This is a genomic window from Nissabacter sp. SGAir0207 (genome assembly GCF_005491205.1).
In the GTDB taxonomy this organism is placed as follows: domain Bacteria; phylum Pseudomonadota; class Gammaproteobacteria; order Enterobacterales; family Enterobacteriaceae; genus Chimaeribacter.
The window spans coordinates 1-230,686 of sequence record NZ_CP028035.1; the positions used below are offsets into that span (position 1 = coordinate 1).

The 230,686-nt window shown below is 61.7% G+C and carries 189 protein-coding genes, 1 tRNA gene and 2 pseudogenes (1 of these 192 cut by a window edge); 109 read left to right on the top strand and 83 right to left on the bottom strand.

Features of this window, described 5'->3' with window-relative positions:
• The 5 genes from dnaA (at position 1) to yidA (ending at position 7,106) form a co-directional block, all read left to right on the top strand.
• Positions 1–1,389, top strand: a complete 1,389-nt coding sequence (gene dnaA, locus C1N62_RS00005; protein WP_137761709.1) for a chromosomal replication initiator protein DnaA — start codon at positions 1–3, stop codon at positions 1,387–1,389.
• 4 nt (positions 1,390–1,393) lie between these two features.
• Positions 1,394–2,494 carry a DNA polymerase III subunit beta gene (gene dnaN, locus C1N62_RS00010; protein WP_137761710.1) on the top strand — a complete coding sequence of 367 codons (1,101 nt, stop codon included), beginning with the start codon at positions 1,394–1,396 and terminating at the stop codon, positions 2,492–2,494.
• A 103-nt stretch (positions 2,495–2,597) separates the two neighbouring features.
• The gene (gene recF / locus C1N62_RS00015; RefSeq protein ID WP_137761711.1) at positions 2,598–3,686 is read left to right on the top strand and encodes a DNA replication/repair protein RecF; all 1,089 of its coding nucleotides are present in this window, start codon (positions 2,598–2,600) and stop codon (positions 3,684–3,686) included.
• A gap of 19 nt (positions 3,687–3,705) precedes the next feature.
• On the top strand, positions 3,706–6,120 hold the full coding sequence (gyrB, locus tag C1N62_RS00020; RefSeq protein ID WP_137761712.1) for a DNA topoisomerase (ATP-hydrolyzing) subunit B: 2,415 nt from the start codon (positions 3,706–3,708) through the stop codon (positions 6,118–6,120).
• Positions 6,121–6,290: 170 nt separating this feature from the next.
• Positions 6,291–7,106: a sugar-phosphatase gene (gene yidA / locus C1N62_RS00025; RefSeq protein ID WP_137761713.1), complete on the top strand. Its 816-nt coding sequence runs from the start codon at positions 6,291–6,293 to the stop codon at positions 7,104–7,106.
• Positions 7,107–7,202: 96 nt separating this feature from the next.
• Here yidA and C1N62_RS23530 read toward each other — a convergent pair whose 3' ends face one another.
• Both C1N62_RS23530 and C1N62_RS23535 read right to left on the bottom strand, forming a co-directional pair.
• Complete coding sequence (locus C1N62_RS23530) at positions 7,203–7,349, bottom strand: Hok/Gef family protein (protein WP_137761714.1); 147 nt, start codon at positions 7,347–7,349, stop codon at positions 7,203–7,205.
• 393 nt (positions 7,350–7,742) lie between these two features.
• On the bottom strand, positions 7,743–7,889 hold the full coding sequence (locus C1N62_RS23535; RefSeq protein ID WP_137761715.1) for a Hok/Gef family protein: 147 nt from the start codon (positions 7,887–7,889) through the stop codon (positions 7,743–7,745).
• 311 nt (positions 7,890–8,200) lie between these two features.
• Here C1N62_RS23535 and C1N62_RS00040 point away from each other — a divergent pair, with 311 nt between their 5' ends.
• Positions 8,201–9,484 (top strand): DUF3748 domain-containing protein, encoded by a 1,284-nt coding sequence (locus tag C1N62_RS00040; RefSeq protein WP_137761716.1) that lies wholly within the window; start codon positions 8,201–8,203, stop codon positions 9,482–9,484.
• Positions 9,485–9,488: 4 nt separating this feature from the next.
• Here the strand turns inward: C1N62_RS00040 and C1N62_RS00045 are convergent, their stop codons facing one another.
• A complete protein-coding gene (locus tag C1N62_RS00045) occupies positions 9,489–9,830 on the bottom strand; it encodes a YceK/YidQ family lipoprotein (protein WP_137761717.1) in 342 nt (113 codons plus the stop codon).
• Positions 9,831–10,147: 317 nt separating this feature from the next.
• Here C1N62_RS00045 and ibpA point away from each other — a divergent pair, with 317 nt between their 5' ends.
• Both ibpA and ibpB read left to right on the top strand, forming a co-directional pair.
• Positions 10,148–10,558 (top strand): small heat shock chaperone IbpA, encoded by a 411-nt coding sequence (gene ibpA / locus C1N62_RS00050; RefSeq protein ID WP_137761718.1) that lies wholly within the window; start codon positions 10,148–10,150, stop codon positions 10,556–10,558.
• A 184-nt stretch (positions 10,559–10,742) separates the two neighbouring features.
• Positions 10,743–11,180, top strand: a complete 438-nt coding sequence (gene ibpB / locus C1N62_RS00055) for a small heat shock chaperone IbpB (protein WP_137761719.1) — start codon at positions 10,743–10,745, stop codon at positions 11,178–11,180.
• Positions 11,181–11,237: 57 nt separating this feature from the next.
• Here the strand turns inward: ibpB and C1N62_RS00060 are convergent, their stop codons facing one another.
• From C1N62_RS00060 to C1N62_RS00120, 13 genes are all read right to left on the bottom strand, one after another.
• A complete protein-coding gene (locus tag C1N62_RS00060; protein WP_137761720.1) occupies positions 11,238–12,488 on the bottom strand; it encodes a valine--pyruvate transaminase in 1,251 nt (416 codons plus the stop codon).
• Between the two features lie 104 nt (positions 12,489–12,592).
• Positions 12,593–14,662 carry an alpha-amylase gene (locus tag C1N62_RS00065; protein ID WP_137761721.1) on the bottom strand — a complete coding sequence of 690 codons (2,070 nt, stop codon included), beginning with the start codon at positions 14,660–14,662 and terminating at the stop codon, positions 12,593–12,595.
• Positions 14,663–14,798: 136 nt separating this feature from the next.
• Positions 14,799–15,776, bottom strand: coding sequence for a glyoxylate/hydroxypyruvate reductase GhrB (gene ghrB / locus C1N62_RS00070; RefSeq protein ID WP_137761722.1), 978 nt, complete (start codon positions 15,774–15,776; stop codon positions 14,799–14,801).
• Between the two features lie 115 nt (positions 15,777–15,891).
• On the bottom strand, positions 15,892–17,160 hold the full coding sequence (locus C1N62_RS00075; RefSeq protein ID WP_137761723.1) for an MFS transporter: 1,269 nt from the start codon (positions 17,158–17,160) through the stop codon (positions 15,892–15,894).
• A gap of 113 nt (positions 17,161–17,273) precedes the next feature.
• Complete coding sequence (locus C1N62_RS00080; RefSeq protein WP_137761724.1) at positions 17,274–18,236, bottom strand: sugar kinase; 963 nt, start codon at positions 18,234–18,236, stop codon at positions 17,274–17,276.
• A 2-nt stretch (positions 18,237–18,238) separates the two neighbouring features.
• On the bottom strand, positions 18,239–18,991 hold the full coding sequence (locus tag C1N62_RS00085) for a sugar phosphate isomerase/epimerase (RefSeq protein WP_137761725.1): 753 nt from the start codon (positions 18,989–18,991) through the stop codon (positions 18,239–18,241).
• Between the two features lie 300 nt (positions 18,992–19,291).
• On the bottom strand, positions 19,292–20,314 hold the full coding sequence (locus C1N62_RS00090) for a LacI family DNA-binding transcriptional regulator (protein WP_137764852.1): 1,023 nt from the start codon (positions 20,312–20,314) through the stop codon (positions 19,292–19,294).
• Between the two features lie 83 nt (positions 20,315–20,397).
• Positions 20,398–21,672, bottom strand: a complete 1,275-nt coding sequence (locus C1N62_RS00095; RefSeq protein ID WP_137761726.1) for an MFS transporter — start codon at positions 21,670–21,672, stop codon at positions 20,398–20,400.
• 65 nt (positions 21,673–21,737) lie between these two features.
• Positions 21,738–23,861 carry an alpha-galactosidase gene (locus C1N62_RS00100; RefSeq protein ID WP_137761727.1) on the bottom strand — a complete coding sequence of 708 codons (2,124 nt, stop codon included), beginning with the start codon at positions 23,859–23,861 and terminating at the stop codon, positions 21,738–21,740.
• Positions 23,862–23,996: 135 nt separating this feature from the next.
• Positions 23,997–25,001, bottom strand: coding sequence for a LacI family DNA-binding transcriptional regulator (locus tag C1N62_RS00105; RefSeq protein ID WP_137761728.1), 1,005 nt, complete (start codon positions 24,999–25,001; stop codon positions 23,997–23,999).
• A 100-nt stretch (positions 25,002–25,101) separates the two neighbouring features.
• Positions 25,102–25,764 (bottom strand): OmpA family lipoprotein, encoded by a 663-nt coding sequence (locus C1N62_RS00110; protein WP_137761729.1) that lies wholly within the window; start codon positions 25,762–25,764, stop codon positions 25,102–25,104.
• A 174-nt stretch (positions 25,765–25,938) separates the two neighbouring features.
• Entirely contained in the window at positions 25,939–26,367 is a 429-nt protein-coding gene (locus tag C1N62_RS00115) for an N-acetyltransferase (RefSeq protein WP_137761730.1), read from the bottom strand.
• Positions 26,364–26,924, bottom strand: a complete 561-nt coding sequence (locus C1N62_RS00120) for a DNA-3-methyladenine glycosylase I (protein WP_206057770.1) — start codon at positions 26,922–26,924, stop codon at positions 26,364–26,366. The genes C1N62_RS00115 and C1N62_RS00120 overlap by 4 nt, the downstream gene beginning before the upstream one ends.
• A 182-nt stretch (positions 26,925–27,106) precedes the next feature.
• Here C1N62_RS00120 and C1N62_RS00125 point away from each other — a divergent pair, with 182 nt between their 5' ends.
• Positions 27,107–29,113, top strand: coding sequence for an autotransporter outer membrane beta-barrel domain-containing protein (locus tag C1N62_RS00125; protein ID WP_137761732.1), 2,007 nt, complete (start codon positions 27,107–27,109; stop codon positions 29,111–29,113).
• 188 nt (positions 29,114–29,301) lie between these two features.
• Here C1N62_RS00125 and C1N62_RS00130 read toward each other — a convergent pair whose 3' ends face one another.
• Positions 29,302–30,630 carry an MFS transporter gene (locus tag C1N62_RS00130; RefSeq protein WP_137761733.1) on the bottom strand — a complete coding sequence of 443 codons (1,329 nt, stop codon included), beginning with the start codon at positions 30,628–30,630 and terminating at the stop codon, positions 29,302–29,304.
• A 293-nt stretch (positions 30,631–30,923) separates the two neighbouring features.
• On the opposite strand from C1N62_RS00130, the gene glyQ reads away from it, so the two are divergent.
• Positions 30,924–31,838, top strand: a complete 915-nt coding sequence (gene glyQ, locus C1N62_RS00135) for a glycine--tRNA ligase subunit alpha (protein WP_137761734.1) — start codon at positions 30,924–30,926, stop codon at positions 31,836–31,838.
• 8 nt (positions 31,839–31,846) lie between these two features.
• A complete protein-coding gene (gene glyS / locus C1N62_RS00140) occupies positions 31,847–33,916 on the top strand; it encodes a glycine--tRNA ligase subunit beta (RefSeq protein ID WP_137761735.1) in 2,070 nt (689 codons plus the stop codon).
• A gap of 96 nt (positions 33,917–34,012) precedes the next feature.
• Here glyS and C1N62_RS00145 read toward each other — a convergent pair whose 3' ends face one another.
• Complete coding sequence (locus C1N62_RS00145) at positions 34,013–34,294, bottom strand: helix-turn-helix domain-containing protein (protein ID WP_137761736.1); 282 nt, start codon at positions 34,292–34,294, stop codon at positions 34,013–34,015.
• Positions 34,295–34,607: 313 nt separating this feature from the next.
• On the opposite strand from C1N62_RS00145, the gene C1N62_RS00150 reads away from it, so the two are divergent.
• The 6 genes from C1N62_RS00150 to C1N62_RS00175 all read left to right on the top strand — a co-directional run bounded on the left by C1N62_RS00150 (position 34,608) and on the right by C1N62_RS00175 (position 41,099).
• Entirely contained in the window at positions 34,608–35,324 is a 717-nt protein-coding gene (locus C1N62_RS00150; protein WP_137761737.1) for a DUF3053 domain-containing protein, read from the top strand.
• 111 nt (positions 35,325–35,435) lie between these two features.
• The gene (locus C1N62_RS00155) at positions 35,436–36,239 is read left to right on the top strand and encodes a DsbA family protein (RefSeq protein WP_370465603.1); all 804 of its coding nucleotides are present in this window, start codon (positions 35,436–35,438) and stop codon (positions 36,237–36,239) included.
• Positions 36,240–36,719: 480 nt separating this feature from the next.
• Positions 36,720–38,657 (top strand): PTS mannitol transporter subunit IICBA, encoded by a 1,938-nt coding sequence (locus C1N62_RS00160; protein ID WP_137761739.1) that lies wholly within the window; start codon positions 36,720–36,722, stop codon positions 38,655–38,657.
• 149 nt (positions 38,658–38,806) lie between these two features.
• Complete coding sequence (locus tag C1N62_RS00165) at positions 38,807–39,952, top strand: mannitol-1-phosphate 5-dehydrogenase (protein ID WP_137761740.1); 1,146 nt, start codon at positions 38,807–38,809, stop codon at positions 39,950–39,952.
• An 85-nt stretch (positions 39,953–40,037) separates the two neighbouring features.
• A complete protein-coding gene (locus C1N62_RS00170) occupies positions 40,038–40,619 on the top strand; it encodes an MltR family transcriptional regulator (RefSeq protein WP_137761741.1) in 582 nt (193 codons plus the stop codon).
• Positions 40,620–40,736: 117 nt separating this feature from the next.
• Positions 40,737–41,099, top strand: coding sequence for a YibL family ribosome-associated protein (locus tag C1N62_RS00175; RefSeq protein WP_137761742.1), 363 nt, complete (start codon positions 40,737–40,739; stop codon positions 41,097–41,099).
• A 30-nt stretch (positions 41,100–41,129) separates the two neighbouring features.
• Here the strand turns inward: C1N62_RS00175 and yiiM are convergent, their stop codons facing one another.
• The 3 genes and pseudogenes from yiiM to fdhD form a co-directional block, all read right to left on the bottom strand.
• Positions 41,130–41,813: a 6-hydroxyaminopurine reductase gene (gene yiiM, locus C1N62_RS00180; RefSeq protein ID WP_137761743.1), complete on the bottom strand. Its 684-nt coding sequence runs from the start codon at positions 41,811–41,813 to the stop codon at positions 41,130–41,132.
• 123 nt (positions 41,814–41,936) lie between these two features.
• Positions 41,937–42,560, bottom strand: a complete 624-nt coding sequence (gene sodA, locus C1N62_RS00185) for a superoxide dismutase [Mn] (protein WP_137761744.1) — start codon at positions 42,558–42,560, stop codon at positions 41,937–41,939.
• 186 nt (positions 42,561–42,746) lie between these two features.
• Positions 42,747–43,508: pseudogene (fdhD, locus tag C1N62_RS00190) on the bottom strand (formate dehydrogenase accessory sulfurtransferase FdhD); the annotation flags it as partial.
• A 206-nt stretch (positions 43,509–43,714) separates the two neighbouring features.
• On the opposite strand from fdhD, the gene fdhE reads away from it, so the two are divergent.
• The 4 genes from fdhE to C1N62_RS00210 all read left to right on the top strand — a co-directional run bounded on the left by fdhE (position 43,715) and on the right by C1N62_RS00210 (position 47,804).
• Positions 43,715–44,644 carry a formate dehydrogenase accessory protein FdhE gene (fdhE, locus tag C1N62_RS00195; protein ID WP_137761746.1) on the top strand — a complete coding sequence of 310 codons (930 nt, stop codon included), beginning with the start codon at positions 43,715–43,717 and terminating at the stop codon, positions 44,642–44,644.
• A 152-nt stretch (positions 44,645–44,796) separates the two neighbouring features.
• Positions 44,797–45,456 carry a DUF1795 domain-containing protein gene (locus C1N62_RS00200; protein WP_240775712.1) on the top strand — a complete coding sequence of 220 codons (660 nt, stop codon included), beginning with the start codon at positions 44,797–44,799 and terminating at the stop codon, positions 45,454–45,456.
• 42 nt (positions 45,457–45,498) lie between these two features.
• Positions 45,499–46,104 carry a glutathione S-transferase gene (locus tag C1N62_RS00205; RefSeq protein WP_137761748.1) on the top strand — a complete coding sequence of 202 codons (606 nt, stop codon included), beginning with the start codon at positions 45,499–45,501 and terminating at the stop codon, positions 46,102–46,104.
• A 161-nt stretch (positions 46,105–46,265) separates the two neighbouring features.
• Entirely contained in the window at positions 46,266–47,804 is a 1,539-nt protein-coding gene (locus tag C1N62_RS00210; RefSeq protein ID WP_137761749.1) for an aldehyde dehydrogenase family protein, read from the top strand.
• A gap of 51 nt (positions 47,805–47,855) precedes the next feature.
• Here C1N62_RS00210 and C1N62_RS00215 read toward each other — a convergent pair whose 3' ends face one another.
• Positions 47,856–49,100: an MFS transporter gene (locus C1N62_RS00215; RefSeq protein WP_137761750.1), complete on the bottom strand. Its 1,245-nt coding sequence runs from the start codon at positions 49,098–49,100 to the stop codon at positions 47,856–47,858.
• Positions 49,101–49,322: 222 nt separating this feature from the next.
• Here C1N62_RS00215 and C1N62_RS00220 point away from each other — a divergent pair, with 222 nt between their 5' ends.
• Positions 49,323–50,318: an acyltransferase gene (locus C1N62_RS00220; protein ID WP_137761751.1), complete on the top strand. Its 996-nt coding sequence runs from the start codon at positions 49,323–49,325 to the stop codon at positions 50,316–50,318.
• Here the strand turns inward: C1N62_RS00220 and C1N62_RS00225 are convergent.
• The 4 genes from C1N62_RS00225 to xylA all read right to left on the bottom strand — a co-directional run bounded on the left by C1N62_RS00225 (position 50,284) and on the right by xylA (position 55,222).
• Positions 50,284–51,228, bottom strand: coding sequence for a GlxA family transcriptional regulator (locus C1N62_RS00225; RefSeq protein WP_137761752.1), 945 nt, complete (start codon positions 51,226–51,228; stop codon positions 50,284–50,286). The genes C1N62_RS00220 and C1N62_RS00225 overlap by 35 nt on opposite strands.
• Positions 51,228–52,244: an isochorismatase family protein gene (locus C1N62_RS00230; protein ID WP_137761753.1), complete on the bottom strand. Its 1,017-nt coding sequence runs from the start codon at positions 52,242–52,244 to the stop codon at positions 51,228–51,230. The genes C1N62_RS00225 and C1N62_RS00230 overlap by 1 nt, the downstream gene beginning before the upstream one ends.
• 116 nt (positions 52,245–52,360) lie before the next feature.
• Entirely contained in the window at positions 52,361–53,815 is a 1,455-nt protein-coding gene (gene xylB / locus C1N62_RS00235) for a xylulokinase (RefSeq protein WP_137761754.1), read from the bottom strand.
• A gap of 87 nt (positions 53,816–53,902) precedes the next feature.
• Positions 53,903–55,222, bottom strand: coding sequence for a xylose isomerase (xylA, locus tag C1N62_RS00240; protein ID WP_137764853.1), 1,320 nt, complete (start codon positions 55,220–55,222; stop codon positions 53,903–53,905).
• A gap of 448 nt (positions 55,223–55,670) precedes the next feature.
• On the opposite strand from xylA, the gene xylF reads away from it, so the two are divergent.
• The 5 genes from xylF to C1N62_RS00265 all read left to right on the top strand — a co-directional run bounded on the left by xylF (position 55,671) and on the right by C1N62_RS00265 (position 61,282).
• Positions 55,671–56,666 (top strand): D-xylose ABC transporter substrate-binding protein, encoded by a 996-nt coding sequence (xylF, locus tag C1N62_RS00245; RefSeq protein WP_137761755.1) that lies wholly within the window; start codon positions 55,671–55,673, stop codon positions 56,664–56,666.
• Between the two features lie 63 nt (positions 56,667–56,729).
• The gene (locus C1N62_RS00250; RefSeq protein WP_137761756.1) at positions 56,730–58,271 is read left to right on the top strand and encodes a xylose ABC transporter ATP-binding protein; all 1,542 of its coding nucleotides are present in this window, start codon (positions 56,730–56,732) and stop codon (positions 58,269–58,271) included.
• Positions 58,249–59,430: a xylose ABC transporter permease XylH gene (xylH, locus tag C1N62_RS00255; RefSeq protein ID WP_137761757.1), complete on the top strand. Its 1,182-nt coding sequence runs from the start codon at positions 58,249–58,251 to the stop codon at positions 59,428–59,430. Before C1N62_RS00250 ends, xylH begins: the two co-directional genes overlap by 23 nt.
• 135 nt (positions 59,431–59,565) lie before the next feature.
• Entirely contained in the window at positions 59,566–60,744 is a 1,179-nt protein-coding gene (gene xylR / locus C1N62_RS00260) for a D-xylose utilization transcriptional activator XylR (protein ID WP_137761758.1), read from the top strand.
• Between the two features lie 391 nt (positions 60,745–61,135).
• Entirely contained in the window at positions 61,136–61,282 is a 147-nt protein-coding gene (locus C1N62_RS00265) for a Hok/Gef family protein (protein WP_137761759.1), read from the top strand.
• A 98-nt stretch (positions 61,283–61,380) separates the two neighbouring features.
• Here the strand turns inward: C1N62_RS00265 and yicI are convergent, their stop codons facing one another.
• The 4 genes from yicI to C1N62_RS00285 all read right to left on the bottom strand — a co-directional run bounded on the left by yicI (position 61,381) and on the right by C1N62_RS00285 (position 66,601).
• Entirely contained in the window at positions 61,381–63,705 is a 2,325-nt protein-coding gene (gene yicI, locus C1N62_RS00270) for an alpha-xylosidase (protein ID WP_137761760.1), read from the bottom strand.
• The gene (locus tag C1N62_RS00275; RefSeq protein ID WP_137761761.1) at positions 63,692–65,083 is read right to left on the bottom strand and encodes a glycoside-pentoside-hexuronide family transporter; all 1,392 of its coding nucleotides are present in this window, start codon (positions 65,081–65,083) and stop codon (positions 63,692–63,694) included. The genes yicI and C1N62_RS00275 overlap by 14 nt, the downstream gene beginning before the upstream one ends.
• A gap of 231 nt (positions 65,084–65,314) precedes the next feature.
• Positions 65,315–65,896, bottom strand: a complete 582-nt coding sequence (locus tag C1N62_RS00280; RefSeq protein ID WP_137761762.1) for a DJ-1/PfpI family protein — start codon at positions 65,894–65,896, stop codon at positions 65,315–65,317.
• 126 nt (positions 65,897–66,022) lie between these two features.
• A complete protein-coding gene (locus C1N62_RS00285) occupies positions 66,023–66,601 on the bottom strand; it encodes a DedA family protein (protein ID WP_137761763.1) in 579 nt (192 codons plus the stop codon).
• 142 nt (positions 66,602–66,743) lie between these two features.
• Here C1N62_RS00285 and yfcF point away from each other — a divergent pair, with 142 nt between their 5' ends.
• Positions 66,744–67,379 carry a glutathione transferase gene (yfcF, locus tag C1N62_RS00290; RefSeq protein ID WP_137761764.1) on the top strand — a complete coding sequence of 212 codons (636 nt, stop codon included), beginning with the start codon at positions 66,744–66,746 and terminating at the stop codon, positions 67,377–67,379.
• Positions 67,380–67,406: 27 nt separating this feature from the next.
• Here yfcF and C1N62_RS00295 read toward each other — a convergent pair whose 3' ends face one another.
• The 3 genes from C1N62_RS00295 to C1N62_RS00305 form a co-directional block, all read right to left on the bottom strand.
• Positions 67,407–68,435: an SDR family oxidoreductase gene (locus C1N62_RS00295; protein WP_137761765.1), complete on the bottom strand. Its 1,029-nt coding sequence runs from the start codon at positions 68,433–68,435 to the stop codon at positions 67,407–67,409.
• 157 nt (positions 68,436–68,592) lie between these two features.
• Positions 68,593–69,030: a GNAT family N-acetyltransferase gene (locus C1N62_RS00300; RefSeq protein WP_137761766.1), complete on the bottom strand. Its 438-nt coding sequence runs from the start codon at positions 69,028–69,030 to the stop codon at positions 68,593–68,595.
• Positions 69,031–69,217: 187 nt separating this feature from the next.
• On the bottom strand, positions 69,218–69,475 hold the full coding sequence (locus C1N62_RS00305; protein ID WP_137761767.1) for a DUF1471 domain-containing protein: 258 nt from the start codon (positions 69,473–69,475) through the stop codon (positions 69,218–69,220).
• 379 nt (positions 69,476–69,854) lie between these two features.
• On the opposite strand from C1N62_RS00305, the gene C1N62_RS00310 reads away from it, so the two are divergent.
• On the top strand, positions 69,855–70,103 hold the full coding sequence (locus tag C1N62_RS00310; protein ID WP_137761768.1) for a GlsB/YeaQ/YmgE family stress response membrane protein: 249 nt from the start codon (positions 69,855–69,857) through the stop codon (positions 70,101–70,103).
• 50 nt (positions 70,104–70,153) lie between these two features.
• Here the strand turns inward: C1N62_RS00310 and urtE are convergent, their stop codons facing one another.
• Genes urtE through atzF form a run of 8 tightly spaced genes read right to left on the bottom strand, consistent with a single transcriptional unit; the run spans position 70,154 to position 81,854 of the window.
• Complete coding sequence (gene urtE, locus C1N62_RS00315) at positions 70,154–70,852, bottom strand: urea ABC transporter ATP-binding subunit UrtE (RefSeq protein WP_137761769.1); 699 nt, start codon at positions 70,850–70,852, stop codon at positions 70,154–70,156.
• A 9-nt stretch (positions 70,853–70,861) separates the two neighbouring features.
• Positions 70,862–71,659, bottom strand: coding sequence for an urea ABC transporter ATP-binding protein UrtD (urtD, locus tag C1N62_RS00320; RefSeq protein WP_137761770.1), 798 nt, complete (start codon positions 71,657–71,659; stop codon positions 70,862–70,864).
• Between the two features lie 3 nt (positions 71,660–71,662).
• The gene (gene urtC / locus C1N62_RS00325; RefSeq protein ID WP_137761771.1) at positions 71,663–72,739 is read right to left on the bottom strand and encodes an urea ABC transporter permease subunit UrtC; all 1,077 of its coding nucleotides are present in this window, start codon (positions 72,737–72,739) and stop codon (positions 71,663–71,665) included.
• Positions 72,739–74,313, bottom strand: a complete 1,575-nt coding sequence (gene urtB / locus C1N62_RS00330; RefSeq protein WP_137764854.1) for an urea ABC transporter permease subunit UrtB — start codon at positions 74,311–74,313, stop codon at positions 72,739–72,741. Before urtB ends, urtC begins: the two co-directional genes overlap by 1 nt.
• A gap of 43 nt (positions 74,314–74,356) precedes the next feature.
• Positions 74,357–75,628, bottom strand: coding sequence for an urea ABC transporter substrate-binding protein (gene urtA / locus C1N62_RS00335; RefSeq protein ID WP_137761772.1), 1,272 nt, complete (start codon positions 75,626–75,628; stop codon positions 74,357–74,359).
• A 25-nt stretch (positions 75,629–75,653) separates the two neighbouring features.
• The gene (locus C1N62_RS00340) at positions 75,654–76,358 is read right to left on the bottom strand and encodes a GntR family transcriptional regulator (RefSeq protein ID WP_137764855.1); all 705 of its coding nucleotides are present in this window, start codon (positions 76,356–76,358) and stop codon (positions 75,654–75,656) included.
• 29 nt (positions 76,359–76,387) lie between these two features.
• A complete protein-coding gene (uca, locus tag C1N62_RS00345) occupies positions 76,388–80,020 on the bottom strand; it encodes an urea carboxylase (RefSeq protein ID WP_137761773.1) in 3,633 nt (1,210 codons plus the stop codon).
• A gap of 10 nt (positions 80,021–80,030) precedes the next feature.
• On the bottom strand, positions 80,031–81,854 hold the full coding sequence (gene atzF, locus C1N62_RS00350) for an allophanate hydrolase (protein WP_137761774.1): 1,824 nt from the start codon (positions 81,852–81,854) through the stop codon (positions 80,031–80,033).
• Between the two features lie 230 nt (positions 81,855–82,084).
• Here atzF and C1N62_RS00355 point away from each other — a divergent pair, with 230 nt between their 5' ends.
• Positions 82,085–83,554 carry a carboxylesterase gene (locus C1N62_RS00355; RefSeq protein WP_137761775.1) on the top strand — a complete coding sequence of 490 codons (1,470 nt, stop codon included), beginning with the start codon at positions 82,085–82,087 and terminating at the stop codon, positions 83,552–83,554.
• Here the strand turns inward: C1N62_RS00355 and C1N62_RS00360 are convergent.
• Positions 83,530–84,126 (bottom strand): HD domain-containing protein, encoded by a 597-nt coding sequence (locus C1N62_RS00360; protein ID WP_137761776.1) that lies wholly within the window; start codon positions 84,124–84,126, stop codon positions 83,530–83,532. The two genes, C1N62_RS00355 and C1N62_RS00360, sit on opposite strands and share 25 nt — an antisense overlap.
• 237 nt (positions 84,127–84,363) lie before the next feature.
• On the opposite strand from C1N62_RS00360, the gene C1N62_RS00365 reads away from it, so the two are divergent.
• The 4 genes from C1N62_RS00365 (at position 84,364) to C1N62_RS00380 (ending at position 87,473) form a co-directional block, all read left to right on the top strand.
• Positions 84,364–84,828, top strand: a complete 465-nt coding sequence (locus tag C1N62_RS00365) for a MarR family winged helix-turn-helix transcriptional regulator (RefSeq protein WP_137761777.1) — start codon at positions 84,364–84,366, stop codon at positions 84,826–84,828.
• A gap of 137 nt (positions 84,829–84,965) precedes the next feature.
• Positions 84,966–85,391: an organic hydroperoxide resistance protein gene (locus C1N62_RS00370; RefSeq protein ID WP_137761778.1), complete on the top strand. Its 426-nt coding sequence runs from the start codon at positions 84,966–84,968 to the stop codon at positions 85,389–85,391.
• Between the two features lie 231 nt (positions 85,392–85,622).
• Positions 85,623–87,296, top strand: coding sequence for a kdo(2)-lipid A phosphoethanolamine 7''-transferase (gene eptB / locus C1N62_RS00375; RefSeq protein WP_137761779.1), 1,674 nt, complete (start codon positions 85,623–85,625; stop codon positions 87,294–87,296).
• Between the two features lie 100 nt (positions 87,297–87,396).
• Positions 87,397–87,473, top strand: a tRNA-Pro gene (locus tag C1N62_RS00380).
• Positions 87,474–87,635: 162 nt separating this feature from the next.
• Here the strand turns inward: C1N62_RS00380 and C1N62_RS00385 are convergent.
• A complete protein-coding gene (locus C1N62_RS00385) occupies positions 87,636–87,788 on the bottom strand; it encodes a Hok/Gef family protein (protein ID WP_137761780.1) in 153 nt (50 codons plus the stop codon).
• A 371-nt stretch (positions 87,789–88,159) separates the two neighbouring features.
• On the bottom strand, positions 88,160–88,498 hold the full coding sequence (locus C1N62_RS00390; RefSeq protein WP_137761781.1) for an oxidoreductase C-terminal domain-containing protein: 339 nt from the start codon (positions 88,496–88,498) through the stop codon (positions 88,160–88,162).
• Here C1N62_RS00390 and C1N62_RS00395 point away from each other — a divergent pair.
• The 8 genes and pseudogenes from C1N62_RS00395 to C1N62_RS00430 all read left to right on the top strand — a co-directional run bounded on the left by C1N62_RS00395 (position 88,457) and on the right by C1N62_RS00430 (position 97,075).
• Entirely contained in the window at positions 88,457–88,894 is a 438-nt protein-coding gene (locus tag C1N62_RS00395; RefSeq protein ID WP_137764856.1) for a primase-like DNA-binding domain-containing protein, read from the top strand. The genes C1N62_RS00390 and C1N62_RS00395 overlap by 42 nt on opposite strands.
• Before the next feature lie 351 nt (positions 88,895–89,245).
• Positions 89,246–91,584, top strand: a pseudogene (locus C1N62_RS00400) (type VI secretion system Vgr family protein).
• A 66-nt stretch (positions 91,585–91,650) separates the two neighbouring features.
• The gene (locus C1N62_RS00405; RefSeq protein ID WP_137761782.1) at positions 91,651–94,005 is read left to right on the top strand and encodes a hypothetical protein; all 2,355 of its coding nucleotides are present in this window, start codon (positions 91,651–91,653) and stop codon (positions 94,003–94,005) included.
• Entirely contained in the window at positions 93,992–94,582 is a 591-nt protein-coding gene (locus C1N62_RS00410; protein WP_137761783.1) for a hypothetical protein, read from the top strand. The genes C1N62_RS00405 and C1N62_RS00410 overlap by 14 nt, the downstream gene beginning before the upstream one ends.
• Before the next feature lie 132 nt (positions 94,583–94,714).
• Complete coding sequence (locus C1N62_RS00415; protein WP_137761784.1) at positions 94,715–95,305, top strand: hypothetical protein; 591 nt, start codon at positions 94,715–94,717, stop codon at positions 95,303–95,305.
• A 131-nt stretch (positions 95,306–95,436) separates the two neighbouring features.
• Positions 95,437–96,003 (top strand): hypothetical protein, encoded by a 567-nt coding sequence (locus tag C1N62_RS00420; protein ID WP_137761785.1) that lies wholly within the window; start codon positions 95,437–95,439, stop codon positions 96,001–96,003.
• 75 nt (positions 96,004–96,078) lie between these two features.
• Entirely contained in the window at positions 96,079–96,495 is a 417-nt protein-coding gene (locus C1N62_RS00425; protein ID WP_206057759.1) for a hypothetical protein, read from the top strand.
• Positions 96,482–97,075 (top strand): hypothetical protein, encoded by a 594-nt coding sequence (locus C1N62_RS00430; protein ID WP_137761786.1) that lies wholly within the window; start codon positions 96,482–96,484, stop codon positions 97,073–97,075. Before C1N62_RS00425 ends, C1N62_RS00430 begins: the two co-directional genes overlap by 14 nt.
• A 287-nt stretch (positions 97,076–97,362) precedes the next feature.
• Here C1N62_RS00430 and C1N62_RS00435 read toward each other — a convergent pair whose 3' ends face one another.
• Together C1N62_RS00435 and C1N62_RS00440 are read right to left on the bottom strand one after the other, a co-directional pair.
• On the bottom strand, positions 97,363–98,901 hold the full coding sequence (locus C1N62_RS00435) for an FAD-dependent oxidoreductase (RefSeq protein ID WP_137761787.1): 1,539 nt from the start codon (positions 98,899–98,901) through the stop codon (positions 97,363–97,365).
• A 41-nt stretch (positions 98,902–98,942) separates the two neighbouring features.
• A complete protein-coding gene (locus C1N62_RS00440) occupies positions 98,943–99,707 on the bottom strand; it encodes an SDR family NAD(P)-dependent oxidoreductase (RefSeq protein WP_137761788.1) in 765 nt (254 codons plus the stop codon).
• 829 nt (positions 99,708–100,536) lie between these two features.
• Between C1N62_RS00440 and dppA the strand changes: the two genes are divergently transcribed.
• The 6 genes from dppA to C1N62_RS00470 all read left to right on the top strand — a co-directional run bounded on the left by dppA (position 100,537) and on the right by C1N62_RS00470 (position 107,498).
• Positions 100,537–102,144 (top strand): dipeptide ABC transporter periplasmic-binding protein DppA, encoded by a 1,608-nt coding sequence (dppA, locus tag C1N62_RS00445; protein WP_137761789.1) that lies wholly within the window; start codon positions 100,537–100,539, stop codon positions 102,142–102,144.
• A gap of 216 nt (positions 102,145–102,360) precedes the next feature.
• Positions 102,361–103,380, top strand: a complete 1,020-nt coding sequence (gene dppB / locus C1N62_RS00450; protein ID WP_137761790.1) for a dipeptide ABC transporter permease DppB — start codon at positions 102,361–102,363, stop codon at positions 103,378–103,380.
• Between the two features lie 9 nt (positions 103,381–103,389).
• Positions 103,390–104,307 carry a dipeptide ABC transporter permease DppC gene (gene dppC, locus C1N62_RS00455; protein ID WP_137761791.1) on the top strand — a complete coding sequence of 306 codons (918 nt, stop codon included), beginning with the start codon at positions 103,390–103,392 and terminating at the stop codon, positions 104,305–104,307.
• A gap of 11 nt (positions 104,308–104,318) precedes the next feature.
• On the top strand, positions 104,319–105,359 hold the full coding sequence (gene dppD, locus C1N62_RS00460; RefSeq protein ID WP_137761792.1) for a dipeptide ABC transporter ATP-binding protein: 1,041 nt from the start codon (positions 104,319–104,321) through the stop codon (positions 105,357–105,359).
• Complete coding sequence (gene dppF / locus C1N62_RS00465) at positions 105,349–106,353, top strand: dipeptide ABC transporter ATP-binding subunit DppF (protein WP_137761793.1); 1,005 nt, start codon at positions 105,349–105,351, stop codon at positions 106,351–106,353. The genes dppD and dppF overlap by 11 nt, the downstream gene beginning before the upstream one ends.
• Positions 106,354–106,481: 128 nt before the next feature.
• On the top strand, positions 106,482–107,498 hold the full coding sequence (locus C1N62_RS00470) for a Fic family protein (protein ID WP_137761794.1): 1,017 nt from the start codon (positions 106,482–106,484) through the stop codon (positions 107,496–107,498).
• Between the two features lie 25 nt (positions 107,499–107,523).
• Here C1N62_RS00470 and C1N62_RS00475 read toward each other — a convergent pair whose 3' ends face one another.
• From C1N62_RS00475 to C1N62_RS00505, 7 genes are read right to left on the bottom strand one after another with little or no spacing between them, the layout of a single operon-like run.
• Positions 107,524–108,519, bottom strand: coding sequence for a glycosyl hydrolase family 8 (locus C1N62_RS00475; protein ID WP_370465604.1), 996 nt, complete (start codon positions 108,517–108,519; stop codon positions 107,524–107,526).
• A 53-nt stretch (positions 108,520–108,572) separates the two neighbouring features.
• A complete protein-coding gene (bcsD, locus tag C1N62_RS00480; protein ID WP_240775713.1) occupies positions 108,573–109,055 on the bottom strand; it encodes a cellulose biosynthesis protein BcsD in 483 nt (160 codons plus the stop codon).
• Between the two features lie 3 nt (positions 109,056–109,058).
• The gene (locus C1N62_RS00485; protein WP_137761796.1) at positions 109,059–113,027 is read right to left on the bottom strand and encodes a cellulose biosynthesis protein BcsC; all 3,969 of its coding nucleotides are present in this window, start codon (positions 113,025–113,027) and stop codon (positions 109,059–109,061) included.
• Positions 113,014–115,389, bottom strand: a complete 2,376-nt coding sequence (gene bcsB, locus C1N62_RS00490; protein WP_137761797.1) for a cellulose biosynthesis cyclic di-GMP-binding regulatory protein BcsB — start codon at positions 115,387–115,389, stop codon at positions 113,014–113,016. The genes C1N62_RS00485 and bcsB overlap by 14 nt, the downstream gene beginning before the upstream one ends.
• A complete protein-coding gene (bcsA, locus tag C1N62_RS00495; RefSeq protein WP_137761798.1) occupies positions 115,386–117,464 on the bottom strand; it encodes a UDP-forming cellulose synthase catalytic subunit in 2,079 nt (692 codons plus the stop codon). The genes bcsB and bcsA overlap by 4 nt, the downstream gene beginning before the upstream one ends.
• Positions 117,465–117,481: 17 nt before the next feature.
• Positions 117,482–118,285 (bottom strand): cellulose biosynthesis protein BcsQ, encoded by an 804-nt coding sequence (bcsQ, locus tag C1N62_RS00500; protein ID WP_137761799.1) that lies wholly within the window; start codon positions 118,283–118,285, stop codon positions 117,482–117,484.
• On the bottom strand, positions 118,276–118,725 hold the full coding sequence (locus tag C1N62_RS00505) for a cellulose biosynthesis protein BcsO (RefSeq protein WP_137761800.1): 450 nt from the start codon (positions 118,723–118,725) through the stop codon (positions 118,276–118,278). The genes bcsQ and C1N62_RS00505 overlap by 10 nt, the downstream gene beginning before the upstream one ends.
• 740 nt (positions 118,726–119,465) lie before the next feature.
• Here C1N62_RS00505 and hmsP point away from each other — a divergent pair.
• From hmsP to C1N62_RS00520, 3 genes are all read left to right on the top strand, one after another.
• Positions 119,466–121,526 carry a biofilm formation regulator HmsP gene (hmsP, locus tag C1N62_RS00510; protein WP_137764858.1) on the top strand — a complete coding sequence of 687 codons (2,061 nt, stop codon included), beginning with the start codon at positions 119,466–119,468 and terminating at the stop codon, positions 121,524–121,526.
• A gap of 204 nt (positions 121,527–121,730) precedes the next feature.
• The gene (locus C1N62_RS00515; protein WP_137764859.1) at positions 121,731–123,014 is read left to right on the top strand and encodes a dicarboxylate/amino acid:cation symporter; all 1,284 of its coding nucleotides are present in this window, start codon (positions 121,731–121,733) and stop codon (positions 123,012–123,014) included.
• 297 nt (positions 123,015–123,311) lie between these two features.
• Positions 123,312–124,787 (top strand): pitrilysin family protein, encoded by a 1,476-nt coding sequence (locus C1N62_RS00520; RefSeq protein WP_137761801.1) that lies wholly within the window; start codon positions 123,312–123,314, stop codon positions 124,785–124,787.
• Positions 124,788–124,826: 39 nt separating this feature from the next.
• Here C1N62_RS00520 and C1N62_RS00525 read toward each other — a convergent pair whose 3' ends face one another.
• Positions 124,827–125,759, bottom strand: a complete 933-nt coding sequence (locus C1N62_RS00525; RefSeq protein ID WP_137761802.1) for a sugar kinase — start codon at positions 125,757–125,759, stop codon at positions 124,827–124,829.
• A gap of 333 nt (positions 125,760–126,092) precedes the next feature.
• Between C1N62_RS00525 and pdeH the strand changes: the two genes are divergently transcribed.
• Complete coding sequence (pdeH, locus tag C1N62_RS00530) at positions 126,093–126,884, top strand: cyclic-guanylate-specific phosphodiesterase (protein ID WP_168195783.1); 792 nt, start codon at positions 126,093–126,095, stop codon at positions 126,882–126,884.
• Positions 126,885–127,022: 138 nt separating this feature from the next.
• The gene (locus tag C1N62_RS00535) at positions 127,023–129,089 is read left to right on the top strand and encodes an AsmA family protein (RefSeq protein WP_137761804.1); all 2,067 of its coding nucleotides are present in this window, start codon (positions 127,023–127,025) and stop codon (positions 129,087–129,089) included.
• A 55-nt stretch (positions 129,090–129,144) separates the two neighbouring features.
• Here C1N62_RS00535 and C1N62_RS00540 read toward each other — a convergent pair whose 3' ends face one another.
• The 3 genes from C1N62_RS00540 to yhjD all read right to left on the bottom strand — a co-directional run bounded on the left by C1N62_RS00540 (position 129,145) and on the right by yhjD (position 132,719).
• Entirely contained in the window at positions 129,145–129,903 is a 759-nt protein-coding gene (locus C1N62_RS00540) for a CDP-diacylglycerol diphosphatase (RefSeq protein ID WP_137761805.1), read from the bottom strand.
• A 108-nt stretch (positions 129,904–130,011) separates the two neighbouring features.
• Positions 130,012–131,334 (bottom strand): MFS transporter, encoded by a 1,323-nt coding sequence (locus tag C1N62_RS00545; protein ID WP_137761806.1) that lies wholly within the window; start codon positions 131,332–131,334, stop codon positions 130,012–130,014.
• 329 nt (positions 131,335–131,663) lie between these two features.
• Positions 131,664–132,719 (bottom strand): inner membrane protein YhjD, encoded by a 1,056-nt coding sequence (gene yhjD / locus C1N62_RS00550; RefSeq protein WP_137761807.1) that lies wholly within the window; start codon positions 132,717–132,719, stop codon positions 131,664–131,666.
• Positions 132,720–132,918: 199 nt separating this feature from the next.
• On the opposite strand from yhjD, the gene C1N62_RS00555 reads away from it, so the two are divergent.
• The 4 genes from C1N62_RS00555 to C1N62_RS00570 all read left to right on the top strand — a co-directional run bounded on the left by C1N62_RS00555 (position 132,919) and on the right by C1N62_RS00570 (position 138,390).
• Complete coding sequence (locus C1N62_RS00555; protein WP_137761808.1) at positions 132,919–133,923, top strand: alpha/beta fold hydrolase; 1,005 nt, start codon at positions 132,919–132,921, stop codon at positions 133,921–133,923.
• Between the two features lie 19 nt (positions 133,924–133,942).
• Positions 133,943–135,592: an amidohydrolase gene (locus C1N62_RS00560; protein WP_137761809.1), complete on the top strand. Its 1,650-nt coding sequence runs from the start codon at positions 133,943–133,945 to the stop codon at positions 135,590–135,592.
• Between the two features lie 365 nt (positions 135,593–135,957).
• The gene (locus C1N62_RS00565) at positions 135,958–137,568 is read left to right on the top strand and encodes a malate:quinone oxidoreductase (protein ID WP_137761810.1); all 1,611 of its coding nucleotides are present in this window, start codon (positions 135,958–135,960) and stop codon (positions 137,566–137,568) included.
• A gap of 126 nt (positions 137,569–137,694) precedes the next feature.
• On the top strand, positions 137,695–138,390 hold the full coding sequence (locus C1N62_RS00570) for a DJ-1/PfpI family protein (RefSeq protein ID WP_137761811.1): 696 nt from the start codon (positions 137,695–137,697) through the stop codon (positions 138,388–138,390).
• A gap of 145 nt (positions 138,391–138,535) precedes the next feature.
• Here C1N62_RS00570 and C1N62_RS00580 read toward each other — a convergent pair whose 3' ends face one another.
• Positions 138,536–140,722 (bottom strand): TonB-dependent siderophore receptor, encoded by a 2,187-nt coding sequence (locus C1N62_RS00580; RefSeq protein ID WP_137761812.1) that lies wholly within the window; start codon positions 140,720–140,722, stop codon positions 138,536–138,538.
• Positions 140,723–141,078: 356 nt separating this feature from the next.
• On the opposite strand from C1N62_RS00580, the gene C1N62_RS00585 reads away from it, so the two are divergent.
• Genes C1N62_RS00585 through C1N62_RS00600 form a run of 4 tightly spaced genes read left to right on the top strand, consistent with a single transcriptional unit; the run spans position 141,079 to position 144,737 of the window.
• Positions 141,079–142,026, top strand: coding sequence for a siderophore ABC transporter substrate-binding protein (locus C1N62_RS00585; protein ID WP_137761813.1), 948 nt, complete (start codon positions 141,079–141,081; stop codon positions 142,024–142,026).
• Positions 142,026–142,991 (top strand): ABC transporter permease, encoded by a 966-nt coding sequence (locus C1N62_RS00590; protein WP_137761814.1) that lies wholly within the window; start codon positions 142,026–142,028, stop codon positions 142,989–142,991. The genes C1N62_RS00585 and C1N62_RS00590 overlap by 1 nt, the downstream gene beginning before the upstream one ends.
• Entirely contained in the window at positions 142,981–143,982 is a 1,002-nt protein-coding gene (locus C1N62_RS00595; RefSeq protein ID WP_168195784.1) for an iron chelate uptake ABC transporter family permease subunit, read from the top strand. Before C1N62_RS00590 ends, C1N62_RS00595 begins: the two co-directional genes overlap by 11 nt.
• Positions 143,979–144,737, top strand: a complete 759-nt coding sequence (locus C1N62_RS00600; protein WP_137761815.1) for an ABC transporter ATP-binding protein — start codon at positions 143,979–143,981, stop codon at positions 144,735–144,737. Before C1N62_RS00595 ends, C1N62_RS00600 begins: the two co-directional genes overlap by 4 nt.
• A 54-nt stretch (positions 144,738–144,791) precedes the next feature.
• Here the strand turns inward: C1N62_RS00600 and gorA are convergent, their stop codons facing one another.
• Positions 144,792–146,144: a glutathione-disulfide reductase gene (gene gorA, locus C1N62_RS00605; protein WP_137761816.1), complete on the bottom strand. Its 1,353-nt coding sequence runs from the start codon at positions 146,142–146,144 to the stop codon at positions 144,792–144,794.
• Positions 146,145–146,289: 145 nt separating this feature from the next.
• On the opposite strand from gorA, the gene rnz reads away from it, so the two are divergent.
• The gene (rnz, locus tag C1N62_RS00610) at positions 146,290–147,207 is read left to right on the top strand and encodes a ribonuclease Z (protein ID WP_137761817.1); all 918 of its coding nucleotides are present in this window, start codon (positions 146,290–146,292) and stop codon (positions 147,205–147,207) included.
• Between the two features lie 10 nt (positions 147,208–147,217).
• Here rnz and C1N62_RS00615 read toward each other — a convergent pair whose 3' ends face one another.
• Positions 147,218–148,060, bottom strand: a complete 843-nt coding sequence (locus C1N62_RS00615; RefSeq protein WP_137761818.1) for a 23S rRNA (adenine(2030)-N(6))-methyltransferase RlmJ — start codon at positions 148,058–148,060, stop codon at positions 147,218–147,220.
• Between the two features lie 304 nt (positions 148,061–148,364).
• Here C1N62_RS00615 and C1N62_RS00620 point away from each other — a divergent pair, with 304 nt between their 5' ends.
• From C1N62_RS00620 to C1N62_RS00635, 4 genes are all read left to right on the top strand, one after another.
• Complete coding sequence (locus C1N62_RS00620; protein WP_137761819.1) at positions 148,365–150,035, top strand: multidrug ABC transporter permease/ATP-binding protein; 1,671 nt, start codon at positions 148,365–148,367, stop codon at positions 150,033–150,035.
• Between the two features lie 121 nt (positions 150,036–150,156).
• A complete protein-coding gene (prlC, locus tag C1N62_RS00625) occupies positions 150,157–152,199 on the top strand; it encodes an oligopeptidase A (protein ID WP_137761820.1) in 2,043 nt (680 codons plus the stop codon).
• Positions 152,200–152,202: 3 nt separating this feature from the next.
• Positions 152,203–152,958, top strand: a complete 756-nt coding sequence (gene rsmJ / locus C1N62_RS00630; RefSeq protein ID WP_137761821.1) for a 16S rRNA (guanine(1516)-N(2))-methyltransferase RsmJ — start codon at positions 152,203–152,205, stop codon at positions 152,956–152,958.
• A 151-nt stretch (positions 152,959–153,109) separates the two neighbouring features.
• Positions 153,110–153,964: a MerR family transcriptional regulator gene (locus C1N62_RS00635; protein WP_137761822.1), complete on the top strand. Its 855-nt coding sequence runs from the start codon at positions 153,110–153,112 to the stop codon at positions 153,962–153,964.
• Between the two features lie 43 nt (positions 153,965–154,007).
• On the opposite strand, the gene uspA is transcribed toward C1N62_RS00635, so the two are convergent.
• Positions 154,008–154,448 carry a universal stress protein UspA gene (uspA, locus tag C1N62_RS00640; RefSeq protein WP_137761823.1) on the bottom strand — a complete coding sequence of 147 codons (441 nt, stop codon included), beginning with the start codon at positions 154,446–154,448 and terminating at the stop codon, positions 154,008–154,010.
• Positions 154,449–154,543: 95 nt separating this feature from the next.
• Positions 154,544–154,669 (bottom strand): hypothetical protein, encoded by a 126-nt coding sequence (locus C1N62_RS23480; protein ID WP_255508607.1) that lies wholly within the window; start codon positions 154,667–154,669, stop codon positions 154,544–154,546.
• 430 nt (positions 154,670–155,099) lie between these two features.
• Between C1N62_RS23480 and uspB the strand changes: the two genes are divergently transcribed.
• A complete protein-coding gene (gene uspB / locus C1N62_RS00645) occupies positions 155,100–155,435 on the top strand; it encodes a universal stress protein UspB (protein ID WP_137761824.1) in 336 nt (111 codons plus the stop codon).
• 70 nt (positions 155,436–155,505) lie between these two features.
• Here uspB and pitA read toward each other — a convergent pair whose 3' ends face one another.
• Positions 155,506–157,005 (bottom strand): inorganic phosphate transporter PitA, encoded by a 1,500-nt coding sequence (pitA, locus tag C1N62_RS00650; protein ID WP_137761825.1) that lies wholly within the window; start codon positions 157,003–157,005, stop codon positions 155,506–155,508.
• Positions 157,006–157,319: 314 nt separating this feature from the next.
• Between pitA and C1N62_RS00655 the strand changes: the two genes are divergently transcribed.
• Positions 157,320–158,516, top strand: a complete 1,197-nt coding sequence (locus C1N62_RS00655; RefSeq protein WP_137761826.1) for an NAD(P)/FAD-dependent oxidoreductase — start codon at positions 157,320–157,322, stop codon at positions 158,514–158,516.
• 2 nt (positions 158,517–158,518) lie between these two features.
• Here C1N62_RS00655 and C1N62_RS00660 read toward each other — a convergent pair whose 3' ends face one another.
• Positions 158,519–159,439, bottom strand: a complete 921-nt coding sequence (locus C1N62_RS00660) for a LysR family transcriptional regulator (protein WP_137761827.1) — start codon at positions 159,437–159,439, stop codon at positions 158,519–158,521.
• Positions 159,440–159,555: 116 nt separating this feature from the next.
• On the opposite strand from C1N62_RS00660, the gene C1N62_RS00665 reads away from it, so the two are divergent.
• From C1N62_RS00665 to C1N62_RS00695, 7 genes are all read left to right on the top strand, one after another.
• A complete protein-coding gene (locus C1N62_RS00665; RefSeq protein WP_137761828.1) occupies positions 159,556–160,683 on the top strand; it encodes an alkene reductase in 1,128 nt (375 codons plus the stop codon).
• A 27-nt stretch (positions 160,684–160,710) separates the two neighbouring features.
• Positions 160,711–161,724, top strand: coding sequence for an EthD domain-containing protein (locus tag C1N62_RS00670; RefSeq protein ID WP_137761829.1), 1,014 nt, complete (start codon positions 160,711–160,713; stop codon positions 161,722–161,724).
• Between the two features lie 130 nt (positions 161,725–161,854).
• Complete coding sequence (locus C1N62_RS00675) at positions 161,855–162,748, top strand: LysR family transcriptional regulator (protein ID WP_137761830.1); 894 nt, start codon at positions 161,855–161,857, stop codon at positions 162,746–162,748.
• A 124-nt stretch (positions 162,749–162,872) separates the two neighbouring features.
• Positions 162,873–163,862, top strand: a complete 990-nt coding sequence (locus C1N62_RS00680; RefSeq protein ID WP_137761831.1) for an aldo/keto reductase — start codon at positions 162,873–162,875, stop codon at positions 163,860–163,862.
• A gap of 142 nt (positions 163,863–164,004) precedes the next feature.
• Positions 164,005–164,802 (top strand): siderophore-interacting protein, encoded by a 798-nt coding sequence (locus C1N62_RS00685; RefSeq protein ID WP_137761832.1) that lies wholly within the window; start codon positions 164,005–164,007, stop codon positions 164,800–164,802.
• Between the two features lie 353 nt (positions 164,803–165,155).
• A complete protein-coding gene (locus tag C1N62_RS00690; protein ID WP_240775714.1) occupies positions 165,156–165,581 on the top strand; it encodes a PadR family transcriptional regulator in 426 nt (141 codons plus the stop codon).
• Between the two features lie 35 nt (positions 165,582–165,616).
• Positions 165,617–166,093 (top strand): YbaK/EbsC family protein, encoded by a 477-nt coding sequence (locus tag C1N62_RS00695; protein ID WP_137761834.1) that lies wholly within the window; start codon positions 165,617–165,619, stop codon positions 166,091–166,093.
• Positions 166,094–166,269: 176 nt separating this feature from the next.
• On the opposite strand, the gene C1N62_RS00700 is transcribed toward C1N62_RS00695, so the two are convergent.
• Complete coding sequence (locus tag C1N62_RS00700) at positions 166,270–166,659, bottom strand: winged helix-turn-helix transcriptional regulator (RefSeq protein WP_370465578.1); 390 nt, start codon at positions 166,657–166,659, stop codon at positions 166,270–166,272.
• A gap of 122 nt (positions 166,660–166,781) precedes the next feature.
• Here C1N62_RS00700 and C1N62_RS00705 point away from each other — a divergent pair, with 122 nt between their 5' ends.
• Both C1N62_RS00705 and C1N62_RS00710 read left to right on the top strand, forming a co-directional pair.
• Complete coding sequence (locus tag C1N62_RS00705; RefSeq protein ID WP_137761835.1) at positions 166,782–167,636, top strand: SDR family oxidoreductase; 855 nt, start codon at positions 166,782–166,784, stop codon at positions 167,634–167,636.
• A 124-nt stretch (positions 167,637–167,760) separates the two neighbouring features.
• The gene (locus C1N62_RS00710; RefSeq protein WP_137761836.1) at positions 167,761–168,729 is read left to right on the top strand and encodes an alpha/beta hydrolase; all 969 of its coding nucleotides are present in this window, start codon (positions 167,761–167,763) and stop codon (positions 168,727–168,729) included.
• 30 nt (positions 168,730–168,759) lie between these two features.
• Here C1N62_RS00710 and C1N62_RS00715 read toward each other — a convergent pair whose 3' ends face one another.
• A complete protein-coding gene (locus tag C1N62_RS00715) occupies positions 168,760–169,596 on the bottom strand; it encodes a TIM barrel protein (RefSeq protein WP_137761837.1) in 837 nt (278 codons plus the stop codon).
• A 17-nt stretch (positions 169,597–169,613) separates the two neighbouring features.
• Between C1N62_RS00715 and C1N62_RS00720 the strand changes: the two genes are divergently transcribed.
• The 3 genes from C1N62_RS00720 (at position 169,614) to iolB (ending at position 172,469) form a co-directional block, all read left to right on the top strand.
• Positions 169,614–169,859, top strand: coding sequence for a hypothetical protein (locus tag C1N62_RS00720; protein WP_137761838.1), 246 nt, complete (start codon positions 169,614–169,616; stop codon positions 169,857–169,859).
• Between the two features lie 247 nt (positions 169,860–170,106).
• Complete coding sequence (locus C1N62_RS00725; protein ID WP_137761839.1) at positions 170,107–171,612, top strand: CoA-acylating methylmalonate-semialdehyde dehydrogenase; 1,506 nt, start codon at positions 170,107–170,109, stop codon at positions 171,610–171,612.
• Positions 171,613–171,638: 26 nt separating this feature from the next.
• The gene (iolB, locus tag C1N62_RS00730; protein ID WP_137761840.1) at positions 171,639–172,469 is read left to right on the top strand and encodes a 5-deoxy-glucuronate isomerase; all 831 of its coding nucleotides are present in this window, start codon (positions 171,639–171,641) and stop codon (positions 172,467–172,469) included.
• 58 nt (positions 172,470–172,527) lie between these two features.
• Here iolB and C1N62_RS00735 read toward each other — a convergent pair whose 3' ends face one another.
• Complete coding sequence (locus C1N62_RS00735; protein WP_137761841.1) at positions 172,528–173,397, bottom strand: MurR/RpiR family transcriptional regulator; 870 nt, start codon at positions 173,395–173,397, stop codon at positions 172,528–172,530.
• Positions 173,398–173,630: 233 nt separating this feature from the next.
• Positions 173,631–175,565: a 5-dehydro-2-deoxygluconokinase gene (gene iolC / locus C1N62_RS00740; RefSeq protein ID WP_137761842.1), complete on the bottom strand. Its 1,935-nt coding sequence runs from the start codon at positions 175,563–175,565 to the stop codon at positions 173,631–173,633.
• Between the two features lie 507 nt (positions 175,566–176,072).
• On the opposite strand from iolC, the gene iolD reads away from it, so the two are divergent.
• From iolD to iolE, 4 genes are all read left to right on the top strand, one after another.
• Positions 176,073–178,013, top strand: a complete 1,941-nt coding sequence (iolD, locus tag C1N62_RS00745) for a 3D-(3,5/4)-trihydroxycyclohexane-1,2-dione acylhydrolase (decyclizing) (RefSeq protein ID WP_137761843.1) — start codon at positions 176,073–176,075, stop codon at positions 178,011–178,013.
• Between the two features lie 145 nt (positions 178,014–178,158).
• A complete protein-coding gene (locus C1N62_RS00750; protein WP_137761844.1) occupies positions 178,159–179,181 on the top strand; it encodes a Gfo/Idh/MocA family protein in 1,023 nt (340 codons plus the stop codon).
• Between the two features lie 66 nt (positions 179,182–179,247).
• Positions 179,248–180,132 (top strand): sugar phosphate isomerase/epimerase family protein, encoded by an 885-nt coding sequence (locus C1N62_RS00755; RefSeq protein ID WP_137761845.1) that lies wholly within the window; start codon positions 179,248–179,250, stop codon positions 180,130–180,132.
• 25 nt (positions 180,133–180,157) lie between these two features.
• Positions 180,158–181,054, top strand: a complete 897-nt coding sequence (gene iolE / locus C1N62_RS00760) for a myo-inosose-2 dehydratase (RefSeq protein WP_137761846.1) — start codon at positions 180,158–180,160, stop codon at positions 181,052–181,054.
• A gap of 31 nt (positions 181,055–181,085) precedes the next feature.
• Here the strand turns inward: iolE and C1N62_RS00765 are convergent, their stop codons facing one another.
• Complete coding sequence (locus tag C1N62_RS00765; protein ID WP_137761847.1) at positions 181,086–181,580, bottom strand: GNAT family N-acetyltransferase; 495 nt, start codon at positions 181,578–181,580, stop codon at positions 181,086–181,088.
• 372 nt (positions 181,581–181,952) lie between these two features.
• Between C1N62_RS00765 and C1N62_RS00770 the strand changes: the two genes are divergently transcribed.
• Positions 181,953–182,648 carry a pirin family protein gene (locus tag C1N62_RS00770; RefSeq protein WP_137761848.1) on the top strand — a complete coding sequence of 232 codons (696 nt, stop codon included), beginning with the start codon at positions 181,953–181,955 and terminating at the stop codon, positions 182,646–182,648.
• Between the two features lie 179 nt (positions 182,649–182,827).
• Here C1N62_RS00770 and C1N62_RS00775 read toward each other — a convergent pair whose 3' ends face one another.
• Both C1N62_RS00775 and C1N62_RS00780 read right to left on the bottom strand, forming a co-directional pair.
• On the bottom strand, positions 182,828–184,735 hold the full coding sequence (locus C1N62_RS00775; protein WP_168195785.1) for an autotransporter outer membrane beta-barrel domain-containing protein: 1,908 nt from the start codon (positions 184,733–184,735) through the stop codon (positions 182,828–182,830).
• A gap of 280 nt (positions 184,736–185,015) precedes the next feature.
• Positions 185,016–186,791: an autotransporter outer membrane beta-barrel domain-containing protein gene (locus C1N62_RS00780; RefSeq protein WP_168195786.1), complete on the bottom strand. Its 1,776-nt coding sequence runs from the start codon at positions 186,789–186,791 to the stop codon at positions 185,016–185,018.
• Positions 186,792–187,135: 344 nt separating this feature from the next.
• On the opposite strand from C1N62_RS00780, the gene C1N62_RS00785 reads away from it, so the two are divergent.
• The 6 genes from C1N62_RS00785 (at position 187,136) to gntR (ending at position 192,633) form a co-directional block, all read left to right on the top strand.
• Entirely contained in the window at positions 187,136–187,318 is a 183-nt protein-coding gene (locus C1N62_RS00785) for a hypothetical protein (RefSeq protein WP_137761851.1), read from the top strand.
• A gap of 257 nt (positions 187,319–187,575) precedes the next feature.
• Entirely contained in the window at positions 187,576–188,898 is a 1,323-nt protein-coding gene (locus C1N62_RS00790; RefSeq protein ID WP_137761852.1) for a PTS sugar transporter subunit IIC, read from the top strand.
• A 24-nt stretch (positions 188,899–188,922) separates the two neighbouring features.
• Complete coding sequence (locus tag C1N62_RS00795; RefSeq protein ID WP_137761853.1) at positions 188,923–190,317, top strand: glycoside hydrolase family 1 protein; 1,395 nt, start codon at positions 188,923–188,925, stop codon at positions 190,315–190,317.
• Positions 190,314–190,616 (top strand): PTS lactose/cellobiose transporter subunit IIA, encoded by a 303-nt coding sequence (locus C1N62_RS00800; RefSeq protein ID WP_137761854.1) that lies wholly within the window; start codon positions 190,314–190,316, stop codon positions 190,614–190,616. The genes C1N62_RS00795 and C1N62_RS00800 overlap by 4 nt, the downstream gene beginning before the upstream one ends.
• Before the next feature lie 21 nt (positions 190,617–190,637).
• On the top strand, positions 190,638–191,561 hold the full coding sequence (locus C1N62_RS00805; protein WP_137761855.1) for a LacI family DNA-binding transcriptional regulator: 924 nt from the start codon (positions 190,638–190,640) through the stop codon (positions 191,559–191,561).
• Positions 191,562–191,637: 76 nt separating this feature from the next.
• On the top strand, positions 191,638–192,633 hold the full coding sequence (gene gntR, locus C1N62_RS00810; protein WP_137761856.1) for a gluconate operon transcriptional repressor GntR: 996 nt from the start codon (positions 191,638–191,640) through the stop codon (positions 192,631–192,633).
• 3 nt (positions 192,634–192,636) lie between these two features.
• On the opposite strand, the gene C1N62_RS00815 is transcribed toward gntR, so the two are convergent.
• Entirely contained in the window at positions 192,637–193,152 is a 516-nt protein-coding gene (locus C1N62_RS00815) for a gluconokinase (protein WP_137761857.1), read from the bottom strand.
• Between the two features lie 274 nt (positions 193,153–193,426).
• Between C1N62_RS00815 and gntT the strand changes: the two genes are divergently transcribed.
• Entirely contained in the window at positions 193,427–194,743 is a 1,317-nt protein-coding gene (gene gntT / locus C1N62_RS00820; RefSeq protein ID WP_137761858.1) for a gluconate transporter, read from the top strand.
• 55 nt (positions 194,744–194,798) lie between these two features.
• On the opposite strand, the gene C1N62_RS00825 is transcribed toward gntT, so the two are convergent.
• Entirely contained in the window at positions 194,799–195,392 is a 594-nt protein-coding gene (locus tag C1N62_RS00825) for a YhgN family NAAT transporter (protein ID WP_137761859.1), read from the bottom strand.
• 270 nt (positions 195,393–195,662) lie between these two features.
• Here C1N62_RS00825 and asd point away from each other — a divergent pair, with 270 nt between their 5' ends.
• The 6 genes from asd (at position 195,663) to glgP (ending at position 206,718) form a co-directional block, all read left to right on the top strand.
• Complete coding sequence (gene asd, locus C1N62_RS00830; protein ID WP_137761860.1) at positions 195,663–196,766, top strand: aspartate-semialdehyde dehydrogenase; 1,104 nt, start codon at positions 195,663–195,665, stop codon at positions 196,764–196,766.
• Between the two features lie 350 nt (positions 196,767–197,116).
• Positions 197,117–199,303, top strand: a complete 2,187-nt coding sequence (gene glgB, locus C1N62_RS00835) for a 1,4-alpha-glucan branching enzyme (protein WP_137761861.1) — start codon at positions 197,117–197,119, stop codon at positions 199,301–199,303.
• The gene (gene glgX / locus C1N62_RS00840; RefSeq protein WP_137761862.1) at positions 199,300–201,285 is read left to right on the top strand and encodes a glycogen debranching protein GlgX; all 1,986 of its coding nucleotides are present in this window, start codon (positions 199,300–199,302) and stop codon (positions 201,283–201,285) included. Before glgB ends, glgX begins: the two co-directional genes overlap by 4 nt.
• 12 nt (positions 201,286–201,297) lie before the next feature.
• Complete coding sequence (gene glgC, locus C1N62_RS00845; protein WP_137761863.1) at positions 201,298–202,593, top strand: glucose-1-phosphate adenylyltransferase; 1,296 nt, start codon at positions 201,298–201,300, stop codon at positions 202,591–202,593.
• 132 nt (positions 202,594–202,725) lie between these two features.
• Positions 202,726–204,162 carry a glycogen synthase GlgA gene (gene glgA / locus C1N62_RS00850; RefSeq protein ID WP_137761864.1) on the top strand — a complete coding sequence of 479 codons (1,437 nt, stop codon included), beginning with the start codon at positions 202,726–202,728 and terminating at the stop codon, positions 204,160–204,162.
• A gap of 108 nt (positions 204,163–204,270) precedes the next feature.
• Positions 204,271–206,718 carry a glycogen phosphorylase gene (gene glgP, locus C1N62_RS00855; RefSeq protein ID WP_137761865.1) on the top strand — a complete coding sequence of 816 codons (2,448 nt, stop codon included), beginning with the start codon at positions 204,271–204,273 and terminating at the stop codon, positions 206,716–206,718.
• Between the two features lie 55 nt (positions 206,719–206,773).
• Here glgP and glpD read toward each other — a convergent pair whose 3' ends face one another.
• From glpD to ulaG, 6 genes are all read right to left on the bottom strand, one after another.
• A complete protein-coding gene (glpD, locus tag C1N62_RS00860) occupies positions 206,774–208,285 on the bottom strand; it encodes a glycerol-3-phosphate dehydrogenase (protein ID WP_137761866.1) in 1,512 nt (503 codons plus the stop codon).
• Between the two features lie 256 nt (positions 208,286–208,541).
• Entirely contained in the window at positions 208,542–209,300 is a 759-nt protein-coding gene (locus tag C1N62_RS00865) for a DeoR/GlpR family transcriptional regulator (RefSeq protein WP_137761867.1), read from the bottom strand.
• A gap of 29 nt (positions 209,301–209,329) precedes the next feature.
• A complete protein-coding gene (gene glpG, locus C1N62_RS00870) occupies positions 209,330–210,163 on the bottom strand; it encodes a rhomboid family intramembrane serine protease GlpG (protein ID WP_137761868.1) in 834 nt (277 codons plus the stop codon).
• Positions 210,164–211,081: 918 nt separating this feature from the next.
• A complete protein-coding gene (gene glpE / locus C1N62_RS00875; RefSeq protein WP_137761869.1) occupies positions 211,082–211,411 on the bottom strand; it encodes a thiosulfate sulfurtransferase GlpE in 330 nt (109 codons plus the stop codon).
• Positions 211,412–211,523: 112 nt separating this feature from the next.
• Positions 211,524–212,279 carry an HTH-type transcriptional regulator UlaR gene (gene ulaR, locus C1N62_RS00880; protein ID WP_137761870.1) on the bottom strand — a complete coding sequence of 252 codons (756 nt, stop codon included), beginning with the start codon at positions 212,277–212,279 and terminating at the stop codon, positions 211,524–211,526.
• A gap of 109 nt (positions 212,280–212,388) precedes the next feature.
• A complete protein-coding gene (gene ulaG, locus C1N62_RS00885) occupies positions 212,389–213,453 on the bottom strand; it encodes an L-ascorbate 6-phosphate lactonase (RefSeq protein ID WP_137761871.1) in 1,065 nt (354 codons plus the stop codon).
• Between the two features lie 425 nt (positions 213,454–213,878).
• Between ulaG and ulaA the strand changes: the two genes are divergently transcribed.
• Genes ulaA through C1N62_RS00915 form a run of 6 tightly spaced genes read left to right on the top strand, consistent with a single transcriptional unit; the run spans position 213,879 to position 218,308 of the window.
• Positions 213,879–215,276, top strand: coding sequence for a PTS ascorbate transporter subunit IIC (gene ulaA, locus C1N62_RS00890; RefSeq protein WP_137761872.1), 1,398 nt, complete (start codon positions 213,879–213,881; stop codon positions 215,274–215,276).
• A gap of 12 nt (positions 215,277–215,288) precedes the next feature.
• On the top strand, positions 215,289–215,594 hold the full coding sequence (gene ulaB, locus C1N62_RS00895; RefSeq protein WP_137761873.1) for a PTS ascorbate transporter subunit IIB: 306 nt from the start codon (positions 215,289–215,291) through the stop codon (positions 215,592–215,594).
• Positions 215,595–215,604: 10 nt separating this feature from the next.
• Positions 215,605–216,078 carry a PTS ascorbate transporter subunit IIA gene (gene ulaC / locus C1N62_RS00900; RefSeq protein WP_137761874.1) on the top strand — a complete coding sequence of 158 codons (474 nt, stop codon included), beginning with the start codon at positions 215,605–215,607 and terminating at the stop codon, positions 216,076–216,078.
• A 12-nt stretch (positions 216,079–216,090) separates the two neighbouring features.
• The gene (locus tag C1N62_RS00905) at positions 216,091–216,780 is read left to right on the top strand and encodes a 3-keto-L-gulonate-6-phosphate decarboxylase UlaD (RefSeq protein WP_137761875.1); all 690 of its coding nucleotides are present in this window, start codon (positions 216,091–216,093) and stop codon (positions 216,778–216,780) included.
• Positions 216,756–217,610, top strand: a complete 855-nt coding sequence (locus C1N62_RS00910) for an L-ribulose-5-phosphate 3-epimerase (protein WP_137761876.1) — start codon at positions 216,756–216,758, stop codon at positions 217,608–217,610. Before C1N62_RS00905 ends, C1N62_RS00910 begins: the two co-directional genes overlap by 25 nt.
• Before the next feature lie 5 nt (positions 217,611–217,615).
• Positions 217,616–218,308 carry an L-ribulose-5-phosphate 4-epimerase gene (locus C1N62_RS00915; RefSeq protein WP_137764862.1) on the top strand — a complete coding sequence of 231 codons (693 nt, stop codon included), beginning with the start codon at positions 217,616–217,618 and terminating at the stop codon, positions 218,306–218,308.
• 72 nt (positions 218,309–218,380) lie between these two features.
• On the opposite strand, the gene malT is transcribed toward C1N62_RS00915, so the two are convergent.
• On the bottom strand, positions 218,381–221,095 hold the full coding sequence (gene malT / locus C1N62_RS00920) for an HTH-type transcriptional regulator MalT (RefSeq protein ID WP_137761877.1): 2,715 nt from the start codon (positions 221,093–221,095) through the stop codon (positions 218,381–218,383).
• A 316-nt stretch (positions 221,096–221,411) separates the two neighbouring features.
• On the opposite strand from malT, the gene malP reads away from it, so the two are divergent.
• Together malP and malQ are read left to right on the top strand one after the other, a co-directional pair.
• Positions 221,412–223,817 (top strand): maltodextrin phosphorylase, encoded by a 2,406-nt coding sequence (gene malP, locus C1N62_RS00925; RefSeq protein ID WP_137761878.1) that lies wholly within the window; start codon positions 221,412–221,414, stop codon positions 223,815–223,817.
• A 9-nt stretch (positions 223,818–223,826) separates the two neighbouring features.
• A complete protein-coding gene (malQ, locus tag C1N62_RS00930) occupies positions 223,827–225,908 on the top strand; it encodes a 4-alpha-glucanotransferase (protein ID WP_137761879.1) in 2,082 nt (693 codons plus the stop codon).
• Positions 225,909–225,974: 66 nt separating this feature from the next.
• Here the strand turns inward: malQ and nfuA are convergent, their stop codons facing one another.
• Both nfuA and gntX read right to left on the bottom strand, forming a co-directional pair.
• Positions 225,975–226,550: a Fe-S biogenesis protein NfuA gene (gene nfuA, locus C1N62_RS00935; protein WP_137761880.1), complete on the bottom strand. Its 576-nt coding sequence runs from the start codon at positions 226,548–226,550 to the stop codon at positions 225,975–225,977.
• Between the two features lie 59 nt (positions 226,551–226,609).
• Positions 226,610–227,287, bottom strand: coding sequence for a DNA utilization protein GntX (gene gntX / locus C1N62_RS00940; protein ID WP_137764863.1), 678 nt, complete (start codon positions 227,285–227,287; stop codon positions 226,610–226,612).
• Positions 227,288–227,333: 46 nt separating this feature from the next.
• Between gntX and bioH the strand changes: the two genes are divergently transcribed.
• From bioH to C1N62_RS00955, 3 genes are all read left to right on the top strand, one after another.
• Entirely contained in the window at positions 227,334–228,128 is a 795-nt protein-coding gene (gene bioH, locus C1N62_RS00945) for a pimeloyl-ACP methyl ester esterase BioH (protein ID WP_137761881.1), read from the top strand.
• A gap of 196 nt (positions 228,129–228,324) precedes the next feature.
• Positions 228,325–228,603, top strand: coding sequence for a YdgH/BhsA/McbA-like domain containing protein (locus tag C1N62_RS00950; RefSeq protein WP_370465579.1), 279 nt, complete (start codon positions 228,325–228,327; stop codon positions 228,601–228,603).
• A 97-nt stretch (positions 228,604–228,700) separates the two neighbouring features.
• Positions 228,701–229,723, top strand: coding sequence for a LacI family DNA-binding transcriptional regulator (locus C1N62_RS00955; protein ID WP_137761882.1), 1,023 nt, complete (start codon positions 228,701–228,703; stop codon positions 229,721–229,723).
• A gap of 50 nt (positions 229,724–229,773) precedes the next feature.
• Here C1N62_RS00955 and C1N62_RS00960 read toward each other — a convergent pair whose 3' ends face one another.
• Positions 229,774–230,686 carry the 3' portion of an ABC transporter ATP-binding protein gene (locus C1N62_RS00960; RefSeq protein ID WP_137761883.1) on the bottom strand. It continues 179 nt past the right edge of the window, so the window shows 913 of its 1,092 coding nt (coding positions 180–1,092); the start codon falls outside the window, past its right edge — the gene reads right to left on this strand; the stop codon is at positions 229,774–229,776.

The following is a 230,686-nucleotide window of genomic DNA, read 5'->3' on the forward strand; positions in this document are numbered from 1 at the left end:
GTGTCACTTTCGCTTTGGCAGCAGTGTCTTGCCCGATTGCAGGATGAATTACCTGCCACAGAATTTAGTATGTGGATACGCCCCCTACAGGCGGAACTGAGTGACAACACCCTGGCACTGTATGCCCCCAACCGTTTTGTCCTGGACTGGGTCCGCGATAAGTACTTAAACAACATCAATGGACTGCTGAACGACTTCTGCGGCTCTGACGCGCCATTGTTGCGCTTCGAGGTGGGCAGCAAGCCCGCGACACCGGCGATGGCGGATGCGGTGTCAGCCAGCGTCAGCGCCCCGGCGGCCCCGGTGGTGCGCAACGCGCCAGCGCGCCCAAGCTGGGACAGCGCCACAGTGCAGCCGGAGCTTTCCTACCGCTCCAACGTTAATCCCAAGCACACCTTTGACAACTTCGTGGAAGGTAAGTCGAACCAGCTGGCGCGCGCGGCGGCACGCCAGGTGGCGGACAACCCTGGCGGTGCTTACAACCCGCTCTTCCTTTATGGCGGCACCGGCTTGGGTAAGACCCACCTGCTGCATGCGGTGGGCAATGGCATCATGGCGCGCAAGGCCAATGCCAAGGTGGTCTATATGCACTCCGAGCGTTTTGTGCAGGACATGGTCAAGGCGCTGCAAAACAACGCCATTGAGGAGTTCAAGCGTTACTACCGTTCGGTGGATGCCCTGCTCATCGATGACATCCAATTCTTCGCCAATAAGGAGCGCTCGCAGGAGGAGTTTTTCCACACCTTCAATGCGCTGCTTGAGGGCAACCAACAGATTATCCTGACCTCCGACCGCTATCCGAAAGAGATCAACGGCGTGGAAGACCGCCTGAAATCCCGCTTCGGCTGGGGGCTGACGGTGGCGATTGAGCCGCCGGAGCTGGAGACGCGCGTGGCGATCCTGATGAAAAAGGCGGATGAGAATGACATCCGCCTGCCGGGCGAGGTGGCGTTCTTTATCGCCAAGCGCCTGCGCTCCAACGTCCGTGAATTGGAGGGCGCGCTGAACCGCGTCATCGCTAACGCCAACTTCACCGGGCGTGCCATCACCATCGACTTCGTGCGCGAGGCGCTGCGTGACCTGCTGGCGTTGCAGGAGAAGCTGGTCACCATCGATAATATTCAGAAAACCGTGGCTGAATATTATAAAATTAAGGTCGCGGATCTGCTCTCCAAGCGGCGTTCGCGCTCGGTAGCCCGCCCGCGCCAGATGGCGATGGCGCTGGCCAAGGAGCTGACCAACCACAGCCTGCCGGAGATCGGCGATGCCTTTGGCGGCCGCGATCACACCACAGTGTTACATGCCTGCCGCAAGATTGAGCAGCTGCGTGAAGAAAGTCACGACATTAAAGAAGATTTTTCCAATTTAATCAGAACATTATCCTCGTAGCGCTATGAAATTTATTGTTGAACGTGAGCATCTGTTAAAACCGCTGCAACAGGTCAGTAGCCCGTTGGGCGGCCGGCCAACCCTGCCTATCCTCGGCAACCTGCTGGTGCAGGTGGCGGATGGCGCGCTGCTGCTGACCGGCACCGATCTGGAGATGGAGATGGTGGCCCGCGTGGCGCTCTCCGGCACCCATGAGCCGGGCGCCACCACGGTGCCAGCGCGCAAGTTTTTCGATATCTGCCGCGGCCTGCCGGAAGGCGCGGAGATCGCTGTCACGCTGGAAGGTGAGCGGATGCTGGTGCGCTCTGGCCGCAGCCGTTTCTCGCTCTCCACCCTGCCAGCCTCGGACTTCCCGAACCTGGATGACTGGCAGAGTGACGTCGAGTTCACCCTGCCACAGGCCACGCTGAAGCGCCTGATTGAGGCGACGCAGTTCTCCATGGCCCATCAGGATGTGCGCTACTACCTCAACGGGATGCTGTTCGAAACCGAGGGTGAGGAGCTGCGTACCGTCGCCACTGACGGCCACCGCCTGGCGGTCTGCGCGATGCCGGTCGGCCAGTCGCTCCCTTCCCACTCGGTAATTGTGCCGCGCAAGGGGGTGATGGAGCTGGTGCGCCTGCTGGATGGCGGCGACACGCCGCTGCAACTGCAAATCGGCAGCAACAACATTCGCGCCCACGTCGGCGACTTCATCTTCACCTCCAAGCTGGTGGATGGCCGCTTCCCGGACTACCGTCGCGTATTGCCGAAGAACCCGGACAAGACGCTGCAAGCTGGCTGTGACCTGCTCAAGCAGGCGTTTGCCCGTGCGGCCATCTTGTCGAATGAGAAGTTCCGCGGCGTGCGGCTCTATGTCAGCCATAACCAGCTGAAGATCACCGCCAATAACCCGGAGCAGGAAGAGGCGGAAGAGATCCTGGATGTCATCTATGAGGGCACCGAGATGGAGATCGGCTTCAACGTCAGTTACGTGCTGGATGTGCTGAACGCGCTGAAGTGCGAGAACGTGCGCCTGCTGCTGACTGATTCCGTCTCCAGCGTGCAGATCGAGGATGAGGCCAGTCAGGCTGCGGCCTATGTTGTGATGCCAATGCGCTTGTAATTGGTCATTTTGCCCCCATATCTATTCCTGAAACCGGCAGGGGCCAGGCTCGCCTGGCCCGCAGGTCACATGACCCCTGCCACCACTCTGGTTGCCCGACGACATGGCCTTAACGCGTCTCCTGATTAAAGACTTCCGTAATATCGAAACGGCTGACCTGGCGCTCGATCCCGGCTTCAATTTTTTGGTTGGGGCGAACGGCAGCGGCAAAACCAGCGTGCTGGAGGCGGTCTATACCCTGGGGCATGGGCGTGCGTTCCGCAGCCTACAGGCTGGGCGCATCATTCGCCATGACCAGCCGGAGTTCGTGCTGCATGGCCGCATCGACAGCGGTGGCGAGCGTGAGCTGGCCGTCGGGCTGGCGAAGAGCCGACAGGGCGACAGCAAGGTGCGCATTGATGGCAGCGATGGCCACAAGGTGGCCGAACTGGCGCACCTGCTGCCGATGCAGCTGATCACCCCGGAGGGGTTTACCCTGCTGAATGGTGGGCCGAAGTACCGGCGCGCCTTCCTTGACTGGGGCTGTTTCCATAACGACCCCGGTTTTTTCCAGGCCTGGAGCAACCTGAAACGGCTGCTCAAGCAACGCAACGCCGCGTTGCGCCAGGTCAGCCGCTACGCGCAGTTGCGCGCCTGGGATCAGGAACTGGTGCCGCTGGCGGAGCGCATCAGCGCGTGGCGCGCCGCCTACAGCCAGGCGATCGCGGCGGACATTACCGCCACCTGCGCGCAGTTCCTGCCGGAGTTTGCGCTGAGTTTCTCGTTCCAGCGCGGCTGGGACAAAGAGAGCGACTATGGCGAACTGCTGGAGCGCCAGTTTGAGCGCGACCGCGCGCTGACCTATACCGCCGTCGGCCCGCACAAGGCGGATTTCCGCATCCGCGCCGAGGGCACCCCGGTGGAGGATCTCCTCTCCCGCGGCCAGCTCAAGCTGCTGATGTGCGCATTGCGGCTGGCGCAGGGTGAGTTCCTCACCCGACAGAACGGGCGGCGTTGCCTGTATCTGATTGACGATTTTGCCTCTGAGCTCGACACCGACCGTCGCCGCCTTCTGGCGCAGCGCCTGAAAGCCACCCATGCCCAGGTCTTTGTCAGCGCCATCGGCGCTGAGCAAGTCACCGATATGGCGGGTGAAAAGGGCAAGATGTTCCGCGTAGAACAGGGTAAAATAACCGTTCAACCACAGGACTAAAAATGAGTGAGAAACGTTGATGTCGAATTCTTATGACTCCTCAAGTATCAAGGTATTAAAAGGGCTGGACGCGGTGCGCAAGCGCCCGGGCATGTATATCGGCGATACCGATGACGGCACCGGTCTGCACCACATGGTATTCGAGGTTGTGGACAACGCTATCGACGAAGCACTCGCCGGCCACTGTTCCGAAATCCACGTCACCATCCATGACGATAACTCCGTGTCCGTGCAGGACGATGGGCGTGGCATTCCTACCGGCATTCACGAGGAGGAGGGTGTCTCCGCCGCAGAGGTCATCATGACCGTGCTGCATGCCGGCGGTAAGTTTGACGACAACTCCTATAAAGTGTCCGGTGGCTTGCATGGCGTGGGTGTCTCCGTGGTGAACGCCCTGTCCGAAAAACTGGAGCTGGTGATCCGCCGTGAAGGCAAGGTTCACTCGCAGACTTATGCGATGGGCGTGCCGCAGGCACCGCTGTCCGTGATTGGCGAGACTGACCAGACCGGCACCCTGGTGCGCTTCTGGCCGAGCTTCGCTACCTTCACCAACCACACCGAATTCCAGTATGACATTCTGGCGAAACGCCTGCGTGAGCTGTCGTTCCTGAACTCCGGCGTCTCCATCCGCCTGAGCGACAAGCGCACCGACAAAGAGGATCACTTCCACTACGAGGGCGGGATCAAGGCGTTCGTTGAGTACCTCAACAAGAACAAGAACCCAATCCACCCGAACGTCTTCTACTTCTCCACCATGAAGGATGAGATCGGCGTGGAAGTGGCGTTGCAGTGGAATGATGGCTTCCAGGAGAACATCTACTGCTTCACCAACAACATCCCGCAGCGTGACGGCGGTACGCACCTGGCCGGTTTCCGCGCCGCGATGACCCGTACCCTGAACAGCTACATGGACAAAGAGGGCTTCAGCAAGAAGTCCAAGATCAGCGCTACCGGCGACGATGCGCGTGAAGGGCTGATCGCCGTGGTCTCCGTGAAGGTGCCGGATCCGAAGTTCTCCTCCCAGACCAAGGACAAGCTGGTCTCCTCCGAGGTGAAATCGGTGGTCGAGTCGCTGATGAACGAGCGTCTGGTGGATTACCTGATGGAGAACCCGAACGACGCCAAGATCGTGGTCGGCAAAATCATTGATGCCGCCCGTGCCCGTGAAGCGGCGCGCAAGGCGCGTGAGATGACCCGCCGCAAGGGCGCGCTGGATCTGGCTGGCCTGCCGGGCAAACTGGCGGACTGCCAGGAGCGCGACCCGGCGCACTCTGAACTCTACCTGGTAGAGGGTGACTCCGCGGGCGGCTCCGCCAAGCAGGGCCGTAACCGTAAGAATCAGGCGATCCTGCCGCTGAAGGGTAAAATCCTGAACGTGGAGAAGGCGCGCTTTGACAAGATGCTCTCCTCGCAGGAAGTGGCGACGCTGATCACCGCGCTGGGCTGCGGCATCGGCCGTGACGAGTACAACCCGGACAAGCTGCGCTACCACAGCATCATCATCATGACCGATGCCGACGTCGATGGTTCGCACATCCGCACCCTGCTGCTGACCTTCTTCTACCGTCAGATGCCGGAGATCATTGAGCGCGGGCACGTCTTCATCGCCCAGCCGCCGCTCTACAAGGTGAAGAAAGGCAAGCAGGAGCAGTACATCAAAGATGATGACGCGATGGACCAGTACCAGATCGCCATTGCTCTGGATGGTGCAACCCTGCACAGCAACGCTGATGCCCCGGCGCTCTCCGGCGAGGCGCTGGAGAAGCTGGTGGCCGAGTACTACGGCGTCCAGAAGCTGATCAACCGCATGGAGCGCCGCTTCCCGCGCGCGCTGCTGAACAACCTGATCTACCAGCCGACGCTGGCGGAAGGCGACCTCAGCGACCGGGCGAAAGTCCAGAGCTGGATGGAGCAGCTGGTCAACGCGTTGAACGAGAAAGAGCAGCACGGCAGCACCTACAACGCTGTGGTACGTGAAAACCGCGAGCGCCAGATGTTCGAGCCGGTGTTGCGCATCCGCACCCACGGTGTGGATACCGACTACGAGCTGGACTTCGACTTCGTTCACGGCGGCGAGTACCGCAAACTCTGCACCCTGGGTGAGAAGCTGCGCGGGCTGATCGAGACCGATGCTTTCATCGAGCGTGGCGAGCGCCGCCAGCCAGTCGCCAGCTTCGAGCAGGCACTGGAGTGGCTGGTGAAAGAGTCGCGCCGTGGTCTGGCGATCCAGCGCTATAAAGGGCTGGGCGAGATGAACCCGGAGCAGCTGTGGGAAACCACCATGGATCCAGAAAGCCGCCGTATGCTGCGCGTGACGGTAAAAGACGCAATCGCCGCTGACCAACTGTTCACCACCCTGATGGGTGATGCAGTGGAGCCGCGCCGCGCCTTTATCGAAGAGAACGCCCTGAAAGCCGCGAACATCGACATCTGATGATCCGCCTGCCACCCCCAACGGGTGGCACGACCGGCCTGAAATATCAGCCCGGCCCCGGCAACGGTGGCCGGGCTTTTTTTTCAGACCGCGCCCAGCAGGGCTGTTCTATTAATGTGCGCTGAATCACGCTAGCATGGCATGACTCACACCTGAACACAGAGGAAGCTATGGCTATTGAATTAATCGCGATCGATATGGATGGCACGCTGCTCAACCCGCAGCATGAGGTCACCCCGGCAGTGAAGCAGGCAATAGCCGCTGCCCGGAAACAGGGCGTGCATATCGTACTGGCCACCGGCCGCCCCTACATCGGCGTGGAGCGCTACCTGATGCAGCTGGATCTCCAGCACGAGGGCGAGTACTGCATCACCAATAATGGCGCGCTGGTGCAACGCGCGATTAATGGTGAGTGTGTGTCAGAGGTGACGCTCTCCTTTGATGATTACCTGCTGTTCGAAAAGCTGTCGCGCGAACTGGGTGTGCACTTCCACGCGCTGACCCACTCCACGCTCTATACCGCCAACCGCGACATCAGCCGCTACACGGTGCATGAGGCCAACCTGACCGGGATGCCGCTCAAGTACCGCCCGGTTGAGGAGATGGACAACACGCATACCTTCCCGAAAGTGATGATGATTGACGAGCCGGAGACGCTGGATGAGGCCATCCGCCGCATCCCGGATGAGATCAAGGCGCGCTATACCATCATGAAGAGTGCCGAGTACTACCTCGAAATTCTGAACAAGCGCGTGAACAAGGGTGAAGGAGTGAAGGCGCTGGCGCAGCAACTCAACATCCCGCGTGAAAACATCATGACGCTGGGTGACCAGGAGAATGACATTGCCATGCTGGAGTACGCCGGCCTGGGCGTAGCGATGGGCAATGCGATTGATAAGGTGAAAGAGGCGGCGCAATATATTACCAAGAACAATACTGAAGATGGCGTGGCCCACGCCATCAACAAATTTGTGCTGAATGCCTGACAAAAAAGCCCGCGCAAGCGGGCTTTTTAATAGGGTGCATTGGAACCGATACGTGACAACGAGGGCGGGCCGAAGCCCGCCCGGTTGCCCTTACATTCAGGATTGACAATCCATCTTGACGGCAACTTCTGTGGTGGCCTGCTTGACCTTTATCTCGCACAGCGAGCTGCGCGTTATCCAGGTAAATACCAACAATGTGATACAGATAACGACCAGACAAATCACCACACTTTTATGCGCCATTTCGGTTTTCCTGATTATTGCCTTGCGGCGAGTAAGAGGCTAACCTAATGTTTCTCATGTATCAGGCCAGCCTCACTTGACTAACGTTAAGTGGGGCTTTTCTTTGCCTGCTCCGGTCTACTTGGAACAGACAGTTCCAAGCACCCGCGCGTAGCATACGCCTTTTTTGCTCGCCTTCAACTTGCTGATATTTAATCTTTTAATCCTATAATCGATGTGATTATGTGTAGGTTCCGGCCATATCAAATATTCATAGGTTGATAGTAAACTGGCGGTTTGAAGGGAGAGTGCCGGAGACAAAAAAGCCCGCGCAAGCGGGCTTTTTAATAGGGTGCATTGGAACCGATACGTGACAACGAGGGCGGGCCGAAGCCCGCCCGGTTGCCCTTACATTCAGGATTGACAATCCATCTTGACGGCAACTTCCGTGGTGGCCTGCTTGACCTTTATCTCGCACAGCGAACTGCGCGTTATCCAGGTAAATACCAGCAACGTGATACAGATAACAATCAAACAAATCACCACACTTTTATGCGCCATTTTGGGTTTTCCTGATTCTTGCCTTACGGCGAGTAAGAGGCTAACCTAATGTTTCTCACGTATTAGACCAGCCTCACTTGACGAACGTTGAGTGGGGCTTTTCTTTGTCTGCTCCGGTCTACTTGGAACAGACAGTTCCAAGCACCCGCGTGTAGCATACGCCTTTTTTACTTCCCTTCAAGTTGCTGATATTTAATCTTTTAATTCCATAATTGGCGTGATTGTGCGCGGGTGCCAGCCATATCAAATGTCCATTGTTGCGCCGGGCGCTGGATGCGCTACCCTGACGTAACAGGCGAAACAGGAACCCTATCGTGAGCAATGAAAAGCAACTGACGTTTGATGATCGCGGCCACCAGTTGACCAACATCAATGTCTGGACACCCGACAGCCAGTGGCTGGCCTATGACGTGCGCCCGCAGGGCAGTGAGTTCACCGGCCTGACCATCGAGCGGGTCAGGATAACGGACGGCGAAACCGAGGTGATCTACACCGCGCGCGACGGCGCGCACGTGGGCGTAGTGACCGTCAGCCCGGATACGCCCGCACGCTACGTCTTTATCCACGGCCCGGAGCACCCGGACAGCGAATGGCGTTACGACTTCCACCACCGGCGCGGGGTGATTGTCAGCGAGCCGGATCGCGGCCCGGCCGTCACGCTGGATGCCATGAGCATCACCGCACCCTATACGCCCGGCGCGCTGCGCGGCGGCAGCCATGTGCATGTCTTTAGTCCGGATGGCAGCCGCCTCAGCTTTACCTATAACGACCACGTGATGCATGAGCGTGACCCAGCGTTGGATCTGCGCAACGTCGGCATTGCCGTGCCGCTGCACGCCGTTACGCCTGCCAAACATCACCCGCGCGAGTATGACGGCAGCCACTTCTGCGTGCTGGTCAGCCGCACCACCGCACAGCCACAGCCTGGCAGCGATGAGATCAATCGGGCCTATGAAGAGGGATGGGTCGGGTCGCAGGGCTACCTGAAACCTGATGGCGCGCGGCAGCGCTGGGCGTTGGCGTTCATTGGCGACACCCTTTCTGTCGCAGGCGAGAAGGTGCCGGAGCTGTTTATGGTCGATCTGCCGGAGAATGAGGCCGATCTGGCGCTGGCTGGCGAGCAACCATTGCAGGGCACGGAAGAGGCGTTACCCGCGCCGCCGCGCGGCGTCACCCAGCGTCGGCTCACCTTCACGCACGGGCGGGCTTTCCCCGGCATCGCGACTGCGCCGCGCCACTGGCTGCGTGCCGCGCCGGATGGCAGTGAGATCGCATTTCTGATGAAGGATGGGCAGGGTGTGGTGCAGCTGTGGGGCATCTCACCCAACGGTGGCGAGCCGCGCCAGATCACGCATGGCGCGCACCCGATCCAGTCCGCCTTTAGCTGGCGGGCGGATGGCAAGAAGCTGGCACTGGTGTGTGATAACAGCGTGATGCTATGTGACGCTAAAACCGGCGCGATGACGCGCCTGACCAAGCGTAGCGAGCAGCCACCGCTTAGCGACGCGGTGGTGATCTCACCGGATGGCCGCCATGTGGCGTTCATGCGCGAGGTAGCTGGCCGGGCGCAGCTCTTTATTACCGAGGCGCACTAGCGCGTCAGGGATTGACCGCCACTTGGGTGCCGCCGCCAGCCGCCAGGCTGTGCAGTTCGTTTTTGTGGATGCGCGCGCGCGGGGAGTCGGCGGTCTTGTCGGAGCCGGCACGGTAGTAGTCATAAGGGAGCAGCAGGGTGTCCATCACCGCGCTGAAGGGGAGATCGAGTGCCAGCAGCGGCGTCATGGCCCAGCTGGTGTCGTCACTTTTCATCATCGCCACGTTGGCGCGCGTGCCGGGGTAGTACCCCTGATCGGCGCCCGTGTGGCTCATCACGCTCGAGCAACCGCTGGTGGCCATCAAGGCGCAACCCGCGGCGAGCGGAAGCAGTGTCGCTTTTATCATAATCCATCCATCCCACGCTGAATCGCTGATGTCTGAGAGTGTCAGACTTATCGCATCGCCCCGCTCTTTTTATTGTGTTGCTGCGCAACACGGTGGCGGGCATATCACTTGAGTGTAAGACATCAGCCAAATTTCGCCGGTTCAATTTCGCGGGCGACAATCGGCAAAAAAATTTTTAAAACACGCCTTGAAAAGGACAAGGCCGTCACCATTTTGTTATTAGGTCAGAAAAGAGTACGCCGACAGGGTATTCAGACCACGGCCTGTCCAACCGGAAGGCTTATGTTATTCACTCGCTGCATGTCAGGAGAATACGAATGCGCAATTTTGATCTTGCCCCACTTTACCGTTCCGCGATTGGTTTTGATCGCCTGTTTAATCTGATCGAATCTGGCCAGAATCAGGGGAATGGTTACCCTCCCTACAATGTCGAGCTGGTGGATGAAAACCACTACCGCATTGCCATTGCCGTGGCAGGCTTTGCTGAGGCAGAGCTGGAGATCACCGCCCACGACAACCTGTTGCTGGTGAAGGGCGCGCGTGCCAACCCGCCGGCAGAACGCACCTATTTATATCAGGGCATCGCCGAGCGTAATTTTGAACGCAAATTCCAACTCGCTGAACATATTCAGGTAAAAGGCGCACAGCTAAAAAACGGCCTGCTGTTCATCGATCTGGAACGCATTGTACCTGAAACCCTGAAACCCCGGCGCATTGAAATTAAATAAAGTGTAAACGGGTTCACAGATTTATATCATGCGGTGATTGCAGTTAATTGAATTATTTTTTAAATAAATAATTTCATCCCGCCGATCGCCGCATTGCCTTAATTATTCCCATAGCCTGCCGTCAGGAGGCTGCCCGGTGCCACGCACTGGGAAAATAATCTCGCTTCATAGAAGGAGTTTACTTATGCGTAACTACGATCTCTCCCCATTACTGCGTCAGTGGATTGGTTTCGACAAATTGGCCAGCTCAATGGCCGGGGATGCCCAAGGCTTCCCGCCCTATAACATCGAAAAGAGCGATGACAACCACTACCGCATTACGCTGGCACTCGCCGGTTACCAACAGGATGACCTGGATATCGAGGTCGAAGGGCCACGCCTGACCGTGCGCGGCAAACCCGCGCCGACCGAGAAAGAGGTGCAGTACTTGCACCAAGGGCTGGTGTTCAAGGAGTTCAGCCTCAGCTTCACGCTGGCCGAGCACTTGCAGGTCACGCAGGCGGCCTTCACCAATGGGTTGCTGCACATCGATCTGGTGCGCGAAGTGCCAGCTGAATTGCAGCCGCAGCGCATCGCCATCGGCAACCAGCAGAGCCGCCCGGCACTGGAAAATCAGGCCTAATCGGGTGAGATAAAAAAGGGGGAACCAGTTGGTTCCCCCTTTTTTTATGGCGAGCGATCAGGCTTCTGCCCAAGCGCGCTCCACCTCTTCCGCCAGGATGGCGACGCCGCGCTCAATCACCTCAGGGTCAGGCACATAGTTCATGCGCATACACTGGTGGGCGTGCGGCCACTCTTCGTTAAGGCCGGTAAAGAAGTAGTTGCCCGGCACCATCAGCACGCCGCGCTGCTTCAGGCGCTGATAGAGGGTTTCGGTGGTGATCGGCAGATCCTTGAACCACAGCCAGAGGAAAATCGCCCCTTCTGGCTTATGGATCAGGCAACGCTCCTCTGGCAGGTAGCGGCGCAGGATCTCAATGGTGTGGTGCACGCGCTGGTAGTAGAACGGGCGGATCACCGTCTCCGAGAGGCGCAGCAGGTCGCCGCGCGCGATCATCTCGGTGGCGATGGCTGGGCCGATGCCGCCGGGCGCCAAACTGATGATACCGTTCATGTTGCTGATGGCGGTGATCACCTTCTCATCTGCCACCACGATGCCGCAGCGCGCGCCCGGCAGGCCGAGTTTCGACAGGCTCATGCAGAGGATGGTGTTGGCGTTCCACAGCGGCTTCGCCTCGCTGAAGATGATGCCGGGGAACGGCACGCCATAGGCGTTGTCGATCAGCAGCGGCACGTCATGCGCCTGCGCCAGCGCGTCGAGGCGCTCCAGCTCATCATCGGTCAGCACGTTGCCGGTTGGGTTGGTGGGCCGCGACACGCAAATCACGCCAATGTCGTCGGTGATCTTTAGCTGGTCAAAATCGACGTGGTATTTGAACAGGCCACCCGGCAGCGACTCAATCGCGGGCTTGGTGGAGACAAACAGATCCTCGTCCAGCCCGGCGTCAGCGTAGCCCAGATACTCCGGCGCGAGCGGGAACAGCACGCGGCTCATGGAGCCGTCGGCGCGCTTGCCAGCGAACAGGTTGAACAGGTAGAAGAAGGCGCTCTGGCTGCCGTTGGTCAGGGCGATGTTTTTCGGCGAGATGTCCCAGCCCTGCTCATCGCGCAGCATGGTCGCCAGCGCCCGCAGCAGCGCGTCTTTGCCCTGTGGGCCATCATAGTTGCACAGGGATTCGCTCAGTTTGCCTTGTGCCAGCATCTCCTCAAACAACTGCTGGAAATAGGCTTGCATCTCCGGGATCTGCGCCGGGTTCCCGCCGCCCAACATCACGGCGCCGGGTGTACGCAGACCCTCGTTCATGTCGCCCATCAGGCGGGTGATGCCGGAGAAACGGGTAAATTTTTCGCCAAAACGTGAAAACTTCATACAATGCTAATCAGTTGTTATCGGTGTGTGGTCATTCACCTTAACGCTACTGGCAGGCGGGCGCAATCCATCCACCACCTGCACCGCCCGCTTGATGAAAAATTTTACTCAACCGGGTTGCCGGCCCACACCACCATCACCCGATCTGACTGCCATTGGCGGCTGAACGCCACATACTCCGGCTGGGTAAACGTTTGCTGGCGACCGGCTCCCACCGCCGGGTGGCGGGCGCGGAACTGGGCCAGCGTCTGCCAGTGCGCCAGCAGCGCCGCGTGTGCTGGCTCGGCCAAATCCTGCCAGTTCATCGACGATCGCGTGCCCTGCAGCGGGTCTGAGCCGGTCGGGCCGAAGGGGCGGCCGCTCTCATCGCCGTAGTAGATCTGCACCGCGCCGGGGGCGAGCAGCAGCAGGTCGGCGGCGCGTTGCTGCTTATGCAGGTCGCGGCCAGCGTCCGTCTGGAAAAACAGCCGGGTATCGTGGGAGGAGAGGTAACTCAACACGTTGAAATCCTGCAACTTGTCGGCCATCTGCTGGTAAACCGGGGCGATCTGCGCGAAACAGCCGAGCGCCTGCGCCGCCTGATCCTGAAAATCAAAATTGATCATCGCATCGAAGCCATGCTGGTAGTAGTCGCTCTTCAGCACGCCATGCCCCCACGCCTCGCCGGTCATCCAGAAGGGGCCATCATCCGGCGACTCGCCGGGGTGCGCCGCCTTCCACGCCGCCAGCGCCGCGCTGGCCTGCTGCTTGAGCTGGGCCAGCGTTGCCTTATCGACATGCTTGGCGGTATCCACGCGGAAGCCGTCGATGCCGTATTGCCGCACCCAGTCGCTCAGCCAGTAGGTCAGATAGTCACGCGGCGTCGCGTCGGGCAGGGCGCGGGCGGCGGTGTCGGGCTTGTGGCGATAGAACACCGGCAACCCAACCGGCGTGCCGGACTCGGTTTTCACATCTGGCAGGAACGCCAGCGACATAGTCTGGTCATCGAAGCCGGGGCTGTCATAGTCGCCGATGTCCGTGCGGATCCACCCCTTGCCCCACCAGTTGTCCCAGGCGGCGCGGTCGCTGAAGTTGATGTAGTCGTTGAAACTGTGCCAGTTCTGCCCCGGCCCCGGCTGCCAGTCGCCCCACTGTTTGCCGAGGGTCTTCTCGATCTCCTCGCCCTTCAGGTAGAGCGCGCCGAACTGGAACTGCTGCATGTCCGCCAGCGTGGCGTAGCCGGTGTGGTTCACCACCACATCAAACAGGATGCGGATGCCGCGCCGGTGCGCCTCCGTCACCAATCGGCGCAGATCCTCGCCATCGCCCATATTGGCGTCGAGCCGCGTCCAGTCGAGGGTGTAGTAGCCGTGGTAGGCGTAGTGCGGGAAGTCGCCCTTGGTGCCGCCACCGACCCAGCCGTGGATCTGCTCCAACGGCGAGCTGATCCACAGGGCGTTGACGCCAAGCTGTTGCAGGTAGTCCAGCTTTTGCGTCAACCCGGCCAGATCGCCGCCGTGGAAGGTGCCGATCTCCTGCTGGTTATCCGAGCGGCGGCCGTAGCTGTGATCGTTATCCGGGTTGCCATTCACATAGCGATCGGTCAGCACGAAGTAGAGGGTGGCGTTATGCCAGTTGAAGGGCTGCGCCGCGGCCGGTTGCGCCGGTTCCAGCAACAGCAGCCCGCCGCTGTTGGCAGCCGGGCGCAGGGTAACGCGGCCTTGGGTGACGGTGGCGGTCTGGCCGGAGTAGGCGTCGCGCACCTGCTCGCCCTCACGGAACAGCCCCTGCACCGCCACCGAGATCGGCTGGCCGCTGTCGCGCGGGCAGGTGGCGACCGGCTGCACCGCGGCGGCTGGCGGCGTCTCCAGCGTCAGGCGCAGTGTCGGGGTGCCGCTGCGGGTATCGATCTGCACCTGATACCGGCCCTCGCGGAACAGCCGCCAGCCAGCGGCGGGCTGGGTGCCGCAGGGCTGCAAGGAGAGCGTCTGGTTCAGCTTCACCGCCCCGATTGGTTGCCAGCACTGACCATCCTGCGCAAGCTGCAACGGGCGCTGGCCCTTCGCCAGCGTCGTCTGGCTGGTGAACAGCCCGGCGGGTTGCTCCTCAAAGGGCGGGAAACCGGGCAGGCTCCAGTTCGCGGTGGCGGCCAGCGGCAACAGGGCGGCGGCAAGGGCAAAGGGCGTGGCGTTCATGGCAATCCTTGGTGATGGAGTACCCTGACAGTGTGCGCGCTGGGCGAAAAAATGCCTCCTCCCCGGCCAACAAGCGGGGCGGAGGAGCGGGGCGGAGGAGAGGGGGAAGGGGCGCGGCGAACCGCGCCCGCAGGGATTACTTCTTCAGCACGTCCGGGTTGACGCAGAACTCTTTCACCTCGCCGGTCAGCGCGGCGATCAGGTTGTCCACGGCGCAGGCTTCCATGCCGTAGCGCGTCTCGTGGGTGGCGGAGCCGATGTGCGGCAGCGCCACCACGTTTGGCATTTTCAGCAGCGGCGAGGTCTCCGGCAGTGGCTCCTGCTCAAACACATCCAGCCCGGCGGCGTGGATCACGCCCTGTTGCAGCGCCTCAATCAACGCCTCCTCATCCACCACCGGCCCACGGCCCGCGTTGATCAGGATGGCGCTGGACTTCATCTTCGCCAGCTGCTCGCGGCCAATCATGTGGAAGGTCTCATCGGTGTGCGGCAGGCTGATGCAGAGGAAATCACACTCCGCCAGCAGGGTATCGAGATCGCAACGGCGGGCGTTGAAGCTGTTCTCCGCCTCGGCGTGCTGGCGGCGCGCGGTGTAGAGGATCGGCATGTCAAAGCCGAGGTGGGCGCGCTTTGCCAGCGCCAAACCGATGCGGCCCATGCCAAGGATGCCCATCGTCTTGTGGTGCACGTCCACGCCGAACCAGTCCGCGCCGATGCTGCGCGTCCACTCGCCTGCCTTGACGCGCTCCGCCACTTCCACCACGCGGCGGGCGGTGGAGAGCATCAGCGCCATCATGGTATCAGCGACGGTATCGGTCAGCACGGTCGGGGTGTGCATCAGCGGGATGCCACGGCGCGTCAGTTCTTCGACGTCGAAATTGTCAAAGCCCACCGACACCGTCGAGACACCGCGCAGACGCGGGGCGTGGTCGAGCAGCGCCTTGTCCACTTTGCCGCCGGAGCCGATCAGGCCCTCCGCCTGTTGCAGGGCGTCGAGGATTTGCGGGCGCGTGGTCTCATTCAGGCCGTTGAACTCCTGCACGTTGAAGTGCTGGTCAAGGCGTTGGCGCAGATCGGCAGGCATTTTTTTGTACAGTACGATGGATGGCTTCATTGCACACTCCGGTGAAATAGGGGGTTCAAGGGGATAGGTGAAAATAGCACAGCCTCCGCACGGGGCGATTGGGCAGGAGCCACAATGCGGTGCGGAGGCTGAAAATTAAGATTAATCAGGCTGCCTGTGGTCGCGATTGCCTGGCAGCCGGCTTGACGACCAGCGTCAGCAGCACAGAGACCAGCAGCGCCACCGCCATGAACATGTAGGAGGCAGCCGGGGTGCCGGTCGCGCCGTTCAGGTAGCCGACGAACCAGGAGCCGAAGAAGGAGCCGAGCGCGCCCATACTGTTGATCAGCGCCATCGCGCCGCCCGCCACGTTACGCGGCAGCATCTCCGGGATGATGGCGAAGAACGGCCCGTAAGGGGCGTACATCGCCGCGCCCGCCACCACCAGCAGGCCATAGGAGACCCAGAAGTGGTTGGCACCGACCAGATAGGAGCCGAGGAACGCCAGCGCGCCTATCAGCAGCAGCGGCCAGACAAACAGCTTGCGGTTCTGCATCTTGTCCGAGAGCCAGGAGACCACGATCATCGCCACGGTGGCGGCCAGATATGGCCCGGCAGAGAGCCAGCCAGCCTCAACCATGCCCATCTCCATGCCGCTGCGCAGGATGGAGGGCAGCCACAGCACGAAGCCATAGACACCGATGCTCCAGGCGAAATATTGGATGCAGAGCAGAATCACGTTGCGCGAGCGGAAGGCCTCACCGTAGTTGCGCACCGCCTTGATGCCCTCCTGCTCCTTCTGCAATTGCGCTTCGAGCGCCGCTTTTTCCTCATTGCTCAGCCACTTGGCCTGTGCCGGTTTGTCTTTCACCAGCACCCACCAGCAGAAGGCCCAGATCACCGCCGGGATGCCCTCGATGATAAACATCTCGCGCCAGCCGAAGGCGTGGATCAGGTAGCCAGAGACCACCGACATCCACAGCACGGTGACCGGGTTGCCGAGGATCAGGAAGGTGTTGGCGCGTGAGCGCTCAGACTTGGTAAACCAGTTGCTGATGTAGATCAGCATCGCTGGCATCACCGCCGCTTCCACCACGCCCAAGATAAAGCGGATGGCGGCCAGCATCGGGATGTTGCTCACCACGCCGGTCAGGGAGGCGCAGCCGCCCCAGACAATCAGCGACCAGAAGATCAGCTTCTTGACGCTGCGGCGCTCGGCGTAGATGGCGCCGGGAATCTGGAAGAAGAAGTAGCCGAGGAAGAACAGCGCGCCCAGCAGGGAGGAGATCCCCTTGGTGACGCCCAGATCCTCGTTGATGCCAGCAGCCGACGCAAAGCTGAAGTTGGCCCGGTCGAGATAGGCCAGGCTGTAGGTGATAAACACGATCGGCATGATGTACCACCAGCGTTTGGCGGCGAGTTTGGCTTCGTTCATGTTCGAATCCTTAGTCAGGTCAGAGCGTTCCTGCACCTTGTTGTAGGGTAGAGGCGGGATGCTCAATTATTGATTGAATACCTGTTATCGGTTAATCCGGTGGATTGGATTAATCATGGCGCATCGCCAAGCTGGTCGCGCGTCGGCAGGCCCTCACTGTCGCCCACCGCCTGTACCGCCAGGCTGCCAATACGGTTACCACGGCGCACGGCCTGTGCCAGCGGCAGCCCCTCCAGCAGGGCGCTGATCACGCCGACCGCAAAGCCGTCGCCCGCGCCCACGGTATCCACCACGTTCTCAACGCGGAACGCCGGTACCGCCGCCTGCTCGCCGCTGGCGGTCTTGTACCAGGCCCCGTCCGCGCCGGTCTTGATGATCACTGCCTTGACGCCCTGTGCCAGATAGAAGTCCGCGATCGCCTCCGGCGTCTGCTCGCCGGTCAGGATCTGGCCCTCTTTCAGGCCCGGCAGCACCCAGTCCGCCTGGAAGGCCAGCTCATTCAGCGCGCTGACCATCGCCTCGCGGCTCGGCCACAGCACCGGGCGCAGGTTCGGGTCAAACGAGATGGTCTTGCCCATGCGGCGCATTTCACGCGCGGCATGGCGTGACAGCGCCAGCGACTCCGCCGACAGCGCCGCCGCCACGCCGCTCAGGTGCAGGTGGCGCGCCGCGCCAAAGTACTCAGGATTGAAATCCGCTGGCGACAGATGGCTGGCCGCCGACCCCTTGCGGAAGTACTCCACAGTGGGATCGGTTCCATCTAACTGTTTGTCTTTTAACTGAAAACCGGTTGGGTAGCGGTTATCTACCGTCACCTGCCCGGCGTCGATGCCCTCTTTTTCCAGCTGTTGCAGGGTAAAGCGGCCGAAGGAGTCATCACCGATGCGGCTGGCCCAGCCGACGTTCAGCCCAAGGCGCGCCAGCCCGACGGCGACGTTCAGTTCCGCACCGGCGATGCGCTTGGTGAAGTGCTCCACCGCGGCCAAATCGCCCGGCTGGTCAGCGACAAACATCGCCATTGCCTCACCAAAGGTCACGGCGTCCAGCGCGCTCAGGGAAGGGGTTTCAGGTTTCATGATTACTCCGCGCGCAGCAGTTCAACATAGTGGCGGGTCACGGCGATCAGGTCGTCACCCTCCAACGGGAATTCAATGCCACGCGGGGCGTGGGCTGGCAGGCGATCCAGCAGCTCGCGCCACTGGCCGTCGCTGTTGTCCAGCGCCACGGCGCACCATTTGCCCGCGTGGCGGGCGGCGGCCTTCACATGCACATAGGTGACGTGGTCGGCCAGGGTGTCGGCCGCGCGCTGCGGTGCCTGCCCGACCCAGTGCCAGTTGCCCATGTCGAAGGTCATGCCGAGCGGCAATCCGGCCTCCGCCGCCGCGCGCAGGAAGGCGCTCATCGGCAGTAGAATGCCGCACTCTGGCGTCTGGTCATTCTCCACCACCAGCCGCACCGGCTGGGCTTCCAGCAGCGTTTTCAGCGCCGACAGGTCACAGCCAGCGCGGTAGTGGCCGAGGGAGAGTTTCATCACGCGCGCGCCCAGCTGTTGCGCCTCCAAAAAGAAGCCCTCCAGCCCGGCGTTCACCGCGCCATCCTCGTCAAACAGCGCCTCTGGCACCGAATAGACGCACCCGAGCTGGTACTGGACAATCTCCTCCGCCAGATGCGGCAGGTCATCCAGCGCCTGCTGGTCCATCAACTCGCGGCGGATCTCGACGCTGTCCGCGCCAGCCTCCGCAATCACTGGCAGCAGCGCGGCCTGACCGCCCAACTCCCGTACCCGGTCACTGCCGTAGGCGGCGGTGACGACCACAATTTCTCTGCTCATACTCTTTCCTCGTGTGGCGGCGGCTGGCCGCCCTCAACCCTGATGAGCGTCTCGCTCAAAAACTGGCCGTTGATGTTAAATATACGTTAGATGGAACCGGTTCCAACGTGAAGCGGTGAAGTGTCAATTTTCGATCACGGTCACAGAGTTGATAGAATCGGAGCAGAGCGACTGGCATGCAAGCGGAAAGCGGCATCCGGGGGCGAGGTGGGGGAAAAAGGGGCGAAAAGTGGCGCAGAAAACGCCATGAGTGCTTGATAAATAGCACATCCGGCCTGATGGCCGGATGTGGCAGAAAGGTCAGAGCGAGGTGGAGCCGCGCACGATCAGCTCGCCGGGGAAGGCCTGCTCAAACGGTGGCTCCTGGCTGCCCTGGATCCGCTTGACCACCTGCTCCAGCGCGGCGTAGCCCATCTCATAGGTCGGCTGCTTGAAGGTGGTGATGCCGACACCCGCCAGCTCTGCCCACTCCAGCTCATCAAAGCCCAGCAGGCCGATGTCACTGCCCCAGCGGATGCCGAGCCGACGCATGGCGCGGGCGATCTGCAACGTCAGCGCGCCATTGGCGGAGAGCACCGCCTTGCGGCGGCCACGGTTGCTGCGGCTGAAATCATTCAGCACTTGCTCCAGATGCGGCGCGTCATTCAACAGCACCTCGGCGCTGTGTGCCTGCAAATCCGGGTGCGCCGCCATGGTCTTGCGCCAGGCGTGCAGCCGCTCCAGACGGGTATTGACGGTGCCGACCGGCTCACTGAGAAACAGCACCGCCTCAAAGCCTTGGTCAATCAGGTGCTGGGTCGCCTGCGTCGCGGCCTCCTGGTTATTCAGGCCCACCACGTCACAGGAGAAGTCCGGGATCTTGCGGTCAATCAACACCATTGGCAGCAGCGACTGTTGCAGCATCGAGAGCGCCTCTTCGCGCATCCCCACCGCGTTCACCACAATCCCCTCCACCTGATAGCTGCTCAGCAGTTGCAGGTAGTGCTGCTCTTGGTTGATCTCATTATTGGTGTTACACACCAGCAGGGTGAAGCCCTGTTGGCGGCAGGCCACTTCCACGCCGCGCATCACATCGACGGAGTAGGGGTTGGTGATGTCGGCGATGATCAGGCCGATCAGCCGGGTCTGTCCGCCCTTCAGGCTGCGCGCCATCTGGCTGGGACGGTAGTTGAGCATCTGGATGGCATTTTCGATGCGCTGTTTCAAATCGTCGGAGAGCAGGTGCTGTTCGCCGTTCAGATAGCGCGACACGCTGGTTTTACCGGTCTTGGCCGCTTTGGCCACATCATTGATGGTGGCGCGCCCCGCCCCCTTACTTCTCATCACTGCATATCCTCCTGGCTAACTGACACAGGAGACTACCACACCGCAGCGGCCGCCGAATATAAGGCGGCCGCTTTTGGCTGTCAGGAGGGGGCCTGACCGGGCAGGGCGTCCGGTTCCGGCACCGGGTGTTTGCGGCTGCTCAGGGTGAAGGCCGACACCAGCGTCACGCTCAGGGCGATGCCGCCGAGGATCAGGTAGGTGTGGTTAAAGCCGATGCGGTCATACATCGCGCCAGCGAAGGCCGAGAGGAAAATCGCCGCCAGTTGCTTGGAGAAACAGAAGCCAATCAAGTAGATGGAGGCGGAGAAGCGGGTGTCGAAGATGGAGGTGATGTACTTGAACGCGCCGACCAGCAGGAACGGCACCTCCAGCGCATGCAGCATCTTCAGCACAATCACCTCGGCGGCGCTGGTGGCGAAGGCGGAGCCGATGATGCGCACCGACATGATCACCCCGGCCACCAGCAGCGTGTTCTTGGCCCCGATGCGGTTGATGATCCAGGGTGAGCAGAACATGATCAGCGCGTTCGCCAGTTCGCCGGCGGTGGTGACAAAGCCGAACACCTGGGTGCCGTGCTGCGGCGAGGAGAAGAAGGATTTGAAGAAGTTGGCGAACTGCTGGTCGAACACGTCATAGACGCAGGCGACGCCGACGATGTAGAGGATAAACAGCCACAGCGCTGGCAGCCGGAACAGCTCGCCCATCTGGCGCAGGCTGAACGGGCTGGGCCGGGCGGCCAGCGGGCTGTCGGCCTGTGCCGTCAGGTCTGGCCCGGTGCGCGCCATCAGCAACAGCAGCATCAGCAGCACCGCAGCGCCCGAGCCCATCCAGAACACGATGTCCGGGTTGATGTTGAACAGCACCCCGGCGGTCGAGGCGCACAGCCCCCAGCCGAAGCAGCCGAACATCCGCGCCTTGCCATACTCGAAGTGGCTGTTGCGGCTGACGCGCTCGATGTAAGCCTCGGTCGCGCCCGAGCCGCCAGCGAACACAAAGCCGATGTAGGCCCCGCCGCACAGCGCGCCCAGCAGCACGTTAACTTTCAGCAGTGGCGCAAAGACGTAGAGGAAGAAGGGCGCGAAGAAGAACAGCAGCACCGCGATCACCCACAGCAGGTGCTTCTTCAGGCCGAGCTTGTCCGAGACAATGCCAAACACCGGCTGGAAGACGATGGCGAACAGCGACATGCTGGCGAATACCACCCCGGTCTCGGTCTTGTTCAGCCCGATCACATCCGCCAGCCAGATTGGTAGGAAGGGGTAGCAGGTCGCCATGATGAAGAAGTAGAGAAAGAAAAACGCGCCGAATATCCAGAAATTCTTGTTGTTTTTGTAGGTACAGACGGGTGTGTTCATCAGTATTTTCCTTGCACTTGCCTGCCGTTAATGGCCGGGACAGCCCGGCCGCCTGATTCACTCAGTTACAGCCGCTCAATGCCTAGCAGCAGCGCGCTCTCCGGGTCCAGCACCGGCAGCGCCAGCCCGGCCTGTGCCAGCCAACTGCCGCTGGCCTCCGTCGGCTGCGCCAGCCAGCCGGGCAGCGCGCGCATCGCGTGGCCGCCTTGCTGCTCGGTGATCAGCGTTGGGGCGTCCAGCAGCGTGATGCGGTAGCGCGCCTCCGGCAGCAGGCCGGGGATGCGCAGCCGCCCCGGCATCGACCACTCTGGCATCGCCAATTGGGCGACGGAGAAGATCGCCCGGTCGCGTTGCGGGCTGATGACCCCGTGCGCCAGCGTCGCCGGATCGGGGTGGTCAAGGCGCACCACGTCGCCGCTGTGCAGCAGGTCGCGCCACTGGCGGTGCAGGGCGATGTAGTGGGCAAAGCCGCGCTGCTCCTCGTCGCTGGCGCGCGCCGGATCCAGCTCAATCCCCATGTGGCCGAACAGCGCCGTCAGGCCGCGGAACTGGATGTCATGGCGGCGGAACGTGGCGTGGCACTGATCGGCACCGATGTGCGATCCCATCACCTCCGGCGGGAAGAAGTAGCTCATGCCGCGCTGGATGGTCTGGCGCTCCAGCGCGTCATTGTTGTCCGAAGTCCAGAAGCGGTGGCTGCGTTTCAGCACCTCATAGTCGATGCGCCCGCCGCCCGAGGCGCAGGCTTCAAACTCCACCTGCGGGAAGCGCGCCACCAGCGCGTCCAGCAGCCGGTAGTAGTGCTCGGTCTGGGCGGTGGCGGCGGCGCGCCCTTGGTGGCCCGGCTGCACCACCTCGCGGTTCATGTCCCACTTCACATACTGGATGTCATGGTTGCCGAGCAGCCAGCTCATCCGCTCCAGCAAGTAGCTGAACACCACCGGGTTGCTGAGGTCGAGCACATACTGGAAGCGGCCCGCCGGTTGGGTGTAGCCGGGCAGCGCCAGCAGCCACTCGGGGTGGGCGCGGTAGAGATCGGAGTCCGGGTTGATCATCTCCGGCTCCACCCAGATGCCGAACTCCATGCCGAGCCGACGCACCTGCGCAATTACTGGCGTCAGGCCGTCCGGGTACTTTTTCTCATCGACATACCAGTCGCCCAGCGCCGCGCGGTCGTGGTCGCGGCCACGGAACCAGCCGTCATCGATGATGAAACGCTCGACGCCCAATTCCGCCGCCCGGCTGGCCATCGCCATGATGTACTCTGGATCGTGGTCGAAGTAGATTCCCTCCCAGGTATTGAGGTGCACCGGGCGCGGGCGATCAGGCAGGGTGAGGATGTGGCGGCGCACGTGGCGGTGGAACTGTTGGCTCATCGGCGTCAGGCCAGCCGCGCTGTAGCTGGCGTAGAGCCACGGCGTGCTGAGGCTCTCCCCCTCGGCCAGCGCGTGCTCGCCAGCGAAGTAGAGCGCCTCGGCCTGCAACTGGCGGCGGCCATCGGTTTTGGCGTCAATGCGCATCCGGTGGTTGCCGCTCCAGGCGAGGTGTGCGCCCCACACCTCGCCCTGCTGCTCGGAAAAGCCGGGAACGCCGGCGATCATGCCGGGAAAGTACTCATGGGAGGTGCGCCCGCGCCGGTTCTCCTGCACCACGCCGCCGTGCGCCAGCAGGGTACGGTGCGGCTGGAACTCCTTCACCCAGCGACCGTGAAACGCCATCACCTCTGCCGCCTGTTGCGGCAGCGGTAGCGTTACCGCCAGCCGGTTGACCTGCCACGGCCCGCCACGCAGGTTGGTGAGGGTGTTGCGCACGCGCAGCACGCCGCTCTCCGGGTCAAGCAGCAGCTCGCTGGTGAGGCGCAGCCCGGCCTGTTCATCCTCGGCCACCAGCGTCACGCCCTGTTCCTGCGGCTCCACCCGGCGGGTGGTGAACACCGGCGACCAGTCCAGCCCGTCACGGTGCCCCTCGACGCCCGGCGACCCAAACAGCCCGCGGCCATTCTCCGCCGCCAGCGTCAGCGGTACATCCACATCCAGCCGACCATTGGGCACCGGGCGGCTGAGGGTGGCGAGATCCGCCTCGCAGAAGGCGGGCAGGCGCGGCCCCCAGTAGAGGATCTCCGCAAAAGGGGTGCAGCGAAGGATAAGATCGGTGCTGTCGCTCGACAGCCGCTGGATCGACGTTTCCATGGCAAAACCTCATAACGTGACGGGAAGATGAGGCTAAGCATGGATCCGAAACGTTTCGGATGGATACCGCGCAACGCTGGAAATGTGAACGGTGTTAAAAAATCGGCAAAATGCGCAACAAAAATGCTGCGCCAGTTAACAGGGCGGCCAACTGGTCACGCCGCGGCAGAGGGTAGGTTGCCACAGCACCTGTAGCTGGCTGAGTGGCTCGCCGCGGATCAGCGCCAGCATCATCGCGGCAATCTGGCGGCCCACCTCTTCACGCGTGGACTGCACCACGGCGGTGATCGGCAGGTCAATCAGGCTATCCGGCGGCAGGCCGTCATAGATCACCAGCGAAACCCGGCCGCTCTCCAGCAGCCCGGCCTCGTGCAGCGCCATCACCGCCCCTTCGCCATGCATATTGTTGTCGGTGATGATGGCGGTCGGCGGCTCTGGCAGTGCCAGCAGGGCCTGCGTGGCTTGGTAGCCAGCGCGGCGGGTCGGCTGGATGCGGCCAAGGCAGGCGGGCGGCAGCGGCAGGGCGCGCGCCTGCATGGCGTCGAGAAAGCCCTGCCGACGCTGGGCGACAAAGGATTGCGGGCTGGTTTCACCGAGGTAGGCAATGCGCCGGTGACCAAGGTCAGCCAGATGCTCCACCGCCAGCCGCGTACCGGCGTGGTTATCGAAATCAAACCATGCGTAGGGGTGCGCCAGCTCGCTGCGGCCAAGCGCCAAAAAGGGAAACGCCAACTGTTGCAGCGCCGCCAGCCGTGGGTCGTGCGCCAGCGTATGCGCCACCAACAGCGCGTCAACCCGCTTGCTGCCAATCAGCCGCGCCATGCCTTCGGCGTCGCCCTCGTCGGCCAGCAGCAGCAGGTCAATCTCATGCTGCGCCAGCGCCTGGCTGATGCAGCCCACCATCTCAATAAAGGCGGAGTTGTTCAGCGGGCGCGGCCCGAACGGGAACAGCAGGCCCACGGCGTCAATCTTGCCCATCTTCAGGCGGCGCGCCAGCGTGTTGGGGCGATAACCCATGCGCTGCGCGGCGTCATGCACACGCTGTTTGGTGTCGGCGGCCACATCGTCGTAGCCGTTCAGCGCCCGGCTGACGGTGGTCACGGAGAGACCCAGCTCACGGGCCAACAGTTTCAGGGACATCGCGCACCTTGCTGGTAGGGAATCGCAGCGAGAGTAGCACAGAGCGGCGGTGGGAAGGGAGATCCAGGGCAAGCCCGGCCGGGTGGCCGGGCAGGGGGAGTTACTGCAACGGGCTGAGGGTGATCTCGACGCGACGGTTCTGCGCCTTGCCTTCGGCCGTGCTGTTGGAGGCGACCGGGTTGTCCGGGCCAGCGCCCATAGTGCGGATGCGGGAAGCGGACACGCCTTGGGTGATCAGGGAGCTGGCGACGCTGTCGGCACGCTGCTGCGACAGGGTCATGTTGTGCGCCCGCGCGCCGCTGCTGTCGGTGTAGCCCACCACGTTGACCGCAGTCTTCTCATACTCTTTCAGCACCATCGCCACGCCGGTCAGGGTGTTGGCACCCGCCGGTTTCAGGTTGCTGGCGTCGGTGTCGAAGGTGACGTTATTCGGCATGTTCAGCACGATGTTGTCGCCCTGACGGGTCACGCTCACGCCGGTGCCCTGCATCTTCTGGCGCAGCTTGGTCTCCTGCACGTCCATGTAGTAGCCCGCGCCGCCGCCCAGTGCCGCACCGGCCGCCGCGCCAATCAGCGCGCCCTTGCCGCGATCTTTCTTGGAGGAGGAGAGCACGCCGACGCCGGCGCCGACCAGCGCGCCAACGCCCGCGCCAATGCCAGATTTGCCGGCTTCACGTTCGCCGGTATAGGGGTTGGTGGTACAGCCCGCCAGGGCCAGCGACAGTGAGAGGGCGCTGGCCACAATCAGAGTGCGTTTTTTCATTGTTGATCCTTTGTAACAGGTAGTGCGGTGGGGAGCGCCCCCACCCAAGGGACATGCATCATTGTTATAGTTTCCGCGCGCGCAACAGGGCGTGCCGGGCGGGCATTATGGCCTGAAATAATAGGAAAATGCTCAACAGATAAATCTCAATTTGTAAGGCGCAGCATTAACCCGTCAGCGCGTCCACGCCATGATCAGCGTCATGGCGTGGGTATCGGGGTTGCGCACCCGGCGTTGGGGAATGAAGCCGTGCTTGCGGTAGAAGGCCACGGCGCGGTGGTTGCGCACGTAGACTTCAAGGCTGAGCGCCGGGAAGCGCTGCTGCACATGCGCCATCAGCGCGGCAGCGACGCCCCGGCCAAACAGCGGTGGGGCGACAAACAGCGCGCCGAGGAAGCGCTGCTCCATCACGCTGGCAAAGCCGCCCAGCCGCCCGTCACACTCGCTCACCCAAGTCTGCGCCTGCGGCAAATAGTGGCTGCGCACCAGCGGCGCGCTCTCCCGCCAGTAGCGCGGATCGATGAAGGGGTGGCCAGCGGTGGTGCTCTCCAGCCACAGCGCCATCAGCGGCTCCAGATCCGGCGGGCGGAAGGGGCGAATCATCCCGCCTCCGCCGGGCAGAGATCGCAACCGACGTGGTGATCGTTCACCAGCCCGCACGCCTGCATAAAGGCGTAGCAGATGGTCGCGCCGACAAAGGTGAAGCCGCGCTGCTTCAGCGCGCGGGAGAGCGCCTCGGAGGCGGCGGTTTTGGCCGGGATGTCGGGGTAGTGCGGGCGGTTCACCTGCGGCTGGTGGCCGACAAACTGCCAGATAAAGGCGGCGAAATCCTCGCCGGCCTGTGCCATCGCCACCCAGGCGCGGGCATTGGTGACAATCGCCTCCAGCTTACGGCGGTGGCGGATCAGCCCCGGCTCCTGCATCAGCGCGTCCAGCTCCTGCCCGCCCATCGCGGCGATCTTATGGGGGTCGAAACCGTGGAAACTGGCGCGGTAGCAGGCACGCTTTTTCAGCACGGTGATCCACGAGAGGCCAGCCTGCTGCCCCTCCAGACAGAGCATCTCAAACAGCATACGGCTGTCATGCTGCGGCACGCCCCACTCCCGGTCGTGGTAGTCGAGATAGAGCGGGTCAGCGGTGACCCATTTGCAGCGCGTTATCATTGGTCATTCCTTTTCCAGCGGGCGCGGCCCCGGCGACAGCGCGCCGGGTGTCGCAACCCGCGACTTTTTCTGTGCGCTGCCTTGACGGCAGCGAGAAGCGAATAATAGTTATAGGGGGTATTGCACAAAAATAGAACAATACATTCCTTGGATTAGCCTGTTGGCTTTCAGGAGTCTCCATGCCGGACCTAAAAAAATTTCGCTGCCGTCGCAAGGCGGGGGCACTGGCAGTGGCAATGCTATTTGGGGGAGGACACCCGGCGCTGGCCTATGACAATCTCTATGTCTTTGGCGACAGCCTGAGTGACTCCGGTAACATCGGCCGTTTTACCTATAACAGCGCCAACGTCGCGCTGTATGACGAAATTCTGGCGGCGCGCGCCGGGCTGACCCTTAGCCCATCCTTCTCAGGCGGCACCAATTATGCCACCGGCGGCGCGACCGCCATCCCGGAACTCAATCCCGACTATAACGCCACCTCCGATCAGGTCAGCCAATATCTGGCGCAGACCGGCGGGCGGGCGGAGGGCGACGGGCTGTATATCCATTGGGTCGGCGGCAACGATCTGGCTGCGGCGGCCACGCTGGCGGCCTCGGCGCTCAACGCCGACACCGCCTTTGCGGTGGCGAACCTCAGCGCGAACGCCGCCGCCGGGCAGGTGCAGTCGCTGATCAATGCCGGCGCGGGCACGGTGATTGTGCCGACGGTGCCGAACATCGGTTTGACGCCCGCCATTCTTGAGCTGGTGGTCACGGCGGCGCTGCCCGCCAGCGCCCTTCAGGCCGCCTTCTCGGTGCTCAATAGCCAAAGCACGGTGAATGCCGAGGGCCGGGTGGCGCTGGTACATCAGGCGCTGACCGCCGCCGCTGAGTCCACGGGCGCGCCGGATGCCCTTGCCCAGACCTTGTCGCAGGCGCTGATCGGCGCCTATGACCAGCTCTCCGCCGAGGCCTCGGCGCTCACCGATGCCTACAACCAGACCGAGGACGCGGCGCTGGCCGCCAGCGGCGGCAACATCGTGCGGGTGGACGTAGATGGCCTGCTCAATGAGGTGGTGGCTGACCCGGCGCTCTACGGTTTGACCAACACCGCCGGTATGGCCTGCCCGCCCGGCCTGACGTCGGCCCTGTGCACCGCCGACACCGCCGGTTTCAGTGATGCGCAGGCCTTCCTGTTCGCTGACCACCTGCACCCCAGCCCGCAGACCCACGCGCTGATCGCCGACTACATGCAGGCGGTGCTGGATGGCCCGGCGCAGGCGGTGGCGCTCAACCAAGCGACGCTGTCGATGGGGCGCAACGCGCGCGGCATCCTTGATAGCCGCTTCCAGCAGTTGCGCGCCAACCCCGGCGCGCAGGGCAGCCTTGGGCTGTTTGGCGGCTACATGGGGCAGCATATGGAGTACACCGCCAACACCACCGCCGGTGACGGCAACGCCACCTCGCACAATGCGGCGCTCGGCATGGATTACCAACTGACGGACAACTGGACGGTGGGCGCGCTGCTCTCTGGCGCGAACGATCGCCAGCACCCCTCCAGCCGTTACGACTACAAGGCGCGCGGCTGGCTGATCTCCGCCTATACGGCGGTGAACGTGCTGGAAAATGGCTGGATCAACGCCGATGTGCACTGGGCGAAGGTCAATTTCGATGACATCAACCGCAGTATGCGGCTCGGCCCGGCCACCCGTACCGAGCACGGCGAGACCGAGGGGGAGGAGGTGGGCGGCCGCCTGACCGCTGGCTGGGACATCCCGGTCGCGGAGTGGCTCTCCACCGGCCCGCTGGCGCAGTTCGCGTGGGACTACAGCAGCGTCGATGGCTACAGCGAGCGCAGCAGCCGCAGCACGGCGATGCGTTTCGACGACCAGACCTACCACTCGCAGATTGGCGCGCTGGGGTGGCGGCTGGACGCGCGCTTCGATCGGCTGAACCCCTATGCCGAGCTGAGCTACCAGCACCAGTTCGGCGATGATGTCTACCGCGCTGGCGGCGGCATCAAGTCCACCCAGACCCACTTCACCCGCACCAGCGCCACCCAGGACACCAATTGGGTGGATGTCACGGTCGGCGCCAACCTGCCGCTGACGGACAACATCGACGCCTTCGCCGCCGTCTCCCAGACCGGTGGCCTGAGCAGCGGCGAGCAGTTCATGTATAACCTCGGCGTCAGCGCCCGCTTCTGACGCCTCTGGCAAAAAAACAGGCCGCCCAGTGGGCGGCCTGTGTCACGGCGGCTATTTACCGTTTTTCTTGCCGAAGACCTTCATCAGGAACCCGATGAGCAGGCCAATGGCAACGCCAATCAGTATCCAGGCAGTGAATCCCATATCGTCTCTCCTGCGTTAACCTTGCGGCGAGTATACGGCATCCCTCAGGAGGCGGTCTCCTTTTCCCATGCCACGTTGGCGGCCTGCGCGCGCAGCGGCTTCTCCGGCTGGAGCAGCGTCATGCAGATCATGCTGCAAAAAGAGACCGCCGCCGTGGCAAGGAACATCGCGCCGTAGCCGTGGTGCTGCGCCAGCCAGCCGCTCAGGGTCGGTGCCATGATCGAAGCGAGGTTGGCGATCGCCAGCGTCATGCCGCTGTAGGCCCCCACCGACGCCTTGGGCGTCACGTCAATCACCACCGACCAGTAGACGTTGTTCACCAGCGCATTCAATGCGTTGCCGAGCGTCATCAGCGCGATGATCGCCGCCGGTGAGTGCATGAAGGGGATCAGCACAAAGCAGGTGGCGGTCAGCAGCAGAGTGACGGCGGCGAACAGGTTGCGCGCCAGCCGCAGGTTGCCGGTGCGGCGCAGCAGGCCATCGGCGATGCGGCCGCCGAGCAGCACGGTCAGGCAGGCGCCGCTCCACGGGATCATCGCCACATACCAGAGCGAGTGCAGGTCATAGTGGAAGGTGTCCTGAAGGTATTTCGGGCTCCAGGTCACCAGCACAAAGGTGACGTAGAGGAACGAGAAGTAGCCGAGCGCGTTGCACACCAGCGTGCGGTTGCTGAAGAAGCGCCACCACGGCAGGCGCGGCGTGGCGGGTGCGGCGGGCTGGTGGCCGCTGATGGCGGCCAGTTCGGCCGCGTTCACGTTCGGGTGCTGTTGCGGCGTGTCGGTGAAGACCCGGCCAAACAGCGCGATCGCCAGCAGCGAGAAGATCCCCAGCACGATGAACATGCTGCGCCAGTCATCGGTCAGCAGCAGCAGCCCCACCGCCAGCGGCGCGGTCAACAGCGAGCCGACCTGGGTGCTGAGCAGCCCGATGCCAAGCGAGAAACCGCGCTCGCGCGGCGGCGCCCAGTGGGCGATGGTCTTGTTCATCAGCGCGTAGGCTGGCCCCTCGGCAAAGCCGAACAGGATGCGCAGCGCCGCGAAGCCCATGATCGCCGAGCCGCCAAACAGCGCCATGCCGACCTCGCCAGCCCAGGCGGTGGCGATCTCCAGCAGTGACCAGAGCACGCCAGCCAGCAGCCACACCTTTTTGGTGCCAATGCGGTCAGCCAAAAAGCCGCCGCACAGCGAGCCAAACAGGTAGCCAAAGCCAAAGTAGCCGAGCACGGCTCCCAGTTGCGCCTTGTTGAAGTGGAACTCGTTGGCGATGTCGTTGGCGGCAAAGGAGAGCGCGCCACGGTCAACGTAGTTAATCAGGGCGATGAAAAACACCATCGCGAAGATGCGGTAGCGATAACGGCTGTCTTGGGTGGCCATAACCTTTCTCCTTCTGCGCAGGATTGCTAACAGGGAGCTAGCAAGGTTGGTGCCAGCTTTTTCAGGTGAAACTGGGGCAGGTTGCGCCGCACTGGTGCGAAAGGGCGCGGCCGCGGCCGTGGCGCGGGCAAAAACAGGGCAGGATGTTTAACAGACGCTCACAGGATGTCACAAAGCCGGCGAGCAAAGCGCCAGCGGCACGCTGGCGGCGGGATTGAGGCTGTATATCTTGCGGTCAACGGGTATACTGGCCCATTCCATCTAAATCCACTTGTATCGCGTGCGAATCCAACATGCAAAAGTTTGATACCAAGACCTTTCAGGGCCTGATCCTGACCCTTCAGGATTACTGGGCGCGCCAGGGCTGCACCATTGTCCAACCTCTGGACATGGAAGTCGGCGCCGGCACTTCCCATCCGATGACCAGTATGCGCGCCCTCGGCCCGGAGCCGATTGCCGCTGCCTATGTCCAGCCTTCGCGCCGCCCGACCGACGGCCGCTACGGCGAGAACCCGAACCGCCTCCAGCACTACTACCAGTTCCAGGTGATCATCAAGCCTTCGCCGGACAACATCCAGGAGCTGTACCTCGGTTCGCTGAAAGAGCTGGGCCTCGACCCGCTGGTGCATGACATCCGCTTCGTGGAAGACAACTGGGAGAACCCGACGCTCGGCGCCTGGGGCCTCGGCTGGGAAGTGTGGCTCAACGGCATGGAAGTGACGCAGTTCACCTACTTCCAGCAGGTGGGCGGCCTGGAGTGCAAACCGGTCACCGGTGAGATCACCTACGGCCTGGAGCGTCTGGCGATGTACATCCAGGGCGTGGACAGCGTCTACGATCTGGTCTGGTGCGACGGCCCGCTGGGCAAAACCACCTATGGCGACATCTTCCACCAGAATGAGGTGGAGCAGTCGACCTACAACTTCGAATACGCGGACGTGGATTTCCTCTTCACCTGCTTCGAGCAGTATGAGAAAGAGGCGCAGATGCTGCTGGCGCTGGAGAAGCCGCTGCCGCTGCCAGCCTATGAGCGCATCCTGAAAGCGGCCCACTGCTTCAACCTGCTGGATGCCCGCAAGGCGATCTCGGTAACGGAGCGCCAGCGCTACATCCTGCGCATCCGCACCCTGACCAAGTCGGTCGCCGAAGCCTATTACGCATCGCGTGAAGCGCTGGGCTTCCCGCTGTGCAAAAAGAACGAGAAGTGAGAGACGCCATGACTGACAAGACTTTCCTGGTGGAGATCGGCACGGAAGAGCTGCCGCCGAAGGCCCTGCGCTCGCTGGCCGAATCGTTCGCCGCCAACCTCACCGCCGAGCTGGACGCGGCTGGCCTGCAACATGGTGACGTGCAGTGGTTTGCCGCGCCGCGCCGTCTGGCGCTGAAAGTGCTGGCGCTGAGCGCCGCGCAGGCTGACCGTGAAATCGAGAAGCGCGGCCCCGCCATCTCGCAGGCGTTTGATGCCGAAGGCAAGCCGACCAAGGCCGCCGAAGGGTGGGCGCGCGGTTGTGGCATCACCGTGGAGCAGGCCGATCGCCTGACCACCGACAAGGGCGAGTGGCTGGTACACCGCGCGCAGCTGAAGGGCGAAAGCGCCGCCAGCCTGCTGCCGACCATGATCGCCAACGCCCTCGGCAAGCTGCCGATCCCGAAACTGATGCGCTGGGGCGACTCCGACGTGCAGTTCGTGCGCCCGGTGCACACCGTGACGCTGCTGCTGGGTGACGAGCTGGTGCCAGCCACCATTCTGGGCATCGACTCTGCCCGCACCCTGCGCGGCCACCGCTTCATGGGCGAGGCGGAGTTCACCATTGAGCACGCTGACCAGTATCCGGCCATCTTGCTGGAGCGCGGCAAAGTGATCGCCGACTATGAGTTGCGCAAAGCCACCATCAAGCGGGACGCCGAAGAGGCCGCGCGCCAGATTGGCGGCAAGGCTGATCTGAGCGACAGCCTGCTGGAAGAGGTCACCTCGCTGGTGGAGTGGCCGGTGGTGCTGACCGCCAAGTTCGAAGAGAAATTCCTGGCGGTGCCGGCAGAGGCGCTGGTCTACACCATGAAGGGCGACCAGAAGTACTTCCCGGTCTATGGCACCGACGGCAAGCTGCTGCCGAACTTCATCTTCGTCGCCAACATTGCGTCGAAAGATCCGCAGCAGATCATCTCCGGTAACGAGAAGGTGGTGCGCCCGCGTCTGGCGGATGCCGAATTCTTCTTCAACACCGACCGCAAGAAGCGTCTGGAAGATAACCTGCCGCGTCTGGAGACCGTGCTGTTCCAGAAGCAGCTCGGCACCCTGCGCGACAAAACCGATCGCATTCAGGCGCTGGCTGGCTGGGTAGCGGCACAGATTGGCGCGGACGTCGAACTGGCGAAACGCGCGGGCCTGCTCTCCAAGTGTGACCTGATGACCAACATGGTGTTCGAGTTTACTGACACCCAGGGTGTGATGGGGATGCACTACGCGCGCCACGACGGCGAGGCGGAAGAGGTGGCGGTGGCGCTGAACGAACAGTACCAGCCGCGCTTTGCCGGTGACGACCTGCCGGCCTCGCCGGTAGCCTGCGCACTGGCGATCGCTGACAAGATGGACACGCTGGCGGGCATCTTCGGCATCGGCCAGCACCCGAAAGGGGCCTCTGACCCGTTCGCCCTGCGCCGTGCCGCGCTCGGCGTGCTGCGCATCATTGTTGAGAAGAACCTCAACCTCGACCTGCAAACCCTGACGGAAGAGGCCGCGCGCCTCTACGGCGACAAGCTGACCAACCCGCAGGTAGTGGACGACGTGGTGGAGTTCATGCTGGGCCGCTTCCGCGCCTGGTATCAGGAAGAGGGCCACGCGGTGGACACCATTCAGGCGGTGCTGGCGCGCCGTCCGACCCGCCCGGCCGATTTCGACGCCCGTATGAAAGCAGTGTCGCACTTCCGCACGCTGGATGATGCCGCCTCGCTGGCCGCCGCCAACAAGCGCGTCTCCAACATTCTGGCGAAATCGACCGAGAGCCTGAATGAGCGCGTGCAGGCCGCGCTGCTGAAAGAGAACGAAGAGATCCAGCTGGCGACCTTCGTGACCGCGCTGAGCAGCAAGCTGCAACCCTACTTTGCCGAAGGCCGCTATCAGGAGGCGCTGAGCGAACTGGCGCAACTGCGCGAAGCGGTGGACAACTTCTTCGAAAAAGTGATGGTGAACGCCGACGATCAGGAAGTGCGCATCAACCGCCTGACGCTGCTGAGCAAGCTGCGCGAGCTGTTCCTGCAAGTTGCGGACATCTCCCTGCTGCAATAACCGCGTCCGTTCTCGCGTTAGCCCAAGAAAAAACCCGCCTCGGCGGGTTTTTTTATCAGGGGTGCCCCGAAGGGCAGGGCCATGCCGGCCGCGGGATCAACTATCCAGCAACTGGCGGCCAAGAAAGGGGTTAGCGTGCAGCAAACGCATCAATTTCTGGGCAGTATTGGAGGGACGGCAGCTGTTGGCCTCCCACTTTTTCACCTGGGCAACGCTGACGCCCATGCACTTCGCAAACTCTTCCACTTGCAGGCCAGCGCGCTCGCGCAGCTGTTTCGGTTCCGGCATCAGGCTCTCCTGATGGGCGACACATTTCCCGGCAGGCAGTGCTCCATACTCAAAACTATCAAGTAACTCATTGAACAATTCACGATCCATAGTGGCTCCCGAAATAGCTGTTACGACAAGATTCAACAACCGCATCCTTTGTGCTTAGCGAGTAAGCGCTATGACTATATGTCAGAATTTGGCTTAAGTGTGGATAAATTGCGCGCCTTTCGATGGGTTTTTGTCCTGAATCAGTAAAATCTCAAATTTATTGAGAAGTTATTATTCGTTTTTATGATGTTTGCGCCGTGCGCCCGCCCGCATGGCGTGAGTACCTTATCGTCGGCAGTTGATCTATCCTTAGGGCGAAAAACGTATCCGCGCAGTGGGCGGCATCAAGGCAAGTTAAGGGGAGCCAGGATAAATGGCGAAAGGGATCGGCAACGGAAAATGGGCACGCTGGCTGGCGCCAGTGTGGGTGGTGATGGTGGTGATGCAGCTCGCCGCTTGTGGCGATAGCGAGGGCGACCAGCGCAAGGCCTTTATTGAGTATTTGCAAAACACCGTGATGCGTAGCGGGCAGAATTTGCCGACGCTGAGCGAAGACCAGAAACAGAAGTTTGGCAACTACGCCAATGACTACCAAGTGCTGCTCACCTTCTCGCGCCAAATGAAGCAGGACGTCAGCAACAGCCTGGCCCCGGTGATCAACACGCTGGGCGACATCCGGGTGCCGCAGGACTACGTCCAGCAGCATGACGCGCTGGCGCAGGAGCTGGGGGCGCTGAACATGCTGGGCCAGCGGGTGCAGAGCGCACAGGCGCAGGCGGACACCGCCCACGCGGCGATGAAGCACCCGGAAGATCTGAAGGCGGTCTACAATCAGGCCTATGACAGCATCGTCACCCGTCCGGCCAATGGCCTGACGCCGGTTATCCCGGCGCTTGCAGGGTTCGCGCAGGAGGTGGTGCAGGTGGGGGATTACCTGATCCAACAGGGCAATCAGGCCACCTTCAACGGCAGCCAGGTGCAGTTCCCGACCCAGCAGCAGGTGACGCAGTACAACACCATGATGTCTGGTCTGGCGACCAAGCAACAGGTGCTGCAACGGGCGCAGAACGCGCTCAACGGCCAATATTAAGCCGACTGAGCTGCTTGGATTTGGCCCCCACGCATCGGCGTGGGGGTTTTTTATTCAGGCCGCGAGCCTGATGGCCCCGGCACCCACGTTTGCCGGGGCCACCCAATCATGATGAAGGACAACAAGATGAAAACCACCCTGATGGCGCTGGTCAGCGCCCTGATGATGACCCCGGCACTGGCCAGCGCGGCGGATGCGCCCGCCACCTTCACCCCGGCCCAGCAGGAGGCGATTGGCAAAATCGCCGCTGATTATCTGGTGCAGCACCCGGAAGTGCTGGTGCAGGCCAGCCAGAAGCTGGAGGCGCAACAGGCGGCGCAACAGCAGCAGGCTTCCCTCAACGCCGTGCTGCAAAACAGCGACGCGCTGCTGAATGACCCGGCCACCCCGAGCATTGGCCCGAAAACCGCCAAGGTGGCGCTGGTGGAGTTCTTCGATTACCAGTGCATCTACTGTAGCCACATGGCCCCGCTGGTTGAGCAGACGGTGAAAGCCAACCCGCAGGTGCGCTTCATCTTCAAAGAGTGGCCGATCTTCGGCCAGCGCTGGCAGCCCTCCATCACCGCGGCGGAAACCGGCATGGCGGTGTTCAAGGAGAAGGGCGCGCAAGCCTACTTCACCTACCATAACGCCATCTTCCACACCGGCCACAACGAGGGCAAACTGACGGAAGGGGACATTCAGGCCGCGGTGAAAGCCGCCGGGGCCAGCCAGCCGGATGAAGCGACCCGCAACCAGACCCACGAGGCGCTGTCGAAAGTGGACGATCTGGCACGCGAACTGGGCTTCAGCGGCACCCCGGCCTTTATCGTAATGCCGACCCAAGGGGCCACCGCGCAGAACACCACCTTCCTGCCGGGAGCGGTCTCCGCCGAATCGTTGCAGGCCGCCATCACCAAGGCGCAGGGCAAATAATCCCCCGCCGGCCCCATACGGGGCCGGCAAGCTTCCCCCTCCATTCATTCAGTAAGCTACTACTCACTTTCTGCTGGAATTCATCCCATTAACCTCTGGATTGGCTACAGTTTGAAGGGGCACGCCAAAGGGTCGCCCCAATGCAGAGTTAATGGAAAATAAATTGTGATTGTGATCTCATTTGCAGCAAAAAATGGCTGTTAACAAATGTGATACAACTCACGTTTTCCTGTTCAGGATGCCGTTTTTATCGGCAAAGTGGCCGTTTGGGCTGACCTTTTTGTGATCTGTGTCACGCTAAATTGCGGTTAATGCCGGGCTTTGGTGTGATCTGGATCACAGAAAGCGGGGGCGCTACGCGCGCAAAAAAGAGCGTGGTAGAGTCCGCCCTGCATACAGTAATAGTGACGGGTTGTGCTGCACCGTCTCAATGAATTCACGCGCTCTTATTGCCGGCGCGTATCAATAGGGGTGTGTTTTATGTTTTCACCAGATGTTAAGGTCAAGGTCCAAAATTTTGGCCGCTTTCTGAGCAACATGGTGATGCCCAATATCGGCGCATTTATCGCCTGGGGGATTATCACCGCACTGTTTATCCCAACCGGCTGGCTGCCGAACGAGACACTGGGCAAGCTGGTCGGCCCGATGATCACCTACCTGCTGCCGCTGCTGATTGGCTACACCGGCGGTAAGCTGGTGGGCGGCGAGCGTGGCGGCGTGGTGGGTGCCATCACCACTATGGGCGTGATTGTCGGCGCGGACATGCCGATGTTCCTCGGCTCGATGATTGCCGGCCCGCTGGGCGGCTGGGCGATCAAGCGCTTTGACCGTTGGGCAGACGGCAAGATCAAGAGCGGCTTCGAGATGTTGGTCAACAACTTCTCCGCTGGCATCATCGGTATGCTGCTGGCGATCCTCGCCTTCCTGGCCATCGGCCCGTTGGTTGAGGCGCTCTCCAAGCTGCTGGCCGCTGGCGTGCACATCATGGTGACCCATAGCCTGCTGCCGCTCACCTCCATCTTCGTGGAACCGGCGAAAATCCTGTTCCTGAACAACGCCATCAACCACGGCATCTTCTCGCCGCTGGGCATCCAGCAGGCGACCGAGGCGGGCAAGTCGATCTTCTTCCTGATCGAGGCCAACCCCGGCCCCGGCATGGGCGTGCTGATGGCCTACGTCTTCTTTGGCCGTGGCAATGCCAAGCAGTCTGCGGGCGGCGCGGCAATCATCCACTTCCTGGGCGGTATCCATGAGATCTACTTCCCGTATGTGCTGATGAACCCACGCCTGATTCTGGCGGTTATCCTCGGCGGCATGACCGGCGTCTTCACCCTGACCCTGCTGAACGGCGGTCTGGTCTCCCCGGCATCCCCTGGCTCCATCCTGGCGGTGCTGGCGATGACCCCGCGCGGCGCCTACTTCGCCAACATCTGTGCAGTGCTGGCAGCCTTCGCCGTCTCCTTCGTGGTTTCCGCGATTCTGCTGAAGAGCACCAAGGCCAAAGAGGGCGACGAGCTGGAAGATGCGACCCGCCGTATGCAGGAGATGAAATCCCAGTCCAAGGGTGGCCAGGTGGCGGCAGCGGCTGCGCCGGATGGCGACCTGAGCGCGGTGCGCAAAATCATCGTGGCCTGCGACGCGGGCATGGGTTCCAGCGCGATGGGTGCTGGCGTGCTGCGCAAAAAGGTGCAGGAAGCGGGGCTGACGCACGTGTCCGTCACCAACAGCGCGATCAACAGTTTGCCGGATGACGTCGATCTGGTGATCACCCACCGTGACCTGACCGAGCGCGCGATGCGCCATGCGCCACACGCGCAGCACATCTCGCTGACCAACTTCCTCGACAGCAAGCTGTATACCGACCTGACCGGCCGCCTCGCGGCAGTGGGCGTGGCCGGTACGCAGGCGGCTCCCCAGACGCAGGCCGCCGAGCTGATCGCGGCTGACGAACCGGCAGCGGCGGGCGCACCGCAACTGTTCCGCCTGACCGCCGCCAACGTCTTCCTCGGCCAGCAGGCGAGCCACAAAGAGCAGGCGATCCGCTTTGCCGGTGAGCAGCTGGTGAAGGGCGGTTACGTTGAGCCAGAGTACGTTGAGGCGATGCTGGCGCGTGAAAAGCTGACCCCGACCTACCTGGGCGAGTCCATCGCCGTGCCGCACGGCACCATTGAGGCGAAGGACAAAGTGCTGAAAACTGGCGTGGTATTCTGCCAGTATCCGCAGGGCGTGCGCTTCGGTGAGGATGAGGATGAAGTGGCGAAGCTGGTGATCGGCATTGCGGCCCGCAACAATGAGCATATCCAGGTCATCACCAGCCTGACCAACGCGCTGGATGATGAGTCGGTGATAGCGCGGCTCTCCACGACCCAGAACGTTCAGGAAGTGGTCGACCTGTTGACAGGAAAACAGGGCGTCTGACAGTCAACACAACCGGGCCAGATGGCCCGGTTCTCTATTTGGCCGCCGGCTCAGGCGTGGCGGCCCGGCGATTTCCGGGGGAGCTGACGCTCCCTGATTTTTGGCTCTGTGGCGGCCCCGCCGCCACGCAGGTTGGAAGGATGACTCTTATGAAAGCACTACATTTTGGCGCCGGGAATATCGGACGTGGCTTTATCGGCAAACTGCTGGCAGATGCCGGGATGGAGCTGGTGTTCGCTGACGTGAACCAAACCGTGCTCGACGCGCTCAACCAGCGCGGCGGCTATGACGTGCATGTGGTGGGCGAGCAGGAGCGTGTCGAGCCAGTGAGCGGCGTCTCCGCCGTCAACAGCGCGGGTCAGGAGGCGATTGACCTGATCGCCGAGGTGGATCTGATCACCACCGCCGTCGGCCCGACCATTCTGGCGCGCATCGCCCCGAGCGTGGCGAAAGGGCTGGTACTGCGCCACCAGCGCGGCAACCAGCAGCCGCTGAACATCATCGCCTGTGAGAACATGGTGCGCGGCACCAGCCAGTTCAAGCAGCACATCTATGATGCCCTGCCGGAAGAGGAGAAGGCGTGGGTGGATGAGCATGTCGGCTTCGCGGACTCCGCCGTGGATCGCATCGTGCCGCCCGCAGCCGAGGGCAGCACCGATCCGCTGGAAGTGACGGTAGAAACGTTCAGCGAGTGGATCGTCGACAAAACCCAGTTCGTGGGCGAGCCGCCGCAAATCGCTGGCATGGAGCTGACCGACAACCTGATGGCGTTCGTGGAGCGCAAGCTGTTCACCCTCAACACCGGCCACGCCATCACCGCCTACCTCGGCAAGCTGGCCGGTCACGCCACCATCCGTGACGCCATCCTCGACCCGGCCATCCGCCAGGTGGTGAAGGGCGCGATGGAGGAGAGCGGCGCGGTGCTGGTCAAACGCTACGGCTTCGATCCGCAGAAGCACGCCGCCTACATTGACAAGATCCTGACCCGCTTCGAAAACCCCTACCTGAAGGATGACGTCGAGCGCGTTGGCCGCCAGCCGCTGCGCAAACTGAGCGCCGGTGACCGTCTGGTCAAGCCGCTGCTCGGCGCGCTGGACTTCCAACTGCCGCATGAGAACCTGATCAAGGGCATCGCCGCGGCGCTGCACTACCGCAGCGAGAGCGACCCGCAGGCCGCCGAGCTGGTGGACTTGCTGGCGAACATGGGGCCGCAGGGCGCGCTCTCCCATATCTCCGGCCTGCCGGCTGACAGCGAGGCCGTCACCGAGGCGGTCAACGCCTATCACGCCATCTGACGGCGAAATGTGGTAAAAAAGGGGGCGGGCCAGAGTGGCCCGCACTCCAGCCTGGGGGCCACGCCCCGCTGACTGGAGGCCAGGTATGGCCGGGTATCCGGATGTTGTGATCTCCTTAACGCAAAATATCACCATGATTGAAGCTGCACAGGCCTTCGAAAACCGGGTGCTGGAAAAACTGAACGCTGGCAAGAGCGTGCGCGGGTTTATCTTCGCCGCCGTTGAACTGCTGACGGAGGCGGTCAATATTCTGGTGCTCCATGTATTCCGCAAAGATGACTACGCGGTGAAGTATGCGGTAGAGCCGCTGCTGAGCGGCAGTGGCCCGCTGGGCGAGCTGTCGGTACGGCTGAAGCTGATGTATGGCCTCGGCGTCATCAGCCGCCACGAGTATGAGGACGCCGAGTTGCTGATGGCGATGCGCGAGGAGCTGAACCACGACGCCCACGAGTACCGCTTCAGTGACGATGAGATCCTCGGCCCCTTCGGCGAGCTGCACTGTGTGCCTGCCCTGCCGGCCGCGCCGACCCTCACCGCTGGTGCGGAGCCGCTGGAGGCCTCGCTTCAGGCGATGCAGCGCCAGCGCTACCAGCAGATTCTCCACTCCACCATGGTGCTCTCCGTGACCGGCCTGATTGCCGGTATCAGCCTGAAAAAGGCCTTCTGACCCCCGCCCGACCGCGACCGCCAAAAGCCGGGCTGATGAATGGCGCGCTTCCTGCTACACTGTGCGCCGATCCTCTATTAATGATGTGCCCGCCTGCGGCACAAACGGGCCACCACCATGAAAGACCAAGAAAAAGCAGAAATTAAGCGCCTCAGTGACAAACTGGACGCCCTGAAACACAAAGACGCCACCATCATCCCGCAGGGCAATGCCGAACTGATTGCCCAGCACGAGGTGGAGAAAGAGAAGCTGGAGAAAGAGATCGCCCGCCTGAAAGAGGTGATGATCAGCAAACTCAGCACCCAGGCGCAGCAGCTCAGCAAATTGCCGTTCAGCCGCGAGATCTCCAAGAAAGAGCAGGCCGATATGGGCTCGCTGAAAAAGAGCGTGCGTGGCCTGATCGTGGTTCACCCGATGACCGCACTGGGCCGTGAGATGGGCCTGAAAGTGGTCACCGGCTACGCCAAAAAACCTTTCTGATCCCAGCCCGGCCCTCGTGGGCCGGCGCTGTCATGCTTTTTTCGGCTTGCCATCCAGACGCGGGCCGAAATCCTCAATCCGCCGTGTCTCCAGCCGGGCTTGTAGCTTCTGGCTCCAGCTTGCCGCCAGACCCGCCGCGCCCAGCAACCGCCGGTACTGCTCCTCGTCATAGGGCAGGTGGAAGGCAATGGCAATCGCTTCTTCTACGCTGATGTCACTGTTGCGCGTCAACAGCGCCAGCGGCTGCGCGTCACCGACGTAGCCGGGCGACAGCACGCGGTAGAGCCAGCCGCAGCGGCCGCTCTGCTGGAGATGGTGGGAGAGCTGCGCCACTCCCATGTGGATGTTGATCTTGTAGCAGGGGGAGCGCGGCTGCGTCACCTGGATCAGCGCCTCGCCCCAGCGGAAAATGTCACCGATAAACACGTTCTGCTCGGTCAGCCCCAGCGTCGAGATATTCTCGCCAAAACCCGGCGGCTGGAAGTGCTCGCAACGCTCCGGGAAGGCTTGGCGCAGGTGGGCGTAGTGCTCACGCGGGAAGTGGCACAGGGCGCGATCCGGGCCGCCATGCACCCGCGTCTCGGCCTGCTCGTCGCCCTCCAGCCCCAGCGGCGTCAGCAAAATCCGCCCCTCAACGGCACGCTTGATCAGGGCGGTGGGGCGCATCTCTTCATGCTCCTGGATGGCGCCAATAAATACCTGTGGGTAGTGCATGGTCTCTCCCTTCGGGTGCGGGCCGCGCCCGCTGCCCCTCCAGCATAGGCGGGGGCAAAAAAAATGCCAGCGCAAGCGCTGGCATCGGGTGTCACGGGCGGCCGGTGGCCGCCAGCGGCGGGATTACTTCTTCGCTGCGAAACGTGCCGCAGCTTCGTCCCAGTTCACCACGTTCCAGAACGCCTTGATGTAGTCAGGGCGTTTGTTCTGGTATTTCAGGTAGTAAGCGTGCTCCCACACGTCCAGACCCAGAATCGGGAAGCCGGATGCGCCAGCGACGGCTTCGCCCATCAGCGGGCTGTCTTGGTTAGCGGTGGAGACCACGGCCAGTTTGCCGTCATCTTTCAGCACCAGCCACGCCCAGCCGGAACCGAAACGGGTGGCTGCCGCTTTCTCAAAGGTCTCTTTGAAGCTGTCGATGCTGCCGAAATCGCGCTCGATCGCGTCTTTCAGTTCGCCTTGCAGGGTGGTGCCCAGTTTCAGGCCTTTCCAGAACAGGCTGTGGTTGGCGTGGCCGCCCGCGTTGTTGCGCAGCGCGGTCTTCTTGTCAGCCGGTACCTGATCCAGTTTGGTGATCAGCTCTTCCACCGGCAGCGCAGCCAGTTCCGGCAGGCTTTCCAGCGCGGCGTTGGCGTTATTGACGTAAGTCTGGTGGTGTTTGGTGTGATGGATCTCCATCGTCTGCTTGTCGAAGTGCGGCTCAAGTGCGTCGTATGCGTAAGGCAGGGATGGCAGTGAGTAACTCATATTCTTCATCTCCATGGTAGTTGGGCGGCGCCGGACAGGTGCAAGCACCGCGTAAGCAGTGGGATCATTATAGTTAATTAAATGATATTGAAAATGATTATCTCAGACCGCCCCAGCGCTGGGGCGGGGCGGCATCCGTGACTTATGACGAGAGGAAATAATGGCGAGGAAATCGATCTAAGCCACTCAGCGCAGGCGCTGCGGATGGGTATAGACGGTGGCGCGGCCCGGCTTGCTAAAGCCCACCAGCGTCAGGTTGCAGCGCTCGGCCACCTCCACCGCCAGCGTGGTGGCCGCGGAGACAGCGAACAAAATCTCCGCGCCGCACATCGCCGCCTTCTGCACCATCTCATAGCTGGCGCGGCTGGAGACCAGCACCGCGCCCGCCTGCCACTCCGGCTTGCCGCTGCGCACGCCGAGCAGCTTGTCGAGCGCCACGTGGCGGCCCACATCCTCACAGCCGCCGAGCAGCTCGCCCTCCGGCGCAATCCAGGCGGCGGCGTGGGTGCAGCCGGTCAACTGGCCCACCGGCTGCACCTGCTTCAGCGCCGCCAGCGCACCGTCAAGCTTCGCCAGATCAAACTGCTGGGTGAAGGGCAGCGGCATCAGCGGGCGGAAGAGATCGCCCAGCTGCTCGACGCCGCACACGCCGCAGCCGGTGCGGCCAGCCATCGCGCGGCGGCGCTCTTTCAGCCCGGCGAAACGGCGGCTCGACAGCTCAATCTGCACCTCAATGCCGTTGCAGGAGGGCAGCACGTCGATGCCAAAAATGTCGCGCGGCTCTTCAATGATCCCTTCGGAGAGCGAAAAGCCGAGGGCGAATGCCTCCAGATCCTTGGGCGTGGCCATCATCACCACGTGGGAGATGCCGTTATAGACCAGCGCGACCGGCACCTCCTCTGCCAGCCAATCCTCTTCCGGCGTCTCCAGCCGGTGGCGCTGATGTACCTGGCGCCGCTGCACGCCGTCATCTTCAACGGCCGGGGCGTGTTGCTGTGTATCTTTCACCTGGGTTACCTGATTGTTTAACATCCACACAGTGGCTGTGTTAATGTCCAGAAAGGGCAGAGTTGCCCACCTTAGCGCTGTTCGGGCGGGAACAGAACTGATTTCATGCCCGGCACCTCTTCCACGCCGAGACGGGAGTGATTGCCTTGAGTATCCGCATTGTCCCCAACCGCGACACGGACGCGCCCTCCAGCCGGGCGAGCGTGGCGCATGCCATCCCACCGCTGCTGTTCGCCAACCTGAAAAGCCTCTATGCCCGGCGCGCCGAACGGCTGCGCAAACTGGCGGAAGATAGCCCGTTGCAGGACTTGCTGATTGGCGCGGCGCTGGTGGCCGAAGCGCAACAGCAGGTGTTGCACGATCACCCGCTGACGATGGAGATTGAACCGGTGCTGGCCGCCAGCGGCAACAGCGCGCAGCCGCCGCTGAACCTGCACACCTTTGAGCGCGCGCCGCACTGGCGCACCCTGCTGCATGCGCTGGTGGAGGAGCTACGCCCACAGGTCGATCCACATTGGCGCGCCGTGCTGGAGAATCTGGAGAAGTGTTCAGAGAGCGAGCTGGAGAGTGACGCCACCGCGCTGCTTAGCCGCGAGTTCTCACAGGTGAACAGTGAACGGGCACCGGTGATCTGGGCGGCATTGTCGCTCTATTGGGCGCAGATGGCCAGTTTGATCCCCGGAAAAGCGCACGTTGAGTATGGAGAGCACCGCCAGTTCTGCCCCACCTGCGGCAGCATCCCGGTCTCCAGCCTGATGCACCTCGGCGCGGTCAGCGGTATGCGCTACCTGCACTGCAACCTGTGCGAGTGCGAGTGGCACGTGATGCAGGCCAAGTGCAGTAACTGCGAGCATACCCACGGGCTGAACTACTGGTCGCTGGAGTATGCGCTGTCGCCGGTCAAGGCGGAGAGCTGCGACGACTGCGGCACCTACCTCAAAATCCTGTTCCAGGAGCAAGATCCGAACGTCGAGCCGGTGGCGGATGACCTGGCGACGCTGGTGCTGGATGCCAAAATGGAGGATGAGGGTTACGCGCGCAGCAGCATCAACCCCTTCCTCTTCCCGGACGCCTGACGCACGGCTGCTATCCTTACAGGGTGCGCCGGCAGGTTTCGGAGCATTCTGTGGCGGCGTGGCCCCCGGCTGGGGTACTCTCGCTGCATCGGGCGGCACGCCGCCAACCAGTAAGCGTTCAACAAGAGGGACATGGGATGTTAAGAAGCGCAATGAAATTTACCGCCGTGGCACTGTTGGCGGCCGGGCTGATGGCCTGTGATGACAAACCCGACACCACGCCGACCCCGCCGCCGCCGGATTCCAAGCCGACCGTGGCCGCCAACCCGAGCGGCATCGCGCCGGAGACCCAAGTGGTGAAGGGCAGCCAGCCGCAAGCGACGTGGCCAGCCAATGGCGTGGATGTGTCGCTGCTGGCGGGCAAGGTGGGTTTCCACCTGCCGACCGGTTTCTCCGACCAGACCGAGCAATCGGGCATCGCCAATACCAAGCAGTCGCGCACCCAGCTGTTCCTCGACAGCCAGACCCGCCAACTGGCCGTCACCTCCGAGGTGACCCCACCGCCGGGTGAGGCGCTGGACACCAGTGACGCCGCCTTCGCTGGCATCTCCAAGGGGCTGCTGACCGGGCTGGGCAACCAGTATCAGGATATCAAGACCACCTCCGAACAGACCCTGACGCTGCATGGCCAGCGCTTCCGCCGCATGGACACCGAGCAGAGCGTGCGCGGCCAGCCGGTGCTGGCGTCCACCCTGTTCACGGTGATCGACAAGAAAGTGGTGACGCTGCAAGTGGTGACGCCGGTGAAAAACAGCGAGGCGCACAGCGCGCTGGTGAAAACCATCACCGACAGCCTGACGGTCAAGGGCTAACCCTCGCGCCCTGTTGGCACTCCCTGAAAAAGGACGGTAAAGATGAAGCTAATCGGCAGTTATACCAGCCCTTATGTGCGCAAGATTTCCGTGATCCTGCTCGAAAAGGGGCTGCCTTTCGATTTCGTCAATGACTCGCCGTGGTCGGAAGAGACCCAGGTGCCGCAGGTCAACCCGCTCGGCAAGGTGCCGGCGCTGGTGGCGGATGATGGCGAGGTGTGGTTTGACTCGCCGGTTATCGCGGGCTATCTGGAGACGCTGGCCGCCGGGCCAGCGCTGCTGCCAGCCGATCCGCAGGCGGCGTTGCGGGTACGGCGGCTGGAGTCGCTGGCGGATGGCGTGACGGACGCCGCCGTGGCGCTGGTGCTGGAGATGCGGCGCGAGGCCGACAAGCGCGACGAGGCGTGGATCGTGCGCCAGCGCGCGGTGCTCAACCGGGGGCTGGATGCGCTCGAGCAGCACGCACAGGCGCAACAGGCGATGAATGGCGACACGCTCAATCTGGCGGACATCGCCGTCGCCTGCGCCCTCGGCTACATCAACTTCCGCCGCATCGCGCCGGGCTGGTGCGTTGACCGCCCGGCGCTGATCAAGTTGGTCGAACGGCTGTTCCAGCGCCAGAGTTTCGCCCGCACCACGCCCCCTTAATCCTGGCGGCCACCCCGGCCGCTCCTTCATGAAAATTTGTGAGATGACTCGAAGAGTTGTCGCTGCCTGCCTGCGCGCCGCGCCCCCGCGTCTACATTTTAAGCAACCCCCGACAACCCAACCCGGTGGCGGCCAGGCTGCGCCGCACCAAGGAGCCTCCCATGCCCTATGACCACCCTTCGAGTGTAGTGATCCCCGGCGAGTATGGTTTTCCGCTCAAACTGAAGGCGCGCTATGACAACTTCATCGGCGGCGAGTGGGTGCCGCCCGCCAACAACCAGTACTTTTCCAACCTGACGCCGGTCACCGGCCAGGTGATGTGCGAGATCGCCAGTTCCAGCACCGCCGACGTTGATCGGGCGCTGGACGCGGCGCATAAGGCCAAGGCCGAGTGGGGCCGCATGTCGGTGCAACAGCGCGCCACGCTGCTCAACCGCATCGCGGATCGCATGGAGCAAAATATTGAGCTGCTGGCCGCCGCCGAAACCTGGGACAACGGCAAGCCGATCCGTGAAACCACCGCCGCTGATGTGCCGCTGGCGATTGACCACTTCCGCTACTTTGCCGCCTGTATCCGCGCGCAGGAGGGCGGGATCAGCGAAATTGACGCCGATACCGTCGCCTATCACTTCCATGAGCCGCTGGGCGTGGTCGGGCAGATTATTCCCTGGAACTTCCCGCTGCTGATGGCCTGCTGGAAAATGGCCCCGGCGCTGGCAGCGGGCAACTGCATCGTGCTGAAACCGGCCAAGCTGACGCCGATGTCCGTGCTGCTGCTGATGGAGCTGATTGAGGATCTGCTGCCAGCCGGGGTGATCAACGTGGTCAACGGCTCCGGCAGCGAGATCGGCGAGTACCTCGCCACCTCCAAACGGATCGCCAAAGTGGCCTTCACCGGATCGACCGAGGTGGGCCAGCAGATCATGAGCTATGCGGCGCAGAACGTCATTCCGGTGACGCTGGAGCTGGGCGGCAAGTCGCCCAATATCTTCTTCGCTGACGTGATGGAGCGCGAGGACGCCTTCTTTGACAAGGCGCTGGAAGGCTTCGCGCTGTTCGCCTTCAATCAGGGCGAAGTCTGCACCTGCCCGAGCCGGGCGCTGGTGCAGGAGTCGATCTACGAGCGCTTTATGGAGCGCGCCATCAAGCGCGTGGAGACCATCCGCAGCGGCAACCCGCTCGACGCCGCCACCCAGATGGGCGCGCAGGTGTCGCAGGGGCAGATGGAGACCATCCTCAACTACATCGAGATTGGTAAAAAAGAGGGGGCGGACGTCCTCACCGGCGGCCGCCGCAAACAGTTGGGCGGCGATCTGGCGCAGGGCTACTATCTGGAGCCGACCATCCTGTTTGGCAAAAACAGTATGCGGGTGTTCCAGGAGGAGATCTTTGGGCCGGTGCTGGCGGTGACCACTTTCAAGGATATGGATGAAGCGCTTGAGATTGCCAACGACACGGATTACGGTCTGGGCGCGGGCGTCTGGAGCCGCAACGGCAACATCGCCTACCAGATGGGCCGGCAGATTCAGGCCGGGCGCGTCTGGACTAACTGCTACCACGCCTACCCGGCGCACGCCGCCTTCGGCGGCTATAAGCAGTCCGGCATCGGGCGCGAGACGCATAAAATGATGCTGGAGCACTACCAGCAAACCAAATGCCTGCTGGTCAGCTACTCCGAAAAACCCCTCGGCCTGTTCTAACGGCAAAAAAAACGGCAACGCTCAGCGTTGCCGTTTTCCCTTCGACCGGCCTCAGGCCATGTCGTGATCCTGCGCCACATCCTGCGGTTTGCGCCCGCGCATGAACAGCAGCACCAGCGCCAGCCAGCAGAGGCCGCTCAGCAGGTTGAACAGGTTGAACATCCCGCTGCCACCCCAGCCATACACCAGCTTCGCCACCTCAATGCCGAGGGTGAACACCAACATGCTCAGCACGCCCATCGCGGCGGAGACGGTGCCTTTGCTCATGTCGCTGGAGAAGAGCGTCAGACGGTAGAGGCCGGCGTTAGCGACGCCGATGCCAAAGGCGTAGAAGCTCAGGCCCGCCACCATCCACAGATAGGCGTGGGAGGCGTAGAGCGTGGCGGCAGCGGCCAGCAGCAGCCCGCCAACCATCGGGGCCGCGCCCAGACGGATCAGACTCACCACGCTGCGGCGGCCAGTGAGGCGCGCCAGCGTGATGTTGCCGATAATCAGCGCGCCAAACACCGGCACCTGCATCAGGCCATAGCCGAGGGTGCTCATCCCTTCGCCACGGATCAGCAGCACCGGCGACTGGGCAATCCAGGCCAGCAACGGCAGGCTGGCAAAGCCAATCGCCAGCGCGCCACAGACAAAGCGGCCATTGCCCAGCACCTGACGGTAGTCACGCCCCAGCCCGGCCAGCGACAGCGGCTCACCAAGGCGGGTGGCGGTCTCCGGCATGGTGCGCCACAAACCCACAAAGGCGAGGGCGGAGAGCAGGGCGAACAGCACGAACATCCACTGCCACGGCATCCAGGCGATCAGCGCCGCACCGGCCAGTGGGCCAAGCAGCGGGGCAATCAGCGCCACGTTCGCCATCAGCGCGGTGATCTTGATGCACACCGACTCCTCAAACGACTCCTGAATGGTGGCGTAGCCGACCGCGCCGATAAAGCACAGCCCAATGCCCTGGAAGAAACGGATCAGGGTGAACTGCTCAATGCTCTGGGCAAACAAAATTGCCAGACAGCTGACGGTGAAGAAGGCGACGCCGGCCAGCATCACCGGCCGACGGCCGCGCCGGTCGGAGAGCGGCCCCAGTAGCCATTGCAGGAACATCCCGCCAGCCAGATAGGCGGTCATGGAGCTGGGCACCCACTCCTCACCGGCATGGAATGCTGCCACCACGGCCAGCATTCCCGGCTGGATCATATCGTTACCGATATAGGTGGCAAATTCGAACAACACCAATGAGAGCGGAAACCAGAGCGCCCGGCGGCCCAAACGGGCAGCAGGTGGTAAGGTAGTTTGCATAAATTAACTTAATGATAATAAAACAGAAACATCCAAGACAACCGGAACGGCGTCTGCGGGAAAGCGATAAGGCCGGCTATTTTGCTGCCAATCCCGCCTCTTGGCAATGATGTAAGCCACAGATCGCACAAACTGAGTTTATCCGAATTTGGGTTGTTGAATTCGTCAGCTATATATAACCTCTTTTTAACAATAATCAGTGATAAGGATGGCCGCGGCCGCATGAATAACCGACTTATCTGGATCGATAATTTGCGGGCGCTCGCCTGCCTGATGGTGATCGTCATCCATACCACCACTTACTATGTCACCAACGGCGCGTCGGTAGGGGAGTTCAACTGGAACGTCGCCAACCTGCTCAACTCCCTGTCACGGGTTAGCGTGCCGCTGTTCTTCATGATCTCCGGCTACCTGTTCTTCGGCGAACGCAGCGCTGGCAAAAAGCACCTGATACGGCTGGTCTGCTGCCTGCTGTTCTACAGCGCCATTTCGCTGGCTTATATTGCCTTCTTCACGCGGATTGGCTTCTGGCCCTCGCTGCGCAACCTGCTGTTCAAACCAGTGTTCTATCACCTCTGGTTTTTCTATGCGCTGATGGTGGTGTACCTGCTCTCACCGCTGATTCAGGTGAAACCGGCTGCCCGGCAGGCGGTATTGGCGGTGGGCATCGTCCTTGGCATCGCCGCTAACCCGCACACCTTCCAGCTCTCCTGGCAACAGGTGCACCTGCTGCCGGTTAACCTGTTTATCAGCGGCGACACCTTCTACTACGTGCTCTACGCGCTGCTGGGGCGCGCCATCGGTATGCTTCCCACCCAACGGCGCGGCGTTAACCTGATGGCGGCGCTGATCTTCACCGCCGCGGTGTGGATGATCGCGATTGGCACCCGGCACCAGACGACCCTCAACGGCGACTTTGCCGATACCTACTACGTCTACTGTGGCCCGCTGGTATTTATTGCGGCGATCGCGCTATTTGTCTGGGGGAAAAACTGTCTGGCGGGCGGGATGTTGCCGGGACTGCGTTGGGTGGCCGACCACTCGTTGGCGATTTACGGGTTTCATGCGCTGATTATTAATATCATCCGCACCCAGAAGTGGGATGCCGTGCGCTGGCCGCTGCTGGACATGCCCTACGTCTTTGCCCTCGCGCTGGCCGGTAGCCTGCTGCTGGCCCACGGCATCAGGCGGCTGGATCGCCATCGGCTGGTGACGTAGGCCAGCGCACCTGGGCGCGCCGCAGTTGGCGGGCAGAGCTGAAGCCCGCCGCCAGCGCGGCGTTTTCCACCCCGTAACCAGCCTGCAACCGCTGGCGCGCCACTGCCAGCCGCAGCTGCTCATGGTAGTCACGGACGCTGATGCCGAGGTGCTCGCGGAACAGCCGCCGCAAGTGTCGGGTACTGACGTGGGCGCAGGCCGCCACGGCTTCCACGGGCCAGCAATTTTCCGGGGCCGCCAGCAGCGCATTCTGCGCCCGGTGCAGGGCCGGGTGGAGATGGTTGCGGTAGCGCAGCCAGGGAGAGAGTTGCGGATCGTCGCCCGAGCGGCGGAAGTAGACCACCATCTCGTGTGCCACCCGCGTGGCGGCCAGCGGCCCCTGTTCATGGGCAATCAGATGCAGCGCCACATCAATACCGGCGGTGATGCCAGCGCTAGTGATGATCTGCCGATCCTCAACAAAAATTCGGTTCTCCAGCACTTGCGCCGTCGGCGCCTGCGCGCGCAGGCGCGCGATCACCTCGTGGTGGGTGGTGCACTGATACCCCTCCAGCAGCCCGGCGCGCGCCGCCAGCAGGCTGCCGGAGCAGATGCACACCAGCGTCAGCGCGCCCTGCTCAATCGTCTCGCGCAGGGGGCGCAGCCACGCCGCCACCGCCTGCGCCACCGGGGTGTCAAACCAGACTTGGGAGTCAGAGACGCCGGGCAGTACCAGAATCGCTCCCGCCGGGATGCTCTCTGGCAGCGGCGCAATCGCGCCCAGCACCAGCCCAGTGGAGCTGGTGACCTGTGGCTCCGGGCCGATATAGCGCAGATCAAAGCCACCGGCCAACTGCAACGCCTCGGCCGGGCCGGTCAGATCCAGCGCCATGACGCCCGGCAGCGTCACGAAGCAGACTGGCCGGGGCATCAGCAATCCACGGTCAGTTGGCTCGCCAGATAACCCTCGCGATCCGGCGTGGCCTGCAACAGCATCCGCACGAAGGCGTCACGCTCAAAGGCCATCACCTGCATGTCCCAGACGCAGAAGGACTCCTCACGCGCCCGCCGCCAGACGCCCTGATCGGTCACCCAGATGGCCATCCGCAACTCGTTCTCATTGTCCCACCAGCCCGCCACCAGATAATCCATCGTCTTGCCCTGATGCTCGATCAGGAAACCGACGCCGGGGCGCTGCGGCGTTTGCGCCTGCGGCGGCAGCCACTGCGCCACCAGCGGGCGGCCAGCCGCAAAGATGGCGGCATCACCGCTGGCCTGCGGGTAACGGATGGCATAACGCTTCAGCGCCCATGCGCCGAGCGTGGTGACGCCAAGCGGGGTAATCGGGCGCGGCTGGTAGGGCTGCGGCTGCCAGGTTGCCTCACTCACCGTCTGGGCGGGCGCAGCTTCCAGCGCGGCCAGTGCCTGCTCCACCGTGGCGATCTGTGCGAAGCGGTCGGCCAGCACCAGCTCCGTGCGCTGTTTGATCTCCTCGGCGCTCGCTGTCTCGCCGTTGGCGTGGGTCATCGGGAAGGTCAGCGTCGCCTCCGTGACATAGGTGACGCGATAGCCGAGGTCAGAGGCCACGCGGGCAGTGGTCTCGCAGCACTGCTCGCTGCGCATCCCGCTGATGATCAGGTGCGTGATGCCGCGCTCGCGCAGCCAGAGATCCAGCCCGGAGTCGGTCAGGGCGTTGTGCACGCTTTTGTGCACCACCAGATCCGGCTGATGAGTCAGGAAGGGCAGGCGCGTCACCAGACCGGACGCCAGCGAGAATGGCCCCTGTGACACATGGAACACATCCACCACCGCCGCCCCACGCGCCTGACAGCCAGCGACCAGCTGTTGCAGGTGGCGCTGAAAGGCGGGTAACGCCTCCTCACGCCAGAAAGGTTGATGGGTAAAGGAGTGTTGGACATCGATAACCAAAAGCGCGCTCTGTGACATAACCGGCCTCCGCCTCTATGAAGTAACCCCATAGTGGCGCAAATAAAAAACGAACGGAATGCCAAAAACGGCCATCAACCCGGCAGGACAGGACAGGTGCCCTGCCGGGGGCGCCTTTACTGCATCAGGGGTGCCAACTGGCGATAGAGCTGGCGGAAGGTTTCACGCTGTGCCGCATAGGCCTGATGCCTCTGCCCATCGGGCTGGTGGGTCTGCTCCAGCGGCAGGGGCGGCAGCAGATCGGCCAGCGCGGTGTGCGGGTGCAGGGCGATCTGCGCCAGACGCGCCGTGCCCAGCGCCGGGCCAATGTCGCCGCCGGTGCGGTACTCCAGCGTCTGGCCGCTGATGTCCGCCAGCATCTGCCGCCAGTAGCCGCTGCGCGCGCCGCCGCCAATCAGCGTCACTGCCTGTGGCCGTAGGCCGGTGGCATGTAGCACATCCATGCCATCCGCCAGCGCGAAACCGACGCCCTCCAGCACGGCGCGCCCTAAATCGGCCGGGCCGTGCTCATGGGTCAGGCCAAAGAAAACGCCTTTGGCATTCGGGTTGTTGTGCGGCGTGCGCTCACCGGAGAGATAGGGCAGGAACCACACCGGCGAGGTGGCGGGCGGGGCCTGCTCCACCTGTTGCAGCAGCGCCGGGACGCTCGCACTGCCGGTCAGGCGGCATACCCAATCCAGACAGGAGGCGGCGCTAAGCATCACGGACATCAGGTGCCAGCGGTCGGGCAGCGCGTGGCAGAAGCTGTGCACCGCGCTCTCCGGGTTGCTGAGGAAGCCATCGCTGACGGCAAAGTAGACCCCGGAGGTGCCGAGGGAGAGCATCGCCTGCCCGGATTGATACAGCCCGACGCCCACCGCGCCCGCCGCGTTATCGCCGCCGCCAGCCACTACCGGCACCTCTGGCAGCCCCCAGCGCTGGGCGATCTCGGGCTTGACCTGCCCGGTTATCTGGCTCCCCTCAAACAGCGTCGGCATCTGCGCGCGGCTCAAGCCGCAGGCCGCCAGCAGGGTGTCGCTCCAGTCACGTTTGGCGACATCCAGCCACAGCGTGCCAGCGGCGTCTGACATGTCACTGGCAAACTCGCCGCTGATGCGCCAGCGCAAATAGTCTTTCGGTAGTAGCACCTTATCAATACGCTGGAACAGCGCCGGTTCGTGCTCCTGCACCCACTTCAACTTGGGGGCGGTGAAGCCCGGCATCATCAGGTTGCCGGTGATGGCGCGCGCCTCCGGCACCTCCCGCTCCAGCGCCTGACACTGGGCGGCGGAGCGGCCGTCATTCCATAAAATGGCGGGGCGCAACACCCGCTGCTCTGCATCCAGCAGCGTGGCACCGTGCATCTGTCCGGTCAGCCCCAGCGCCTTCACGGCCTTGAGCGACTGGCGCGCCGCCAGCGCCTGCATGGCGCTGTCGGTGGCCTCCCACCACGCCTGTGGATCCTGTTCCGACCACAACGGGTGCGGCCGCGACACGGTGAGCACCTCACTGTGCTGGGCGATCACTTCCCCCGACTCGCCCAGCAAAATGGCTTTGACGCCCGATGTTCCCAGATCAATTCCGATATACATACTCTCTCCCTCAGCAGGCCGTGGCCCCACCCCAGAAGCAGGACAGGCCAGCGCATCGCTGGCCTGTGCCATGCGGCAGGCGTGCCGTCAGCCGAACAGGTAACGGTTCACCAGATTCTCCAGCTGCTCCTGGCGGCCGCTCTGGTGGCGTGGTGCCAGGGCGTGCTGTTGCGCGTAGTTTGCCAGCGCCTCCAGCGACATCTTCCCTTGCAGGATCTGCTGGCCCAGCTCCTCACTCCAGCCGGCATAGCGTTTGGCGACCAGCTTATCCAGCCCGCCATCCTCAATCATCTTCGCCGCCACTTTCAGCGAGAGCGCCATGGTGTCCATCGCACCGATATGGCCGTAGAAGAGATCGTATTTGTCGGTGCTCTGGCGACGCACCTTGGCGTCAAAGTTGAGGCCGCCAGTGGTAAAGCCGCCGGCTTTCACAATCTCATACATCACCAGCGCGTTCTCTTCCACGCTGATGGGGAACTGATCGGTGTCCCAGCCCAGCTGCGGATCGCCGCGGTTGGCGTCCACGGAGCCGAAAATGCCCAGCGCGATGGCGGTGGCGATCTCATGGTGGAAGGCATGGCCCGCCAGTGTGGCGTGGTTGGCCTCAATGTTCAGCTTGATCTCCTTCTCCAGACCGAACTGGCGCAGGAAGCCATACACGGTGGCGACGTCGTAGTCATACTGGTGTTTGGTCGGCTCCTGCGGCTTCGGCTCAATCAGCAACGTGCCCTGGAAACCAATCTTGTGTTTGTGCTCCACCACCATCTGCATGAAGCGGCCAATCTGCTCGCGCTCCTGACGCAGGTCGGTGTTGAGCAGGGTCTCATACCCCTCGCGGCCGCCCCACAGCACGTAGTTCTCCCCACCCAATCGCTGGGTGGCGTTCATGGCGGTAAAGACCTGCGTCGCGGCCCAAGCGAACACTTCCGGGTCTGGACTGGTGGCCGCACCGGCCGCATAACGCGGGTGGGTGAAGCAGTTGGCGGTACCCCACAGCAGCTTGACGCCGCTCTCCTGCTGCTTGGCGGCCAGCACATCGGTCATCTCGGCAAAGTTGTTCAAATACTCCTTCAGGGAGCCGCCCTCTGGCGAGACATCGACATCATGGAAGCAGTAGTAGGGCACACCCAGCTTGCTGAAGAACTCAAAGGCCACATCCGCCTTACGTTTCGCCAGCGCCAGCGCATCGCCGCTCTGTTGCCACGGGCGCTCAAACGCGCCGACGCCAAACATATCCGCCCCGTTCCAGCAGAAGGTATGCCAGTAGCAGGCCGCGAAACGCAGATGGTCGGCCATGCGCTTGCCCAGGATGACCTCATCCGGGTTGTAGTGGCGGAATGCTAATGGGTTGGTGCTGGCCGTGCCTTCATACCGGACTTTCTCAAGCTGATCAAAATAGGATTGCATCATGGGCTCCTTGGGATCTGGCCCAGCAATGGCTGAGCATGCGGAGCCGTTATCTTCGGAGGCTTCGAGCTGGCTCTCAATTACGTTATTTCACACTGAACTTAAGAGAATACACAATTGTGCGGCAGATCTCATAAATAAGCCGGGCCGTGAAAAAGCCACTATTTACGAGGTGGAATCCAAGGTGCGAGCAACAAAAAAATGCTTTCCACGGTGAACTATGATCGCCGTCATAAAATAAGAAATAAACTAAAAAACGTAATGGCGCAGTGAAAATCTGCAATTGAGGTTATTTTGTCCGGCGTCAACAATTCCCCGGTCTGAAAGGCAGAGCAAGGCACGGAAAACCCTAATGCATGCTTTGCGCCAGCGGGATCCCCTTTCCCGCCACCGTAACCGCGAACCTTGCCATTTCACTTACCCTGCGTGTCATTAAAAGGTATATCAGATGAAAATGAAAAAAATCTTGCTGAGCGTCTGTGCGGCGCTGGCGTTGGTCAGCCAGCCGGGAATGGCCAAAGAGGTGAAAATTGGCATGGCGATTGACGATTTACGTCTGGAACGCTGGCAAAAGGATCGTGATATTTTTGTCAAACAGGCGGAGTCCTTGGGCGCGGATGTGTTTGTGCAATCGGCAAATGGCAATGAAGAGACCCAGATGTCGCAGATTGAAAATATGATTAACCGCGGGGTCGATGTGCTGGCGATCATTCCCTACAACGGCGAGGTGCTGAGCAATGTGATTGCCGAAGCCAAGAGTGAGGGCATCAAGGTGCTGGCCTATGACCGTATGATCAATAACGCCGATATCGACTTCTATATCTCCTTCGATAATGAGAAGGTCGGCGAGTTGCAGGCGCAGAGTCTGGTGGAGCGCGTGCCGCAGGGCAACTACTTCCTGATGGGCGGCTCACCGGTGGACAACAACGCCAAGCTGTTCCGCAAGGGGCAGATGAATGTCCTTAAGCCGTTGATTGATAGCGGCAAGATCAAGGTGGTGGGTGACCAGTGGGCGGATGCGTGGTTGCCAGAAAACGCCCTGAAGATCATGGAGAACGCCCTGACGGCCAACAACAACAAAATTGACGCGGTGGTCGCCTCCAACGATGCCACCGCTGGCGGTGCCATTCAGGCGCTCTCCGCGCAGGGGCTGGCTGGCAAGGTCGCCATCTCCGGTCAGGATGCCGACCTGGCGGCGATCAAGCGCATTGTCGCGGGCAGCCAGACCATGACCGTCTATAAACCCATTACCAAGCTGGCAACCGAAGCGGCCAAAATTGCCGTGGAGCTGGGCGACGGAAAAACACCGAAGCCTAACGCCAGCCTGAATAATGGCAAGAAAGAGGTGCCGGCATTTCTGCTGACGCCCATTCAGGTCGATAAAAATAATATAGACAGCACTATAGTGGCCGATGGTTTCCATAAGAAAGAAGACATTTATTAATTCACTGTGATGGGCGTGGGCGTTGGACGCCGCTCGCCCATTTTGCTGTCACCGGAGGGAATTATGCCCTGCCTGTTGGAAATGCATCATATCACTAAGCAATTTGGCGCCGTCAAAGCGGTGGATAATGTTTCCCTGCAACTGGAAGCCGGACAGGTATTATCCCTGTGCGGTGAAAATGGATCGGGAAAATCCACCCTGATGAAAATATTGTGCGGCATCTATCCCCACGGCAGTTATCAGGGTGACATCTTATTTTCGGGTGAACGACTGGCCGCGAAAAATATCCGTGACACTGAAGAGAAGGGCATTGCCATTATTCACCAAGAGCTGGCGCTGGTGAAACAGATGTCGGTGCTGGAAAATATGTTTCTCGGCAGTGAGTGGGGCCGTTTCGGTATTATGGATTATGACGGCATGTACCAGCGCTGCCAGCGGATGCTGGCGCAGGTCAAATTGGACATTAACCCGGATACGCCGGTTGGTGAATTGGGGCTGGGGCAGCAGCAGCTGGTAGAGATCGCCAAGGCGTTGAACAAACAGGTGCGTCTGTTGATTCTGGATGAGCCGACCGCCTCGCTGACCGAGCGGGAAACGGAGATCCTGCTCGACATTATCCGTGACCTGCGCAACCACGGCATCGCCTGCATCTACATCTCCCACAAGCTGAACGAGGTCAGCGCCATCTCGGACGTGATCTGCGTAATCCGCGACGGCAAGCACATCGCCACCCGTGAGGCCGCCACCCTGAGCGAGGATCAGATCATCGCCATGATGGTGGGGCGTGAGCTGACCGAGCTTTACCCGCCGCACCAACACCAACCGGGCGAGGAGATTTTGCGGGTGGAGAAGCTGACGGCCTGGCACCCGGTCAACCGGCATATCAAGCGGGTGGATGAGGTCAGTTTCAGCCTGCGGCGCGGCGAGATTTTGGGTATCGCCGGGCTGGTGGGGTCGGGCCGCACCGAGACCGTCCAGTGCCTGTTTGGTGCCTACCCTGGCCGCTGGCAGGGCAACCTGTTCATTGATGGCCAGCCCGTCACTATGCGCTCCTGCCAGGAGGCGATGCGCCACGGCATTGCGATGGTGCCAGAGGATCGCAAACGGGATGGCATCGTGCCGGTGATGGGCGTGGGTGCAAACATCACGTTGGCGGCGCTGGCGAACTTTACCGGCCGCCTGAGCGTGCTGGATGACGCGCGCGAGCAGTCCACCATTCAACAATCCATTGCCTCGCTGCGGGTCAAGACCGCCTCGCCGGAGCTGGCGATTGGCCGCCTGAGCGGTGGCAACCAGCAGAAGGCGATCCTTGCCAAGTGCCTGTTGCTCAATCCGCGCATCCTGATCCTGGATGAGCCAACGCGTGGCATCGACATCGGGGCGAAATCGGAAATCTACAAACTGATCAACCAACTGGCCCAACAGGGGATCGCGATTATCGTGGTCTCCTCCGAACTGCCGGAAGTCCTTGGCCTCAGCGACCGGGTGCTGGTGATGCACCTGGGCAAGTGCAAAGCCTCCCTTATCAACCGTAACCTGACGCAGGAGCAGGTGATGGAAGCGGCCCTCAGGAGTGAACGTCATGTCGAAAATAACCCAGTCTGACGCTGGCGTGGCCTCGGCCCCGCCCGGCCTGTTGAAACGCCTGAAGCACGTCAATCTCCAGGTCTACGTGATGCTGGCGGCGATTGTGCTGATTATGCTGTTCTTCACCTTCACCACGGAGGGGGCCTACATCAGCCCGCGCAACCTCTCCAACCTGCTGCGCCAGACCGCCATTACCGGCATTCTGGCGGTGGGCATGGTGTTTGTGATTATCTCCGCTGAAATCGATCTGTCGGTCGGCTCCATGATGGGGCTGCTGGGGGGCGTGGCCGCCATCTTTGATGTCTGGCTGGGGTGGCCGCTGCCACTGACGGTGCTGGTCACGCTGGCGCTGGGGCTGGTGCTCGGGGCCTGGAATGGCTGGTGGGTGGCCTATCGCAAAGTGCCCTCGTTCATCGTCACCCTGGCGGGGATGCTGGCATTCCGCGGCATTTTGATTGGCATTACCCACGGCACCACCGTGGCACCGACCAGCCAGGCGATGTCCCAAATTGGCCAGAGCTACCTGCCGGACGGGGTGGGCTTTGGCATCGGGACGCTGGCGCTGCTGCTGTTCATCGGCTTCCAGTGGCGACGCCGCCAGCAGCGGCAGGCGCTCAACCTGCCCCTGCCCGCCGCTGGGAAAACCGTTACCCGTCATGCCGTGACCGCCATCATCGTACTTGGGGCCATCTATCTCCTGAATGATTACCGTGGCGTGCCTACGCCTGTGCTGGTGCTGGCGGCGTTGCTGCTGGCCGGGCTGTTTATGGCGACCCGCACCGCCTTTGGCCGACGGATCTATGCCATCGGCGGCAATATTGAGGCGGCGCGCCTCTCCGGCGTCAATGTGGAGCGTACCAAGCTGGCGGTTTTTGCCATCAATGGTCTGATGGTGGCGATTGCCGGTTTGATCCTGAGTTCCCGGCTGGGGGCCGGCTCGCCATCAGCTGGCAATATTGCCGAACTGGACGCCATCGCCGCCTGCGTGATCGGCGGCACCAGCCTGGCTGGCGGAGTGGGCAGCGTGGTGGGGGCGGTGATGGGCGCATTCATCATGGCATCGCTGGACAATGGCATGAGTATGCTAGATGTGCCGACCTTCTGGCAGTACATCGTGAAGGGTGCCATCTTGCTGTTGGCAGTGTGGATGGACTCCGCCACCAAGCGCCGTGCCTGACCCTGATGGCCCCAGCCGTGGTTGGGGCCGCCCACTGAAATTAGGCGAGGGGGATCACACTTGATTCATCTTTTCCGCCATCAGGAGAGGTGGCTGTGCTATCCAAAAGGCAGGGGATCAAAGGGATAACTCACCATGTTCGAAAAACGCTATCGCATTACGTTGTTGTTTAATGCCAACAAGGTGTATGACCGGCAGGTTGTCGAAGGTGTAGGCGAGTACTTACAGGCGTCCCAGTGTGACTGGGACATTTTCATTGAAGAGGATTTCCGCTGCCGTATCGACAACATCAAGGATTGGCTGGGCGACGGGGTGATCGCCGACTATGACGACCGGGAGATTGAGTCGCTGCTGAGCGGGGTAAAAGTGCCGATTGTCGGCGTGGGTGGCTCCTACCACCGGCCTGAGGACTACCCGGCAGTGCCTTACATTGCCACGGATAATCAGGCGCTGGTGGAAGCAGCGTTTATGCATCTGAAAGAGCGTGGCATCAACCGCTTTGCCTTCTATGGCCTGCCCCGCGCCAGCGGCAAACGCTGGGCGCAGGAGCGGGAACACGCCTTCCGAATGCAGGTGGCGGCCGAGCAGTATCAGGGCGTGGTCTATCAGGGCATGGAGACGTCACCCGACAACTGGCAACATGCGCAAAACCGGCTGGCGGACTGGGTGCAGACGCTGCCGCAACAGACCGGCATCATCGCCGTGACCGACGCGCGCGCCCGGCACTTGCTGCAAGTGTGCGAGCATCTTGATATTCCGGTGCCGGAGAAGCTGAGCGTCATTGGCATTGATAACGAGGAGCTGACCCGCTACCTCTCCCGCGTGGCCCTCTCCTCGGTGGTGCAGGGTACCCGGCAGATGGGATACCGCGCCGCCAAATTGCTGCATCAGCTGTTGAACGACGACAGCCTGCCGCTGCAACGGATTCTGGTGCCGCCGGTCAAGGTAGTGGCACGCCGCTCCACCGATTTTCGCTCTTTGCGCGATCCGGCCGTCATTCAAGCGATGCACTTTATTCGCTACCACGCCTGCAAAGGCATCAAGGTTGAACAGGTGCTGGACGCCGTTGGGCTATCGCGATCCAATCTGGAAAAACGCTTCAAAGATGAGATTGGGCAGACTATCCACGGCGTCATCCATGAGGAGAAGCTGGAGCGGGCGCGCAACCTGCTGAAAGCCACCTCACTCTCCATCAATGAGATCTCCCAGATGTGCGGCTACCCCTCGCTGCAATACTTCTATTCGGTATTCAAGAAAGATGACGACATGACCCCGAAAGAGTACCGCGAACGCTACGGCGAAGGGGTCTATTAATCCCCCTTTCCTTGCCTTTCGTTTTTCGCTTTCCACCAACAGTAAGCCCCGCCTGACGTGTCGCCAGGCGGGGCTTTTTTTAGCAAAGGATTCGGAGGCCATTGCTGTGAAAGAGCGTAGCCCTGTCGGCCCGATAAAACTCGGACATAGATCAAAAATAAAGAAAGAATACGAAACCTTTTTTCTTAATAGATCTTTTATTATCAATAAATTGAGCAGGATAACGAAAGGCGTATGCTGTGCGCGGGTGCTTGGAACTGTCTGTTCCAGGCAGACCGGAACAGGCAAAGAAAAGCCCCACTTAACGTTAGTCAAGTGAGGCTGGTCTGACACATCAACAACGTCAGGTTAGTCTCTTACTCGCCGCAAGGCAAGATCTAGGAGAACCAGAATGACGCATAAAAGTGTGGTGATTTGTTTGGTCGTTATCTGTATCACATTGTTGGTATTTACCTGGATAACGCGCAGTTCACTGTGCGAGATCAAGGTCAAGCAGGACACCACAGAAGTTGCCGTCAAGATGGACTACGAATCCTGAGAGTAAGGGCAACCGGGCGGGCTTCGGCCCGCCCTCGTTGCTGAGCGTCGGTTCCAACGCACCCTATCAAAAAGCCCGCGTACGCGGGCTTTTTTATGTCAGGCCAGGGTGAGGGTCAGCGCATCGGCACCGGGTTCTGGCGTGATCACCACGCCCCATTCGCCCGGTGTCACGCTGGCCTGACTGGCCGCCGCAACCTCCATGATATTGCGCAGGCAGAGCCGCCAGCCCGGAGCCTGCCCTTCACTGCGTAGCTGGATGCGGTTGCCCTGTCGCTCTGCCGCCAGGGTAAAGACGGTGCGCCCCTGCTGATCTACCAAGCGGCTTTCGGTGCGGCCGCCATCCGCCAGTTCAAACAGTTGGAACAGCGGGCCATCCTGATAATCATAATCTGGCCGCTGATCCTGCTGGCCCAGCGCCAACAGCGTATTGGGGCGAACGTAGAGCGGTAGGCTGTTGAAGCCGTGACGCTCCTTGAGCCAGCGGCCACCCGTCTGCCGTTGGTTGGTGAACAGGTGCGTCCACTGCCCCTCGGGCAGGTAGAAACTGACCTCGCCGTGCTCACTGAATACCGGCGCGACCAGCAGGCTGTCGCCCAGCATATATTGCCGATCGAGGGGGTCGCAGCCGGGATCGTCAGGGAACTCCAGCATCATCGCGCGCATCATCGGGACGCCCTGCTCAGCCGCGTCGGCGGCCTGCGCATAGAGATAGGGCATCAGTCGGCATTTCCACTCGGTGAAGTGGCGCACCACATCGCACGCCTCATCATCATAGGCCCACGGCACCCGGTAGGATTTGCTGCCATGCAGCCGGCTGTGGCTGGAGAGCAGCCCGAAGGCGCACCAGCGTTTGTAGACATGCGCTGGTGCGGTATTTTCAAAGCCGCCAATGTCATGGCTCCAGAAACCGAACCCGGACAGCCCGAGCGACAGGCCGCCGCGCAGGCTCTCGGCCATCGATTCGTAGGTGGCGTAGCAGTCGCCGCCCCAGTGCACCGGGAATTGTTGCGCGCCGACAGAGGCGGAGCGGGCGAACAGCACCGCCTGATCGCGCCCCAGCTTCTCTTGCAGGGTGCGGTAGACCAGCTCGTTATAGATAAAGGCGTAGTGGTTGTGCATTTTCTGCGGGCAGGCACCGTTAAACCACGCTACGTCGGTTGGGATGCGCTCGCCGAAGTCCGTCTTGAAGCAATCGACACCCATGTCGATCAGCCGTTTCAGGTGGCTGGCGTACCACTCACAGGCCCCTGGATGGGTGAAGTCCACAATCGCCTGACCGGGCTGCCACTTGTCCCACTGCCAGACATCGCCGTTGGGGCGTTTCAGCAGGAAGCCGCGCGCCATCCCCTCTTTGAACAGCGGCGATTTCTGGCCGATATAGGGGTTAATCCAGACGCAAATCTTCAGGCCATGCGCTTTTAGCCGCGCCAACATGCCCTGCGGATCGGGGAAGGTGTCGGGGTCCCATTCGAAATCGCACCACTGGAAGGCTTTCATCCAGAAGCAGTCGAAATGGAACACATGCAGCGGCAAACGGCGCTCCGCCATGCCGTCGATGAAGCGGTTGACCGTCTCCTCATCGTAATTGGTGGTAAAGGAGGTGGTCAGCCACAGGCCGAATGACCACGCAGGCGGCAGCGCCGGGCGGCCGGTCAGGCGGGTATAGCGATCCAGCACCTGCTTGGGCGTCGGGCCGTCAATCACGAAATACTCCAGCGATTCCCCCTCCACGCTGAACTGCACTTTGGAGACCTTCTCCGACCCCACCTCAAACGACACGCACTCCGGGTGATTCACCAGCACGCCATAACCGCGGTTGGTGAGGTAGAACGGAATGTTTTTGTAAGCCTGCTCGGTGCTGGTGCCGCCGTCGCGGTTCCAGCTCTCTACCGTCTGGCCGTTTTTGACGAAGGCGGTGAAGCGCTCGCCCAAGCCGTAAACGCTCTCGCCCACGCCCAGATCGAGCCGCTCATACACATAGTTTTTGCCAGTGTTGCCGTCCTGCACATAGCCAGCGGACTTGGCGACGCTGCCGGTGATACGTTCGCCACGGCGCAAGAAGTCGAGTGTCCACGTCTCGCCTTTGGTGACGCGGACGGTCAGGTCGCCGCTGTGCAGGGCGGCAAACTCGGCATTGTCTTCGCTGCGCACCGCTGCCTGTTGCCGCTGGATAGGGTAGTGCGGCCCGCGCGGCATGACTCCCTCAAAGTGGGCGATGCGCACGCCAATGATTCCTGGCTGTGGCGCGGTAAAGTGCAGGGTAAACAGCGGCGTATCCAGCTGCCCGGCGCGCTCGCGTGCGTCACGTGGCGCGGCGTAGATCACCATCTCATCCGGCAGGTGCTGTACCTCGAAGACCTGCAAAGGGTGGATAAGGCTGAGGCCCGGCTGGATCAGCCAGTTGCCGTCACTGATTTTCATGTTGCATCTCCTGATTCAGATAGCTCTGCGAATTGCGGTGGGCGCCAGCGGCCAGCTCATCGAGAATGTTGCGCAGCACCGGGGTGCGCAGGGTGTAGAAGCGCTTGCAGATGATGGCGCTAAGCAGATAGCAGGCGCCCGGCACCAGGGTGAACAGCGCAATGATGCTGGCAAGGGTGGCCGGGTTTTGGGTGGCGGCGTTGGACTGGTAACCTGCGCCAGCCAGCAGCCAGCCAATCAGTGCGCCGCCCAGTGCCAGGCCCAGCTTCAGCACGAACAGCGTGCCGGCGAAACTGACGCCGGTCAGGCGCTTGCCGTTCTTCCATTCGCCGTAGTCCACGGTATCGGACATCATCACCCACTGGATGGGGGTGACGAGTTGGTGCAGCACGCCAATCGCAAAGATGAAGATGAACATGGTGGCGCTGGCGTTAACCGGTACCCAGAACATGGCGATGCTGAGTACCGCCAGCGCGGCGTTAGTCCACCAGAAGATGCTGACCTTGCAGCGCCAGTCGGTCAGTGGTTTCGCCAGCGCGCTGCCAATCAGGTTGCCGACGGAGTAGGTGCCGAGGAACATGGCGAACACCGCCGGGTTGCCGAGGATATAGGTGACGTAGTACATCATCGCGCCGCCGCGCACCGACACGGCGAGGATGTTGAGCAGCGTCAGCCAGCCAACAATCCGCCACTGGTCATTCTGGAAAATATCGCGCAGATCCTCGCGCATCGTTCCCTTGACCGTGCCCTCATCGCTGACGCGCTCTTTGGTGGTGGCAAAGCAGAAGGCCAGCATCAGTACCGCCGCCAGCGCCAGCACGCCGATACCGGCCTGGAAGCCAAACGCCTTGTCCTCGCCGCCCAGCAGGTTGACCAGCGGCATCATCAGCACGGTGCTGAGCATGCCGCCCGCGGTTGCCAGCACAAAGCGGTAGGATTGCAGCGAGATGCGCTGCGTCGGGTCAGCCGTGATCACCCCGCCCAATGCACAGTAGGGGATGTTGACCACGGTATACATCAGCGTCAGCAGGGTGTAGGTCACGGCGGCATAGACCATCTTGCCGCCCATGCTCAGTTCTGGCGTGCTGTAGGTAAAGACGCAGACGATGCCGAACGGAACGGCACCGAACAGCACATAGGGGCGGAACTTGCCAAACCGGGTGCGGGTGCGATCGGCAATCAACCCCATGCAGGGGTCGGAGAGGGCATCCAGCGCGCGGGCAACCAAAAACATGGTGCCGACATAGCCAGCCGGGATGCCGAAAATGTCAGTGTAGAAAAACATCATGTAGAGCATGACGTTATCAAACACGATATGGCTGGCGGCATCGCCCAGCCCATAGCCAATCTTCTCTTTGACCGAAAGAATTTCACTCATCGTCAACCATCCCCTTGCAGGACAAGCTGTTATTGAAAGTAGATCCGGTTGTAAACCAGCCAGCAGGGGGCGGCCATTCTGATATTTGTTTATGAAATTACGTTTCTTTATTTATGTGATCGGCGTAACCGGTTTCCGTCATCTCTCGGCAGGCTCTGCCGGGCGGGAGAAGGGAGGAATAAATAGGGCGCATAAATGAACTGGCTGCGTCCTATTTATCAAGTGCCGGGATTAATCGGAGGAGGGTACGCGCCAGTTGTCGTAATAGATGTGTTCTGCCTGGAAATTGACCTCTTCCCGCTTGCCGGTCAGCCGCCAGGCGAGGTGGAAGGCGAAGTCAAACGCAACGCCCAGCCCCTTGCCGCTGATCAGGTTGCCATCCTCTACCACCGGCTGGTCAACGTAGGTGCCGTCCGTCACGTTTTCATGGAGGTCGCCGGAGCAGACATAGCGCCGCCCCTGCAACAGCTGGTTGCCACCGAGCACCCGCGCTGCCGCGGAGCAGAGCGGGCAGATCCAGCGGCCCGCGCGGTCGTGGCGGCGGATCAGGTCGAGCACCTCGCCGTTGGCAGCCAGATTGACGGTGCCCTGCGGCCCGCCGGGCAGCACCACGGCGTCAAACAGCACGCCTTCGCAATCTGCCAGCAGCGCGTCGGCGGTGACGGAGAGGCCGTGGTAACTCACCACCTGGCGATCCGGTTGGCAGGCGAGGGTGACCACTTCCACCCCCAGCCGTTGCAACACATCCAGCACGATCACCGCTTCCGCCTCTTCAAAGCCCTCGGCTAACAAGATCGCAACACGTTTGCTCATGTTCACTCCTTTTCAATCGGTAATAGGGAATAAACCGAGCATAACAAACGCCTTTTTAAAAATGGAACGCTGTTTTATAAATATACGAGAGGGATCGCAAAAGTGCCCGCGCGGGCGGGCAACCGATCAGGAGTGGTTGGAGCGGGATCGCGCCGAGCGGCCGAGCAGGTACTTCACCAGCAGCACCGCCGCGACGATCGCCACCAGCCCCAGTACCACCGAAAATGAGTTGTCGAAGGAGCGCAGCAACCCCTCGATGAAGTGGCCGCAGAAGTAGCCCAGCAGCACCCAGACCAGCGCCCAGAGGCAGGCCCCAAGGATATTGATGGCGACAAACCGCGGCACCGGCATCCGGCTGGCACCGATAATCAGCGGGCCAATCAGCCGGAAGCCATACATAAAGCGCACCCCGAGCACGAACAGCAGCGGATGGTGGTTAATCAGTTGGTTGGCACGCTCAATCTGCGCCTGCCGCCGTTTGAGTTTGCCCAGTAGCGTCGGGCCAAAAGCCCGCCCAAGGAAAAACAAAATCTGGTCGCCCAAGCAGCCGCCCAGCGCCACCACCGCCAGTACCCACGGCAGCTTCAGCAGGCCGTGGTGAGCCGCGATGCCGCCCAGCAGCGTGATGGTCTCCCCCTCCAGCAGGCAGCCGGCCAGCAGCGCCCAGTAGCCATACTCAGTAATAAAGTGTGCGATATCCGGCATACTTCTCCTTAATGCCCTAAAATTGCCTGAAAAATAAACTCATTGACGGGAGCAATACAAAACAGAGATAACAAAAGCTTAGACAAGGATTATCGGGAGGGCGATGCCGCCCCCCACGCCCCCTATCCATCAGGAGTCACCTATGTCGCAACCCCTGTTTACTTTGTATGTCGATGATCGCTATCTCAGCCCTTACGCCATGTCAGCGTTTGTCGCGCTGACGGAGAAGGGCCTGAATCTGGAGCTGGAGACCCTCTCCCTCAGTCAGGGGGAGCACCTGCAACCGGCCTACGGTACGCTGTTGCGCACGCAGCGGATCCCGGCGCTGGTGCAGGGGCGGTTCCACCTCTCTGAATCCTCTGCCATCAGTGAGTATCTGGAGGATCGCTTCCCGGCACCGGACTACCCGCGCCTCTACCCGGAAGCGCTGGACGATCGCGCCAAGGCGCGCGAGGTGCAGGCCTGGCTGCGCAGTGATTTGGCGGCGCTGCGCAATGAGCGCCCGACGGAGGTGATTTTTACCAAGATGCGCGGCGAGCCGCTGACGGCAGAGGGACGGCAGGCGGCGACCAAGCTGTTCCGCGCCGCGGAGGCGCTGTTGCCGGAGGGGGAGGATTACCTGTTTGGCAGCTGGTGCATCGCGGATACCGATCTGGCGCTGATGCTCAAGCGGCTGGTGTTGAATGGTGACACGGTGCCAGACCGGTTGGCGCGCTACGCCCGCTTGCAGTGGCAGCGCCCCTCAGTGCAGCGCTGGCTGGCGTTGCCGCGCGAGTAACCGGCGCTGCGCGCGCCGGTTGTGGCCTCACACCGTGCCGTTGCCGCCGTCCGAGCACCAGACCTGCCCGGAGGAGTAGCTGGCCTCCTGTGACGCGAACAGCACGTAGAGCGGGGCGATCTCCACCGGCTGGCCGGGACGGCCATAGGGGGTGTCGCTGCCGAACTGCGTCAGCTTCTCCTGTGTCTGGCCGCCGCTGGGTTGCAGCGGTGTCCAGTAGGGGCCGGGGGCCACGGCGTTGACGCGAATGCCCTTCTGCGCCACCTGCTTGGCCAGCGACTTGGTGAAGGCCACGATCGCTGCCTTGGTGGAGGCATAGTCCAGCAGCGCCTCGCCGGGCTTGAAAGCCTGCACCGAGGCGGTGTTGATGATCGCCGCGCCGGGTTGCAGGTGGGGCATCGCCGCCTTGGTCAGCCAGAACATCGCGTAGACGTTGGTTTTGAAGGTGGTGTCGAACTGCTCGCTGGTCAGGTCGAGGATGGAGTCCACGGTCTGCTGGTGGCCCGCATTATTGACCAGAATGTCCAGCCCGCCCAGCTTCTCCACTGCCTCACTCACCAGCCGTTTGCAGAAGGCCTCATCACGCAGATCGCCAGGGATCGCCACGGCATTGCGCCCCTCGGCGCGGATCAGATCGATCACCTCACGTGCGTCCGGCTCCTCCACGGGCAGGTAGTTGATGGCGACATCGGCCCCTTCGCGGGCATAGGCAATAGCGGCGGCGCGGCCGATGCCGGAGTCACCGCCGGTGATCAGCGCCTTGCGGCCCACCAGCTTGCCGGAGCCGCGATAGCTGTTCTCACCGTGGTCAGGGCGCGGCTGCATCTTGCTGGCAAGGCCGGGCGGCTCCTGTGGTTGACGTTCAAAGGGCGGTTTGGGGTACTGGTCGATCGGGTTCTTTTTGACTGCCAGCGGCACGGCCTGCCCGCTGCTACTGCCTGCCGGCGGCACCGCGGCCTGCGCCACGCCCGGCAGTGTCATGCTGGCAGCCACCCCGCCCAGCATCCCGCCCACGACCTGCCGCCGTGAGATACCTTTCTTGTCTGTCGGTTCCATCTCCTACCTCCTTACGGTGTCGAAAGTTGCCCGGCCTGACCGTGCAACCGAGGGACATAACCTCGTTAAGGATAGTGGGGATGTGATATGCGTCCATAAATTAAGCAAATCGATGCAACGCCGCCACGCCAGATAGGTGGCCCGCCAGCCCGCGGCGCTAGAGCGTCTTTGAGAGGTAGAAGCGCTGGTGGTAGGCCGCGTCCGGCGACTCCACGTCTGTTAGGTACTCCTCCAGCGCCATGCGGCACTGGTAGCCGTTGCGCTCATAGAACGGGCGCGCCTGAAAGCTGAAGGTATCGACCTGCGCGAAGCGGCAACCGCGCCGACGCGCCTCCTCCTCCGCCTGTTGGATCAGCTGGGTGCCAATATCCTGCCCGCGCAAGGTGGGATCGACCCAGAGAAAATCGATGCGCAACCAGTGGCCGAGCGTGGAGCCAGACAGTCCTGCCAGCCGGTTGCCACGGTTGTCGGTCAGCATCACCGCCAGCTCCTGCATTTTGGCCTCGCCAAGAAAGGGCGTGTTGTAGGCGCGCAGGCCATTTTTGATCGCTTCGATGTCATCGGGCTGGGGAGTGGCGGTCAGGGTAAATTTCATTGGGCATCCTTATTCCATGAAGGGGAGGGAGGGCCGGGCGCGGGCGCTCCCTGAGCCATCCAACATATAAGCCCGCGCCGCAACGCGCAACCAACGGATGATCCCGGCGCGCGGGAGTGGAAAGCGGCACGAAAAAAAGCGTGAGGATGAACGGGTCATCCTCACGCTTTTTGTGAAGCGGGTGGGGTTATTTATACAGCTCGGCGGTGCCATGCAGCTTGTTGTTACCGGTCACGGCGATGATGCGGTAGGAGGAGGCACCGGCCTGCTGGGCCTTGTCTGCCAGTCGCGCTTCCAGGCTGGTCAGGTCGCTGGCGTTGGCCGCGGAGACCACGCCCAGTTTCTCGCCGTTGTCTTGCGAGGTCAGGGTCGCGGCTTGGGCAACAGAGGTCAGCGCGGCAAAGGAGAGGGCGGCGGCTACAGCAAAATATTTGACGTTTTTCATGATGGGTTTCCTTTAAATTTGGCGGTCACATTTCGGGCTGGCAGGGCGTTCCCTGTCGATGAGATAATCATAGTCCGGTGGATGCAGAAACAAAAACGGGATGTTTTGAGGAACTCATTCAAAAAATTTGGATTAAAATTTAAGCGTTTTTACCGCGGCCTGACGCAGCCTGACGAAGGCGTGTGATAAGCGCGGCCAGCGCGCGATTGGGGAAGAAATAAGCGCCTACATGCTGATTTCGGGCACATTTCCCGACGCCTGCTAGACTTGATTTTGTTGCACGCCGGCGGAGAGCCGCCCGGCGCAGGAGAGCAGACATGCGGCAGCCGTGCGCCTGTTCGGTGCCGATGTCCGGCTAAAGACACTGTTGGAGGAGTCTATGGGAATTTTATCTTGGGTTGTTTTTGGCCTGATTGCAGGCATTCTGGCTAAGTGGATTATGCCGGGCAAGGATGGTGGCGGCTTCTTCCTGACCATCGTTCTGGGGATCGTTGGCGCCGTGGTCGGCGGCTGGATCAGTACCCTGTTCGGCTTTGGCCGCGTAGATGGTTTCAACTTCGGCAGCTTCGTGGTGGCCGTCATCGGCGCGCTGGTGGTGCTGTTCATCTACCGCAAGGTACGCAGCTAACGCCGCGACACGCATTGGAAAGCCCCGCCCCGGCGGGGCTTTTTTATGGCCTAAATCGCCACCAGACCGCGCACGCCATCGGCCTCCATCTGGTCGCCGCGGCCACGCTGCACAATGCATCCGCGTGACATCACCAGATAGCTGTCCGCCAACCCGGCGGCAAAGTCGTAGAACTGCTCCACCAGCAAAATCGCCATGTCGCCGCGCGCCGCCAGAGTGCGGATCACCTGGCCTATCTCCTTAATCACCGACGGCTGGATGCCCTCGGTCGGCTCATCCAGAATCAGCAGCTGCGGCCGACAGGCCAGCGCGCGGCCAATCGCCAACTGCTGTTGCTGGCCGCCGGAGAGATCGCCGCCACGCCGCTGCCGCATCTCCCACAGTACCGGGAACAGGTGGTAGATCTCCTCCGGCACCGCTTTCGCCTGCTTGCCGGGAAAGCGCGCCAGCCCCATCAGCAAATTCTCCTCCACCGTCAGGCGCGGGAAGATGTCGCGCCCCTGCGGCACATAGGCGATGCCCGCCTGCACCCGCTGGTGCGGCTTGCGCTGGCCGATGCCCTCGCCCTGCCAGCGGATGGTGCCGGAGCGCGCTGGCAGCAGCCCCATCAGGCACTTCAGCAGGGTGGTTTTGCCCACGCCGTTGCGCCCCAGCAGGCACGTCACCTCGCCGATGCGCGCCTCAAACGAGAGGCCACGCAGGATGTGGCTGCCGCCGTAGTACTGGTTCAGTTCATTGACCTCTAACATGCCCGCCCCCTAACGCCCAAGATAGACCTCAATCACCTGCTCATTCGCCTGCACCTCGCGCAGCGATCCCTCCGCCAGCACCCGGCCTTGGTGCAGCACCGTCACATGGTCGGCGATGGTTTCGACAAAGCCCATGTCATGCTCCACCACCATCAGCGAGTGGGTGCCAGCCAGCGTGCGGAACAGCTCGGCGGTGTACTCGGTTTCGGCGTCGGTCATGCCCGCCGCCGGCTCATCCAGCAGCAGCAGGTGCGGCTCCTGCACCAGCAACATGCCAATCTCCAAAAACTGTTTCTGCCCGTGGGAGAGCAGCCCGGCCGGGCGGTGGCGCTCCGCCGCCAGCCGCAGGGTGCCGAGCATCTCGTCGATGCGGTCGCGCTGCTCGCCGCTGAGCCGGGCGCGCAGGCAGGCCCACACGGACTTGTCCGCCTTCTGCGCGATCTCCAGATTTTCGAACACCGTCAGCGCCTCAAACACCGTCGGCTTCTGGAACTTACGGCCAATGCCCGCGCGGGCGATGGCGATGGGTTCCAGCCGGGTCAGGTCGGTGCGCTGGTCATAGGTGACGCTGCCGCTCTGCGGCCGGGTTTTGCCGGTGATGACGTCCATTAGCGTGGTTTTGCCTGCGCCGTTGGGGCCAATCACGCAGCGCAGCTCACCGACGCCAATCTGCAAGGAGAGATCCGTCAGCGCGCGGAAGCCATCAAAACTGACGTTTACCCCCTCCAGCGCCAAAATCGGGTCGCGCTGGCGGCGGTGGCGATCAGCCGGTTGCGGCTGGGTGAACAGCGGTTCTGTCGGGTGCATCCTTTAGCCTCCCTTTTTGCGGCGCAGCAGGCCAATCACGCCCTGCGGCAGCAGCAGCGTCACCAGAATAAAGATGCCGCCGAGGAAAAATTGCCAGTACTCCGGGATGGCGACGGTAAACCAGCTCTTCGCGCCATTGACAATGCCCGCGCCCAGCAGCGGGCCGACCAGCGTGCCGCGCCCACCAAGCGCCACCCAGATCGCCGCCTCAATCGAGTTGGTGGGCGACATTTCACCGGGGTTGATGATGCCGACTTGCGGCACGTAGAGCGCGCCTGCCAGCCCGCACAGCACGGCGGAGATCGTCCAGACAAACAGCTTGAAGCCTCTCGGGTCGTAGCCGCAGAAGGTGAGCCGCCCCTCGGCGTCACGCACCGCCGTCAGCACCCGGCCAAATTTGCTCTTCGCCAGCGCCAGCCCAAGCGCCAGACTGGCCCCGAGCAGCAGCACGGTGGCGACGAACAGCCCCACACGGGTGCCGGTGGCGGTGATCGGGAAGCCGAGCAGGGTAGTAAAGCCGGTGAAGCCGTTGTTGCCACCAAAGCCGGTCTCATTGCGGAAGAACAGCAACATGCCAGCGTAGGTCAGCGCCTGGGTCATGATGGAGAAGTAGACGCCCTTGATCTTCGAGCGGAAGGCAAAGAAGCCAAACAGCAGCGCCAGCAGGCCGGGTGCCAGCACCACCAGACAGAGCGCCCAGACGAAGTGCTGGGTGCCAGCCCAGTACCACGGCAGCTCGCCCCACGACAGGAAGGACATAAAGGCTGGCAGGCCATCGCCGGCCGCCTGCCGCATCAGGTACATGCCCATCGCGTAGCCGCCAAGGGCGAAAAACAGCCCGTGGCCGAGGGAGAGCAGCCCGGCGTAGCCCCATACCAGATCCAGCGCGATCGCGACGATCGCATAACAGAGGATCTTGCCAACCAGCGTCAGGGTGTAGACGGAGATCGCCAGCGGGTGGCTGGCTGGCAGCAGCGCGAGGAACGGCAGCACCAGCAGCGCCAGCATCAGCAGGCCGCCGAGGCTGAGGGTCAGGCGCGGCGCGCGGCGGGCGCCGGCCAGGGTCAGTGGTTGCGTCATCAGTCAATCACCCTGCCCTTCAGGGCGAACAGCCCCTGCGGACGTTTTTGGATAAACAGAATAACCAGCGCCAGAATCAGGATCTTGCCCAATACCGCGCCCATCTGTGGCTCGAGAATTTTGTTGGCGATGCCCAGCCCAAAGGCCGCCACCACACTGCCAGCCAGTTGGCCGACGCCGCCGAGCACCACCACCAAAAAGGAGTCGATGATGTAGCCCTGTCCCAGCTCCGGGCCAACGTTGCCCAGTTGCGACAGCGCCACGCCGCCCAGCCCGGCGATGCCGGAGCCGAGGCCGAAGGCCAGCATGTCGATGCGGCCGGTCGGCACGCCACAGCAGGCGGCCATCGCGCGGTTCTGCGTCACGGCGCGCACGTTCAGGCCAAGGCGGGTCTTGTTGAGCAGCAGCCAAGTCAGCGCCAGCACCAGCAGCACAAAGACAATCACCGCGATGCGGTTCCACGGCAGTACCAGATTCGGCAGCAGCGGGATGCCGCCGGAGAGCCAGGCCGGGTTGGCAACCTCAACGTTCTGCGCGCCGAACAGCACCCGCACCGCCTGGATCAGCATCAGGCTGATGCCCCAGGTCGCCAGCAGCGTCTCCAGCGGGCGACCGTAGAGGTGGCGGATCACCGTGCGCTCCAGCGCCATGCCGATGCTGGCGGTGATCAGGAAGGCCACCGGCAGCGCCACCAGCGGGTAGAGCGCCAGCCAGCCGGGCGCGTAGTGCTGGAACAGCGACTGCACCAGCCAGGTGGCGTAGGCTCCGAGCATCAGCATCTCGCCGTGCGCCATGTTAATCACCCCCAACAAGCCGTAGGTGATCGCCAGCCCCAGCGCCGCCAGCAGCAAAATGGAGCCGAGCGACAGGCCGGTGAACGCCTGCCCGAGCAGGTCGCCCACCACCAGCCGGTGGCGGATCTGTTGCAGGCTGTCGGCGGCGGCGGCGCGCACCGTGGCGTCCGGCTCGCGCGCGGCGTCGGTCAGCGGCAGCAGCCGCGCCTGCGTCTCCGGGTCGGCGGCACTGCCGAGCAGCGTCACCGCCGCGCGCCGCACCTGCGGGTCGGAGTCGGTGAGTTGCAGGTTGGCAAGCGCCAGCGCCAGCGCGCCGCGTACGTCGCTGTCTTTCTCCTGCGCCAGCCGGGCGGTTAGCAGCGGCAATTGGTCAGGCTGTGCCTCGCGTTGCAGCGCGGTGGCGGCCTGAAGGCGGGTGGCGGCATCCTCGCTCACCAGCCGGTGGGCAGCCAGCGCGTTGGCGATCAGGATGCGCAGCCGGTTGTTGAGCCACACTTTTTTGGGCGTGCCGACGGGCGTGGCGTGGCCCTCCAGCGGCGTCAGGGTGTCGCCCTGCCGGACGAAGGGCTGCTTCTGCTGGTCAATCACCACGCTCTCCGCGCGCAGGGCCTGCAACAGCGGCAGCCGCGCCGGTTGGGGATCGGCAGCCCAGTTCTGCAACAGCGCCGCCTGCTGGCTGCGGCTGGCGGCGGCAAAGTCCGCGGCGGGGCCAGCCACCGCCAGCCAGGGCAGGCAGCAGAGCAGCCAGAGCAGGGCGCGGCATCGGGAGATCGCTCGCATCATTCTCTCCTCTGGGGCGCGGCCCTCGCCGCGCCCGGTGGGGTTACTGGACGCTGGTCTTCACCGGCGTGTCAGGCTTTTTGTCATTGCCGGGCAGGTAGGGGCTCCACGGCTGGGCGCGAACCGGCGTGTCGGTCTGCCACACCACGTTGAACTGGCCGTTCGGCTCAATTTCGCCGATCATCACCGGCTTGTGCAGATGGTGGTTGGTGGCGTCCATCGTCAGGGTGAAGCCCGACGGCGCGGTGAAGGTCTGGCCAGCCATCGCCTCACGCACCTTATCAACGTCAGTGGTGCCCGCCTTCTCAACCGCCTGCGCCCACATGTGGATGCCGACATAGGTGGCCTCCATCGGGTCATTGGTCACCGCGCCCGCGGCGTTCGGCAGGTTGTGCGCCTTGGCATAGGCTTTCCACTCGGTGACGAACGCCTGATTGGTCGGGTTGTCCACTGACTGGAAGTAGTTCCACGCCGCCAGATCGCCCACCAGCGGCTTGGTGTCGATGCCGCGCAACTCCTCCTCACCCACCGAGAAGGCCACTACCGGCACATCCGTCGCCTTGACCCCCTGATTGGCCAGCTCTTTGTAGAACGGCACGTTGGAGTCGCCATTGATGGTGGAGATCACCGCCGTTTTGCCGCCAGCGGCAAACTTCTTGATGTTGGAGACGATGGTCTGGTAGTCGCTGTAGCCGAACGGTGTGTAGACCTCTTCGATATCCTTGTCCTCTACCCCTTTTGCGTGCAGGAAGGCACGCAGGATCTTGTTGGTGGTGCGCGGATAGACATAATCGGTGCCGAGCAGGAAGAAGCGTTTCGCCTCGCCGCCATCCTCGCTCATCAGGTACTCCACCGCCGGGATCGCCTGCTGGTTGGGGGCCGCGCCGGTGTAGAAGACGTTTGGCGACATCTCCTCGCCCTCGTACTGCACTGGGTAGAAGAGCAGGCCGTTCAGCTCCTCAAACACCGGCAGCACCGACTTGCGTGACACCGATGTCCAGCAGCCGAACACCACCGCTGCCTTATCCTGCGTCAGCAACTGGCGCGCCTTCTCGGCGAACAGCGGCCAGTTGGAGGCCGGGTCAACCACCACCGGCTCCAGCTTTTTGCCGAGCACACCGCCCTTGGCGTTGATCTCATCGATGGTCATCAGCGCCACGTCCTTGAGCGGGGTTTCAGAGATCGCCATGGTGCCGGAGAGCGAGTGCATGATGCCGACCTTGATGGTGTCGGCGGCGCGCACGGTAAAGGTCAGCCCCAGTCCGATCACCGTGGCGGAGAGGGCGAAAGCCCGGATAAAGCGGCGACGTTGCATAGAACTTACTCCTGGTTAAGTGGTGTTAGGGCGCGGGTTGCGCCAGCCTCGCCTCATGCAGCATATGCAGCGTGATCTTGCGGACTTCCGCCTTGCTTTCGGCGATGTGGTTATGCAGCAGGGACTGCGCCTCCACCAGCCGACGCTGTCGGATGGCGTGCAGGATTGCCGCGTGTTCCCGGTAGGTGGCGCTGACGCGCTGCCCCTGGGTAAAGTCGAGCCGCCGGATAATGCGGATCTTCTCCGTCAGCTCGCGGTGGATGCGCGCCATCTCGGCGTTGCCAGCCGCCTCCACCAGCGTGATATGGAACAGCTCGTCCAAGCGCGACACCGCCGCGCCATCGCTGAGCGGTGGCTGATCCACCCAGCGCGCCACCAGCGGCAGCAGCGCGGTGGGCAGCGCCTCCGCTGGCCGGGTGCAGAGCCGCCGCACCGCCTCCAGCTCCAGCACGGTGCGCAGGTCGTAGAGTTGCTCGAAATAGTCGAAGTCGAACGGCCGCACCTGCCAGCCGCTACGAAACAGCACTTCGACGTAGCCCTCGCGCTCCAGCCGGTAGAGTGCCTGACGCACCGGCGTGCGGCTGGCCGCCACCCGCCCGGCGATTTCGCCCTCGCTGAAGCGATCGCCCGGCAAGAGCCGGAAGCTAAGCATCTCCTCCTTCAGTTGCTGGTAGATCCTCTCCGCCAGCCCCGCCGGGCGGGACTTGGCTGCCTGACGCGCCAATTGCATAGCCATCCTTAGGGCCTTGGCCCGATGCGTTATGAGGCGGCAGTGTCCAGCCACAGCAGGGCGTCGCCGGGGCCGACCGGCCGCCCCGGTCGGCAGCCGATGCGCGTCACGGTGCCAGCGCAGGGGGCGTAGACCGACAGCTCCATCTTCATCGCCTCCACCACCACCAGCGGCTGGCCCTCGGCCACCACGTCGCCCGGCGACACCAGCACCTTCCAGACGTTGCCGTTCAGGTCGGCGCTCACCTGCTGGCCCTCGCCCTCGGCCTGCTCCTCCGGCTGCGGCCGGTCAGCGGCCGCGGCGGCGTCCAGGCTCTCCTGCGCCTGCCAGTGGCTCACCTCACGGGTAAACGCCTGTTGCTGGCGATCGCGGAACGCGGCGATATCGTCGGCGTTCGTCGCCAAAAAGCGCTGGTACTCGGCGAAATCAAACACCCCCTCCTCAATCTCCACGCTGGCGCGCCCCTCGCGGAACGCCTCGCGCAGTTGCGCCAGTTCCGGCTCGCTGACCGGGTAGAAGCGCACCTGATCGAAGAAGCGCAGCAGCCACGGCTGGTCGGCGTTGAACTGCGGGTTTTTGAGGAACTTGTTCCAGATCGGCAGGGTGCGCCCAACCAGCTGGTAGCCGCCGGGCGAGTCCATGCCGTAGATGCACATGTACATGCCGCCGATGCCGACGGTGCCCTCGGCGGTAAAGGTGCGCGCCGGGTTGTATTTGGAGCTGAGCAGGCGGTGGCGCGGATCGAGCGGCACCGCACAGGGCGCGCCGAGGTAGACGTCGCCCAGCCCAAGGATCAGGTAGCTGGCGTTGAAAAGGATGTCGCGCACCGCCTCGCGTGAGTCCAGCCCGTTGATGCGCTGAATAAAATCGACGTTGTTCGGCAGCCACGGCGCGGCCTCGCGTACCGTCTCACGGTAGCGCGCCACCGCGCCGAGGGTGGCGCTGTCCTCAAAGGCCATCGGCAGGTGAACGATGCGCGTCGGCACCTTCAGGTCGCTGACGTCGCCAAGCTGGTGCTCCAGCGCCAGCAGCAGTTGCAGCAGCGCGCCCTGGCCGATCTCGCGCCCCTCATAGCGGATTTGCAGCGAGCGCACCCCCGGCGAGAGTTCGGCGATGCCCCGTGCCGCCGAGGCACGGATCGCCTGCATCAATAGCCAGATGCGCAGGCGCAGTGCCAGATCGAGCACGTTGTCGCCATACTCCACCAAAATGTAGCCGTCGCCCGCCTGCCGGTAGACCACCGCCGGGCGATCGGCCCCCGCCGGCAGGGAGGCCAAAATGGCCGCCGAGGCGGTGGCGTGCGGCTCCAGCGTGGGCGCGGGCAGGGCAAGCGCGCCCACCGGCATCAGGCTCTCCACGCTGCCGGTCTGCGCGTGCTCCAGCGCCAGCGCCTGCTCAATGCTGATTGGGTGGAAGCGGATGCGATCACCCGGCTTCACCTGCCCAACTTTCCACAGTTCGGCCTTGGCAATGGTCACCGGGCAGACAAAGCCGCCGAGGCTTGGCCCGTCACGCGTCAGGATCACCGGGAAGTCGCCGGTGAAGTTGATCGCGCCGATGGCGTATTCGCAGTCGTGGATATTGGAGGGGTGCAGCCCGGCCTCGCCGCCATCCTGCCGCGCCCAGTCGGGTTTCGGCCCGGTGAGGCGCACGCCCAGCCGGTTGGAGTTGTAGTGCACCTGCCACTCGGCGGCGAAAAATGCTTCTATCGAGGCCGGGGTGAAGAAGTCCGGTGCGCCGTGCGGCCCGTAGAGCACGCCGATGTGCCACTCCGCGCCGTAGTGCGGGATCAGCGCCGGGTCAGGGCGCTGCGGCGGCTCGCTGGGCGCGGGGGTGGTGCAGGCTGGCAGATGCGGCTGGGAGAGGGGCAGCAAGTCGGCCACCCGCAAAGTGCGCCCGGCGTGGCCGCCGAACTCGCCAAGGGCAAAGGTGGCGCGGCTGCCCAGATAGACCGGCACATCCAGCCCGTTGCGCACCGCCAGATAGGTGCGGCAACCGTGGCGGGCACGGCCGAGGGTCAGCACCTGTCCGGCGCGTACCGCCAGCGGCTGCCAGTAGCCGACCGGCTCACCATCCAGATCGGCTGGCGCATCCGCGCCGGTCAGGGCGATCAGCGCGTCGGCGTGGAAGCGCAGCGTCGGCCCCTGGAGGGTGAACTCCAGCCCGGCGGCCTCCGGCGGGTTGCCAACAATGCGGTTGGCCAGCCGGAAGGCGAAATCATCCATAGGGCCGGAGGGCGGCACGCCAATGTCCCAGTAGCCGAGGCGGCCGGGGTAGTCCTGCACGCTGCTGTAGGTGCCGGGCTGCAACACCTCTATCGCCTGCGGGCGGTAGGTGAAGTGGTCGAGCATCCGCGTCCACACCTCGCCGTGGCGGAAGGCGTCGGTGGCGATCACCTGCCGCAAATAGTCGAGGTTGGTGGCGATGCCGTGCAGGCGGGTGGCGTTGAGCGCCTCCGCCAGCCGCGCCAGCGCCTGTGGGCGATCCTCGCCATAGACAATCAGCTTGGCGATCATCGGGTCGTAGAAGGCGGAAACCTCGCTGCCAGTCGAGACCCAGCCATCCACCCGCACCCCCTCGGGGAAGTGGACGTCGGTCAGCACGCCGGGGCTGGGCTGGAAATTGCGCAGCGGATCCTCGGCGTAGAGCCGCACCTCAATGGCCGCGCCGCGCGGAGCCTGCGCCAGCCGTAGCCAGTCGGGCGTGCCGCCCGCCGCCACCTGCACCATGCACTCAATCAGGTCGAGGCCGGTCACCAGCTCGGTCACCGGGTGCTCCACCTGCAACCGGGTGTTCACCTCCAGAAAGTAAAACGCCCCCTGCGCCGGGTCGTAGATGAACTCCACCGTGCCAGCGCTGCGGTAGTTCACCGACTCGCCGAGTGCCACCGCCGCCTGTAGCAGCGCGGTGCGGGTGGCCGCTGGCAGGTGCGGCGCGGGCGTCTCCTCCACCACCTTCTGGTTGCGGCGCTGGAGCGAGCAGTCGCGCTCGCCGAGCGCCACCACCCGGCCATGACCGTCGCCAAAGATCTGCACCTCAATGTGGCGGGCGCGATCGATGAAACGCTCGAGGAATACCCCGGCGTCACAGAAAAATTGCTCGCCCAGCCGCTTCACCCCCTCCCACGCCGCCTGCAAGGCCGCCGCATCGTCGCAGCGCGTCAGGCCGATGCCGCCGCCGCCCGCCGTGCTCTTCAGCATCACCGGGTAGCCGATCTGCTCTGCCGCAGCCAGCGCCGTGGCCAGATCCGCCAGCAGGCCGGTGCCGGGTGTCATCGGTACTCCGGCGGCGGCGGCCAGCTCGCGCGCCCGGTGTTTCAGGCCAAACTCGCGGATCTGCCCGGCGCTGGGGCCGATAAAGGCGATCCCGGCCGCCTCACAGGCTTCGGCGAAGGCTGCGCTCTCTGACAGGAAACCGTAACCGGGGTAGATCGCCTGCGCGCCGCTCGCGCGTGCGGCGGCCAGGATCTTGTCGCTGTCGAGGTAGCTCTCGCTGGGCTTCTCGCCACCTAGCGCGATGGCGATGTCCGCCTCACTGACGTGCGGCGCGTTGCGGTCTGGCTCGGCGTAGACCGCCACGCTGGCGATGCCCAGCCGTTTCAGGGTGCGGATGGCACGGCAGGCGATCTCGCCGCGGTTGGCAATCAGGACGGTGGTGAACATGGCGCGCTCCTTAGGCAGAAGTGGGTGACAGGCTGCGGATGTAGCTGCGCCAGCCGCCAAATGAGGTGATCTCCCGTGCGCCCTCCAGCGCCCAGGATTCGCACAGGAACCCTTTGACGCGGCGGCCATCGGCCAGCTCCAGCGTGCCGATGCCAAGCGGGGCGGCGATCTCCTCGACGAACTCGCCGAAGCGCGCCAGCGGCATCTCCCACAGCTCGACGGCAATCGCCTCGCCGCCTGCGGCGCGCACCAGCCCCGGTTTCGGCGGCTGGGTGTCGAGGGCGTAGAGGCGGTAGTGCGGCGCGGTGGTGGCCTGCTCCACCCGCACCGCCTGGCGCTCGGTTAGCTGGTGGTTGAGCGGCATCCCGCTCAAGTGCGCGCCGACCACCGCCACGCGCACATAGCCGGTTTTTGGCGGCAGCGGCGGGGTGAGGTAGCTCTCCGGCAGCGGCTGGCCAGTGGCGCCGAGCGGCAGGTCACGGCGGGACTGCCAGCGGGCGCCAAACTGCGCCAGCGCCAGATCGTGCCAGGCCGGGGCGATCAGCGTGATGCCAGCGGGCAGGCCGTCGCCGCGCATCCCGGCTGGCAGCGCCAGCGCCGCCAGATCCGCCAGATTGGTGAAGTTGGTGTAGGTGCCGAACTGGGCGTTGAAGCGCACCGGCTCCTGCGCCATCTCATCCAGCGTGCGGATGGTTGGCGAGGTGGGCACCACCAGCGCGTCCACCTCCGCCAGCGCCAGGTTGATCTTTCTTGCCAGCTCGGCGCGCAAATACTCGGCGCGCCAGGCGTCACAGGCGCTGTAGTGTTTGCCACCGGCCACGATGCCGCGCACCACCGGGTCAATCGCCTCCGGCTGCTCCTCCAGCAGCGCGCCAACCGCCACCGTGCGCTCGGCGACCCACGGCCCTTGGTAGAGTTGCTCCGCCAGTTCACGGAACGGGGTGAAGTCGATGCGTGTCAGGGTCGCGCCGCGCGCCTCCAATTCATGCAGCGCCTCGGCAAAGGCCCGCTCGGCCTGCGCGTCACCGAAGAACTCCAGGCTGTCCGGCACCGCGAGGCGCGGCGCGTCCGGCAATGCGGCCGGGGCGGTGAAGGGATTGCGGCGCGAGTAGGCGTCGGCGGCATCGTAGCCGCCCGCCGCCTCCGCCACCGCCAGCGCGTCCGTGACCGTCAGGGCGAAAACGGACACGCAGTCATTCAACCGGCAGGCTGGCACCACGCCGTGGGTGGAGAGCCAGCCCTTGGTTGGCTTCAGCCCAACGATGTTATTGAAGCCCGCTGGCACACGGCCGGAGCCAGCGGTGTCGGTGCCGAGGGCAAAGGCCACCAGCCCGCGCGCCACCGCCGAGGCGGAGCCGGAGCTGGAGCCGCCGCTGACGTACTCCGGGTTGAAGCTGTTACGCACCGCGCCAAACGGCGAGCGGGTGCCGACCAGCCCGGTGGCGAACTGGTCGAGGTTGGTTTTGCCGATGACAATGGCCCCGGCGGCACGCAGGTTCGCTACTACGGTGGCATCGGCCGCTGCCTGATAGGTGAAGGCCGGGCAGGCGGCGCTGGTGGGCCAGCCGCCGACGTCAATGTTGTCTTTCACCGCAAACGGGACGCCAAACAGCGGGAAGGCGGCCAGATCGCCGCTCGCCGCCGCCAGCCGCGCCAGCAGGGCGTCGGTCTGGGCACGCAGTTGCGCTGGCGTGGCACGGTAGATCCAGGCGTTGTCCTCCGCCTCCAGCGCGGCCAGCACCTGCGCGAGGGTGTCATGGAGTGCCCGTGGGTGGGCATAGTGCTGTTGCTGCCATTGGTGCAGGGTAAATCCGGTACAGGGGGTCGGTTGCATGGGCGGGATTCCATCATGTACACAAGATGGAAGGGAGAAAGCAAAGGGTATGCCAACTCGATAAATCATTAATAAAGATGGCTTTATAACGGGATGGGAAAGGGCGGGTGCGCGGGGTTGCACCAGCGGCGGACGCTTTTTGCGCGGCGGTGGGGCATGGACGTGCCTGACGCAGTGCCGCCAGAACGGCTATCCTGATCGCCATTACCTGTATTGCGGAAAGGGGCGTTATGCGTTTACGGATCAAGAGACGGCTGAAACAGTTGACCGTGCTGCTGGCGGTGGCGGCAGTCACCCTGTTTAGCGTGCGGGTCTATGATACCCAGAGCGGGCCGCCGCTGGAGCCGTGGCACACCGAGGTGCCGACCGAACTGACCACCGAGGAGTTGGATCACGCTGACTGGGCGGAGTACCTGCGCGTGGAGCGGCAGGCGTTTGATGAGGTCACCCACGAGGTGACGGAGAAGCTCGACGCCGACGAGCGCCAGCCCTTCAACCGCTACTTTCAGGGCAGCGTGATCTATCCCGGCCACTTCCGCCATGACTGGAACCACTCCTATGAGCTGCGGCCCGCTGGCCCGCCGCAGGGGGCCGTGGTGATGCTGCATGGGCTGACGGACTCGCCCTACAGCCTGCGCCACCTGGCGGCGCACTACCAGCAGCGCGGTTGGCTGGTGGTGGGCATCCGCCTGCCGGGCCACGGCACGGTGCCGGGCGCGCTGACCCAGGTGAGCTGGGAGCAGTGGATGGCCGCCACCCGGCTGGCGGTGCGCGAGGCGCGGGAGAGGGCGGGGCCAGCGGTGCCGCTGCAATTGGTCGGCTTCTCCAACGGCGGCGCGCTGGCGCTGAAATATACGCTGGATGCGCTGCACGACCCGTCGCTGGTGCGGCCACAGCGGGTGGTGCTGATCTCGCCGATGATTGGCGTCACTAGCTTTGCCCGTTTTGCTGGCCTGGCTGGTCTGCCAGCGCTGTTCCCACGCTTTGCCAAAGCCGCCTGGCTCAGCATCCTGCCGGAGTTCAACCCCTTCAAATATAACTCGTTCCCGGTGAATGGCGCGCGCCAGTCGTGGGAGCTGACGCAGGCGCTGCAACAGCAGATTGTGCAGGAGGAGAAGGGTGGTGGGCTGGCGCAGTTACCGCCGCTGCTGACCTTCCAGTCGGTGCTCGACTCCACCGTCAGCACGCGCGCGGTGGTGGAGGCGCTCTACAACCGCCTGCCAGCCAACGGCAGTGAGCTGGTGCTGTTTGACATCAACCGCCGGGCGGAGTTTGGGCCGCTGCTCAAGCCGAATGCCGACACCGCACTGGAGCGGTTGCTGCCGCCCCCGCCGCGCCGCTACGCCACCACGGTGGTCGGCAACGGGCCAGCGGGCAGTGGCAATTCAGTGGTGGCCGATACCCTGCCAGCCAACGGCCTTGCGCACCAGCGGCAGGCGCTGGGGATCGCCTATCCGCCGGAGATCTACTCGCTGTCACATGTGGCGCTGCCGTTCCCGCCAGATGACTCGCTCTATGGCCGCACGCCCACCGATCCGCACCAGTTTGGCCTCAGCCTCGGGACACTGGCCTCGCGCGGCGAGCGCGGGGCGCTGGTGGAAAGCATGGACACGCTGATGCGCATCGCCTCCAATCCCTTCTACCCCTGGCTGCTGGCGCGCATCGATCAGGGGATTCAGGGGCGGTCGGCGTTGAGGTAGGCGCGCTCGGTGTCGTGGAACCACTGCGCCGGCACGTTGTAGGGCGGCTGGTGCAGGCTGTCGAGCGCCTCGTCGATGGTACGCTTGGCGCGCTGCCAGAGCGTGCTGTCACCCTCTTTCAGCACCTCCAGTTGCAGGCGCTTCTCAATCAGGTAGGTCTTGGCGAAATCCGCGTCGCACTCCAAAATTTCATGCAGATTATCGATCAGATCGGCCAGTTTGATGGTTTTGGCCTGAGGGCTGGCCTGCGCGGTGTGGCGGCGATCGCGGTTCTTGCGCACGATGCGGCTGTCCTCTTCCGGCTGGCTGGTATTGGTCAGCATCTCCACCAGTTCGGCCACTTCCGCGCCAAACTTCTCCTGGATCTCATGCAGGGTGGTCGGGGTGTCCTCCACCGTGTCATGCAGCCAGGCGGCGGCCAGCATCGCCTCGGTGTGAGGGACGCTGCGAACGATCTTTGCCACCGCGCGCGGGTGCACAATGTAGGGATCGTCCGTATACTTTCGGCGCTGGTTAATGGCGGCGTGCGCTTTGCCAGCAAAGCGGCGCGCCCGTTCAACTAAAGTCGTCATAGATTTCTCCCTTGTCCCTGAGGCGCGGCCTGTGTGGCAACAGGCAAGAAATTTGCGCGCCAAGCTACGGTTTACGCAGAGGAAGGCGGCCCATACGCTTTGTTTCACCTTTTAACATAGCGTGGTTTCCCATTTCATGCCGCCCGACGCCCTGCTTTTCAGAGCAGGCCCAGCGCCACGCGGGCATCGCCACTGCCTATGCTTGCTATTATATCGCACACTATATATATTGGAACCATGAACAGACATCCTGACGATTCGCTGCCCGACCTGCCGCTGCTGCACCTCGACCAGCAGATGTGCTTTGCGCTCTACTCCGCCAATCTGGCGTTGAACAAGGTCTACCGCAAGCTGCTGGCGCAGCTCGGCCTGACCTACCCGCAATATCTGGTGATGCTGGTGCTATGGGAGCGCGAGGGGGTTACGGTCTCAGAAATTGGCGAGCGGCTGTTTTTGGACTCCGCCACCCTGACCCCGCTGCTGAAGCGGCTGGAGGCGGCAGGCCTGCTGTCGCGCCGCCGGGCAGCCAGCGATGAGCGACAGGTGCTGATTAGCCTGACCGACGCTGGCCGGGCATTGCGCCAACAGGCGCAGGCGGTGCCCGAGGCGGTGGCCTGTGCGGCCGAGTGCGATGTCGAAGAGTTGAACGCCATTAAGCAACAGCTTGAGCTGCTGCGCGGCAAGCTGTTGAAACGCACCTGAACCTTTGGGCGGCCCGCTACCGGGTCGCCCAACGCGAAAGCATTGGATGTCTGCCACTAATTAAATAGTGTGCGATTAAATCGTTTGTTATATCGAGGGCGGCCACGGCCGCATCCCAGCCAAAAAAGGAAAATATTATGTCTATCGAGAAAGTGATCTACCGCGCCCATGCAAAAGCCACCGGCGGCCGCGATGGCCGTGCCACCTCCTCTGACGGCGTGCTGGACATCAAACTGGGCGTGCCGAAAGAGATGGGCGGCATGGGCGGGGAGGCCACTAATCCAGAGCAGCTGTTTGCCGCCGGTTACTCTGCCTGCTTCCTCGGCGCACTGAAATATGTGGCGTCACAAGAGAAGGTGAAGATCCCGAACGAGGCGCAGATTGAGGGCACCGTGGGCATCGGCCCGGTGCCGACCGGGTTTGCAATTGAAGTGCAGCTCGACATCAGCCTGCCGGGCGTAGAGCGCAGCATCGCCGAAGATCTGGTGAAAAAGGCGCACATTGTCTGCCCTTACTCCAATGCCACCCGCGGCAACATCGACGTCACCCTTAACATTAAATAAGCCATTGCTGGCCTGATAGTAAGCGTGATAATTAAAAAGGAGGGGCGCCCCCCTCTTTTTTTATCAACTCCCTGTTTTAATGCCTTTTCCCCGCTTTTTACCGCAATTTCCTCAGAATATTCCTGAACAGCTATCAAAAAACGTACTTATTTTGCAGCTAAGTGAACCGGTTGTGATCAATAATGTCCGATTATTTTAGAATCTAAATACCATCCGGGGCTTATTTACTACATGAATAGAGTTAATTCTCTATCGCAACAAACGCTTTCTCTGTTGTTAGCGATCTATATCGGCATTTTCCTGAATTTTTCCGTTTTTTACCGTCGTTTCGATGATATGACCCGCGGCGTCCACGCCATAAAAATGATCTCTGCGGTCACCGAGGTGCTGGCCATCGTCTTGTTCACCTTCTTTGTCATGCGCATGGTGTCGCTGGGTGGCAAGCTGTTCTATCGCGTGATGGCATCGCTGCTGGTGCTGGTCTCGGTGGCCGCCAGCTACTACATGACCTTCTTCAACGTGGTGATTGGCTACGGCATTATCGTGTCGGTGATGACCACGGACGTCGATCTGTCGAAAGAGGTGATTGGTTACCACTTCCTGCTGTGGATGGCGGCGGTCAGCGCCCTGCCGCTGCTGCTGATCTGGAAAAACAACCTGAGCCACACCCTGATTGAGCAGATCAAAACGCCCGGCCAGCGCCTGAAACCGCTGGCGCTGCTGCTGGGCGTCGGGCTGCTGGTGTGGCTGCCGCTGCGCCTGCTCGACATGGAGCAGTCAGCCAATGAGAAGGTGACCAACATCGACCTGCCGAGCTACGGCGGGGTGGTGGCGCACTCCTACCTGCCTTCCAACTGGCTGGCGGCCCTCGGCCTGTTCGCCTACACCCAGTATGATGAGAGCCAGGACGCCGACGACCTCGCCGACCCGGCCAAGCAGTTCACCTACGTGCCACCGGCCGGGCTGGATGACACCTACGTGGTGTTTATCATTGGCGAGACCACCCGCTGGGATCACATGGGCCTGCTGGGCTACAGCCGCGACACCACGCCGCGCCTGTCAAAAGAGAAGAATCTGGTCGCCTTCAAGGGCGTCTCCTGCGACACCGCCACCAAACTCTCGCTGCGCTGCATGTTCGTGCGTGAGGGCGGGGTGGAGGATAACCCGCAGCGCACGCTGAAGGAGCAGAATGTCTTCGCGGTGATGAAGTCCCTTGGCTTCACCTCGGAGCTGTTCGCCATGCAGAGCGAGGTGTGGTTCTACAACAATACCAACCCGGATAACTTCTCCTTCCGTGAGCTGATCGCCTCGGAGAAGCGCAATGACGGCAAGCCGGTGGATGACATGTTGCTGGTCAACGAGATGAGCGAGTCGCTGAAGCGCTACCCGCACGGCAAGCACCTGATCGTGCTGCACACCAAAGGCTCGCACTACCTCTACTCCCAGCGCTACCCGCGTGAGTACGCCCGCTACACGCCGGAGTGCATGGGCATTGACCAGTCGTGCAGCAAGCAGCAGTTGCTCAACGCCTTCGATAACAGCGTGCTCTACACCGACAGCTTTATCGACAACGTGATTGATCAGGTGCGCGACAAGAAGGCGCTGGTGTTCTACGCCGCCGACCACGGCGAATCGATTGAGGAGAACGCCCACTTCCACGGCACCCCGCGCGAGATGGCCCCGGCCGAGCAGTTCCGCGTGCCGCTGATGGTCTGGGCATCAGACAGCTTCCTGTCGCAGCCAGAGCACCGCAGCGCCTTCGAGCAGTTGCAGGCGCAGCAGCGCATCGGCGTGACCCACCACCACACCGAGCTGTTTGATACCATCCTGGGCTGCATTGGCTTTACCTCGCCGGATGGCGGCATCAACCAGAAAAACAACTGGTGCCACCTGCCGGGCCGGTGACATTTATTGTCGTGGCGAATTAATAAACAGTTGATGGATGGGTGAGAAAAAAGGGATTGACGACATGGGCGTAGCGGAAGTAAGATGCGCCCCGCACTCTCGGTGAGTGGCGCAGCCTGGTAGCGCACTTCGTTCGGGACGAAGGGGTCGGAGGTTCGAATCCTCTCTCACCGACCAAATTCTGATTCACGGTTCCCGACCCGTGAAATAAAAAACCCGCAACCTCTGGTTAGCGGGTTTTTTGTTGCCTGTAATCCGTGCACTGCGGATCTATCTGGAAAAAAACGGGTGCATAGAGGCTCCCCAGACAACAGGCGGGGCAGGCCCCGCCTTGATTGCTTATTCACGAACGGCTTCGTAGGCCAGTATCGCTGCCACACTTATTCCGTCATATTCAATGTGCAATTCGCAGAGCGAACGGCGCACCAAAAAAGTAAAGAGTAAAACCGTGACACAAATAACGGTTAACCCAATCAGAAATCGTTGTGACATATTTGCCTCTCCTTGAAAGCAGATAGGGATGAGGCTACAATCACCTTGTCTAGGGGTGATTGGTAGCCTCACATGGATTGCATATCATGTGGGGCAACTCCACCGCCTGACTGATACCCAAGCCAGACAGCCTTGAGCACCCGCCGCGCACTATACTCCCTCTTTTCATCGACTTGCCACTCCGGCAGGCGTTATTTCCATGACATTTTTTTATTGCCGATTCATTAATTTATTTATTATTTCATTGCTGTGGAATGGGTATTACGGGAACACGTAACACGAATGGGAAATAAGTAATTGAAGGCGGGATTAAATAAGGAAGAAGTAGGGAAGGGAAATAAAAAGCCGCCCGTAGGCGGCCGGTGGAAATATCAGGCGTGCGCGGTGTTATGCACCACACGGCGCGCTTGCTCCATGCTGAGATGATGCTGCTGCATCTCCAGCATCAGTTGGCCGGTGGTGCGTTCGCGGCCGGTGGCGACCACGGCGACCAACTGCTCTTTCAGGCCGTAGAGCGCGATGAAGTTTTTCTCCTCCAGCGATCCAATCAGATCGATCTGATCCCACTTCTCCGGGTGGCCCAGATAGTCGTAGCGGGTGCCGTAGTGCTGCGTCCAGAAGAAGGGGATGCGGTCGAAAGGCGCGTTGCCGCCCAGGAACTCCCGGTGATGATTCGCCGCCTGCTGGTGACGTTCGGCGACCCAGACCACGCCAGACGGCTTTTATGCGAGCAGCGGGATTCACTGGAGGCACTTACTATCAAGCGGGGCATCGACCCGGTGATTGACCTCTGTGCGGCGCTGTACTTCATGAGCGAGCCGAAAGGGATGATGGGCGGTGGCACATGGGCAGGTCAGCCGGAGCCGAAAACCTACCTCTATCACTGCTATCTGGCCTTTATGGAGTATCACAACCTCGGCAAACCGCTGTCAGTGGAAAAGTTTTCGCGCACGGTGAAACAGGCGGCGAAGGAGTACCGGGCGGTGTACCTGACCCGCAAAATCAACGGCAGGACACAGACCAACGTGAATCTGAACGAACAGGCCGATGAATTCCTGCCCCGCGCATGGGGCAATGAGGTGCCGGGCAATGACCCCCCTGCCTGATTTTTACGCCCTGCTTACGTCTACACCTCTACCAGATTCACGTCAAAGTCAGACAGGGAAAGGCTTACAGTCTGGTAGACGTAACGATAATTACCTCTACCTTACGTCTATTTACCTCTACCACTCGCCAGATCCCTGCACCTCCTGCCCGACGGGACGGCGCCCGCTTCGTCGAATTTTTACACCCGCGAAATTAAAAAATTCCATTAGATGTATTCATGGAGGGTATGAATCACATGGAATGCATAAGTGCATGTAATTGCTGTTAATTTTCATTACATTAAAGCCATTGAGTATTCTTTCGGCAGGGCTAAAGTATTGACGGTTAGTGCTTTCTTAAAGGAAGACAGAATGAATTTTTCATACGGTCACAATCACCACCAACTGACTATTGCCGAAAATTCTGCCCCGCTGGACGTGCTGAGTTTTGAAGGCCATGAATCCCTTAGCCAGCCCTCTGATTATGCCATTCGCTTTACCAGCACGGATAAGGCCATTTCTCCGCACGCTATGTTGATGCAGCAGGCGGATTTTACCCTTTGTGACCCGAAAACCCGTGAAATGCTGCGCACCCTGCACGGCGTGATTACCGGCTTTTCCCTGCTGTCAGTCTCAGCAGATGAAGCACAATACAGCGTGAGGTTACAGCCCCGGCTGGCGTTACTTTCCCGTAGCCACCAGACCCGTATCTGGCAGGATATGAGCGTTCCGCAGATTGTGGAAAATATTCTGCGTGAGCGCCACGGGATGCGCGGGCAGGATTTTCTCTTTTCGCTCTCGCAGGAATACCCCCGCCGTGAGCAGGTGATGCAGTATGCGGAAGATGATTTAACGTTTATCCGCCGTATTCTGGCTGAGGTCGGGATATGGTTTCGCTTTACCACGGATACCCGTCTCAATATCGACGTGGTGGAGTTTTGTGACAGCAGGCAGAGTTATCAGCGTGGGTTGACGCTTCCGGCTGTACCCGTGTCAGGAATGCACGACAGTGGCGCAGAATCTGTCTGGGTATGACCACCCTCGCGAAGGTGGTCACACAGTCCGTAGTAACCCGCAATTACAATTATCGCGATGCGCTGGCAGACATGGACGCACAGGCCGACGTGACCCGCAACGACAGCACCACTTACGGCGAGGCATACCATTATGCTGACAACTACGCCAGCACGGGTGATGCTTACCATCCAGTCCCCGAAACTGAGAGCGGCGTATTTTACGCCCGTCTGCATCATGAACGCGCCCTGAGCCAGCAGGCCCGGATGGAAGCCACCACCACCAGCGTGTTACCCGTGCCCGGACAGGTGTTGACCGTTACCGGAGACGCACCGGAAGCCTTCAGCAAAGGGATGCTGATTACCGGACTGACCAGCCGGGCTGCGCGGGATACCAGCCTGCTGCTGACGCTAGAGGGTATTCCGGCAGGTGCTGAATATACGTTTCGTCCGGGGCTGGTGGATAAGCCCGTGATGGCGGGCGTGCTCCCTGCCCGCATCACTAGCACACAGGATAATGACCTCTACGCCCATATTGATAAGCACGGACGTTATAAAGTGCAGTTTAACGCCGACCGTGACACATGGACGCAGGGCGAGGAAAGTCTCTGGGTGCGCCAGTCCCGCCCTTATGCCGGGGATACTTACGGGTTACATCTGCCGCTGCTTGCAGGTACGGAAGTCCATATCGCCTTTGAGAATGGCGACCCCGACTGCCCGTATATTAACGGGGTGTTGCATGATTCTGCCCATGCTGACCCTGTAACTATCCGCAACGACCACCGCAATATTTTGCGCACACCCTCAGGGAATGAAATCCGCCTGGATGATACCCGCAACAAAGAGCACATCCGCATCACCACTGAATACGGCGGCAAAAGTCAGCTTAATCTCGGGCATGTCGTGGACGATAACGGCGACAGTCAGAGCCAGAATCATCTGCGTGGCGAAGGGTTTGAACTGCGCACCGACAGTTACGGGGCCATCCGTGCCGCAAAAGGGCTGTTTGTCACGGCAGACGGACAGTCAGAGGCACAGGGAAAACAGACTGATATGGTGGCGATGCTGGAAGCGCTGCGCCAGATGACAGACGAGGTGGCAACACTTTCGGCTGACGCTGCCCGCGCCACGGCAAACCCGGCAGATATGGCGGCCCGCCTCAGCCTGATGAATGAGCGCGTTAGCGAACTTAATGCCGCCGTGATAGCGATGCATGCCCCGGACGGGGTGGCTCTGACCAGCGGCGGGCACCTGCAATTATCAGCAAAAGAAAACCTGATAGCCGATGCCGGAAAGAATGCCGATTTCAGCGTGAAGAAAAATTTCTTTATGGGGGTGGGTAACAGCCTCAGCGCTTTTGCCCGCAAAGCCGGAATGAAACTTATCGCCAACAGCGGCCCGGTGCGTATTGAGGCCCAGCATGACCAGATGGCGCTTCTTGCACGTAAAAGCCTCAGCATTGTCAGCACGGAAGATGAAATTAAACTCAGTGCGAAGAAAATCACTCTCAACGGTGGCGGCAGCTACATCACGCTTGATGCGCACGCCATTGAATCCGGCACCCAGGGCGATTACCGGACCCGCGCAAATCATTACAGCCGACAGGCCAGGGCGAAAATGCCTGTTGCGGCTCCCGAATCCCCGGTCAGCGAGCCCGGCCGACAGAAACATGCCCAAAAGCGCCAGTCCTCCGACTGAGTTTTCCCCTGATGAATACCCGGATACAAGATAAGCACCCGAATACAAAAAGTTAAGGAATAACACATGACCGATAAAACCGGGGAAAAAACAGCCCCTGTCCCGTTACATTTTCGCTTTCCGGTCGCAAAAGACGAAAAGGGGGGCGAGTTTGCCCATTGCGAAGAGTTTCTTGACCATCTGGGCAACAGCGAAGCCGGGGGATTCTGGCCCGTAGGCCGTAATGGTCTGTGGCACGGTGCTATCCATATCACCCATGCGTCCGCCCCGTGGTGTGCGCTGAGCAGTCCGTCAGCGGAAGAAAAGGAAAGCCATCCGACACCGTTCACCGGGCAGCAGCCCCTGCGCAGTATGGCGGACGGTGAAGTGGTTGCCTACCGGGTGTGCAGCGATCTGAAAGAAGCCCGCTGGTGGGGGAACCCTGTTCCGCACGCCTGCTCTTTTGTGCTTATCCGGCACTATGTGCAGCCGGGTGAAACGACGCAAAGCGGCCTGACGTTTTACACGCTGTACATGAACCTTGCGCCGTGGAGCGCCTACACACACGACAGTGAGCATAACTGGACGGTTAGCTGGCCTTCGGGGTTAAAGTCTTTTGTGGATAAATCCAGAGCCTGGCAGACGGGCACTCTCCCTCGCGGCACCAGAATCACCTGGGACAATACCGACCCGGCACAGAAAAGCGAAGACGGCGGCACTGTAATGGGGCACGTCACCCTGCGTCAGAACGTGCACACACCGGATATGGATTTACAGGCCGGGGATAAAGTCTGGGTATCCGTCAGGGATGCTGCCAACCTCAAACCTGAATTTGGCGGTGCAAAGCGCCCCGTATGGTGGGAAACGCTTCTGCCTCCCCACCAGCACACGCTGGAACTGGATAAGGTGATATGCCCTGACCCCATTCCGGTTAAAGCCGGTGACGCTATCGGTCACCTTGGCTATCTGGGCCACCTGTCAGCCAGTCGTTTCTCGATGAAGCACGAAGGACAATACCAGGTGCATATCGAGTGCTTTACCGCCGATGATAATCTGGCGCACTTTCTGACAAACCCGGAACAGGTGGGCAATGATAAACCCGCGTGGCTTAAATTTATTCCAGGTGTGCCCGCTTACGATTACAGCGGCTGGCCTATGAAATTTGAACCCCGCAAAGCACTGAGTACGCTGGATGCAGTTCAGCGGCTGGGAGATGAAGCCCGGAGCGCAAAAGACGGTCATACAGGCCAGCTTTACTGGTGCTCAGGCCAGAAAATGGACTGGATACGGGATGAAGACACGAAGAAACTTTCGCGCTATGACCTGGCCGGGCAAGGCTTTGAGCTGGTGGATATCCCCACAACCGGATTTAAATATCTGGGAGAAAACCGCTCGCGTAAGGGGTTTATCCGCAAGCTGATGGAGGTGCTGTATTTTGCCTCTAAACAGGAGCAGCGCACAAAATACGGCGCGATGAAATATGAATATGAACGCTTCCTGCGGGATATTGATGCTGACAGGGAATACGACGAATACCATATTCTGAGCTGGCTGTATGTGCCGATGCTGCGCCATTCCCTGAACCGACTCATCATCAGGCATACCAGCGCATGGGCTTACGCCAGCCATGCCATGTGGGAAGAAGAACATCTGAGCGATTACCGTAAAAATGAGCCAGGTGAAGCGGAATACTGGGACACAGTGCTGAAAAATGAGGTATGGATGCCCGACCTTGATAAATCGAAGGTTAATCTTCCGACGGAGTTATGGCATATGCACCCGATCATGTTCCTTGATGCTATCAGTGCGCCAAAAGCCAGTGGATGGGCGCACAGTCCGTTTGCAGACCTTATCTGTAATGCCGAATCCCGGAATGATTACACCATTTATAACCGAACATATCCGCACCCGCATCCGACCCACATAGAGGTACATAGCAAGACTAATCTGACTTCAATGACGCTTCAGCAGGTGATGGATGCACAGGAAGCACATCAGATGTTTGCAACCGGGCGCTATCAGGTAACAACTGCCCCATTAAAAGAGGCAGTCAGAGGCCTGAATCTGGATGTTAATGCGCTGTATGACGAAGCCATGCAAGACCGGATTTTTGAAGAGTACATAATTACAATAAAGCGCCCGGCGATTATTGCCTATCTGGAGGGTAACGGCAGCGTGGACGATGCTGCTTATTCCTGTGCGCTGGAATTCGCCTCCGTGGGTGTAAAGCAGGGAAAACAAATCAGCCCCGATCCGCATGAGTATGAGAAAAATCCAGATGGGTCATTTGTTCGTGATAAACATCATAATCTTGTACATAAAAAGCGTTACGCCACTATTGATGGCATCGGTTATTACAATGGTGACAAGCTAAATAAGGTTTTCATTATGCCCGATGATCTGATTCAGAAATTAAAGGAATCAAAAGATGAAGTGCAATAATATTCTGTTAAGCTTCGCGTTACTGTCTTTCGCTTGTTCAGTTTTAGCGGACAAAGATAACCCACAGTTTTCTGATTATCCCGTTGCTGTAAGTAAGGGGCCATTTGCAAAAAAAAATTCGCTATCTGCTGATCAGCAGAAATATACCGAAAAATGGAAGCAAACCATGCAACGGGAACTTACCAAACCAGTTAACTTTGCCGGACATTACCGCCTTTACCTGAGCTGGAACGGTGAGCTTCCCAAGGAGTGTGGCGACGATCGCTGGGTCTGTGGCTGGGTGATTGATAAAACGTCAGGGGAGATTGTTTCTGAATTGCCAGAGTTTAATGGAAATACTCATTATCGCCCTTATCATGATAATGGCACACCTTCTCCTGAAGAGTTTGAACCCGGATTCTCTCCTAAAAGCATTGTATTGTGGATGAATGGAAATACCGCTCCTCAGTCTGATTTTAGAAACTTGAAGTGCAAATATATGATGTACACCTTTGAGGATAATAAATTTACTGCATTAGATAAAGGCTCTCCATGCGAAGTCGATTACGATGATGATCCGAACGCCCTGCGACAATAGAAAATAGGCCCTCAAGAATGAGGTTTAATTTATTATAACCAAACATACTAAATATCGCCATGCCAATAACCAAAGCCACCTAATTATTTATTGTGCAAAATGGTTCAACTCATAAATTGAAGGATTCAAAAAATGAAGTGCAATAATATTCTGTTGAGCTTTGTGTTACTGTCTTCCGCTTGTTCAGTTTTAGCGGACAAAGGTAACCCACAGTTTTCTGATTATCCTGTTGCTGTAAGTAAGGGACCATTTGCAAAAAAAATTGCGCTATCAGCAAATCAGCAGAAATATACCGAAAAATGGAAGCAAACCATGCAACGGGAACTTGCCAAACCTGTTAATTTTTCCGGACATTACCGACTGTACCTGAGCTGGAATGCTGAACTCCCAAAAGAGTGCGGTGATGAGCGCTGGGTCTGTGGCTGGGTGATTGATAAAACCTCAGGGAAAATTATTTCTGAATTGCCCGAGTTTAACGGTAATCATGCTTATTTTTCATATAATGATAACGGAACGCCTGTCCCTGAGGATTTTATGCCGGAATTTTATCCTAAAAGCAGTATGATATGGATTGAAGGTTCTAATGTGCCTTCATCTGGTAAAATAGATAATAAATGCGAGAATATTGCATATATGTTTGATGGCTTGAAATTTATAACTGTGCTGGATGCAGGAAAATGCAAAGTCGATTATGGCGATGACCAAGATGCTCCACGCCAATAAAATACAAAGCCTCAAGAATGAGGCTTTATCAATTATGACCAAACGCACGTAATATTGCCATACCAATAAACAAAGATACCTATTTATTTATCAGCTAAATGGTTTAATTCAGAAAACAAAGGATTCAAAGAATGATGTTTAATATAAAGTCTTTGACCGTTTTAATTCTATCTATGATAGAAATGTCCTCAGCCTACGCATTCCCACAATTTCCTGATTACCCTGTACCTATCAGTAAAGGACCATTTGCGAAGAGCATTGAACTTACCGATATACAAGAGGGCTATACAGCTAAATGGAAAAAGGTCATGCAACGTGAACTGGTAAAATCGGTAAACTTTGCAGGACATTATCGCCTGTATCTGAGCTGGAACGCTGAACTGCCGAAAGAATGCGGAGACGAACGCTGGGTCTGTGGGTGGGTTATTGATAAAATCTCAGGAAAAATTGTTTCTGAGCTACCTGAATTCAATGGAAATCATGCTTATTTCTCATACCATGATAATGGTACTCCGGTGCCAGAGGAATTTGCACCTAATTTTTATCCACATAGCTCTATGTTATGGATGAATGGTTCTAATATCCCGACATCGGGTAAAGGTGATAATAAATGCAATTACATTGCTTACGATTTCAAAAAAAATAATTTCATTACTCTTGAAATTGGTGATGAGTGTGATGTAGATCACGGCGGCTAAATATCCTCAAGCGACAAAAATTTAATAATATAGCCATTATGGATGAGGCAATACTTATGAAAATAGAATCCTAGAATGATGATGCTTCAGCAGGTGATGGATGCACAGGCGCGATTTGATATGTTTGCAACTGGGCGCTATCAGGTAACAACTGCCCCATTAAAAGAGGCAGTCAGAGGCCTGAATCTGGATGTTAATGCGCTGTATGACGAAGCCATGCAGGATAAGATCTTTGAAGAATATCTTATTAAAATTAAACGTAAACCTATTATTAATTATCTCGAAGGTAATGGCAGCGTAGAGGATGCGATTTACGCCTGGGCGATGGAGTTCGCTTCCGCTGGAGTACGAAAAGGTAAGGTAATTAGTAAAGGACGCACTGCTCACATTGAAGGTGTGTCTTATTACTCTGGTGATGGTTTAAATAGCTCTCACATTATGCCAGATGAAATGGTTTCAATACTTGAGGTTTCAAAAAATGGGAAAAAATAAATATATAACTTTTAGCCTACTCTTCTCGCTATGTCCCTTTCTAACCGATGCTAGAAGTGCTGAAAACCCAGTGCAAATTAGCAAAGGGCCATTCGCGCAGTCAGTATCTCTAAATCCAGAGCAAGAAAATTATTCAAGCTGGTGGAAAAAACAAATAAAGTCACAATTGAATAAACCCGTAAACTTTGCTGGGCATTATCGTCTATTTGTAACCTCTGGAGGGCACGGTAGTGAATGTTTGCACGATTACTGGGTCTGCGGATGGGTTATTGACAAGTTAACAGGCAAAGTTGTCGCTACACTCCCCCGCTCTCCTGAAGGGGGGGACAGTTATGTTGAAGCTGTTGATGATGGTACATCTACAGGGTTAAAATTTAAATATACCGCTGAAGGAGATAGTAAAGAATTAACCATCCAAGGACGCGCTGCTAACGCACCGCTTCAGCATGATAATGGGGACTTTGCAGTTCCTAAATGTCGATTGATTACGTATCGCTTTAACGGTTCAGGTTTTGATACACTCAATGAAGTGAGCAATGGCTGTAACTTATCCGAACCAAACGTTATTTATGGTCATTGAGAATAACCTTCATTTCAAAAAGAAATAATAGTAGCAAAAAGGAATGTTATCGTTCCTTTTTGCTACCAAAACTCCCTCTTTTCATAGACTTGCCACTCCGGCAGGCGTTATTTCCATGACATTTTTTTATTGCCGATTCATTAATTTATTTATTATTTCATTGCTGTGGAATGGGTATTACGGGAACACGTAACACGAATGGGAAATAAGTGATTGAAGGCAGAATTAAATAAGGAAGAATTAGGGAAGGGAAATAAAAAGCCGCCCGTAGGCGGCCGGTGGAAATATCAGGCGTGCGCGGTGTTATGCACCACGCGGCGCGCTTGTTCCATACTGAGGTGGTGCTGCTGCATCTCCAGCATCAGTTGGCCGCTGGTGCGTTCGCGGCCGGTGGCGACCACGGCGACCAACTGCTCTTTCAGGCCGTAGAGCGCGATGAAGTTTTTCTCCTCCAGCGATCCGATCAGATCGATCTGATCCCACTTCTCCGGGTGGCCCAGATAGTCGTAGCGGGTGCCGTAGTGCTGCGTCCAGAAGAAGGGGATGCGGTCGAAAGGCTCGTTGCCGCCCAGCATATTGACCGCCGCCACGCGCCCCTGCTGCTGGGCCACGCGCCAGTGCTCGATGCGGATTGGCCGCCCCTCATAGGGGAAGGTGGCGATGTCGCCGACGGCATAGATGTTGTCGGCCGCCGCCATCTGCTCATTGACCTGCAAACTGCCATCTTCGGCCAACGGCAGGTCGTGGATGAAGGAAGTAACCGGCTCAATGCCGGTGGCCAGCAGCACCAGATGGGTCGGGACGCGCCTGCCATCCTCCAGCACCACTGCCTCGACGCGCTCGCCGCCCTCGAAGGCCGCCGCCTTGCCGTCGATGAAGTTCACGCCCTGCGCCTCATGCAGCTGGCGGAAATAGTGGGCGATGCGCGGGCCGAATTGGGTTTCGAACGGCAGCGGGTGCGGGGCGATGACCGTGACCGCTATGCCGCGTTTGCGCAGCGCGGCGGCCATCTCCATGCCGATAAAGTTGCTACCGACAATCACCAGCTCCTTCAACGTATCCACCGCGTGCAGCAGCGTCTTCTCATGCTGGAGATTGCGCAGCACGTGGATGCCGCTGAGCTGCACGCCGGGCAGATCCGGCACCTGTGGCTTGCCGCCGCTGGCAATCAGCAGCTTATCGAACGGGATGCGACGCTGGTTCTCCAGCACCACCACCTGGTTCTGGCTGTCGATGTGCGCCACCTGTGCCACCAGCCGCTCAACATGGGTGTCCTCGGTGACCTCGTCGTCCAGCAGCGCGGGCACCTCATCCACCTTCATCTGTCCCATCGGCACGAATTTGCTCAGGGCAGTGCGGTCATAGCCGGCCTGCTTTTCGCGGTCGATGACCACAATTTTGCCAGCGTAGTCGCGCTCATGCAGGGCGGCCAGCGCCGCGCTTCCCGCCGCGCCAGAGCCAATGATCACCAGCGTGCCGCGGTCGCCGACGTCTTCCGGCGTCACCGGCGGTTGCGACGCCTGCGGATCGACCCAGACCATGCCGTTCTCCACCTTCACCGCATAGCGTGTCAGCCCCTCCAGCGCCGGTGGCTCCATCAACTGCCCATCATCCAGCGAGTAGACCGCCTTATGCCACGGGCAGACCAGCTGGCCGTCGCAGATGGCCCCCTCCGCCAGCGGCGCGCCAGCATGGGGGCAGGTGGCCTGGAAGGCGTTGACGCGATCGCCACGCTTCACCAGCATGATCTTGGTGTCATCCAGCGTGATGGATTTGGGTTGGCTGTCGGTCAGTGCCGACAGCGCCAGGGCCTGTTGGTATGCCATGACATGCTCCTTAGGTTGCGGGTGGGAGTGGCTGTCCGGGGTTACGCCTGTTTGGGCTGGCCGTTGGAGGCCGTGATGCCGCCATCAACCGGCAAGTTGACGCCTGTGACGTAACGGGCATCGTCACTCGCCAGGAAGGCGATCACCGCCGCCACCTCGTCGGGCTGGCCGGGACGGCCGAGCGGGGTACGTTTGCGGAACTCCGCCAGCAGCGGCTCATTCTCTTTGATGTCAGAGGCCATCGGCGTGATGATCAGGCCGGGACAGACGGCGTTGACGCGCACCTTGTCCGCACCCTGATCCATCGCCAGCGAGCGGGTGAAATTGGTGACGCCGCCCTTGGCTGCGTTATAGAAGCTCATGCCCCAGTCACCGCCCAGCCCCGACACAGAGGAGACGTTGACGATATTGCCCTGGCTCTTGATCAGCGCGGGCATAAAGTAGCGGCAGCTGTGGAAGACGCCATACAGGTCAACCTTGATCGCCTTCTCCCAATCCGCGTAATCGCCCTCATGCACCCGGCCCTGTGCGGCCACGCCAGCATTGTTGACCACGACATCCACCCGTCCATATTTTTTCAGCACCTCGTCCACCAGCTGCTCCACCTCGTCCGCTTCGGCCATGTCGGTCGCGCGCACCAAGTGATCGCCGCCCTCAAGGCTCTTAAGGGTGGCCTGCAACTTCTCCTCCGTGCGGCCGACCAGCACCACGGCCGCCCCTTCGGAAGCGAAACGCTGGGCGGTGGCCTCACCGATGCCGGAACCTGCCCCCGTGACGACGACGACTTTCTTGCTGAATCGTTGCATATTGCCTCCTTTCTCTGTGGATGGGCGCAAAGCCCGGAAAAAACACCTGATGTTTATAAGCCTAGCAAAGTCATCGGCGCGATCCGGCTTAGGCAGGGAAAATGGGCGGTAAGCGGCTGTTTTGCAGCAGAAATAAATTTTTAAAAAGTGTGAATGAGAGGAAAATGTTGGCAATCCCACGGCCACCTGGGGAAGCGACGTCACCGGCCGCTGACTGCCAGCATCGACAGCAGCCGCAGCAGATTCTCCGGCGTGCCGTGGCGTGGGCTAAATGAGAAGTTTTTTCGTTTCGCGCTAAATGTCGCTGTCATCAATTTCGCTTATGGCTGGGCGCCTGACTCTTTCGGGTTAGACGCCAGCATTTTCGGCTGAAATTTCCACCTTTCTCCCCGATAAGCGTTCAGATAATCACCATTCGGCAAGAAAATTTTTTAGTTTTTTAACGGGTGAAACGACTAGAGACAAACTGTTACAGCCAGATAATTCGCCAGCTACTGACTTTGTGCTGCCATATTGTCCGGTAGATGTTAGAAAACAGTTTTTTTTATGTTTGTTTGCTGTTTCTCACACTCTGCGCAAATCCCCACTGGTTATATTGACGTCACCCTCAACAGTTGCCAAATTGGTAGCCTCAGGGGTATGACCAGTGGATAGTTTGGGTGAATTCCACGCACCTAGATCCGCCGGGAAACGTTTTCACCGGCACCCGCACCGTATTCCTTCAGGCGTCTCCCTGACGCCACGCCCAGAGCCGACCACCGACAAAAACATTACAGGCCGGCCTGTAGAACAACACACAACACCACATCACAATCTATGGAGTTACGCGATGAGAATCTCCTTGGGAAAATCAGGGTTACTTAAGTTCAGCATGGGCCTGCTGGCGCTGTCCGTGGCGGCTGGCGTGCAGGCAAAAACCCTGGTCTACTGCTCTGAAGGCTCGCCGGAAGGTTTTAACCCACAGCTCTTTACCTCTGGCACCACCTATGACGCCAGCTCCGTGCCGATCTACAACCGTCTGGTGGAGTTCAAAATCGGCACCACCGAGATCCAGCCCGGTCTGGCCGAAAAGTGGGATGTCAGTGAAGATGGCAAAACCTACACCTTCCACCTGCGTCAGGGCGTGAAGTGGCAGAGCAGCAAGGATTTCAAGCCGACGCGTGACTTCAACGCCGACGACGTGCTCTTCTCCTTCAACCGCCAGAAAGATGAAAACCACCCGTACCATAAGGTCTCCGGCGGCAGCTACGAGTACTTCCAAGGCATGGGGATGCCAGACCTGATCAACAAGGTCGAGAAGGTGGATGACCACACGGTGCGCTTCGTGCTGAACCGCCCGGAGTCGCCGTTCCTCGCCGATCTGGCGATGGATTTCGCCTCCATCATGTCTGCTGAGTATGCCGACAACATGCTGAAGGCGGGCACCCCGGAGAAGATTGACCTCAACCCGATCGGCACTGGCCCGTTCCAGCTGCTGCAATACCAAAAAGATTCGCGCATCCTCTACAAGGCGTTTGAGGGCTTCTGGGGCACCAAGCCGCAGATCGACCGTCTGGTCTTCTCCATCACGCCGGACGCCTCGGTGCGTTACGCCAAGTTGCAGAAGAATGAGTGTCAGGTGATGCCGTACCCGAACCCGGCGGACATCGCGTCGATGAAGAACGACAAGGCGATCAACCTGATGCAGCAACCGGGGCTGAACGTCGGCTATCTCTCGTTCAACGTCGAGAAAAAGCCGCTGGATAACGTCAAGGTGCGTCAGGCGCTGAGCATGGCGGTCAACAAGAAAGCGATCATTGACGCGGTCTATCAGGGCGCGGGCCAGTCGGCCAAGAACCTGATCCCGCCAACCATGTGGAGCTACAACAACGACGTTCAGGACTACGCCTACGACCCGGAAAAAGCCAAGGCGCTGCTGAAAGAGGCCGGTATGGCGGATGGCTTCAGCATCGACCTGTGGGCGATGCCGGTACAGCGCCCCTACAACCCGAACGCGCGCCGCATGGCGGAGCTGATTCAGGCGGACTGGGCGAAAGTGGGCGTGAAGGCCAAGATCGTCACCTATGAGTGGGGTGAGTACCTGAAGCGCGCCAAAGATGGCGAGCACCAGACGGTGATGATGGGCTGGACTGGCGACAACGGGGATCCGGATAACTTCTTCGCCACCCTGTTCAGCTGTGATGCAGCCAAGCAAGGATCGAACTACTCTAAATGGTGTTACAAGCCGTTTGAAGACCAGATCCAACCGGCGCGCGCCGAAGCCGATCACAACAAGCGCATCGAGTACTACAAACAGGCGCAGGTCGTGATGCATGACCAGGCCCCGGCGCTGATTATCGCCCACTCCACCGTGTACGAGCCGGTACGCAAAGAGGTGAAGGGCTACGTTGTTGACCCGCTGGGCAAACACCACTTCGAGAACGTCTCCATGGAGTGATGCCGTCCCCGCCCGCCAGGGCGCATAACGGCATCCGGCGCGGGCCGCCCCCGCGCCGTTCCCGGATAGGCCGGCGCAGCCCGGCCCCGTCGAGGGATCGAACTATTTTGTGACCTGTTGGGGTGCGGCTTCCCGCCGCGCCCGATTCAGATGTGAGCCTTGTCCAAGCCTGGGGAGCCGCGGTTCCCCGGGCCTTCTATACAGAGAGTTCGGGTTATGTTGCAGTTCATACTCCGGCGTTTGGGACTGGTTATCCCAACGTTTATCGGTATCACCCTGCTGACCTTCGCCTTCGTCCATATGATCCCCGGCGACCCGGTGACCATCATGGCCGGCGAGCGCGGCATCTCCGCTGAGCGCCACGCGCAGCTGATGGCAGAAATGGGACTGGATAAGCCCCTCTACCAACAATATTTCCACTATGTCGGCGCGGTGTTGCAGGGCGACCTCGGCATCTCGCTGAAGAGCCGCATCCCAGTGTGGGATGAGTTCGTGCCGCGTTTCTTCGCCACGCTGGAGCTGGGCATCTGCGCGATGCTGTTCGCGGTGGTGGTCGGCATCCCGGTCGGGGTGCTGGCGGCGGTCAAACGCGGCTCGGTGTTTGACCACACCGCCGTTGGCATCTCGCTGACCGGCTATTCCATGCCGATTTTCTGGTGGGGCATCATGCTGGTGATGCTGGTCTCGGTGCAGCTGAACCTGACGCCAGTCTCCGGCCGCATCAGTGACACCGTGTTCCTCGACGACACCCTGCCGCTCACCGGCTTCATGCTGATCGACACCTTTATCTGGGGCGAACCGGGTGATTTCACCGACGCGGTGATGCACATGATCCTGCCAGCCATCGTGCTCGGCACCATCCCGCTGGCGGTGATTGTGCGCATGACCCGCTCCTCGATGCTGGAGGTGCTGGGCGAGGACTACATCCGCACCGCGCGCGCCAAGGGCGTCAGCCGGATGCGGGTGATCATCGTCCACGCGCTGCGCAACGCCATGCTGCCAGTGGTGACGGTAATTGGCCTCCAAGTCGGCACGCTGCTGGCGGGCGCGATCCTGACCGAGACCATCTTCTCCTGGCCGGGGCTGGGACGCTGGCTGATCGATGCGCTGCAACGCCGTGACTACCCGGTGGTGCAGGGCGGGGTGCTGCTGATCGCCACCCTGATTATTCTGGTTAACCTGCTGGTAGACGTGCTCTACGGCGTGGTTAACCCCCGTATCCGACACAAGAAATAGGGGGCGCACATGTCTCAAATCAGTGAGCCAGTCGGCACCGAATCCCAGCGCGGCACCGCGCCGGTGCCCATGACCCCGATGCAGGAGTTCTGGCACTACTTCAAACGCAACAAGGGCGCGGTGGTGGGCCTCGCCTATATCATCCTGATGCTGGTGGTGGCGCTGGGCGCGGGCTTCCTTGCGCCGCACGCGCCAGCGGAGCAGTTCCGCGACGCGCTGCTGAAGCCGCCGGTCTGGCAAGAGGGCGGTAGCTGGCAGTTCCTGCTCGGCACCGATGACGTGGGCCGCGATGTCCTGTCGCGCCTGATGTATGGCGCGCGGCTGTCGCTGCTGGTGGGCTGTCTGGTGGTGGTGCTGTCGTTGATCATGGGCGTGGTGCTCGGCCTGCTGGCCGGTTACTTCGGCGGCATGGTGGACATCATCATCATGCGCGTGGTGGACATCATGCTGGCACTGCCGAGCCTGCTGCTGGCGCTGGTGCTGGTGGCGATCTTCGGCCCCTCCATCGTCAACGCCTCGCTGGCGCTGACCTTCGTGGCGCTGCCGCACTATGTGCGCCTGACGCGCGCGGCGGTGCTGGTGGAGGTCAACCGCGACTACGTCACCGCCTCACGCGTGGCGGGCGCGGGCGCGATGCGCCAGATGTTCGTCAATATCCTGCCCAACTGTCTGGCACCGCTGATCGTGCAGGCGTCGTTGGGCTTCTCCAACGCCATCCTCGATATGGCGGCGCTGGGCTTCCTCGGCATGGGCGCGCAGCCGCCGACGCCAGAGTGGGGCACCATGCTGTCCGATGTGTTGCAGTTCGCGCAGAGCGCCTGGTGGGTCGTGACCTTCCCCGGCCTGATCATCCTGCTGACGGTATTGGCATTCAATTTGATGGGGGATGGCCTGCGTGACGCCCTTGACCCCAAACTCAAGCAGTAGGAGGACGCGACATGTCTGCAACCGAAATTTTGACTGAGGCGCCCGCGCCTTCCGCCGCGGCGGGCAAGCCCCTGCTGACCGTGGATCAGCTCTCCGTGCACTTTGGCGACAGCGCGGCGCCGTTCCGCGCCGTGGATCGCATCAGCTATCAGGTGGCACAGGGGCAGGTGATCGGCATCGTTGGTGAGTCCGGCTCCGGCAAATCCGTCAGTTCGCTGGCGATCATGGGCCTGATCGACTTCCCCGGCAAAGTGATGGCCGAACGGCTGGCCTTCAACGGCCATGACCTCCAGACGATGAGCGAGAAGCAGCGCCGCCAGCTGGTGGGTTCCGAAGTGGCGATGATCTTCCAGGACCCGATGACCAGCCTCAACCCCTGCTACACCGTTGGTTACCAGATTATGGAGGCGCTGAAGGTGCATCAGGGCGGCAGCAAAAAGACCCGCCGCCAGCGCACCATCGACCTGCTGACGCAGGTGGGCATCCCTGACCCGGCCTCGCGGCTGGATGTCTACCCGCACCAGCTCTCGGGCGGCATGAGCCAGCGCGTGATGATCGCGATGGCTATCGCCTGCCGGCCCAAGCTGCTGATCGCCGATGAGCCGACCACCGCGCTGGACGTGACCATTCAGGCGCAGATCATTGAGCTGCTGCTGGAGCTGCAACAGCGCGAGAACATGGCGCTGATTTTGATCACCCACGATTTGGCGCTGGTGGCCGAGGCGGCGCACCAGATCATCGTGATGTATGCCGGGCAGGTGGTGGAAGTGGGCAAGGCGGAGGAGATCTTCCGCGCGCCGCGCCACCCCTACACGCAGGCGCTGCTGCGCGCCCTGCCGGAGTTCGCCGCCGACAAGGCGCGGCTGGCCTCGCTGCCGGGCGTGGTGCCGGGCAAATATGACCGCCCGACCGGCTGCCTGCTCAATCCGCGCTGCCCCTACGCCACCGACCACTGCCGCGCCGTGGAACCGGCCCTGCGCCAGATCCCTGGCCGGCAGTCCAAATGCCACTACCCGCTCGATGACGCCGGGAGACCGACCTATGACCAATAATGCGCCGCTGTTGCAGGCGATTGACCTGAAAAAGCACTACCCGGTAAAACGCGGGATGTTCGCGCCGGAGCGGATGGTGAAGGCGCTGGATGGCGTCTCCTTCACGCTGGAGCGCGGCAAGACGCTGGCGGTGGTGGGCGAGTCCGGCTGTGGCAAATCGACCCTTGGCCGCCTGCTGACGATGATTGAGACGCCGACCGGTGGCGAGCTTTACTACCAAGGGCAGGATCTGCTGCAACCGGATGTGACGGCCGAGAAGCTGCGCCGCCAGAAGATCCAGATTGTGTTCCAGAACCCCTATGGCTCGCTCAACCCGCGCAAAAAGGTGGGGCAGATTCTGGAGGAGCCGCTGCTGATCAACACGCCGCTGAGCGCCGCCGAGCGGCGGGAGAAGGCGTTGGAGATGATGGCGAAGGTGGGCCTGAAGACCGAGCACTACGATCGCTACCCGCACATGTTCTCCGGCGGCCAGCGCCAGCGCATCGCCATCGCCCGTGGACTGATGCTCAACCCGGACGTGGTGATCGCCGATGAGCCAGTCTCCGCCCTCGACGTCTCCGTCCGCGCGCAGGTGCTGAACCTGATGATGGATTTGCAGCAGGAGCTGGGCCTCTCCTACGTCTTCATCTCCCACGATCTGTCGGTGGTGGAGCACATCGCCGACGAGGTGATGGTGATGTACCTCGGGCGCTGCGTGGAGAAGGGCACCAAGGAGGCGATCTTCAACAACCCGCGCCACCCTTATACGCAGGCGCTGCTCTCCGCCACCCCGCGCCTCAACCCAGACCAGCGGCGCGAACGCATCAAGCTGACTGGCGAACTGCCCAGCCCGCTCAACCCGCCGCCGGGCTGCCCGTTCAACGCCCGCTGCCGCCGCGCCTTCCACGTCTGCCCACAGCAGCAACCGCAGCTGAAGCAGTATGGCGATCAATTGGTGGCCTGCTTCGCGGTCGATGAGGATGAGAAAGCCCACGCCGAGCAGCTCCCGGCCTGACCTTCCTCCCTCCTTCATAGGGCGCGCAAGCGCCCTTTTTTATCGGCAGTGCCACCCCGCACCGATCAAGTAGCGATCAAGTAACCGATCAAGTAGAGTGTGGCTACACTTCCCACGCCGAGCCGCCCATGCGCTATACGCCGCCCTTTACCCTGACCTCTGAGATCCTTAACCATGTGGCTGACATCAGTGCGCTGCTGGGGCAGTGGTCGGTCACGCAAAATGAGATCCTGACGCCGCAGTTGCGCCGGGGAAACCAGATTCGCACCATTCAGGCATCGTTGGCGATTGAGAACAACACGCTGTCGCTGGCGCAGGTGACGGCCGTGCTGGAGGGGAAGCGGGTGCTGGGCCTGCCGCATGAGATCCAGGAGGTACGCAACGCCTTCGCGGCTTACCAGCGGCTGATGGCATGGCAGCCGTACCAGATTACGCACCTGCTTCAGGCGCATGGGGTATTGATGCAGGGGCTGGTGGATCATGCTGGCCACTTTCGCCAGAGCGGCGTCGGCATCTACCGGGATAAGCAACTGATCCATATGCCGCCGCCCGCCGACCGGGTGCCGCTGTTAATGCGCGAGCTGCTGGCATGGTGCGGCGCGACGGATTGCCATCCGCTGGTGGCAAGCTGCGTCTTTCACTATGAATTCGAGTTCATCCACCCCTTTGCGGATGGCAACGGGCGGATGGGGCGGCTATGGCAGTCCCGGTTGCTCAGTGAGTGGCAGCCGCTGTTTGCCTTCCTGCCGGTCGAGACCGTGATCAAGACGCGGCAGGAGGAGTACTACGCTGCCCTGTCAGCCGCCGATCGGCAGGCGCAGGCCACTCCCTTTATTGCCTTCATGCTGGCTGCCATTCTGGAGGCGATGCGGGAGGTGCAGGCGGTGGCGGAGCCAGCCATCCGCCTGACGCCTGCCGTACAGGCGCTGCTCCAGACGCTCTACCGCAGCCCGCCGCTGAAAAGCGCCGAGCTGATGGCGGCGCTGGGGCTGCGCCACCGGCCGACCTTCCGGCAAAACGTACTGGAACCGGCCTTGCAAAGGGGGTGGGTAGCGATGGTCAACCCCGATGCGCCCCGTAGCCCGCAACAGCGTTACTGGCTGACGGCGGCGGGGGATCAGGTGCTCGCCAATTGGCTGGAATAAAAAAGCCGGGCAAGCCCGGCTGTGTTTATTTGACCGACCAGTAGGCGAGCAGCTGGAGGGCGGAGGAGTAGTAGCCGTCGTCATCCTGTAGGGTGTCGGTGACGTTGAAGTCATCGCCCAGCGTGACGTCGCGGACGGCGAGCATTCCCGGTGAGAGGGCGTAGTTGGCCTTGGCACCGCTCTGCACGTCGATGAAGGCGGGCGTGTTGTCGCGCGGGTAACCCTGCCAGTAGTGGACGAAGGGTTGCAGCGCCGGGGTGCCGCGTTCGGCCCAGTTCAGGTAGAGCGGGATGCGCACCGCGTCATAGCTGAAGCGCGGCGGCCAGCCCTCGGCGGGGGAGAGGCTGCCATCGGCGCGCAGCGTCACCCAATCGGTGGGCAGGCCCACTTTGCCAAAGTTCATCTGTTGCAGCAGCGCAAGGCAGTCGTCGTTCAGCGATTTCCACACCTTCAGGTGGCTGTGCTGGTAGAACGCCTTCCACGCCGGGAACAGGAAGTAGGAGGGGTTCAGCGTCACGTAGCTGGTGTGGTTGAAGCCGTAAATGCCCGGCAGCATCACCGTTTTGCCAGCGAACTCGACCACGTTGTGCTTCACGATCGCCGCCTGCAACTTCTCGGAGGCGCGGGTGTAGGCGGCGTGGTGCCACTTATCGCCCGCCAGCAGCAGCGCCCAGGCCATCAGGATGTCGCCGTCGGCGGCGTTGTTCTTGTCGCCCACCTTCTCTTTGGCGTTCGGGTCAAAGCGCCAGGCGTACAGCCCCACCTCCTTACGGTAGAGGGTTTTGTCCGCCCACTGGTAGAGGCGGTCAAAGGTGGGGCGGTCATTGTTGAAGACCGCCAGCAACATGCTGAACCCCTGTCCCTCGGTGTGGCTGACGCTGCGGTTGGCGGTATCGACAATCCGGCCATCCGGCATCAGGAAACGGCTTTTGAACTGGCTCCAGCCCTCGCCCTGCGCGCAGGCCAGCGCGGAAAACAGCCCCAGTACCAGAATCAGCGCCGCGTGGCGCACTGCTCTCATCATCTTGGTTGTCCTAGTAAGCGGCCGCGCCAGGGGGCGCGGCCAAAAGCCGATTACCGTCCGTTGTGGTAGCGGAACCGCAAGGCACCCTGTGCGTCCGTGCCCTCACTGCGCAACGGCACCTGCGGCTGGCCGCCCTGTGCCTGCAACCAGACGGCGTAGGCCCCCTCCAGCAGCGCGCTGAAGCCCGCCTGCCACTGCGCCCGGTCGCCCTGCGGCGCCTGCGGCCAGGCCAGATGCGTCAGCGCCAGATCGCGCTCGCCCGGCTCCAGCCGCACTTCGCCCCAGTCAAAATCCGCCAGCAGCCGGTTAAGCGCATCTTCCAATTCTCCCACCGTCCGGCAGGCTGGCAGCGGGTGGCGGGTCGCCAGATTGCCGCCCATCAGGCGCAGGAACTGGCGGCCATCCTCGCCCTCGGCGCTCTCCAGCACGCCAGAGAGCAGAACCTGCACCAGATCCTGCCAGCCCGGCACCCTCTGTCGGCGCTGGTGGTAGGCGAGTTGTTGGGCGTTCGCGTCTTGCATCAAAGTGTTCATTCGTTATTTCCTGTCCAGCAGGTAGCGGAAGTAGACCTCCGCCCTGCTCTCATTGTAGTCACCAAAGGTGTCATAACCCACCTTGCCGCCGATGATCATGTTGCGGTTAAGGTGGTAGTTGCCAGCCGCGCCCAGGTTCCAGCCGATGCCGCTCTCGCTGCCGCCGCTGTAGTAGGCCTCTTTGCCGTAGCCGTCCGCCACCAGCGACTCCAGCTGGGCCTGCATCGCCGGGTCATCCGGGAAGTAGGCGCTCTTGTCCTTGCTGTAGGACTGGTAGCCGATGGAGGCATTCAGCTTCATGTCCCAGTCATCCACCTTCTGGGTGTACTCCACCGGGAAGGCGACGCTGACATAGTTCTGCGGGCTGAAGTAGCCGCCCTGTCCGTAGCTGAAGTAGCTGAGGTTCTTGGCGAAGTCCATGTAGCCGACGTTGACGCCCACCTTCAGCTCGCGATCCTCGGCGCGCAGGGGGCGCATATACAGCCCGGCGTTGGTCTCGATGCTGTGGTTGGAGGCCACGTGGTTGCCGAGGTAGCTGTAGTAGCCCACGCCAGCGTAGAACCCGGCATCGCCGTCGTCATAGGAGAGGTTGAGGTTGCCGCCATTCTTGGTCACCTGGCCCCACTTCTTGCCGCTGTAGGTATCTTCGGTGCCGACGTAGGAGAGCAGGCTGTCCGTCACCGCGCGGCGCTCGGCGGTGGCCGTCAGCGTGGTGTAGTCACCCAGCTTCGGCGCGATCTGCACGCCGCCCACCAGCGAGTTGAGATCCTGGCCGAGCGGCGTGGAGCCGATGTCCGCCTTGTACCCCTCGCCCTGAATCGCCAGCGCCAGCTCCACGCCGGAGGCGTTCTGGTTGCCGGACTCTGGTGCCTCATACTCGTCCGGGTCAACGCCGCTGATGGTGGCATAGGCCGTACAGAGGGCAGAGGTGGCGTTGGTGGAGCTACAGCTGGCGGAGGAGAGACGGGTCACCTCGCTCTGCAACTCGCCAAGGCTGGCGTAGCTGTCCAGATCCAGCCCGGCCGCCTTGGCGGCTTTGGCGACGGTGGCTTTGGCGGACACCGCCTGCGCCAGTGCGCCCTGCCCGAAGCGGCTGTTGCCGGTGCTGCTACTGCTGCCAGCGCTGAGGGAGATCGGCGTCGCGGTGAAGCTGACGCGCGCGTCGTCAAACGGCACGGCGGAGAAGGTCAGCGGTGCCTTCGCCTCGGTCAGCTGGCTGAGGCCGCTCTCGCCATCGCGCCCACGAATCGACAGCTCGCCCTGTGCCCAGGTGGCGACGCGCTCCTGCAAGGTGTCCAGCATCGCGTTCACCTGTTTCAGGGTCGAGGCCTGTTGGGCCAGTTGCGGCGAGGCCGGTGCGCCGGGGATCTGGCCGTAGGGGGTGTCCGCCTGCTGCCACGGCAGCACGCTGCCATACTGCGAGCGGGTGGTGGTGCCGTTGCGGGTCGAGCGGTTGATGAACGGGTTGTCGGTCAGCGCCAGCCCACCGATGGTCGGTGCGTTATCCGCGCCGCCGAGGCCAATCATCTTGCCCTTGGCGGAGCGCAGCAGCGCCAGCGCCTGATCGTGATCGCCATCGGCCTCGGCCAGCCGCGCCGCTTGCAACAGGCGTTGCGGGGTGCGCGGCCCGGTGAAGCCCGCCATCAGCATCCGTGCCTGATCGAGGTCGCCCTGCGCCAGCGCCACTTCCACCGCCCCCTCACGCGCCTCCTGCGACGGCGTGTCGCGCGGCAACAGCCAGGCGTAGACCTTGCCCGCCTCGTCATTCATCTTGCCGGACTGGTAGAGGCGCGCCATCGCCAGCATCAGGTCGCGGTTCTGCGGATCCTGTTGCAGCGCGACAATCAGCCGGTCGTAGGCGGCGGCATTCTGCCCCTGCTCGCGCAGGCGGTCACTCTCATCGATGATGAAGCCGGTGCGCAGGCGCGAAAGCTGCTCGGGCGTGCTGCCCGCCTGCACCGACGGGTTGCTGAGCCAGCTTTCGGCCTCGCCGCCCAGCCCGGTGGCGTTGAGCACCGCGATCTGGTCGGCATAGTCGCCCGCGTTGCCGTGCGCGCCCAGCTGCATGTTCTGGCGCACCAGCGCGACGGCGGAGGCGCTGTCACCGGCGGCCAGCAATCCCTTCGCCAGCGCGCCTGCGTCGGCCGGGGCGCTGGGCGGGGTCTGGGCGAGGGCATGGAGCGTATTGGCGGCGGCGGTGAGGTTGCCACTCTGCAAATAGGCGTTGGCGGTGACCATCTGCTGGTTGAAGTGCGCCCGCGCCGCCAGCTCACGCATTGCGGTGTTGCGGTTGCGCGCCGGGATGCGCGCCAGCAGGGTGTCAGTGCGCGCCCACTCGCCGCGCTCCGAGGCAAACAGCGCGGCGGCATAAATGCTCTCCTGCGGCGCATCCGGGCTGGTGGCCGGGGCCATCAGCTCATCCGCTTGCTGGTTGTCGCCCAGCTTGCTGAGGATGCGCGCCATATCCAGCCGCAGCCAGATGTTGCCCGGCTGCTTTTCGCGCCCCTGCTGCAACAGCGCCAGCGCGCGTTGCGGGTTGTTGGCCTGCACCGCGGCGGCGGCCTCGCGCCGCAGTGGCTCGATGCTGTCGTTCGCCGGTTGGAGCTGCGCGCGCTGTGCGGCAGGCAGTGATTGCAGCAACTGCTGTGCCTCGCTGCCGTTGTTTCCCTGCTGGCGCAGCACATAGTAGAGGCCGCTTTTGGCGTCGCTGCTCTGGGCATCCTGCGCCAGCGCGCGGCGGTAGGCCTGTTCGGCGGCAGGCAGATCGCCCTTGCGGCGCAACAGGTCGGCGCGCAACAGCGTGGCCGCCAGCCCCTGCTTGCCGGGCGCATCGGCCAGCGGCGCGGAGAGGGCGAGGGCGCGGTCGAGCTCACCGGCCTTGGCGGCCTGCCGGGCAGCGGCCAGTTCGGCGTAGAAGTGCGCCTCCTGTGCCTGCGTGCGCCACTGGTCGCTGTTCGGCCCGCCCTGCTGCGCGGCGCGCGTCAGGTACTCCTCGGCACCGGCAAAGTTGCCCGCCCGCCCGGCGATGTAGCCAAGGCCCGCCAGCGCGTCGCCGTCATTCGGGTTCGCCGCCAGCACCGACTCAAACTGCGCCTGCGCGCTGCGGGTGTCGCCGCTGTTCAGCGCGGTGAAGCCCTCGCCCTTGGCGGCCGCGCCGAGGTTTTTGCGGAAGTAGACCATCACACCATCATCGTTCGGGTGGCGCTGCTGGTATGCCTGATAGAGCGGCTCATCGGACGGCTGCGGGTGCAGCCACAACAGCGCCTGACGCAGGGCGCGATCCGCTTCGCTGTTTTTCATCGCCAGCCCGTTGAGCAGGCTGATGCCGTCGCGGCGGGTCGGCTCCTGATAGGTCATCGCCTTGCCGAGCGCCAGCCGCGCCACGCCGTTGCCGGGCTGCGCAGCGACGCGCGCTTGCAGGCCGCGGATGGCGTCCGGTAGCTGCGCCGGATCGCCGGACATGGTGAGGTAGTACTCATCGGCCAGGCTCTCCGGCGGCACGCTGCCGCTGAACAGCGAGCGGTACGCCTCCAGCGCCTGCGTGATGTTGCCGTGCGCCGCCAGCTGGCGCGCATGGGCCAGCTGGGAAGGCGGGATGGACTGCACGGCGGTGGCGTTATCGATCGCCTGCAAGCGCGGGTCATCCGGTGCCACCGCGCTCAGCTTCTGGCGCCACGCGGCGGCCGACGCCTGATCGCCCGCCTGCATCGCGTACAGCGACATCAGGTAGAGCGCCTCCGGGTTGTTGGCGTCCACCATCAGCACTTTTTGCAGCGCGTCCTTCGCCAGCTCGTCGTGGGCCTTCTCATGCCAGTAGGCGGCCTGATCGAACAGCGCCTTCAGCGCCGGGTTGTCATCCGCCGCCAGCGCGCTGATCGGCAGCGTCGCCAGACCGGCGGCGCACAGCGCCAGACGCAGCCGCGAGGGCAGCAGGGAGGCCGGGCGGCGCGGCGGGCAGTTACGGTTGGTCATTCTTCTTATCCTTGCTGGCCGCGCCACGATACGGGGCCAGACGTTGGGCGGCATGGCGGGCCAGCAGCACATAGAGACTCAGGCCGATGGCGGCGGCGAACAGCACCATCACCAGCGACAGCAACACGATATGTTGGCTGGCGTACCAGACCATCATCAGATACCACGGCAGCTGGCCGACCGGCACCTGCGGGCCGACGCGGAAGCTGCGCACGCCATTCTCATCGGTAATGACGGCCAGATCGCCGCGCACCCCGGCGTTGATGGCGGAGGACTTCAGATCCCCACGCAGCTTCAGCAGCTCCTGATCGTTGGTGGCCGTTGCCAGCACCACCACCCGGTTGTGTGACCAGAGCGAGGGGAAGCTGAGGAAGCCACGCCACGCGTCGGTGGAGGAGAGGTAGCGGTCGGCCTCCATCGGCTTGCGGAACCAGTCGCCGCTGGCCCACGCCTTCAGGCGCGCGAGCGTCCCTGGCTGGCGCACTGTCAGCGCGCCCTCCTCCTGTTGGAACGGCGTGCCGGTGAGCAGCGCGCCGGTGAAGGCCCGCTCGCCGAGCGTCGCCACCGCCAGAATGTCGCGATCTTCCAGCACCGCGCGGTCACGCGGCAGGCCAAACGCCACCTGCACCCGGCTGACCGGCACCCCGGTGGCATTGCCCGCGCGCCCCATCAGCCCCAGCAGCGTGCGCAGCTCCGCCGCGCTCGGCGTGGCTGGCAGCAGCAGCAGGGTCTGCGAGAGATCCGCCAGCCGCGAGAACGGGAACGACGCGCCGACGTAGTAGGAGAGATTCGGCAGCTGCGAGAAGTGGTGCGTGTGCGTCAGGTCAATATAGGAGTCGTCATCAATGCGGCTCTTGATATTGTTGCTGGTCAGCAGGCTGCACGGCGCGTCCTGCTTCGGCGCAATCGCGTAGTAGAAGGAGAGTTGGTTGTCGCCGTAGATCAGGTAGGGGGCGAGGTGCAGGGTGGTGCTCTCCTGCCGGGTATCGCCGCCCAGATAGCGCCACGCGCTCTCCAGCAGGCCGGTTTTGTTGACCGGCAGATTGCGCAGGAAGGTGCCGTTGATCGAGACGTTAAGCTGCGAGCGATCCTCGTCAATCCAGCTCTCGGTCGGGAAGCGGTAACCCAGCTGCACCGGCACGGTGTCGCCATCCCACATGAACAGATCGGGCGCGGCGCGGAACGCCACGTGCAGGCTGTCATGGTAGATGCCGTTGGCAACCAGCGCGTCGCTCTCCTTGACCAGCGTGCGCAGCGGCACCGGCTGGCTGGTACTGATCCAGCGCGGCGCGTCGTAGGGCTGGTGCACCGGCAGCGTCGCGGCCGTGACCGCCAGCGTGCTCTGCCCAGCCGGCAGCGGCGCGCTCACCAGCCGCCAGGCGGCCTGACGCAACTGCTGCTCATCACTGCCCAGCACCAGCAGCAGTTTGTAGAGTGGGTTGATCGGGTTGTCGATCAGTTGCAGCGACGCGCCCTCGGCGGCTGGCAGCGTCAGCGGGCCAATCTGGTCGCCCGGTTTACCAAACACGATGCCGTTCTGCTCCGGCAGGCGGCCGAGCGCCACCGGGAAGTCGATGCCGCGGTAATCGGCGCGCATCCCCAGCCAGGAGGCGACCAGCGCCGCCGCGTTGACCTGCTGCGGTTGCGGCGTCGCGGGGAAGGCGAGGGTCACGTCGGAGCCGGTCATCTGCAACGGGTCGAAGAACGGGCGCGGGAAGTGGCCGAGGTCGCGGCCAATGTCCAGCCGCTGCCCCTCAAGCTGGATGCGGCTCTGCGGCAGCACCGTTACCCAGTACTTGTCGGACTGGTCGCGCTCGCACTGCATGGTGTTGCGATCCTGCACCTCAAAGCTCAGGTTGTTGCTCGACACCACCATCGCCGCCGGGATATCCAGCTCATACTCCGCCTCACTGCCGTCACCGGCGAGTGGGAGCGCGCCCAACGGCTGGCCGTTGAGCATCAGTTGCAGGCTGGTGTCGCGCGCCAGCAGGGCAGGGGAGACCTTCAGCGCCAGCGTCAGCTTGGCATGGGTGATCACCTGATCCGCTGGCAGCGTGAAGAGGATGCCGGAGCGCAACTGGCCGCCGCCCAGCGTCAGCCCCTTCTGCTGGCCCATCTCCGCGACGCTCAGGCTGCTGGCCGTGCCCTGCACCAGCGGCACGGCGGGCGCGCTGGCGGCAGCGGGCGGGGTGAATGCGGGCATCTCGGTGGGCAGCGCCGTTGGCGCGGTGTCCACCGGACGCGGCAGGGTGGAGAGAAAATCGGGCGCGGCTGGCTCCGCCTGCCCGTGGGCGAGCGGCAACAGGCCGAGCGCGGCGGCGAACAGCGGGCGGCTGCGGCGCAACAGGGTGTTCAGCCTCATGCGGCCTCCTTCTTGGCGGCCGCACGGCGTGCCTGTCGGGAGTGGGTAAACAGCTCGACCACACAGCGCACAATGCCCAGCAGCGAGCGCAGCGGGCGATCCTGCGGGTACGGCTCGCTGATCCACGCGTCCGCGCGCGCCAGTACCACGCGCACCAGTTCACGGCGGCGGGAGAGCGGCATCGCGCCGAATTGCAGGCGGAGCACCTCGCTGTCGCCGTTGATCAGGCTGACCGGGATGCAGACCGCGCCGGATTGCAGCAGCAGCTCCACCTCCTCGATCACGTCATGCTGGTAGCGCTCATCCGGCGTCAGCAGCTTAACGCCGCCCATCGACATATCCACCGTGGTGGTGCGCACGGAGATGCCGCTGGCGTAGTGCACAATGGCTGGCAGGGCGACGTCGATGCGGATGGTCTTGCGCACCTGGCGCGTCTCCTTGGCGACCGCAATTGCCGCCAGCAGGATCAGCACGCTGAAGCAGGCCCAGGCGATGTTCAGCGCCACCACCATCGGGTCAACGTTGAAGTAGCCATGCGCCACCACGCGCACCACGCCAGCGACGATGCCCATTCCCAGCAGCGCCACCGCAATCAGGTGCGGCTTGACGATGTGGAAGTCGAAGAAGCCGTTGTCGAGCAGGCCGCCCTTGTCGGTCACGTTGAACTTGCCGTGCTTGGGCGAGATCATCGTCAGCAGCGTTGGGATCACCAAGTGGAAGGCCATCACCGTCTCATAGATCTCGCCCCAGAAGGCGTAGCGGTAGCGGCCGTTCATGCGCGAGTTGACGGTGATCGACATCACCAGATGCGGCAGCATGTAGGCGAAGATCAACGACGCCGACGAGGCGATGATGTTCAGGTTGAACAGCAGATAGGCCATCGGCGCGGTCAGGAAGATGACGCGCGGCAGGCCATACTGGAAGTGCAGCATGGCGTTGAGGTAGCAGAGACGCTGTTGCCAGGTCAGGCCACGGCCAAACAGCGGATTATCGACGCGGAAGATCTGCGTCATGCCGCGCGCCCAGCGGGTACGCTGGATAACGTGCAGGCCGAGGCGCTCGGTCGCCAGCCCGGCGGCCAGCGGCAGCGCCAGAAAGGCGGAGTTCCAGCCGAGACGCTGCATCTTCAGCGCGGTGTGGGCGTCTTCGGTGACCGTCTCCACCGCGAAGCCGCCAATCTCCTCCAGGGCCGAGCGGCGGATCACCGCGCAGGAGCCGCAGAAGAAGGTGGCGTTCCAGTTGTCATTGCCCTGCTGCACCGGGCCGTAGAACAGCGCGCCCTCGTTGGGGATGTGGCGTGCCGCCGACAGGTTGCGCTCAAACGGATCTGGCGAGTAGAAGTAGTGCGGCGTTTGCAGCAGCGCCAGCTTCGGCTCTTTCAGGAAGCTGCCGACCGTGGCCTGCAAGAAGGCGCGGGTGGCAACGTGGTCGCAGTCGAAGATGCAGATCAGCTCGCCCTTGGTCAGCGTCATGGCGTGGTTGAGGTTACCGGCCTTGGCGTGGCGGTTGTCATTACGCGTGATGTAGCCGACGCCCGCGTCCGCGGCGAACACCGCGAACTCGTCACGTTTGCCGTCATCCAGCACGTAGATCTTCAGCTTCTCTTTCGGGTAGTCAATGCACTGCGCGGCCAGCACGGTGTCGCGCACCACGTCGAGGCTCTCGTTGTAGGTCGGCACATAGATATCGACGGTCGGCCACAGCGAGGTGTCCGCTGGCAGCGGCTCAATGGTGCGCTTGAGCGGCCAGGTAGTTTGCAGGTAGCCGAGCAGCAGGATCACCCAGACATACAGCTCCGCGATGAACAGGCCGATGCCGAGCACCGCCTCAATGGTGGAGTTGAAGTGCAGGGTTTCGGTGGCGCGCCAATAGATGTAGCGCGTGGACATCAGTACTGACATCACCACCATAATGACGCTGATTTTGGTGCGCTTGCTGAACCCGAGCAGGAACAGCATGGCGATGCCCACCAGCCCAAAGATAAATTGCTTGTCGCTGTCCAGCGGCGTGACGATCACCAGCAGGGCGACCGGCAGCAGCAACAGCAGCAACAGGGAGAACACGAGTTTGGTCATGGGTGACGGAACCGTAATCAGTAGGGGGTAGGGGTGATGGCGGGCTGGAACTCCCCATCGCCCACCTTGATGTCGAGCAGGGCGGCAATTTTTTTGCTGATCAGCTCAATGTCAAAGGCGGCGGCCGACACCGGGCTGAAGTCCATGATGGCGCGCTGCGAGGCGTTGGCTTCTGGCACGCACTCATCACGGTGCACGGTGCCGAGCAAACGGTCGCCCAGCCGCTGCTCCAGGAACTGGGTCACGTCACGGCTCAGGGTGCGGCGCATGTCAATCTGGTTGACCACCACATGCTGGCCGTGGCGGTTGTTGAGCGGCGCGCCAATCAGGCGGTGGGACTCAATCTGCGGCAGCAGCGACAGCGAGGCGGTATCCGCCAGCATCACCACCACGTGCAGGTCAGCCAGCGCTTTCATCGCTTTCAGCGCGGCGCTCGGGCCGGGCGGAAAGTCCGCCAGGATCACCAGCCCAGGGTAGTTGAGCACCGTGTTCAGGCCGCGCGCCAAAAAGCCCGGATCCTGGGCGAGGCGCTGTTCAAAGGCCTCGCGCTGCGCCTCCTCCACCTCGCCATAGGGCAGCACAAAGGTGTTGGAGCCAGCTTTCAGGATGAACTGGCTCCAGTCCGCCGAGGTGGCGGATTCGGCGACAAAGCCGCGCCCGTCGGTCACCGGTACGCCGAAGTGCAGCCGCAGGGCGTTCTGCACGTCAAAATCAATCACCAGCACCTTGGTGCCGCTGCGTGCCAGCGCATAGGCCAGGTTGGCGGTCAGGGTGGTTTTACCAACGCCGCCCTTGGGCGAGCAGACACAGACTAACGGCATGTTGCAATCATCTCTAACAGGGGTTGAAGCAGGGTGTCACGGCGCGCGTCGCCCACTGGGGCAGGGGCACGCTTCTGGCGGAACAGCTGGGTATAGGCTGGCTCAGCCGCCGGGGCGGCAGGCGTGGCTGGCTCTGGCGCGGCCGGGGCGGCAGCAGGCGGCGGCACGGGTGTGGCGGGTGGGGCCACGGCCACAGGTTGCTGGGACGCCAGCGCCGCCAGCAGGCCGGAGGTGGCGAACTCCTGCGCCGGGGCTGCCACCGGCGGTGGCTGAGTGGTGCGCTGGCTGCCGCCCGGTGCGGCCGGGGTGTCTGAAAGCTGGCGCAGGATGGCCCAGTTCTGTGCCGGGTTCTCCTTCTCCTGGCCAGAAAGCTCCTTGTAATCAATCCCTTCCAGGTTGGTTTTTTCGATGAACCTTTTAATGTCGTCGTAGTTATTCATTACCTTGCCTATACGATGGAGGTGGCTGCCGGAAAAGGTAGCGGCAAAAACACCAAAAAGAGGGAGGCCATTTCCTGCGGGGGAGGGGGAATCGGATAGCGCCGCTGCGCCCTGTCGCTGGAGCGCGCTTAATATATCAGTATCGAAAAAGATTGATAGATGGTCAGTTTTGCAACGAATTGCGTGGCTTAACAGCAGTCGAGTGATTTGCTCTGAGATTAATCTCATTAATCAGGTTAAATACTCCCATAATGTAACTATATGAGATTGAAAAGTGGAAAATGCTAAAAGATAGCCATTCGTCAGCCATATACGTTAAATATTTTTAATGCTTGATAATAAATGTCAGACCAGTGGCGGCAGGGCAAAAAACCGGTAAAAGCTGACGAAAGCCAGCAATCAGGGTATAACCGCCCAAAAAAGCGGGTTTTTGGCAGAAAAAATCGCCCCAGCCGGGCAGCGGCAGTCTGAATTATGCGGATCGGTCGCCCGTGGGGTGTGGTCGGCCGCCAGTATGCCTTTTAACAATGAATTTAACTGTTTGTTACTTCCCCGGCTGGCGTATTAACATGGTGGCCGGCCTTGCCGGGCGCAGGGCGTCCGGCTGTTGCTCGACGGACTTCATCAACAGATGATGGGGGCGCCGATAGCGCGGCGCACCCGCGCGGAGTGCGCTTCTCAACTATTTATCGCGACTGGGGCGAGCTAATGGCGGCCCCGGTCTGTGACGGAGATGTATGTTGCGGGTCAGGCGTTCATTGACGATTAAACAGATGGCGGCCGTGTCAGGCGTGGCGGTGGTCACCCTGTGCATTTTTATCACCATCCAGCTCTTCCACCTGGTGCAGCAGCGCCGGGAGGATTACGCCCAGCAGCTGGAGCAGGTGGCGCACGCCATTCGCCAGCCGCTGGCGGAGGCGGTGCTCAACGTAGACCTGCCGCAGGCGCGCGGGCTGCTCAACACCTTCCGCCCCCTTGGCATCGTGACCCGCGCGGACGTGGTGCTGCCGAACAATATCCAGGTGCTGCATGGCGACTTCCCGGCGGAGCGGCCGGTGCCAGCGCTGATCGCCAACGTCTTCTCACTGCCGGTGCGCATCAGCGTGCCGCTCTATACGCTGGAGCGGATGCCCGCCCACCCCAAGCCGCTGGCCTATCTGGTGTTGCAGGCGGACTCCTTCCGCCTCTACCAGCAGATCCGCAGCATCATGATCACCCTGCTCGCCACCTTCCTGCTGATGGCGCTGGTGCTGTCGGTGGCGGTGAGCTGGTGCATGAACCGGCTGATGGTGCACCCGCTGCGCCGCATCGCGCGGGAGCTGGAGGCGCTGGATGAGACGCAGATTTTGCACCACCAGCTGCCGGTGCCGCCGCTGCACAAGGATGATGAGCTGGGGATGCTGACGCGCCACTACAACCGCAACCAACAGACGCTGGCCCGCCGCTTCACCAACAACCCGCGCGAGTGGCCGCGCCACCCGGTGACGGCGCTGCCCAATGACGCACTGTTTACCGAGCTGCTGGCGCAATACCTGCGTTTCCGGCCGCATCCGCCGCGCTTCAATGTGCTGCTGGTGGGGGTGGAGACGCTGCAGGAGGTGGCCGGTGTGCTCAGCGAGGCGCAGCGCAACGCGATGCTGCGCACGCTGGTGGAGCGCCTCCACAGCGAGCTGACGGACAATGACGAGCTGGGGCAGTTTGGGCCGACCGAGTTCAGCATTCTGGCGCGTGACACCGAGCGCCCGTTTCAGGCGATGCGGCTGGCGCGGCGCATCATGGCCGCGCTCAACGCCCCGCTGACCGAGGGGGAGCTGACGGTGCGGCCGGTGGCCAGCATTGGTATCGCCCACTACAGCGGCGAAACCGCGCTGAGCGCCGAGACGCTGGTGCTCAACGCCCGCTCCGCGCTGGTCTCCGCCCACCATCAAGGCAAAAACCAGATCCTGTTCTTCGAGCCGGAATTGACGCGTAAGACCCAGCAGCGGCTGAGTCAGGAGAGCGACATCTTGCAGGCGCTGGAGCACAACGAGTTTGTGCTGTTCCTCCAGCCGCAAATTGACCTGAATACCGGCTGCATCGCCGGGGCGGAGGCGCTGTTGCGCCGCCAGATGCCGGATGGCAGTTTCAGTCTGGACGCCGACTTCATCCCGTTTGCCGAGGAGATTGGCCTGATTGTGCCGCTCGGCTACTGGGTGCTGGAGCAGGGCTGCCGCATTCTGGCGGACTGGCAGCGCGAGGGGATTGAACTGCCGCTCTCGGTCAACCTCTCCGGCGTGCAGATCCAGCACCGCAACTTCCTGCTGGAGCTGAAAACCTTGCTCAGCCGCTACAAGATCAAGCCCGGCACGCTGGTGCTGGAGATCACCGAAACCGCGCGCATCGACGACCTGGATCGCGCGCTGAAGCTGCTCGCCGAACTGCACCAATCTGGCGTCACCGTGGCGCTGGACGATTTTGGCATGGGCTACTCCAGCCTGGAGTATCTGGATCGCCTGCGCTGCCTGCCGGTGGACATCATTAAGATTGACCGCAGCTTCACCGGCAGCCTGCCGGAGGATGACGTGATGGTGCGCATCGTTAACTCCATCGCCCACGCCATGAACATCAGCGTGATTGCCGAGGGCGTCGAGACGCCCGCCCAGTTCCTCTGGCTGAAGGAGAATCAGGTGCCGGTGGGGCAGGGTTACCTGTTTGCCCGCCCGATGCCGCGCAACGCCTTTGAGATGCTGTTGCGCCGTCATCCCCCCTACGTTTTCCAGCCAGAAGACCCCGACCTGCCTGACGCCAGCGGGCACGCCTGACAGGCGGCCCGCCAGCCCACGTTTTTCCTGCTGCAACCCAGACACTCCCCCAGTCAGTGAATCGATTCAGCTCTTAATTTGTCATGATGATATGTCGTAATGGGTAACAAGTTATTTCCCTGTTGTTAGCTTGGTGTTACTTTCGCGACAGCCGCCATGCCCATGTGGGCAGCCGCTGACGGCTCTCTCTTGCAAAGGACGTGGATTATGAAAAAGCTGTTTAAAAGCCTCTACTTCCAAGTGTTGACGGCGATCACACTTGGGGTGTTGCTCGGGCATTTCTACCCTGAACTCGGCGCGCAGATGAAGCCGCTGGGGGATGGCTTCGTCAAACTGATCAAAATGATTATCGCCCCGGTGATCTTCTGCACCGTGGTGACCGGCATCGCCGGGATGGAGAGCATGAAGGCCGTTGGCCGCACGGGCGCCATCGCCCTGCTCTATTTTGAGATTGTCTCGACTCTGGCACTGATCATCGGTCTGGTGATCGTCAACGTCATCCAGCCGGGGGCCGGCATGAACGTTGACCCCGCGGCGCTCGACGCCAAGGCGGTGGCGGTCTATGCCGAGCAGGCGCAGCAGCAGGGCATCATTCCCTTCCTGCTGGATGTCATCCCCTCCAGCGTGATTGGCGCGTTCGCCAGCGGCAACATCCTCCAGGTGCTGCTGTTCGCGGTGCTGTTTGGCTTCGCGCTGCACCATCTGGGCGAAAAGGGCCAGCTGATGTTCAACATGATCGAGAGCTTCTCGAAGGTCATTTTTGGCATCATCAACATGATCATGCGTCTGGCGCCGATCGGGGCGTTCGGGGCGATGGCCTTCACCATCGGCAAATATGGCGTCGGCTCGCTGGTGCAACTCGGCCAGCTGATCATCTGCTTCTACATTACCTGCGTGCTGTTCGTGGTGGTGGTGCTGGGGCTGATCGCCCGCTTCGCCGGTTTCAACATCTTCCGCTTTATCAGCTACATCAAGGAAGAGTTGCTGATTGTGCTCGGCACCTCCTCCTCGGAGTCGGCGCTGCCACGGATGCTCGACAAGATGGAGCGGCTGGGCTGCAAGAAGTCGGTGGTGGGGCTGGTTATCCCAACCGGGTACTCGTTTAACCTGGATGGCACCTCCATCTACCTGACGATGGCGGCGGTGTTTATCGCGCAGGCCACCAACTCGCACATGGACGTCTGGCACCAGATCACCCTGCTGGTGGTGCTGCTGCTGTCGTCGAAAGGGGCCGCTGGCGTAACCGGCAGTGGCTTTATCGTGCTGGCTGCCACCCTCTCCGCCGTCGGCCACCTGCCGGTCGCCGGATTGGCGCTGATTTTGGGCATCGACCGCTTTATGTCCGAGGCGCGCGCGCTGACCAACCTGATTGGCAATGGTGTGGCGACCGTGGTGGTGGCGAAGTGGGTCGGCCAGCTGGATGACAAGCAGCTGCACGCGACGCTGCACCACAAAAAGCCGGTTTCCAACAGCCTCTCCTCCTCCTGACAGGCGGGCAATCGCGGCATCTGGCCGCCATTGCCAGCGCTTTCCTGCTAAAAGCCACCCTTTACTTGATGTAAGTGGTGGCTTTTCCTCATAATAGCCCCGCCTTTTCTGGCCTGCCGGTGCTCTTCTCACCACTTTTTTCTCTTTTGCGGGTGACATCGGAACGGGTACGCGGTCAAAGGAATAATGTTTCTCCAGCCGCAAGATTGACGCACACAGGATAGGGCTGAGTTCCAGGAGCATGGAACAAAGGACATCAATAAAAAATTGGAAAGCTATTTTTAAGTAGGGGTTCACATGCAGGGCACCAAAATTCGTCTCTTAGTTGGTGGGTTACTGCTGGCCGCCGCCAGCAGCAGCGTGCAGGCTGAAGCACTACAACCCGATCCTGCCTGGCAGCAGGGCAAACTCGACAACGGCTTTGGCTGGCAGATGCTCGCCACGCCGCAGCGTCCGAGCGACCGCATCCAGCTACGGCTGTTGGTGCGCGCCGGTTCGCTGGTGGAGAACGCCCAGCAAACCGGCTTTGCCCACCTGTTGCCACACCTGGCGCTAATTCGCAGCCAGAGCTTCAGCACGCCGCAACTTCAGTCGCTGTGGCAGCAGGCCATCGACAGCGAGCGGCCAGCACCCCCCGCCATCTCCTCATATGACTACACCCTGTATAACCTGAGCCTGCCGAACAACCGGCCAGAGCTGCTCAAAGAGGCGCTCGCCTGGCTGGCGGACACCACCGGCGCGCTGGTGACGGACACCCCGACGGTGCAGGCGGCGCTGGATACCCTGCAAGACCCGATCGCCACCCAGCCGGCAGATGCGCAAGACCCGTGGTGGCGCTATCGCCTGAAAGGCTCGCCGCTGCTGGCGCACGATCCGGGCCAGCGCCCTGACCGCCCGGTCAGCATTGAGGCGCTGACCCAGTTCTACCGCCAGTGGTACACGCCCGATGCCATGACCCTCTACGTGGTCGGCAACGTTGACAGCCGCGCGCTGGCGGAGCAGATCGGCAAGAGTTTCGGCGGCCTGACCGGCAAGCGTGAAACCCCGCCGGTGCTGCCCACCCTGTCACCCCTGCCGCCGCAGGCCGTGACCCTGATAGACAGCAACCTGACGCAGGATCGCCTCTCGCTGGTGTGGGATGCCCCGTGGCACCCGATCCGCGATGACCGCGCCCTGAGCCACTACTGGCGCAGCGATCTGGCGCGTGAGGCGCTCTTTATGCACCTGCAACAGCAGCTGGCTGGCAAGGCGAAAGCGCCAGCGTTGGGCTTTGATTGCCAGGTACAGTACCAGCGCAGCCAGTGCGCCATCCGCATGGACAGCCCGAACGGCATGTTGCTGAATGACCTGAAGGCGCTGGCGACCGAGCTGGCGAAGGTACGTGAGAACGGGCTGTCGCAGGAGGAGTATGACGCGCTGATGGCGCAGAAAAATGACCAGCTGACCAAGCTGTTCGCCACCTACGCCCGCACCAGCACTGAGCTGCTGACCGAGCAGCGCCTGCGCTCACAGCAAAATGATGTGGTGGACATCTCGCCGGAGCAGTACCAGAAGCTGCGTCAGGCGTTTCTCTCGGGCATGAGCCTGCCGCTGCTCAATCAGGAGCTGAAGCAGCAGCTGGCGACCGATCCGACGCTGGTGCTGATGCAGCCCACCGGCGAACCGGAGCTGGGGCTGGCGGCGTTGCAGGAGGCTTACAGCAGCGTGATGCAGCCCGCGCCAGCGGTGGTGCCCTCCGCTGAAGAGGCGAAGGCTGAGGCCACCGCCCCCTGATCGCGCGTGCAGAAAAAACCCGGCCAAGGCCGGGTTTTTTTATGCGGGCATCGCCTCGCGCGGAATGATCGCGCCGCGGTGCTGGATCACGGTGCTGGCGGTCAGGTGGCCGCGCTGGGCGGCGGAGACGGCGTCACCACCGGTCAGGCGCACCGCCAGATAGCCGCCACTGAAGGAGTCGCCGGCGGCGGTGGTGTCCACCACCTGATCGCCGCGCAGTCGCACCGCCGGCACCTCATGCTGCTCCCCCTGTGGATCGGCGACCAGACAGGCGTCTGCGCCGCGTTTGATCACCACCTCACTGACGCCCAGTTCCCGCGTACGGCGAATCACCTCCTCGGCAGGCACCGCGCCCCACAGCGCATCCTCATCATCCAGCGTCAGGAAGGCGATGTCGGTGCAGGCCAGCATCGCGCGGTAGGCGGCCTGCGTCTCTTCCCGGTTGGCCCACAGGCGCGGGCGGTAGTTGTTGTCGAAAATCACCTTGCCGCCGCGGGCGCGGCAGTCACGCAGCAGCGCCAGCAAACGCTCGCGCCGTTCTGGCGTCAAAATCGCCAGGCTGATGCCACTCAGGTAGAGGTAGTCATAGCCGAGCAGGCTTTCGCAGATGGCCGGGGCCGTCGGGCCATCCAGCCAGTCGCGGGCGGCCGCCTCGTTGCGCCAGTAGTAGAAGGTGCGCTCGCCCTGCGCGTCAGTCTCAATCACGTACAGGCCGGGCAGTTTGTTCTCCAGCCGCTGCACCAGATCCACCTCCACCTGCTCACGCTGCCAGGCGGCCAGCATCTCGGCGCTGAAGCTGTCAGTGCCGAGCGCCGTGACATAGTGCACGCTGAGCGCCTCCGCAGGCACCTGCCGGGCGATGTAAACGGCGGTGTTGAGGGTGTCACCGCCAAACCCGCGGCTCAGTTCAGATCCTTTTTGCGACAGTTCAATCATGCATTCGCCGATAACGGCAATTTTCTTGCTGGTCATGGTGGCTGGCCCGTTAAACGAAGGGGGAGGGGCGGGCAATCGCCCGCGGCTTGGCTCCAGTCTCAACCGAAGGCCGGGCGGGAGTCAATAAGAATAAAACGCTGTTTTAGGTTTGTTGGACGGGATCGCATTTTGCCACGGAGGGCGCAAGATCAGTGGCTTACTTTAGGCTGGAACGAAAAGGTGCCAGTGTGCCCAGAAAGTGTGCGCCAAGGGTAAAGTTTTGGCCCGCCGCGCCGATAGTAAATGAGCGTCCGCGGGTTGGCGCGGGGCAGGCCAAACGCCATTTTTATTCCAGCCGGACAGGAATGCCGGTATCTACCCACCTCGTACATGGCAGCAGCAACGATGATAACCAAGATGATGTCTGGCTTGTTAACGCCATCATTCTCTGTGATTGATCGCGCGAAGGAACAGAGCTTCTGGCGACAGTGCCGGCGCGCCTATAAGTTTCAGCCCATCTATCTTACCAGCGGCCACATGATGGGGCTGGAGCTGCTGACTGCCGTGAGCCATCCGGCTGAGCCGGCCAAGTTCCAGTCGCCCGAGCGCTACTTTGCCGCCATCAGCGTGCCGCGCCGGCTGACCATCATCCAGGAGCAGCTGGATCTGCTGGAGCGCTGGCGGCCCCAGCTGGAGCAGCATGGGCTGCTGGCCTCCATCAACGTGGACGGCCAGTCGCTGGAGGCGATCCAGCAGGATCAGGCGCTCTGCGCGCGGATCGCCGCCATGCCGTTCGCCCGCTTTGAGCTGGTGGAGCAGGCGGAGATGGCCCTGACGCGCCCGCTCGGGCAGATAGCGCAGGCCGACCGGCTGTGGCTCGATGACTTCGGCAACGGGCTGGCCAACTTCTGCTCCTTTACCGCCTGGCAGTATGAGTACATCAAAATCGCCCGTGAGCTGTTTATTCTGCTGCGCCAGAGCGACGAGGGGGCGAAGCTGTTCTTCACGCTGGTGACGCTGCTCAACCGCTACAGCAAGGGCGTGATTATCGAAGGGGTGGAGACCGCCGAGGAGTGGGCGATGGTCTGCGCCTCTGACGCCTACGCCGCTCAGGGCTACTACATGTCACGCCCACAAACCTTTGATCCCAAGAGCGGGCTACCGCTGTTTTTTGCCGGCTGACACACCGGCTTACACACCCGTCAGGCCCCGCCGCAGGCCGGTTGGCGGGCATTTTCCCTGCCGTCGCACAGGCAAGATGGGCTAATTTAAACTATTGTTAATCTGACGAAACTCTCAATAATTTGTCAGGAATAGCTCATGTCGCGAACAGGAAAAATAGTCAGCTGGGTCGTGGGAGTGCTGGTGGTGCTGGTGGTCGCCGTGGTGGTGTTCATCATGATGTTTGACTGGAACCGCCTGAAACCAACCATCAATGAGAAAGTCTCCACCGAACTGAACCGGTCCTTCGAGATCCGCGGGAACCTCGGGGTTGACTGGTCACGCCAGCGTGAGGAGCAGGGCTGGCGCGCCTGGGTGCCGTGGCCGCACATCCACGCTGAAGATATCGTGCTCGGCAACCCCGAGGGCATCCCGCAGACCAAGGATCTCGGCAACAACATGGTCAGGCTGCAACGCGCTGACGCCACCCTCGCGCCGCTGGCGCTGCTGGGCAAAACCGTCAGCATCCCGCATATCCGCCTGACCAAGCCGGATGCCGCGCTGCAACAGCTCGCCAACGGCAAGAACAACTGGACGTTCAACCTCGCCAGCAGCCAGAACCCCGATCCCAACCCGCAACCCTCCAGCTGGTCAGTGGACATCGGCGAGATCGCCTTTGACCGTGGGCAGGTGGACTACAAGGACGCCATCAACAAGGCGGACGTGCGCGCCATCATCGACCCGCTGGGTAAACCGCTTCCCTATGCGGAGGTGACCGGCAATAAAGAGGATGACAAACGTGCCGACAACGCGCCGCCAGACTACATCTTCGGCTGGAAAGTGAGTGGCCGCTACAAAGGCCAGCCGCTCTCTGGCAGCGGCAAAATTGGCGGCCTGCTGGCGCTGAAAGACACGAAAACCCCCTTCCCGATTCAGGCGGATGTGCGTTCCGGCAACACCCGCGTGGCGGTGGCCGGTACGTTGACTGATCCGGCCAACCTCGGCGCGCTGGATCTGCGCCTGAAACTCTCCGGTGAGACGCTCTCCGACCTCTACGGCCTGACCGGCGTGCTGCTGCCGCAGACCCCGCCCTACGAGACCGATGGCCGCCTGTCCGCGGAGTTGCAGCGCAAGGGGGGCGCGCGTTTCCACTACCGTGACTTCAACGGCAAGATTGGCGACAGCGACATCCACGGCGACATCACCTATGAAGCCAGCAAGCCGCGGCCCAAGCTGACCGGCGATCTGGTCTCCCGCCAGTTGCGCTTTGCTGACCTCGCGCCGCTGATTGGCGCCGACTCCAATAAAGAGAAGGCGAAACGCGGTGAAGAGGTGCGCCAACCGGCTGACAAAGTGCTGCCGGTCGAGAAGTTCGATACCGAGAGCTGGGACGTGATGGACGCTGACGTGAAGTTTGCCGCCAAACGCATTGAGCACGGCAAATCCCTGCCCATCAGCGACCTGAGCACCCACCTGAAGCTGGAGAACGGCGAGATCCTGCTAGACCCGCTGCGCTTTGGCGTGGCTGGCGGCAACCTCAACTCCACGGTGCGGCTGGAGGGGGATAAATCGCCGATGCGCGGCCGGGTGGACATGCACGCGCGCGGTTTCCAGCTCAAGCAGCTGTTCCCGGACGTGGAAGCGATGCGCAGTAGCCTCGGCCAGCTCAATGGTGACGCCACCCTGACCGGCACCGGCAACTCCGTCTCGGCGCTGCTGGGCACCAGCAACGGCACCATGCGCTTGCTGATCAATGACGGCGTGATTAGCCGCAACCTGATGGAGATTGCTGGCTTGAACGTCGGCAACTACGTGGTCGGCAAGCTGTTCGGCGATGACGAGGTGGCGATCAACTGCGCGGCGGCGGATGTCAGCGTGCGCGACGGCGTGGCGACACCGCAGCTGTTCCTGTTCGATACCGAGAACGCAGTGATCAACATCACCGGCAACACCAACCTCGCCACCGAACGGCTCGATCTCTCCATCAACCCGGACAGCAAGGGCCTGCGCATCATTACCCTGCGCTCGCCGCTCTACGTGCGCGGCACCTTCAAAGACCCGGACGCTGGCGTCAAAGCTGGCCCGCTGCTGGCCCGTGGCGCCGCCGCCGTGGCACTGGGCGCGGTCGTCGGCCCGGCCGCCTCGCTGCTGGCGCTGATCTCCCCCAGCGAGGGCGAAGAGAACCAGTGCGGCCCGCTGCTGCAAAAGATGAAATCGAGCAAATAACCTCGCCCGATGAAAAAAGGCCGCTCCTTGGAGCGGCCTTTGTTTTATATGATTATTAATGAATTATCCGGCAGTCATGATCCTGTAAGTTTTCAGCGGAGGCCAGGTTGAACGCCAGCACATCACGCTGCAGTGCCAGCAGCAGGAAATCACCACTTTTCGCCCGCACCATCGCCAGCCCATAACGCCCCATATGCTCGCGGGCCTCCGGCAGCTCGGCCAGCAGGCGGAATGCGCCCTGTTGCGCCAGCTCCTCCGGCGTGACGCGCCGCGCCAGCCAGTGGTCGCCAAGCAGCGGCTGGGGCAGCGGTTGCCAGCGGCCAGTCACGCGCCCCGCCTCCTGTTGTAGCTGCTGTTGCACCTCCGGCCGCAGGCAGGAGATATGGATATGCAGTTGGTTCTGCGTGCGCCCCCATTCAGAGTTAATGGTCAGGGCCAGCGCGCTGTCATCAATCGGCCGGCCGTGGCGGCGGGCCAGCAGCCCGCGCGCCTGCCACGCCTGCAAAAAGTAGTTGGGCGTGGCGCGCTCCAGTAGTTCCGGGCTTTCGATACCGCTGATCCTGGCACTCGGCAGCAGCAGGTATTGCAGCGGCCCGTTGCGATCCTTCAGCACCACAAAGCCCGCCGCCGGATTGACCAACGCGCAGGGTGTCGGCTGCCCGCTGCGTTGTTGGTTCGGCAGGCACTGCCCGCTGACCATCCGCCACAATGCATCCGGATGCGCTGGCCGCAGCCAGAGCCAGCCCCCGGCCAGCAGCAAGCAGAGCACAATCAACAGGCCGAACCACAGACGGTAACGGAAAGGGAGAGCCATCGCGAATTCCTTTCAGGGTGGGGGAGGCAGCGAAATCAGCATAGTGCGTGGCCCGCTTGGCGCCAACAAAAAAGCCGGCACAGGGCCGGCTTTTGGTGGGGGCGTGGCTTACAGCGCCTGATGGCGGGTCTCTTTCATCAGCAGCAGGGCGATCAGCGTCAGGGTCGCCATCGAGGCCAGATAGAGGCCGACGGCGAACAGCCCGTAGTGGGTGGCCAGCCAGGTGGCGATGTAGGGGGCCACCGACGCGCCAAGGATTGAGGCGACGTTATAGGAGAAGGAGGCCCCGGTGTAACGCACTTCGGTTGGGAACAGCTCGGGCAGCAGCGCGCCCATCGGGCCGAAGGTCAGCCCCATGATGCTCAGGCCGCACAGCAGGAAGCCCATCACCAGCGCCTGATTGCCGGAACCCAGCAGGCTCGGGAAGACAAAGGCGAAGCCAATCATCAGCAGCGTAATCGCAATCATCGTCTTGCGGCGGCCAAAGGCGTCCGCCAGCATACCGGCAACAGGAACCATCACGCCAAAGCCAATCACCGCCACCATCAGCATCCACAGGAAGCTGTTGCGCGAGTAGCCCAGCCCCAGCGGCTGCGCGGTGGTGCCGTAGGTCATGGAGTAGACGGTCATCAGGTAGAACAGGGTGTAGGTCGCCAGCATGATGAAGGTGCCAAGGATGGTGGCCTTCATGTGCTTGCTCAGCAGGGTGCCCATCGGGATCTTCACCTGTTTGCCCGCCTTGGCGACTTTGGCGAAGACCGGCGTCTCATGCAGCGACACGCGCACATAGAGGCCGACCAGCACCAGCGCCGCCGACAGGATGAAGGGCACGCGCCAGCCCCAGCTCATGAACTGCTCATCGGTCAGCAGCCAGGAGAGCAGCAGGAAGGTGCCGTTGGCAAAGAAGAAGCCAATCGGCGCGCCGAGCTGTGGGAAGGAGCCGTAGAGCGCCCGCTTTTTGGCCGGGGCGTTCTCGGTCGCCAGCAGCGCCGCGCCGCCCCACTCACCGCCCAGCCCCAGACCCTGCCCGAAGCGCGCCAGCGCCAGCAGCATCGGGGCAAAGACGCCGATGGACTGGTAACCCGGCAGCAGGCCGATCAATACGGTGGAGATGCCCATGGTCAGCAGCGAGGCGACCAGCGTCACTTTGCGCCCGACGCGGTCACCGAAGTGGCCGAACAGCGCCGAGCCAATCGGCCGCGCCACGAAGGCGATGGCGAAGGTCGCCAGCGACTGGAGGGTAGCGGCGGTGGCATCGCCCTGCGGGAAGAAGATGTGTGGGAACACAATTACCGCCGCAGTGGCGTAGATATAGAAGTCAAAAAACTCGATGGCAGTACCGATAAGGGAAGCAACGATCACTTTGCCGCGCGAGTTGGTCGGTGTGGACTGTTGCTCATTGTCTAATGGCGGTGCGATGGTGGCTTGCATAATTGTTTCTTATTAGGATTAATTGTAAAAAAATCATCTTAAGCAGTCCAAAGCGCCATTTCAACGCGCAAAAAAGCGCCAAAAGCCGCGCCCAGCGGGAAAAAAGAATAATCTTTTTGAGATGCGCCGATCGGCGCTTCATAAGTTTGCGGTATGGATGAATCACAGCGGATGTGACCGAAAAAAGGGCAAAGAAAATTTTCACCCTAGTGGGATATGCTGGTTTTGACTGTGCGCCGCGCGTCGAATCGGCATAAATGCGCGGTTTTTGCGTGATATATTAGAATATCATGCCAACCACCCGGTGGCGGCTGGCATGATAGCGAGGTTTAGCGTGATTTTGCCGGTGGTGTGCCGACGGGCTGGTCGCCCTTATATTTGGCGGTGGCGATCCAGGCGGCACAAAACAGCGTCAGGCGGGCGAAGTAGTAGAAGAAGGCCATCAGGCCAATCACCGAACCAAAGGCCGCGCCGGAGGCAGATTTTGCCAGGCTCGGCAGCGTCAGGGTCATGATCATCTTGATCACCTCAAAGCCAATGGCGGCAATCAGCGTGCCGCGGAACAGCGCCTTCTTGCGCGGCTTGTGGCGCGGCAGCATCCAGAAGATCCACAGGAACAGCAAATAGTTCGCCATGATGGAGATGCTCAGGGCAATCACCGTCATCGCCGGGCGCAGCCACTCAATGTGCGACAGCCCCAACGCCTCGACGATCGCCTCCTGCGCCGCGCCGGCCACCGAAGTGAGCGAGAGCGTCAGGATCAGCGCCACCACCAGCCCGGTCAAGGAGATGAAGTCGCGCACGTAGCGCATGTAAATCTTCTCCTGATCCTGCGGGTTGCGCTCCCACACATCGCGCGACTGGGCGCGGATCGCCTCACGCAGATTGCCCATCCAACTGATGCCGGAGTAGAGCGCCAGCAGCAGGCCGGTCAGCCCCACCGCGGTACGCTGCTGGATGGCAGTGTTGACGGTGTTCTTCAGGGTGGTCGCCAGCGCCGGGTCACTGATGCTGTTGACGATTTTGTTGATCAGCTCCGTCAGCAGATCCGGGTGGGCCGCCAGCACAAAACCGGCGGCGGCGAAGGAGACCATCAAAATCGGGATCAGCGACAAAAACGAGAAGTAGGTGATGGCCGCGCCAAACTGGCTGCCCATCCGGTCATTGAAGCGATCCATCGCGCGGATGATGTGGGCGACAGGCGGCCACGCCTGCACGCGCGCCACCAACCGCGAGAAGCGGCCAATCTGGCGGTCAACGCTGGCGTTACCGGTTTTTACATCAATCAGCGGTTTGTCGGTGCTGACTGGCTGGCTGGCCTGCTCGCTGATGGTCGGGTGGTCGCTGCTCTGCGCCACTCGGTGCAGTTCGGAATCATTAGGCATTACGTATCAGTATCCTTGCGTATGGGCTTGCGCTAATTATAGCCGAGCGGCCTGCGCTGTCTGGCCGCTCCCTGTGCAATCGGCGCGTGGGCGGCCGTTTGCGTAAAGATTGGTCAGTTTTGCCCCGGCCGCCAGTGGCACGGGCAGGATGTGCTACGGTTTTATGGCCAACCAGTGACCGACAAAAGGATCCTGCCCGATGAAACTGTGTGTGATGGCCGCCGCGCTGGCCATGTTGCCCCTTGCCGCGCTGGCCGCCCCGGCGACCTATGATGCCGAGCTGTCTGCTTTCCCCTATCCGCACCCGGTGGAGCGTTTCCACTTCACCTCCCAGGGCCAGCCGCTGCAAATGGCCTATATGGATGTCAAACCCGCCCGCCCCAACGGCCAGACCGTGATGCTGATGCACGGCAAAAACTTCTGCGGCGCGACCTGGGAGCAGACCATCACCACCCTGAGCGAGGCTGGCTACCGCGTGGTGGTGCCTGACCAGATTGGCTTCTGCAAATCCTCCAAGCCGCAGCACTACCAGTTCAGCTTCCAGCAATTGGCGGCCAACACCCATGCGCTGCTGGAGAAACTGGGCGTGCAGAAGCTGACGGTGCTCGGCCACTCGATGGGCGGGATGCTCTCCACCCGCTATGCGCTGATGTACCCGCAGCAGGTGGAGCGACTGGTGCTGGTCAACCCGATTGGGCTGGAGGATTGGAAGGCGCTTGGCGTGCCGTGGCAGGGGGTGGACGCCGCCTATCAGGGCGAGCTGAAAACCAATGCCGACTCCATCCGCGCCTACCAGCGCAGCACCTACTATGCCGACCACTGGAAGCCGGAGTATGACCGCTGGGTGATGATGCAGGCTGGCATGTACGCCGGGCCGGACAAGGAGAAGGTAGCGTGGGATCAGGCGCTGACCACTGACATGGTCTTCACTCAGCCGGTGGTGTATGAGTTCCCGCACCTGACGATGCCGACGCTGCTGTTGATTGGCGGCAAGGACAACACTGCCATCGGCAAGGCGCAGGCACCGGCGGCGCTGAAGCCGAAACTGGGCCGCTATGAGGAGCTGGGCAAGCGCACCGCCGCCGCCATTCCGCACTCGACGCTGGTGGAGTTCCCGGCGCTCGGCCACTCGCCGCAGATCCAGGATCCGGCTGCCTTCCATCAGGCGCTGATGGGCTGGCTGAAACCGGCCAACGCGGGTTAACCGCCGCACAGGAGCGACCATGCGACACCCCCTGACGCTGTTGCTGACGGCCATGCTGGCGCTGCCGGTCTGGGCGGAGGATCGGGCGGACACCGTGCTCTATAACGGCACGGTGCTGACGATGGATGACGCGGACACGCAGGCGCAGGCCATCGCCATCAAGGGCGAGCGTATCCTGTTCGTCGGCGACAGCCAGCAGGCGCGCGCCTACGGCGGGCGGCAGATCGATCTGGCTGGCAAGACCGTCATTCCCGGCCTGAACGACACCCATATCCACGCCATCCGCGCCGGGCAGGGCTACCTGCGGGAGGAGTACTGGTATGGCGTGACGAGCCTGCGCGCAGGGCTGGCGCAGTTGCAGCGGCGGGCGCGGCAACTGGGCACGGGCGAGTGGGTGACGGTGCAGGGCGCGTGGCATCCGGCGCAGTTTAGCGAGAAGCGTGCGCCGACGGTGGCGGATCTGGATGAGGCATTGCCAGACAACCCGGCCTATGTACAGTACCTCTATGACTACGGCTTGCTGAACCACGCTGGCCTACGTGCGCTGGGGCTGGATCAGGGCAAAACCATTGAGGGGCTGACGCTGGAGCGGGACGAACAGGGCCGCCTGACCGGCCGGGTCAGCGGCTCGATTGCCGCCTTCTCACGGCTCTCCGCCGCCATCGCCCCGGCTGCCTCCGCCGATGCGCAGCGCGACAGCCTGCTGGCCTTCTTCCGCCAGCTCAATCGCTATGGCGTCACCTCGCTGGTGGATGCCGCCGGTGGCGGCTCCGGGCCAGCCATCTATGCGCCGCTGTTCCGGCTACACCGCGAGCAGGCGCTGCCGCTGCGCGTCGCTTACCGCGTGTCGGTTCAGCAACCGGGAGAGGAGGCCAAATGGTTCGCTGATACCCTGGCCTACCTGCCGCCCCGGCTGGGCGATGCGCAGTTGCGTTTCCTCGGCATGGGCGAGTTGCTGGTGCCGGGCATGAATGATGGCGTGCAGATGGGGCCGGGCTTCCGCGCCCCGCCAGCGGCGCTGGAATCGCTGGAGCAGGTGGCGACCTTCGCCGCGCAGCGGCACTATCCGCTGGAGATCCACGCCTACACCGACGATGCCGGCCAGCAGATTCTGGATGTGTTTGAGCGGGTGGCGCAGCGCTACCCGTTGCAGGATCTGCGCTGGGCGATCGCCCATCTCAACACTGGCACGCCAGCCACCTTTGCGCGCATGAAAAAGCTGGGGCTGGCCTACAGCGTGCAGATGGGGCCGTACTTTGAGGCACCCGCGCTGGCGGAGGCCAACGGCCACGCCGTCGCGGAGGCCGCGCCACCAATCCGTCAGGCGCTGGATGCCGGGGTGAAAGTGGTGGGCGGCACCGACGCGGCGCGCATCGGGCAGTTCGCCATTTGGCAGGCGCTGGAGTATGACGTCACCGGCCAAAGTGCCGGGCAGGCGGTGCAGCGTGACAAAGCCCTCGCTCTGAGCCGGTTGGAGGCGCTGCGGCTCTACACCGCCAACGCCGCCTGGCTGACCTTCGAGGAGCATGAAAAGGGGACGCTGGCACCCGGTATGCTGGCCGACCTCGCCGTGCTCGACCAGCCCTACCTGACGATGCCCGCTGACCAGATCCATCGCCTGCGCGCTACCCTGACCATGGTGGGTGGACGCATCGTGTTTGCTGAATAACAGGTTTATTGAATAACAGGTTTGCTGAATAACTATGCATTTCCGCTGCGCAAACCGTAGCGGAAATTTTCCTCGATTTGCGCAACTCTTCGCCGACCTTCGCAATAACCACACCTTTTCTATTGACAAATTTTAAAGTTTAAAATCCTTTTTAGCCCGGCTCACAACGATGTTATATTGATAATGAAAAGTTGAATTTTTCATATTTCTTGACCAGATATGTAAAAGAAATGTTAAATATTAAACTTTCATCGGTTGTGGGAATAAAGGATGCAACGCCGCGATGCACACATTGCTGACGTTGTACTACTCAGCATGTTTTATTTTCATGAAGTTATTGTTTTTCAAGGATGCAGAGACGGGTTATGAACAAACTACGTGCCAATGCGCTTTGCTTGAATACGGTAATGTCGGTTACGCAAGCGGCGGCAGAGGAAAAGCAGATCGTTGATGTTGTGTTAATTGGCGGCGGCATCATGAGCGCGACGTTGGGCGCTTACTTGCAAGAGCTGGAGCCGGAGTGGCAGATCCACATGTACGAGCGCCTCTCCACGGTAGCGGATGAGAGCTCCAACGGCTGGAACAATGCGGGCACCGGCCATGCCGCGCTGGCGGAGATGAACTACACGCCGCAGAAGCCAGATGGCTCAATTGACATCAGCAAGGCGGTGGCGATCAACGAGGCTTTCCAGATTTCACGCCAGTTCTGGGCCTATCAGGTTCAGCGCAATGTGATGCAAAGCCCGCGCTCCTTTATCAACAGCGTCCCACACATGAGCTTCGTCTGGGGCGAAGAGAACATCAACTTCCTGCGTAAGCGCCACGCGGCCCTGCAACAGAGCAGCCTGTTCCGCGGCATGGAGTACTCCGAAGACCCGGCCACCCTGCACCAGTGGATCCCGGCGGTGATGGCGGGGCGCGATCCGGCGCAGAAGGTGGCGGCCACCCGCATTGCCACCGGCACCGACGTCAACTTTGGTGAGGTGACGCGCCAACTGGTCACCTCGCTGAAGAAGAGCGACCGCTTCACCCACAAGATGGGCCACGAAGTGCGCGACATCAAACGCAACGCCGACCAGACCTGGACCGTGACCGTGGCGGACATGCAGAACGGCGGTAAAGAGCGCCGGGTTCGCACCCGCTTCATCTTTATCGGCGCGGGCGGCGCGTCACTGACGCTGTTGCAGAAGTCCGGCATCCCGGAGGCGAAAAACTACGGCGGCTTCCCGGTCGGCGGCGAGTTCCTGGTGACAGAAAACCCGGAGGTGGTGAAGCTGCACATGGCGAAGGTCTACGGCAAGGCCACGGTCGGCGCACCGCCGATGTCCGTGCCGCACCTCGACACCCGAGTGCTGGACGGCAAGCGTGTGCTGCTGTTCGGGCCGTTCGCCACCTTCTCCAGCAAGTTCCTGAAGAACGGTTCGCTGTGGGATCTGTTCGGCAGCCTGCGCACCTCCAACATCATGCCGATGGCCCACGTCGGCATCGATAACTTCAATCTGGTGAAGTATCTGGTTGGCCAGTTGATGCTGAGCGACGACGATCGCCACAAGGCGTTGCAGGAGTACTTCCCGCAGGCGCGCAAAGAGGACTGGAAGCTGTGGGTCGCTGGCCAGCGCGTGCAGATCATTGAAAAAGATGAGAAGAAGGGCGGCGTGCTGCGCCTCGGCACCGAAGTGGTCACCTCGCAGGATGGCACCATCGCCGCGCTGCTCGGGGCCTCGCCGGGAGCCTCCACCGCCGCGCCAATCATGCTGGAGCTGATGGAGCGCGTCTTCAAAGACAAAGTTGCCTCACCGGCCTGGCAGGCGAAGCTGAAGCAGATCATCCCCTCCTACGGCCAGTCGCTCGATGGCAACCCGGCGTTGACCGAGCAGGTGTTGCAGGAGACCAGCCGCATCCTGGAGCTGGAGAGCCTGCCGCCGCAGCAGGACGCGGCTCCACAGGCCGAGCCGGCCGCCGTCGCCGCGCTCTGAAAAAAAGCCCGCCCCGTGCGGGCTTTTTTATGGCGCACGCCCGCGCGCTGAGGGCAATTGCCACTTGCTGGGCGCGGCAAAAACAGCGAGGGTAGAGGCTCCCCCTGCGCCACACGGAGCCGCCGCATGTTGAACCCAACCCCCCTGTCCATCGGTTTATTGCTGTTTCCCAACCTGACCCAGCTCGATCTCACTGGCCCATATGAAGTATTTTCGCGCGCGCCCAATACCCGCCTGCACCTGATCTGGAAAGATCTGGAGCCGGTGCGCTCGGATCGTGGGCTGGCGATGCTGCCGACCACCACCTTCGACGGCTGCCCGCCGCTGGATATCCTCTGCGTGCCCGGCGGGCCGGGGCAGGTGGCGCTGATGGAGGATGAGGAGACGCTGGCATTCCTGCGGCGCATGGCGGCGGGCGCGAAGCTGGTGACCTCGGTCTGCACCGGATCGCTGGTGCTGGGTGCCGCTGGCCTGTTGCAGGGCTACCGCGCCACCTCGCACTGGGCGGCACTCGACCAACTGGCGCTGCTGGGCGCGCGCCCGGTGGCGGAGCGGGTGGTGCGTGACCGCAACCGCATCACCGGCGCGGGCGTGACCTCCGGCCTCGATTTCGCCCTGACAGTGGTGGCGGATCTCTATGGCGAGGAGGTGGCGCAGACTCTCCAGCTTCACATGGAGTATGACCCGGCCCCGCCCTTTGATACCGGCTCGCCGCGCACCGCCCCCACCGCCATCCGCAAGGCCGCCCGTGAGGCCGTCGCCCCCTTTACCGAGCAGCGTCGACAGGCCACGCTGCGGGCAGCGGAGAAGCTCAAGGGGTGATGGGTATCTCGCCGCCACGGCCCATTGCCATGAGATGACCGTGGTGACGCGCAATGTGGCGGATTTCGTCGGGTTGCGGGTGGCGTTGCTGAACCCCTGGCAGGGGTGAGACTGCGCCGGCGGGTGCCGGCGCGGGTAGGGCGGATCAGAAGGAGAGGGTGACGCCCGCGTAGTAGGCGCGGCCCGGCTCGTTGTAGGTTGAGGCACCGGAATTGGCGCGGTAGACACGCTTATCGAACAGGTTGTTGATGCCAGCGTTCAGGCGCAGATCCTTGATCAGGTCATAGTTCACGTTCAGCCCGACCACGGAGTAGGCACCCACTTCCGTGTCGGCGATCGCCACGTGGTTTTCAGGCGTGGTGCGCGGCTTCTGGCGGCCATACATCGTCCAGTTGACGTTGGCGGAGAGCTTGTCGGTCGCCTGCCAGTCCAGCATGGTGTTGATGGTGTACTCCGGGATGATCGACAGCGGGTTGCCGGTCTCTTTGCTCTCCGAGGTGATCATGTAGGTGGCATTGGTGCGCCACTCCAGCGAGTCGAGCACCGGCACCGTCAGGTTGCCTTCCAGCCCTTCCACCACGGCCTTGCCGCCATTCTCCCAACGCAGGATGTTATAGCCGTTGGATGCCGTGCCCACCACATCGGTACCGGCCACAATCTTGTTTCGGTAGTCGTTGCGGAAGTAGGTGATGCCCGCGTGGTAGCCGTTGTGGGAGAACTCCAGCCCGATCTCTTTGTTGACGCTCACTTCCGCATCCAGATCGTCATTGCCCAGCAGGTAGCAGTTGGCGGTGATGCCCACCGGACAGCCATTGCCGCGCGTATAGAGCAGGTAACCCTTGCTCGACTGGTAGAGGTTCGGTGATTTGAAGACCCGCGCAATGCCCGCCTTCAGCGTGAACATCTCGCCCAGCTCCTGTGAGGCGTTCAGGCTCGGGCTCCAGTTGGCGCCGAACTTGCTGTGATAATCGAAACGCAGGCCGGGAATGAGGTGAGTACCGGGCGTGGCCTCAATGTTGTCCTCAACGTAGAGCGCGCTCAGTTCGGCGCTGTTTTTGCTGCTGCGCTGGGACGGATCGCCCGAGGCACCGTCAATAATGACGCCAGACGCGCTGGTCGCCTGCATCGAGGCCGGATCGTCCAGTTGCTCGCGGTTCCACTCCGCGCCGAGCGTCATGGTCTGGTCAACCCACAGCGCGAGCGGCAGGATCAGCTCGCCATTGGCGCGGGTGTTCTCCAGTCGGCTGGTGCTGTAGTCGGTGCTGTTGATCATCCCCTCCACGCGCCCGGTGCTGCCCTCCTGCAAACGGGTGTTGTTGGTCTTCTCGTAGTAGACGCCGACGCGCGACTGGCCCCAATCCCAGATGCCGTTGTGCGTGATGCCGTAGCTCTGGCGGTAGAGGCGGTTAGTCTCGTCGCCATACAGCGTGTCCACCAGCCCACCTGGGCTGAGGTTGCCGTTGCTGTACTGGGTGTCGCCGGCGTAGATATTGCCCTGCCGGCTGTAGCCGTAGCTGAAGTCCACGATCTGCGTCGGGGTGATCTTCCAGGAGAGTTGGGTGTTGATGTCTTTATTGCGCACCCCCTCGCGGCCCGCGGCATAGGAGCCGTTCTGCTGGCGGTTGATGTCGGCGGCATCGGCGTCGGTCTTGTTGAGGTTGCCGTAGAGGCTCATGGTCAGGGCATCGCCAGCCAGCGGGCCGCTGAGGCTGAAGTTGGCGCGCTTGGTCGCCCCCTCTTTGTCATCCTCCGGCTGGTTGGTGAACAGCGACAGCGAGCCGTGCCAGTCATTGGTCGGCCGCTTGGTGATGATGTTCACCACGCCGCCTGCCGCGCCGGAACCGTAACGCGCCGCCGCCGGGCCGCGCAGCACCTCAATGCGCTCGACCATCTCGGCGGGCACCCAGTTGGAGTCGCCACGGCTGTCGCGCTCGCCCGTCCAGCTATAGCGCACTGCGTTGCGCGACGTGACCGGTACGCCATCAATCATGATCAGCGTGTTCTCCGGCCCCATGCCACGGATGTCGATCTGGCGGTTATTGCCCCGGCTGCCGGTGGCGCTGTTGCCGGTCAGGTTGACGCCCGGCATTTTGCGGATGATGTCAGAGAGGTCATTCACAGGCGGGTTTTTCTTGATGTCTTCGGCGGTAATGATGGAGACGCCGGGCTGCTGCTTCAACTCCTGCTCGGCGGTGGCCTGCACCGTCATCACCTCGCCACTTTCGGTCGGGGCCGCGCTGGACAGGGACTCTGCCGCATAAGCGTGACCGCTAATCAGCCCGGCCAGCAACAGTGCGCACGGCCGTAATCTGTAAGAATGTGTGGCGTCCATTAAGAAAAACCCCTTTTTTTATGTGAAATTGTAATTAAATGCTTATGGTAATGATAATTATTTTTATTTAAATATCAACAGAAGAAAACTCACAATTTCTTCACAATTTGGGCAGGCCAGAAAGAGCGGGCAAAAAGCGCCGTTTTTTTCTTCTTCTTGTCGATTAGTACCTTAATAAATAACGCTATTTTCTGGACAAAAAGAGGCGTTTTTAGGGCGTAACCCACTCCACGCCTGCCAAAGCGATTGCAGCAAGTACGCTATTCATCCTGCACCTTCATCGGGTATTATCCAGACAGGAACAAGAATAGTAATCATTACTATTTACAGTGATGTCCATTCGCTTAGGAGATGAAATGCGCTTACGTGTTGCCCTGTTTTCTTCTGCCGTAACGGCCGCCCTGGCTTTGACGGGTTGTGATAGCGCGTCCAAGGACGCTGACGCCGCCCCCAAAATTACCCTCGAGCACGCGCAGGGCAGCACACAGGTGCCGCTGCATCCCCAGAAGGTGGTGATCCTCAACCCGGCGACGCTGGACAATGCCGACGCCCTGCACATCAGCGTCGCGGGCGTGCCGCAGACTGACTCCCACCTGCCGCCTTTCCTGGCAAAATACAGCGGCAGCAGCTACTTGAACGCTGGCACGCTGTTTGAGCCAAACTACGAGGCGCTGAGCAACGCCAAGCCTGACCTGATCATCGCTGGCGGCCGCGCCCATGACGCCTATGACAAACTGAGCGCCATCGCGCCGACCATCGCGCTGGATGTCGATCCGCAACATTTCACCCAAAGCCTGACGCAGCGCACTGAGCAACTGGCCTCGCTGTTTGGCAAGGAAGAGGAGGCGAAGGCACTGCTCAGCAATTTCGACGCACAGATCGCCGCGCTGAAGGCCAAATCCGCCAACGCTGGCTCGGCGATGGTGCTGATGATCAGCGGCGGCAAGATGTCCGCCTACAGCCCCGGCTCGCGCTTTGGCTTTGTGTTTGATGAGCTGGGCTTCACACCGGCCAGCAGCTTCCCGCAGACCGGCAAGCACGGCAACGTTGTCTCCTCGGAGTTCATCCTCAACGCCAACCCGGACTGGCTGTTCGTGATGGATCGTGACAACGCCATCGGCCGCCCGGAGGGGCAGTCCGCCCAGCAGGTGCTGGATAACCCACTGATTGAGAAGACCAACGCTTGGAAAAACCAGCATGTGGTCTACCTTGACTCCGCGTCGCTCTACATCGCGGGCGGCATCCAGAGCTACAGCCGCATGATGGACAAGATCAGCGCGGCGCTGGACAGCGCAGGGCAGTGATGCGCGGCCAAACCTTGGGCTTTGCCGCCGGGCTGGCGCTGCTGCTGGCCTTGGCGGGGTGCAGCCTGTTTATTGGCGCGGGCCATGTGACGCTGCAAAACCTCTGGTCTGACCCGGAGATGCGCGACATCTTTCTGGTGAGCCGCGTCCCGCGCACGCTGGCGCTGCTGCTGGCGGGCAGCGCCATGAGCGTTGCCGGGCTGATTATGCAGATGCTGACGCAAAACCGCTTTGTCGAGCCCTCCATCGCGGGCACCACGCAGTCCGCCAGTCTGGGGCTGCTGCTGGTGATGGCGATCAACCCCGGCGCGCCGGTAATGGTGAAGATGGTGGTGGCGACGCTGTTCGCCCTCGGCAGCACGCTGCTGTTCGTGCTGATGCTCAACCGGATGCGCATGAAGTCGCCGCTGATGGTGCCGCTGGCGGGCATCATGCTGGGGGCGGTGTTCAGCGCCGTCACCACCTTTCTGGCGATGAAGCTGGATCTGTTGCAGTCGCTGGGCGGCTGGGAGTCAGGGGACTTCTCCGGCGTGTTGCAGGGGCGCTATGAGCTGCTGTGGCTGGTCGGCGTGCTGACGCTGCTCGCCTGCTTGATCGCCGATCGCTTCACCGTCGCGGGCATGGGGCGGGAGTTCGCGGTCAACGTTGGGCTGAACTACGCGCAGGTGATGATGCTGGGCATGGCGATCATCGCGATGGTCAGCGGCGTGGTAGTGGTGGTGATTGGCGTGCTGCCGTTCCTCGGGCTGATTGTGCCGAACATCGTCAGCATGGCGATGGGTGACAATTTGCGCCGCACCCTGCCGTGGGTCTGCCTGTGCGGTGGCGCGCTGGTGGTACTGTGCGACATCATTGGCCGGCTGATCATCTACCCGTTCGAAATCCCGGTGAGCGTGATCCTCGGGGTGATTGGCGCGGCGGTCTTCCTGCTGCTGATTTTAAGGAGCCAACGCCATGCAGGCTGATTATGGCAATGCCCATGTGGCCCGCCCGGCGCGTGCGCCGCTCAGTGCGCCCGGCAAGCGGCTGCTGGTGATGGCCGGGCTGGCACTGCTGGCGGCGGCGCTGTTCATGACCTGGGGCATCGGCGGCAACCTCGCCTACGTGCTCAGCTACCGGGGCCAGATTCTGGCGACGATGGCGCTGGTGGCGTTCGCCTCCGGCGTCGCGACCCTGCTGTTCCAGACCGTGACCAGCAACCGCATCCTGACGCCGTCGATCATGGGGCTGGAGGCGCTGTTCGTGCTGATGCAGACCCTGCTGATCTTCCTGATTGACGCCAACGGGCTGGCGATGCTCGGCGTGGTCGGCAAGTTCCTCTGCGACACTCTGCTGCTGGTGCTGTTCTCGATGCTGCTCTACCGCTGGCTGCTGGCTGGCGCGGGCGTGAATTTGCACCGCGTGCTGCTGGTTGGGCTGGTGTGCGGCACCCTGTTCCGTAGCCTCTCTGGCCTGCTGCAACGGCTGCTGTCACCGGGGGAGTTCGCCATCCTACAGGGGCGGATCTTCGCCACCTTCACCCGCGCCGCGCCGGAGCTGATCGCCCTCTCGGCGGTGGCCTGTGCGCTGGTGGCGGTTGCCATCTGGCGGATGCGCCACTGTCTGGATGTCATGGCGCTCGGGCGCGACACCGCCATTAACCTTGGCGTCAACTACTCGCGGCACGTGATGTGGGTGCTGCTGCTGGTATCGCTGCTGGTAGCCATCTCCACCGCGCTGGTGGGGCCGCTGACCTTCCTCGGCCTGCTGGTCGCCAATTTGGCCTACCCGCTGGTGGCGTCGCACCAGCACCGCTACCTGTTGCCGGGCGTGTTCCTGATTGGCGTGATCACGCTGGTCGGCGGCCAGTTCATTCTCGAGCGTCTGCTGGATATGTCAGGCAGCCTGTCAGTAGTGATTGAGTTTGTCGGCGGTGGGCTGTTTATCTTCCTGTTAATCAAAAAGGCGGCGGTGTGATTGAGATCAAGGGCATCAGTAAAAAGTACCATCAGACGCAGGTGCTGAAAGCGGTGACGGAGAGCATCCCGGCTGGCGGCGTGACGTCGATTATCGGGGCCAACGGCGCGGGCAAATCGACGCTGCTGTCGGTGATCAGCCGCCTGCTGACGCCGGACGCCGGGCAGGTGCGGGTCAACGGGCTGGACGTGGCGACCACCCCCGGCAAAACGCTGGCGACCACGCTGTCGGTGCTGCGGCAGGAGAACCACTTCACCAGCCGCCTGACGGTGTGGGATCTGGTCGGCTTCGGCCGCTACCCCTACTCGCAGGGGCGGCTGACGGAGGAGGATCGCCGCCACATCCACACCGCGATGGAGTTCCTCAACCTGCTGCCGTTGAAAGATCGCTATCTGGATGAGCTGTCGGGCGGCCAGCGCCAGCGCGCCTACGTGGCGATGGTGCTGTGTCAGGACACCGAATATGTGCTGCTGGATGAGCCGCTAAACAACCTCGACATGAAGCACGCGGTGGCGATGATGAAACAGCTACGCCGCGCCGCCGATGAGCTACGCAAAACCATCATTCTGGTGATCCACGACGTCAATTTTGCCTCGGCCTACTCTGACCACATCATCGCGATGAAAGAGGGGCAGGTGATCTACCGGGGCGCGCCCGCCACCATCATGCAGCCGGCGATTCTGGAGGAGATTTTTGACACCGAGGTCTGCATCGAGCAGGTGCAGGGGCAGTATGTGGCAGTCTACTACCGCTGAATGGGCGGCATAAAAAAGGCCAGCATGCGCTGGCCTTTTTTCATGGCTGGATGCTTAGCGCATCGTGACAAACTCTTCGGCGGCGGTCGGGTGGATCGCCACGGTGTTGTCGAAATCTTTCTTGGTCGCGCCCATCTTCAGCGCCACGGCGAAGCCCTGCAGGATCTCGTCCATGCCGAAGCCAATGCCGTGGATGCCGACGATCTTCTCCTCTTTGCCCACGCAGACCAGCTTCATGCGGCACGGCTGGCGGTGCTGGGTCACGGCGGTGTACATGGCGGTGAAGGCCGACTTGTACACTTTCACCTCATCGGCACCAAACTTCTCAATCGCTTCCGGCTCGGTCAGGCCCACGGTGCCAATCGGCGGGTGGCTGAAGACCACGGTCGGGACGTTGCTGTAGTCCAGATGCTCTTCCGGCTTGTTGTTGAACAGGCGCTCAGAGAGGCGACGGCCCGCGGCCACGGCCACCGGGGTCAGCTCCACCGCACCGGTGTTGTCGCCCACGGCGTAGATGCCCGGCACGCTGGTGTTCTGGAACTTGTCCACCACGATGTAGCCTTTGTGGTTGGTTTCGACGCCGGTCACGGAAAGGTTCATGTTGTCCGTCTCTGGCTGGCGGCCAATCGCCCAGACCAGACAGTCCACTTCCACGCTGGTTTCATTCTCGAGGTGCAGGGTCAGGCTGCCGTCAGCGTTCTTCTCCACCGCTTTCGGGATAGAGTCGGTGTGCAGGTTCGGGCCTTCTGCCTTCATCACTTCCACCAGCGTATCGACGATCAGCGGATCGAAGGTACGCAGCGGCGCGTGCTTGCGCACGAACAGGTGGGTGTCGGCACCCAGCGCATTCATCACACCGGCGATCTCAACGGCGATGTAGCCCGCGCCCACCACGGCCACGCGTTTCGGCATCTCTTCCAGATCGAAGAAGCCGTCAGAGTCGATGCCATACTCGGCACCTGGAATCTGCGGGTGGCTCGGACGGCCGCCGGTGGCGATCAGAATATGGTCAGCGGTAATCTTCTCACCGTTCACTTCAACGGTGTGGGCGTCCACGAAACGGGCATAGCCGCGGATCACGTCGACGTTATTTTTGCCCAGCACATTGTCGTAGGAGGTGTGGATACGGTCGATGTACGCGGTACGGTTGGCAACCAGCTTCTTCCAGTCAAAGGCGTTAACGGTGGTGTCGAAGCCGTAGTCCGGGCCGTAGTTGTGAATCGCTTCAGCAATCTGCGCTGCGTGCCACATCACTTTTTTCGGTACACAACCCACGTTCACGCAGGTGCCGCCCAGCGCCTTGGCTTCAATGAGCGCGCACTTTTGGCCGTACATGGCTGCACGGTTGATCGACGCGATACCGCCGCTGCCGCCACCAATTGCAAGGTAGTCGTAATGTTTGGTCATCGAATGTGTTCCATCTGGGTGAGAAGAAAAATTGCCATAGAGTTTAACGCTACTCGTACAATCACCGCAAAGTTTGCGCCTATGATTGTGATAGGAAGAAAGTATTCATGATAGTTAATGTTGTTTGACGGGATGGACACTCAGTATGCGCCTCACATTTCTCGGCACCTGTGCCGGCACCCCCAGCCTGCAACGCAATGTCACCGCCATCGCCCTGACGTTGCGCAATACGCGCAGCGGCGGCACCTGGCTGTTTGACTGCGGCGAGGGCACCCAGCACCAGTTTATGCGCAGCCCGCTGAAACCGGGCAAGCTGGAGAAAATCTTCATCACCCACCTGCACGGCGACCACATCTTTGGCCTGCCGGGCCTGCTCACCAGCCGCTCGATGGGCGGCGTGGCGGAGCCGCTGACCCTCTACGGGCCAAAGGGGCTGCGCACCTTTGTGGAGACCAGCCTGGCGCTGAGTGGCTCGTTCGTCACCTTCCCGATGGAAATTGTTGAGATTGGCAGCGGGCTGGTGTGCGATGACGGCAAGGTCAAGGTCACCGCCTACCCGATGAACCACGTGATTGAGTGCTACGGCTACCGGATTGAGGAGCATGACAAGCCCGGCTACCTGGATGGCGAGCGGCTGCGCGCTGACGGCGTGCCGCGTGGTGCTTGGTATCAGCGGCTGAAATTGGGGGAGACGGTGGAATTGGAGGATGGCCGCGTGATTGACGGGCGGGACTATCTCGGGCCGCCCATCAAAGGCAAGTCGGTGGCCATTTTCGGTGACACCGCGCCCACGCCCGTTTCCGATCTGCTGGCCGACGGGGTAGACGTGATGGTGCATGAAACCACGCTGGAGGCGGCAATGGCGGAGAAGGCCAACGGGCGCGGCCACTCCACCACGGTGCAGGCGGCGACCGCCGCCCGGCTGGCGGGGGCGAAGAGCCTGATCGCCACCCACTTCAGCTCACGCTACAACTTCACGGATTGCCAGCGGCTGCTGGATGAGTGCCGTGCCATCTTCCCTCATACCGAACTGGCGCGCGATTTCGCCGAGTTTGAGGTGTAGGCCCGCGCCATCACTCCGGCACGATCCACTTCACCAGCGTGTGGCCGTTGCCGGAGGGCACCAGCACCTTATGCAGCCACGGCAGCACGCTGTTCATCTGCTGCTCCAGCTTCCACGGCGGGTTGATGACGATCATGCCAGAGGCGGTCATGCCGCGCTGGTCGCTGTCCGGGCGCACCGCCAGCTCGATTTGCAGGATACGGCGGATGCCGGTCGCCTCCAGGTCACGCGTCATGCGCTTGATCTGCTGGCGCAGCACTACCGGGTACCAGAGCGCATAGGTGCCGGTGGCGAAGCGCTTGTACCCCTCCTGAATCCCCTTCACCACGTCCTGATAATCGGTCTTCAGCTCGTAGGGCGGGTCAATCAGCACCAGCCCACGGCGGGAGAGCGGCGGCAACTGCGATTTCAGCTGCTGGTAGCCATCGGCTTTCAGCACCTTGGCGCGTGGGTCTTTCTGGAACTCGGAACGCAGCAGCGGGTAGTCGCTGGAGTGCAGCTCGGTCATGTGCAGCTTGTCCTGCTCACGCAGCAGGTGGCGCGCGATCAGCGGCGAGCCGGGGTAGTAGCGCAGCGTGCCGCTGCGGTTGAAGGCGCGCACCGCCTCCATATAGGCGGTCAGCTCCGCCGGCAGGTCATCCCGCTGCCACAGGCAGGCGATGCCCTCCAGGTACTCACCGGTGCGCTCCGCATGTTCGCCGCTAAGCTGGTAGCGCCCGGCCCCGGAGTGGGTGTCCAGATAGAGGAAAGGCTTCTCCTTCTCCTTCATCGACTCAATGATCAGGCTCTGGACGGTGTGTTTCAGGACATCGGCGTGGTTGCCGGCGTGAAAGCTGTGGCGGTAACTAAGCATGGCGGTAATGGGTTCCGGTATTAAAGATGCACGGCGACATCGGGCAAAAGCACTCGCCGCAACAGGCTGCCCAACGGGCAACAGGCGCGCTGGACGCGCCAGCGGGCGATAATGCAGGCCCCGCCGCACGGGCGGGGGGTGCAGGGCACAGTATAAACTGTCTCGCCACGAAAAAGGGAAAAGCCTGCACGCATCCTGCGAGACAGGTTCCAGGAAACGCGCGGTGGCGGCTATTCTCCTTGCTATCACCCCCCTCCCGTTTACAATGCCAGCTCATTGGAACCCACTGACAAAGAGCAGGCTCATGGAGTTATTGCGTGTTGTTTTTCGCCAGTACCGCTGGCCCTTCCTGATGGTTATCCTTCTCAGCCTGGCGAGCGCCGCGCTGGGGATTGGCCTGATCGCATTCATCAACACCCGGCTGATCACCACTCTTGGCGGATCGCTCTCCGTGCTGCCTGAATTCCTTGGCCTGCTGGCACTGCTGATGGCCGTGACGCTTGGCTCGCAACTGGCGCTGACCACCCTCGGCCACCACTTCGTCTACCAACTGCGCAGCGAGTACATCAAGCGCATCCTCGACACCCACGTCGAACGCATTGAGCAGCTTGGCAGCGCCCAGTTACAGGCCAGCCTGAGCAGCGACATTCGCAACATCACGCTGGCCTTCGTGCGCCTGCCGGAGCTGTTGCAGGGGCTGATCCTGACCGTCGGCTGCGCCACCTATCTGGCCTGGCTGTCGCCGAAAATGCTGGTGGTGACCGCACTCTGGATCATCGTCACGCTGGTGGGCAGTTGGCTGCTGGTGGCGCGCGTCTACCGCCACCTGAGCAGCGTGCGCGAGGCGGAAGATGAGCTGTATAAGGATTACCAGACGGTGATCGACGGCCGCAAAGAGCTGACCCTCAACCGCGCACGGGCGCGCCATGTGTTTGAGCGCCAGTATACGCGCAACGCGCAGGCGTACCGCCGCCACGTGATCCGCGCCGATACCTTCCACCTCAGCGCCGTGAACTGGTCGAACATCATGATGCTCGGCGCCATCGGCGCGGTGTTCTTCATGGCCAACAGTCTGGGCTGGGCCAACACCGCCATCGCCGCCACCTACTCCCTGACGCTGCTCTTTTTGCGCACGCCGCTGTTGCAGGCGGTGGGCGCGCTGCCGGTGCTGCTCAGCGCGCAGGTGGCGTTCCGCAAGCTGAAATCGCTGGAGCTGGTGCCGCACCAGCCCGGTTTTACCACCCCGGCCGCGCCCGCCAACTGGCAGACGCTGGAGCTGCGTGACGTGACCTTCCGCTATGCACAGGGCGGCTTCACCATTGGCCCCATCAACCTGACGCTGCGCCGTGGCGAGCTGGTGTTCCTGATTGGCGGCAACGGCAGCGGCAAGTCAACGCTGGCGATGCTGCTGACCGGCCTCTACACCCCAACCGACGGCACGCTGCTGGTGGATGGCCAGCCCGTGACGGCGGATAACCTGCCGGCGTTCCGCGCGCTCTTCTCGGCGGTCTTCACCGATTTCCACCTGTTTGGCGAGGCGCTGGGGCCAGCGGGCGAAGCACCTGACGCCGCGCTGGTGGAGGAGTGGCTGCAACGGCTGAAGATGGCGGAGAAGCTGGAGTGGAAGGCGGGGCGCATCACCAACCTGAAACTCTCCCAAGGGCAGCGCAAACGCGTGGCGCTGCTGATGGCGGTCGCCGAGCAGCGTGACATCCTGCTGCTGGATGAGTGGGCCGCCGATCAGGATCCGCAGTTCCGCCGCATCTTCTACCGCGAGCTGCTGCCCCAGCTGCACCGCATGGGCAAAACGGTGGTGGCGATCAGCCATGACGATCACTACTTCGAACATGCCGATCGCCTGCTGGAGATGCACACCGGCCACCTGCAAGAGCTGACCGGCCAGGCCCGCCTTGACGCGAGCCGTGACGCGGTGGCGCAGATTGACCGGGTGCTGACGCGCAGCGAGGTGCATTGATTTTCACTACACTTGGCCTCATGTTATGAGTCATTAGCCTTTTTCGCGGGGCGCTCGCGCGCCCTGACAGCCGGCCGGGCGACAGGCCCCGCTGGCCCACAACGACAACCAGGACTGCTTTATGACAAATCCTTTGCTGACGCCCTTTACCCTGCCGCCTTTCTCTAAGATCCAACCTGAACACATTGTGCCGGCGATGGAATCCGCGCTGGATGAGTGCCGCAAAACGGTAGAGCAGGTCGTGGCGCAGGGCGCGCCCTACAGTTGGGACACCCTCTGCCAGCCGCTGGCGGAGTCCGATGACCGCCTGAGCCGCATCTTCTCGCCCATCAGCCATTTGAACTCGGTCAAAAACAGCCCGGAACTGCGCGCCGCCTATGAGCAGTGCCTGCCGTTGCTCTCTGAATACAGCACCTGGGTCGGCCAGCACGCTGGCCTCTATCAGGCTTACCGCGACCTGAAAGGCGGCGAGCACTTTGCCCGCCTGACCGGCCCGCAGCAGAAGGCGGTGGATAACGCCCTGCGTGATTTCGAGCTGTCAGGCATTGGCCTGTCGCCGGAAAAACAGAAGCGTTACGGCGAGATCTCCACCCGCCTGTCAGAGCTGGGTTCCACCTACAGCAACAACGTGCTCGACGCCACCATGGGCTGGAGCAAGCTGGTCACCGATGCCAATGAACTGGCCGGGATGCCGGAGAGCGCACTGGCCGCCGCCAAGGCGCTGGCCGAGTCACGCGAGCAAGAGGGCTACCTGCTGACGCTGGATATCCCAAGCTACCTGCCGGTGATGACCTACTGCGACAACCAGGCGCTGCGTGAAGAGATGTACCGCGCCTACGGCACCCGCGCCTCCGATCAGGGGCCGAACGCTGGCAAGTGGGACAACAGCGACGTGATGGCCGAAGAGCTGGCGCTGCGCCACGAACTGGCGCAACTGCTGGGCTTCCGCTCCTATGCCGAGAAGTCGCTGGCGACCAAGATGGCCGAAAGCCCACAGCAGGTGCTCGACTTCCTCCAGGATCTGGCAAAACGTGCCCGCCCGCAGGGTGAGCAGGAGCTGGCGCAACTGCGTGCCTTCGCCAAAGAGCACTACGGCGTGGATGAGCTTGAAGCCTGGGATCTCTCCTACTACGGCGAGAAGCAAAAGCAACATCTCTTCTCCATCAGCGATGAGCAACTGCGCCCCTACTTCCCGGAGCAGCGCGTGCTGAATGGCTTGTTCGAAGTGGTCAACCGCATCTATGGCATTACCGCCAAAGAGCGCAAAGACGTGGACACCTGGCACCCGGAAGTGCGCTTCTTTGACCTGTTCGATGAGCAGGGCGAGCTGCGCGGCAGCTTCTACCTCGACCTTTACGCGCGCGACCACAAACGTGGCGGTGCCTGGATGGATGATTGCGCCGGTAGCCTGCGTCGCGCCAATGGCGAGCTGCAAAAGCCGGTCGCCTACCTGACCTGCAACTTCAACCGCCCGCTGGGCGATAAACCGGCGCTGTTCACCCACAACGAAGTGACCACGCTGTTCCATGAGTTCGGTCACGGCCTGCACCACATGCTGACCAAAATCGATGCCGCTGGCGTCGCGGGCATCAGCGGGGTGCCGTGGGATGCGGTCGAACTGCCGAGCCAGTTCATGGAGAACTGGTGCTGGGAGCCGGACGCGCTGGCGTTCATCTCCGGCCACTATGAGAGCGGTGAGCCGCTGCCGCAGGAGATGCTCGACAAGCTGCTGGCCGCGAAGAACTATCAGGCGGCGCTGTTCATCCTGCGTCAGCTGGAGTTCGGCATGTTCGACTTCCGTATGCACGCCGAATATGACCCGGCGAAGGGCGCGCAGATCCTGCAAACCCTGGCCGAGGTGAAGAAACAGGTGGCGGTGGTGCCGTCGCCAAGCTGGGGCCGCTTCCCGCACGCCTTTAGCCACATCTTCGCTGGCGGTTACGCGGCAGGCTACTACAGCTACCTCTGGGCGGAAGTGCTCTCCGCAGACGCCTACTCCCGCTTTGAGGAGGAGGGGATCTTCAACCGCCAGACCGGCCAGTCCTTCCTGGACAACATCCTGTCGCGCGGGGGTTCCGAGGAGCCGATGGTGCTGTTCAAACGCTTCCGTGGCCGCGAGCCGCAGCTGGATGCGATGCTGCGCCACTATGGCATCAAAGGCTAACGTGTGAGCATCTGTCTACTCTGTGAAGAAGGCGCCGATCCCGGCGCCTTATCGCTTTTGGCGCAACGCTGGCAACTGGTCTCTGACGACGAGGCGGTGATGGCGCTGGTGCTGACGCCGGAACGGCTGGAGCTGCGCAAGCGTGATGAGCCAAAGCTTGGCGCCATCTACGTCGATTTTGTCTCGGGTGCGATGGCGCACCGCCGCCGCTTCGGCGGCGGGCGGGGCGAGGCGGTAGCTAAGGCCGTCGGCATCAAGGGCAGCTACCTACCAGACGTGGTGGACGCCACCGCCGGTCTGGGGCGTGACGCCTTTGTGCTGGCGGCGCTCGGCTGTCGCGTGCGAATGCTGGAGCGCAACCCGGTGGTGGCGGCGCTGCTCGACGATGGCCTGCAACGCGGCTATCAGGATGCGGAGATTGGCCCCTGGCTGCGTGAGCGGCTGACGCTGCTGCATGCCTCCAGCCTGACGGCGCTGGCGGAGATCACCCCCCGGCCGGAAGTGGTCTATCTTGATCCTATGTATCCGCATCGGCAGAAGAGCGCGCTGGTGAAAAAAGAGATGCGGGTATTCCAGTCACTGGTCGGCCCGGATCTGGATGCCGATGGCCTGTTGGCCCCGGCGCGGGCGCTGGCGACCAAACGGGTGGTGGTAAAGCGCCCGGATTACGCACCGCCGCTGGCGGGCATCGCGGCGCAGGCCGCCATCGAAACCAAGTCCCACCGTTTTGATCTCTACCCCGGAACAGCCGCTGGCTGACCATTCACATATCTGCCGCACGCCTCCTGAGCCGCGGCATGTTTACCCATGCAGGACTCAACGCCGTGAAAAAGTTTCTCCTCACGGCATTTTTCTGTATGGTCTGCAAAGCTGCGGTTAAAAAAGCGCCAAATAAAGTGAGGGAACAGGTATGGCAGTCTATAGCATTGATGTAGTAGCCCAACTTTGCGGCGTAAACCCGGTGACGTTGCGCTCCTGGCAGCGCCACGGCCTGCTGAACCCCCGGCGTGATGAGGGGGGGCAGCGTACCTATACCGATGGTGACATCGCGCGGGCGCACATGATTTTGCACTGGGTCTCACGCGGCGTGCCGCTGACGCAGATGCGCGCGGTGCTCTCTGGCGATGCCCGGCAGGTTTCCCAAGGCTGGCAGGCGCAGCAAGAGGCGCTGCTCTACCATCTGGAGAAACACCAGACTGCCAAACTGCGCCATCTGGTGTGGCGCTATGGGCGCGAGGTGCCGGCGGAGAATCTGGTCAACGATATCCTGCGGCCCCTGCGGCTGTTCCTCGGTGCCAGCCGCCGGCCAGCGCTGATGCAACAGTGCGCAATGCTGGACGTGGCGGTGATTGAGTACGCCAGCTTCTCGATGAATGGCGCGCGCAAACGCGCTGGCGCACCGGTGCTGCTGCTGGCCTGGCAGATGAAAGACAACCTGGAGCTGTGGCTGGAGGCGATGCGGCTGGTGAGCGAGGGGCTGCGGGTGGAGCTGTTGCCCTATGCGCTGGCGGAGCCGGAGCTGGAGCGCTATGAGCACGTCGAGCAGTTCTTTGTCTGGTCAGACAAACCGCTGGATGCCGTGCGGCAGGCGCAGTACAACGGCTGGCTGGAGCAGGGGATGGCGGTGACGCTGGTGGGCGGCGCGGCCAACACCGTCTGGTTGGCCCCGGCCAACAGTAGCGTAAACGGGCCACTGCCAACCGCGGACAGCGTACTGCCCGAGGGCAATGACGACGAGCTGGCGGACTTAAGCGCCAGCGGCTAGACAAAAAAACGCCCGCATCGCGGGCGTTTTCTTTTCAGGACGTTCAGTCGTCATCATCCTCATCCTGCAACGGGACGATCAGCATGTCGATATGGATGGTGTTGATCAGCTGGCGCGCCGAGGACATCAGCTTGCTCCAGAAATCCTGATGGTGGCCACACACCACCAAATCCACGTCGTACTTCTTGATCGCATCCACCAGCACCTGCCCCAGATCGCCACTGCCGCTCAGCGTCTCGGCAATCGGGTAGCCCGCATTGAGGGATAGCTCCTTCAGGGCGTGGTGGGTCTCCTCTGAGATACGCTTTTGCATATCCCCCAAATTGACATCGATTAGGCCGGTGTAGAGATCGGAATAATTAACATCGACGTGGATGAGGGAGACTTTGGCATCGTAGGGTTTTGCCATTGAGACGGCCTTATCGACCAGGATCCTACTCTCCGGTGACAGGTCAACAGCAATCAAAATGTGTTTGTAAGCCATAAGCATACTCCTTCCATAAAGCCGGTTAAAAATCACTGGGTGAGTGCTGGCCGGCTCTACTTGCCGCTGGCCGCCTCGCCTGAATCGTTGTTGTTTTAACTGCCCGCGCCGGTTCCGGTCGCGTCACGCGCCTCCCCATTCCCACCCGGCACGCCGCCAACAGGTTGCGGCTTGGTGCCGGACAAAGGGGAGTGGCCACACTCCTCTGATGCGCTTTCCATGAGAAATATCAGCAGCATGAGCTAAGTATAGCCTCTCTGGCAACGTTCAGATTTTATCATCAATCCCCCGGCAAACCGGTGCCGCGCTCACAAGGGCGTGAACGGGGTCACGTCTGGCTGTAAGCTGCGCCCCCTCGTGGCAGGGGGAATATGACCCAGGCCGGGCGACCCGACCCCGCTGGAAAATTATCGAATTGAAAAAGCGTATTGATTGGATAAATTGTTATTAACCGGGACGCCGTTACCCTTTTTCATTTTCTACACTGAAGAGGAGCCACCGCACGGCGTGTGCCGGAGCCGGTGGCTCAACACGGTGATCCAGGGGTGGGCTGGAACAGCCCCAGTATGTCAGGAAACAAAGCAGACGTAGGGCGAAAGCGCGCTGCGGCCGGCCTGCCGGCAGCGGGGCCGATCGCCTTGAGGGGGGATCATGATCAGTACCGTTGCGCTATTCTGGGCTTTATGTGTGGTGTGTGTCATCAATATGGCGCGTTACTTCTCCTCCTTGCGGGCGCTGCTGGTGGTGCTGCGCGGGTGCGATCCGTTGCTTTACCAATATGTCGATGGCAGCGGCTTCTTTACCTCGCACGGCCAGCCCAGCAAGCAGATCCGCTTGGTGCGCTATATCTATTCCCAACGTTATCTTGATCATCACGATCCTGAATTTATCCGCCGCTGCGCGCGGGTGCGAGGGCAATTCATCCTGACCAGCTCCCTGTGCGGGCTGGTGGTGGTCAGCCTGGTGGCGATGCTTATCTGGTATTGAGTCATTTTCAGGAGAGCAGGCAGTAAAAAAGGCGGCCCTTGGGCCGCCTTTTTATTGGGTCGCATTTGCGTCAGATCAGCTTCAGCGCAATCCAGTAGAGCGTACCGGAGAGCACAATCGCGATCGGCAGGGTCAGCACCCACGCCAGCAAGATGCTCTTCACGGTTTTGCTCTGCACGCCGCCGCCATCCACAATCATGGTGCCCGCTACCGCGGAGGAGAGCACATGGGTGGTGGAGACCGGCATACCGGTGTAGCTGGCCACGCCGATGGAGACGGCAGCGGTCATCTGCGCAGAGACGCCCTGGGCATAGGTCATACCCTTCTTGCCAATCTTCTCACCGATGGTGGTCGCCACGCGCTTCCAGCCGAACATGGTGCCCAGCGAGAGCGCCAGCGCCACCGCGACGATGATCCAGACCGGCGCGTACTCGACGGTCGCCAGCAGGTCATTGCGCAGGTTGCCAAGGAAGCGTTTATCCTCGGTGCTGGTGTTCGGCAGCTTGGCCGCCTTGTCAGCAGTATCCGCCACGCACATCAGCAGGCGGCGCATATGGCTGCGCTCCTCCACCGACAGCGCGCTGTAGCTCGGCAGGTTGGTCAGCAGCGTCTGCGCACGGTCAATCGCCACCAGCGCCCGGCTGCTGTCGCAGTGGAACTCACGCGGCGTGTCCGGCAGCGTCTCTTCCGGCGTCGGCACCAGCGGCGTCTGCGCGGCAACGTGCGGCAGGGCATCCGGGTGCTGCTGGTAGTACTGCTGCAAATGCGTCACCGCGTCGCGGGTGCGGGTGATGTCATAGCCGGTGGCATTCATGTTGACCACGAAGCCCGCCGGGGCGACACCAATCAGCACCAGCATGATCAGGCCAATGCCCTTCTGCCCGTCGTTGGCGCCATGCGAGAAGCTGACGCCGATGGCGGAGAGGATCAAGGCGGTACGCGTCCAGAACGGCGGCTTCTTTTTGCCGTCGAGCTTTTCGCGCTCTGCCGGGGTCATGTGGATGCGGCGGCGCTTCTTGGTGCTGCTCCAATAGCGGCGCAACACAAACACCAGCGCACCCGCCAGCCCCATGCCGACCAACGGCGAGAGGATCAGCGACAGGAAAATGCTAACCATCTTCGGAATGTTCAACGCATCCACCACGGAGCTGTCCGTGACAATGGCGTTGGTCAAACCGATGCCGATAATGGCGCCAATCAGGGTGTGTGAACTGGAGGCCGGCAGGCCAAAGTACCAGGTGCCGAGGTTCCAGATAATTGCCGCCAGCAGCATGGAGAAGACCATTGCCAGGCCGTGGGCCGATCCTACGTTCAACAGCAGATCGGTGGGCAGCAGGTGGACGATGGCATAAGCAACACTCAGGCCGCCGAGTATTACGCCAAGGAAGTTGAAAAGACCCGCCATCACGACCGCAATCTGCGAGCGCATGGCACGGGTGTAAATCACAGTGGCCACTGCGTTGGCTGTATCGTGGAAACCGTTGATGGCTTCGTAGAACAGGACAAACAGTAGCGCGAGGACTAACAACAGGCCGGTATGAAAATCCAGCCCAGCGAACAGATGTAGCATAAGCGTTACGCCAGTTGGTGGTCATGAACGCGGCGCATTATCCGCGAGAACAGGGTGCATCGGAAAGAGAAATATGACCGTTTTACGACAAAAAAACCGTCCAAAGGGCGCATTTTGTTGAAAAAACGATATAAAATCATCGTGTTAATAAGACTTACGTTTATTAACTTTTCGTTACTCTGGAACTTGATGCCGCTGGGGCATACAATTCGCCGCCTGAATCGCCAGCCTGAAACTGCCAGCACACCTTTATATGTAGCAGATCTTTCATGTATGGCCCGGCCGTAAACGCTATTTATTACAGAGGTATTGCAGTGGAACAGTTTGATGTGGTGGTGATCGGTGCCGGCGCGGCCGGTATGTTTTGTGCCGCGCTGGCGGGACAAGGCGGCCGCCGGGTTCTGCTGCTGGACAATGGCAAGAAGGCGGGGCGCAAGATCCTGATGTCCGGCGGCGGGCGTTGCAACTTCACCAATATGTACACTGAGCCGGCCGCCTACCTGTCAGAGAACCCGCACTTCTGCAAATCGGCGCTGGCGCGCTACACCCAGTGGGATTTCATCGATCTGGTCAACCGCCACGGCATCGCCTACCACGAGAAGACCCTCGGCCAGCTCTTCTGCGACGACTCGGCGCAACAGATTGTCGATCTGCTGCTGAAGGAGTGTGAGCAGGGGCAAGTGACGCTGCGGCTGCGCAGCGAAGTGCTGGCGGTGGAGCAGGGCGACAATGGCTTCACCCTGTCGCTCAACGGCGGGCAGGTCAGCGCTGGCGCGCTGGTGGTGGCGACCGGTGGCCTGTCGATGCCGGGCCTCGGGGCCACGCCGTTCGGCTACAAGCTGGCGGAGCAGTTTGGCCTGAAGGTGTTGCCGACCCGCGCCGGGCTGGTGCCCTTCACCCTGCACAAACCGCTGCTGGATCACCTGCAAACCCTCTCCGGCGTCTCCGTGCCCGCCGTGGTGACGGCGCAAAATGGCGTCTCGTTCAAGGAGAGCATCCTCTTCACCCACCGCGGCCTCTCCGGCCCGGCGGTGCTGCAACTGTCGAGCTACTGGCAGCCGGGCGAAAGGGTGAGCGTCAACCTGCTGCCGGGGGTGGATTTGTCGGCCCACCTCGACGCCGAACGGCAGGCGCACCCGAACCAGAGCCTGAAAAATACTTTGGCGCAGCTGTTGCCAAAGCGGTTGGTGGAGTGCCTGCAACTGCTGGGGCAGTTGCCGGAGGCGACGTTGAAGCAGCTCAATGCACCGCAACAGGCGGCGCTGGTGGAGAGCCTGCAAGCCTGGCAGGTGCAGCCCAACGGCACCGAGGGCTACCGCACCGCCGAGGTGACGCTGGGCGGCGTCGATACCCGCGCGCTCTCCTCCAAAACCATGATGGCGAACGAGGTGCCGGGCCTCTACTTCATTGGCGAAGTGATGGACGTCACCGGCTGGCTTGGCGGCTACAACTTCCAGTGGGCGTGGAGCAGCGCGTGGGCCTGCGCGCAGGCACTGATCGCCGGGCGCTGATCTCAGGTGGTGCCGTCGGGCGTCAGGCGGGCGATCAGCAGATCGCGCAGCGCCCGCACCTTGGGCAGCCCCTCACGGCGCTTTAGCCACACCAGATTCATCGGCAGGCCATCAGTGGCCAGCGCTGGCAGCACCTCCCGCAGCGTTCCCTGATCCAGGTGGCGCTGCACCAGCCAGCGCGGCAACTGCGCGATGCCGTAGCCGTGCAGCACTGCCTGCACCTCCCCCTCGCCATCCCCGACCGCGATGCGCACCGGCAGCGCGCGCCGCTCGCGGTCGCCGCTGTGGCGGCCGGTGAAGTGCCAGGGGCTGACGCGGCCATCCTCCTCGCCATACCCGACGCAGTGGTGTTGCGCCAGATCGCGCGCACTCAGCGGCGTGCCATGCTGCGCCAGATAGGCGGGCGAGGCGCAGAACACCAGCCGCTGCGCGCCAAAAAAGCGGTGGCCGAGCGCCGCTGGCCAGGCATCTGGCCCGCCGATGCGCACCACGATATCAATGTCCTCCTGCACCGGATCGACAAAGCGATCGGTAAAGGAGATGTGCGGCTGGAGCCGTGGATAGCGCTGCGCGAACGCCAAAATCAGTGGCAGCACATGCAATCGGCCATAGGAGGCCGGCAGGTCGATGCGCACCCGGCCATGCGGCTCGCGATCTTCTGCCGTCAGCGCCAGCTCCGCCGCCTCCAACTCCGCCAGCACCGCCGCGCAGGTGCGGTAGTAGCGCGTGCCAGCCTCGGTCAGGGCGAGGGTGCGGGTGGTGCGCTGGAACAGCGTCTTGCCCAGCCGCGCCTCCAGCCGGGCGACGCTCTTACTGACCGCCGAGGGCGTCAGGTTCAGCCGCTCCGCCGCCGCCGCAAAACTGCCGCCATCCGCCACGCTGACAAACACATGAATACCCTTTAGCCGGTCTGGTGAAAACATCGCGCCTCCGATTCGTGAATTCCTGTCACATGATTCGGTAAAAAATAGCCGCTATCGGTCAATATTTCTTGAATACACTTATTTTTATGTTGAACCGGAAAATAAGGAACCCTGAAATGAGTGACCTCTTCAGCCCCTTCATGCTGGGTAACACCCGTCTCGCCAACCGGATTGTGATGGCCCCGATGACCCGTTCACGCGCGCCGGAGGACATCGCCACGGAGCAGATCGCCCTCTACTATGCGCAGCGTGCCACCGCCGGGCTGATTATCACCGAGGGTACGCCGATCTCCCGCGAGGGGCAGGGCTACCTGTTCAATCCCGGCATCTTCTCCCCGGCACAGATCGCTGGCTGGAAGCTGACCACCGACTCGGTGCACAGCGTGGGTGGCAAAATCTTCGCCCAGCTCTGGCACGTGGGCCGCGTCTCCCACACCTCCCTCCAGAAAAATGGCGCGGCACCGGTTAGCTCGACCGCCACGCCCGCGGCCAACTCCTCGGCCTTTGCCTATGATGAACAGGGCAAGCCGGGCTTCGTGCCCGCCTCCGCCCCACGCGCGCTCTCCACTGATGAGGTAGGCCGGGTGGTGGAAGATTTCGCCCAGGCAGCCGCCAACGCACGTGAGGCTGGCTTTGACGGCGTGGAACTGCACGGGGCCAATGGTTATCTGCTCGAGCAGTTCCTCAACCCGAAGGTCAATGACCGGCAGGATCGCTACGGCGCGCAAACGCTGGAGAATCGCCTGCGCTTCGTGTTTGAGGTGGTGGACGCCGTCTGCGCCCGCATCGGCGCTGACCGGGTGGGCATCCGCCTCTCCCCCTACGGGCAGCTCTCGGACATGCCGCTCTACCCGGAGATTGATGAAACCTACACCGCCCTGTGCGCCGGGCTGGCGCAGCGCGGCATCGCCTATGTGCATGTGATGGACCAGACCAACTTTTTCTTCAACGCCGATGACGCCGAAGCCAAGGCCGACGCGATCAAAAACCTGCTGCGCACCTGTCGGCAGACGCTGGGCGACACGCCGCTGATTCTGGCGGGCGACCTGACGCTGGCGCGCGCGCAGGCGCGGGTGGATGAGGGGCTGATCGATCTGCCAGCCTTCGGCCAGCCCTACATTGCCAACCCGGATCTGGTGGCGCGGCTGAAACATGGCTGGCCGCTGGCGAAGCCGGATCGCGACACCTACTACGGCGGCTCGGCAGAGGGTTACATCGACTATCCGCCCTACCAACCGGCCTGAAACGGCCAGCCATGAGAGGAGAAGAGCATGAGCCAGGATAAATTCCGCGATTTGGAGCGCTCGGACATGTTGCAGCGGCCACCGGTGGGGCAGACCCAACCGGGCGGCAACCAGCCGCTGATTGTCACGCCGACCTTTGTGCTGCGCAGCGACGCCACGCCCTGGCAGGATCGGCCGCACGATGCGGGATCGTCGGTCGATCGCCACGGCCAGGAGGTGACGCAGCCGGATCGGCACGCCGATCGGCTGGCGCTGGAGCCGGATCCAAACCTGGCCTTCGAGCACTGGGACGAATATTGGCGCAAAGTGCACGGCCCCAAATTCGCCTATGCCGGGCCAGAGACGCAAAACGATAGTGTGCTGCGCTACGATCAAGTGCACCGGCTGGCCTCCGGCCCCTCCTCCGGGTTCCGCCCGCCCTACCGGGCGATGGTGGGTGCGGATGGCCGGCTGGTGGCCGATCCGGCGGCGCGGGTGCCGGCCTATCGCCGCCCGTCATGGGATGGCTTTGCCTACATCGCCTATGGCTCGGAGGAGGCGGTCACCGCCACCCTTGATCAGGAGCAATACGCCAAACGCATCATCGCCGATGAGCAGACGGTGTTCCGCAAAGTGAGCCGCGAACTGGCGCGGGAGTACATCCTGATCCCGAGCGCCCGGCACCGCGACCCCTTCAGTCTGGTGAAGATCCACATTCGCCGGCCGCACCTGACGCGTGAGGCGTTCCAACAGCGCTGGCTGCACCAGCACGCCGATGAGGTGATGGCGAAGCCGGAGACGCAGGAGTATGTGCGCCGCTACGCCCAGTTGCACCCGTTTGCCATGACCCAGCCGGATGAGGAGGGGGCGAAAATCGATGGCATCAGCGTCTTCTCGTTCAGTTCGCTGAATGACGTGGAGGATTACCTTGCCACCGAGGCGTGGGCGGCGATTGAACAGGCCGAGGCGGAGATCGCTGACCCGGACGCCTCAGAGTTCTGGACAGCGGTCAACTACAGCGTCATCAACCGGTTGGCCCCTGAGCAAGCCACCGCCCGTTAGGCGAGTGCAGGCACTCATGAGTCAGATGCATGGCATCTATGAGCGGATTCGCCATAATCATGGGACGTGCTTTGCTTTAGGCTACAGGAACCGCAATCCAGCGGTTCCTAGCCAACCTACCGGGTAAATGATGTTAAAAGAGAATTTCAGCGATCTTATCTCCTTGATGGTCATCGCCCGCGAAGGCAGTTTTACCCGCGCGGCCGCCAAGCTGGGCGTCTCCCAATCCGCCCTGAGCCATGCGATCCGTGGGCTGGAGACGCGGCTGGGCATCCGCCTGCTGACCCGCACCACCCGCAGCGTCGCGCCGACCGTCGCGGGCGAACAGCTCATCACGAGCATCAGCCCGCACCTGACCGGCATTGAGGAGCAGCTGGTGCAGTTGCGTGAAATGCGCGACCGCCCGGCGGGCACCATCCGCCTTAACGCGGGCGAGCACGCGCTGCAATCGGTGATCTGGCCGGCGCTTGGCTCTTTTGTGCGCGACTACCCGGACGTCAACGTCGAGGTGGTGGTGGACAATGCCCTGACCGACATCGTCAGCGGCCGCTATGACGCGGGCATCCGGTTGGGTGAGCAGGTGGCGAAAGATATGGTGGCGGTGCGCATCGGCCCCGACATCCGCATGGTGGTGGTTGGATCACCTGACTATTTCGCCCGCCACGGCAAACCCGAAACGCCGCAGGCGTTGCAACAACACAACTGCATCAACCTGCGCCTGCCGACGCTCGGCGGGCTGTATGCGTGGGAGTTCAAGCAGGGCGAGCAGGCGCTGCGCGTGCGGGTCGAGGGGCAACTGACCTTCAGCAGCCTGCCGACGCGCATTCAGGCGGCGGTGGCCGGACTGGGACTGGCGTTCCTGCCGGAAGACAGCGTACAGCAGGAGCTGGCCGATGGCCGGCTGGAACTGGCGCTGGAGGCATGGTGCGACACCTTCCCCGGCTACTACCTCTACTATCCCAGCCGCAAACAGCACACCCTGGCCTTCACCAAACTGATTGAGGCGCTGCGCTACCCGCGTTAATCGCCCGCCATTGATGAGCCTGGCTCATCTCCTCATCCGCGCGGGTGGGACTAATCCCTGTCCGTCCACTCCCTATAATGGATGTTCCACAGGCGCGCCGCGCCTGACAACACAGGAGCAGACCATGAAAACACGTACATTGGGCAACAGCGGCCTGGCCGTTTCGGCACTAGGGTTAGGCTGCATGGGGCTGAGTTATGGCTACGGGCCAGCCACCGACAAACAGCAGGCGATCGCCCTGATCCGCGCGGCGGTCGATCGCGGCGTCACCTTCTTCGACACCGCCGAGGTTTACGGCCCCTTCATTAATGAAGAGGTGGTGGGCGAGGCGCTGGCACCGGTGCGTGACCGGGTGGTGATCGCCAGTAAATTTGGCTTCGATCTGCCGCAGCCGGATAACCGACAGGTGCTCAACAGCCAGCCAGCGCACATCCGACAGGCGGTGGAGGGGAGCCTCAAACGCCTCAAGGTGGAGTGTCTGGATCTGCTCTACCAGCACCGCGTTGACCCGGCCGTGCCGATCGAAGAGGTGGCGGAGACGGTGAAAGCGCTGATCAAAGAGGGCAAGGTCAAGCATTTCGGCCTCTCTGAGGCGGGGGCGCAGACCATTCGCCGGGCGCACGCCGTGCAGCCAGTGGCGGCGTTGCAGAGTGAGTATTCGCTCTGGTGGCGCGAGCCGGAGCAGGAGATCCTGCCGCTGCTGGAGGAGCTGGGCATCGGCTTTGTGCCCTTCAGCCCGCTCGGCAAGGGCTTCCTCACCGGGGCGATTGCCGCCGACACCCAATTTGATGCCAGTGACTTCCGCAACGTGGTGCCGCGCTTTGCGCAGGAGGCGCGCGAGGCCAATCAGGCGTTGGTCGATGCGCTAAAAACGGTGGCCGCGCAGCAAAACGTCACCCCGGCGCAGATCGCGTTGGCGTGGCTGCTGGCCCAGAAACCCTGGATTGTGCCGATCCCCGGCACCACCAAACTGCATCGGCTGGAGGAGAACCTCGGCGCGACGGAGATTACGCTCAATGCAGCAGATCTGCGCCAGATCGAGCAGGCGCTGGCTGCCATCCGGGTGGTGGGCGACCGTTATCCCGAGGAGATGCAAAAACGGGTAGGGCGTTAAGCACGCCCTGATTACGGGCCGGTTGGCTGACGCAGGATTGCGGAATCGATATATCTAAGATATATTTTAGCTGCTTTTGCGGCCAGCCCGGCCGCACCACGCGTGACGCCCAACGCAATGGGCCATGAGATAAGGAACCGTGATGCAGCAAACTTCCACACCGCGCGCCGTCAACTACCCGACCCGTGTCCGCAACGAGCTGGTTTTCCGTGAGATTACCGTCAAGCAGGTGACCACGGTGGCTGGCTGCTTCCGCCGCGTGGTCTTTCAGGGCGATCAGCTGGCGGGCTTTACCTCGGCTGGCTTTGATGACCACATCAAAATGTTCTTCCCAGATCCTGCGACCGGCGAACTGCGCCTGCCTACCGTCACGGCGGAGGGGATCGACTGGGGCGATGGCCCACGCCCACCGAACCGCGACTACACGCCGTTGCAGTTTGACGCGGTGCGCAACGAGCTGACCATCGACTTCTTCATCCATGCGCAGGGCGTGGCGAGCGACTGGGCCGCGACCGCCAAGCCGGGCGACCGACTGGCGATGGGTGGCCCGCGCGGTTCGCTGGTAGTGCCGGAGAGCTACGCCCACCAGATCTACGTCTGTGACGAGAGCGGCCTGCCAGCGCTGCGCCGCCGACTGGCGATGGTGGCGGCCCACGGCGGCAAGCCGTCGTTGACGGTGCTGGCGTTTGTCAGCCAGCCAGAGGCCAAAACCTATCTGGACGACGCGCCGGACGTGCAGTGCGAGTGGCTGGTGGCCGCCGAGGGCGCGACAGCCGATACTCTGGCGGAACGGGTGCGCGCGCTCACCTTGCCAGCGGAGGATTACTTCATCTGGCTCACCGGTGAGGGCGAGATTGTGAAGGGCCTGAGCGACCACGTTCTGGCGCAGGGCACCGATCCGGCGCTGGTGCGCGCCGTCGCGTACTGGCACGCCAAATAATCCCATCCCGCCGCCCGGCGGGATATTTTTCACTGGCCGGGCGTCTGGCGCACGCTATTTCCACCGCGCAGTAGCGCCGGTCAGCTCGCTATTTTCACCCCGGCCCACAGCGGCGCGAATAAACGGCCCACCGCGGGGGAACCGCTATTTTCCCGGCCACGGCGCTCGCTTGTAATCTTCACTTTAGCCCGATATGCTGCCCCACTGGCTTGAATACCCCCAAATTGACCATGACTAAACCACACGCTGTACCGCCTGCCGGCATTTCATGCTCACCGGCAGAAAAAGGCCGCGAGTTCGGCGGGAAAAGACATCGCCGCGAAAGGTTGTTCGACGCAAATGATATTCGCCTGATGATCCTTTCCATTCTGCAAAGCCGGGCGGCCCACGGCTATGAGGTGATTAAATCCATCGAGGAGTTGTCGAAGGGGGAATATACGCCGAGCGCCGGGGTTATTTACCCTAACCTGACCCTGATGGAGGAGATGGGATATATCACGGCCAGCGATCAGCAGGCGGGCAAAAAAGCCTATGCGCTGACGGCGGCGGGGCAGGCACAGCTAACGGAGCACCAGACAGTGCTGGCGGCGGCGGTTGGCCGCCTACATGCGCTGGCGGTGCTGGCAAATAATCGCGCGCGGCCCGAGGTGCAACAGGCGATCAATAATATCCGTTCGGCGCTTAACACCCGTCTCTCGAAAGAGGCCGTCTCAGAAGAGACGCTGCATACCATTATTGACGCGCTGGAGCGCGCCACCCGCGCCATCGAGCGCAGCTAAATTGCCACCCCGGCCGACACAGAGAAGGAGCTTTAATGAGCAGTGAGAGTGTACAGGCATGGCTGGCACACCATGCCCCCGACCTGCATGTGGTCACCCAATCACAGAGCACCGCCACCGTCGCGCTGGCGGCCGAAGCTTTTGGCGTGGCACCGGGGCAGATTGCCAAGACCCTCTCGTTCCGGGTGAATGATGACGTGATCCTGTTGGTGATGGCTGGCGACGCCCGGCTGGACAACAAGAAGTACAAGGAGCAGTTCGGCGTGAAGGCGCGGATGCTGGGCAGCGAGGAGGTAGAGGCGCTGACCGGCCACCCGGTGGGCGGCGTCTGCCCGTTCGCCACTCCGGCGGCGGCCACGCTCTACTGCGACGCCTCGCTTCAGGCATGGGATGAGGTGATCCCGGCCGGTGGCTCCGCCAATACCGGGGTACGCATCGCGCCAGACCGGCTGGTAGCGCTGGTCGGTGCCCAGTGGGTCAACGTGGCCCGCGAACCGGTGGTTGCCGAGTAACAATGGCGGCGGCATAGCGCTCTGGTTCCCTGCCGCGTCGTGCAGAATGCGCGGCCGGTGGCTCTGCTAATACCGGGGTGCGCATCGCGCCAGACCGGCTGGTAGCGCGGGTCGGTGCCCAGTGGGTCAACGTAGCCCACGAACCGGTGGTTGCCGAGTAGCCGTGACGCCGCTGGTTACGCGTCGTCTGCCGTGTGGCGTTGCGCCAGAATGCGCGGCAGGTTGCTCTCCAGCCAGTCGGCCAGCCCTTCCACCTGCTCACGCACCTCCTGCCCGAGCGGCGTCAGATGGTACTCAACATGCGGCGGCACCACCGGGTAGGCAACGCGCGCGACAAACCCATCCTCTTCCATATAGCGCAGCGTCTGCGCCAGCATCCGCTCACTCACGCCACCGATTTTGCGCCGCAGTTCACTGAAGCGCAGCGTCTCGCTTTTCAGGGCAATCATCACCAGCACCGCCCAGCGGCTGGTCACCCGCTTCAGCACCTCTCGAGAGGGACAATTGACGTTGAGTAGTTCGCCGCGTTGCAGCCGCTCCGCCAGGGGTGGGGTTATTTTTTGCATACTAACACTCTTGTAAGTACTTACGAAAAGTTAGTTTGAGGCATAAGCTGGGTTTTAGCACGAAGTTTCTGTTCGCCGGGCGACCTCTGATCCCGGCCTGACCCATAACCCAGGAGTTTGAGATGATGGTAGTAACAGGCGCGACCGGCCAATTGGGCCGTTTGGTGATTGAGGCACTGCTCGAGCACGTCCCGGCAGGCGAGATCATTGCCGCCGTGCGCACCCCGGCCAAGGCTGCCGATCTGGCGGCGCGCGGCGTGGTGGTGCGTGAGGCCGACTACAACCGCCCCGAGACGCTGGCGACGGCCTTCGCTGGCGCGGACAAGCTGCTACTGATCTCCTCTAGCGAAGTAGGGCAGCGCCTTGCCCAGCATCAGGCGGTGATTGATGCGGCGAAAGCGGCGGGCGTGAATTTGATCGCCTATACCAGCCTGCTCAATGCCGACGACACTCCGCTGGCACTGGGTGAGGAGCACCGCGCCACCGAGGCTGCCCTGCGCGCCTCCGGCGTACCCTACGTCCTGCTACGCAACGGCTGGTACACCGAAAACTATGCCGCCAGCATCGCACCGGCGCTGGCACATGGGGCGTTCATTGGCGCGGCCGACGAGGGGCAGATCGCCTCCGCGCCCCGTGCTGACTATGCCGCGGCCGCCGCTGCCGTGCTGCTGGCGGACAATCAGGCCGGACAGGTCTACGAGCTGGCCGGTGATGAGAGCTATACGCTGGCGGCGTTCAGCGCGGAGATCGCCCGCCAGAGCGGCCAGCCGGTGCGCTACCTTAACCTGCCGCGCGAGGAGTTCGAGCGTGCGCTGCTCAATGCCGGCCTGCCCGCCGGGCTGGCGGCGCTGCTGGCGGACTCAGACAGCGGCGCGGCACAGCAGGCGCTGTTTGACCAGAGCCACACCCTCAGCCGCCTGATTGGCCGCCCCACCACCCCCTTTGCTGACGTGATTCGCGCCACCCTCGCGGCGTGAAAGTAGCCGGGGCGACGCTGCCCGCCCCGGCCTTTTTCTGCCCGCCCACGCCACGTCGCCTACACTGAAAGGTCAGGCGCGGCCCAGCCATTGGGTTTTCTCTTCTTACCACCAGGAGCAGATCATGAGCAGCATTACCCCAGAAAATGCCACCACAGAACGCCATATCGAACAGTTTCTTACCCAACTCAACGCGGCCGGCGGCCCACCGATGGAGCAGCTTTCGCCAGAGCAGGCACGGCAGGTGCTGGTGGACGCGCAAAACTCCGTGCAGGTGGATCTCTCTGGCGTCGAGATCAGCGAAAAGACCGTCAACAGCAGCGGCCACGATCTCAGCCTGACCATTGTCCGGCCGGAGGGCGCGACTGGCACCCTGCCGGTGTTTATGTTTTTCCACGGCGGCGGCTGGGTACTGGGCGATTTCCCGACCCACCAGCGGCTGGTGCGTGATCTGGTGGTGGAGAGCGGCGCGGCGGCCGTGTTCGTCAACTACACTCCGTCACCGGAGGCGCAGTACCCGGTTGCCATCAATCAGGCCTATGCCGCTACCTGCTGGGTCGCCAACCACGGTTATGAGATCAACCTCGACGGCGGGCGGCTGGCCGTGGTCGGCAACAGCGTCGGCGGCAACATGGCGGCGGTGGTCAGCCTGATGGCGAAGGAGCAGGGCGCGCCCCAGCTGCGCTATCAGGTACTGCTCTGGCCGGTGACCCACGCCGCCTTTGATACCGACTCCTATGAGAGCTACGCCGAAGGCTTCTTCCTGACGCGCAACATGATGAAGTGGTTCTGGGACAACTACACCGATGACCCGAGCAAACGCACTGAGCTGCACGCCTCTCCGCTGCTGGCGACGCCGGAGCAGCTGGCTGGCCTGCCGCCAGCGCTGATCCAGGTCGCCGAGTTTGATGTGCTGCGTGACGAGGGTGAAGCCTATGGCCGCAAGCTGAACGAGGCGGGCGTCGAGACCACGCTGGTGCGCTACGACGGCCTGATCCATGACTATGGGCTGCTCAACCCAATTAGCCAGGTGCCAGCGGTGAAGATGGCCATCTCACAGGCCGCGGCGGCCCTGAAACAGCGCCTCGCCTGACTCCCAGCCGGCCCCGCCCGGGGCCGGATGTCAGCCTTGCAGCAGCGCGATGCTCTGTTTAATCTCGCGTTCAATGTCCGCTTCGCTCCAGCTTGCCAGCACGGAGGAGAACGGCTCGAACGAGTAGAGGCCGCGGTAGCCAAGGCGCTCCAGATTATCCACCTGCTGCTTGCTCTTCAGCCGGTCTGTCGGCGTCAGCATGATGCGCTCCTCATCGGTCAAGTTGGCGGCCGGGCGGTCATCCTCCACACCCGAAAGGTGCACCAGCCCGATGCTCTCCATCGCCATCTGCCGGTCAAAGGCCGCCTGATCCACCTCATCCAGATGGTGGTGGAAGGTGTCTACCACCAGCTTGTAGGGCGCGGCCGCGTCATGGATCAGCGACTGCGTCAGCAACGAGGAGCGCAGGGAGCTGATGCCAAAGCCCAGCGGCTCCACCAGCCCGGTGACGCCATACTGCTGGAACAGCGGGGCCAGCGCGCTCAGCGCCTGTAGTGTCTCCTGCTGTTTCTGCTCATCACTGCGCGAGTCATCGGCGCTACAGTGCGGGCAGAGCACCAGCGCCTGACAATGGATGGCCTGCGCCTCCTTCAGCATCGCCTCGGCGTTCGCCAGCACCTGCGCGCGCTCCGCCCCCAGGTTAAAGCGGCCCAGTGCGTTGATGGTGATGATCTCCATGCCATATTTCTGCGCCAGCGCGTTCACCTGTTCCGCACTCAAATCATCGGTGATCTTGCCGCTGGGCATGTCATTGCGCAGTTCCACCTTATTCAGGCCACACTTCTTCACGACCTGAAAAAATTGCTCGATGGTCAGGTTGGGGGCGATTTTACGGTTGATACAGAAGCGGTCGAGCGCGATAGCCATAATGTCTCCAAAAGCCGTTGCTGGATGAAGTAAAAGACGCCCCGCTGGCGGGAAAAGCGCGTCTGGTCACAGGTGAAATGTTCCGTCGCTTAAGAGAACATTTATTCCATAATAAAAGAATAATGGAATTCGGATTTTTAGAGGCAGCTCAAAAAATTTCTTCTGCCATGCTGAAACAACATTGGGCCTTGCGAGGCACCTTCCAGCCTTTTCAACGGCCGGCGGTGTGCTTAGCCAAGGTCAGGAAGGCCCATGATGGCTAAGGGTTTGTTGCGATAGGCGCAGGGTGAAGGAGTGAGGGACGCGTGCCAGATGACAGTTACATGATCGGCTGCACATTTTTGCGAGGCAGCTCCATAAAATAAAACATCCCAAAATAAAATATTTGAAACTTTTTTTTCAATGAAATAGAGTTTTTGCCAACAGCCGCTGGCAAGCCCCCCTGTTGCAGGCGTGGCGCGGCCAGCCCGGCACCACCGTGTCAAAGACATCAAATTATGAGGGTGAGACATGAAAATCGTGGGTAACTTTATTGGCGGCAAAACCTGCCAGAGCGCCAGCAACCAGACCATCCCGGTCTATAACCCCGCCACCGGCAAGGTGGAGTGCGAAGTGACGCAGAGCACCGGCGACGAGGTACTGGCCGCCATTGAGGCGGCGCATCAGGCTTTCTCGGCCTGGGCGGCGACCACCCCGCTGCGCCGTGCGCGCATCATGTTCAACTTCAAGGCCTTGCTGGAGCAACACCGTGAGGAGCTGGCGCAACTGATCGTTAGCGAGCATGGCAAGGTTTACTCCGATGCGCTGGGCGAACTGACGCGCGGCCTGGAGGTGGTGGAGTTTGCCTGTGGCATCCCGCACCTGATCAAGGGCGAGTACTCCCCAGAGGTGGGTGGCGGCGTCGATAGCTTCTCCATGCAGCAGCCGCTGGGCGTGGTGGCTGGCATTACCCCGTTCAACTTCCCGGCGATGGTGCCGATGTGGATGTTCCCCATCGCCCTGACCTGCGGTAACACCTTTGTGCTGAAGCCACCGGCGCTGGCACCCTCTGCGGCGGTGCGCATGGCGGAACTGCTGAAAGAGGCGGGCCTGCCGGATGGCGTCTTCAACGTGGTGCACTGCGCCAATGAAGATGCGGAACAGCTCTACACGGATTCGCGCGTGCAGGGCGTCAGCTTTGTTGGCTCCTCCACCGTCGCTGAGTACATCTACAAGACCGCCAGTGCCCACGGCAAGCGGGTGCAGGCGTTTGGCGCGGCGAAAAACCACGCCATTGTGATGCCAGATGCTGACCTGGATGCCACCGTCAATGCGCTGATGGGCGGCGCGTTTGGCTCTGCCGGCGAGCGCTGCATGGCCCTGCCGATTGCGGTGGTGGTGGGCGATGACACCGCCGACAAGCTGGTGCAGAAACTGAAGCCGCTGATCGCGGAACTGCGCGTTGGCCCCGGCCTGCAACAGGGCGGCGAAGAGAATGAGATGGGGCCGCTGGTCTCCTCTGAGCACCAGAAAAAAGTGGTGGGCTACATCGACAAGGGCGTGGCCGAAGGGGCCAGTCTGGTGGTGGATGGCCGCAATTATCAGGTGGCGGGCGCGCCAGGCGGTTACTTCGTCGGTGGCACCCTGTTCGACCACGTGACGCCGGAGATGGTGATCTACCGTGAGGAGATCTTCGGGCCAGTGCTGGGCATTGTGCGCGTGCCGGACTACCAGACCGCCATTGAGACAGTGAATGGCCATGAGTTTGGCAACGGCAGTGCCATCTTCACCAGCAACGGGCGCTATGCGCGTGAGTTCGTCAGCAGCGTGCAGGCTGGCATGGTCGGCGTCAACGTACCGGTGCCGGTGCCGATGGCCTTCCACAGCTTTGGCGGCTGGAAACGTTCGGTATTCGGCGCGCTCAACGTCCACGGCACCGACGGCGTGCGCTTCTACACGCGCATGAAGACCGTCACCGCCCGCTGGCCGAGCGGCCAGCAGACCGTCTCCGAGTACAGTATGCCGACGCTGGGTTGATTGACACACCGCAACAGGAGGGAGTCATGTCTCCACTGCTTTCCAAACTGCAACAACCGGACGCGCAGGGGCGCGTCCAGCACATTACCCCTGAAAACGCTGGCTGGGAGTATGTCGGGTTTGAGGTGTACCACCTGAAGTCGGGCCAGAAGCTGGCGCTGGAGAGTGAGGGTGATGAACTGTGTCTGGTGCTGGTGGCCGGGCGGGCCTCGGTCGCGACCTCCAAGGCGGAATTCCCGCACATCGGCAAGCGCATGAGCCCGTTCGAGCGCGTGCCGCCCTATTCGGTCTATGTGCCGCACCATGACCGCGTCAACGTGCTGGCCGAGAGCGATCTGGAATTGGCGGTCTGCCGCTCGCCCTCTCGCGGCACACTGCCAGCGCGGCTGATCACGCCGGAAGAGGTGGGCGTGGAGCGCCGTGGCAAGGGGCGCAACAAACGGCTGGTGCATAACATCCTGCCGGACAGCGAACCGGCCGATAGCCTGCTGGTGGTGGAGGTCTACACCGCCGAGGGCGACACCAGTTCCTACCCGAGCCACAAGCATGATGACAAAAACTCGCCGGATGAGACCTATCTGGAGGAGTCCTACTACCACCGCCTCGATCCGGCGCAGGGCTTCTGTATGCAGCGCGTCTACACCGACGACCGCTCGCTGGATGAGTGCATGGCGGTCTACAACGGCGACGTGGTGAAAGTGCCGCGCGGCTACCACCCGGTGGCGACCATTGCTGGCTATGACAGCTACTACCTGAACGTGATGGCTGGCCCGGTACGCAAGTGGAAATTCACGTGGGAGAAGGATCACGCCTGGATCAACAGCGACGCCTACCCGAAGGGGCAGTCGGAGCGCTGACAGGGCAGTCGTGGCGTTGACTCAGTAAAAACGGCCACCTGCGGGTGGCCGTTCTGCATCATTTGGCTGGCTGGGTGGTGAGGGTGCTGGCACCGCTGGCCTGCGCGTTGGTCAGGGCCAGTGAGACCGCCAGAGTTTGGGCAAGGCACATGGAGGCCACCTGGGAGCGGAAGCCGTCCACCTGCGCCTCGCGTACCACGAAGCAGACGTCACTGAACGCCGCCAGCGGACTGACCTGGCTGTCGGTGATGGCAATCTGCTGCGCGCCCTGTTTCGCGCCGAGCTGCACCAGATCCACCGCCTCCTGCGCGTAAGGGGAGTAGCTGATGGCGATCACCACGTCATTCGGCTTCACCATGCTGAGCTGCTCGGTAAACATGCCGCCAAGGCCATCGATCAGGAAGGCGCGGCGCTCGAGGTGGCGCAGGGCGTAGGTCAGGTAGGAGGCGACGCTGAAGGAGCGGCGCAGGCCAATCACATAGATGGTGTCGGCGTTGTGCAGCATCTCCACCGCACGCTCAAGCTGATCCGGGCTGACCTGCATGGCCAGTTGCTGCAATGCCTGCGCGTTCACCATGGTGAAGACGTTGAGGATCTCCGCCGGCTTCTCGGGCACCGCGTTCTCCTCGGTGGAGGTCTGGCGGAACAGGCGCGCGCGCTCGGTGTAACTGACGGTCTCCTCCATCAGGTGCTGGCGGAAGACCTGTTTCATCTCGTTGAAGCCGCTGAAACCAAAGGCATTGGCAAAGCGGATCAGCGTGGAGGGCGGCACGTCAGCCTGGGTGGCGATGGAGGCAACGGTATCAAAGGCGATGCTGTTGCTGTTGTCGAGAATATAGCGGGCCACCTGCTTCAGGCGCTTGCTCAAAGTATCGTAGCGACGGCGGATCTCATCCTGTAACAGCGAGAGTTGGGTCGGGTTAGTCATATCGGTGGCTCACAAGGGAAGACAGGGATCAGGTGAAAAACGAAACACGTTTTCATTGTTGCCATTCTATCAGATGAATTGAAAATTTCATTTGTTGCGGCAAATCCCAGCCTTTATTTCATCGTACCTTGAAAAAGGTCACAAATCGGCACACCGGGCGCAGGGTGGCACCCGGATACCGCACGTTTTATGCAGGGTGAACGCGACGCGGCCCTGAAAGGGCCGCGTGGGCGCTACTTTTTCAGCGCGTCTGGCAGTGGACGGACATCACGCCAGAAGCCGATCAGCGTCAGGTAGTTCTGCTTCACCTGTTTGATCAGCGCGGCGTCATCCAGTTCACCGTGCAGCCAACGGCGGGAGGCGTGGCCGAAGATGGTGCGGCCGACGGCAAAGCCCTTCACGCAGCGGGCAGCCGCGGCGGCGGCGAAGCCCGATTTTAGCTCCGCCTCTGGCGCGTCGAGGCCCAAAATCACCACGCCACGGCAGTAGTCGTCATTGGCGTCGATCACGGCGCCCACCTGCTCCCAGGCAGCGGTGGAGAGCGGTGGCAGCTTCCACCAGTCGGGCTGGATGCCCAACTCATAGAAGCGCGTCAGGGCGTCGATGTAGAAGCGCTCATCTTTGTCATCGCTGCTCTCGGGCAGGATCACCTCCAGCAGCAGCTCATGGCCGCTCTGGCAGCAGGCGCGGTAGACCTCCAGCAGCAGGGCCTCCTGCTCCTGACGCAGCGCGGCCGGATCTTGCGGGTGGTAGAACACCAGACATTTGACCACGTGCTCCTGTGGCCAGCTCACCAACTGGGAGCCGATGTCGCCATGCTCCAGCCGTAGCGGGCGCGAACTGGGCAGCTCAATCGGCCGGCCAATCCACCAGCCCTGCCCGGTGATGGCGTTCAGCGCTGGCTGGCCGTAGGTGGTGTCAGCCAGAATGCCGCTGTTGTTCGCCAGCCCTGCCTCGGTGGCGGCCTCACGCGCGGCCTGAAGCAGCAGCAGTTTCAGCGTCGGAATGCGGTCATAAGAAACGCCCGCCTCGTCGGCCATATCCTCCAGTTGCTTGCGGTGGTCGAAGGCGAACACGCACAGCTCCGGCCACGCCTGCTTGCGGGTAGTGACGCGGTGCAGGTGGTTGAGGCGCACATCGCGATCCGGGCGCGGCACCTGGGTATCGCGGCTCAGGTAGTCGTCCAGCTCCGCCTTGGTCGGCATCGCTGGGGCGCAGCCGTGGCGGGAGACCACCAGTGCGCCGCAGGCATTGGCGTAGCGGCAGGCCTGATCCCAGCCCTCATCATTGAGGTAGCCGCGCAGCAGGCCAGACATAAAGGCATCGCCCGCGCCCAGCACGTTCAGTACATCGACGCGCACGCCGCTGTGCAGCTTGACCTGGCCCCAGCCGTCCGGAATCTCGCCCTCGAACACGGAGCAGCCCTGCGCGCCACGCTTGCACACCAGCGTGGCCTGCGTGTGCTGGCGCACGTTTTTCAGCGCCGTCAGGGTCTCTGTGCTGCCGCCAGCGATGTGGAACTCCTCTTCGGTGCCGACGATCAGGTCAAATTTATTCAGGACTTCCTGTAACTGGCGGGTCACCTGCGCGGACTCAATGAAACGCGTTTCGCCATCGCCCAGTGAGGTCAGCCCCCAGAGTACCGGGCGGTAGTCAATGTCCAGCGCGGTGCGCAGGCCATGCTTGCGCGCATAGTCCAGCGCCTTCAGCACGGCGGCGCGGGTATCCGGGTGCGACAGGTGGGTGCCGGTTACCGCCACCGCACGCGCCGAGGCGATGTAATGCTCATCAATGTCATCCGGCACCAGCCCCATGTCGGCACAGTTATCGCGGTAGAAGATGAGCGGGAAGGTCTCCTGATCCTTGATGCCGAGGATCACCAGCGCGGTCAGGCGCTGCTGGTCGGTGATCAGGTACTGGGTATCGACGCCGACCTGTTGCAGCGTCTCCCGCAGGAAGCGGCCATTATGCTCATCGCCGACCCGCGCCAACATGCCTGACTTCAGGCCCTGAATGGCGGTGCCGTAGGCCACGTTGCCGGATGAACCGCCGAGGTATTTGGAAAAGGTGCTCATGTCTTCCAGTCGCGCGCCAATCTGCTGGCCGTAGAGGTCAACCGCAATGCGGCCGATGCAGATGACATCCAACTGTTTGGGTTGTGTCGCCATACCAGATTCCTTCTAAAAGGGATGAAGAAGCATTTTTCAGCAGTATGGGGAATAAAAATTTCAAAAACAAGAATGAATGAAATCAAGTATCCAAAAATGTGAGTGGTGACAAACAATGCCTGTTCCGGCGCGGGGTTAGCATCGACTACCGATCGTGAAAGGGGCCGGGGCTGGGTGTTGCCTTGGTTTTCAGTTGATTGAATTCCCTCAAAAATTTGTGAGGAGGCACGCAAAAGAGAGTGAAAGGTTACGTAACGTTACGATAAGCGCGCAGCGGGTCGAATGGACGTTTTATTTCATTTTTTGATCTTACTCGCAAAATGGAATGTTTCTTCTGGAATGGTATTTTGTGGAAAAAAAATTTGTTTATAATTCCCCCACGTTTCACTGCTCGCTGTCTGTCCGCCATTGGCGGGCCTGCGGGGCAGGCGGCCCACTGACCGGACGGGCGTACTGCGCCGGGCGGCAGCCCGATACCACCAGATGACAAACAGGAAGGGTTCAACAATGGCTAAGACGAGACTCACAGTGGCGCAGGCGTTGGTTAAGTTCCTCGATAACCAGTACGTTCTGGTGGACGGCGAGGAGATCAAGTTTGTAAAAGGGATTTTTGCCATTTTCGGCCACGGTAACGTACTCGGGCTGGGGCAGGCGCTGGAGCAGGATCGCGGCGCGCTGGTAGTACACCAAGGGCGCAACGAGCAGGGCATGGCCCATGCGGCCATCGGCTATGCCAAGCAGAAACTGCGTCGTGAGATCTACGCCTGTAGCTCCTCTGTCGGCCCCGGTGCCGCCAACATGGTGACCGCCGCGGCCACCGCCACCGCCAACCGCATCCCGCTGCTGCTGCTGCCGGGCGACGTGTTCGCTACCCGTCAGCCCGACCCGGTGCTGCAACAGATTGAGCAGCCGCACGACCTGAGCATCAGTACCAATGACGCCTTCCGCGCCGTCAGCAAATATTGGGATCGCGTGTCGCGCCCGGAACAGCTGATGAGCGCCTGTATCAACGCCATGCGGGTGCTGACCGACCCGGCCGAGACCGGCGCAGTCACCCTGTCGCTGCCACAGGATGTGCAGGGCGAAGCCTATGACTACCCGGACTACTTCTTCCAGAAACGCGTGCACCGCATGGATCGCCGCCCGGCCACCGCTGGCATGGTGCAGGACACACTGGCAATCGTCGCCCGCAAACGCAAGCCGCTGATTGTCTGCGGCGGTGGGGTGAAGTACAGCGCGGCAGCGGCAGCGCTGCAACAGTTCGCCGAGCGTTACGGCATTCCGTTCGCCGAGACCCAGGCTGGCAAAGGGGCGATTGTCTCTGACCATGCGCTGAACCTCGGCGGCATCGGCGAGACCGGCAGTTTGGCCGCCAATACCCTGGCAAAAGAGGCCGATCTGGTGATTGGCGTCGGCACCCGTTACACCGATTTCACGACGTCATCGAAGTGGATCTTCCAGAACCCGGACGTGGAGTTCCTGAACATCAACGTCAGCGCCTTTGATGCTGGCAAGCTTGATGGCGTGCAACTGCTGGCGGATGCGCGCGACGCGCTGGAGACCCTCGACAGCCGGCTGGCCGACAGCGGTTACCGCGCCAGTTGGGGCGATGCCATTAGCCGGGCGCGCGAAAGCCTCTACCGGGAGGTGGATCGGGTCTATCAGGTGGAGTACAGCGGCGAGGACTTTGTGCCGGAGATCGATGACCACCTCGATCGTAAGCAGGTGTTTGCCGAATTCATCGAGGCCACGCAGTCGGTGCTGACCCAGAGTAAGGTGCTCGGCACCCTGAATGAGATGCTGCCGAAGGATGCGGTGATCGTGGCCGCTTCCGGCAGTATGCCGGGCGACCTGCAACGCGTCTGGCGCACCACTGGCGTCAACGGCTACCACGTTGAGTATGGCTACTCCTGCATGGGTTATGAGGTCAATGCCTCGCTCGGCGTCAAGCTGGCGGAGCCGCAGCGCGAGGTCTACACCCTGCTCGGCGACGGCTCCTTCATGATGCTGCACTCCGAGCTGGTCACCTCCATTCAGGAGGGGGCGAAGATCAACGTGGTGCTGTTCGACAACATGACCAACGGCTGCATCAACAACTTGCAGATGGAGCACGGCATGAACAGCTTCACCACCGAGTTCCGCTTCCGCAACCACGAGGACAACAGCCTGACCGGCGGCTTTGTGCCGGTGAACTTCGCCATGCTGGCGCAGGCTTACGGCTGCAAGACCTACAGCGTCACTACCTATGAGCAGCTGCGTGAGGCGCTGGAAGATGCGCGCAAACAGACCGTGTCGACGCTGATAGACATCAAGGTGCTGCCGAAAACCATGGTGCACAAGTACTTCAGTTGGTGGCGCGTCGGCGGCGCGCAGGTCTCGAACCGCGACAGCATCCAGCGCGTGGCCGAGATGCTGAATGAGAACATCAATAAGGCGCGCGAATACTGACGCATCCCTGATTCCACGGGCAGCGGCCTGCTGCCCGCCCAGTTACTGCTTTTCACACAGAATTTAACGCAATTAAGCCGTATGCGATGAAGAAAACGTATGCGGGCGGGTAGCCCGTTATCTGAATCCTGAGGAGTACCCTACTATGTCATTGAATATTGGCGTTATCGGCACCGGCGCAATTGGCCAGGATCACATCCGTCGTTGCAGCAGTGTGCTCCAGGGCGCGCGCGTGGTGGCAGTCAACGACATCAACGCCGAACAGGCAGCCAATGTGGTCAGCCGCCTGCGTCTGGAGGCCAAGGTGTATGAGAACGGCCATGAGCTGATCAATGCGCCGGACGTGGACGCCGTACTGGTGACCTCCTGGGGGCCGAGCCACGAGGAGTTCGTGCTCGCCGCCATCAAGGCGGGCAAGCCGGTCTTCTGCGAAAAGCCGCTGGCGGTGACCGCCGAAGGGTGCAAGCGCATCGTTGAGGCAGAGAGCGCCCACGGCAAGCGGCTGGTGCAGGTCGGCTTTATGCGCCCCTATGACAGCGGCTACCGTGCGCTGAAACAGGTGATCACCTCCGGCCAGATTGGCGAGCCGCTGATGCTGCACTGCGCGCACCGCAACCCAACCGTCGGCGACACCTACACCACGGACATGGCGATCACTGACACCCTGATCCATGAGATCGACGTGCTGCGCTGGCTGCTGGATGATGACTATGTCTCGGTGCAGGTGGTCTTCCCGCGCCAGACCTCCAACGCCTACAGCCACCTGAAAGATCCGCAGATCGTCCTGTTTGAGACCGCCAAGGGCGCGCGCATTGACGTCGAGATCTTCGTCAACTGCCGCTACGGCTACGACATTCAGTGCGAGGTGGTCGGGGAGACCGGCATCGCCCGTCTGCCGGAACCCTCCTCGGTGCAACTGCGCAGCGAGGCCAAGCTCTCCACCTCCATCCTGACCGACTGGAAGCAGCGTTTCATTGACGCTTACGACGTGGAGTTGCAGGGCTTTATCAACGACGTGCAGGCTGGCCAGCTAAGCGGCCCCTCCGCCTGGGATGGCTATGCCGCCGCCGTTACCGCTGACGCCTGCGTCGCCGCCCAGTTGAGCGGTGAGATTGTGCCGGTGGCGCTGCCGCCGCGCCCGGCCTTCTACGGCAAAACCAAGGCATAACCTACGCACTGTCAACGGGCTGGCGCTTCAGCCGTCGGCCCGCACGTACCAATTTAGGGAGTTACCATGAAAATCGCGTTTGATGTCGACGTCATCAAGGACATGGGCATTACCAGGATGGTTCACCAGGTGGCGGAGTGGGGCTACAAGTACATTGAGCAGTCGCCGCACCCGCAGATCAACCCGTTCTACAAGCATCCGAAAGCCAGCCGTGAGGTGATGACGGAGTACCGCAATGCGCTGAAGGCGACCGGGGTGGAGATCTCCTCCTTTATCGTGGTCTACCGCTGGTCAGGGCCGGGCGAGGATCGCCGCGTGGCGGCTGTAAGAAACTGGAAGCGGATGATTGAGATCGCGGTGGAGATGGGCGTGCAGGTGATCAACACCGAGCTGGCTGGCAACCCGAACGAGCCGGAGATCTGCGAGGAGCTGTGGTATCGCTCGATGGAGGAGCTGCTGCCGATCATTGAGCGCGAGGGCATCCGTATGGAGGTGCAGTCGCACCCGTGGGATTTCTGCGAGCTGAACAACGAGACCTGCGATTTGGTGAAATCCCTGCGCAGTGACAACGTGAAGTACCTCTACAGCGTGCCGCACACCTTCTTCTACGACAAGGGCGTGGGCGATGTGGCGAACATGCTGCGCTACGCTGGCGACGATCTCTCCCATGTGCTAATCGCCGATACCCACAACCACACCAAGCACTGCCGCTACATCGTCAACCCGCCGGGCGTGGACGCCGCCGTGCACCAGCACGTTGGCATCGGCGAGGGGGAGGTGGATTTCGATACCCTGTTCAAGACGCTGCGTGAGATGGATTTCGCCAACAAGAAGTTCAAGGTGGGCGGTGAGCCGATCATTGCTGCCTCGCTGTTTGGCTACCCGGAAAAGATGAAATATCAGGCCGTGGAAACCCGTGAACGTATCGAGCGGGAACTGTTGCTCAAATAACCCCAATCATGCAGCGAGGCTTATCATGAACAAAGAGAACGTCAAACTGGCCATCGCGCCAATTGGCTGGACCAACGACGACATGCCGGATTTGGGCAGCGAGAACACCTTCCAGCAGTGCGTTAGCGAAATGGCGCTGGCGGGCTTCACCGGCAGTGAAGTGGGCAGCAAATACCCGCGTGACCCAGCGGTATTGAAACGGATGCTGGACGTGCGCGGCATCCAGATCTGCAACGCCTGGTTCAGCACCTTTTTCGCCGATGGCCTGAAAGAGAAGACCATCGATGAGTTTATCAACCACATGAACTTCCTGCATGAGATGGGCGCGCGGGTGATTGGCTGCTCCGAGCAGAGCAAGAGCATCCAGTGCACCACCAAGGCAGTGCTGGAGGAGAAGCCCCACTTCACCGAGGAGGAGTGGCAGCGGGTGGCCGACGGCTATAACACGCTGGCGAAACTGGCGGCGGAGAAGGGGATGCAGGTCTGCCTGCATCACCATATGGGCACCGCGATCCAGACCCCGGCGGAGATTGATCGCTTCATGGCGCTGGTCAACGACGACGTCTACCTGCTGTTTGATACCGGCCACCTTTACTACTCCGAAGGCTCCCAGCAGGTGATGATGCAGGTGTTTGAGAAGCACTTTGCCCGCATCAACCACGTGCACCTGAAAGATGTGCGTGACGAGGTGGTGGCGGATGTGCGCCGCAACCGGCGCAGCTTCCTGGATGGCGTGCGTATGGGCACGTTCACCATTCCCGGCGACGGCGTGATCGACTTCGCACCGGTGTTCAAACTGCTGGATGAGCGCGGTTACAAGGGCTGGATTGTGGTAGAGGCAGAGCAAGACCCGGCGATCGCCAACCCGTTCGAGTATGCCAAACGGGCGCGCGAGTTTATTCGCGAGCACACCGGGCTGTAACACAGAGCAGGGCGCTTCGGCGCCCTGCTGTTCAGACGCGCCGCACCCGGCCCATGTGGTGCGCATCCACCATCTGGCCATCCCGCACCGCGAAGCAGGGGCTGGTGCCCTCCACCTCAAAGCCAAACTTCCTGTAGAGCGCCAGCGCCGCGCGGTTGTCGGTGTAGACCGTCAGCTCCATCCGTTGCACATTCAACCAGTTATCACAAAGCTCCACTGCCGCGCCAAGCAGCGCACTGCCCACGCCACGCCCGTGGCAGGTTGGCAGTACGCCCATGCCAAAGGTCGCCACATGGCGGCGGCGCGCATGGGTCTGCTGGAACAGCGTCAACTGGCCGACGATCTCGCCCTCCAGTAGCGCCACCAGACTACAGCTATCCGGGGCCGGGTTGCGCAGGCGCTCCTCCCAGCGGGCGACATTGGGGTAGGGCAGTTGCAACGTATCGCGGTAGACCGCTGGCTGGCTGTAGAGGTGGTGCAGGGCGGCGGCATCTTCGACTTGCGTGTGACGGACAGTGATCGTCATGGTACGGCTCCTTGTCTGGGTGGCTGGCAATAACCCTTTAAATTATCTGGCATAATTTTTTCGTCAAGATAAAAAAATGCACGAAAATCACTTTACAGATACGAATGATAATGATTATTATTGTCATGCGTTCCGGGGAGATGGCACTGACATGCTGGTGTCTTCCAGGAAAGCACGACATTGCTCACATTGCTTCCAGTGTTTTTTAAGCCAGCTCGGGTGCTGGCTTTTTTTTTGCCTGCCATCCACCACATCGTCTATTTCTTCATCTTCCCACTCGTTCATTTTTTTTGAACAGAGAGGTTAAGTTATTGCGCTTTCATCTTTTCAGTCCGCCGCTAGACTAAGTGAAAACATTGAGGAGGATTGAACATGATTTACTTACGTAAGGCAGAAGATCGCGGACACGCCAACCACGGTTGGCTGGATAGCTGGCACACCTTCTCGTTCGCGAATTACCACGATCCGAAGTTTATGGGCTTCTCGGCGCTGCGGGTGATTAACGAAGACGTGATCGACGCGGGGCAAGGCTTTGGTGCCCACCCACACAAAGACATGGAGATCCTGACCTACGTGCTCTCCGGCACCGTCGAGCATCAGGACAGCATGGGCAACAAAGAGCAGATTCAGGCGGGTGAGTTCCAGATCATGAGCGCCGGCACCGGGGTAAGGCACTCTGAGTACAATGGCCGTGATGACGCGCCGCTGCACCTCTACCAGATCTGGATCATCCCAGATACCCAGGGCCTGCCGCCACGCTATGAGCAGCGTGCCTTTGACGCGCCGCAGGGCCGCCAGTTGGTGCTCTCCCCGGATGCACGCGACGGCTCGCTGAAGGTGTTTCAGGACATGACCCTGTCGCGCTGGGCGCTGGCCAAGGGTGAGCAGGGTGACTACACCATCGCCAGCGGCCGCCGTATCTGGATCCAGGTGGTGCGTGGTAGCGTTACGGTCAACGGCCAGTCCGCTGGCACCAGCGACGCCTTCGCCCTGTGGGATGAGAGTGCCCTCACCCTGCACGCCGACGAAGAGAGCGAAATCCTGCTGTTCGACCTGCCATCGGTATAATGGAACAGGCAATAAAAGGCGATGCCAAGGCATCGCCTTTTTTATGTCTGGAGAGTTTGGCCGGTGATTAATCACATTACCGCCATCTTGGGCTGGCAATAACAATGAATACGCCCGCCGTTGATATTCGCCTGATCACAGCTAATTATCACCGCCCCGCTGCCGGGGCGGTCTGTGGCTTAGAAGCTATATTTCACCGTCAGTGAAAGCCCCTTGTCGCGAATGCTCTCCTCCTGCCAGCGCCATGCATCCAGCCCGACGGTGGCGGGGCCATGTTGGTAGTGTGCGCCCAGCTGCATCAGGCTGTTGAGGCCGCCGCCGGTCTGCTCCTCTTCCAGTGTGAAACGGTGACCGGCAAGGGAAGCGGTGCGCTGGCTCTGGTGGTAACCAAGGTTCGGCCCACCCTCGAGCAGGGCGCTGACGCGCCAGCCGTGCAGGTCACCGGCTTCCAGCCGAAGACCGGCAACTGCGTCCACGGCGCTTTCGCTCACCGCGTCCATGTTCAGGCGATAGGCTCCCTGCTCCTGATAGCCGCCCTCCAGCGTGTGGCGCACCCGGACACCGGCATACGGCGTCAGCGTCAAATCGTGCGGCAGGGTGAAGGTCTTGCCAGCGTCGCTACGAAACTCCAGCGACTGCCAGCGCTGGTCGTGTCGGGCGGATTGGGTGGAAGCCATACGGCTGCTGTCGAGCTGGTGCAGGTCATAGCGCAGGCTGTTTTGCCATGCCCAGCCACCGTCAAGCGGCAGCTGGTGCGTCAGGCCAAAGAACTGGCTATAGCCGCTCTCCAGCCCGCTGTCGCCGGGCTGCTGCGCGCCACTGCCATCCAGCCGTGCCATGCCGTACTCCAGCGCCAGCTGGTGACTGCCGACGCTGAACGACTGGCGTAGCGCCAGCATGTCATAGTCAGTGTCGTCGCCCAATTCGGTGCGCGGGTCACCCTGCGCCACCAGATTGAACGCCAGCCCGTTGCCGAGCGGCGCGGCCTGCTGCGCCAGTTGGGTAAAGCGATGGCTGAGCACCCGCGCCTCGCGCCGTGTAGTCTGCGCGCTGCCGCTAAGCTGACGCCACGCCTGATGAAGGGCCGGGCTGGCAACCTGCTGCGGGTTGTTCAGGACATCATCTGCCGTCTCCATGGTAAAATTGCCCTGCATGTCATAATTCCACTCAAGTTCAAAGGGGCTGTAAGTACCATTCATAATGAGATTGTTGTCGATGACGTCCCATCCCTTAACATACAACACCTTGCCGTAAGGCGTAACTAAGGTCGAGTCATAGGTTCGGTAAGCGAATTTCACGGATGAATAGTAAGCGTTATTGAAATAAAACGAGCTGAGGGTGACCGTTTTATTATAAACATCCACCGTCGCGTTATTATTAAATGTGGCCGTGGTCTCCATATTGAAATTTCGGTCGGCATCATAAGACCACTCAAGGTCGAACTTATAGGGGCCAAGCGTGCCGCTCATCAGCAAATTATTATCGACCACCTCCCACTGTTTTACGACAAAATCCGTGAAGCCCCCGATAATTTCAGGCACGCCAGCACTGAAACTATAATAGAGCGGTAACTGGTCGAAGTGCTGGCCATTCACATTGACGTCATACATGGTGAACTTTGCATACTCCGTGTCCACCACGATCCCGTTATCAAAGGTGTAAGTCGCACCGGGCGTGTCGTCGTCCGGGTCAACGGGATCGGGGTCGGGCCACGGGCTGGGAATGTCGTCAGGGTAGATGGGGCCTGGGTAATCCGGTTCGTCCCACTCCTCTTCATCATCATACTCGGCCAGCGCCCAGGCCCCGAGGGCGGTAGCCAGCACGCCTGTGCCGGAGAGAATACCGACCCACACATCTTCCGAAGAGGATGACGCGGCGACGGGAACCGGCGTACGTACCGGCGCAGGCGCAGGCGCAGGCGTGGGTGACGCCACCACCGGTTTCAGGCACTCGGGCGGCAATTTGGCGATCTGCTCCTGGCTTAATCCTTTAAGGTCGCGCGGGCAGGGGGTGGATGAGCTGGAACGGGTCGCCGCAGCGCTTTGGCCGCTGATGGCCAGCATGACGGCCAGGGCAAGCAATCTCATAAACGGATGCTCCTTCATTTAATAGCGGAGATATCATTAGCCGGGTAAATAAACGTGGGCAGGATGTTTTTTTGCGCCGGATATAGTAATCCAGCCGAAAAGTGCAGGATGATTTTTAATCAGGAAGGCTTTCTGAATAACGCAAGGAAATACAGGGTATTGCGCTGGATTAATAACGCATTAAATTATGATGAAAAATTGTTTAATCTTGAACGGAAATAGAGGCTTCCAGAAAAATAGAAGAAGAAATAACGCCCCGCTACCGGGGCGATAGTGTTCCCTAGAATTGATATTTCACCGTCAGTGAAAGCCCTTTATCGCGAATGCTCTCCTCCTGCCAGCGCCACGCATCCAGCCCGACGGTGGCGGGGCCGTGCTGGTAGTGTGCGCCCAGCTGCATCAGGCTGTTGAGGCCGCCGCCCTCTTGCTCTTCTTCCAGTGTGAAACGGTGACCGGCAAGGGAAGCGGTGCGCTGGCTCTGGTGGTAACCAAGGTTCGGCCCACCCTCGAGCAGGGCGCTGATGCGCCAGCCGTGCAGGTCACCGGCTTCCAGCCGAAGACCGGCAACTGCGTCCACGGCGCTTTCGCTTACCGCGTCCATGTTCAGGCGATAGGCGCCCTGCTCCTGATAGCCGCCCTCCAGCGTGTGACGTACCCGGACACCGGCATACGGTGTCAGCGTCAGCTCACCCGGCAGGGTAAAGGTCTTGCCAGCGTCGCTACGAAACTCCAGCGACTGCCAGCGCTGGTCGTGCTGGGCGGATTGGGTAGAGGCCATACGGCTGCTGTCGAGCTGGTGCAGGTCATAGCGCAGGCTGTTTTGCCATGCCCAGCCATCGTCGAGCGGCAACTGGTGCGTCAGGCCAAAGAACTGGCTGTAGCCACTGTTCAGGCCGCTGTCGCCGGGCTGCTGCGCGCCACTGCCATCCAATCTTGCCATGCCATACTCCAGCGCCAGCTGGTGACTGCCAAGGCTGAACGACTGGCGCAGTGCCAGCATGTCATAGTCGGTGTCGTTGCCCAGTTCGGCGCGCGGGTCGCCCTGTGCCACCAGATTGAACGCCAGCCCGTTGCCGAGCGGCGCGGCCTGCTGCGCCAGCTGGGTGAAGCGGTGGCTGAGCACCCGTGCCTCGCGCCGTGTGGTCTGCGCGTTGCTGGCAAGGTGCTGCGCGAGGGAGGCCGTGGGCGGGGTGGCGCTATAGCTGGAAGTGCTGACCTCAAAATCACCCATATCGTCGTAGGCCCAATCGACGTCGCCAGCCTGATTGGTGCCCTCCAGCAGCAGCCTGCCGTTGCTAACTTTCCAGTTTGTTACGTAGAGCGTCTGGCCGTTGGGGGCCGAGAGTTGGCCGTTCCGGTAATCAAAGGTCAGGGAGGAGTAGTAGGTGCCGAGGATCTCTACCGAGTTGAGCGTCAGGGTCTTGTCTTGAATATCGACGTTGGCCCCATTGCTAAAATGGAGCGTGGAGTCGAGGTTGAACTGCCCCAGCGCATCGTAATTCCACTCCAGTTCATACTCGCTGACCGTGCCGTAGAGCAACAGATCGCCCTGCCGCACGGCCCATGAGTTCAGATCCAGCGTCCTGCCGCTGGGAGCGATTAGCCTCACCTGTGCGCCATATTTGGCGTAATCAAAGGTCAGCGATGTGTAGTAGTGGTCATAGATCTTCACCGACTCCAGCGTCAGCGTCTGGGCCTTGGTATCCACGGTGGCGTCATTGTCGAAGATGTAGATGACCTGTGGCGTGGGTTCCGGGTCCCAATCGGTATCGTCATCATTGTCATTCTCCGACAGCGCCCAGGCACTTAATGCCCCGGCGGTGACCACCCCGGCGGTCGCCAGTAGGGTGTTCCACGCATCCCCGGAACGCTCTGGCGCGGCGACGGGCGCGGGCGAGGTCGCCACCGGTTTCAGGCACTCCGGCGGCAATTTGGCGATCTGCTCCTGGCTCAATCCTTTGAGGTCGCGCGGGCAGGGGGTGGATAAACTGGAGTGGGTCGCCGCAGCGCTTTGGCCGCTGATGGCCAGCATAACGGCCAGGGCAAGCAATCTCATAAACGGATGCTCCTTCATTTAATAGCGGAGATATCATTAGCTGGGTAAATAAACGTGGGCAGGATGTTTTTTGCGCCGGATATAGTAATCCAGCCGAAAAGTGCAGGATGATTTTTAATCAGGAAGGGTTTCTGAATAACCTAAGTAAATACAGTGCATTGCGGCAGATTAATAACCGATTAAATTATGATGAAAAATTATTTAATTCTGGTCTTGCGAGGGCGAGTATTTTATTTGCCATCAACTAAGTTACCCGCTTTAAATACAATCGTTAGTTAAAATAAATAGCTTTGTCCTGCCAGCCGGAGTTATCTGGGCGCGTATTAATCATCATGGAGAGAGGGATGAAAAGAGAGCGGCTTTTCCTGTTTATACAGCGTCTGCTGAGCCTGTCGCTGCTGTTGCTGGTGGTCAGCATTGGCGGCCGACAGATGTGGCGGGAGCTGACCACGCCGCGGATGCAAGCGTTGCATTCAGCCTGTGCGCCGCACCACGCCCCGCATAATCACTCCCCGTCGTCGCCATAACCCACCTGTATACCCTGCCGCCGCCATAGAACATCTGGCGAAAGTTTCAACACGATCCGTGAGGCGCTTCACAACCGTCGCGCCTCTAATGACGATTCTTTGAAAGCGCTCCCAAATTTCTCCGTTGGCGATGGAAACCGGTTTCCATGTCTGGCTCAAATAGAACCCGGCCCTACAGGCCAGGTCAGGAATCCGGCATGAAGCATAGCGGTAACATGCCCCATTCTTTTTATGCGTTTACTGAAAAGGGCAGGGTTATGAGCAGCTTATATCAGGCAATGGTTGAGGTGATTGAACAGAAAATAACCCCGCTGGCCGGGGCGTTGGGGCAGCAGAAGTACATTATCGCCATCCGCGACGGCTTTACCTCCGCACTGCCCTTTATGATTATCGGCTCGTTTATGCTGGTGTTTATCTTCCCGCCCTTCGCCGCGGATACCACCTGGGGCTTCGCGCGCGCCTGGCTCGACTTCTCGCTGCGCTATCGCGATGAACTGATGCTGCCGTTCAACCTCAGCATGGGGGTGATGACCTTCTTTATCGCCGTTGGCATCGGCGCGAGCCTTGGCAAGCAGTACCAGCTCGACCCGATCATGACCGGCCTGCTGGCGCTCAGCGGCTTTTTGCTGGTGGCCGCGCCCTACCATGAGGGCACCATCTCCACCCAATACTTCTCCGGGCAGGGGATCTTTACCGCGCTGCTGACCGGCATCTACTGCACCGAGGTCTACCACTTCCTTAAGCGGCGCAATATCACCATCCGCCTGCCGAAAGAGGTGCCGACCGGCGTGGCGCGCTCCTTTGAGATCCTGATCCCAGTGATCGTGATCGTCGCCACCCTGCACCCGCTCAACCTGCTGATCACCTCCCTGACCGGCATGATCCTGCCGGAAGCGATCATGCACCTGCTGGCCCCGCTGGTGTCGGCCTCGGACTCGCTGCCTGCGATCCTCATCTCGGTGCTGATCTGCCAGATCCTGTGGTTCGCCGGCATTCACGGCGCATTGATTGTCACCGGCATCATGAACCCGTTCTGGATGACCAATCTGGCGCTCAACCAGAGTGCGCTCTCCGCCGGCGGCGCGCTGCCGCACATCTATTTGCAGGGCTTCTGGGATCACTACCTGCTGATTGGCGGCGTCGGCTCCACGCTGCCGCTGGCCTTCCTGCTGCTGCGCAGCCGGGCGGTGCACCTGCGTACCATCGGCAAGATGGGCGTGGTGCCAAGCTTCTTCAACATCAACGAGCCGATCCTGTTTGGCACGCCCATCATCATGAACCCGGTGATGTTCCTGCCTTTCATTCTGGTGCCGATGCTGAACGCCACCTTTGCCTACATCGCCACCAAGCTGGGCTGGGTAGCGCAGGTGGTGTCACTGACCCCCTGGACCACGCCCGCGCCGATCGGTGCCTCCTGGGCGGCCAACTGGGCCTTAAGCCCGGTGGTGATGTGTCTGTTTTGCATGGTGCTCTCCGCGGTCATGTACTACCCGTTCCTGAAAGCCTATGAGCGCACCCTGCTGCGTCAGGAGCAGGAGAGCGCCCGGCAGGAGCAGGCGGGCGTCGCGGTCAGCCAGTAACCATCTGTTTACGAGAGGGAAGCGATGAAATACCAATTTCCGGACAACTTCTGGTGGGGCAGCGCCAGTTCCGCGCCGCAGACTGAGGGCGAGAGCCTGAATTTCGGCAAGAGTGAAACCATCTGGGACCGCTGGTTCCGTGAGCAGCCGGGGCGTTTCCACCAGCGGGTGGGGCCGCAGGAGACCTCTACGTTCTACCAGCACTGGCGCGAGGATATTGCGCTGCTGAAGCGGCTTGGGCACAACACCTTCCGTACCTCAATCTCCTGGGCGCGGCTGCTGCCAACCGGGCGCGGCGAGCCGAATGCGGAGGCGGTGACATTCTATAACCAGGTGATTGATGAGCTGTTAGAACAGGGCATTACGCCGTTCATCAACCTGTTCCACTTCGACATGCCGATGTGCCTGCAAGAGGAGGGGGGCTGGGAGAGTCGCGAGGTGGTGGCGGCCTACGTTGACTACGCCGACACCTGCTTCGCGCTGTTTGGCGACCGGGTGACGCACTGGTTCACCTTCAACGAGCCGATTGTGCCGGTGGAGGGGGGCTACCTCTATGACTTCCACTATCCGAACGTGGTGGATTTCCGGCGCGCGGCGACAGTGGCCTACCACACCATGCTGGCCCACGCCGGGGCGGTGCGCCGCTTCCGCCAGCGCGGGCAGGCCGGGGAGATTGGCATCATCCTCAACCTGACGCCCTCCTACCCGCGTTCGCAGAACCCGGCGGACGTGGCGGCGGCGCACATCGCCGATTTGATGTTCAACCGCAGCTTCCTTGACCCGGCGTTGCGCGGCCACTACCCGGAGGAGCTGGTCTCCCTGCTGGCGCAGCATGGCCAGTTGCCGGTGAGCCAGCCGGGCGACCGCGAGCTGCTGGCCGACGGGGTGGTCGATCTGCTCGGCATCAACTACTACCAGCCGCGCCGCATCAAATGCCGGGACAGTCTGGTCAACCCGGACAGCCCCTTCATGCCGGAGTGGTTCTTCGCCAGCTACGAGATGCCGGGGCGCAAGATGAACCCCTACCGCGGCTGGGAAATTTATGAGCCGGGTATCTATGACATCCTGACCAACCTGCGACTCCACTACGGCAACCCGCGCTGTTTTATCTCGGAGAACGGCATGGGCGTCGAAAACGAGCAGCGCTTCCTGCAACAGGGGCGCATCCAGGATGACTACCGCATCGACTTCGTGCGCGAGCACCTGATCTGGCTGCACCGCGGCATCAGTGAGGGCAGCCGGTGCTTGGGCTACCACATGTGGACTTTTATCGATAACTGGTCATGGTGTAACGCCTACAAAAACCGCTACGGGCTGGTCGAGCTTGATCTCACCAGCCAGCAGCGCCGTGTGAAAAAGAGCGGCGAATGGTTTGCCGCCACCGCCACCAACAATGGGTTTGAGGGAGACGCAGCATGAGAGATTTGGAAACCACCGTCATGGAGATTATCGTCAACGCTGGGCAGACGCGCAGCCTCTGCTTTGAGGCGCTCTACGCCGCGCGCGAGGGCAACTTTGAGCAGGCGCAGGCGCTGCTGAAGGAGGCAGACACCTACGCTCACGCCGCGCACCGGGTGCAGACGCAGCTGATTGAGGAGGACGCTGGCGAGGGCAAAATGCCGATGACCCTGATTATGGTACATGCGCAGGATCACCTGATGAATGCTATTCTGGCGCGTGAACTGATTGAAGAGATGGTCAGGCTCTACCAGCGGTAGTGCCGGGGCGGGAGGGGGATCATGGCGAATATCAACGATGTGTCGCGGCTGGCGCAGGTCTCCAAGGCAACGGTGTCGCGGGTGCTGAGTGGCAGCCGCGGCGTCCGGCCGGAGAGCCGCGAGGCGGTGCTGCGCGCGGTGGAGACGCTGGACTACCAGCCCAACGCCATCGCCCAGTCGCTCAGCAACCACGCCACCGGCTGCGTTGGGGTGATCTGCGCCACCGAGCCGATGCAGCTCGGCACCGGTTACCTCTATGCGCTGGAGGGGGAGCTGCGTCGCCACGGCAAGCATCTGCTGTTGCGCTTCGCCAATGATGCCGACGGCGTGGCGCACGCGCTGCGGGAGCTGGGACGCGGCCTGTGCGATGCTCGGGTGATCGTCGGCGCGCGCTTTGCTTTGCCGCCGCTGCCGGAGGGCGTGCTGCTGCTGGAGTGTCTGACGCCCGCCGCCAATGCCCACAGCATCGGCTTCGATCACTGCTTCGCTGCCGAAACCGCCACCCGCTACCTGATTTCACAGGGGCGGCGCAACATTGCGCTGCTCAACCACCCGGCGGGCGAGGCGGCTGACAGCGTGCTGCTCGGCTACCGGCAGGCGCTGGAGAGCCACCTGATCCCCTACCATCGCCAGCGCATTCTGGACGCGCCGTCGGCGCTGGCTCCGGCCATTGCAACGCTGCTCAGTCAGGATCCCGGCTGCAACGCGCTGCTGGTACCCGACGATCACCAAGGGCGTGAGGCGATGGCGATCCTCGCCGCCCAGCGACGGGCGGTGCCGCGTGAGGTGATGGTCTTCAGCCTGGACGGCTCGCAGGCTGCGCCCGGTGCGCCGCCGATGCCAGCCATCGCTTACTCGCTGGAGGCGTTGGCGCAACAGGGGGTGGAGCGGCTGCTGGGGCATGACGTCGCGACCCGCATCCGTGGCCGGCTCATCACGCCCTGATCCGGGCGGTGAATATCGCCAGCATGAAAATTTTGTTACACTAGCGTTTCGCCCACTTTTAGCCAGCGCGTTGATAATGAAGAAAAAAAGGCCAGTGCTCCAGGACGTTGCCGACCGGGTCGGCGTCACCAAGATGACGGTCAGCCGCTACCTGCGCAATCCGGGACAGGTTTCCGAGGCGTTGCAGGCCAAAATCTCCGCGGCGCTGGATGAGCTGGGCTACATTCCCAACCGCGCGCCGGATATCCTTTCGAATGCCAAAAGCCGCGCCATCGGCGTGCTGCTCCCCTCATTGACCAATCAGGTGTTTGCGGAAGTGCTGCGCGGCATTGAGAGCGTCACGGACGCCCACGGCTACCAGACCATGCTGGCCCACTACGGCTACCAGCAGCAGCGCGAGGAGCAACGGCTGATGTCGCTGCTCTCCTACAATATTGACGGGCTGATCCTCTCGGAGCGGCAGCACACCCTGCGCACGCTGAAGATGATTGAGGTGGCCGGTATCCCGGTGGTGGAGCTGATGGACTGCGTCACTCCCTGCCTCGATCTGGCGGTGGGGTTCAATAACTTTGAGGCGGCGCGCCAGATGACGCAGCAGATCATCGCGCGCGGCCATCGCCACGTGGTCTACCTCGGGGCGCGGCAGGATGAGCGCACCCTGATCAAGCAGCAGGGTTATGAGCAGGCGATGCGTGAATCGGGGCTGACGCCAGCGAGCATGATGACCCACCGCTCTTCCTCCTACTCTGCCGGTGGCGAGCTGCTGCGCGAGGCGCAGGCGCGCCATCCGCAGATCGATAGCGTCTTCTGCACCAATGATGATTTGGCGGTGGGGGCGGTGTTTGAGTGCCAGCGGCAGGGGCTGCGCATCCCGCAGGATATGGCGGTGGCGGGCTTCCACGGCCATGACATTGGTCAGGCGATGGAGCCGAGGCTGGCGAGCGTGGTGACGCCGCGCGAGCGGATGGGGCAGATCGGCGCCGAGCGGCTGCTGGCGCGGTTGCGCGGCGAGAGCGTGACGCCGCGTATGGTGGACGTCGGCTTTACCCTCTCGCCGGGCGGCAGCATCTGAGGCTTAGCGCTGGTAATCCTTCAGCGCCGTGACGCAGCGGCGCACCACCTCATCAATGTCACCGTCGATATCGACAAACAGCACATCTTTCTCATCACTGGCTGGCTCTTCCAGCGCGTCAAACTGCGTCTTCAGCAGTTCGGTCGGCATGAAGTGGCCGGAGCGCGCCTTCATGCGCGTCAGGATGGTGTCAAAACTGCCTTTCAGATAGAGGAACAGCATCTTCTCGTTGCCTTCACGCAGGCGGTCGCGGTAGCGGCGCTTCAGGGCGGAGCAGACGATGATGCCATTCTCATTTTTGTGCGCCAGGCTGTAGGCGGCGTCGCTCAGGCGCTCCAGCCAGGGCGCGCGGTCTTCATCGTTCAACGGCGTGCCGCCGCCCATCTTGTCAATGTTGGCGCGCGGGTGCAGATCGTCGCCATCAATAAACTTGGCATTGATTTCACGGGCGACGCGGGCGCCGACAGTGGTTTTGCCGCTGCCAGAGACGCCCATCAAGATAATGCTGTGTCCTGCCATAAGTTTGATCTCTATCTCAAAATGTGAATTTCGCCTGGGGGGTGTGTTCGTATCTTAGCATGTTACCGGTATCATGATACCGGTAACATGGGGAGATGTGACTACTATCACAGGATAGAACACTCTCCTTTTTTCACCTTTGAACAACATCGAAAACCGATTATCCCGCGCGTCGCGCGCGATCCCTGCACCGTTCTGCCCGGCCGGCAGACGGCAAACTGACAACGAACGCGCCCCGTTCCGGCGGGGAGAATGCGGTAAAAAGGTACATACTATGCCCTTACTCATCGTCGCCATTGGCGTCATCCTGTTATTGATTTTGATGATCCGCCTGAAGCTCAATGGCTTCATCGCCCTGATTTTGGTCGCGCTGGCCGTGGGGGTGATGCAGGGGATGCCGGTGGACAAAGTGATCGCCGCCATCAAGGCTGGCGTCGGCGGCACCCTCGGCAGTCTGGCGCTGATCATGGGCTTCGGTGCCATGCTCGGCAAACTGCTGGCGGACTGCGGCGGCGCGCAGCGCATCGCCACCACGCTCATCAACAAATTTGGCCGTGAGCACATCCAGTGGGCGGTGGTGCTGACCGGCTTTACCGTCGGCTTCGCGCTGTTCTACGAAGTGGGCTTCGTGCTGCTGCTGCCGCTGGTGTTCACCATCGCGGCCTCGGCGCGCATCCCGCTGCTCTACGTCGGCGTGCCGATGGCGGCGGCGCTCTCCGTCACCCACGGCTTCCTGCCACCGCACCCCGGCCCGACCGCCATTGCCACCCTGTTCCACGCGGACATGGGCAAAACGCTGCTCTATGGCTCGCTGCTCGGCATCCCAACCGTGATTCTGGCTGGCCCGGTCTACGCCCGTTTCCTGAAGCGCATTGATAAGCCAGTGCCGCAGGGCATGTACAACCCGAAAGAGTTCACCGAAGCGGAGATGCCAAGCTTTGCCGTCAGCGTCGCCACCTCGCTGGTGCCGGTGATCCTGATGGCCGCGCGCGCCGTGGCGGAGATGGTGCTGCCGAAGGGCCACGCCATCCTGCCTTACGCCGAATTCTTCGGCGACCCAGTGATGGCAACGCTGATTGCGGTGCTGATCGGCATCTTCACCTTTGGCCTGAACCGTGGCCGCTCCATGGATGACGTGATGCAGACGCTGAGCGACTCCATCAAACTGATCGCCATGATGCTGTTGATCATCGGCGGCGGCGGCGCGTTCAAGCAGGTGCTGGTGGAGAGCGGCGTGGATAAATATATCGCTGGCCTGATGACCGGCACCAACGTCTCACCGCTGCTGATGGCGTGGTCGATCGCCGCCGTGCTGCGCATCGCGCTCGGTTCCGCTACCGTGGCGGCCATCACCGCCGGGGGTATCGCCGCACCGCTGATCGCCTCCACCGGCGTCAGCCCGGAGCTGATGGTGATTGCGGTCGGTTCCGGCAGCGTGATCTTCTCCCACGTGAATGACCCCGGCTTCTGGCTGTTCAAGGAGTACTTCAACCTGACCATCATGGAGACCATCAAATCCTGGTCGGCGCTGGAGACCATCATTTCGGTCTGCGGGCTGGTGGGCTGTTTGCTGCTCTCCAACGTGGTGTGATAGCCACAGGCGTAAAAAAAGCGGGCCTAGGCCCGCTTTTTTATTGCCCGCTCGCCTACAGCTTGAGGTAGGCGCGGATGCCATCAAGGAACATCTGGGTGGAGAGCATCACCAGAATCAGGCCCATCAGCCGCTCCAGCGCGCTGACGCCCTTGTCGCCCAGCAGGCGCAGGAAGAGGTCAGAGAGCATCAGAATCACCACCGAGATGCCCCAGGCGATCATCAGCGCCAGCACCAGATGAGAGATCTGGTTCGGATACTGGTGCGAGAGCAGCATCAGCGCCGCCAAAATCGAGGGGCCAGCCACCAGCGGGATCGCCAGCGGCACCAAAAACGGCTCCTCGCCCGCTGGCAGTCCGGTGCTGTTGGACTCATGGGAGGGGAAGATCATCTTGATGGCAATCAAAAACAGGATGATGCCGCCAGAGATGGAGACGGTCTCGGTGCGCAGGCTCAAAAAGGCCAGAATGCGCTCGCCAGCGAACAGGAACAGCAGCATCAGCAGCAGCGCGATCAGCATCTCGCGGATCACAATCACCCGGCGGCGCTTTGGCTCCAGGTGCTTGAGCACCGACATGAAAATAGGCAGGTTACCCAGCGGATCCATAATTAAAAACAGCAACACCGTTGCCGAGATCATCTCAGTCATTGTTACCTCAAAAAAGTGACCGGCATGGCCGGCAGAATGTTTTTCTCTTTTTTTCGCAAATAAACCAGCAGGCCACGATTCAACGCCATTTTTGCCGATAAACTGGCTCTATATTAGCAACGCTGCTAACCCTGGCGATGACATCGAATAAATTCACTTGCGACTTCTTATACATTTTGTAAGGTGTGAGTCAGAGAGCGCGCGCCCGGCAAAAATGCCGCCCGGCGCGCCCCACGCGTTATCACTACCTCTTACCGCAGGGCAGTAATTATGAAAAATGTAGGTTTCGTTGGCTGGCGCGGCATGGTCGGCTCGGTACTCATGCAACGCATGATTGAAGAGCGCGACTTTGACGCCATCCGTCCGGTCTTCTTCTCCACCTCCCAGCATGGCCAGGCGGCCCCGGCCTTCACTGGCCAGAGCGGCACCCTGCAGGATGCCTATGACCTGGAGGCCCTGCGCGCGCTGGATATCATCGTGACGTGCCAGGGCGGCGATTATACCAACGAAATTTATCCGAAGCTGCGTGAAAGCGGCTGGCAGGGCTACTGGATTGACGCCGCCTCCTCGCTGCGCATGAAAGATGACGCCATCATCATCCTCGACCCGGTCAACCATGAAGTGATCCGTCAGGGCGTGGATCGCGGCATCAAAACCTTCGTCGGCGGCAACTGCACCGTCAGCCTGATGCTGATGTCCCTCGGCGGCCTGTTTGCGCAGGATTTGGTGGAGTGGGTTTCGGTTGCCACCTATCAGGCGGCCTCCGGCGGCGGCGCGCGCCACATGCGTGAGCTGCTGACCCAGATGGGGATGCTGCACAGTGAAGTGGCGAAAGAGCTGCAAGACCCGGCCTCCGCCATCCTCGACATCGAGCGCAAGGTCACGGCGCTGACCCGCAGCGGCAGCCTGCCGACCGACCAGTTCGGCGTACCGCTGGCGGGCGGCCTGATCCCGTGGATCGACAAGGCGCTGGAGAACGGCCAGAGCAAAGAGGAGTGGAAAGGGCAGGCGGAGACCAACAAAATCCTCAACACCCAGACCCTGATCCCGGTGGATGGCCTCTGCGTGCGCATCGGCGCGCTGCGCTGCCACAGCCAGGCCTTCACCATCAAGCTGAAGCAGGACGTGGCGATCCCGGACATCGAGCACATGCTGGCGACCCACAATGACTGGGTGCGCGTCATCCCGAATGACCGCGAGCTGTCGATGCGCGAGCTGACGCCCGCCGCCGTTACCGGCACCCTCAACGCCCCGGTCGGCCGCCTGCGCAAGCTGAACATGGGGCCGGAGTACCTCTCCGCCTTCACCGTCGGCGACCAGCTGCTATGGGGCGCCGCCGAACCGTTGCGCCGCATGTTGCGCATCCTGCTGTAATCTTTCGAAAGGGCGCGTAATGCGCCCTTTTCTTTATTTTGTGATCGCCCTCGCGCGCCACGCGCTCGCGCCATTTCCTGCTTTTTTCTTTGCTGATAAAAATCCTGCCGCTTCGCTGAGTTTCTTTAAAACCATTGACTATGCTTAGCTGTGAAAGCGCGCCCCGGCAAAGGCTGGCCGGAGACCCCCTTGCCCCCAAATTGTGCGCAATGAATATGACAAAGAGTAAATAAACGGGCTGGCTCACGCTTTTAAGGATAAAAGGGACAAATGATGGGTCAGGATGATCGATTGGTACTTAAATGAATTTATTGATTTTATTGTTGCCATTAATTACAGGATGAAATGCCATGTCAGTTCTTCCCGATCAACATGTGATCAACAAGATTATTGCCGGGCACTATACCGACCCCTTTTCGCTGCTGGGAATGCATAAAGTTGCGGCCGGGTTGGAAGTCCGGGCACTGTTGCCGGAGGCAACGGATGTATGGGTGATTGATGCCCAGAGCAACCGGAAAGTGGTCAACCTGCATCGCCGGGATGAACGTGGTTTTTTTGTCGGGCTGCTGCCGCGGCGAAAGAATGCTTTCCACTACCAGCTTCAGGTCACCTGGGGTGACGAGACGGTAGTGATTGAAGACCCCTACCGCTTTGGCCCGCTGTTGCAGGATCTCGATATCTGGCTGCTCTCCGAGGGCACCCACCTGCGCCCCTATGAGCGGCTCGGCGCGCACCCCACCACGCTGGATGGCATCGAGGGCGTCAGCTTTGCGGTCTGGGCACCCAACGCGGTGCGGGTCTCGGTGGTGGGCGAGTTCAACTTCTGGGATGGCCGCCGCCACCCGATGCGCCTGCGCCGGGAGAATGGCATCTGGGAGCTGTTCCTGCCGAACGTGAAACCCGGCCAACTCTACAAGTATGAGATCATCGACTGCCACAGCCATGTGCGGCTGAAGGCCGACCCCTATGCCTTCGAGGCGCAGATGCGCCCGGAGACCGCCTCACGCGTCAGCAAGCTGCCAGCCTCGGTGCCGCGCAACGCCGCCCGCCAGCGCGCCAATGACTTCGACCAGCCTATCTCCATCTACGAGGTGCACCTCGGCTCCTGGCGTCGCCACACCGACAATAATTTCTGGCTGAGCTACGGCGAACTGGCCGAGCAGCTGGTCAGCTACGTCAAAGAGATGGGCTTCACCCACATCGAGCTACTGCCGATCAATGAGCACCCGTTTGATGGTAGCTGGGGCTACCAGCCGCTTGGCATGTATGCGCCGACGCGCCGCTACGGCTCGCCGGATGAGTTCCGCGCCTTCATTGAAAAAGCGCATGAGGCGGGCATCAACGTCATCCTCGACTGGGTGCCGGGCCACTTCCCAAGTGATGACCACGGGCTGGCGAGTTTTGATGGCACCTCGCTCTATGAGTATGCCGACCCGCGCGAGGGCTACCACCAAGACTGGAACACCCTGATCTACAACTATGGCCGCCACGAGGTGCGCAACTTCCTCGCTGGCAACGCCTTCTATTGGGTGGAGCGCTACGGCATCGACGCCCTGCGGGTGGATGCGGTGGCCTCGATGATCTACCGCGACTACAGCCGCGCCGAGGGGCAGTGGGTGCCGAACTACTACGGCGGCCGCGAGAACCTGGAGGCGATCGCCTTCCTGCGCTACACCAATGAGACGCTCGGCAAAGCCCTGCCGGGCGCGGTGACGCTGGCGGAGGAGTCCACCGACTACCCCGGCGTCACTAACCCGCCAGACGCTGGCGGCCTCGGTTTCCACTACAAGTGGAACCTCGGCTGGATGCACGACACCCTGAACTACATGAAGCTCGATCCGGTGCACCGCAAGTACCACCACGACCAGCTCACCTTCGGTATGCTCTACGCCTACACCGAAAACTTTGTGCTGCCCATCTCCCATGATGAAGTGGTGCACGGCAAAGGCTCGATGCTCGACCGGATGCCGGGCGATGCGTGGCAGAAGTTCGCCAACCTGCGTGCCTACTACGGCTTTATGTGGGCGCACCCCGGCAAGAAGCTGCTGTTCATGGGCTGCGAGTTCGCGCAGGGGCGCGAATGGGACTTCAACCAGAGCCTCGACTGGCATCTGCTGGAAGGGCACGACGGCTGGCACAGCGGCGTGCAGCGGCTGGTGCGCGACCTGAACCACACCTACCAGCAGCAGACGGCGCTGTATGAGCTGGACTACCAGCCGCAGGGCTTCGAGTGGCTGGTGGTGGATGACCATGAGAACTCGGTCTACGCCTTCGCCCGCCGCGACCGCGCTGGCAATGAGCTGATCGCCATCAGCAACTTTACCCCAGTGCCGCGCTACGGCTACCGCATCGGCATCGACCGGCCGGGCCGCTACCGCGAGGTGATCAACACTGACTCCCACTTCTACCGCGGCAGCAATGTCGGCAATGAGGGGGTGATTGAGAGCCGCGAAGAGGGCAGCCACCACCGGCCGCACTCGTTGCAAGTGACGATACCGCCGCTGGCGACCCTCTATCTGGTGAGGGAGGGCGCATGACGGAGTTGGGGCAGGGAACATCCACACCGCCAGGCGCACAGGCCGATGCCCACGGCATCAATTTCAGCGTCTTTTCCGCCCATGCCACGCGCATCGAACTCTGCCTGTTCGATGACGACGGCAACGAGCAGCGTCTGCCGCTGCCGGGGCGCACCGGCAACTGGTGGCATGGCTTCCTGCCCGATGGCCGGCCGGGGCTGCGCTATGGCTTCCGCGCCCACGGGCCGTATGACCCGCAGAACGGCCATCGCTTCAACCCAAACAAACTGCTGGTTGACCCCTGCGCGCACTGGGTAGAGGGCGACGTGCCCGACGACCCGCGCCTGTATGGCGGTGGCGACCAGCCCGATTCGCAGGAGAGCGCCGCCGTCGCGCCCAAGAGCGTGGTGGTCTCCCTGGAATATGACTGGGAGGATGACGCCCCGCCGCGCACCCCCTGGGGCCAGACGGTGATCTATGAGGCCCATGTACGCGGGCTGACCAAGCGGCACCCGGCGATCCCGGAGGCGCAGCGCGGTACCTATGCGGCGCTCGCCCACCCGGCGATGCTGGAGCATCTCACCTCGCTTGGTATCACCGCGCTGGAGCTACTGCCGATCCAGCACTTCGCCGACGAGCCGCGTTTGCAGCGCGAGGGGCTGAGCAACTACTGGGGCTACAACCCGCTGGCGCTCTATGCGCTGGAACCCACTTACGCCAGCCAACCGACGCCGCAGGCGGCGATGGATGAGTTCCGTGACGCGGTGAAAACCCTGCACCGCCACGGCATTGAGGTGATCCTCGACATCGTTTTCAACCACACGGCGGAGATTGATCTCACCGGCCCGACGCTCTCCCTGCGCGGGCTGGACAACCGCAGCTACTACTGGCTGCACGGCAATGGCGACTACGACAACATGACCGGCTGCGGCAACACGGTGCGGCTGGTGGATGAGGAGGTGGTCGCCTGGGCGATTGGCTGTATGCGCCACTGGCTGGAGGAGTACCACATCGACGGCTTCCGCTTTGACCTGGCGCCGGTGATGGGGCGCACGCCAGCCTTCGCGCCGGACGCACCGCTGCTGAAGGCGATGCTGGCCGACCCGGTCATCTCCCAGTGCAAGCTGATTGCCGAGCCGTGGGACATTGGCCTCGGCGGTTACCAGCTCGGCCACTTCCCCGCGCCGTTTGGCGAGTGGAACGACCATTTCCGCGATGACATGCGCCGCTTCTGGTTGCAGGGCCACCTGCCGCTGGGGCGATTCGCGACCCGTTTTGCCGGCTCCAGCGATCTCTTTGGTCACGACGGCCGGCGGCCCGCAGCGAGCATCAATATGCTGACGGCCCACGATGGCTTTACCTTGCAGGACACCGTGAGTTTTAACCACAAACACAACCAGTCGAACGGTGAGCACAACCGGGACGGGGCCAGTGAAAATTACAGCAATAACCACGGTCATGAGGGTCTTGATGCCGACGAGGAGGTGCGTGCGCGCCGCCGCCGTTCGCAACAGGCCCTGTTAACCACGCTGTTGTTGGCGCATGGAACGCCCATGCTGCTGGCCGGTGATGAACAGGGACAGAGCCAGCAGGGCAATAACAACGCCTACTGCCAGGACAATGAATTGACCTGGCTTAACTGGGCCGACGCGGATGCCTCCCTGACCGCCTTTACCGCTGCACTGCTGCGCCTGCGCCGCCAAATCCCGGCCCTCAGCCGGGAGAGCTGGTGGGAAGACGCGGGCGACGACGTGCAGTGGCTAAATGGTCAGGGGCAGCCGATGACCGTGCAGCGCTGGGAGCGGGGGCCGCAGCAGCATCTGCAAATCCTGCTGTCACGCCGGTGGCTGGTGGTCATTAACGCCTCAGAGCGAGCCGACGACGTTCCGTTGCCGCCGGGCCTCTGGGTAGCGGTTGACCCGTTCAATCAGGATGAAAACCGGCCAGAGCATGGGCTCTGGCATGCCCCCGCACGCGCAGCCTGCGTCTTCGTGCGGGAATAAAAGGAGTCAGCCATGGTGAAGTTAGAAAATAAAGATGCCTTGATGTTGGCCAGGCAACTGCCCACCGAAACGGCGGCGCTGATCCTGGCCGGGGGCCGTGGCTCGCGGCTGAAAGATTTAACCTCTACCCGTGCAAAACCCGCCGTCCACTTTGGCGGCAAGTTCCGTATTATCGATTTTGCCCTCTCCAACTGCCTGAACTCCGGGATCCGCCGCATCGGCGTGCTGACCCAATACCAGTCCCACACGCTGGTGCAGCATATCCAGCGCGGCTGGTCGTTCCTGAATGAGGAGATGAATGAGTTTGTGGATCTGCTGCCCGCACAGCAGCGTAATGAAGATGACAACTGGTACAAGGGCACGGCGGATGCCATCTACCAGAACATCGACATTATCCGGCGCTATGAGGCGAAATATATCGTCATTCTCGCCGGTGACCACATCTACAAAATGGACTACTCGCGGATGCTGATCGACCACGTGCAGAAGGAGGCGGAGTGTACCGTCGCCTGCCTGCCGGTGCCGCTGGCGGAAGCGCGTGACTTTGGCGTGATCCATGTCGATGAGGAGGGGCGCATCTGCAACTTCATCGAGAAGCCCAAGGATCCGCCGCCGATGCCCGGCAACCCGGATATGGCGCTCGCCAGCATGGGCATCTACATTTTCAATGCCGAGTTTCTGTTCCGCCTGCTGGAAGAGGATCGGGCGCTGGACAATTCCGAGCACGATTTCGGCAAGGATGTGATCCCGAAAATCACCGGCCAGGGCAAGGCCTGGGCGCACCCGTTCACGCTCTCCTGCGTGACCTCCACGCCCGGCGCGCCGCCCTACTGGCGTGATGTGGGTACGCTGGATGCCTACTGGCGCACCAACCTGGATCTGGCCTCCGTCACCCCGGAGCTGGACATGTACGACCGCCGCTGGCCGATCCGCACCCACATGGAGCCGCTGCCGCCCGCGAAGTTCGTGCAGGATCGATCCGGCAGCCACGGCATGACGATGAACTCGCTGGTCTCCGGCGGCTGCATCGTCTCTGGCTCGGTGCTGCTGCACTCGGTGCTGTTCCCGCGTGTCCGGGTCAATTCGTTCTGTACCATTGACTCCTCGGTGCTGCTGCCGGATGTCAATATTGGGCGATCCTGCCGCTTGCGGCGTTGCATCATCGACCGCGCCTGCCATATCCCGGAGGGCATGGTGATCGGGGAGAACCCGGATGAGGATCGCCGGCGGTTTTATCTGTCAGAAGGTGGAGTGGTGTTAGTTACCCGGGCGATGCTGGCCAAGTTGGAGGGCGAACGCGGCCAATAGTGCCGCGGGACGCACAGCTTGGGTGAAAGTCTGCCCGCGGCAATAGGATCTGTCCGCGGGCTTTTTCGCCCCCCAGATGTCTTAAGTTGATGTCCGGCGCAGAGGCGCCGGAGCCGACAATCAGGAGCGACGATGCAGGTTTTACATGTGTGTTCAGAGCTTTTTCCCCTGCTGAAAACGGGCGGGCTAGCGGATGTTACCGGCGCGTTACCCGCCGCCCAAATCGCGGAAGGGACTGACGTCCGCGTACTTATTCCCGGTTTCCCGGACATTATGCAGGGTATCCCGGAAACCAATGTGGTGCGCCATCTGGACACCTTTGCCGGGCCGGTGGAGGTGCGTTACGGCCTCTATCGCGGCGTGGGGATCTACGTTATTGACGCCCCGGCGCTCTATGACCGCGCCGGTAGCCCTTACCACGACCAGTCGCTCTACGCTTACCCGGACAACCACCGGCGCTTTGCCCTGCTCGGCTGGATCGCCAGCGAGCTGGCGCTGGGTCTGGACAACTTCTGGAAGCCCGACATCGTCCATGCCCACGACTGGCATGCCGGGCTGACCTGCGCCTATATCGCCGCGCGCGGGCACCCGGTGAAGACAGTCTTCACGGTGCACAACCTGGCCTACCAAGGGCTGTTCTCCGCCAGCCATTTGCACGAGTTGCAGATCCCGGCGTCATTCTTTGGCGTCTACGGGCTGGAGTTCTACGGCCAGATCTCCTACCTGAAGGCCGGGCTATTCTTCGCCGACCATATCACCGCCGTCAGCCCGACCTACGCCCATGAGATCACGCTGCCAGCCTACGGCTACGGCATGGAGGGGCTGTTGCAGGAGCGCGAAAGTGAGGGCCGGCTGAGCGGCATCCTCAACGGGGTGGATGAGGCAATCTGGAACCCGGAGACGGACATCCTGCTGTCGGCGCGCTACAGCGGCGACAACCTGCGCGCCAAGGCGATCAACAAAGCCTATTTGCAACGGGTGATGGGGCTGGACGTGGATGAGAACAAACCGGTCTTCTCCGTCGTCAGCCGCCTGACCAGCCAGAAGGGGCTGGATCTGGTGCTCGGCGCGCTGCCGGGCATTCTGGAGCAGGGCGGGCAAATGGTGATCCTTGGCGCGGGCGACGCGGTGCTGCAACAGGCGTTCCTCGCCGCCGCCGCTGACTACCCCGGCCAGGTGGGGGTACAGATTGGCTACCATGAGGCCTTCTCCCACCGCATTATCGGCGGCGCGGATGTGATTCTGGTGCCGAGCCGGTTCGAACCGTGCGGCCTGACCCAACTCTACGGCCTGAAATATGGCACCCTGCCACTGGTACGCCGCACCGGCGGGCTGGCTGACACCGTGGTGGACTGCTCGCTGGAGAATCTGGCGGATGGCACCGCCAGCGGCTTTGTGTTCGAGGACACCACGGCACAATCCCTGAGCCAGGCGGTACGGCGCGCGATGGTGCTCTGGACGCGCCAGAAGCACTGGCGGCACGTGCAGCAGCACGCCATGAGCCTCGACTTCTCCTGGCAGGTGGCGGCGCAGTCCTACAAGGCGTTGTACCAACGATTACTGGGCTGATACAGCCCCTGCGCCGGCCCCACAGGCCGGCGCGCTATCTCCCGGCTGCGGCAGATCGTGGCCGACCTTTATTAAGTGGTGGCACTACTCACGTGGATGGGAAACGCTATGACTTCACCGTTTAACTACACTTCGCCGACCATCAGTGTCGAGGCGTTGAAACACTCTATTGCCTACAAACTGATGTTCATGATTGGCAAAGATCCCTCAATCGCCAACAAGCACGACTGGCTGAACGCCTCACTCTATGCGGTGCGCGACCGGATGGTGGAGCGCTGGCTGCGCTCCAACCGCGCCCAGCTTTCGCAGGATGTACGCCAGGTCTACTACCTGTCGATGGAATTTTTGCTGGGGCGCACCCTCTCCAACGCCCTGCTGTCGATGGGCATCTATGACGATCTCAAGCAGGCACTGAGCGAGATGGGGCTGGATCTGGCGGAGCTAATTGAGGAGGAGAACGACCCCGGCCTCGGCAACGGCGGGCTGGGGCGATTGGCGGCCTGCTTCCTCGACTCGCTGGCGACCCTCGGCCTGCCGGGGCGCGGCTACGGCATCCGCTATGAGTACGGCATGTTCGCGCAGAAAATTGTCCACGGCCAGCAGGCGGAGTCGCCGGATAACTGGCTGGAGTATGGCAACCCGTGGGAGTTCCCGCGCCACAACACCCGCTACAAAGTGCGCTTCGGCGGCCGCATCCAGCAGGAGGGCACCAAAACCCGCTGGCTGGAGACGGAGGAGATTCTGGCCTGCGCCTACGATCAGGTGATCCCCGGCTTTGACACCGACGCCGCCAACACCCTGCGGCTGTGGGGCGCGCAGGCGAGTAATGAGATCAACCTCGGCAAGTTCAACCAAGGCGACTACTTCGCGGCGGTGGAGGACAAAAACCACTCGGAGAACGTGTCGCGGGTGCTCTACCCGGATGACTCCACCTACTCGGGCCGCGAGCTGCGGCTGCGGCAGGAGTACTTTTTGGTCTCCGCCACCGTGCAGGATATCCTCAACCGCCACTGGATGATGCACCAGACCTTTGAGAACCTGGCGGAGAAGATCGCCATCCACCTGAATGATACCCACCCGGTGCTGGCGATCCCGGAGCTGATGCGGTTGCTGATCGACGAGCACAAATTCAGCTGGCAGAAGGCGTGGGAGGTGACCAGCCAGGTCTTCTCCTACACCAACCACACGCTGATGAGCGAGGCGCTCGAGACCTGGCCGGTGGACATGCTCGGCAAGATCTTGCCGCGCCACCTGCAACTGATCTTCGAGATCAATGACAACTTCCTGAAGTTCGTGACCGAACAGTCACCGGATGACATCGATCTGCTGGCGCGGGTGTCGATCATTGATGAGGGGCATGGCCGCCGGGTGCGCATGGCGTGGCTGGCGGTGATCGCCAGCCACAAGGTCAACGGCGTGTCGGTGCTGCACTCGGAACTGATGGTGCAGTCACTGTTCGCGGACTTCGCGCGCCTGTTCCCAGATCGCTTCTGCAACAAAACCAACGGCGTCACGCCGCGTCGCTGGGTGGCGCTGGCCAACCCGTCGCTGGCCTCAGTACTCGATGACAGCATCGGCCAGACCTGGCGCACCGATCTTAGCCAGTTGGCCGAACTGAAACAGAACGTCGACTACCCCAGCTTCTTGCAGGCGTTACAGAAGGCCAAGCTGGAGAACAAGCGTCGGCTGGCAATCTACATCGCCCGGCAGCTCAACACGGTGGTCAACGCCGCCTCGATGTTTGACGTGCAGATCAAGCGTATCCATGAGTACAAGCGCCAGCTGCTCAACGTGCTGCATGTGATCACCCGCTATAACCGCATTCTGGCGGAGCCGGAGAAAGATTGGGTACCGCGCACGGTGATCTTCGCTGGCAAGGCTGCCTCGGCTTACTACGCGGCGAAGCAGATCATTCGGTTGATCAATGACGTGGCGAAGGTGATCAACAACGATCCGCGCTCGCAAGCCAAGCTGAAGGTGGTGTTCATCCCGAACTACAGCGTCAGCCTGGCACAGCTCATCATCCCGGCGGCGGATCTCTCAGAGCAGATTTCACTGGCGGGCACCGAGGCCTCCGGCACCAGCAACATGAAATTCGCCCTGAACGGCGCGCTCACCATCGGCACGCTCGACGGCGCGAACGTCGAGATGCTGGAGCACGTCGGCGAGGAGAATATCTTCATCTTCGGCAACACCACCGAGCAGGTGGAGGAGCTGCGCCGCACCGGCTACAACCCGCACCAGTACTATGAGCAGGATCATGAGCTGCATCAGGTGCTGACGCAGATTGCCACCGGCGTCTTTAGCCCCGAGGAGCCAAAGCGCTACAGCAACCTGTTCGACTCGCTGGTCAACCTGGGCGACTACTACCAATTGCTGGCGGACTACCGCAGCTACGTGGACACGCAGGACAAGGTGGATGAGCTGTACCAACAGCCAGAGGAGTGGACGCGCCGCGCCCTGCTGAACATCGCCAACATGGGCTACTTCTCTGCGGATCGCACCATCAAGGAGTACGCCGACGAGATTTGGAACATCAAGCCGGTCAAGCTATAACAGGCCAACAAAAAAGGGAGAGACCGAGGTCTCTCCCTTTTTTTATCTGCCCGGCTTAGGAGGCCAGTGACAGGCTCTTTTCGGGCGTGGTGTGGCGGGCCAGCCACTCGGCGACGCGCTGCTGCTGCGCCTTGTCCAGCCGCATCCCCATCTTGGTACGGCGCCAGATGGCGTCATCCAGTTCGCGTACCCACTCTTTCTCCACCAGATAGCGCAGTTCCGCCTCGGTGAAGTGGTGGCCAAAGTCTTCGCCCAGATCGGCCAGACTGTTGGCACCGGCCAGAATCAGTTCACTGTGGCTACCGTAGGTGTTGGTCAGACGGCGCGCCAGCGACTCCGGCAACCAGTTGCGCTCGCGGCGCAGGGCAGCGGCGTAGGCGTCACGGTCGTTGCCGATGTCGCCCCCCGGCAGCGAACCATTTTTGGTCCAGGCCGGGCCAGCTTTCGGGTAGTACTTCGTCAGCTTCTCCAGCGCATGTTCCGCCAGCTTGCGGTAGGTGGTCAGCTTGCCACCGAACACTGACAGCAGCGGCGTTTGGCCGTTGTCATCCCGCACATCCAGCGTGTAGTCACGGGTGATGGCCTGCGGTGAGTCGGACTCATCATCACACAGCGGGCGTACGCCGGAGTAAGTCCAGACGATGTCCTGACGGGTCAGCTGCTTCTTGAAGTGGGTGTTATACACCTTCAGCAGGTAATCCTTCTCTTTATCGTCGATCTGCACCTTCTTCGGATCGCCTTTGTACTCCACGTCGGTGGTGCCGATGATGGAGTAGTCTTCCATCCACGGGATCACAAACACGATACGGTTATCTTCGTTTTGCAGGATGTAGGCTTGCTTCTGGTTGTGCACACGCGGCACCACAATGTGGCTGCCCTTGATCAGGCGGATGCCATACGGGGACTTCAGCTTCAGGCCGTCGTCGAACAGGTTTTTCACCCACGGGCCGGTGGCGTTGACCAGACCACGTGCGCGGCAGGTAAAGGTTTTGCCGCTCTCGACATCCTGCGCTTCCACCACCCACAAGCCATTTTCGCGGCGTGCAGAGGTCACTTTGGTACGGGTACGCACCTCACCGCCGCGGCGCTCCACTTCCTGCGCGTTCAAGACCACCAGACGGGCGTCATCCACCCAGCAGTCGGAATATTCGAAACCGCGCGTAATTTCCGGTTTCAGCACCGAGTCCGCGCCAAAGCGCAAGCTTTTGCTCGCCGGCAGGCTGGTGCGTTTGCCCAAATGGTCGTAAAGGAACAGGCCGGTGCGGATCATCCAGGCCGGGCGCAGGTGCGGGCGGTGCGGCAGGCGGAAGCGCATCGGGAAAGCGATGTGCGGGGCCAGTTTCAGCAACACTTCACGCTCCGCCAGCGCCTCACTCACCAGACGGAACTCGTAATGCTCCAGGTAGCGCAACCCGCCGTGGATCAGTTTTGAGCTGGCAGAAGAGGTGGCACAGGCCAAGTCTTGCGCTTCCAGCAGCAGTACGGATAGCCCGCGTCCGGCAGCGTCGGCTGCGATGCCAGCACCATTGATGCCGCCACCGATCACGATCAAGTCTTTGGTTTCCACGTCATCTTCCTCCAGATGTTCGCAACAGTTCTTTAATGTTCGTTTTCGCTCATAATTGTACTCGGAAACCATCAAATAAGCCAAGACTTAACCAAATAAAAACATTTATGCGTGATGTGGGTAACATTTTTGGCGCAAAAGCGCGGGTTAACCCATTGAGCAGTCGAGATAATCAGAAAGGAGCAGGTTCGAACCTGCCCCGGCACAGAACCGGGACAGGGGGAAAAGCCGAGGAAAAATCAGGCGGGAGGGCGGATCAGCAGAGTTCGAGCTGCACGTCGTGCTGCTCAATAATCTTCATTACGCTGGCAGGCGGCATCTGGTCGGTGAACAGGTAGTCGATCAGATTCATGTTGCCCAAGTTGACCATCGCGTTGCGGCCAAACTTGGAGTGGTCGGTTACCAGCATCACGCAGCGGGAGTTCTCAATGATCGCGCGCTTGGTGCGCACCTCATGGTAGTCAAACTCCAGCAGCGAGCCATCCATATCGATGCCGCTGATGCCAAGGATGCCGTAATCGAGCCGGAACTGGGAGATGAAGTCGAGCGTCGCCTCGCCAATAATGCCGCCGTCGCGGGTGCGCACCTCGCCACCCGCCAAAATCAGGCGGAAGTCCTCCTTGGCGGTCAGCAGGGTAGCGACGTTCAGGTTATTGGTCACCACCCGCAGGTTCTTATGGTTCAGCAGGGCGTGGGCCACCGCCTCCGGTGTGGTGCCAATATCAATGAACAGGGTGGCGCCATCCGGGATCTGGCTGGCGACCCGTTCGGCGATGCGCGCCTTCTCCGTTGACCACATCACCTTGCGGTCATGGTAGGCAGCATTGACCGAACTGGAGGGCAGGGCCGCCCCGCCGTGGTGGCGCTGGATCTTATTCTGGTCTGCCAGATCGTTCAGATCGCGGCGGATGGTTTGCGGGCTGACGGCGAAGTGCTCCACCAGCTCCTCGGTACTGACATATCCCTGCTGACGCACCATTTCAATAATTGCGTCGTGACGCTGCGTTTGCTTCACATTACACCTCTGAAAACATCCGGCCGGGATTAACGCGGCCCACGCAGGCTGCGTACATCCTTAAGGGCCATCATCAGGCCGAGGATCAACCCGGCAACGTGGGCGGCGTTGGCAATTGCCAAGCCAAAAATATCAAAATAGCCAGCGACCAGCCAAACCAGCGAGAACACCATCAGGCCGCGCGGCAGCGCAATGCCCGCCTTGGGTGCCAGCTCGCCAGTCAGCCAGACATAGCCCATCAGCGCATAGACCACGCCGGAGAGGCCACCAAAATAGATGCCGCTATAGAGCGACTGCGCCCAGCCACTGAAGAAGGCCGACACCAGCGCGATGGTCGCCAGCTTGCCACTGCCGAAACGCTTCTCTAGCGGCCCGGCCAGATACCACCACCAGAGCAGGTTGAACAGGATATGCAGCGGCGAGAAGTGGAGCAGCGCATGGCTGACCCAGCGCCACAGTTGCCAGTATTGGCTGCTGTCCGCTGGCCAGCCGAGCCAGTTCATCAGGCGGTCGCCGCCCACCACCGGCATCAGCAGGTAGATCAGGATGCTCAGCACCATCACGGAGAGCGTCAGCGGCCCGGCCTGGCTGCGGATGCGCGCCAGATAGCTGTAGCGTGGATAGGAGAGCGTGTGGTTGGACTGGCCAGCGCGCCAACTTGCCTCCTGGTAACGCGGGTGGAACGGCTCACGCAAAAATGCCGCCAGATGCTGCTCCACCTCTCCCAGTCGTGACTCCTCATTCAGCCACAGTTCAACTTCCTGCCCCTGTGGCCGCATCTCCAGCTTGATGCCCTGCGTGGCCATGTAGTCGATAAATGCCTGCGCCGCCCGCGGGTTGGAGAACGCCATTATTCTTACCATAGTTTATTTACAACCCCTCGCGGCAATGGTTTAACAGATTGATTCCAGGCCATGATTCACCATCAGGCCCCTGGCCTGGCAGAGTATAACTGCCCGCCGTCAGGCTGTATTGTACGCTTTCCACCTTATGCCGTGGCTCACATTTCTATCGTGATGCCAGAAGCACAAGCCATAAAAAAATCGTGATCTGGAGAGCCAACCACAGGCCGTGTAACGCCAGCGACCATAGCAGCCAGTCAATTCAGGAGAAAGCGGGCAGGGCAATAAAGGCCGGAGGGAGTGTGTCACCTAAAAACGCCACCGGCCAGACGGCGGCACAAAGGAGCAGGCTGGCGCAGCGCGCGGCAACCTAGCGCGAAGTGAGTGATTTTGATGTGCAAAGCCGCCAGCGAACCCATCACCGGCCACCATGCCATGACGCACTATAGAGCGCTGCATTCAGCACGACGACATGGCCAACAAGTGTCTCGCGAGCGGTGGTTCCAGACGGAAGGCTGGCAGATGCACCGGCTCGAAAACCCCACCGGGCATACGGCTCCAGACAGAGAACACCGATCCAGAAACGCTACCAGCCATACCGCCGCTTCAGACAAAGGGCATGGCAGAGGCACCGGGCCAAATCAGTCGCCAGAAACACTATCGGCCATGCGGTGGTTGCAGATAGAGGACATGGCAGACCAGCCCATTCAGACACCCCATCGGATGGGCGGCGGCTCCAGACAGGGGCGGGCAGAGACACCGATCCAGACACGCTACCAGCCATACCGCCGCTTCAGACAAAGGGCATGGCAGAGGCATCGGGCCAAATCAGTCGCCAGAAACGTCACGGGTAATACGACAGCAAAAGGGACTGCCGTAAAGGTTGCCGGGCGGTGCGGCACCTGCGGACGCGGGTGCCGTATACCCGGTTGGGCAGGGTTAGCCGTGGCCGGTGTCTACCGCGTCCGGGAAAATGCGTGCCCAGGCCTCAAAACCGCCATCAATGCTGTAGACCGCGTCATAGCCTTGGGTCAGCAGATACTGCGCGGCATTGCGGCTGCTGATGCCGTGGTAGCACATCACCATAACCGGCGTGGCGGGTGGCGTTTGCTCAATAAACGCGCCCAAATTGGCATTGGTCAGATGAATGGCGCCGGGCGCATGTCCCGTCTCAAAACTTTGCGGATCGCGGATATCCACCAGCACCGCCTCACCCTGATTAAGACGGGTGTGCGCCTGCTCAACGCTGATTGCTTCGAACTGTTCCATACAGCGGATGCCTCTAAAAAGCGAAAAAGGGAACTCACGACCAGTGTACCCAATTTCTTTGCTGCCAAGACCCGCTAAAGGGTAAGGGTAAACAGAAAAGGCCAGCGGGCCGTTATACCAGCATCACTTCAACCTGCTGCGCCCGTAACTGTTCGACAATGGCCGGTGCCGCGTCACGCCCGGTAATCACGACGCTGATCTGCTCGGTACGGCTAAACAGCATACCCGCCCGCTGGCCGAGCTTGCTGCTATCGACCAGTACCGCCAGCTTGCCGATGTAGTTCAGCATTTTTTGTTCCGCCATCGCCGTCAGCATATCGCTTTTATAGAGGCCGTCCGCCGTCAGGCCGCTGCCGCTGGTAAACATCCAGTGGCCAGCATAGAGGGTGGCGTCCCCCTCTTGCGGGGCCAGCGTGATCGCCTGACTTTTGTTGTACTGCCCGCCCATGATGACCACGCTCTCATGCTCCTGCTCAATCAGGTAGTTAGCCAGCGGCAGGTAGTTGGTGATCACCTGTACCGGCTTGCCACAGATCTCCTGGCCCAGCAGGAACGCCGTGGAGCCGCAGTTGATCACCACGCTCTGCTCAGGGCGACAGAGCGCCGCCGCCGCCCTGGCAATCCGCACCTTCTCATCCAGATGCTCCGCCTGATGGATATTCAGCGGCGTCCAGGCCTGCCGGGGGGCAGTGATCGCCTCCGCCCCATTCCGCACTTTGCGCAGTTTGCCCAGTTCATTCAGCTTGGTGATGTCACGGCGCGCCGTGGCAGGGGAGATAGAAAATTGCGCGATCACCTCCGCCACTGAGAGCTGTCCCTGACGCTGAAGCAGCCCAAGAATTGCATTGTGTCGTTGTGCCTCTGTCATGATTGCTCCGCGGGGATAATGATTATCCGGTGATTATACGCGAGCATCACACGCATGAGTATTCACAATTCGCTGGCCGCCCACGCGCCCGGCACCCTTTCAGCATCACCTACAGGAACGAGGTAAAGGGCAGATCCGGCTCCTGGCTAAAGCAGTCCTCAAACCCGCGCGGGTAGTGGTACTCAAAATTGTCCTTATCCAGCGGCCAAGTGAATTTGCCGCCCACCTGCCAGATATAGGGTTTGAAACCATAACGCAGCCGGTCTTTTTTCATCTCCCACAGCACACGAATCTCCTGCGGGTCTGCCTGGAAGTTGGACCAGATATCATGATGGAACGGCATCACCACCTTGGCATTCAACGCCTCCGCCATGCGCAGGATGTCCGCACTGGTCATCTTGTCCGTCACACCGCGTGGGTTTTCACCGTAAGAGCCCAGCGCCACATCAATCTGGTGCTCATTGCCATGTTTGGCGTAGTAGTTGGAGTAGTGTGAATCGCCACTGTGGTAGAGCGTGCCGCCCGGCGTTTTGAACAGATAGTTGACGGCACGGACATCCATGCCATCCGGCAGCACGCCCGCCGCCTTCTGCTCCGCCGGCAGGGTAATCAGTGCAGTACGATCAAAGGCCTCAAGGGCATGGATCTCCACATCCTTGATCCGCACAACGCTGCCGGGCGTCATTACAATGCAGCGCGCCGCCGGCACCCCCCAGCTGATCCAGAGATCGACACAGGTCTGCGGCCCAATAAAGGGCACCGTGGGATCGCAATTCTGCATCACCGCGGCCGCCACATTCACATCAATGTGATCGTTATGATCGTGCGTGGCGAGCACCGCATCGATCTGGCGGATCGCAAAGGGATCCAGCACAAACGGGGTGGTGCGCAGGTTGGGCTGCAACTTCTTCACCCCCGCCATGCGCTGCATCTGGTGACCCTCCTTCATCAGCGGGTTGCGATGGCTCTGCTTGCCGGTGCCACACCAGAAATCCACGCACAGGTTGGCGCCACCCTCGGATTTCAGCCAGATTCCGGTACAGCCCAGCCACCACATGGCAAAGGTGCCGGGCGCGACCTGCTCCTGCTCGATCTCTTCATTCAGCCAGCTGCCCCACTCCGGGAAGGTACTCAGGATCCAGGACTCGCGGCTGATCGTCATCACTTTACTCATCGCATCACCTCATCAGGTTGGTCAAAGCCTAACAGCACAGTAATCAAATTCAATCATAAAAAGATTTAACGTGATTATTTTGCGAGGAATCTAGCACCGTTTTTTGACGCTTACAATGCGGATAACGGCTTTTTTCGCGCCCTCTCCCAGAAAGAGATGAATGATAACTTTAAAAGATAATGCCTCTTTTAACTATGTAAAACAGTTATTTAATGAAGGGTTTTCCTTGGTTTATCAAGGTGGGGTGCGGCAAGGGGAAATGGGTCTTGCGAGCGCGCTCATAAATAATCATAAATGATCTTTTGGTGATGATTGTTGAGCGGTAGAGTGCCCGGACTTTATGTGTGGTACGCCCCTGGCTGAGAAGGATCGAGCGCTCTGCCAGACAACGAAAGTCTACTGAATGCTTTCTCATGGAGAGCTTTATGGAAACCCTCTACACCCTGTTTACGATCTTCTTTAACCAGGTGATGACCAACGCACCGCTGCTGCTGGGGCTGGTTACGCTACTGGGGTATTTACTGCTGCGTAAGAGTGCGGCGGTCATTATCAAAGGCACGCTGAAAACCATCATCGGCTTTATGCTGTTGCAGGCCGGTTCCGGCATCCTGACCAGCACCTTCAAGCCGGTGGTGGCCAAGTTGTCCGAGGTGTATGGCATCAACGGCGCCATCTCCGACACCTATGCCTCCATGATGGCGACCATCGAACGGATGGGCGACGCCTATAGCTGGGTCGGTTATGCCGTGTTGCTGGCGCTGGCGCTCAACATTATTTACGTGCTGCTGCGCCGCCTGACCGGCATCCGCACCATCATGCTCACCGGCCACATCATGTTCCAGCAGGCCGGGCTGATTGCGGTGTTCTTCTACATCCTCGGCTACGGCATGTGGACAACCATTCTGTGTACCGCGCTGCTGGTCTCCCTCTACTGGGGCATCACCTCCAACATGATGTACAAACCGACGCAGGAGGTGACCGACGGCTGCGGCTTCTCCATCGGGCACCAGCAGCAGTTTGCCTCCTGGCTGGCTTACAAAGCAGCGCCGTGGCTGGGCAAAAAAGAGGAGAGCGTGGAGGATCTCAAGTTGCCCGGTTGGCTCAACATCTTCCATGACAACATCGTCTCCACGGCCATTGTGATGACGCTGTTCTTCGGCATCATCCTCTGCTCCTTCGGCCTTGATACGCTGCAAGCGATGGCTGGCAAGACCCACTGGTCCATTTACATCCTGCAAACTGGCCTGATGTTCGCGGTGGCGATTTTCATCATCGTGCAGGGTGTACGCATGTTTGTTGCCGAGTTGACCGAGGCGTTCAACGGCATCTCACAGCGGCTGATTCCCGGCGCGGTGCTGGCCATCGACTGCGCCGCCATCTACAGCTTTGCGCCGAACGCGGTGGTGTGGGGCTTTATGTGGGGCACCATCGGGCAGTTGATTGCGGTTGGCATCCTGCTGGCGATCGGCTCCTCCATCATGATCATTCCCGGCTTTATCCCGATGTTTTTCTCCAACGCCACCATAGGCGTGTTTGCCAACCATTTTGGCGGCTGGCGCGCGGCGCTGAAGATCTGTCTGGTAATGGGCATGGTGGAGATATTCGGCTGCGTCTGGGCAGTGAAGCTGACCGGCCTCAGTGCCTGGATGGGCATGGCGGACTGGTCAATTCTGGCGCCACCCCTGATGCAGGGCTTGGCCACCGGACTGTGGTTTATGGGCGTTATCGTGCTGATTGCGCTGCTTTATATGTTCTTCGCCGGCCGCGCACTGCGCGCCGAGGAGGACGCACAACACAAGGTTACACACTCTTCGGCACATTAAGGAGACACAACGATGACAGTACGCATTCTGGCAGTGTGTGGTAACGGGCAGGGTAGCTCGATGATCATGAAGCTCAAGGTTGGGCAGTTCCTGACGCAGCAAGGGGTGAACCATAGCGTCAACAGTTGCGCGGTCGGCGAGTACAAATCGGAGCTGGGCAGCGCGGACATCATCATCGCCTCCACCCACGTGGCGGATGAGATCACCGTCAGCGGCAACAAATATGTGGTGGGGGTACGCAACATGCTTTCTGCCGAGGATTTTGGGCCGAAGTTGATGGCGGTGATTGGTGAACACTTCCCGGCCGATTTGGCGTGAGGGCGCAACCATGAAACTGCGAGATTCCTTGGCGGAGAACCACTCCATCGCCTTACAGGCGGAGGCGGCCACCTGGCAGGAGGCGGTAAAAATCGGCGTGGATCTGCTGGTGCGCGCCGAGGTGGTAGAGCCGCACTACTATCAGGCGATTTTGGACGGCGTGGCGCGGTTCGGCCCCTACTTTGTGATTGCCCCCGGACTGGCGATGCCCCACGGTCGGCCGGAGGAGGGGGTGAAGCGCACGGGCTTTGCCTTAGTGACGCTCAAAACGCCGCTGGTGTTCAACCATGAGGAGAATGACCCGGTTGATATCCTGATCACGCTGGCGGCAGTGAATGCCCAAACGCACCAAGAGGTTGGGATTATGCAGGTGGTGAACCTGTTTGAGGATGAGGCCAATTTTGACCGCTTGCGCGCCTGCCGCACCGAAGAGGACGTGCTGGCGCTAATCGATGAAACCTCTGCGGCCGCGGCCGCCCGATAAAGGAGCAGTACCATGACTCATGCTTTACCCCTGTTGCAGGTGGCGCTGGACAACCACTCCCTGAGCGACGCCTACCGCACGACCCGGCTGATTGCCCCAGAGGTCGATATCATTGAGGTCGGCACCATTCTCTGCGTGGCGGAGGGGGTGCGGGCGGTGCGTGACCTGAAGGCCCTCTACCCGGAAAAAATCGTGCTGGCTGACGCCAAAATCGCGGATGCTGGCCAGATTCTGGCGCGCATGTGCTTTGAGGCCCATGCCGACTGGATCACCGTGATCTGCTGCGCTGACATCAATACCGCGAAGGGCGCGCTGGCGGTCGCCAAGGAGTATGGCGGGGATGTGCAGATTGAACTGACGGGCTTCTGGACGTGGGAGCAGGCGGCTGCCTGGCGGGATGCTGGCATCCGTCAGGTGGTCTATCACCGTAGCCGCGATGCGCAGGCGGCGGGGGCGGCTTGGAGTGACGCGGACATTAACGCCGTCCGGCGGCTGGCCGATATGGGCTTCAACGTGACCGTTACCGGCGGGCTGGCGCTGGAGGATCTGCCGCTGTTCCAGGGAATCCCGGTGCATGTGTTTATCGCCGGGCGCAGTATCCGGGACGCCGCCGACCCGGTGGCCGCGGCGCGCCAATTTAAACGCACCATCCAGCAGCTTTGGGGGCAGGAGGGGACATGCTGCACCGCGCAGTCCCGCTAGGGATCTATGAAAAGGCGCTGCCGGGCGGAGAGGATTGGCGCGCGCGCCTGCAACTGGCGGCAGAGCTAGGGTTTGATTTCGTTGAGATGTCAGTGGATGAGTCCGATCGCCGGCTGGCGCGGCTCTCCTGGACGCCAGCGGAGCGGCTGGCGCTGGTAAAAGCCATCGCAGACACCGGCGTGCGGGTGCCCTCTCTCTGCCTGAGCGCGCACCGGCGCTTTCCGCTTGGCGCGGAGCAGGATGCGGTACGCAGCCAGGGGCTGGAGATCCTGCGGCAAGCGATCCGGCTGGCGCAGGATGTCGGCATCCGGGTGATCCAACTGGCTGGTTATGACGTCTACTACCAGCAGGCGAATGACCACACCCGTGAGCGCTTCCGGGAGGGGCTGGTGCAGGCGGTGGAGCTGGCCAGTCGGGCGCAGGTGACGCTGGCGATGGAGATCATGGACTACCCATTGATGAACTCCATCAGCAAGGCGCTGGGGTATGCGCACTACCTGAATAACCCTTGGTTCCAGCTTTACCCGGATATCGGCAACCTCTCCGCGTGGGAGCATGACGTGCAGATGGAGCTGGAGGCAGGGGCGGGCCATATCGTCGCCGTGCATGTGAAAGATACCCGGCCAGGGGAGTTCAAGAACGTTCCGTTTGGCGCTGGCGTGGTGGATTTTACCCGCTGCTTCACCACCCTGAGGGCCAGCGGCTACCGCGGGCCTTACCTGATTGAGATGTGGAGCGAGAGCGCCCCTGACCCGATTGCGGAGGTTAAAGCCGCGCGGCAGTGGGTGTGTGAAAAGATGCGCGCCGCCGGACTGGAGATCGAGAGATGAGTGAATTGGACGCACTGAAACAGCAAGTCTTTGAGGCCAACATGGCGCTGCCAGCCCATCGGCTGGTGACCTTTACTTGGGGCAATGTCAGCGGGATTGATCCCACACGGCAGTGGATGGTGATCAAGCCAAGCGGGGTGCGCTATGAGCAGCTCCGCCCAGAGGATATGGTAGTGGTGGATATGGCGGGCAAGGTGGTGGAGGGGCGCTACCGCCCCTCCTCGGATACCGCGACCCACCTGGCACTCTATCGCCACTATCCGTCGCTGGGCGGCATTGTGCATACCCACTCCACCTATGCCACCGCGTGGGCGCAGGCAGGGCGGGCGATCCCGGCGTTGGGTACCACCCATGCCGACTACTTCTTTGGGGAGATCGCCTGCACCCGCCCCCTGCGGCGCTGGGAAGTGGAGGGGGAGTATGAGCAGCAAACCGGGCAGGTGATCATTGAAACCGTCGGGCCGACAGAGGCGCTGCTCAGGCCGGGTGTGGTCGTCAGCCAGCATGGCCCATTCTGCTGGGGGCGATCGCCGGATGAGGCGGTACACAATGCGGTGGTGCTGGAGGAGGTGGCGAAGATGGCCTGGCTTGCCCACAGCCTTAACCCGACACCGCGCCCGTTGGATACCTTTTTGCTGGAGAAACACTTCCTGCGCAAACATGGTGCCACCGCCTACTACGGCCAGCCGGAGCCTTAAGAGGAGAGTGGGCCGCCGAGGGCGGCCCACTGTCGGGCAGAGCGTAGCTATCAAGCAAAACAGAATTGTCGGTCAGGCGCTGTAGCCAATCAGCTGCATCAGGCGTTGTGCCTGTACCACGGCCTCCTGACGGTGGGTGACGCCCAGCTTCTGGTAGAGGTTGCGGATATGGGTTTTGATGGTGGTGGCTGCCACATCCAGTTCACCGGCGATCTGGTCGTTGCTGTAGCCGGAGTAGATCAGCCCCAGTACCTGCCATTCACGTTGGGTCAGCGGGCTGGTGCGGATTAGCTCCGGGACGTGGGGGTGGGTCAGCAATTTCACCACAAAGTGTTCGTCAAAGTGGGCGAACTTGTGGCGATGATGCTGGTTGATATCGCGCAGGATGCGTTGCGCCCGGTGCTGCTCCAGCTCCGGCAGGGCATTGAGCTGAATAAGCTGGCGCAACTGCTGGGCCATCAACTCACCCTCAATCACAAAGTGGCTAATAAAGCCGGTGCGGTTGGCGAGCGTCAATGCCTCCATCAGCGCCTTTTGGGCCTCAACCTTACGTTCAGTTAGCCAGTAAAGGCGGTTGATGATCAGCAGGTTGCGGTTCAGGTCGCTGTAGAGTTTCAGCCGGCGGGCGTTGTCATTTAGCTCATCCAGCACCACCTCCGCCTCATCGTACTGGCCGAGCAAAATTTGGGTGCGGGCGATGTTGCGCCACTGCCCTTGCAGGAAGTGGTTGTCCGCCATGCCCGGTTTTTCGGCGTGGCGCAGCCAGTTGGCGGCGGCCGCGACGTCATTGGTCATCTGCCAGTAGATCACCCGCGCCTTGTCGGCATTGGTCAGCCAGTCGCGGTGATAGGCACCGCCCAGCAGCAGGGTTTCACAACTCTGCAAATGGCGGTGCGCATTGTCCAGATCGCCGCGCGCCAGCGAGCACTTCGCCAGCATCGCCAGACACTGCAACTGGTGCTGCGGCTGGTAGTTGTTCAATACCTCTAGCCCCTGTCGTGCCGCGCCTTCGGCTTCGTCCAGCCGCGCCCATGACCAGAGCAGCTGGGCGCGCAGGCGCAGCAAAAACTCATGCAGCGGTAACTGCTCAAGGTGCTGCTCGCGCACCAGTTCAAAGGCTTTGTCCTGCATCTCAAAGGCGGCTTGCAGGAAACCTTGGGCAATCAGGATCTCGCTCTGTTGCAGCAGTGCCCACAGGGCGTAGTGGGTAACCTCATGGCGGCGGGCCATCTGCTCCGTTTGCTGCATCATCGGCAGCGCGCGCGCCAGTTCGCCTTTGCAGTGGTGTACCTCACCGGTCACGGAGGTGGCAACGATACGGCTGTAGTAGCTGGAGAGTGGCAGGAACTTCAGGGCCTCGCCAGCGAGGTGTTCAGCCTCTTCCGGCTGGCCAGAGGTGATGGCGACCTGCGCCCGCAGGGCGTCGAACTCGGCGGCCAGGGTTCTGTCCACCGCCAGGTGTTGTGCCTGCATCGCGTCGGCGGCACGGGCCAGCAGGGTGTCCACCTCGGCAAAGCGGTGCTGGCTCTGCGCCAGCCACGCCTGCAACAACGCCAGCTTGGGGCTTTGTACCAGACGCTCATAGGGCAGGGCATTCAGGCACTGCTCCAGCAGGGCCAGCTCGCTCTGGTTGAACAGCATCCAGCCGTGCTGCAACAGGATGTCACGCAGCATCTCGACGTCGCCGGCGGCCAGCGCATGGTGAATCGCTTCTGCCGGGAAACCCAGCGCCAGCCAGCCTTCGGCAGCACTGCGGTGGATGGCTGGCAGCTCCAGCGCCAGCTCCCACTGGCAGCGCTGGCGCAGGAAGGCGGCGAACAGCGGGTGGAAACAGAACCACTCGCCGCTGTCATCCATGCGATGGATAAATAGCCCCTGCCGTTCCAGCTCCTCCAGCCGCTGCTGGCCGTAATCCTCGCCGGTCAGGCGGACGATCAGCGTATCGTTCATCGAGCGCAGCACCGAACAGCGCAGCAGGAAGTGGCGGGTATCGACGTCGATGCGATCCAGCACCTCGTCCACCAGATAGTCGTTCAGGTGGCTGGCGTTCAGCCCCGCCAGCTTCTGGGCAGATTTTTGGGCCGACGCGCCGGACTGCCGGGCGGAGAGGGCAATCAGTTGCAGGGCGGTGGCCCACCCCTCCACGTCGTCACACAGACGGCTGCTGTCGCCCTGCTCGAGCGGCACATGCAGGCGGCAGTCAAAGAACTGCTTGGCCTCCTGATGGGTAAAGGCCAGTTGGGCACTGCCCAGCTCCAGCAACTGGTCGCGCACCCGCAGGTTGGCGATGCCGAGCGGCGGCAGCGAGCGTGAGAGCAGCACCAGCGTCAGGTTCTCCGGCTGGTGACGCAGGAAGAAGCGCATCGCCTCGTGGATCGCTTCATTGGTGATCAGGTGGTAGTCATCAATCACCAGATAGAGCGGGCGGTGCCACTCGCTCAGATCGATGAAGAGTTGGGCAAACAGGGCGGAGAGGCTGGCGTACTGGTGTTTCTGGCTCATCGCCTCGCTTTTGCTGCAATAGCCGCCGGTGGCTTGCTGGATGGCGGCGACCAGATAGTGGACAAAGCGCTCAGGCTGGTTGTCGCTCTCATCCAGCGAATACCAGCCCAGTTCGGCGATGTCGGCGGCCCACTGCGCCACCAGCGTGGTTTTTCCGTAGCCAGCCGGGCAATTTACCAGGGCTAACCGGTAATTTGCCGCGCTGGCCAGTTTGTTCAACAGACGTTCGCGCACCACAGTATTTTGCAACCGCACCGGGCGGCTGAGTTTGGACGGGATTAGCATGACGTCTCCATCTTTTCTGGCAACGAAGGGGAGGGAGAAAAAGGGTGCAATTCATAACCCATGATTATTTTACAACTCGTAATTAATCATTAGCCGCTAAGGTCTGATAAGCCACTTTCTAATGCAATAACTGACCCTTTTCTGGTGATGGTTAGTTGCAGTGGATCACAAATTACGGCTACGCCCTGCTTCTCATCCCCAGCTAAGCCCCCGCCGGGATGATGCCCTGACCGCGTGCGCTCGGCAGGATAGCGGGACGCCACACCCATCCACATCGCCTTATCCCATTGTTCAACTACAGGAATGAGAGTTGCTTATGTCACAGCCCACTTTTAAGAAGGATGTCTTTTTGGCGGCCCTGGCACGCCAGTGGCATCATTTTGGCCTGCATGCTGCCGAAGAGATGACTTCTCATCAGTGGTGGCAGGCCGTCAGCGCGGCGGTTGCCGAGCAGACGGCGGCGCAACCGCTGCCGGAAAAAGCCGCCCAGGTACAGCGGCATGTGAACTATATCTCCATGGAGTTTTTGATTGGCCGCCTGACCGGCAACAATCTCATCAACCTGGGTTGGTATGACGACATCGCCGAGGCGTTGCAGGGCTTCAACGTATCGCTGAGTGACATCCTGGAGCAGGAGGTCGACCCGGCGCTCGGCAACGGTGGGCTGGGGCGGCTTGCGGCCTGCTTCCTCGATTCAATGGCGACCCTTAACCAGCCGGCGATTGGCTATGGCCTGAACTACCAGTACGGCCTGTTCCGCCAGAGCTTTGTTGAGGGCCGCCAGCATGAGGAGCCAGATATCTGGCAGCGTGAGAGCTACCCGTGGTTTGCCCATAATGCGGCGCTGGCGGTAGACGTGGGGATCGGCGGCACGCTGGAGAAGCAGGCCGATGGCCGGGTGGTGTGGCGCCCGGAGCTGACGCTGCGCGGTGAGGCGTGGGATCTGCCGGTGATCGGCTACCGCAACGGCATGAGCCAGCCGCTGCGCCTGTGGGAGGCGACCCACCCGCACCCGTTTGACTTGGGTAAATTCAATGACGGCGACTTCCTACATGCTGAGCAGCGCGGCATTGAGGCCGCGAAGCTGACCAAGGTGCTCTACCCGAATGACAACCATCAGGCCGGCAAACGCCTGCGCCTGATGCAGCAATATTTCCAGTGCGCCTGTTCGGTGGCCGACATCCTGCGCCGCCACCACTTGGCGGGCCGCGCGCTGGCGGAGCTGCCGGATTACGAGGTGATCCAACTCAACGATACCCACCCGACCATCGCCATCCCGGAGCTGCTGCGCATTCTGCTGGACGAGCACCAGCTGGGCTGGGACGAGGCGTGGGCCATCACCAGCCGCACCTTCGCCTACACCAACCATACGCTGATGCCAGAGGCGCTGGAGTGCTGGGATGAGCGGCTGGTGCGTAGCCTGTTGCCGCGCCACTTCGCCATCATCAAGCAGATCAACGACAAGTTCAAAAAGCAGGTGGAGAAGCAGTGGCCGGGCGATGAAGCGGTGTGGGCCAAGCTGGCGGTGCGCCACGACAAACAGGTGCGCATGGCGAACCTCTGCGTGGTGGCCGGTTTTGCGGTGAATGGCGTGGCGGCGCTGCACTCGGATCTGGTGGTGAAGGATCTCTTCCCGGAGTACCACCAGCTGTGGCCGCAGAAGTTCCACAACGTCACCAACGGCATCACGCCGCGCCGCTGGCTGAAGCAGTGCAACCCGGCACTCTCGGCGCTGATTGATGAGACGCTCCAGACCGAGTGGGTGACCGATCTCGACGCGCTGAAGGGGCTGGAATCCTATGCCGACGATGCCGCTTTCCGAGAGAAATTCCGCCAGATCAAGCACCGCAACAAAGAGGCGCTGGCCGCCTACGTCAAGGCGAGCACTGGCATTGTCATCAGCCCGGATGCGATTTTTGACATCCAGATCAAGCGCCTGCATGAGTACAAACGCCAGCACCTGACGCTGCTGCACATCATCGCGCTCTATCAGGAGATCCTGCACAACAAACAGTATGACCGCCTGCCGCGCGTGTTCCTGTTTGGGGCCAAAGCCGCGCCGGGTTACTACCTGGCGAAAAACATCATCTATGCGATCAACAAGGTGGCGGAGAAGATCAACCACGATCCGCGTGTGAAAGATCGGCTGAAAGTGGTGTTTATCCCGGACTACAAGGTGTCGGTGGCGGAACTGATGATCCCGGCGGCCGATGTCTCCGAACAGATCTCCACTGCCGGTAAAGAGGCATCCGGCACCGGTAACATGAAGCTGGCGCTCAACGGCGCGCTGACGGTTGGCACGCTGGATGGCGCCAACGTCGAGATTGCCGAGCAGGTGGGCGAGGAGAATATCTTTATCTTCGGCAATACCGTGGAGCAGGTGAAGGCGCTGAAGGCCAGTGGCTACGATCCGGTGAAGTGGCGCAAGAAGGACAAGACCTTGAACGCGGTGTTGAAAGCGCTGGAGAGCGGCGAGTTCAGCAACGGTGACAAGCAGGCATTCGACATGCTGCTCGGCAGTTTGCTGGGCGGCGGCGATCCCTATCTGGTGCTGGCCGATTTCGCCGCCTACGGCGAGGCGCAGCAGAAGGTGGATGCCCTGTATCGCGATCAGGAGGAGTGGACCCGCCGGGCGATTCTGAATACCGCGCGGGTTGGGATCTTCAGCTCAGACCGGTCGATCCGTGACTACCAGCAGCGTATCTGGCAAGCCAAACGGTAAGGGGCGCGCATGGACGAGAAACAGATCGATCACGCGGCGACGCTGGCGGGCATCTCCGCCAGCTTCATCAACGCCCACGGCAAACTGCAGGCGATCCCGGCGGCCACCAAGCTGAAACTGCTGACGGCGATGGGGCGCGAGGAGGGGCCGCCGTCGGCCGCCGGGCCGCTGCCGCCGGTCAAGGTATTTACCTTCGGCCTCCCGATGTCCTTGCCGCTGGCGGGCAAGGGGGATTTCAGCTGGGTGCTGGAGCAGGAGGATGGCAGCCGGGTGGAGGGACGCGCCAGCGGGCGCAAATCCATCTCGCTGCCAACGCGGCTACCGGCGGGTTACCACCAGCTGACGCTGGAGCAAAAGGGGCAGCGCTGGGGGTGCCGTATCATCGTCGCGCCAAAACGCTGCTATGAGCCAGAGGCGCTGCTGACCGGCAAAAAACTGTGGGGCGCCTGTGTGCAGCTCTACACCCTGCGCTCGGAAAACAACTGGGGGATTGGGGATTTCGGTGACCTGCGGCTGATGCTGGAGGAGACGGCGCGGCGCGGCGGGGCGTTCATTGGCCTCAACCCGATCCATGCCCTCTACCCGGCAATGCCGGAGAGCGCCAGCCCCTACAGCCCCTCCTCGCGTCGCTGGCTCAACATTGTGTATATCGACGTTAACGCAGTGGATGAGTTCCGCCACAGCGAGGCGGCCCAGCGCTGGTGGCACGCGCCAGAGAATCAGGCGGCGCTGGAGAGGGCGCGCGCCGCCGAGTGGGTGGAGTACAGCACGGTCACGGCGCTCAAGCTGGCCGCGCTGCGGCAGGCCTTCCCGCTGTTTGAGAACCTGCCCGCCAGCCATGCGCGCAAGCGCGCCTACCTGCACTTTGTGGCACAGGGCGGCAGCAGCCTGCGCCAACAGGCGGCCTTTGATGCCTTGCATGAGCGGCTGATGCAGGAGGAGGAGGGTCGCTGGGGGTGGCCAGCCTGGCCGGAGCAGTACCGTGACGGCGTGGAGGCCGCCGAGGCCTTCTACCTCTCCCACCGGGCGGAGGTGGAGTTCTACCAGTGGTTGCAGTGGCTGGCGCACAGCCAGTTCGCGGCCTGCTATGCCCACAGCGAAGCGCTGGGGATGCCGATTGGCCTCTATCGTGATCTGGCGGTAGGCGTGTCGGAGGGCGGCGCAGAGACTTGGTGTGACCGCGAACTCTACTGCCTGCGGGCATCGGTTGGCGCGCCACCTGATATCCTTGGCCCGCTCGGGCAGAACTGGGGCCTGCCGCCGATGGACCCGAACGTGATGATGACGCGCGGCTACCAGCCCTTTATCGATCTGCTGCGTGCCAACATGACTGACTGCGGCGCGCTGCGCATCGACCATGTGATGGCGCTGCTGCGCCTCTGGTGGATACCGTATGGCGAGGGCGCGGCGCAGGGTGCCTATGTGCAGTATCCGGTGGACGACCTGCTGGCGGTGCTGGCACTGGAGAGCCAGCGCCACCGCTGCATGGTGATTGGCGAGGATCTGGGCACGGTGCCGGTGGAGATTGTCGCGCGCCTGCGCGACAGCGGCGTCTACTCCTACAAGGTGCTCTACTTCGAGCATGACCGTGACAACATCTACCGCGCGCCGCAATCCTACCCGGTACAGGCGATGGCCACCGCCACCACCCACGACCTGCCGACGCTGCGTGGTTTCTGGCAGAGCGGGGATTTGATGCTGGGCCACAAGCTGGGGCTTTACCCGGATAAAGTGGTGTTCGCCGGGCTGCTGATGGATCGTGAGAAGGCGCGCCAGGGGCTGCTCAATGGCCTGCACCAGTATGGCTGCGTGCCGAAAAAACTGGGCCACAAAGCCTCGATGATGGCGATGTCACAAACACTGAACCGCGGTATGCAGCGCTACATCGCAGACAGCGCCAGTGCGCTGCTGGGGTTGCAACCGGAGGATTGGCTGGATATGGAGATGCCGGTCAATATCCCCGGCACCACTGACCAGTACCCCAACTGGCGGCGCAAGCTCACCGTGACGCTGGAGGAGATGTTTGCTGACCAGCGCGTTAACCGGCTGCTGAAGGATCTCGATAAGCGGCGGCGCAAGGTGTCGGTGTAAATCGGCCACCGTAGAAAAACCAAAGGGCGCCATAAGGCGCCCTTTTTGCGATCGGCTGGATGCAGATCAATAGTAGGAGTGCTCACCGCGCTGGTGCTCGGTCAGGTCACGCACGCCTTTCAGTTCCGGGAAGGTGTTCAGCAGCTCCTTCTCGATCCCCTCTTTCAGGGTGACGTCGACCATTGAACAGCCGTTGCAGCCGCCGCCGAATTGCAGGATGGCGTAACCCTCATCGGTGATCTCCATCAGCGACACGCGGCCACCGTGGCCAGCCAGCTGCGGGTTGATTTTGGATTGCAGCTCATACTCCACGCGCTCCATCAGCGGGGCGTCGTCCGAGACCTTACGCATTTTGGCGTTTGGCGCTTTCAGCGTCAGCTGCGAACCAAGCTGGTCAGTGACGAAGTCAATCTCCGCCTCGTCCAGGTAGGGCGCGCTCAGCTCATCCACGTAAGCGGAGAGCTTTTCGAATTTCAGTTCCGTGTCAGTGGCTTCCACGGCGTCCGGCGGGCAGTAGGAGACCCCACACTCGGCGGTTGGCGTACCTGGGTTGATGACAAATACGCGAATCTGAGTGCCTTCTTCCTGATTTGCCAGCAGTTTGGCAAAGTGCGCTTGGGCTGCGTCGGTAATACGGATCATAGCATTCACTCAATAGTTGACTTCTCTAGTAGGTTATAATACGCCCAATACCCATATCACTACAAGGTGCGGCACAGGCACCAGATTTGAATCGAGGCCACTCCCGCACGATTGAGCAAACCGCAAATCTCCGCCACCGTACTGCCGGTGGTCACCACGTCATCCACCAGCGCCACATGCAGGCCCGCCAGATCTTGTGTACAGCGGAACGCGCCGCGCAGGTTGCGCCGCCGCCGGACGGCGGTCAGCTCGCGCTGCGAGGGCGTCACGCGGCAGCGCATCAACGTATCCGGCTGCCAGTCGCACCCCAGCCAGTGTGCCAGCGGGCGCGCCAACAGGTCTGACTGGTTATAGCCGCGTCGCCACTGCCGCCGGCGGTGCAGCGGCACGCTGATCAGCCGATCTGGGCGCACCATCCGCCCCTCACGCCGTGCCGCCAGCCAACGTAGCAGCAACAGGCGCGCCAGCACCGGCGCCAGTTCCGGCGCGCCGCTGAATTTCAGCCGGTGCACCAGGGTGCTGAGCGGCGGGGCGAAGTCAGTGACGGCCAGCAGCGACTGCCACGGCGGCGGGCGGCGCAGGCAGCGGCCGCAGGGGAGATCGGGCGTGGCGGGCAGCCCGCAGCGCGGGCAGACCGGCGGCATCACCAGATGGCGCAGGCAGCAGGCGCAGAGGCCGTGGCGGCTGAGGTGCAGCGGCATTTCACATAGCCAACAGAGGCCGCCGATTGTTAGCATACTCATTTTTGCCTCCTTGCAGAGCATAACGACAGGACAATAACCTATGGCGCAGCTTTACTGGCAGACAATTGGCGAAGGCGATCGCGATCTTGTGCTGCTTCACGGATGGGGATTGAATGCCGAGGTATGGCAACAGGCGCTGGTGCGACTCGCGCCGCATTTCCGTCTGCATCTGGTTGATCTGCCCGGCTATGGGCGCAGCGGCGACTACCCGGCGCTCTCGCTGGCGGAGATGGCGGCGGAGGTACGGGCTGCCGCACCGGCCCGCGCCATCTGGATGGGGTGGTCACTGGGCGGGCTGGTCGCCAGCCAGGTGGCGCTGGACGCGCCGGAGCAGGTTGAGGCGCTGGTGACCGTCGCCTCCTCACCTTGCTTTGCCGCAAGCGAGGGGTGGCCGGGCATCAAGCCAGAGGTGTTGCAGGGGTTCCAGCACCAGCTGAGCGAGAATTTCCAGCGCACCGTGGAGCGCTTTTTGGCGTTGCAGACGCTGGGCACCGAAAGTGCGCGGCAGGATGCACGCCTGCTGAAGGCGGTGGTGCTGGCGCAGCCGATGCCCTCTGTGGAGGTGCTCAATGGCGGGCTGGCGATCCTGCAACAGGCCGATTTGCGCGCGCCGTTGCGTTCGCTGGGCTGCCCATTCCTGCGCATCTACGGGCATCTGGATGGGCTGGTGCCGCGCAAAATCGTGCCGCAGCTTGATGCCATCTGGCCGCAGTCGCGCTCGGTGATCATGGAGAAGGCGGCCCACGCGCCCTTCGTCTCCCACCCTGATGCGTTCAGCGACATTGTGCTGGATTTCCTCACGTCCGACGCTTTTCTTGCGCCAAAGAATGGATAATTTCAAAAACTCGCTAATAATTACTCAGGTAAATGACTGACAGACAACACGAAGCTGCGGGTCGCCTGATAAACAGATGGCGCCCGTCCGCATGATGGCGGGGTTCATTCGCATTAGGATGATGCTTTCCCCTTCGGTCCTTTGCCTGTTTCTGACTGTTTTCTTAAACACTCAACATTCTAGCGAGGGTAGGGTTATGAAATTGATTTCCGCGATGAAAACTTCTGTGATTACCGCCGCCGTGCTGGCTGGCACGCTCTCTTTCAGCGCACTGGCAGCGCAGGAGATCTCCAAGGAGGAGGCGACCAAGTATGAGAAAGTGGGGACTGTAAGCACCACTGCTGAAACGACATCGCCGATGGATGCCAAAGAGGAACTCTCCAAGCTGGCGGATGAGAAGGGCGGCAAATACTTTGTGGTGATTGCTGGCCGTGAACATGGCAAAGTCAGTGCCATTGCTGAAGTGTATAAATAACCGCTTTCCGGGCGCCGTCGTGGCGCCTTTTCCCATGCCTCTTCCCCTGCCAGCGCGTATAATCCAATCTCCTCTTTTTCCATAAGGTTACTCCGCAGTGGCAGCGACGATTTATGACATTGCACGGCTGGCGAAGGTCTCCAAATCGACCGTTTCGCGGGTTCTCAACAATCAATCCAACATTTCGGCGCAAGCCCGTGACCGGGTGATGCAGGCCATCGCGGAACTGAACTACCAGCCGAGCAAACTGGCACGCGCGCTGACCTCCTCCGGCTTTGATGCCATCATGGTGATCTCCACCCGGCCAACCCGTACCACGCTGGGCAACCCCTTCTTTGCCGAGATCGTCCACGCCATCGCCTCGCGGGCGGAGGAGGAGGGCTTCGACCTGATCCTGCAAACCTCGAAAAACAGCGAGGAGGATCTGCAAAAGTGTCTGGTGAAGATCCGGGAGAAGATGGTGAAGGGGATCATCATGCTCAGCTCGCCAGCGGATGAGACTTTTTTCCAGCAGCTGGACGGCTATGCCATCCCGGTGGTGGTGATTGGCCGCGTTGAGGGGCAGTACCAGCACATTTTCTCGGTCGATACCGACAACTTCCACGACAGTTACCGCATGACGCAGGCGTTGATTGCCGAGGGGCACCGCGCCATCGCCTGCCTGCACGCCTCATTGAATTACCATGTCTCGATTGACCGGCTGGCGGGATATCGTCAGGCGATGGCCGATGCCCAGTTGCCGATTGCGCCCGGCTGGGTGCTGGATGGCGGCAACAGCGTGGAGGAGGCCTATCAGGCGGCCTGCCGGCTGTTTGCGCTGCCGGTGTTGCCGACCGCCGTGCTGGCGACGGACGCACTGAAGATCCTCAGCCTCTACCGGGCGGCGCAGGAGCGCGGCTGTGCCATTCCGGCGCAACTGTCGGTGATGGGCTACAGCAACAGCAGCATTTCGCCCCTGCTGACGCCGCCCCTGACCGGCATTGACGTGCCGACCGCCCAACTCGGCTGGCAGGGGTGTGATGTGCTATTTGCCTGCATCGCAGGGCAGATCCTGCCGCAGCAGCATCGGCGGGTGACGACCGATCTGCGTCAGGCAGGCTCTACCGCGCCGCCCGGTTGAGCGCATAAAAAAAGGGAAGGCATCACGCCTTCCCTTCTGTCATTTGCGGCTCAATCCCGCGTTGGGATCACCTGCTCCGTCTCGCTGTCGAAGAAGTGGGCAAGGCCCATATCCAGCGTCAGCCCCAGATGGGCACCGGCATGGATGTCGCACTGCGCATCGGTACGCACCACCAGTTCGTGGCCGCCAATTTGGCAGTAGAGCATAAACTCCGCGCCGGTCAGCTCGGCGACGGTGACGGTCGCTTCCACCTGCTGCGCGCCCGGTTTCGCCAGGAAAATGGACTCCGGGCGAATGCCCAGGATCAGCGGCTTGCGCTGGTAACCGGCGGCATTCAGGCGCGCCAGCGCCTCCTCCGGCACCGGAATGTGCAGGCTTTCGGTGACGAAGTGCGCGCCATCCAGTGCGCCGCGCACGAAGTTCATCGCTGGCGAGCCAATAAAGCCGGCGACGAACATATTGCAGGGGCGGTTATAGATGGTTTTCGGGCTGCCGACCTGCTGCACAATGCCATCCTTCATCACCACAATCCGCGTCGCCATGGTCATCGCCTCGGTCTGGTCGTGGGTGACGTAGATCATGGTGGTGTCGAGCTTCTGGTGCAGCTTGCTGATCTCGGCGCGCATCTGCACGCGCAGTTTGGCGTCGAGGTTGGAGAGCGGTTCATCCATCAGGAACACTTTGGCGTCGCGCACGATGGCGCGGCCAAGCGCCACGCGCTGCCGCTGGCCGCCGGAGAGGGCGCTCGGACGGCGTTGCAGCAGATCCTTCAGCCCCAGAATCTGCGCGGCATAGGCCACGCGCCGCTCAATCTCCGCTTTATCGATGTCCATCAGCTTCAACGCAAAGGCCATGTTGTCGTAGACCGACATGTGCGGGTAGAGCGCATAGTTCTGGAACACCATCGCGATGCCACGGTTTTTGGCCGCGACGTCATTCATGCGCTCGCCATCAATCAGCAGG

Coding starts and splice junctions, on each gene's coding strand:
- dnaN (WP_137761710.1), top strand. CDS start 1,394: ATGAAATTTATTGTTGAACGTGAGCATCTGTTAAAACCGCTGCAACAG.
- recF (WP_137761711.1), top strand. CDS start 2,598: ATGGCCTTAACGCGTCTCCTGATTAAAGACTTCCGTAATATCGAAACG.
- gyrB (WP_137761712.1), top strand. CDS start 3,706: ATGTCGAATTCTTATGACTCCTCAAGTATCAAGGTATTAAAAGGGCTG.
- yidA (WP_137761713.1), top strand. CDS start 6,291: ATGGCTATTGAATTAATCGCGATCGATATGGATGGCACGCTGCTCAAC.
- C1N62_RS23530 (WP_137761714.1), bottom strand. CDS start 7,349: ATGGCGCATAAAAGTGTGGTGATTTGTCTGGTCGTTATCTGTATCACA.
- C1N62_RS23535 (WP_137761715.1), bottom strand. CDS start 7,889: ATGGCGCATAAAAGTGTGGTGATTTGTTTGATTGTTATCTGTATCACG.
- C1N62_RS00045 (WP_137761717.1), bottom strand. CDS start 9,830: ATGATAAAAGCGACACTGCTTCCGCTCGCCGCGGGTTGCGCCTTGATG.
- ibpA (WP_137761718.1), top strand. CDS start 10,148: ATGCGCAATTTTGATCTTGCCCCACTTTACCGTTCCGCGATTGGTTTT.
- ibpB (WP_137761719.1), top strand. CDS start 10,743: ATGCGTAACTACGATCTCTCCCCATTACTGCGTCAGTGGATTGGTTTC.
- C1N62_RS00060 (WP_137761720.1), bottom strand. CDS start 12,488: ATGAAGTTTTCACGTTTTGGCGAAAAATTTACCCGTTTCTCCGGCATC.
- C1N62_RS00065 (WP_137761721.1), bottom strand. CDS start 14,662: ATGAACGCCACGCCCTTTGCCCTTGCCGCCGCCCTGTTGCCGCTGGCC.
- ghrB (WP_137761722.1), bottom strand. CDS start 15,776: ATGAAGCCATCCATCGTACTGTACAAAAAAATGCCTGCCGATCTGCGC.
- C1N62_RS00075 (WP_137761723.1), bottom strand. CDS start 17,160: ATGAACGAAGCCAAACTCGCCGCCAAACGCTGGTGGTACATCATGCCG.
- C1N62_RS00080 (WP_137761724.1), bottom strand. CDS start 18,236: ATGAAACCTGAAACCCCTTCCCTGAGCGCGCTGGACGCCGTGACCTTT.
- C1N62_RS00085 (WP_137761725.1), bottom strand. CDS start 18,991: ATGAGCAGAGAAATTGTGGTCGTCACCGCCGCCTACGGCAGTGACCGG.
- C1N62_RS00090 (WP_137764852.1), bottom strand. CDS start 20,314: ATGAGAAGTAAGGGGGCGGGGCGCGCCACCATCAATGATGTGGCCAAA.
- C1N62_RS00095 (WP_137761726.1), bottom strand. CDS start 21,672: ATGAACACACCCGTCTGTACCTACAAAAACAACAAGAATTTCTGGATA.
- C1N62_RS00100 (WP_137761727.1), bottom strand. CDS start 23,861: ATGGAAACGTCGATCCAGCGGCTGTCGAGCGACAGCACCGATCTTATC.
- C1N62_RS00105 (WP_137761728.1), bottom strand. CDS start 25,001: ATGTCCCTGAAACTGTTGGCCCGTGAGCTGGGTCTCTCCGTGACCACC.
- C1N62_RS00110 (WP_137761729.1), bottom strand. CDS start 25,764: ATGAAAAAACGCACTCTGATTGTGGCCAGCGCCCTCTCACTGTCGCTG.
- C1N62_RS00115 (WP_137761730.1), bottom strand. CDS start 26,367: ATGATTCGCCCCTTCCGCCCGCCGGATCTGGAGCCGCTGATGGCGCTG.
- C1N62_RS00125 (WP_137761732.1), top strand. CDS start 27,107: ATGCCGGACCTAAAAAAATTTCGCTGCCGTCGCAAGGCGGGGGCACTG.
- C1N62_RS00130 (WP_137761733.1), bottom strand. CDS start 30,630: ATGGCCACCCAAGACAGCCGTTATCGCTACCGCATCTTCGCGATGGTG.
- glyQ (WP_137761734.1), top strand. CDS start 30,924: ATGCAAAAGTTTGATACCAAGACCTTTCAGGGCCTGATCCTGACCCTT.
- glyS (WP_137761735.1), top strand. CDS start 31,847: ATGACTGACAAGACTTTCCTGGTGGAGATCGGCACGGAAGAGCTGCCG.
- C1N62_RS00145 (WP_137761736.1), bottom strand. CDS start 34,294: ATGGATCGTGAATTGTTCAATGAGTTACTTGATAGTTTTGAGTATGGA.
- C1N62_RS00150 (WP_137761737.1), top strand. CDS start 34,608: ATGGCGAAAGGGATCGGCAACGGAAAATGGGCACGCTGGCTGGCGCCA.
- C1N62_RS00155 (WP_370465603.1), top strand. CDS start 35,436: ATGAAGGACAACAAGATGAAAACCACCCTGATGGCGCTGGTCAGCGCC.
- C1N62_RS00160 (WP_137761739.1), top strand. CDS start 36,720: ATGTTTTCACCAGATGTTAAGGTCAAGGTCCAAAATTTTGGCCGCTTT.
- C1N62_RS00165 (WP_137761740.1), top strand. CDS start 38,807: ATGAAAGCACTACATTTTGGCGCCGGGAATATCGGACGTGGCTTTATC.
- C1N62_RS00170 (WP_137761741.1), top strand. CDS start 40,038: ATGGCCGGGTATCCGGATGTTGTGATCTCCTTAACGCAAAATATCACC.
- C1N62_RS00175 (WP_137761742.1), top strand. CDS start 40,737: ATGAAAGACCAAGAAAAAGCAGAAATTAAGCGCCTCAGTGACAAACTG.
- yiiM (WP_137761743.1), bottom strand. CDS start 41,813: ATGCACTACCCACAGGTATTTATTGGCGCCATCCAGGAGCATGAAGAG.
- sodA (WP_137761744.1), bottom strand. CDS start 42,560: ATGAGTTACTCACTGCCATCCCTGCCTTACGCATACGACGCACTTGAG.
- C1N62_RS00200 (WP_240775712.1), top strand. CDS start 44,797: ATGAAATTTACCGCCGTGGCACTGTTGGCGGCCGGGCTGATGGCCTGT.
- C1N62_RS00205 (WP_137761748.1), top strand. CDS start 45,499: ATGAAGCTAATCGGCAGTTATACCAGCCCTTATGTGCGCAAGATTTCC.
- C1N62_RS00210 (WP_137761749.1), top strand. CDS start 46,266: ATGCCCTATGACCACCCTTCGAGTGTAGTGATCCCCGGCGAGTATGGT.
- C1N62_RS00215 (WP_137761750.1), bottom strand. CDS start 49,100: ATGCAAACTACCTTACCACCTGCTGCCCGTTTGGGCCGCCGGGCGCTC.
- C1N62_RS00220 (WP_137761751.1), top strand. CDS start 49,323: ATGAATAACCGACTTATCTGGATCGATAATTTGCGGGCGCTCGCCTGC.
- C1N62_RS00225 (WP_137761752.1), bottom strand. CDS start 51,228: ATGCCCCGGCCAGTCTGCTTCGTGACGCTGCCGGGCGTCATGGCGCTG.
- C1N62_RS00230 (WP_137761753.1), bottom strand. CDS start 52,244: ATGTCACAGAGCGCGCTTTTGGTTATCGATGTCCAACACTCCTTTACC.
- xylB (WP_137761754.1), bottom strand. CDS start 53,815: ATGTATATCGGAATTGATCTGGGAACATCGGGCGTCAAAGCCATTTTG.
- xylA (WP_137764853.1), bottom strand. CDS start 55,222: ATGCAATCCTATTTTGATCAGCTTGAGAAAGTCCGGTATGAAGGCACG.
- xylF (WP_137761755.1), top strand. CDS start 55,671: ATGAAAATGAAAAAAATCTTGCTGAGCGTCTGTGCGGCGCTGGCGTTG.
- C1N62_RS00250 (WP_137761756.1), top strand. CDS start 56,730: ATGCCCTGCCTGTTGGAAATGCATCATATCACTAAGCAATTTGGCGCC.
- xylH (WP_137761757.1), top strand. CDS start 58,249: ATGTCGAAAATAACCCAGTCTGACGCTGGCGTGGCCTCGGCCCCGCCC.
- xylR (WP_137761758.1), top strand. CDS start 59,566: ATGTTCGAAAAACGCTATCGCATTACGTTGTTGTTTAATGCCAACAAG.
- C1N62_RS00265 (WP_137761759.1), top strand. CDS start 61,136: ATGACGCATAAAAGTGTGGTGATTTGTTTGGTCGTTATCTGTATCACA.
- yicI (WP_137761760.1), bottom strand. CDS start 63,705: ATGAAAATCAGTGACGGCAACTGGCTGATCCAGCCGGGCCTCAGCCTT.
- C1N62_RS00275 (WP_137761761.1), bottom strand. CDS start 65,083: ATGAGTGAAATTCTTTCGGTCAAAGAGAAGATTGGCTATGGGCTGGGC.
- C1N62_RS00280 (WP_137761762.1), bottom strand. CDS start 65,896: ATGAGCAAACGTGTTGCGATCTTGTTAGCCGAGGGCTTTGAAGAGGCG.
- C1N62_RS00285 (WP_137761763.1), bottom strand. CDS start 66,601: ATGCCGGATATCGCACACTTTATTACTGAGTATGGCTACTGGGCGCTG.
- yfcF (WP_137761764.1), top strand. CDS start 66,744: ATGTCGCAACCCCTGTTTACTTTGTATGTCGATGATCGCTATCTCAGC.
- C1N62_RS00295 (WP_137761765.1), bottom strand. CDS start 68,435: ATGGAACCGACAGACAAGAAAGGTATCTCACGGCGGCAGGTCGTGGGC.
- C1N62_RS00300 (WP_137761766.1), bottom strand. CDS start 69,030: ATGAAATTTACCCTGACCGCCACTCCCCAGCCCGATGACATCGAAGCG.
- C1N62_RS00305 (WP_137761767.1), bottom strand. CDS start 69,475: ATGAAAAACGTCAAATATTTTGCTGTAGCCGCCGCCCTCTCCTTTGCC.
- C1N62_RS00310 (WP_137761768.1), top strand. CDS start 69,855: ATGGGAATTTTATCTTGGGTTGTTTTTGGCCTGATTGCAGGCATTCTG.
- urtE (WP_137761769.1), bottom strand. CDS start 70,852: ATGTTAGAGGTCAATGAACTGAACCAGTACTACGGCGGCAGCCACATC.
- urtD (WP_137761770.1), bottom strand. CDS start 71,659: ATGCACCCGACAGAACCGCTGTTCACCCAGCCGCAACCGGCTGATCGC.
- urtC (WP_137761771.1), bottom strand. CDS start 72,739: ATGACGCAACCACTGACCCTGGCCGGCGCCCGCCGCGCGCCGCGCCTG.
- urtB (WP_137764854.1), bottom strand. CDS start 74,313: ATGCGAGCGATCTCCCGATGCCGCGCCCTGCTCTGGCTGCTCTGCTGC.
- urtA (WP_137761772.1), bottom strand. CDS start 75,628: ATGCAACGTCGCCGCTTTATCCGGGCTTTCGCCCTCTCCGCCACGGTG.
- C1N62_RS00340 (WP_137764855.1), bottom strand. CDS start 76,358: ATGCAATTGGCGCGTCAGGCAGCCAAGTCCCGCCCGGCGGGGCTGGCG.
- uca (WP_137761773.1), bottom strand. CDS start 80,020: ATGTTCACCACCGTCCTGATTGCCAACCGCGGCGAGATCGCCTGCCGT.
- atzF (WP_137761774.1), bottom strand. CDS start 81,854: ATGCAACCGACCCCCTGTACCGGATTTACCCTGCACCAATGGCAGCAA.
- C1N62_RS00355 (WP_137761775.1), top strand. CDS start 82,085: ATGCGTTTACGGATCAAGAGACGGCTGAAACAGTTGACCGTGCTGCTG.
- C1N62_RS00360 (WP_137761776.1), bottom strand. CDS start 84,126: ATGACGACTTTAGTTGAACGGGCGCGCCGCTTTGCTGGCAAAGCGCAC.
- C1N62_RS00365 (WP_137761777.1), top strand. CDS start 84,364: ATGAACAGACATCCTGACGATTCGCTGCCCGACCTGCCGCTGCTGCAC.
- C1N62_RS00370 (WP_137761778.1), top strand. CDS start 84,966: ATGTCTATCGAGAAAGTGATCTACCGCGCCCATGCAAAAGCCACCGGC.
- eptB (WP_137761779.1), top strand. CDS start 85,623: ATGAATAGAGTTAATTCTCTATCGCAACAAACGCTTTCTCTGTTGTTA.
- C1N62_RS00385 (WP_137761780.1), bottom strand. CDS start 87,788: ATGTCACAACGATTTCTGATTGGGTTAACCGTTATTTGTGTCACGGTT.
- C1N62_RS00395 (WP_137764856.1), top strand. CDS start 88,457: ATGATTCGCCGCCTGCTGGTGACGTTCGGCGACCCAGACCACGCCAGA.
- C1N62_RS00405 (WP_137761782.1), top strand. CDS start 91,651: ATGACCGATAAAACCGGGGAAAAAACAGCCCCTGTCCCGTTACATTTT.
- C1N62_RS00410 (WP_137761783.1), top strand. CDS start 93,992: ATGAAGTGCAATAATATTCTGTTAAGCTTCGCGTTACTGTCTTTCGCT.
- C1N62_RS00415 (WP_137761784.1), top strand. CDS start 94,715: ATGAAGTGCAATAATATTCTGTTGAGCTTTGTGTTACTGTCTTCCGCT.
- C1N62_RS00420 (WP_137761785.1), top strand. CDS start 95,437: ATGATGTTTAATATAAAGTCTTTGACCGTTTTAATTCTATCTATGATA.
- C1N62_RS00425 (WP_206057759.1), top strand. CDS start 96,079: ATGATGATGCTTCAGCAGGTGATGGATGCACAGGCGCGATTTGATATG.
- C1N62_RS00430 (WP_137761786.1), top strand. CDS start 96,482: ATGGGAAAAAATAAATATATAACTTTTAGCCTACTCTTCTCGCTATGT.
- C1N62_RS00435 (WP_137761787.1), bottom strand. CDS start 98,901: ATGGCATACCAACAGGCCCTGGCGCTGTCGGCACTGACCGACAGCCAA.
- C1N62_RS00440 (WP_137761788.1), bottom strand. CDS start 99,707: ATGCAACGATTCAGCAAGAAAGTCGTCGTCGTCACGGGGGCAGGTTCC.
- dppA (WP_137761789.1), top strand. CDS start 100,537: ATGAGAATCTCCTTGGGAAAATCAGGGTTACTTAAGTTCAGCATGGGC.
- dppB (WP_137761790.1), top strand. CDS start 102,361: ATGTTGCAGTTCATACTCCGGCGTTTGGGACTGGTTATCCCAACGTTT.
- dppC (WP_137761791.1), top strand. CDS start 103,390: ATGTCTCAAATCAGTGAGCCAGTCGGCACCGAATCCCAGCGCGGCACC.
- dppD (WP_137761792.1), top strand. CDS start 104,319: ATGTCTGCAACCGAAATTTTGACTGAGGCGCCCGCGCCTTCCGCCGCG.
- dppF (WP_137761793.1), top strand. CDS start 105,349: ATGACCAATAATGCGCCGCTGTTGCAGGCGATTGACCTGAAAAAGCAC.
- C1N62_RS00470 (WP_137761794.1), top strand. CDS start 106,482: ATGCGCTATACGCCGCCCTTTACCCTGACCTCTGAGATCCTTAACCAT.
- C1N62_RS00475 (WP_370465604.1), bottom strand. CDS start 108,519: ATGAGAGCAGTGCGCCACGCGGCGCTGATTCTGGTACTGGGGCTGTTT.
- bcsD (WP_240775713.1), bottom strand. CDS start 109,055: ATGAACACTTTGATGCAAGACGCGAACGCCCAACAACTCGCCTACCAC.
- C1N62_RS00485 (WP_137761796.1), bottom strand. CDS start 113,027: ATGACCAACCGTAACTGCCCGCCGCGCCGCCCGGCCTCCCTGCTGCCC.
- bcsB (WP_137761797.1), bottom strand. CDS start 115,389: ATGAGGCTGAACACCCTGTTGCGCCGCAGCCGCCCGCTGTTCGCCGCC.
- bcsA (WP_137761798.1), bottom strand. CDS start 117,464: ATGACCAAACTCGTGTTCTCCCTGTTGCTGCTGTTGCTGCTGCCGGTC.
- bcsQ (WP_137761799.1), bottom strand. CDS start 118,285: ATGCCGTTAGTCTGTGTCTGCTCGCCCAAGGGCGGCGTTGGTAAAACC.
- C1N62_RS00505 (WP_137761800.1), bottom strand. CDS start 118,725: ATGAATAACTACGACGACATTAAAAGGTTCATCGAAAAAACCAACCTG.
- C1N62_RS00520 (WP_137761801.1), top strand. CDS start 123,312: ATGCAGGGCACCAAAATTCGTCTCTTAGTTGGTGGGTTACTGCTGGCC.
- C1N62_RS00525 (WP_137761802.1), bottom strand. CDS start 125,759: ATGACCAGCAAGAAAATTGCCGTTATCGGCGAATGCATGATTGAACTG.
- pdeH (WP_168195783.1), top strand. CDS start 126,093: ATGGCAGCAGCAACGATGATAACCAAGATGATGTCTGGCTTGTTAACG.
- C1N62_RS00535 (WP_137761804.1), top strand. CDS start 127,023: ATGTCGCGAACAGGAAAAATAGTCAGCTGGGTCGTGGGAGTGCTGGTG.
- C1N62_RS00540 (WP_137761805.1), bottom strand. CDS start 129,903: ATGGCTCTCCCTTTCCGTTACCGTCTGTGGTTCGGCCTGTTGATTGTG.
- C1N62_RS00545 (WP_137761806.1), bottom strand. CDS start 131,334: ATGCAAGCCACCATCGCACCGCCATTAGACAATGAGCAACAGTCCACA.
- yhjD (WP_137761807.1), bottom strand. CDS start 132,719: ATGCCTAATGATTCCGAACTGCACCGAGTGGCGCAGAGCAGCGACCAC.
- C1N62_RS00555 (WP_137761808.1), top strand. CDS start 132,919: ATGAAACTGTGTGTGATGGCCGCCGCGCTGGCCATGTTGCCCCTTGCC.
- C1N62_RS00560 (WP_137761809.1), top strand. CDS start 133,943: ATGCGACACCCCCTGACGCTGTTGCTGACGGCCATGCTGGCGCTGCCG.
- C1N62_RS00565 (WP_137761810.1), top strand. CDS start 135,958: ATGAACAAACTACGTGCCAATGCGCTTTGCTTGAATACGGTAATGTCG.
- C1N62_RS00570 (WP_137761811.1), top strand. CDS start 137,695: ATGTTGAACCCAACCCCCCTGTCCATCGGTTTATTGCTGTTTCCCAAC.
- C1N62_RS00580 (WP_137761812.1), bottom strand. CDS start 140,722: ATGGACGCCACACATTCTTACAGATTACGGCCGTGCGCACTGTTGCTG.
- C1N62_RS00585 (WP_137761813.1), top strand. CDS start 141,079: ATGCGCTTACGTGTTGCCCTGTTTTCTTCTGCCGTAACGGCCGCCCTG.
- C1N62_RS00590 (WP_137761814.1), top strand. CDS start 142,026: ATGCGCGGCCAAACCTTGGGCTTTGCCGCCGGGCTGGCGCTGCTGCTG.
- C1N62_RS00595 (WP_168195784.1), top strand. CDS start 142,981: ATGCAGGCTGATTATGGCAATGCCCATGTGGCCCGCCCGGCGCGTGCG.
- gorA (WP_137761816.1), bottom strand. CDS start 146,144: ATGACCAAACATTACGACTACCTTGCAATTGGTGGCGGCAGCGGCGGT.
- rnz (WP_137761817.1), top strand. CDS start 146,290: ATGCGCCTCACATTTCTCGGCACCTGTGCCGGCACCCCCAGCCTGCAA.
- C1N62_RS00615 (WP_137761818.1), bottom strand. CDS start 148,060: ATGCTTAGTTACCGCCACAGCTTTCACGCCGGCAACCACGCCGATGTC.
- C1N62_RS00620 (WP_137761819.1), top strand. CDS start 148,365: ATGGAGTTATTGCGTGTTGTTTTTCGCCAGTACCGCTGGCCCTTCCTG.
- prlC (WP_137761820.1), top strand. CDS start 150,157: ATGACAAATCCTTTGCTGACGCCCTTTACCCTGCCGCCTTTCTCTAAG.
- C1N62_RS00635 (WP_137761822.1), top strand. CDS start 153,110: ATGGCAGTCTATAGCATTGATGTAGTAGCCCAACTTTGCGGCGTAAAC.
- uspA (WP_137761823.1), bottom strand. CDS start 154,448: ATGGCTTACAAACACATTTTGATTGCTGTTGACCTGTCACCGGAGAGT.
- C1N62_RS23480 (WP_255508607.1), bottom strand. CDS start 154,669: ATGGAAAGCGCATCAGAGGAGTGTGGCCACTCCCCTTTGTCCGGCACC.
- uspB (WP_137761824.1), top strand. CDS start 155,100: ATGATCAGTACCGTTGCGCTATTCTGGGCTTTATGTGTGGTGTGTGTC.
- pitA (WP_137761825.1), bottom strand. CDS start 157,005: ATGCTACATCTGTTCGCTGGGCTGGATTTTCATACCGGCCTGTTGTTA.
- C1N62_RS00660 (WP_137761827.1), bottom strand. CDS start 159,439: ATGTTTTCACCAGACCGGCTAAAGGGTATTCATGTGTTTGTCAGCGTG.
- C1N62_RS00665 (WP_137761828.1), top strand. CDS start 159,556: ATGAGTGACCTCTTCAGCCCCTTCATGCTGGGTAACACCCGTCTCGCC.
- C1N62_RS00670 (WP_137761829.1), top strand. CDS start 160,711: ATGAGCCAGGATAAATTCCGCGATTTGGAGCGCTCGGACATGTTGCAG.
- C1N62_RS00675 (WP_137761830.1), top strand. CDS start 161,855: ATGTTAAAAGAGAATTTCAGCGATCTTATCTCCTTGATGGTCATCGCC.
- C1N62_RS00680 (WP_137761831.1), top strand. CDS start 162,873: ATGAAAACACGTACATTGGGCAACAGCGGCCTGGCCGTTTCGGCACTA.
- C1N62_RS00685 (WP_137761832.1), top strand. CDS start 164,005: ATGCAGCAAACTTCCACACCGCGCGCCGTCAACTACCCGACCCGTGTC.
- C1N62_RS00690 (WP_240775714.1), top strand. CDS start 165,156: ATGATCCTTTCCATTCTGCAAAGCCGGGCGGCCCACGGCTATGAGGTG.
- C1N62_RS00695 (WP_137761834.1), top strand. CDS start 165,617: ATGAGCAGTGAGAGTGTACAGGCATGGCTGGCACACCATGCCCCCGAC.
- C1N62_RS00700 (WP_370465578.1), bottom strand. CDS start 166,659: ATGCAAAAAATAACCCCACCCCTGGCGGAGCGGCTGCAACGCGGCGAA.
- C1N62_RS00705 (WP_137761835.1), top strand. CDS start 166,782: ATGATGGTAGTAACAGGCGCGACCGGCCAATTGGGCCGTTTGGTGATT.
- C1N62_RS00710 (WP_137761836.1), top strand. CDS start 167,761: ATGAGCAGCATTACCCCAGAAAATGCCACCACAGAACGCCATATCGAA.
- C1N62_RS00715 (WP_137761837.1), bottom strand. CDS start 169,596: ATGGCTATCGCGCTCGACCGCTTCTGTATCAACCGTAAAATCGCCCCC.
- C1N62_RS00725 (WP_137761839.1), top strand. CDS start 170,107: ATGAAAATCGTGGGTAACTTTATTGGCGGCAAAACCTGCCAGAGCGCC.
- iolB (WP_137761840.1), top strand. CDS start 171,639: ATGTCTCCACTGCTTTCCAAACTGCAACAACCGGACGCGCAGGGGCGC.
- C1N62_RS00735 (WP_137761841.1), bottom strand. CDS start 173,397: ATGACTAACCCGACCCAACTCTCGCTGTTACAGGATGAGATCCGCCGT.
- iolC (WP_137761842.1), bottom strand. CDS start 175,565: ATGGCGACACAACCCAAACAGTTGGATGTCATCTGCATCGGCCGCATT.
- iolD (WP_137761843.1), top strand. CDS start 176,073: ATGGCTAAGACGAGACTCACAGTGGCGCAGGCGTTGGTTAAGTTCCTC.
- C1N62_RS00750 (WP_137761844.1), top strand. CDS start 178,159: ATGTCATTGAATATTGGCGTTATCGGCACCGGCGCAATTGGCCAGGAT.
- C1N62_RS00755 (WP_137761845.1), top strand. CDS start 179,248: ATGAAAATCGCGTTTGATGTCGACGTCATCAAGGACATGGGCATTACC.
- iolE (WP_137761846.1), top strand. CDS start 180,158: ATGAACAAAGAGAACGTCAAACTGGCCATCGCGCCAATTGGCTGGACC.
- C1N62_RS00765 (WP_137761847.1), bottom strand. CDS start 181,580: ATGACGATCACTGTCCGTCACACGCAAGTCGAAGATGCCGCCGCCCTG.
- C1N62_RS00770 (WP_137761848.1), top strand. CDS start 181,953: ATGATTTACTTACGTAAGGCAGAAGATCGCGGACACGCCAACCACGGT.
- C1N62_RS00775 (WP_168195785.1), bottom strand. CDS start 184,735: ATGAGATTGCTTGCCCTGGCCGTCATGCTGGCCATCAGCGGCCAAAGC.
- C1N62_RS00780 (WP_168195786.1), bottom strand. CDS start 186,791: ATGAGATTGCTTGCCCTGGCCGTTATGCTGGCCATCAGCGGCCAAAGC.
- C1N62_RS00785 (WP_137761851.1), top strand. CDS start 187,136: ATGAAAAGAGAGCGGCTTTTCCTGTTTATACAGCGTCTGCTGAGCCTG.
- C1N62_RS00790 (WP_137761852.1), top strand. CDS start 187,576: ATGAGCAGCTTATATCAGGCAATGGTTGAGGTGATTGAACAGAAAATA.
- C1N62_RS00795 (WP_137761853.1), top strand. CDS start 188,923: ATGAAATACCAATTTCCGGACAACTTCTGGTGGGGCAGCGCCAGTTCC.
- C1N62_RS00800 (WP_137761854.1), top strand. CDS start 190,314: ATGAGAGATTTGGAAACCACCGTCATGGAGATTATCGTCAACGCTGGG.
- C1N62_RS00805 (WP_137761855.1), top strand. CDS start 190,638: ATGGCGAATATCAACGATGTGTCGCGGCTGGCGCAGGTCTCCAAGGCA.
- gntR (WP_137761856.1), top strand. CDS start 191,638: ATGAAGAAAAAAAGGCCAGTGCTCCAGGACGTTGCCGACCGGGTCGGC.
- C1N62_RS00815 (WP_137761857.1), bottom strand. CDS start 193,152: ATGGCAGGACACAGCATTATCTTGATGGGCGTCTCTGGCAGCGGCAAA.
- gntT (WP_137761858.1), top strand. CDS start 193,427: ATGCCCTTACTCATCGTCGCCATTGGCGTCATCCTGTTATTGATTTTG.
- C1N62_RS00825 (WP_137761859.1), bottom strand. CDS start 195,392: ATGACTGAGATGATCTCGGCAACGGTGTTGCTGTTTTTAATTATGGAT.
- asd (WP_137761860.1), top strand. CDS start 195,663: ATGAAAAATGTAGGTTTCGTTGGCTGGCGCGGCATGGTCGGCTCGGTA.
- glgB (WP_137761861.1), top strand. CDS start 197,117: ATGTCAGTTCTTCCCGATCAACATGTGATCAACAAGATTATTGCCGGG.
- glgX (WP_137761862.1), top strand. CDS start 199,300: ATGACGGAGTTGGGGCAGGGAACATCCACACCGCCAGGCGCACAGGCC.
- glgC (WP_137761863.1), top strand. CDS start 201,298: ATGGTGAAGTTAGAAAATAAAGATGCCTTGATGTTGGCCAGGCAACTG.
- glgA (WP_137761864.1), top strand. CDS start 202,726: ATGCAGGTTTTACATGTGTGTTCAGAGCTTTTTCCCCTGCTGAAAACG.
- glgP (WP_137761865.1), top strand. CDS start 204,271: ATGACTTCACCGTTTAACTACACTTCGCCGACCATCAGTGTCGAGGCG.
- glpG (WP_137761868.1), bottom strand. CDS start 210,163: ATGGTAAGAATAATGGCGTTCTCCAACCCGCGGGCGGCGCAGGCATTT.
- glpE (WP_137761869.1), bottom strand. CDS start 211,411: ATGGAACAGTTCGAAGCAATCAGCGTTGAGCAGGCGCACACCCGTCTT.
- ulaR (WP_137761870.1), bottom strand. CDS start 212,279: ATGACAGAGGCACAACGACACAATGCAATTCTTGGGCTGCTTCAGCGT.
- ulaG (WP_137761871.1), bottom strand. CDS start 213,453: ATGAGTAAAGTGATGACGATCAGCCGCGAGTCCTGGATCCTGAGTACC.
- ulaA (WP_137761872.1), top strand. CDS start 213,879: ATGGAAACCCTCTACACCCTGTTTACGATCTTCTTTAACCAGGTGATG.
- ulaB (WP_137761873.1), top strand. CDS start 215,289: ATGACAGTACGCATTCTGGCAGTGTGTGGTAACGGGCAGGGTAGCTCG.
- ulaC (WP_137761874.1), top strand. CDS start 215,605: ATGAAACTGCGAGATTCCTTGGCGGAGAACCACTCCATCGCCTTACAG.
- C1N62_RS00905 (WP_137761875.1), top strand. CDS start 216,091: ATGACTCATGCTTTACCCCTGTTGCAGGTGGCGCTGGACAACCACTCC.
- C1N62_RS00910 (WP_137761876.1), top strand. CDS start 216,756: ATGCTGCACCGCGCAGTCCCGCTAGGGATCTATGAAAAGGCGCTGCCG.
- malT (WP_137761877.1), bottom strand. CDS start 221,095: ATGCTAATCCCGTCCAAACTCAGCCGCCCGGTGCGGTTGCAAAATACT.
- malP (WP_137761878.1), top strand. CDS start 221,412: ATGTCACAGCCCACTTTTAAGAAGGATGTCTTTTTGGCGGCCCTGGCA.
- malQ (WP_137761879.1), top strand. CDS start 223,827: ATGGACGAGAAACAGATCGATCACGCGGCGACGCTGGCGGGCATCTCC.
- nfuA (WP_137761880.1), bottom strand. CDS start 226,550: ATGATCCGTATTACCGACGCAGCCCAAGCGCACTTTGCCAAACTGCTG.
- gntX (WP_137764863.1), bottom strand. CDS start 227,287: ATGCTAACAATCGGCGGCCTCTGTTGGCTATGTGAAATGCCGCTGCAC.
- bioH (WP_137761881.1), top strand. CDS start 227,334: ATGGCGCAGCTTTACTGGCAGACAATTGGCGAAGGCGATCGCGATCTT.
- C1N62_RS00950 (WP_370465579.1), top strand. CDS start 228,325: ATGAAATTGATTTCCGCGATGAAAACTTCTGTGATTACCGCCGCCGTG.